We start from the raw sequence: 226,127 nt of genomic DNA, 5'->3' as shown, positions 1-226,127 counted from the left end.
CCCACCCCCGCCCCCGCCCCCCCCCCCCCCCCCGCCCCCCCCCCCCCCCGCCCCCCCCCGGGGGGGCCCGCCCGGCCCGGGGGCCGCCCCCCCCCCCCCCCCCCCCCCGACTTCCTGCTGGTCAGGCCACCTTGGCCAGGAACCTCTCGTTGATCTGGCCGAGGGTCCGGAAGTCTCCGACGCTCAGCGAGCCGACGTCGATCCGTTCTCCGGACAGCTCCTCCAGCAGAGCGATGAACTCCAGGAACGAGACCGACGCGATGAGCCGGGACTCGATGAGATCGGTGTCCCACGCGATGTCGCCCTCGAGATCCGGGTGCTTGGACCGGATCCACGTGATGACTTCTTCCATGCCATTGCCTCCTAGGCCGCAGATTCGTGTATCGCGCCGAGCGCGCGCTGAGGATCGCCGTGCACCTGCAACAGCGCATGGACCCAGCGCTCCACGCCGAACGCCAGGCAGCCGCTGTAGGCGGGCTCGCCCTCGAAGCGGATGCCCAGACGCTCGCCGAAGAAGTTGCGGTGCCGGTTGACCGATGCAATGGCGGTCCCGTCGTCCGCCACGAACTCGAACTTCACCGGGTCCAGTTCGTTGAACAGGGACCGCGCGCCGTCGCCGAGGTAGAACGGATCGGTCGCGGGCTCCCGGCGCACCTTGATGCCGAGCCGGTCGGCCAGGTCCAGAACCAGCTCGGTCGACCGCGTCAGGTGGTCCACCACACCGTCCCGGCTGCCGACGTAGAGCACCTCGCGCATGTGGAAGGAGCGGAGCCGGCGCAGACCGTCGTAGTGATCCTCGTTCCGGAAGCAGCGGCCGATCGACGTGACGACCTGCGGGGTGTCGATCCCGCTGTCCCGCAGCGTCAGCAGCAGGCCGTAGCACGTCGCGGTCGGCAGGCAGCAGCCGGTCGGAACGAGCGCGTGCCCGGGGGACGGGACAGCGGTCTCCCCCCGTGCCAGCTCCTCACGGGCGCCGTCCGGGAGCGTGGCCACCGGCAGCGCGAGGTGGGGGAAGTTGCGGAAGAAGTCGAGGCGTGCCAGGTCCTCCACCGGCAGCAGCGGCGGGCCGGCCACGGTTCGGCCTCCCAGCGCGGCGGCGATCTCCCGGAAGCGCGCCTCGAGGGCATCGAACAGGACGGTCTCCTCGGATTCCAGCACCGCGATTCCAGGGGCGACAAACGTCGGCATGAGATCTCCCGTCAGTGGAACAGGCCGATACGTCGGTAGAAGTTGTTGGTGCGTTCGGTGATGCGGGCGGTGATCGCCGCCCTGGCCGGATCGGACACGACCGAGGCACGGAACCGCGCGGGATCGGCGATGCCGGCGTCCTCGTAGGCATCGCGGCTGTAGAGCATCTGGATGATCAGGTCGATGTACCCGCGCAGATAGCGGCCGACCTCTTCGACCTCCTCGGCCGTGTGCGTCCTGCGCACCTCGTCGAAGAGCGCCTTCACCAGCTTCCCGCCGAAGGCGATGTGCCGGGACTCGTCGCGGTGGTGGATGCGGTTGACTTCACGCACCGTGTGCGGAAGCTGCTCGTCGGCCGCCATCTTGGCGTTGAAGTAGTCGCCGATCTGCTCGAATATGAGGATCTGGCTGAAGACGATGAAGTTGTTCATCTCCGGCGAGCGCTCGTCCGTCGGGAACACCATGCGGCGGTCCGGGTAGATGCGGCCGCAGTAGCGGAGGCAGAATTCGGCGAAGAACCACATGTGCTCGTTCTCTTCACCGATGAAGTGGTGGAAGTACGGCGTGGGAATCTCGTAACCGGGCGTGTGGATGCGGCGCATCACCTCGATGAGCAGCTCCCTGATGCCGTGGGCGATCAGGCTGTAGAGGTTGACGCTCTCCCATCGCGAGAGCTCGACGAGCTGTTGCGGGGTCAGTTCGCGCTCCGCGGCGGTGCCGTGGACGGAGAGCAGCTCCCGGCTCATCCACAGCCCTTCTCCTTCGGGCTCGATGGATTCGGGCCACTCGAAGGTCCGGTACGGGTTGTAGTAGTCGTCGACGGAGACGTCGATGAGCCTGTCCACGGCTCGGGCGAATTCGTCCGTCCACGCGATCGCCGGCGCTGCTGACAACATGACCTCCCTGATAGGACCAAGCCTTGAGCCGGCCTGCTCGACCGTCCCTTCGTACCGAGAAAGAAGCTACGGTCGCCCCGGCGCCGTGCGCGTCCGCGCCGAGTTCATGCGCGGAGCACACTGCGCTGACGTCTTTTCACCGGCGCCTGCGCACGACGCTTACCCCGGCGCCGCTGCGCGGACGGCTCAGCGCGATTCCAGCGCCGCGTGGGTGATGTTCCTCAGGAAGGGCAGCAGCGCGGCCGTCGTGATGACGGCGAACACCCCGAAAGCAGCTCGTGAACCGCCGAGTTCGGCCAGCACGCCGACCAGACCGGCGCCCAGCGGCAGGGCGCCGAACGCGAAGAAGCGGAACGTGGCGCTGAACCGGCCGAGCATCTCGTCGGGCACCAGACGCTGGGCGATGGTACGGGAGTTCACCGTCCAGAGCGTGCCTCCCAACCCGCCGAGGAAGGCCCCGACGGCCACCGACCAGACGCTGGTCGTCACCACGGGCAGGGCGACCATGGTGACGGTGGCGACGAGGTCGGCGAACATGGCCCAGCGCGCGCCCAGCAGCCGGTTGACCCGGGTCACCACCAGGGCGCCGGTCAGTCCGCCGATGCCGAGGGCGCTCAGCGCGATGCCGTACTCCTGCGGGTCCAGCCCCAGGGTCTCCTTGGCGTACAGCGGAAGCAGCGCCAGCCAGGCACCCCACGTGGCGTTCAGTACGGACACGACGAGCATCAGGGTGCGCAGCACCCGGTTGCGCCAGATGAAGCGCAGCCCTTCGGCGATCCGGCTGCGGACGGAGGAACGCGCCACTCCCGGGGCGGGCCCGGCGGCCCGGAACCGGCCCACCAGCAGCAGCAGGACGAGCGCGGCCGCGGCGTACGAGACCCCGGTGGCCCCCAGGGCGAACCCGGTCCCCGCGGCCAGCAGCAGTCCGCCGACGAACGGCCCGGCGAACTCGAATCCCACGGTTTCGGCGCCCAGCATCCAGGCGTTGACCCGTTCCCGTGCCGTCGCCGGCACCGCCGCGGGCACCAGGGTGGCGGCGGACGTCGAGGCGATGACGTCGGCGACACCGAGGATCGCGCCGGCGGCGAAGAGGCGGGGCAGGGTGACGCCGTCGCCCAGTGCGGAGGCGGTGAGCCAGCCCATCGCCGCCAGCCGCATGCCGTTCGCCGCCCACAGCAGCTTCCGCCGGTCGAACCGGTCGACGAGCACGCCGATGTGCAGCGCGATCAGCAGCCAGGGCAGCGTGAGCGTCAGCGAGACCGCGGTGACCTGGGTGGGCGAATCGGTGAGCTGTGCGGCGAGGAAGGGCAGGGTCGTCTTCATGACGCCGTCGGCGAGGCTCGTGACGGCGGTGAAGCCGACCAGGACCGCCGTGTTGCGTCGGCCGGCGGCCGCCTCGGGGGCCTTGCCGAGCGGATCCGCTTCCGTCTGTTGCAGCGCTTTCGAGTCGCTCACTGTGGGCCTCGCTCGATGTCGGTACGCGGAGGACGGGGAACCTCGGGACGAACCGTGCCCGGCGAGTGGACGCCGTGCTCCCGCGGTGTCCGGATCACGACGGTCTCACCCCAGCTGCCGGCGCAGGAAATCGCCGATCGACCCGAGGGCCTCCCGGGCGGTGTCGAGGACCGACGCCAAGGCCAGAAAGCCGTGCGGCAGGCCGGCATACGGGCGGTACTCCACCGGCACACCCGCGCGGGCGAGGGCGTCCGCATAGGCTTCGCCCTCGTCCTGCAGGGGACAGAACTCGGCGGTCATCATGAGCGCCGAGGGGAGCCCGCTGTGGTCCGTCGCGTTGAGCGGAGAGGCGTAGGGGTTGGCGCCGTCGGCGGGGTCGGCGAGGTAGAGGCTCCAGAACCAGGCGGTCGAGTGGGCGTTGAAGAACATCGGATCGGTGTTGGCCCGCATGGACGCGGTCGCCGAACCGTGGCGCATCGCCGGGTAGATGAGCACCTGCGCGGAGAGCGGCGGCCCGTCGTTGTCCCGGGCCATCAGGGAGACCGCCGCGGCCAGGGTGCCGCCGTTGCTGTCTCCCGCAACGCCGATGCGTGCGCTGTCGGCACCGAGCCGGTCCGCGTGCTCCGCCACCCATTTCACGGCGGCGTAGCAGTCGTCCACGGCCGCCGGGAACGGGTTCTCGGGCGCGAGCCGGTAGCCCACGGAGACGACCACGCACGGAACCATGCCGGACAGGGCACGGCACATCGCCTCCGACGTGTCCAGGGAGCCGACGACGAAACCGCCGCCGAAGAAGTACACCAGCACGGGCAGCGGACCGTCGCCGTGGCCCACCGGGCGGTACACCCTGAGCGTCAGCGGTCCGGCCGGACCGGCGATGTCCAGATCGAAGACCTCTTCGGGTTGTTCGATCCAGTCCCAGATCGCAGCTTCGGTTTCCCGGTCCGCTCGCCGCGCCTCGTCCACCGGCATGGTGTAGAGCGGCGTGAAACCGGCCGCCAGGCGGTATTTCCTGACTCCCTCGGCGACGGGATGAAGCGGCACGGAACTCTCCCAGCTCTTCGGCGCCAACGAGGCACGACAGAGGACGACCACGGGTCGTCCGACCGGCACGACCGGTCCGTCGTACCGAGCATGACGGTACGGCCGCGCCGGCGCCGGGCGCGTCCTCGAGGGGTTCAATCAGGTGGGCATGCCGTGTTTACCGTTTCCCCGGGGCTGAACATCCCGCTTACTCCGGCGCACTCCGCTTCCGTGCCACCCTTTCCTGCCAGTAGCCCGTCAAGGCAACGGAACACACGGACTCGAGGGGAAGAACGCCGCGTCATGCAGACGAACGATATGACTCCACAGCCCGGCAGGGTCGGCGGACTCCGGCAGCGCCCGGATGCGCATCCCGCGCGCGTCTACGACTACTTCATAGGCGGCGAGAACAGCCTCGAGGCCGACCGGGCCGCCGGTACCTGGATCCATCTGCAGGCACCCGACCTGTTGGCGACGATGCGGGCGAACCGCGCCTTCCTTTCCCGGGCGGTGCGGTGGCTCGCCGGACAGGGCGTCGACCAGTTCATCGACATCGGCTCCGGTTTCCCCGTCTCGCCGAACACGCACGAGATCGCCCTGTCCGCCCATCCGTCGGGGTCCGTCGTCTACTGCGACGTCGATCCCGCAGTGGGACAGCGCACGCGTGACCTGATCTCCGGCCAACAGGGCGCGGATTTCGTAGGGGGCGACATCCGCAGCCCCGAGGAGCTGCTGGCCCGGCCGGCCGTCCGGGCCCTGATGGAATCCGGCCGGCCCGTGGCCTGTGTGCTGGCCGCGGTCCTGCACTTCGTACCGGAGGGTGCGGACCCTGCCGGAATTGCGGCAGTTCTGCGGGAGGCGCTGCCCCGGGGCAGCTATCTCGTCGTCTCCCACATCGCAGGCGACATCCCGTGGAGCGACCGCAACGACGGGGAGGCGCTGAGGCGCGCCTTCGAGGACATGCATCCCCGTACCCGGGAACAGGTCACCGAGTTCTTCGGTGATTTCGAATTCGTCGCGCCGGGTGTGGTGCCGGCAGCCCGCTGGCAGCCCGCCGCCGGCACCGCCGAGGCGGAAGGCGCCCTCGCCATCTACGGCGGAGTGGCCCGCAAGCGCTGAGCCCCGGCCCGGCGAACACCGGAGCTCCGTCGTGTGTGCGGGACGTGCCGGTGCGTGCGGTCCGTCACGTACGGGGGGTCGGGCCGGCGTGGAATCCCGAACCGATCAGTGCTCCGCGGTCGAGGTTGAGCACGTCGGGACCTCCGTCCACGGGGGCGCACCGGTTGAACAGACCGCCGTATCCCGATGCCATCGTCACCACTCCCCAGTTCACGATCCACGGGCGGGATCCGCCGTCCGGATCCGGGAACGGCTCGGGTACCGGGTGGATGCGCCGCTGCAGTACGTACGGACCGTCCAGCGCGTCCAGCAGCAGACCGCGCCAGCCCTCCGGGGTGAGGTCCGGGGACCAGCCCGGCACCACACCCTGCCCGCCGTGCAGGAGAGTGGGTTTGAGGATGAGCTCGTGCCGCTCGGCCACGGCGTGATCCAGCAGAACCGTCTCGGTGCCGTCTTCCAGAACGACGGGTCCCGATGTCACCGAGGTGGTCCAGGGCAGCAGACGGTCGATGACGTCCAGCTCCTCCGCCGAGAAGAGGTGCCGGTTCGCGCGCTCGGAGAGCATGCCCAGGGACGCCTTGCTGCCGCAGAGTTCCGACTCCAGTGAGGTGAACATGCGGACCTCACCGTTCTCCAGGGCTCCGAGCAGGGGCTCGAGCCGGGCCTCGGCGTCGTCGTCGACCAGGTCCTCGATCAGGAACTGCCGGTAGACGATGTCGACGGGACGGTCCTCCAGCCACAGCCGGCCGTGCCGCCGCTCGAGCTGCCCGACATGGCACGGCGTGACGTCCAGCCCGTGGGCTCGCCATCGCCTGCAGAGCGTGCTCATGTACGGCAGGTTCTTCTCGATGTACGCGGACCATTCGACGTGCGCGATGACCGGGCGGTCGCCGGGCGCCAGCCCCATCTCCTGCCGGAAGGTGCGGACCTGCTCGGTCAGCGTGTCGACGTGCTGGAGTCCCTCTTCTTCTGCGAACCGGCGGAAGCCGGCGTTCTCCATGATGCCGCGGCAGATGTCTCCGCTGTCGAATCCGATCGTGCTCCCCATGTTGTACTCCATGAGGCGGAAGCCCGACCGGTCGGCGTAGAGGTCGGCCCGTCCCATGCTGGTCGGCGGGTTCGGCACGCCGGCGGAGGCGCGCTCGATGACGCGCACCTGCGTCCTGCCCATTCCGTTGGCCCGGGCGAATGCGCCGAGGTCTCCGTCGAACAGCAGGCGCGGCAGGCGGAAGAGCGCTCCGCGCAGCACCGCGAGGTCCCGGGACAGCTGCTGCACCTCTCCCGCGGAGAGGAAGACCGGACGGGGCGCGTACCCGCCGTAGTAGCCGTCGAGTTCCTTCTCGGAGGCCGGCCCCTGAATGCGTCCCGCCCTCTCCATGTACCTCTCGGTCACCGTGGTGTCGCGTGACATGTTCCTTGACTCCCTATCTCTGGCTCGTGTGGCCGATCAGGTGGGCGCAGGTGATCAGATCGAGGTAGGCGCACCCGGTGGAGGCGAAGACCGTCCGCCGCTCCGCGAGGCGGGCCGCCCCCGGACCGAACAGGGCGTCGAGCTCCACGGCGGCAGAGTGGCTCGCTCCGGCTTCGGCGATCGCCGTGGCCAGGTCTTCGACGATCACCAGGCTGGTGCCCAGCAGATCGGCGGGCAGTTCGCGGGATTCGGTGGTGTGCGCGCCCATGCAGTTGATGTGGACGTGGGCGGGGAGATCCGTCGGGATCGGCAGTGGGGTCACCGACGTGGTCGCGGTCGACAGGATGTCGGCTCCGCTGCCCGCCTCCCCGGCGGAGTCGCACACGACGACCTCCACTGGGGAACCGGCGGCGCTCGCCATGGTCTCGATGTCGCGGGCGAACGCCGCGGCCCGGCGGCCGTCACGGGAGAAGACCCGCACTTCGGCGAGGTCGCGCACCGCCGAGACCCCGAGGAACTGCTGCCGGGCCTGGACCCCTGACCCGATGATCCCCAGGACCCGGCTGTCCGGCGCGGCGCACCGGTCGGTGACCAGTGCCGTCACGGCGGCGCACTTCAGGTTGGTGACGACGGCTCCGTCCAGCATCCCGAGGTGGCGGCCGGTGGAGGCGGAGAACATCGGCACCCGCGAGGTGACGGTCGTGCCGCGGCCCGCCACGGGGGTCGCCACGATCGTGGCGACCTTGTTGATGTAGAGGTCGTGGTCGGGGGACACGGCGGGCATGGAGATGAACTTCACCCCCGCCGCGTCCTCGACGGTCTCGCGCCGCGGGACCAGCATCCGGGCCACGGACCCGCTGCGCACGGCGTCACCCATGGCCTCGGCCAGCGAGCGGACGAGCCGGGCGGACGACGTGGGTGCGGTGTCCGTGACCGTGGCCGTGGCCGTGGCCGTGGCCGTGGCCGTCACAGGAATCCGTCCAGCACGTCCTGCAGCGTGTCGACGAACGTCTCGGTCATCGCCGTGGTCATGTCGCCGCGCAGCATCAGCCGGATGCCCGCCTGCCCGCGCGGGACGACCGGGAAGAACATCGCCGAGCAGTAGTAGCCGCGCCGGTACAGCTCGGTGGCGAGGCGTACGGCCTTCTCGTTCTCGCCCACGGTGACGAACTTGATGTGCGATCCGACGCCGCGGATCGGGCGGCCCTTCATCCGCCGGTCGAACAGGGCGATGTTCTCGGCCAGCTGGTGCTGGCGTTCGCCGAGTTCCGGGGAACGGTGGACGGCGACACTGCCCAGCGTCGTGCCGATGGCGGCGGTGCGCATGCCCTGGGACCAGCCCATCGGGCCGGAGCGGTAGAGGAAGTCGAAGACGCTGGACGAGCCGAGCATCGCGATTCCGCCGGTGCTCCCGAACGCCTTGGCGGTCGAGGCGACGATCATGGTCCGCTCGTCGAGTTCCCGGAACACCGACCGGGCGTAGCCCTCGCCGTTGGGGCCCTGGGTGGAGAGGGAGTGGGAGTCGTCCAGGTAGACGTACATGCCGTACTTCTCCTGCAGGGACTTGATGCCCTCCAGGTCCGCGAGGCCTCCCGTGGAGTAGGCGCCCTCGCAGACGTACGCGACGCGCGGGTACCTGCGGCACACGTCTTCGAGGAAGTCCATGTCGTTGTGCGGGGAGGTGAGCACCAGGGACTCGTCGGCCACGACCGGTTTGACGAAGTTCATCGAGAAGTGCGCGAACCGGTCGAAGACCACGACCAGGGGGTCGGTGTCGGTGATGTGTCCGGACGCCAGCAGCGGCAGCACGGCCGCGCTGATCACCCCGCAGGAGATCGAGGGCAGCACGGGTGTGCCGAACAGCTCCGAGAGCTCCTCCTCCAGCCGGTGCGCGGCCTCCAGCCGGATGCGGAACTCCGCCATGGCCAGGCCCGTGACGTTCTCGGTCCGCAGCGCCCGGACGCCGGCCTCGACGACCGTGGGGTGGCTGTTGAGTCCGAGGTAGGAGCAGGAGGCGAGGTTGAGGAACTCGTGGCCGGTCCGCACGTCGCGCAGCCGGTTCTGGCCGTTCGCGGCGTCGACGCGGATGTCGAGCATGCCGTGCTCTCCGGCGAGCTTCCATGCGGCTTCGCCCGCAGGGACCATGCGCTGGTTGTTGCGGAACCGGTGCGGCCCCATCGTGGTGTCGGCCGCGGGGTCGGTCACGGTGTCATGGGTGTGCATGCGTCTCCTCGGGTCAGGCAGGGGAGGGACGGGTGGTCCATCGGCTGCCTCTCAGTTGCCACGGGCGGACGGGCCCTGAGCGGCGAGTGCCGTGTCCACGCCCCGGTGGTAGCGGTCGTGGTCCGAGGTGTTCGCCTCCGGCACCGTGACGATGACCTCCGGTATGCCGAGGCGGTAGTAGCGGTACCAGTTGTCCAGGTTCTGCCCGTCCGCGAACTGAAGCTCGATGTGGCGCAGCGGGCGCTTGCCGGGCCTGGCAGGATCCGCAAGGGTCGGGGTGGAGCCCGCGTGCGCGAGCCCGCCGTCGACCTCGTTGTTCAGGACGACCATGACCATGTCGTTGAGCAGGTCGACGTCCAGGGCGACCGCGTGGTCGGCGAGGACGGTGCCGGCGTGTTCCTGGCGGACCGCGACGTTGTAGCTGTGCGGCATCAGCTCGACGAGATCGGCCGGCTCGACGCCCGTCGTGCGGCAGTACTCGCGGGTGTTGCACACGATCGGCAGGCCGCCGTCGATGTTGGTGTTCGGGCCGTAGACGTTGCCGATGAAGGTCGTGGCGGCGTCGAAGTGGACGCACTTGGTGGTGAGGAACTCACGCGATTCGGTGTGGTCCGAGTTGGGCGTGAAGCTGGTGTTCTTGTTGAATCCGTCCACGTCCATGCTCGCCACCTGGTCGTAGTCCATGACCACCGGGGTGTGCCGGGTGAGGTCGGTCTTGGCCGCGAAGGCGCGGAAGGCCGCCTCGAGGTAGTCCCGGGCGGCTGCGGCGTCGCCCTCGTCGTGGATGTCCATGCCGTGCTCGGCCAGCAGCGTGCTGACGCCGTGGCAGACGGCCAGCCCGGCACCGTCCGCGACCAGCTCCTCCAAGCGGGCCGTCAGCTCGGCCGGCACGGCTCCGAACCGGCCTCCGACGACCTCGACCTCGTAGTCGGAGACGTCGACCATCGCCAGCTGCACGATGTCCGTCATCGCGGTGCTCATCATGTTCTCCTCGGTTCTCGGTTCTCGGTTCTCGGTTCTTCGGTCTCAGCGGACGGGGCGGGCGATGCCGTCGAGCAGCGCGATCATGCGCCGTGCCTTGAGGACGAAGGGCGGAGCGAGCACCCGGTCCTTGCTGACGGCGAAGCCCGCCTCGTCGGCCTCGTAGTCCTTGATGGTCCGGTAGTGGGCGTCCACCTCCCCGGGCGCGGTGCCGAACGTCTCGACGATGACGTCGACCTGCCTCGGGTGGATGGCCGCCTTGCCGGTGTAGCCGCACCGCTTCGCGGCCTCGCTCTGGTCCCGGACCGTCTCCATGTCCCACAGCTCGAAGGAGTTCGTGTCGATGGCCGGCAGGCCGTAGCGGGACGCCGCCACGCACATCCGGGCCCGTGCGTGGGCCAGGTAGGACTCGTCCGGCGCCCACATCTCCGCGACCAGGTCGGCCTGTCCGAAGCAGAGGCCGTCGCTGACCGCCGCGATCTCGAAGGCGTTCTCGACGGCGTCCACGGTCTCGATGAAGCTGCAGATCTCCGGCGGCTTCGGCAGGCCGGACAACAGCGAGCGGTAGATGGCGACGTCGCGGGCATCGCAGACCTTCGGCACCAGCACCGTCTCCAGGGGCAGGCCGCCGATCTTCCCGCCGAGAGCGAGGATGGTCTGGATGTCGAGCATGCCGTCGGGGGTCTCGATGCTGTTGATGCGCAGCGAGACGCCGGTGTGGCCGGTGCCGGTCAGGTCGACCTCGCGGAGCTGCCGGCGGGCAACGGGCTTCGCCTGCTTCGGAACGGAGTCCTCCAGGTCGAGGACCAGTGCGACCGAGTCACGGGGCACGTTCTTCAGCAGCTTGTCGACGCGCGATGCGGGGACGTAGAACAGACAGGGGTGCACCTTCACGACCTGATCTCCTCCCGCCCGGAAAGGGCGTTCGTCTTGTGCGGTGGGAACTGCTCGTCACGGCCGGGCACGTACGCGGCCGGCCGTTGCCCGGCGGGCTCCGGGAACGATTCGACGACGGCGTCGTCGTTGGCCAGCCGGAAGAAGGCGATCGACTGCCGGGGGCGGTCGCCGGGCTCGGCCGGTCGTGGCGTCGAGACGTAGGCGTCGTGCGACCAACGCGCCCTGAGGTCTCCGACCCCGACGATGAACCGGTCCGGGCCGGGGACGTCCACGTCGATCCAGTTGCCCGACAGGTCGCGCAGCTGCAGCCCGGGGCCGTCCTCGGTGAGCAGGGTGACCTGCGGGTCCGGGGTGGTGCTCAGCAGCTCGGTCACCCGGTCGGCGACGGCCCGGCAAGCGGCGACGCAGGTCCTCAGCGCGTCGCGCAGCGCGATCCCGCGCTTGTCGGCGGGGAAGGGCATCTGTTCGGTGCCGCCGAGCACGAGCCGTCCCACGCCGGACGCCCCGTCGTGCTCTGCGGCTCTCCCCCGGAAGAAGTCGAGGGACAGTTCGTAGGTCTTGTCGAAGACCTTCCGGTCGATGCCGTGGTCGCGTACGACGAAGAACCCGGTCTCGGCACAGGCCCGGGAGATCTCGTCGGCGACCCTGCCCCGGTCTCCCCGCTCGGCCGGGGCGAGGCTGATCACGGGAAGTCCGGTCACGGGCTCTTCCCGTCCCGGGACGGGGAGTCCGCGGCACCGTGCGGGGTGCGCATGGACGCCATCAGGGTGCGGTCGAACTCGATGACCTTCACCCCGTCCTGATTGCGGCCGACCGTGTGGACGGTGACGATGCCCTCGCCGGGCCGGGAGGCGGTGGGCCGCTTGGAGAGGATCTCGGTTTCGGCGTAGAGGGTGTCACCGACGAATACGGGTGCGACGAGCCGGACGCCGTCCCAGCCGAGGTTGGCGACGGCCTTCTGGCTGATGGTCTTGACCGTCATCCCGTTCACGATTCCGAACGTCACCAGGCTCGACACCAGCAGCTTCTTGAACGGTGTGCCCGACGCGTAGACCTCGTCGATGTGCAGCGGGTGCTGGTTGAGGCTCAGCAGCGAACTCCAGATGTTGTCCGTCGTGGTGATCGTGCGGCCGGGACGGTGCTCGAAGACCTGGCCGACGACGTAGTCCTCGTAGTGCAGCCCTTCGTCCTCGCGGAACCGCCCGGGCTCCAGCTCGACGTAGGACGCCGGTACCTGACGGGTCATCGGGCCCCCTCCCGTGCCCCGGCCAGCTGCGGTACGGACCGGCCGTTCCCCGCCCGGGCCCCGCTGCGGCGCAAGCCCGACAGCACGGCCTGGACCATCGCCGCGTGCGCCGTCGCGCCCAGACCCACGCCCCACACCGGCTCGTGCGCCACGAGCAGCCGTGTGTAGCAGACGTACTCGGTGCCGGATCCCGGTCCGCCCTCGTCGCAGACCGTCTGCTCCACGCGGGCGTCCACTCCGCACGCGCGGACCTCGGCCAGCAGTGACTCCACCGGGTCGTCGCCGGACGCGAACGCCGCGAAGCCGGCCCAGTCGCCGGTGTCGCAGTACTCGGTGCGGAAGACGTCCCGGATCCGGCCCGGCTCGACCTCCCTGCCGGACAGGTCGGTGACCCGCTGGATCACCCGGCCGAATTCGGCCCGCAGCCCCTCGGGCAGCTCGATCCCCCACCGTGTGCGCAGCACATGGGCGATGCCGCCCTTGCCCGACTGGCTGTTGACCCGGATGACCGCCTCGTAGCTCCGGCCCAGGTCCTGCGGATCGACCGGCAGGTACGGCACGTCCCACGGCAGCTCCGCGACCGGCACTCCGGCGGCGTCCGCCCGGTCCGCCAGGTGGACCATGCCCTTGGCGATCGCGTCCTGGTGCGTGCCGGAGAAGGCGGTGAACACGAGGTCGCCGGCGTAGGGGTGGCGGTCGGGCACCGGCATCTGGTTGCACTCCTCCACGGCGCGGCGGACGGCCGGGAGGTCGGAGAGGTCGAGCTGGGGATCGATGCCCCGGCTGAACAGGTTCAGCGCCAGGGTGACCAGGCAGACGTTGCCTGTGCGCTCGCCGTTGCCGAAGAGCGTGCCTTCGACCCGGTCGGCCCCCGCAGCCAGGGCGAACTCCGCCGCGGCCACGGCGGTTCCGCGATCGTTGTGGGGGTGGACCGAGAGGATGATCCCGTCACGCCGGTCGAGGTTCGCGCTCATCCACTGGATCTGGTCCGCGAACACGTGGGGTGCGTGCATCTCGACGGTGCTCGGCAGGTTGAGGATGAGCGGCCGGTCCGGTGTGGCGTCGACGATCTCGGCCACCGTGTTCGCGATCTCCAGCGCGAACTCCGGCTCGGTGACGTTGAACGTCTCCGGCGAGTACTCGAACCGGATGTCGCCCCCGGCGCGGTCGGCCAGTCTCACCATCTGCCGTGCGCTGTCCCGGGCCAGCGCCATCACCTCCGAGGGCGTCTTGCGGAACACGACCTCGCGCCACAGACAGGCCGTGGCGTGGCAGAGGTGGACGACGGCGCGGTCCGTGCCGCGGATCGCCTCGAAGGTGCGCTCGATCAGTTCCGGGCGGGCCGGAGTGAACACCGAGACGGTGACGTCGTCGGGGATGTGGCCGCCGGTGACGAGCCGGCGCACGAACTCGAACTCGGTCTCGCTGGCCGCCGGGTAGCCGATCTCGATGTCCTTGAACCCGAGCCGGACCAGCAGGTCGAACATCTTGCGCTTGCGCCGCAGGTCCATCGGATCGGCCAGCGCCTGGTTGCCGTCACGGAGGTCCACCGAGCTCCACAGCGGCGCACGGTCGGGCGAGCGGCCGAGCCAGGTACGGGTGCCGGGCGCGAGCAGTTCCTGCGGCTCGGCCCGCCGGTAGCGGTGGACCGGCATCCCCGACGGCTGCTGAGGGTTCCACCAGGGCTGCGGGCGCAGCCGGTGGTCTGCGGATGTCTTCGTCGTCATGGACTTTCCTTGGCTCATTGCTCCTCCGGAACTTCTCCAGTGGGCGGTTCGCTCCCGCTTCGAGGCGGGACTCCCGGGCGGGTCGCGCTGCCGGGCCCGGAACCGATTCCGGCGCGTGTCGACGTGTTCGAGGGGGACACACCGCGCCGGGCCGTGCGCGTCGAAGGGGGGACGGTCACGACTGGCCGACCGCTTCGGAAGCACGCTACGAGCGCAGGACGCCAGGTGCGTCCGCCACGAGTTCATTCACCAGGAAGCGTCGCGTCCACTTTTTCGTCGCTGCGGCTGCGCATTTCGCGTACCCGTCCTCGGCGGGGCCTGGGACACTCCCGGGCGCATTCGCCTGCGCACCGAAGCCGCTCGCCGGACCCGGTCCCCACGGGCCGGCCTGAAGCCTGCCCGTGGCGGACCGGGGCCCGTCGGGTCGCCGGGTGGGTGGTGGCGATCGGATCAGCGCGCGGCGTAGGCCATGATCAGGACGTCGCGATGGCCCGGTTCCCCGGTGTTCTCGGGACGTACCGTCGTCACCGCGTGGAGGGTGCGGCGGTCGTCGCCGAGCAGGATGTCGCCGGGTTCGGAGAGCGTCGTGGTGACGAGCTGCTCGCCGTCGTCCGTGTGGACGGTGCTCTCGCCGCCGGTCACGTTGGTACGACGGATCATCAGCGACGTGATGAAGGTGACGCCATCGCGGTGCCGGCCCTCCGGCGTCGGCTCACCGGCCTGGTCCGTCGTGGCGGTGGTGCGGATGGGCGTCACCTTGACGTTCCACTTCTTGGTGCCGTCGACCCCGGAGAAGACCTCGGCCAGCCCGAGGAGCACCTTCCGCAGTACGGGGTCCGCCACGAACGAGTCGGTCAACGGCTCGTACACCCGGTCGACGCCGCCGTGCAGCTTGTTGACGTCCGCCTCCTGGCGGTACGGACCGTGCGGGAGCTGGGTGAGGTCACCGGTGGTGACATCGATGTCGAACTGACCGTACCGGCGGTGGCGGTACGTGCCCCCGTCGGTCATGTAGGGATCGCGCCGCAGGGATTCCCAGTTCGCGGCAAAACGGGCCCAGTCGTCGGCCGAGACGCCGGTCAGGGACGAGAAGTCGACGTGCCGAACGAGATGGGCACCGGAATCGGACAGGGCCTCGATCGCGGTCTGCGCGACGGTGTGGGTCTGTTCTTCAGTGATCATCCTTGTCCTCCATGGTGAGACGTGAGCGCCGGGGTTCTACGTTCTGCTCGTGTGGACCCGGGCGCGGGTCCACACGGCCGGACGTGCGTCCGCGGCCCCTACTCCCCCCAGTCCTCCTCGACCTCGGGCGCGCAGGCGAGCACCAGCGGGCTCAGCGCCACGATCTCCAGTTCGCTCCGGCAGCCCGCACACTCCAGGATCTCGTTGAGCCGCACCGAACCGCCGATCTGCACCGGCTCCTCGCACTCCGGGCAGGCCTGCACCGTGGTCTCGGTCGTGGTCATGGTCATGAGATGTGTTCCTTCCGATCGGTCGTCCCGGAGCGGGCCGTCGTGTCGAGAGCGGTACGGACCGCTCTGCCGACCCGCTCCGCAGTGAGGTCGTAGGGGGAGACGAGGTGTTCCGGCCGGCTCGGCGCTGCGGGTCACCAGGAAGCGGCCGCCCTCGCCGCAGTTCGGAATCGGCCTTGCGGTCCTCGTCCTGTGCCGCGGAGCGCCGTGGCGTGGTGCACGATGCCGGCCGGGGCCGCGCAGCCGGCTCCGGCCGCGCCGGGTCGTCCCGGCGGCGGCCGCAGCGGCGCAGCAGCAGAGGTCGGCGGCCGGGGCGGGGGGACGAGACGGCAGGTGGTGGTTGTCGACGGCGGCGATGGCGCGCCGGTCCTCGGCCGGCGTCTCGCGCACCTCCCGCCGGGCGTCGTTCTCGTCGGCCGGCTGCCGTCGGAGCGCCTTCAAGGCCGCGGCACCACAGTTCGGGTTGCGGACCATCGATCATGTCCGTCCGTCCGGCCAGCCGGCCGTCCGTGCGGTCGCGTCTGCGGTCATGCCCCAGGCTCCGGCGGTTCAGATTTCCAGTCTGCCCCACTGATTCGCCCGTCTCGTCCGCAGGGCGAGCACCTTGAGAGCCCGAATCCGGGTGCAGCGCACCCGCCAGGTGATCATGCTGACGATTCCTGGAGACATCACGGCCGGAGTGCAGCGGCGCGCAGCTTCTCGTGGTGCGGCAGGCGGTGGTCGCGGCAGGCCCGCACGGCCGGGTCCGCCTCGGCCGCCCCGCTCCACATGGCGATCACCGGGATCTTCTCCTGTGCGTGTCCCACGAATTCCCCCTCTTCGCCGGCGGCATTGAACTGTGGTGGCGGTTATTCGACTTCGGCCAAGACTGGCACGTCCGTCGCCGCTTCCGGGTAATCAGAATTCGCATTCGAACGGAGGGACTTCAACACGATGCGTCCTCTCCCATGAACCTGTCGCGGACGTATCCGGGCCGGTCTCCTCGTAGTTTCCTTTCCACGCGGCGGCCCGGTCGTAGCCGGTCAGCCGGCCCGCAGATCCTCCGAGGACACGAGTGCCCCGTCGCCGAAGTGCCGTCCGGCCGAGTGGATGAGCCCTGTCCGATAGGCCAGTGACACGAGCTCGGCACGGTCGCGCACGCCGAGTTTGGTGCGTACGCGATAGAGGTGCGTACGGACCGTGGCCTCACCGATGACCAGCGACCGGGCCACCTCTTCGGTGGACATGCCACGCGCCACCATCTTGGTCACTTCCCTCTCCCGCGGGGTCAGTTCGGTCACTTCCGGGCACGTTGCGGCGGGCCGGGGCTCCGGCTGCGCGCGGAACCAGGTGACCAGGCGCCGGGCGATGTCCGGGGCCAGCATGGTCTGCCCGGCGGCTGCCGCCCGGATCGCGGCGATCAGCTCCTGCGGGCTCGCGTCCTTGCCGAGCAGGCAGCTCGCCCCGGCGTGCAGCACGTCGCTCACGGTCTGATCGGCGTCGGACGCGGTGAACACGACGACGTTGGGCGGCTCGTCCTCCTTGCCGAGCCTGCGGATCAGCTCGACTCCGGAGATCGTCCGGAGGTTCAGATCCGTGACCACGACGTCGGGCCGCGTGGTCCGCACGAGGACGATGGCTTCCATGCCGTTCTGGGTCGTACCGATCACTTCGATGTCGGGCACCGTGTCGAGGAGGGTCTTGAGACCGGCCGCGATGACGGGCAGATGGTCGCAGATGAGCACCCGGACGGGCATGGTGTTTCCCCCGATGGCGGTCGATCGTAAGGGACGCGGTCCAGCGCCCGGTGCAGCGTCGGCCTTCCAGACGGCTGGACATCCGGGCCGCAACGGGTGGCTGCGGCGCACCGGCTCAGCCGTTGCCGTGGACTCCTCGGGAAAGACGGATTACTTGACGCCGCCTATGCTTCCAACCCCTCTTCCCGGCCCGTTCCCCTTTGGACACCCGCCCGATACCCGTGGCACGGGCCGGCCGCCGCGGGGGGTGTGACCGGGTGGGGGGTGACCGGGCAGGGGTCACCGGGCGGGGGTCACCGCGTGGATGCCGGCACCTTCACGAGGGGGCAGGAACCGTCCCGGCCCGCTGCGACGGCCGGCGGGGACTCGTTCTCGCCCCGGTCGCCCGATCCGCGCCTGCGCCGCCGGACGGACCCATAGGATCGCCGGCATGGCATTGCGACCTGCTCACGTGAACATCAAGGCTCTCGACCCCTCGGCGGTCGGCCGGTTCTGGGCGGAGGCTCTCGGCTGGACTGCGTACAGCCCCGGCGTGACCACGTACGTCGGACCGCCCGGCGGCCTGGTCTGGCCGGACCCGGTCGTCCTCGGCATCGACGTCGTTCCCGTCCCGGCACTCAAGTCGACGGTGAAGAACCGGGTCCACCTCGACCTCGCGACGACCTCGGCCGACCATCAGGCGGAGCTGGTCGCGCGCCTGCGGGCCCACGGCGCGACGCCGGCCGACGTGGGCCAGGGCGACGTGCCGTGGACGGTCCTCGCAGACCCCGAGGGCAACGAGTTCTGCGTGCTGGAGCCCCGGGAGGCCCACCGGGACACCGGCCCGATCGCCGCGGTGGTCGTCGACTGCACCGATCCGCGGGCCATGGCCCGGTTCTGGGGCGAGGCGATGGACTGGGCCCTGCTGGAGGTGACCGACACCCTGGCGGTGCTGCGCTCCGCCAAGGACGTCGGCCCGTACCTCAGGTTCACCCGGACCCCGGACACGAAGACCGCGCCGGACCGCGTCCATCTCGACCTGCTGCCGTATTCCGGTGACGACACCGCCGCGGAGGTCGACCGGCTGCGCCGCCTGGGCGCCTGCGACCTCGACCTCGGCCAGGGCGACGTGCCGTGGGCCTGCCTGACCGACCCCGAGGACCACGAGCTCTGCGTCCTCGCCGTGCAGTCCTGAATCGGACCGCCCGAGCGGCCCCGCCCCCGCGGCAGGGCCGCGCTCACCCGTCCGGGCCTGCGATGACCCGTCCCTCTCACCCGGCGACGGCGTGCGGGCTGCGCTCCTGGTCGCTGCCGGGCACCGGGGCGGACGGGTCCTCGCCCAGCTCCACGATCCGGTTGTCCGCGTCCACGTGCACGATCTTCGGCTTCAGGGCCCGCGCCTCGGCGTCGTCCACCTGCGCATAGCTGATCAGGATGACCAGGTCCCCGGGGTGCACGAGATGCGCGGCGGCCCCGTTGATCCCGATGACCCCGGACCCCCGCTCCCCCTCGATCACGTAGGTCTCCAGCCGGGCCCCGTTGTCGATGTCGACGATGTGCACGAGCTCCCCGGGCAGCAGATCCGCCGCCTCCATCAGCTCGCCGTCAACGGTCACGGACCCCACGTAGTGCAGGTCGGCCTGCGTCACGGTGGCCCGGTGGATCTTGGACTTGAACATGGTGCGAAGCATGGAACGACTCCCGATCTCTCTGCTCCCTGCCTGCTTCCCGCAGGTCAAGGGCGACGCCCGGAGCCTACAACGGTTCCCGGGGCGGGGTCAGGGGGGTTCGAGTGTGACTGGACTTACGGGTGCGGCGTCGATCAGCCCGGCAGATAAGGCAACCTGGCCAATATATTGACTTGGTTAAGTTATGCTGCACTCGAGAACCCGTCGTCCGATGCTGTCGAGCGGCGGGGCGGGGTCGGTACCGGGGAGAGGGGTCGGGCGATGGCGGTGCAGGGTCGGGAGGCCGGGGGGCTCGGGGAGGAACTGGCGGCGGAGCGTGCGTACGTCGCGGCGTGCCGGGGGGTGATGGGTCGTCAGGTGGCGGACGCGGGGCACCAGGTGAGTGCGGGCGAGGACGTTTCGGGTGACGGGGCCAGCGCCGAAGCGCTCGGGCGGTACCTGCGGACCCGGGCCCGGCAGATGGCCGAGGAGCCCGACGGGCCGCCGTTCTTCGGCCGTCTCGACTTCGAGGACAGCGAGGCCGCGGGCGACCACCGCAGGCAGCGCTACTACGTCGGCCGGCGCCGGGTCTCCGAGCACCCGGCCGCACCGCCCCTGGTGATCGACTGGCGCGCGCCGGTCTCGCGTACGTACTACCAGGCCGGAGCCCTCGACCCGCGGGGGGTCTCGGTGCGCCGCCGGTTCGGCTGGGCCCCGTGGAGCCACGGCGCTCCGGAGGACCTGACCGGGCTGGAGGACGAACGCCTCGGCCACTCGTCCGCGGCCGATGCGGCCGACGCGGCCGACGCGGCGAGCGCCATCGTCGCCGCCGAGATCGAGCGCCCCCGCCTCGGCCCGATGCGCGACATCGCCGCCACCATCCAGCCGGAGCAGGACGACCTGGTCCGCAGCGGGCTGGGCGAGTCGGTGTGCGTGCAGGGCGCGCCGGGCAGCGGCAAGACGGCTGTGGGCCTGCACCGCGCCGCCTACCTCCTCTACACCTTCCCCGAGCGCCTCCAGCGCAGCGGTCTGCTGATCATCGGCCCGAACCGGACCTTCCTGCGGTACATCTCCGAGGTGCTGCCCTCCCTCGGCGAGATCGACGTCGCGCAACTCACCGTGGCGGACGTGGTCGCCCGGCAGCCGGTGCAGCGGACGGACCCGGAGCACGTGGCCTCGCTCAAGCACGGCGACCGGATGGCCGTGGTGCTGGAACGGGCCCTGTACGCCCGGGTCCGCCGCCCCGAGGAGTCCCTCGCCCTCACCGACGGCTCGTACCGCTGGCGGGTCGCGTCGAACGAGCTGGCGCAGGTGATCGACGACGTACGGGCGCAGGGCGTGCCGTACTCGGCCGGGCGGGAGCACGTGCGGACCCGGGTGGTGGCGCTGGTCCGGCAGCAGGCCGAGCGGCGGGTCGGACCCAGGAGCGACACCTGGGCCCGGAGGATCGGCCGGTCCGGACCGGTGGCGGCGTTCCTCGAAGCGGCGTGGCCGGCGGCCCGTCCGGAGGAGGTGGTGGCGTCGCTGCTGGGTGACGCCGCGGTGCTGGCGGCCGCGGCCGAGGGCGTGTTCGACGCGGCGGAGCAGGCGGACCTGCTGTGGGCCGGGCCGCCACGGACGGGGAGGAACGTCCGGTGGTCGGCCGCGGACATGCTGCTCCTCGACGAGGTCGCCGGGTTGATCGAACGCCCCGAGGGCTACGGGCACGTGGTCGTGGACGAGGCCCAGGACCTGTCCCCGATGCAGTGCCGGGCCATCGCCCGGCGCAGCGCCTTCGGCTCGGTCACGGTGCTGGGCGACCTGGCGCAGGCCACCGCGCCGTGGGCGGCGCGCACCTGGCGGCAGCAGCTGGGGCACCTGGGCAAGGAGCGGGCGGCGGTGGTGCCGCTGACCACCGGCTTCCGGGTGCCGGCCGCCGTGATGGAGCTGGCGAACCGGCTGGTGGGTGCGCTGGACGCGGACGTGCCGCCGGCCCGGTCGCTGCGGCACGACGGGGAGCTGACGGTGCGCCGGGTCGCGGACATCGCCGCCGGGGCCGTCACCGCGGTCCGGGCGGCCCTCGAACGGGAGGGATCGATCGCCGTGATCGCCGCGGACGGGGAGGTCGCCGGGGTGGCGGCGGCGCTGCGCACGGCCGGCATCGAAGCGGCGGGCGCCGAGGACGTCGGCGCGGCCGCGCGGGTGACGGTGCTGGCGGCCACGGTCGTGAAGGGCCTCGAGTACGACCACGTCGTGGTGGTGGAGCCGGCGGCGATCGTCGAGGCCGAACCACGGGGACTGAACCGGCTGTACGTGGTCGTGACCCGGGCGGTGTCCCGGCTCGACGTGCTGCACCGCCGTCCGCTGCCGGAGCCGCTGGCCGGTTGAGCCAGGGCGCGGCCGGCATCGTTTCCGCGATGGACAACCGGGTCAGTTTTCATACTTGGTAAGCCAATTGCCCCGGTAAAGGCCGTGTTACGGTGGAGCCGTGTCAGAGCCCATGGGTTTGCGGGAACGCAAGAAGCAGAAGACCCGCCAGACGATCTCCGATGTGGCGATCTCCCTCTTCCTGGAGCACGGGTTCGACCACGTGCCGGTGGTCGACATCGCGGCGGCGGCCGAGGTGTCCAAGCCCACGCTGTTCAAGTACTTCCCGACGAAGGAGGACCTGGTCGTCCACCGGTTCGCCGACCACGGGACGGTGCGCTGCGCAGTGGTGACCGGGCGGCCCGCGGGGGTGTCGCCGGTCGACGCGCTGCACCGGCACTTCCTGGCCGGCCTCGCGGACCGGGACCCCATCACCGGGCTCAACGACGAGGAGGACGTCCTCGCCTTCCACACCCTCGTGTACTCCACGCCCGGTCTCGTGGCGCGCGTCGCCCGGTACCTGGCCGAGGCGGAGGACGTCCTCGCCGCGGCCCTGCGCGATGCGCTCGGCGGCGGGCAGCGCGGGATCACCGCGGCCCTGCTGGCCGGCCAGGTGGTCGCCACCGAGCGCATCCTGGCCTCGGAGAACTGGCAGCGCATCGTGGGCGGCCGGACCGCGGACGAGGTCTACCCCGAGGCGGTGGCGGACGCCGACCACGCCTTCGGCCTGCTGCCCCGGGAACCGGGCGGAGCCGGCTGACGGCCCCGGGCTATCCGGCGACCGGGGCCGGAGCCGGGTTGAGGCCCAGGGGCCGGTCGGCGAAGGCGCGCTGCCCGTCGACCTCGTAGCAGGTGGTGACGGCGGAGTCGCCGAGGACGGTGTCGACGTAGTCCTGCACGTCGGGGACGGAACGCGTCTCCCACAGGCAGGTGACGGCGGTGCCGCCGGTGTGCGGGTAGAACTGGAGGACCCGGGTGCCGTCGGGGGCTCCGGTGCCGTCGATCAGGGCCTGGCCGCGGGGGAAGGCCGTTTCCGGGTCGATGACCTTGTGCTGGGCGATGACGTACATGGTGGTCGCCTCCTCGGTCGGAACGGATGCTCCGACGCTACGGCGGGCGGCCGGGGCGGCACATCGACCGCATGCACCAGAGCCGGCGGGGCGCGTGGTCAATCCTCAGCAGCGGGGCGGACCAGGCCGTGGGTGAGGGCGTAGGTACTGGCCGCGGTGCGCGAGGAGACGCCCAGCTTGGCGAAGATGTTCTGCAGGTGGCGGGCGACGGTGTGCTCGCTGATGGACAGGGCGGCGGCGATCCGGCGGTTGCTCGCGCCGTCGACGAGGTGGCGCAGGACTTCCTGCTCGCGGGCCGACAGGACGTGGCCGGGGGGCTGCGGGGCCGGGGGCTGCGGGGCGGCGCCGAGGGCTGCGAAGACGGCGTCGGCGGCGGCGCGCTCCAGGGCGGCCGTGTCCTCGTCGCCCAGCGCACTGCAGGCGCGGGAGATCAGGACGCGGGCGCGGGCCGCTTCGTAGGGGGCTTCGAGGTCCTGCCAGGCCTGCCAGGCGCGGCGGGCGGCGCCGAGGGCGGCGGGTGCGTCGCCGCGGGCCAGGGCCACGGCGGCGGTGCTGTGGGCGGCGGTGGCGCGCAGGAGTTCGCTGTCGCGGTGCTCGGCGATGGCGTGCAGGCGGTCTGCGGCCGCGGCGGCGTCGTCGAGGGCGGACCGGGAGCCGGGGCCGGTGGGCTGCGCCAGCATGACCTCGACGTACGCGGGGAGCAGCGCGGCGCGTTCCAGGTCGCGGCTGTGCTCGGTGACGGCGCGGCGGATGGCGGCTGCGGCGGTGTCGGGGGCGCCCTGGGCGAGGCGGAGGAGGGCGAGGCCGGGCTGTGGGTCGAAGCCGAGGCGGTGGGCTTCCTGGTAGGCCTGTTCCGCTTCGGGCAGCCGGCCCTGGAGGCGGTGGATCTCGGCCTGCCGGTAGTGCGCCTGGCCGGAGGCGATCCGGTTGAGGACGCCCCGGGTGTAGCGGGTGGCGGCGCGGCGGGCTTCGGCGAGGGCGTCGGGCCAGGCGCCGCCGTACTGCATCACTTCGGCGCGGTGAACCAGGCACAGGCCGTTGTGGGCGACCATCTGGGGGCGGCCTGCGCACCAGTCGCCGAGGGCCTCGGTCCAGTCGCGTTCGTGGCGCAGCTCGTGCAGGTCGCGGCAGAACGCGATGGTGTTGCAGTAGAGGATGCCGCGGACGATGGGTGAGACGGCGCCGGACTCGACGACGACGAGGGCTTCTTCGACGAGCCGCATGCCTTCGGCGGTGCGGCCCAGGTTCCCCAGGGCCCGGGCGTGTTCGCTGCGGGCCAGCCAGAGGAGGTCCGTGTCGCCGAACCGTTCGGCGACGGCGGCGCTCTCGGCGGTCAGGGTGCGGCCGGTCTCCCAGTCGCCCTTGCCCATGTGGCGCAGCCAGTCGGGGATCAGCAGGTAGCCGCGTTCCACGCAGTCGCGGCCGTCGTCGGCCAGGAGGCGGTCCGCCAGGGCGAACCAGCCCCCGGCACGGGCGCCCTGCCCGCGGAAGAGCAGGCTGTGGCCGGTCCAGAACGCGCACCGGACCGCGCGGGGTACGTCGCCGGCGTCGAGCCACATCGCGTGGGCGCGCTCCAGGCCGGCGGCGTACTCCTCGTCGAGGCCCAGCATGTAGGCGGCCTGGGCCAGCCGCTCGGTGTCGGCGGGGCCGAGCGGGGTGTCCGCCGCGGCGGCGCCGAGCTGGTCGAAGGCGTCGCGCCACTGCTCGGCGGCGTGGCAGCGGCGGCCTCGGGCGAGTGCGTCTGCGGTGTCCACGCCGTGATTGTCGGCCGGTCGGCCGGGTGGCCGGGGGAAGCGCTCCGGGGTCAGAGCATGACGTGCTTCGGGTGGGTGTAGTCGAGGAGGCCGGTGAGGGAGAGGTCGGTGCCGTGGCCGGAGTGTTTGGGGCCGCCGTGGGGCATTTCGGAGACGGTGGTGCCGTGGGTGTTGACCCAGACGATGCCGGTGTGGAGGGCTCGGGTGGCCCGCATGGCCCGGTCGTGGTCGCGGGTCCAGACGCTCGCGGCGAGGCCGTGGCGGACGTCGTCGGCGAGGCGGAGGGCTTCGGGTTCGCCGGTGAACGGCTGGACGGTGACGACCGGGCCGAAGATCTCCTCCTGGACGATCTCGTCGTGCTGGCGGACGCCGGCGACGACGGTCGGTTCGTGGAAGTAGCCGGGGCGCGGGAGGCGGGTGCCGCCGGCGACGATCTCGGCGTGCGCCGGGAGGCGGTCCAGCAGGCCCTGTACGGAGGCGAGTTGGGCGGCGTTGTTGAGGGGGCCGAGGTCGGTCTCGGGGCGGAGGGCGCGGGCGGCGGCGGTGAACGCGGCGAGGAAGGCGTCGTGGATGCGGTGGTGGACGAGGAGGCGGGTGGGGGCGGTGCAGTCCTGGCCGGCGTTGTAGTAGGCGACTTCGGCGAGGGCGGCGGCGGTGGCGTCGACGTCGGTGTCCTCGTGGACGATGACCGGTGCGTTGCCGCCGAGTTCGAGGTGGACGCGCTTGAGGTCGGCGGCTGCGGCGGCGGCGATCTCACGGCCGGCGCGGACGCTGCCGGTGACGGCGATCAGGGCGACGGCGGGGTGGGAGACGAGGGCGCGGCCGGTGTCGCGGTCGCCGCAGACCACGTTGAGGACGCCCGGTGGCAGGATCCCGGCGGCGAGGCGGGCGAGGAGGACGGCCGAGGAGGGGGTGGTGTCGGCGGGCTTGAGGACGGTGGTGTTGCCGGCGGCGAGCGCGGGGGCGATCTTCCACGCGGCCATCATCAGCGGGTAGTTCCACGGGGTGATCTGGGCGCAGACGCCGACGGGTTCGCGGCGCAGCAGCGAGGTGCGGCCGTCGGTGTACTCCGCGGCTGCGGCGCCCGGGAGGCTGCGGGCGGCACCGGCGAAGAACCGTACGGCGTCGGCTGTGGCGGGGAGTTCGTCGGTGCGGAAGCGGTCGGCAGGTTTTCCGGTGTCGCGGCATTCGGCTTCGGTGAAGGCGTCGGCGTGGTCCTCGATGGCGTCGGCGAGGGCGAGCAGGGCGCGTTGCCGGGTGGCGGGGGTGGTGGCCGACCAGTGCGGGAGGGCGGCGGCGGCCGCGGCGCAGGCGGCGTCGGTGTCGGAGCGGCCGGACCGGGGGGCGTGGCCGTGCAGCAGTCCGGTGGCCGGGTCGGTGAGGGCGGTGGTCTCGCCGGAGGCGGCGGGGCGGTCTTCGCCGCCGATGTGGTTGTGCAGGGTGTCAGCCACGGCGCAGGGCCTCCTTCGCGGCGGCGCGTCCGGTGCGTACGGCGCCTTCCATGTAGCCGGCGGCCCACTGGTCGGATCCGCAGACGTAGAACGGGGGTTCGTGGGTGCCGTGGCGGGGGCCGACGGCCATGACGTCGCCCGGGGCCCACTGGGTGACGTAGCCCTGGGTCCAGGGGTCGGTGCCCCAGAGGCGGATGTGGGTGGCGAGGGGGTGGTGGGCCTCTTCGCCGTAGAGGCGGGCGACGTCGGCGAGGAGTTCGGGGACGCGCTGTGCGGCGGGGATGCCGAGGAGGACGCCGTAGCGCTCGGGGGGTACGAGGGCGGAGAGGATGCCGTGGCTCTGGGGCCAGGTGCTGCCGAGGACGCCCTCGTTCTCGGAGAGGCCGCTGCGGCCGCGGGCGCGCCAGAAGGGTTCGGCGTAGGCGGCGGTGAACTTGGCGGCCACGGCCTGGCGTTGGCGGTGGAGGGAGTCGAGGCGTCCGTCGGAGACTCCGGTGACGGTGATGCGGCGGAAGGGGCCGACGGGCAGGGCGCTGACGATGGCGTCGGCGGTGAGGGTTTCGCCGCCGGCCAGGCGGACGGTGCACCTGCCGCCGGTGCGGCGGACGGTGACGGCTTCGACGGGGGCGCCGGTGCGGATGCGGCCGGGGAGACCGTCGGCCAGGCGGTGGGCGACCGTGGCCGAGCCCTCGGCGACGCGGAGGCCTTCCCAGGCGTCGTACGCGTAGTGGCTGTCGTCGGCGGCGGGGACCGCGGCGTGCTTGCGGAGGGCGGCGAGCAGGGAGGTGCGTTCGTACGAGCCGTCGGCGAGGGCGAGTTGGCCGATCTCCCAGAGGCGGACGACGGCCGGGGTGGCGCCTTCGGCGCGGAGCCAGGCGGCGACGGAGAGGCGGTCGAGGGCGGGGGCGTCGGGGTGGGACCAGGGGTCGTCGGGGTCGACGGTGCGGGCCAGCGCGGTGAAGGCGGCGGTGGCCTTGCGGTGGGAGGCGTCGTCGCCGGGGCCGAACCAGTGCGGGGGGTCGCCGGCGGAGACGGCTTCGGGGGTGGCGCGGGTGAGGGCTCCGGGTTCGGCGACGTAGCTGGGGACCAGGGTGAGGCCGAGTTCGGTGGCGAGGCCGGTGTAGGCGGTGTGGGCGCGGCCGACGACTTCGCCGCCGAGCTGGACGAGGCGGCCGTCGGGGAGGGTGGTCTGTTCGACGCGGCCGCCGATTCTGTCGCGGGCCTCCAGGAGGAGGACGTCGGTTCGGGCCGCTGCGAGGGTGCGGGCGGCGGTGAGGCCGGCCAGGCCGGCGCCGAGGATGATGACGTCGTGGTGGGTCATGGCGGGCCGTTCTTTGGGGGCGGGTGGGGTGGGTGGCGGCCGCAGGGCCTTGCGGGGTGCGGAATCCGGCGGGCCTTTCGGGGCTCCGCCCCGGACCCCGCGCCTCAAACGCCGGCGGGGCTGGAACGTGCCCGGCTCGGGAGCGCGGGCGGAGGTGTGACGCGCCCCGCCCGGTCCGGGATGCGGGGCGCGCAATCCGGCCGGGCCCTTCGGGGCTCCGCCCCGGACCCCGCGCCTCAAACGCCGGCGGGGCTGGAACGTGCCCGGCCCCGTCCTGAAGCGCGGGCGCGGCCGGAGTGTGCCCGGCCGCAGGCCTGAAGCGGGGACGGGGCCGGAGTTCGCCCGGCTGCTGTCGGCCTGGAGCGCGGTCGGGGCCGGTCGGACCGGCCGCCGGCCTGAAGCACGGACAGGGCCGGAATCGGTGCGGCCGCCGGTCTGGAGTGCGGGTGGGGCTGGAATGGGACCTGCTTGGGCGAGCGGGCGGGGGTCAGTCGAGGACCAGGCAGTGTTCCGGTTTCCAGGCCAGGTCGACCTGTTCGCCGCCGGACCAGCGGTCCTCGCGGCGGGAGCGGACGGTGTTCTGTTCGAGGACGGAGACGGTGATGCCGGGGGCCAGGTCGATGAGGTACGTGGTGGTGGGGCCCGAGTAGACCGTTTCGCGGACGGTGCCGGTGGTCTGGGCCATGTCCGGTTCGAAGTCGGAGAGCCAGATCTTCTCGGGGCGGATGGAGAGGTTGACGCGGGTACCGTCCGCGAGTCCGGCGCGGGGGCCGACGGGCAGGGCCGGGCCCTCGTCGAGGTGGACCGCGCCGGCCCGGTAGGTGCCGGGGACCAGGTTGGAGGTGCCCATGAAGGACGCGGTGAAGGTGCTGGTGGGGCGCTCGTAGACGTCCTCGGGGGTGCCGCACTGCTCGATGCGGCCCTGGTTCATGACCGCGACCCGGTCGGACATGGTGAGGGCCTCGTCCTGGTCGTGGGTGACGAAGACGAAGGTGATGCCGATCTCCCGCTGGATCTGCTTCAGCTCGACCTGCATCCGGCGGCGCAGCGCGAGGTCGAGGGCGGCGAGCGGTTCGTCGAGCAGCAGCACCTGCGGCCGGTTGACGAGCGCGCGGGCGAGCGCGACCCGCTGCCGCTGCCCGCCGGAGAGGGTGGCCGGCTTGCGGTCGGCGAGGTGGCCCAGCTGGACGAGGTCGAGCATGGCGCCGACCCGTTCGCGGATCTCGGCGCGGGCGACGCCCTTGCGCTTGAGGCCGAAGGCCACGTTGTCCGCGAGCGACAGGTGGTCGAAGAGGGCGTAGCTCTGGAAGACGGTGTTGACGTTGCGCTTGTTCGGCGGGAGTCCGGTGACGTCCTCGCCGTCGAGCAGCACGCTGCCCTCGGTGGGGTCGACGAAGCCTCCGATCATCCGCAGCAGGGTCGTCTTGCCGCACCCGGAGGGGCCGAGGAGGGAGAAGAACTCGCCCGGGGTGATGTCGAGTTCGAGGTCCCGTACGGCGAAGGCGCCGGTGCGGTCGTACTGCTTGCCGACGTGGTCGAGGCGGACTGCGGGGTGGGCGGGCATGGGTGTCACTCCCCGGAGAGAAGATCGAGGCCGCCGCGTCGGCCGAAGAGGCGCGGGATGGCGAGGGCGAGGGCGATGAGCGCGATGGATCCGGCGAGCATGAGGGTGCCGACGGCGTTGATGGTGGGCTGGACGCCGAACCGGATCGCCGAGTAGATGCGCACGGACAGCGGCTGCGGGTCGACGCCGGTGGTGAAGTAGGCGAGCACGAAGTCGTCGAAGACCAGGGCGAAGATCAGGACCGCGGACGCGAGGATGCTGGGGAGCAGCGCCGGCAGGGTGACCAGGCGCAAGGCCTGCCGGCGGGTGGCGCCGAGGTCCATCGCGGCTTCCTCGGTCTCCGGGTTGAGCGCGGCGATGCGGGAGCGCAGGATCACCGTGACGTAGGAGATCGAGAAGGTGATCTCGGCGAGCATCACGGTGGTCGTGGACAGGGGGATGCCGGTGCCCTTGAACAGCAGCATCGCCGCGACCCCGGTGACGATCTCGGGGGTGATCAGCGGGACGAGCATGACGAGGCCGGCGAGGGAGCCGAGGCGTCCGCGGTTGCGTACGAGGCCCAGCGCGAGGGCGACACCGAGGAGCAGCGAGCCCGCCATGGCCACGAACGACACCTGGAGGCTCATGCCGAGCGAGTCGAGCAGCAGGTCGTCGCGGAAGAAGGCCCGGTACCAGCGGAGGCTGGCGCCGTCGAAGACGGTGAGGGACTTCCGGGCGTTGAAGGAGAACAGGACGACGACGCCGACGGGGAGGTAGAGGAGGGCGAAGAAGAGGACGGTGACGGCGATGGCGAAGCGGGGCCGGCGGGTGGCCGCGCGGCGGCGGGCGGGCGTACGGCGGGCGGGCGCGGTCTTGCCGGTCATCGGACGGCCTCCGCCTCGTCCTGGCGGGCGCGCCTCAGGTAGCCGAGCAGGCCGAGGAACAGGACGGCCATCAGGAGCATGGTGAGGGCGGAGCCGAGGGGCCAGTTCTGGCCCTGGAAGAACTTGTCCTGGATCAGGTTGCCGATCATGATCTGGTCCGGCCCTCCCATGAGCTGGGCGCTGACGAAGTCGCCCATGGCGGGCAGGAACACGAGGACGCAGCCGGCGGCGGCGCCCTGCCGGGTGGCGGGGACGGTGACGAAGAAGAAGGTGCGCAGCGGTCCGCCGTAGAGGTCGCGGCCGGCTTCGATGAGCGAGGTGTCCATGCGTTCCATCGCCGCGTACAGCGGGATGATCATGAAGACGACGAATCCGTAGACGAGTCCGGCGATGACTCCGGGGCCGGTCTGCAGGATCCTCGTGCCGGCGTCGGCGATGCCGAGGGCGCGCAGCGCCTTGAGCAGGGGGCCGTCGTCGGAGAGGACGACGGACCATCCGTACATCCGTACCAGGTAGTTGGCGAAGAAGGGGATGACGATGGCGGCGATCAGCAGGTTCTTGAACCGGCCGCCGCGCAGGGCGATGGCGTAGGCGACGGGGTAGGCGATGGCCAGGCAGATGACGCAGGTGATGAGGGCGTAGCCGAGGGAGCGCAGCAGGACGGTCCGGTAGGCGGGTTCGGCGAGGGCGGCGAAGTTGTCGGTGTTGAGCCCGAAGCGGGGGTTGCCGAGCGGGTCGGTGGTGCCGAACGCGAGGGTGGCCACCAGGACCAGGGAGGCGACGAGGAAGCCGGTCATCCAGAGGGTGCCGGGCAGCAGGAGCCAGGTCCACAGGCGGGTGTCGCGGCGAACGGGCTTGCTTGGAGCGGGTGTTGAGGGGCGCGTATCGGGTATGGCCGGGCGGTCGTCGGTCGTTGCCATGTCAGCCGGCCTTCACTTGGGTCCAGGCGGCGTCGCGGGCCCGTTCGCCCTTGGCGGTGACGTTGCGGTAGAACAGGTCGGCCTTCAGGTCGGCTTGGGTCACGCGGCACTGCGGGAAGGGTTCGACGAGCGCGTCGTACGTGGCCTCGGTGCCGCGGACCGGCATGGGGTAGCCGATGTACTCGATGTTCTTCTTCACGTTCTCCGGGCGGAGCATGTAGTCGATGAAGAGCATCGCGGTGCCGGGGTGCGGTGCGTTGGCGGGGATGGCGTAGCAGTCGGAGTTGACCGGCGAGCCCTCGCGCGGGGTCTCGAATCCGAACACGGACGGGTCCTTGGCCTGGGCGAGCATGGCGGCCATGTCTCCGCTCCAGGCCTGGGTGATGTACGCGTTGCCGTTGAGCAGGTTGTTGTAGCTGTCGCTGGAGAAGCCGCGCAGGTGGGGGCGGAGCGAGCGGAGCGTCTCCGTGACCATCCCGAGGTCGTCGGGGTCTTCGGTGACGAGGGGGAGGCCGTGCTTGAGGGCGCCCACGCCGAGCGCTTCGTCGCGGTCGTCGAGGAGGAACACCTTTCCCTTGGCGCGGGCGTTCCACAGGTCGCCCCAGGAGCCGTCGAGGTCGCCGATCCGGTCCCGGCGCCAGCCGATGCCGGTCTTGTACATGATGTACGGGACGGTGTGCGCGGAGCGCCGGTCGTACCAGGGGTCGGCGAAGTAGTCGTAGCCGGCGAACACGGCTTCGGCGTTGCGCAGCCTGGCGTGGTCGATGCGGCGGAGCCTGCCGCCGGCGGCGAGGCGCTGGGCCCATTTGGCGCTGGGGAAGATGATGTCGTAGCGGTTGCCGGCGTTGAGCTTGGCGGCCATGCCTTCCATCGAGTCGAAGTTCGACTGGACCACCTTGACGCCGTATTCCTCGGCGAAGCCCTTGAAGACGGCCGGGTCGACGAAGTCGGCCCAGTTGAAGTAGACGAGGTCGCCGTCGACCTTGACGTCGATCGGGGTCTCGGCCGCCTCCTTGGCCGCCGCGTCGTCGTCGGACGAGAATCCGCAGCCTGCTGCCGTGAGGCCGAGGGCGACGGCGGTGCCCGCCCGGAGGAAGGAGCGGCGGGAGGGGGAGGGGCGGCGGGAGGAGGTGCGGAGCGCGGGAAGTGCCTCGGGGGACATGACGGTCCTCTCCGTAGGGACTGGACGGGGATGCGGGGGGCGGCTGCGTGCGGAACGGTTCGGCTCGGTTCGGCTCGGCTCGGCTCGGCTCGGTTCGGTTCAGCGGTCCAGGTCGGCGCGGATGCGGTCGGCGAACCAGCCGACGGCGGACTCGCGGCGGGACAGCGGGCCCGGTTCGAATCCGGGTGTGGACAGGCCCTTCTGGACGCGGGCGACGAGTTCGGCGTCCTCGTCGTTGGTGATCCAGCCGATGTGCATGTTGAGGCGGCGGGCGAGCCGGGTGCGCAGGCCGGTGCCGCGGCGGGTGTAGAAGGCGCCGGGGACGGCCACCCGGTCCACGGCGGTCGGGACGGCGGTCCAGGCCAGGACGTGGTCGGGGTAGAAGTCGATGAGGGTGTTGGGGTAGATCACCGCGTACCGCCAGATCCGGCGGTCGGCCTCGGCGAGGCCGGGCATGGGGGCGGCGATGCGCTGGTAGAGGCGCTCGGCCCAGTTCGAGGACGGCTTCTCGCGCAGCGGGGAGGCGAACAGGACGTACGACTCGTCGATGTCGCAGGTGTAGCCCTGGTAGTCGAGCAGCCGCATCAGCCCGGGGTGGGCCACGGGGACGTGGTAGCCCTCCAGGTAGTTGTCCACCGCCACCTTCCAGTTGGCCTCCTGCACCTCCGCCCCCGCCAGGTCGTGGATGCGGGCGCGGCCGACCGGGACGAGGTCGGCGTCCGCGTAGTGGCCGACGGCCTCGGCGAGTCCGGCGCAGCTCTCGGCGAGCGGTACGGCATCGGGGTCGAGGTTGACGAAGACGAAGCCGAGGAAGGACTCGACGCGGGCCGGGAGCAGGCCGAGGGCGGGCTTGTCGAGGCAGGGGATCTGGCGGGCCTCGGGGGCGCCGACGAGGCTGCCGTCGAGTCGGTAGGTCCAGCCGTGGTACGGGCAGCGGATGGCCTTGCCGGCCGGTTCCGGGGCGGTGACCAGGCGGGTGCCGCGGTGCCGGCAGACGTTGAGGTGGGCGGCGAGGCCGCCGTCCTCGGTGCGGACGACCAGGACCTCCCGGTCGGCGACCGCGGCGGCGAGCCGGGCGCCCGGCTGCGGCAGGTCGGACTCGTGGCAGACGAGCTGCCAGGACCTGGCGAACACGTGCCGGGTCTCGGCCGCGGCCGTGTCGGGATCGGTGTAGTAGCGGGCCGCGAGGGCGGGCGGGGGTGCGTCCGGCTCCGGCCGGCCGAGGGGTGTGACAGGGGCTCTGGAGTGCATCGGTGACTCCTCCGTGCCGCGTGCGCGGCGGTCGGTGTCGGCGTGCGACGGCGTGTCGGCCCAGCAGCGGGCAGACGGGGTCCCGGACGGCATCCGGAACCACGCTGACCGATTGGACAGCCAGATTGCTGGCTCATTTCCGCCGGGTCAAGACTTGTACGCTGACCGATCGGTCAGCTAGCTTGATTGCACGCTGACCGCTCGGTCAGCAACCGTGGTTCCCGTCGCTGCGCCGGCCCTTTCGCCCCGTTCTGCCAGCTCGCCGGTCCGAAGCAGCCCGTATACGGCCGACCGCCGCATACATCGCACCCACCCCTCCGGCCCGCCGTTCCCGGGCTCCCCGGCCGGCCGGATCCGCCCCCGCCCGGCCCCCTGTCCGGATGCCGCCCTCCGGATTCCGCCCTCCGGATTCCGTACGGTGCCCCCGGTGCCGGCCGGGCGGCCCCCTCCCCCACCCCATCCCTCCCCGGAGGCACGCATGAGCGGTCGTCGGCGTCTGGACTGGCTCGGTCTCACCCCCGAACCGGAACGGGAACTGCCCGCCGCGGTCGCCGCCCTGCGCGCCGCCGCCCCCGGCCCCGTCCCGCCCGGCCCGGCCCCTGCCGAAGCCGAGCGGCGCCGCGTGGAACACCTGGTCCTGCGCGGCAGCCGGCACAGCTGGCTCCGCTACCTCGCCGAGGTCGCCGAGCTGGTCACCGCCGTGGCCGCCGGGCGGCGCCCCGGAGATCCCGCCGCCGCCCTGCTCGCCGGCGAGGTCGTCCTCGACCACCACCGCATGCTGATCGGCCTGCCCGGCGCCGCCTACGGCCGTACCGCCGCGGACCGTACCGCGCTCGAAGCCGCCGTCCGCACGCTGCGCACCCACCTCCCGACAGGAGACCTCCCATGACCGCGATCCGCCGCCCGGCCGCGCTGCGGCCGGGCCCAGTGCTCGGAGCGGCACCGGACGTGACGGAGAGCGCCGACGCCTACCGGGCGGCCGGCGGCTACGCCGGCGCCACCGGCCCGGACGACCTGCTGGCCCACCTCGCCGCCTCCGGGCTGCGCGGCCGCGGCGGGGCCGGCTTCCCCGCCGCCGTGAAACTGCGCGCCGTACGCGACGCCGGCCCGGCCGCCGTGGTGGTGGCCAACGGCGAGGAGGGCGAGCCCGGTTCGGTCAAGGACCGGTGGCTGCTGCGGGCCCGCCCGCACCTGGTCCTCGACGGCCTGGCGCAGGCCGCCGCGATCACCGGCGCCGCCCGCGGGTACGTGTACCTCTCCGACCCGGTCGCGGCCGACCGTGTCCGCCGGGCGCTGGCCGAGCACCCGCCGGCGCTGCCCGTCGAGGTCGTGGCGGCCCCGCACACGTACGTGGCCGGCGAGGAGACCGCGGTCGTGCGCCGGATCGACGGCGGGCCGGCCCTGCCGGCCGCCAAACCGCCCCGGCCGTTCGAGCGGGGCGTCGGCGGGGCGCCGACCCTGGTCGCGAACGTCGAGACGCTGGCCCGGATCGCGCTCACGGCCGCCCGGCCCGGGCAGCGGACCCGGATCGCCCGCAGCACCCTGGTCACCCTGGCCGCCGCCGGCCCCGGCGCCGCACCCCCGGCACTGCTCGAAGTCCCTTACGGCGTCACCCTGTCCGACCTGGCCGCGGAGATCGGGGTGCCGGGTCCGGGCGGAGCGCTGATGGGCGGCCTGTTCGGCGGTCTGGTCGGCGCCCCGGCGCTGGGCCTGGCCCTGGACCCCGACGCGCTCGCCGCCGCCGGCACCGCACTGGGCTGCGGTGCGGTCCGCTTCCTGCCCGCCGGCGCCTGCCCGGTCGCCGTCGCCGCCGATGCCGTGGCCCACCTGGCCGCCGAGAGCGCCCGCCAGTGCGGGGTCTGCGTCTCGGGCACGGCCGCGGTCGGCGGCGCGCTGGCGGCGCTGACGGCGGGCACCGCCCGGCCGGGCGTCCTCGACGACCTGGAGCGCTGGTCCGGGGGGCTGCGCGGGCGCGGCGCCTGCGGGCTGCTGGACGCCGCGGCCGGTCTCGCCGGCAGCCTGCTGCGCGCCTTCCCCGGGCCCGTCCGCTCCCACCTCGCGGCCCCGTGCCCGGCCTGCGCCGGACGGAGTGCCGCCCAGTGCGCGGAGCGGCTGACCGTCGCGGTCCCGGAGGTGACGGAGCCGGCCGGCCTCCCGGCGGACGACGGCCGGCCGCGGCCCCCGCCGTACGCCGCCCCGCACCCGCGCCCGGGACCGTCGTGCACCCCGCGGCACCCGAGCCCGCGTACGGCACCCGCTGAGCCCTCGGACCCGCTCTCCTCCGCCCTCCTCCACCCGCACCACCAAAGGGGAACACCGTGAAACTCCTGCTGGACTCCACCCGCTGCCAGGGCTACGGGCTGTGCCAGGAGCACGCGCCCGAGCTCGTCGAACTCGACGAATGGGGCTATGCGCAGGTCATCGACCTTGCCGTGCCCGCCGGGGCCGAGGACACCGCGCGCGCCTGCGCCGACAGCTGCCCGAACTCGGCCCTCAGAGTGGAGCGTTGAGCATGGCACGCGATCTGACCTCACTGTTCGACCCCGGTTCCGTCGCGGTGGTCGGCGCCAGTGACGACCCGGCGAAGTACGGCCACGCGGTGGCCTCCCAGGCGCTGCGCGCCCCCGGCCGGCGGCCCGTCCACCTGGTCAACCGGCGCGGGGGCACCGTCCTCGGGCAGCGGGCCGCGGAATCCCTGGCGGCGATCGGCGAGCCGGTCGAGCTGGTGGTGATCTCGGTGCCGGGTGCCGGGTTCGAGGCGGCCGTGGACGACGCACTGGCCTGCGGTGCGAAGGCGATCGTCGGGATCACCGCCGGGTTCGCGGAGGCGGGTCCGGCCGGGCTGGCCCGGCAGCGGGCGGTGGCGGACCGGGTCCGGGCCGCCGGGGCGGTCCTGGTCGGACCCAACTGCCTCGGCATCGCCGACAACACGACCGAGCTGTACCTCGCGTCGGACCGGTTCGCGCCCGGCGGTGTGGCCCTGCTCAGCCAGAGCGGCAACCTGGCCCTGGAACTCCAGCTGCGCGGCGCCCCGCACGGCCTCGGGTTCTCCCGGTTCGTGTCGCTGGGCAACCAGGCCGACGTCACCCTCGTCGACCTGGTGGCCGACTGCGCCCGGCACGAGGCCACCTCCGTGATCGCCGTGTACGCCGAGGACTTCGGCGACGGCCGGGCGTTCGCCGCGGCCGCCGCGGCGGCCGGCAAGCCGGTGGTGCTGCTCACCGCCGGCCGGGGCAGCGCCTCCGCGCGCAGCGCCCGTTCGCACACCGGGGCCCTCACCACCTCGGCCGACGTGGTCGCCGCCGCCTGCCGCGACGCCGGCGTCGAACTCGTCCGCACGCCAAGGGAGATGACCGTCGTGCTGGCCGGGCTCAGCGCCCCGGCCCGCGGCCGCGGATCCGCCGGCGGGTCCCGGATCGCGGTGTTCACCGACGGCGGCGGCCACGGCGCCGTCGCCGCGGACGCGGCCGAGGACGCCGGACTGTCGGTCCCCGAGCTCGGCGCCGACGTCCAGGGACGGCTGCGCGGGGTGCTGTGGGCCCAGTCGGCCGTCGGGAACCCGGTCGACCTCGCGGGCATGGGCGAACAGGACCCGCTGTCGTACGCCGGGACCGTCGGGGCGCTGCTCGCCGCCGACGAGGTCGACGGGGTGCTGATGACCGGCTACTTCGGCGGCTATGCGGCCTCCGAGGGCGGGCTGGGCGGCGGTCCGGCCGGCGGTTCGGTGCTGGCCGAGGGCGAGACCCGGGCCGCGCGGGAGATCGTCGGGCGGCTGGCGGCGTCGCCGAAGCCGCTGGTCGTCCAGTCGATGTACCCGCAGTCGCCGAGCTGCCGGGTGCTGGCCGGGGCCGGGGTGCCGGTGTTCGACGCCACCGAGGACGCCGCGCGGGCCCTGGCCGCGATGACCGCCCCGCGGCTGGCCGGTGCCTCCCGGATCGCTCCGCTGCCGGCGCCCGCGGTGCCGCTGGGCGACCCCGGGTACCACGGGGTGCGGGCGCTGCTCGCCTCCGCCGGAGTGCCGTTCCCGGCCGCCCGGGAGGTCACGGACGAGGCCGAACTCCTCCTTGCCGCCGACGACTTCGACGGCCCGTACGTACTGAAGGCACTGCACCTGCTGCACAAGTCGGATGCGGGCGGGGTGGCGCTGCGGCTGCCCGACCGGGCGGCGCTGCTCGCCGCGTACCGGGAGATGCACGCCCGGCTCGGCGCGTCCGCGTACTCGGTCGAGGCGATGGCCGACCTGTCGGACGGCATCGAGCTGATCGTCGGCGTGAACCGGGATCCGCGGTTCGGGCCGGTGGCCGTGGTCGGGCTGGGCGGGGTGCTGACGGAGACCCTGCGCGACGTGGCGTTCGCGCTGGCGCCCGTACCGGCCGGGCGGGCCGCGGAGCTGCTGCGGGGGCTGCGGGCCGGTGCCCTGCTGGACGGCGTACGCGGCCGGCCGGCCGTCGACGTGGCGGCCGCGGCCGCAGTGATCGAGCGGATCACCGAGGTGGCCGCCGCCCATCCGGAGATCGCCGAACTGGAGGTGAACCCGCTGCTGGTGCGGCCCGACGGCGCGCTGGCCCTGGACGCGCGGGCCGTCCTGGGCTGAGCCGGCCCACCGCCCGTCCCTCCCCCTTCCCTCTCCCCCGCACTGCCGGGTACCTGCGCTTCGGAGGAACCACCCATGGACTTCCGCTACACCCCCGAACAGACCGCCCTCAAGGAGCGTGCCGCCGTGTACGCCCGCCTGCTGATGACGTACGAGGACCAGTCGGAGGAGGCCGGCGGGCCGCTGCCCGCGGACACGGTCCGGGAGCTGACCCGGGCCGCCATCGACGCGGGCGTCTACGCGATCAACATGCCCGCCGAGTGGGGCGGCGCCGGCCTGTCGCTGCTGGACCAGGTGATCGTCGAGGAGGAGTTCGGCAAGGTCACCAACTGCCTCTGGGACATCCCCTGGCGGCCCGCGAACGTCCTCGCGTACGGCACCGCGGCACAGCGCGAGAAGTACCTGCTGCCGGTGATCCGGGGCGAGCGCTTCGACGCGTTCGCCGTGACCGAGCCGGGTGCCGGCTCCGACCCGGCGTCGGGCACGAGCACCGCGACCCGTACCGAGGGCGGCTGGCTGCTCAACGGCGAGAAGTGGTTCGTGACCTGCGGGGACATCGCCGACTTCCTGCTGGTGCAGGCCGATGCCGGGCCGGAGCGGGCGGCGACGCTGTTCTTCGTGGACAAGCAGGCGCCGGGGGTGGAGATGACGCGGGTGCCGCGGTTCATGCACTCCGCCGTGAACGGGCACCCCGAGTTCACGTTCACCGACGTGTTCGTCGCCGACGAGGACGTGCTGGGCGGGGTCGGCAACGGCTACGAGCTGACGAAGGAGTGGTTCACGGACGAGCGGCTGATGATCGCCGCGCGGACGGTGGGCGCCGCCGAGCGGGCGCTGGAACTTGCTTGTGAATGGGCCCTGGAAAGAAGGCAGTTCGGCTCCCGTATCGCCGACTTCCAGCTGATCCAGGGCATGCTGGCCGACTGCGCCACCGACATCGCGGTGAACCGCGCCTACACCCACCAGGTGGCCTGGGAGGCCGACCAGCCGGGTACCGACCGCAAGACCCTGCACGCCAAGGCCTCGACGGCCAAGCTGTCGGCGAGCGAGGCCGCCGGGCGGGTCGTGGACCGCTGCGTGCAGATCTTCGGCGGCCGAGGCTACGACCGCTCCTACCCGGTCGAGCGGATGTACCGCGAGCTGCGCGTCGACCGGATCTGGGAGGGCACCTCCGAGATCCAGCGGCTGATCATCGCCAACGAGCTCGTCAAGCGGGGCACCCGGGCCCTGGCCTTCCCGCGCTGACCCCGTACGCCCCGCATCCCCCCACCCCTGCACCGCACAGCACTGCATCCCACCGCACCGCACTGCACGCACTGCACGCACTGCACCGCAAGCCGAAAGGACCGAGAGACCTCCATGGACTTCCGTCTCACCGCGCGCCAGCTGGAGCTCCAGGGCGCCGCCCGCGAACTCACCGAGTTCATCATGAAGTACGAGCTCGACTGCGAGGAGAACAACGGCCTGCCGCCGCAGGCCCACCTGGAGATCCGCGACGCCGTGCTGGACAGCGGACTGCAGGCCGTCAACATGCCCGTCGAGTGGGGCGGCGCCGGCCTGACCATCCTGGAGCAGGTCACGGTGCAGGCCGAGCTGGGCCGGCTGACGGGCGCGCTCTGGGACATGGTGTGGCGGCCCGCGAACGCGCTGTCGCACTGCACGCCCGAGCAGCGCGAGCGGTTCCTGGTGCCGGTGATCCGGGGCCGGCGCCGGGACTGCTACGCGGTCAGCGAGCCGGAGGCCGGCTCCGACCCGCAGAGCCTGCGCACGACGGCGGCCCGGACCCCCGGCGGCTGGGTGCTGAACGGCGAGAAGTGGTTCGTGACCGTCGGCGACCACGCCGACTTCATGATCGTGCTGGCCGCCGCCGGCGAGGAGCGGGCACCCACCCTGTTCCTCGTGGACAAGGACACGCCGGGCATCGAGATGACCCGGGTGCCGCGCTGGATGCACACGTTCGTCTACGAGCACCCCGAGTTCACCTTCACCGACGTGCACGTGCCCGAGGACGCCGTGCTCGGGGGGGTCGGCAACGGTTACGACATCACCCGCTCCTGGTTCACCGAGGAGCGGCTGATGATCGCCGCCCGTACGATCGGGGCTGCCGAGCGGGCGCTGGAGCTGGCGCGCGACTGGGCCGTGGAGCGGCGCCAGTTCGGCTCGCCGATCGCCGACTTCCAGCTGATCCAGGGCATGCTGGCCGACTGCGCCGTGGACATCGCGGTGAACCGCGCCTACACCCACCAGGTAGCCTGGGAGGTCGACGCGGGTTCGGCGGACCGCAAGACGCTGCACGCGAAGGCGGCCATCGCCAAGCTGTCGGCGAGCGAGGCCGCCGGGCGGGTCGTCGACCGCTGCGTGCAGATCTTCGGCGGCCGCGGCTACGACCGCTCCTACCCGGTCGAGCGGCTCTACCGCGAGCTGCGCGTCGACCGGATCTGGGAGGGCACCTCCGAGATCCAGCGACTGATCGTCGCGGGTGAACTGGTCAAGCGGGGCACGGGCGTTCTGCAGATGCCGGCCGGCGACGGCGCGGCCGGCCGGTGACCGGGACCGGGGCCGTGACCAACGCCGAGACGGTGACCGCGACCTCGACCGCGACCGAGCGGATCGGGGTCGTCGGCTGCGGTCTGATGGGCTCCGGCATCGCCGAGGTGTGCGCCCGGGCCGGCCGGGACGTCGTGGTGGTGGAGGCGGACGGGGCGGCCGCGGACGCGGGCCGGGAGCGGATCACCCGCTCGCTGGCCCGCGCCGTGGCGGCCGGGAAGCTGACCGATGCCGAGGCGAAGGCCGCGGCCGACCGGATCACGGTGACCGGGGACCTGTCGCTCCTGGCGGACCGGGACCTGGTGGTCGAGGCCGTCGCCGAGGACGAGCGGGCCAAGCTGGAGGTCTTCGCCCGGCTCGACGAGGTGGTGGCCCGCCCGGACGCCGTGCTGGCGACCAACACCTCCGCCATCCCGGTCATCCGGCTCGCGGCCGCCACCCGGCGGCCGGCGCAGGTCGTCGGCCTGCACTTCTTCAACCCGGTGCCGGTGCTCCCGCTGGTGGAGCTGGTGCCGTCCCTGCTCACGTCCGAGGAAACCGCCCGCCGAGCCCGGGCGTTCGCCGCGGACGCGCTGGGGAAGGAGGTGGTGCGGGCGCAGGACCGGGCGGGGTTCGTCGTGAACGCGCTCCTGGTGCCGTACCTGCTGGCGGCGGTGCGGATGGCGGAGGCGGGCGCGGCGTCCGCGGAGGACATCGACCGGGGCATGACCCTGGGCTGCGCCCACCCGATGGGGCCGCTCGCGCTGGCCGACCTGATCGGCCTGGACACCGTACGGTCGATCGCGCAGTCGATGTACGCGGAGTACCGGGAGCCGCTGTACGCGCCGCCGCCGCTGCTGTCGCGGATGGTGGACGCGGGGCTGCTCGGCCGCAAGACGGGCCGCGGCTTCCACGTCTACGGGGGCTCCTGAGCCGCCATGCGCCAGGATGGTGGTGCGGCGGGCCGGACCGCCGCACCACCCGCCGTCCTTCCACCCACCCACCGCCCCGTCGACGGGCCACTGACCGGGGAGCAGCCGACGTGACCAAGGCCGAGCGCGCACTGGAGACGCGTGAGCGAATCCTGACGGCCGCGTGTGAAGTGATCGCCGACATCGGCTTCGAGAACATCAGCATGCGCAAGGTCGCCGAGCACGCGGGCGTCTCGAAGGCCTTGCTGCACTACCACTTCGACACCCGCGAGAAGCTGTTCGCCGAGGCGATGACGCATTCGTTCGCGCAGACCGGGCTGGACACCGAGGGTGACGGCTCGGTGCCCGCCGCGGTGGTGCTGGCCCGGATCCTGTGCAGCATGCTGCCGTCGGACCGGGAACTGCGGCAGGACTGGAAGCTGTGGCAGGAGCTGTGGGTGCGCGCGCAGCGCGACACCGCGGCCCGGGACCTGGCCGTGGACCTGTACGAGCAGCTGCACGCGTGGGTCACCGGCGCGGTCGAACGGGGCATCGCCGCGGGCGAGTTCCGGCCGTGCGACGTGGCGGCCCTGGGCACGCTGGTGCTGGCGCTGTGCGACGGGCTCGGCATCCGGGTGATGCTGGCCGATCCGCGGGTCGACCTCGCCGGCGCCCGGTCGGCGATCTGGGCGACGATCGCGCCGGTGCTCGGCATCCCGCCCGGGTTCCCGGCGCTCTAGGAGGTGTCGCGAAACTCCTGTGCGGTGGTCAACCCCGTGGAATGTCGAAGGACTTGAGGACGGCGCTGCCGGGGGTGAGGGCGGACCAGGGTTCCGGGCAGCCGAGGACGGCGACGGCGGAGGTCGGGAACTTCGCCCCGATGCGGTCGAGGGCGTCGCCGGGGCCGCCGCCCGCGAGCAGCAGGACGAGTTCCTGCAGGCCGGGGTTGTGCCCGACGAGCAGGAGGCCGCCGACGTCCGCGGGGGTCTCCCGTACGAGGTCGAGGATCTCCTCCGCTTCGGCCGCGTACAGCCGGGGCTCGTGGCGCACCGGCGGCTCGGCGGGGAGCCGGGCGGCGGCCAGCTCCCAGGTCTGGCGGGTCCGCCGGGCCGGTGAGCACAGCACGAGGTCCGGCCGGGGGTGCTCCCGGGCCAGCAGGGCGCCGGCCGCGGGCGCGTCCCGCAGGCCGCGCGGTCCGAGGGGCCGGTCGGAGTCGGGCACTCCCGGCGGCCAGGCGCTCTTCGCGTGCCGCAGGATCACGAGATCGGGCATGCGGGCGAGCCTAACCCTTCCCCTCCGGATCTCACCCGACCCCGCGACGCCTCGTGGTGGCGCACCCTGGGGGTGGGGACACGCGTACGGCGGGTCGGGCAGGCTGGGCGGGTCCGTGCCGTGCGCCCCCAGGAGGTTCCGATGGTCCCGTCCGCCGGCTGCGGTGTCCCGGAGGGGAGCGGGCGGCCCGCCGTGCTGGTCGTGGTGGGGGCGGGGCCGCGGACCACCGGGCTGCTGGAGCGGATCGCGGCGAACGCGCCCGGACTCTGGCCCGACGGGCGGGCGTTGGAGATCCATCTGGTGGATCCGCATCCGGCGGGGCCGGGCCGCATCTGGCGGCTGGACCAGTCGCCGCTGCTGCGGATGAACTCGGTGGCGGAGAACGTCACGATGTTCACGGACGGGTCCGCCACCCTGGCCGGTCCGGTGCGTCCGGGGCCCACGCTGGCTCAGTGGGCCGCCCAGTTCGCCGGCCGGAGCCCCCGCCACGAACCGTATGCGGAGCCAACTGATCCGGATGTCCTCGCGGAGCTGCGGGCGCTGTCCGGCACCGACTTCGCCAGCCGGCGTGCCCTCGGCGCCTACCTCGACTGGGTGCTGCGCCGGGCGCTGGCCGAGCTGCCGTCCGCGGTCACCGTCCGGACGCACCGCGCCACGGCGACCGCGGTCACGGGCCCGCCCGACGGGCCCCAGCGGGTCCACCTGGCCGGCCGGGCCGTGCCGCTCACCGCCGACCTGGTGGTCCTCTCGCAGGGGCACCTGGGTGCCGCACCGGACGAGGAGCACCGGCGCCACGGGGCGTTCGCCCGCCGGCACGGCCGGTTCCACCAGCCGCCGGAGTTCACCTCGGACGCCGACTTCGCCGGCCTGCGGCCCGGCGAGCCGGTCCTGGTGCGGGGCTTCGGGCTGGCCTTCACCGATCTGCTGGCACTGCTCACGGAGGGTCGCGGCGGAGTGTTCCGGCCCACCGCCGGCGGCCTGGCGTACGTCCCGTCCGGTCGGGAGCCGGTGCTGTACGTGGGATCGCGGCGCGGGGTGCCGTACCACGCCAAGATCCGGTACCGGCTGCGCGGTCCCCGGCCGCCGCTGCCGCACCACTTCGGGCCGGCTGCGGTGGCGGCGCTGCTCGGCCGGGGGCGGCCGCCGGACCTGCGGCGGGACGTGTGGCCGTCGATGGCCAAGGAGATCGGGTTCGGCCACTACCACGAGCTGTTCCACGGCCACCCGGGCCGTACGGCCGTGCCGTGGGCGGAGTTCCTGGTGGCCTACGACCGGCTCGACTGGTACTCCCCCGGCATGGCGGGTCTGGTCGCGGCGGCCGTGCCGGATCCGGCGGACCGCTTCGATCCGGACGCCCTGGACCGGCCGCTGGAGGGTGTGGTGTGCGGGTCGCCGGAGGGGCTCCAGGAGCACCTGCGCGGGCACATCGGCCGGGGGCTCGCCCGCCGGGAGGACCCGCGGTTCAGCGCCGACCTGGGGGCTTCCCTTGCCCTGCATGCGGTGTACGACCGGCTGCCGGAGCTGATCGCGGCCGGCGGACCGGCCGCCGCCCGGGCGCTGGCGGCGGGCGTCGACGGCTGGTGGCAGGGGTTCTTCAGCTTCCTCGGCTCCGGGCCGCCCGCCTTCCGGCTGCGGCAGCTGCTGGCGCTGTCCGAGGCGGGCATCGTGCGGTTCGTCGGCGCGGGGATGCGGATCGGCACCGACGAGGCGGCGGGGACCTTCACGGCGACGGGCACGTCCGTGCCCGGCCACACGGTGCACGCCACCGCCCTGGTCGAGGCCTACCAGCCGGGCTTCTCCGTGGCGCGGGCCCGGGATCCGCTGGTGGCGGGGCTGTGGCGGGCCGGTGCGGTCGCCGCGGAGACCGCACCGGAGGGCCGTGGCGCGGGCCGGGCCGGCGCGGCGGACTCCGGCCTGCTGCGGGTCTCGCCCCGCAGGCACCTGGTCGACCCGTCGCTGGGCGGGCCTCACCCGCGGCGGATCGCGCTCGGCGCGCCCACCCAGATCAGGGGCGTCATCGCCCTCGCCCGGCCGGGCACCGACGCGCCCGTGCTCCGCGAGAACGACACCGTGGCCCGGACGGTGCTCCGCACGCTCGCGGGGCCGGGCCGGACATGACGGTGCGTCAGCCGGCTTTGGTGTGCGCCGCGGTGAACTCGGCGGCCGCGGCGAGCTCGGTGCGCCGGTCCGCGAGGAAGGTCCACAGGTCCGGTGCGGCCACCGCGTGGCAGCGGTCGCCCACGTCCAGCGATCCGTCCGGCTCGGGCACGACCGAGACCAGGTGGTACACGCACCCCGTCGTGGTGCTCACCGCGTAGTACGCGCCGCCGCCGTCGCTGCCGAGGCCCGTCACCACGTCCTCGACGGCACCGGTCAGCCGGGTGGCCTCGTCGCGCGGCACGAGGTCGGTGTCGTCGAGCCACAACCCGTTGTGCAGGTCGGGGAGTTCGACGACGGCGAGTCGGGACCAGAAGGCCACGGCCGACGGGTGCGCCCCGGCCGCCCGCAGCCGGGCCGTCAGCCCGGCGGCCTCCTGCGGTCCGGCGCGGCACACCCGGTGCCCGTCCGGCGCGAAGCCGTGGACGGCCTCGAAGGCGCGCTCGACGTCCCGGGCGAGCCGCGCCACGTCCTCGGCCCAGCGCTCCAGGTCGAAGCCGGTGGCCCGGGGAGCGGCTGTGGCCACCGGGCCGGCCGGGACGCCCTCGACCGGCACGGCTTAGAGCCGGCCCCGGTCGGTGCGGGCGGCCACGTCGGCGGCACAGCTGTCGTGGTGGGCGGCCAGCGTGATGTTGTCGACGCGGTCGCTCTCGGTGAGCTTGGCCATGAGGGTCCAGGTGCCGTCGGTGAGCCGGGTTTCGGTGACGGCGCCCTGCTGCTTCCGCTCGGCCACGGTCCAGCCGCGCTTCTCCAGGGCCCGCAGCACGGCGGCGAAGGGCTCGGCGCCCTTGCCGGTGCCGACGGGGGCGTCGGGGCTGCCGGCCCAGAGGGTCGTGCAGGTGGCGAGCCGGCGGTCGGCTGCCGAGGCGGCCGGGTCCGCGTCGGGCGACAGGCCCTTGAGCCCGGCCTCCGCGACCGCGGCGTCGACCTCGGCGTCGACGGCCGTCCGGCCGAGGGCGTCCGCCGACTGCCCGGCGGCGGCCGGGGACGTGGACGTGGCCTCGCCGCAGCCCACCAGAGAGAGCATCGCGACCGTGCCGAGCGCCGCCGCACGCAGCGCCGACTTGTTCCGAATCAAAGGTATTCCCGCCCCGATTTAACTGATTAGCAATGGAGGGCTCCCATTATCCATGAATCTGAAGCCCCACCCCGCCTCCGAGGTGGGCGCCCATGGACCCTAGGGTCGTACCGAAGTCGATCATCAGCGAGCGGTCGGGGGTCCGTGATGGCCGAGGCGGAGTCCGTTGCCGTCTGGGAGGCGGTGCGGCGGCGGCCCGTGCGGTTCCTCTGGTCCGCGTGGCCGCTGCGGGTCTGGGCGTACCTGCTCAGCGGAGCCGTGTCCGGGTTCGCGGCCCTGGCCGTGCTGTCCGTGCTCATCGTGACCGGATTCGCCCTGTCCCTGCTGGGGATCGGGCTGCTGCTGCTGACCGCGGCCGTGGTGTCCGCGGTCCCGCTGGCGGCCGCCGAGCGGCGCCGGCTGCGGCTCGTCGAGCCGGCGGTGCCCGCCGGACCGCACGTCCGGCCGCCGCGCCCCGGAGCCCCGGCCTGGCTGGCGACGCGGCTGCGGGAGCGGGCGACCTGGCGGGAGTTCGGCTACGTCCTGCTCTTCGCGACGGTGTTCACGGCCGCCGGGTACGCGTTCACCGCGCTGCTGGGGCTGTCCGTGATGCTGACCGTCTCCCCGGTGATCGTGTGGGCCATCGCCCCCGACACCGTGATGCTCGTGCCCGGGCAGCCGGTCTCCGGACCCGTCGGGGCGCTGCCCGGCACGGCGGCCGGGCTGGCCGGGCTGGTGGTCAGCGCGTACGCCGGGAGCCTGCTGGCCGGGGTGCAGGTGCGGGTGGCCCGGGCGCTGCTGGCGGCGCGCGAGGAGCCCTCCGACGACAGCCGGGTGATCGAACTCACCCGGTCCCGGGCCCGGTTGGCGGACGCCTTCGAGGCGGAGCGGCGGCGCATCGAGCGCGATCTGCACGACGGCGCCCAACAGCATCTCGTGGCGCTGATGATGACGCTGGGGCTGGCCGAACTCCAGCTGCGCGGGCAGGAGTCGCCCGCCTCGGCGCTGATTGTCCGGGCCCGGGCCGAGGCCCGGCAGGCCCTGGAGGAGCTGCGCGGGCTGATCCGCGGGATCCACCCCCAGGTGCTGACCGACCACGGGCTGGCGGCGGCCGTCGACGAACTGGCCCTGCGCAGCGCGGTTCCCGTCACCGCGGACATCCGGCTGCCGTCCCGGCCCGCCCCGTCGGTGGAGACGGTGGCGTACTTCACCGTCACCGAGGCCCTGGCGAACGCGGCGAAGCACAGCGGGGCAGGCCGGGTCGAGGTCGTGGGCCGGCTGACCGGCGGGGTGCTGGTGCTGACGGTCACGGACGACGGCCGGGGCGGCGCGGATCCGGCGGCCGGCACGGGTCTGCAAGGATTGGCCGACCGTCTGGCCATCGTGAAAGGCAGGCTGACCGTGACCAGTCCCGTGGGCGGGCCCACCGTGCTGCGCGTGGAGGTGCCGTGCTCCGGATAGTGCTGGCCGAGGACGCCGTACTGCTCCGGGCCGGGCTGGTCGAACTGCTGTCGGCCGTGGGACACGAGGTGGCCGCAGCCGTCGGCGACGCCGACGCGCTGGCCCGGGCGGTGGACGCCGACCGGCCCGACGTGGTCATCACCGACGTGCGGATGCCGCCCGGCTTCACCGACGAGGGGCTGCGCGCCGCGATGGAGCTGCGGGAGCGGCACCCGGGCCTGCCGGTGCTCGTCCTGTCGCAGTACGTGGCCACGGCGTACGCGACGCAGCTGTTCGGCGGGGCGGCGCCGGCCGGCGGCGGGCTGGGCTACCTGCTGAAGGACCGGGTGGGCGAGGTCGCGGAGTTCATGGACGCACTGGAGCGGGTCGCAGCCGGGCAGACCGTCATCGATCCGGAGGTGGTGCGGGTGCTGCTGCGGCAGCAGGGCGCCGACCGGCCGCTGGGGCGGCTGACACCGCGCGAGCGCGAGGTGCTGGCGCTGATGGCCGAGGGGCTGACCAACCAGGCCATCGCCCGGCGGCTGACCGTGACCGAGGCGGCCGTCGTCAAGCACGCCGGCGGCATCTTCATGAAGCTGGACCTGGATCCGGCCGAGGGCAACCGCCGGGTGCTGGCCGTGCTCGCGCACCTGCGCGGAGTGCACCCGTCGGTCTGACGGCCGGCCACATACGGGCCGCCGCCTGCCGGGTGGACCCGGCTCCGCCCCAGGTGCCCGTACCGGCGGCGGCGACGATGCGGCTGCCGGCGCCGGCCCGCCGGCCGCCGTCGGCGAGCCGGGCCCAGACCACCAGGACCACGGGCAGTACGAGGTAGCCGAACCGTCCGGCCGGGGCCAGCAGGAAGGCCGTGCACAGTCCCAGGGCGAGCCGGTCGGCGGCGGAGACCAGGTCGTACGGCGGCCGGACCACCAGGGACAGCGCCACGGCCGCGCCCCCGGCGAGCAGCAGGGCCACCGCCGCGTACCAGCCCCAGGGGCCGAGGTCGGCGAGGAGGCCGCCGGGCAGCGGGCTGTCGGCGGGGGTCTCCAGGTCGCCGCGGCCGGTGGGGAACGCGAGGACCTGCTCGTACGCGGCCCGCGGGGCGCGCAGCACACCGGGCAGGACGAGGGCGGCGGTGCCCGCAAGGGCGGTGGCGGCGCAGCGGAGGGCGGCGCGGCGGCCGGCGAGCCGGACCAGCAGGACGACGGCGACGACCACGGCGGGTACGGCGGTCCACTTGAGCGAGCAGGCGGCGGCGAGGGCGAGTCCGGCGGTCGCCGGGCGGCCTCGGGCGGCACCGGCGAGGGCGAGGCAGAGCAGTCCGGCGAGCGGCAGGTCGATACCGCTGACGGCGACCGGGAGGGCCACGACGGGGGACGCGACCAGCGCTCCGGTGCCGAGGGCGGAGGACCGGGCCGGCAGGGCCGCCCCCGATGCGGGGCGGAGCAGCCGGCGGCCCGCCCACAGGCAGCACAGGAGCGCGAGGGCGCACCACAGCCGGGCGTCGCCCAGCACCCGGCCGGCCGGTCCGCCGTCCCCGAACACGACCCGGGGCAGCCCGAACAGCGCCATGCCCGGGAGGTAGGGGGTGACCTCGCCGACGGTCTGCGGGTCGGCCAGGTAGGGGGTGCCCTGCTCGACGAGGAGCCGGCCGGCGCGTTCGACGACGCCGACCTCGCTCTGGGCGCCGCCGGTCAGCAGGAGGTACCCGAGGGGCAGTACGACGGCCCCCGCGAGGGCGGTCACGACGGCGGCGGGCCGGGCCCACCGAGCCGGGAGCAGGAGGCGGGCGGCTGCGGCGGCCACGTAGCCGAGGGTGGCGGCGAGGGCCCAGTGGCGGTGCGTGGGCAGGGTGGAGAACAGCAGCAGGCTGCCGGCGCACAGCGCGGCGATCAGCCAACTGCCGCACTGGAAGAGCCTGTTGTCTGCCGGTGCGTGAGCCCGGCGGATCCGTTCGGTCAGCATGCCCCCATTCCAGCCGGGTGGTGACGTGCCGTCAGTGGGCCGGGATCGAGACCTGGGGGTCGGGTTTCCCCTACCCTGCGGTCCGTCCGGGCGCTGCCGGACGGACCGCAGGGCGGGCAGGCTGAAGGGTGTCTCAGCCGAGGAGTGCGTAGACGGTGGAGGCGCGGGCCGCGGGCTCCTCGGCGCCCTCGGCGGTCAGGGTGACGTCCGCGAACGCCATCCGCTTGCCCAGCTTGGTGATCCGCACGTCGATCAGCAGGTCGGCGCCGACGACGGGGCGCTGGAAGCTGGTGGACTGCTGGACGGTGGTCATCGGGCCGTAGCCGCCGCGGGCCGCGGACACCGCGATCACGGTGGCGGTGTCGGCGGCGGCCATCATGGCCTGGCCGGAGAGGCCGCCGCCGTCCCGGGCCAGGCGGTCGGACCAGGGCAGGCGGAGGACGGCGTGGCGGTCGCCCGTCTCGGCGACGGTGAGGCCGAGGTCGAGCACCCAGGGTGCGAAGTTGTCCGCGAGGATCTTCTCGGCGGCGGCGGTGGTGAGGCCGGCCGGCTGCGGCGGGGTCTGCGGAGATGTCTGTGTCACAGGGCGATTGTGGCGGCCGCGGTGGGCCGCCACAATCGCCGCGGCGGATCAGGCCGTTACAGCTGCGCGGCCAGCTCGGTGCCCTGGCGCACCGCGCGCTTGGCGTCGAGTTCCGCGGCCACGTCGGCCCCGCCGATGAGGTGGGCGCTGACGCCGGCGGCGGTCAGCTCCTCGTACAGGTCGCGGCGCGGCTCCTGGCCGGTGCACAGCACCACGGTGTCGGCGGGGACGAGGTGCTGCTCGCCGCCGACGGTGATGTGCAGGCCCTCGTCGTCGATGCGGTCGTACGTGGCACCCGCGACGGTGGTCACCCCGCGGTGCTTGATCTCGGCGCGGTGGATCCAGCCGGTGGTGGTGCCGAGCCCGGCGCCGACCTTGGTGGTCTTGCGCTGGAGGAGGTGCACGGTGCGCGGGGTCGTGGGCCGCTCGGGGGTGCCGAGTCCGCCGCGGTTCTCGTACGCCGTGTCCACACCCCAGTGGCGGAAGTAGACGTCGGGGTCCTGGGAGGCGCCCTCGCCGCTGTCGGTGAGGTATTCGGCGACGTCGAAGCCGATGCCGCCGGCGCCGACCACGGCCACTCGCTCGCCGACGGGGGCGCCGTCGCGCAGCACGTCGAGGTAGGTGACGGTCTTCGGGTGGCCGACGCCCTCGATCTCCGGGACGCGGGGGGTGACGCCGGTGGCGACGACCACCTCGTCGTAGCCACGAAGGGCGGCGAGGTCGGCGGGGGTGTTCAGGCGGATGTCGACGCCGTGCTCGGCCAGTTGGGTGCCGAAGTAGCGGATCGTCTCGTTGAACTCCTCCTTGCCGGGGATGCGGCGGGCGATGTCGAGCTGCCCGCCGATCCGGTCGGAGGCCTCGAACAGGGTGACCTCGTGGCCGCGTTCGGCTGCGGAGACGGCGCAGGCCAGCCCGGCGGGGCCGGCGCCGACGACGGCGACGCGCTTCTTCAACCGGGTCGGGGCGAGGACGAGTTCGGTCTCGTGGCAGGCCCGCGGGTTGACGAGGCAGGAGGTGATCTTGCCGCTGAAGGTGTGGTCGAGGCAGGCCTGGTTGCAGCCGATGCAGGTGTTGATGGCCTCGGGACGGCCCGCGGCGGCCTTGGCGACGAAGTCGGCGTCGGCGAGGAACGGGCGGGCCAGGGAGACCAGGTCGGCGCGGCCCTCGGCGAGCAACTGCTCGGCGATCTCCGGGGTGTTGATGCGGTTGCTGGTGACCAGCGGCACGGAGACCGCGCCCATCAGCCTCTGCGTGACCCAGGTGTACGCGCCGCGCGGCACGGAGGTCGCGATGGTCGGGATGCGGGCCTCGTGCCAGCCGATGCCGGTGTTGATGATGGTGGCGCCGGCCGCCTCGACTTCCTTGGCGAGGGCGACGACCTCGTCGAAGGAGGAGCCGCCGGGCACCAGGTCCAGCATGGACAGACGGTAGATGATGATGAAGTCGGGGCCGACCGCGGCACGGGTGCGGCGGACGATCTCCAGCGGGAAGCGCACGCGGTTCTCGTAGGAGCCGCCCCAGCGGTCCTCGCGCCGGTTGGTGGCGGCGGCGATGAACTCGTTGATCAGGTAGCCCTCGGAGCCCATGATCTCGACGCCGTCGTAGCCGGCGGACCGGGCCAGGCGGGCGGCCCGTACGAAGTCCTCGACGGTCTCCTCGACCTCGGCGTCCGTCAGCTCGTGCGGTACGAACGGGCTGATGGGGGCCTGCAGCGCGGAGGGTGCGACCAGGTCCTTGTGGTAGGCGTACCGGCCGAAGTGGAGGATCTGCATGGCGATCTTGCCGCCCTCGGCGTGCACCGCCTCGGTGATCACCCGGTGCTCCTCGGCCTCCGCCTCGGTGGTGAGGCGGGAGCCGCCTTCCATCGGGCGCCCGCGGTCGTTGGGCGCGATGCCGCCGGTGACGATCAGGCCGGCGCCGCCGCGGGCGCGCTCCGCGTAGAAGGCGGCGAGCCGCTCGAAACCTCGGGGGGCCTCCTCCAGACCGGTGTGCATCGAGCCCATGATCACCCGGTTCGGCAGGGTGGTGAAGCCGAGGTCGAGCGGGCTCAGCAGGTGCGGGTACTGGCTCATCGGGGGGCGCCTCCTCGCGCGGTGTCGTCACTCCTGTTCTAGCGAGCGGACCCCCATTTTGCAACTAAGTGCAAAAGCGCGCACCCCTTCTGTGTCCAGCCTCACGCCGCGGGCCCGCGCCTACTTCGCGACGTACTCCGCCTTCTCCGCGAGCCTTCCGTCCTTGAAGCAGAAGCGGAACACCCGCTCGGCCGCGGAGTCCGCCTCGTCCAGGTACCAGGCGCAGCTGGTGCCCGCGGGCCTGGCCGGGCCGCCTTCCTTGAGGACGTCCTCGATGAAGCCGGCGCCGTCCGGCAGCCTGCCGCGCACCGCGCTCTCCGCGTCGCCGGTCTTCACGGACTCGTAGACCGCCCGGTCGATCATGGTGTCGTCGGCGGCGTCCACGACCATGAACAGCCCGATTCCGACGGCCACCAGGACGAGGACCCCCAGGATCCCCGCCACCAGGCAGCCGATCAGACATCCCTTGCGCCGTTCCTCCGCCACGCCCGTTCCCCTCTCGCGTTCTTCAGGTGGTCCACGTCCTTGCGGACACTGACGACTCTGGCAGGCGGGCCGGGCCGGGCGTGTTCTCGAAAGTCGCCGGCGGGCGCGACGTTCGTCGTTCGTCGCGCCCACCGGCCGGGAGCGGGCTCCGGGCCGGGGTCAGAGGAGGTCGGACGGGTCCGTGTTGGCCCCGCAGAGCACGACCGCGGTGCACCGGCCGAGCGGGCCGGTGGCGGCCAGGGCCGCGTAGGCGGTGGCCGCGGCGTGCTCGACGGCGATCCGGTGCTCGTCCCACAGCAGGCGGCGGGCCCGGACGATCTCCGCGTCCGGCACCAGGACCGCGGTGACGTCGGGGTGCTCCGCGGCGGCGAGAGCAGCGGCCGAGACGCGCCGGGCCCCGAGGGCGTCGGCGGCCACCGAGTCCACGGCCACGTCCACCGGACGGCCCGCTTCCAGCGCGGCGTGCAGGGCGCGGCAGTTCTCGGGTTCCACGGCCGTGACCCGGATGCCGTGCTCGCGGGCAGCGGCGGCGACGCCCGCGAAGAGACCCCCGCCGCCGACGGAGACGACCAGGGAGTCCAGCTCCGGCAGCCGGCCGCGGATCTCCCCGACGAGGGTGCCGGCGCCGGCGGCGATGAGCGGGTGGTCGTAGGCGTGGCTGAGCAGCGCTCCGGAGTCCGCCGCGTAGGCCTGGGAGGCGGCGAGGGCTTCGGCGTACTCGGCGCCCCGGAGCCGGACGTCGGCGCCGTAGCCGCGCAGCCGGGCCACCTTGACGGGCGGGGCGGTCTCGGGGAGGAAGACGGTGGCGGGCACCCCCTCCTCGCGGGCGGCCCAGGCGCAGGCGAGGCCGGCGTTGCCACCGGAGGCGATCGCGACGCCGGCGGCGGGCAGGGTGCCGGCGGCCCGGTGGGCGGCGAGGAAGTTGCGGGCGCCACGGGCCTTGAAGCTGCCGGTGTGCTGGAGGTGTTCCAGCGCGAACCAGACGCCCGGGGCGGCGGCGGCGAGCGCGACCGGGCGGACCCGGCCCTCGATCCGGGCCGCGGCGGCGCGGACGTCGGCGGCGGTCGGGGGCGCGGCGGCGTCCGCGGTCGGCGCGACGTCCGGGGTCGTGTCCTGCTTCACGGCGTTCCTCCTGGTCAGGGTCGGGTGTCGGGGGTACGGGGGCGAGCCGCGGCGATCAGGGCGCGCAGGGCGTCCCGGTGGACCGCGTGGTCGGTGAGCGGCGGCAGCAGTTCCGGCAGGTGGGCGGCGAGGACGGGGAACTCGGCGGGGTCGAGCGCGGCGAGCGCGCGCCGCGAGGCCGCGGTGGCTCCCGCCGGGTCTCGGTGGTCGACGAACGCGGCGCAGCCGAGGGTGAGCAGGTACATCTGCCGGTAGACGGCCATCGCCCGGCCGGGGCTCATGCCGGCGGCGGTGTTCGCGGCGACCGCGGGCTCGACCAGCCGGGCCAGCAGGTTGCGGCCCAGCCAGGGGCGGCTGCCGCGCAGGGCCAGCAGCCCGGGGTGGGCGGCGAGGAGCCGGTAGAGGGCGGTGAAGCGCTCTTCGGTGCCGGTGGCCCAGTCGGTGCCGGGCGGTACGTCGGGGAGCCGGGCGGCGAGCAGGTCGGTGCACAGGTCGAGCAGCCCGGCGAGGTCGGTGCAGCGTCGCTGGACGGTGGCGTGCGAGACGCCGAGGCGGTCGGCGAGGGTCCGGAAGCTGAGCGCCGCGGGCCCTTCCTCGTCGATGAGGCGCAGGGCGGCGGCGGCGATGGCCTCGGGGGTGGCTCGGTCCAGGGCGGGTGAGGTCCTCGGCATGAGATACAGCGTATCGTACGACGTATCAGAACGCTCGTTCTTTTCTTGCGCGGGATGCCCGGGAACAGCGGAAGGATCATCCCGTTTGCCGAGGATTCCCCTGCCATCCACCCGATTGCAGCCATATGGAGGTGCATCGGGGTTTTTCTGTGGGCATACGTTGAGCACTGACGCTGCGTCACCATCCCTTCCGTCCAGGGGTGCTGACGCCCACGAAGCACCGAAGCACCGAAGCACCGGCGCATCGCAGTACTGACGCCACGCCAGACCGTCAGCACGTCCCCCGAGTCGAGGAGCCTCCGTGCCGCCACGCCTGCGTGTCCTCAGCAGCTCCCTCACGGCTGCCGCCCTGCTCGCCCTGTCCTCCCCCGATCCCCTCGCCGTGGCCGGACCCCGCACCGCCGCGGCCCCCTCCCCCGCCCTCCCCGGCCCGGCACCAGCTCTGCCCGCCGTCCACGCGGCCGCGGCCGCCGCCCCACTGGCCCCGACCCCGCCGATGGGCTGGAACAACTGGGCGCACTACATGTGCAACATCAACGAGGCGACGGTGGTGGCCAACGCCGACGCGCTGGTCCGCACCGGGCTGGCCGCCAAGGGCTACGACACCGTGACCGTCGACGACTGCTGGCTGAAGCGGTCCCGGGACGCGAGCGGCAACCTCGTCGCCGACCCGGCCCGGTTCCCGCGCGGCATGGCCTGGCTGGGCCGGTACCTGCACGGCAAGGGCCTCAAGTTCGGGATGTACCAGGACGCCGGCGCGCTGACCTGCGAGAAGTTCCCGGGCAGCGGGACGCCGCAGGGCGGCGGGGCCGACCACTTCGCGCAGGACGCCCGGCTGTTCGCGTCCTGGGGCGTGGACTACCTGAAGATGGACGGCTGCAACATGTGGATCGCCCCCGGCCAGACGAAGGAGGAGGCGTACCGGAAGGCCTACACGGCGGCGGCCCGCGCCCTGCAGGCCAGCGGCCGGCCCATCGTGCTCTCGGCGTCCGCGCCCGCCTACTTCCAGCAGGGCGAGTGGGGCGGCCCGGCCTGGTACTCGGTGCTCGGCTGGGTGGGCGACACGGCGCAGCTGTGGCGCGAGGGCAAGGACGTCCAGGTGTACAACCCGGCGGCCCCCGGCACCTCGCGCTGGGCGTCGGTGCTCGGGAACTACGGCTACAACCGCTGGCTCGGCCGCTACGCCGGCCCCGGCAACTGGAACGACCCCGACTTCCTGATCGCCGGCGCCCCCGGGCTGACGGCCGAGGAGAGCCGGACCCAGGTCGCCCTGTGGGCCATGATGGCGGCGCCGTTCATCCTCTCCTCCGACGTGGGCGCGCTGTCCGCGGCGGGCCTGGCCGCGTTGGGCAACGAGGAGTTGATCCGCGTCGACCAGGACCCGCTGGGCCGGCAGGCCGCGGTGGTCTCCACCGACGGCAGCACCGACGTACTGGCCCGCCCGCTGGCCGGCGGCGACCGGGCGGTGGCCGTCCTGAACCGGACCTCGACGGCCCGGCGGGCCGTGGTGCCCCTCGCCGGCATCGGGCTGCCGTCCTGCCGGGTGACCGCCCGCAACCTGTGGACCGGCGCCTCCGCCGACACCTCCGGCCCGCTGACCGCCACCGTCCCGGCGCACGGCACGGCCGTGTGGCGGCTCACCCCGCGGGACTGCGCCCCGGCCGTCCCGGCCGGGCAGCTCACCGGGAACGGCATGCGCTGCGCGGACGGCGACGGTGCCGCGCGGGGCGGCGCGGTGCTGCTGGAGACGTGCACGGCCGACGCCGACCAGCGCTGGACCACACCGGCCGACGGCACCCTGCGGCAGGGCGGGCGCTGTCTGACGGCCGCCGGTTCGGGCAGCTCGGCGACCGTGTCACTGGCCGCCTGCGACCCGGCGGGCCGATCGGGGCAGGTGTGGCGGTACCGGGCCGACCGGACCGTCGCCACGGCCGGTTCCGGGCTCTGCCTCGACGCGCCGAGCGCCACCACCGAGCGGCTGCGGGCCCGGCCGTGCGGCCGTAATCTCGCCAACCAGGCCTGGGCACTTCCTGCCTGACGGTCTTCACCCATACGGATCAGCGCAGCACGGAGGCCCTGTGACCCTTGCGGACATCTCCGACACCCCGGCCCGGCGCGCGGTGCGCCGGCGCCGGGGCGCCGTCTGCGGACTGGTGGCCGGGTTCGCCGCGCTGGGCGTGGCGGAGCTGGCCTCGGCGGTCGTCAGGCCGCAGTCGGGGCCGGTGACGGCCGTCGGCGGGGCGGTGATCGACGCGACGCCCACCGTGGTGAAGGAGTGGGCGATCCGTGCGTTCGGCACCTCCGACAAGCTCGTCCTCCAGCTCGGCATCCTGACCCTGCTGGCCGTGTTCGCCGCGGCCGCCGGGCTGCTGGCGGTGCGCCGGCCGCCGGCGGGCGCCCTGGTGGCCGCCGCGTTCGGCCTGTTCGGCGCGGTGGCGGCGGTCGGCAGACCGGAGGGGCGGCCGGCCGACGCCGTGCCCTCGGCGGTGGCGGGGCTGACCGCGGCCGCGGTGCTGTACCTGCTCGCCGTCCGCGTACGGGCGGGCTACACGGGCACCGGGTCCGCGCCGGACCGGCGCCGGTTCGTCCAGCTGGCCGCCGGAACGGTGGTTCTGTCGGGGCTCGCAGGCCTGGTGGGGCGCCAGGTGAACGCCTCGGGTGCGGCGGAGGCGGAGGCCGCGCGGGCGGCGCTGAAGCTGCCGCCGCCCGCCTCCCCTGCTCGGCCGGTACCGGCCGGGGTGCAGCTGGAGGTGCCCGGACTGGGCCCGTTCTTCACTCCGAACCGGGACTTCTACCGCGTGGACACGGCCCTGGTGGTGCCGAAGTCGACCGTCGACGGCTGGTCGCTGCGGATCCACGGCGAGGGCGTGACCCGGCCACTGACCCTCCGCTACGAGGACCTGCTGCGCCGGGAGCTGGTGGAGCGGGACATCACCCTGGCATGCGTGTCCAACGAGGTCGGCGGCACGCTGGTCGGCAATGCCCGGTGGCTCGGCGTACGGCTGGCGGACCTGCTGCGCGAGGCGGGCGTGCGGCCGCCGTCGCAGGGCGGTCCCGCGGACCAGCTGGTGGCCCGGTCGGTGGACGGCATGACGCTCGGCACCCCGGTCGAGACGGTGCTGGACGGGCGGGACGCGCTGCTGGCCGTCGGGATGAACGGCGAGCCGCTGCCGTTCGCGCACGGCTTCCCGGTCCGGATGGTCGTCCCGGGGCTGTACGGGTACGTGTCCGCGTGCAAGTGGCTGCGGGAGCTGCGGCTCACCACGTTCGACGCGTACGACGCCTACTGGGTGCAGCGGTCCTGGGCCGCCCGGGCGCCGGTGAAGACGCAGTCGCGGATCGACACGCCGCGGCCGTACGCCTCGCTGCGGGCCGGGCGGGTGGCGGTCGCGGGGGTGGCGTGGGCGCAGCACCGGGGGATCGCGAAGGTGGAGGTCCGGGTGGACGGGGGCCCGTGGCAGGAGGCCCGGCTCGCCGCGGCGGACTCGGCCGACACCTGGCGGCAGTGGGTGTGGGAGTGGACGGCCACCGGAGGGCGGCACGAGCTGGCCGTCCGGGCGACCGACGGCGAGGGCCGCACCCAGACGGGGCGGCGCACCGGCACCCTCCCGGACGGGGCCACCGGCTGGCACACGGTCACCGTGAACGTGCGCTGAAACCCGGACGGACGGCGGCCCTCCGATCCGCTGGGCCCTCGGTCCGCAGGGCCGCCGGTCCGGATTCCGGCGTGCGCGAGCCCTATCCATCACCTGTCACATGTGAAATATTACCTGCGCTCGTCCACCGTTGGGAAAGGACACGTACGTTGCGCAGACTCATTGCGGCGGGAGCGGCGATATCCATCGCCCTGCTGACCGCTCCCGCGCTCGCGGCACCCCAGGCCGCGGCCGGGCCGCAGACCCCGGCGCCGGCCAAGCCCGCCTCTGCCGAAGCGCCGCCGCCCGCACCCCAGGAGCTCCAGCGCCAGGCGCTGCGCCGGCAGGCCCTGGAGCAGGTGGCCGCCGGCCGCATCAAGCCCGGCGCCGACGGCACCCTCCCCCAGCGCGTGAAGGTGGGCAAGCGGTACGTCGAACTCGCGCAGGAGCGCAAGGACAAGGTGTTCGTCATCCTCGCCGAGTTCGGCGACCAGGTGGACAACACCACGATGCACGAGGGCAAGCCGAAGTTCGGCGGTACGCCCGGGCCGCGCCACAACACCATCGGGAAGCCGCCGAAGGCGGACAACCACACGGTGTGGCGCAAGGACTTCGACCGCGCCTACTACCAGCGGCAGTTCTTCTCGGACGCCCCCGGCGCGGTCAGTCTGCGCAACTACTACAAGCTGCAGTCCTCGGGCCGCTACGACATGGAGGGCACCGTCACCGACTGGGTGCGGCTGCCCTGGAACGAGGCCCGCTACGGCACGGACAACTGCTCCGAGCCCGGCCAGTGCCGCACCAACTGGGACCTCATACGCGACGCGAGCAACGCCTGGTACCACGGTGAGCGGGCCAAGGGCCGCAGCGCCGCGGAGATCAAGGCGGAGCTCGCCGAGTACGACGTGTGGGACCGCTACGACGCGGACCGCGACGGCAACTTCAACGAGCCCGACGGCTACCTCGACCACCTGATGGTCGTCCACGCCGGCAAGGACCAGACCTGGGGCGGCGGTGCACAGGGCAAGGACGCCGTGTGGGCGCACCGCTGGTTCGCGTACTGGAACCAGGCGGGCACGGCCGGCCCCGAGGGCAACAAGGCCGGCGGTACGCAGGTCGGCGACTCGGGCATCTGGGCGGGCGACTACCTGACCGGCGGCGAGAACAGCGGAGTGGGCCTGTTCGCCCACGAGTTCGGGCACGACCTGGGCCTGCCGGACCTGTACAGCTCGGACGGCGACAACAGCGTCAACTTCTGGTCGCTGATGTCGTCCGCCTCGTACCTGGGCCGCGGCCGCAACACGACGGGCGACTACCCGGGCGACCTGGACGCGTGGAGCAAGCTCCAGCTGGGCTGGCTGGACTACACGGAGGCCGACACGGGCCGCAAGACCCGTGCCGTGCTGGGAGTTTCGGGCTACAACACGGACAACCCGCAGGCGCTGCTGGTGCACCTGCCGCCGTCCGTCACCACCACCGACCTCACCGACCCGTTCGAGGGCGGCAGCCAGTGGTGGAGCGGCACCGGCGACTTCATGGACAACACGCTGAGCCGCACCGTGGACCTGGCGGGCACGGCCGCGGCGGACGCCCCGCGGCTCGACGCGAAGCTCTGGTACGACATCGAGCAGGACTTCGACTTCCTGACGGTGGAGGCCTCCGCGGACGGCGGCCGCACCTGGGCCGCACTGCCCGGCACGGTCGGCGGTACGGCCGTCCCGGCGCGCGGCGTCTCGGGTACGTCGACGGGCTGGACCGACCTGTCGGTGCCGCTGGACCGGTTCGCCGGTACGCAGGTGCAGCTGCGGCTGCGCGTCACCTCGGACAGCAACACCCACGGCAAGGGCGTCACGTTCGACGACCTGCGGATCACCGCGGGCGGCCGCGACCTGGTCAAGGACGGGGCCGAGCAGGGTGCCAACGGCTGGACCGCGGTCAAGTGGTCGCGCACTCAAGGGCGTTCGGGTCTGGCCGAGCACCCGCGCGCCTACCTGGTGGAGAACCGGCGCTACGTCGGCTACGGCTCGTACCTGAAGACCGGGCCGTACAACTTCGGCTGGGGATCGGACCCGGTCCGCAAGGACACAGTCGAGTTCTACCCGTACCAGGAGGGCGTCCTGGTGTGGCTGTGGGACACCGCGTACAGCGACAACACGACGAAGCAGCACCCGGGTTCGGGCATGCTGCTGCCGGTGGACGCGCGGCCGCAGGCGCTGCGGTACACCGACGGGACGCTGCTGAACGCACGGGCGCAGACCTTCGACGCGACGTTCTCGCTGCGGCCGAGCAGCGAGGTGCTGCTGCACCGCAACGGCGTGCCGGTGATCGTGCCGGAGCAGCCCGGGGTGTCCGTCTTCGACGACCGCAAGGGCGTCTACTGGAACCCCGAGCTGCCGATGGTCGGCGTGAAGGTCCCGGACACGGGGACGCGGATCTCCGTGCTCAAGGAGGCCGCGGGCGGCAAGGTGACGACCGTTCAGGTCGGCCCGTCACAGTGAGCGAGGCGCGGGTGAACTGATCCGCGCGGCCTCGGACCGGGGGCGCTCCGCCATGGTGCGGGGCGCCCCCGGTGCCGTGGTTCAGGGGCGCAGGCGGACCGGGAGGACCTCGACGCTGTTGCCGATGAAGCTGGGCTGGTGCGGGAGTTCGGCCTCGGGCACGGCCAGGTCCAGGTCCGGGAAGCGGGTGAAGAGCCGCTCCAGGGCGATGCCGGCCTCCAGGCGGGCCAGCGGGGCTCCCAGGCAGTAGTGGGCGCCGTGGCCGAAGGACAGGTTGCGGGCGGCGGCCGGGCGGGTGAGGTCGAAGCGGTCGGCGTCGTCGCCGTACGCCTCGGGGTCGCGGCCGGCGGCGGTGTAGCCGGAGAGCACGGGGGTGCCCTGCGGGATGAAGGTGCCCCCGATGGTGAGGTCGCGGACCGGGTAGCGGAACGGGAACCAGCTGACGGGGCCGTCCCAGCGCAGGGTCTCGTCGATGACGTCGTCCCAGCCGGCCTTGCCGGAACGGACCAGGTCCAGCTGGTCGCGGTGGGCGCACAGGGCGCGGACGGCGTTGGTGATGAGGTTCAGGGTGGTCTCGTGTCCGGCGACGAGCATCAGCCGCATGGTGCCGATGAGTTCGGCCTCGCTGAGCCGGTCGCCGTCGCTTTCGCGGGCGGCGATCAGGGCGCTGGTGAGGTCGTCGCCGGGGGCGGCCCGGCGGGCGGCGGCGATGGCGCCCATCAGTTCGACGAGTTCGAGGACGGCGGCCATCGCCTCGGCGGGGGTGGTGTTGGTGGCGATGACGACCTTGTTCGACAGTTCGTGGAGGCGGCCGCGGTGCTCGGGGTCCACGCCGAGGAGTTCGCAGATGACGCTCATGGGCAGCGGCAGGGCGAAGTGGCGGCGCAGGTCGGCGGTGCCGTCGGCGCGGGCGGCCGCGTCGAGGTCGTCGAGGAATCCGGCGGTCAGCTCCTCGATGCGCGGGCGGAGCCGCTCGACTCGGCGGGCGGTGAAGGCGGAGCCGACCAGGGAACGCAGGCGGCGGTGGTCGGCGTCGTCGGCGGTGTGCATGCCCTGGGCGTTCGCGAAGGCGCGCAGAGGCCAGTCGGCGGGGATTCCGCCCTGCTGGAGGGCGGCGAAGTGCCGGACGTCCTTGGCTACGTCCGGGTGGGCCAGGAACTCCTTGAGGGCGTCGTGGCCGAGCACGACGGCGCCGGGCACGTTGCCGGGCAGCACGACGTCTGCGACGGGGCCGGCGGCTCGCAGCCGTGCGTTCTGGGCGTGGGGGCAGCCGCCGGCGGGATCGATCCGGTACACGGTGTCATCATTCACTCGCACAACAGTGCGGCCTGTGCGGTCCCGCTACAACCCGCCCCGGCCCGGGAGTTGCCCCTGCCGCCTGCTGTGCGGGGTCACGGCGGAGCACCGGGGGCGGAGCACCGGAGAGCTGCGGCCCGGCTCGCACACGGGGCGGGTCCCGGGCGAAGTCTGGGCGGGATCAGGACAGGGGGGTATCGGGGGCAGGGGGAGGGGACATCATCGTCCGGAGTGGCGGGCCGGGAGGCGGGGGGAACGCATGGGCTCAGGGGAACGGGACGCGCTGGTCGCGCAGTTGGGGGACGCCATGCGCCGGCTGGGCGCGCTGATGCCGCCCCCGGGGCTGGCGCCACCCCGGGGACCGGAGCGCTACGACGACGTCGTGGCAGAACTGGAGCGGCTCGCAGAGCACCTGGCGGACGACCCCGCCCACGGCAACCGCGCACACGCCCGCCTCGGCATCGCCCTCGCCGTCCGCTACGCCGCCGGCGGCCCGCCCGCGGACCGCGAACGCGCCGCAGACCTCCTGCGCCGCAGCCGCGCGGCGGCCACGGGGACCCCGCTGCCCCCCGAGGAGCGGCAGGCCGCCGCCGGCATGCTGATGGCCGTGGTCTACCCGGTCAACCTCACCGGGCAGGGCCCCGACGGCACCCCCGGCGACGTGTCCGGCGTACTCGCCTGGCTGAGCCGCCACCCCGAAGAGGCCGCGGACTGCGAGGCCGAGCTGAAGGCCCTCGCCGCCGAGGTGACCGCCGGTCCGCGCCCCGATGCCATCGGCCCGGCCGCCCCGCTCCTGAACCTGCTGCTCACCGGCACCGACCAGAACCATCTCCTGGACGAGGTGCAGAAGGCCCTGCCCGGCACCTCCCCGCACAGCCAACAGCTGCGCGACCTGGCCGAGTTCATCCGGCACACGGCAACACCCCCACGCGACGCGACCGGGCTCGCCCCCGAGACCGTACGCCGCGACAACGCGGTCGCGGACACCGGCATCGCCGCGCTGCTGCCGACCGCACTGGACGCCCTGACGGCCATCCGCACCACCGACCCGGAACGGCTGAACCGGGCCCTGGAGGTCATCCGGGACGCCCACGGCCGGATGCCGGCCGACCACCCCGTCACCCAGGTGCTGCGCCTGATGTCCGGCCCGCTCGTCCAGATGGGCGGCCTGCTCGGCGGCAGCCGGCTGGACGCGGCCCGCGCCGCGGAGGTCATGGAACGGGACGCCCGCACCCTGGCCGACGACCCGACCGGCGAGTTCACGCACATCGCCGCCCTGCACCGTACCCTCCGCCTGCTGGACCGGATCTCCGCGGCCGAGCACGAGGAGCACGGCGGAACCGCCGGCCTGGACGAAGTCCTCGCCGAACTCCACGCCATGGAGACGGACGCGTCCGCGGACGAGTCCGTGCAGCACCTCGTGCGCGCGGCGCTGGCCGTGGCGTACGGCCGCCGCGGCCTGCAGGAGGGCGGCAGCCCCGACCTCCTGCGCGCGGTCGCCTACCTGGAGGACCGGACTGCGGCCCCGCCGGAGTTCGGCGTGCTCGGCGACGCGTCCGCCCACCTGGCCGAGGCCGGCCGCCTGATCCGTGCCGCGCTCAGCGGCCGGAACCCGGGCCCCGGCCCGGCCGCACCCCCGCCTCCCGACGCCCCGCTCCCGGAGAAGGCCGCGGCCGCGCACATGCTCAGCCTCCGTCATCAGCTGACGAACGACCCCGCAGACCTCGACCGGCTCATCGACCAACTGAGCCTGATGCGCAGCGGGTTGCAGGCCTCGGCGCCCGGCGTCCCGTTCGCGTCCGGCGCCCTGCACACCCTCGCCGAGGCCCTGCGGACCCGGGCGACGGCCACCGGCAGCGCCGAGGACGAGACCGCGGCGGTCGAGACGGCCGTCGAATCCCTCCGGCACCTGGCCGCCCAGGTCGTCCTGCAGCTCGGCGCCGAACACGGCCTGCTGTCGGCCAGGGCCGGATCCGACCACGCCGTACGGGCCGCCCGCTGGGCAGCCGCCCGCGGCCGCGCCGCAGACGCGGTGACCACCCTCGAACTGGGCCGGGCGCTGGTCCTCCAGGCCGCGTCGGCGTCCGCCACCGTGCCCGACCGCCTCGCCGCCCGCGGCCACCGCGCACTCGCCGGCGCCTGGCGGGCGGCCACCGTCGGTTCCCCCGCCGCAGACCCCGCCGCAGACCCCGCCCCGCACCCGGCCCCGGCCCCCGCCACACCCCCCGCCACACCCCCCGCCGAACTCCCCAGCCGACTGCGCCGCGAAGCGCTGAAGGCCCTCGGCTTCGACGCGGCCGGCGCCCCGTTCCGGACCCCCGCCCCGGCAGAACTCGCCGGGGCCGTGGCGGCCTGCGACGCCGACGCCCTGGTCTACCTGCTGCCCGGCGACGAGAACGAGCCCGGCCAGGCGGTCCTCGCCGGCCCGGACACCGGCCTCCTCGCCGTCGAGCTGCCGCTGCTCGCGACCGCGCGCCGGCAGCCCCTGGAGGACTACCTCACGGCCGCCGAGGCGCGGTCCGGCGGCAACGGCTCCGACCCCGCGGCGGAAGCGGACTGGGAGGAGGCTCTGACGGCGCTGTGCGACTGGGCCTATCCGGCCGCCCTGTCCCCCGTCCTGGCCGCCCTCACCGCCCGCACCGCCGCCAACCCGGCCCGCCGGTCCCGGTCGGGCCCGGTCCGGCTGGTGCTGGTGCCCTGCGGCACGCTCGGCGTGGTGCCGTGGCACGCGGCCCGGCTGCCGCGCACGATGCCGTTCGGCCACGCCTGCGAGTTCCTGACGATCAGCTACGCGGCCTCGGGCGGCCAGTTCCTGCAGGCGGCGGCCCGCGCCCCGCGCCCGCCCGCCGCGGCCCCCGTCCTCGTCTCGGATCCGGGGATGACCCTGGTCCGCGCCGAGCTGGAGGTCACCGCCCTGCGGGACGCCTTCTACCCGGCGGCCCGGCTGTTCGGCGAGTTCTACGGGCCCACCGCCGAGCCGGCGGCGCCCGGCACCCCGGACGACCTGCTGACGGCCCTGCGCGGCCCGCTGTCGCTGCTGCACATCGCCTCGCACGGCGAGGCCGGCACCCGCCCGACGGTCTCGGCGCTGCACCTCGCGGAGGCCGGCTCCCCCGCCTCCGGGCACCTGACGGTGACCCGCCTCCTCGACCACGCCGCGCTCGGGAGCGGCACGCCCGGCGGAGCCCCGCAGGAGAGCGGCGGCGACGGCCCGCTCGTCGTGCTGAGCGCCTGCGAGACCGACCTGTCGCGCCGGGACCACGACGAGGCCCTCACCCTGGCCACCGCGTTCGTCGCCAACGGCGCTCGGGACGTGGTGGGTTCGCGGTGGACCACGCAGGACAGCGCCTCGGCGCTGATGATGGCCGTGTTCCACCACCACGTGGCCGTCGAGGGCCGCTCCCCCGCGGACGCCCTGCGGGAGGCCCAGCTGTGGATGCTCGACCCGGACCGCCGCAACCCCGGCTGCCTCGACGGCGAGCTGCTGCGGGAGATGCGGCGCCCCGGCCTGGAACGGCCGTCCGCCTGGGCGGCGTTCACCCACCAGGGCAGCCCGGCCCGGTGACGTCGGCGAAAGGAGACCGGATGAGCGCGGAGCGAAAGCTCGAGCGGCTGATCGCGGAACACCGCGAGAGCATCCGCGAATGCCTCGAAGCGGACCAGTACGCGCTGCTGCTGGAGCGGTTGCGGGCGCTGGCGTCGGCCCCGGCGGGGCCCCGGGAGCGGCGGCGGGCCCTCCAGGGGGTGCGGCTGGCCCTGCTGCCGCTGCCGCTCGACCACCCCGTACGGCTCGCGTTCGAGTCCGTACGGGGGGCGGCGGTGCTGGACGACCCGTCGGACGTGCTGGACGCGCGGCTGCTGCTGACCCTGCTGGAGGAGGTGCCGGCGGCCGGCCCGGTGGCGCCGGAGACGGCGGCGCTGCTGGCACAGGCCCGGCAGTGGCTGCTCGGCGCGCCCGCCCTGTCGGCGGCGCAGGCCCGGCTGCGGTGCGGCGGCAAGCTGCCGGTGCACGAGCTGATCGCACTGGACGATCCCGAACTCGGCGCCCGCTACCCGTCGTTCCAGTTCCACGCGGAGGGGCCGGGCGTACCTGCGGTGGTGCGGGAGGTGAACCGGGTGCTGATGGCCGAGGTGGATCCGTGGGGAGCGGCCCACTGGTGGCTGAGCGGCAACGGCTGGCTGGGCGGCACGCCCGCCGAACTGCTGGGGACGGTGCCCGACGAGCAGCTCTCCGGGGCGGCCCGGGCGCTGGTGGAGGGGGAGCTGTGATCGGGGACATCGCGCCGAGCGCCTTCCGGATGCAGCCCAACTCGCTGATCCTGCCCGCCGGTACGGAGCTGTGGCGGGTGCACTCCCGGACCTGGGCGGGGGACGCCTTCAAGGACGCGGTCGCGGACGAGCACTTCGGCGGCAGCCGGTTCGACAGCACGCAGCGGGACCCGTACCCGTTCCTGTACACGGCGATGGATCCGGCCACCGCGCTCGCCGAGACGCTGCTGCGCTCCACGCCGTTCGACCCGGCGACGACCACCCGGCTGATCCCGTACGCGGCGGTCCGCAACCGGTCGCTGAGCCGGCTGCGGACGCGCTGCGACGTGCGTCTGATCGCGCTGATCACGGAGGAGGACCTGGCGGCGGTGTGCCAGTCCTCGTGGCTGCTGGAGGAGGAGGGCGACGGCCGGTACGCGAAGACCCGGCGCTGGGCGGTCGAGATGCGCGCCCAGGACCCGGGCGCCATGGGACTGGTGTGGACCTCCCGACGGCACCGGCCGCGGCTGGCGCAGATGATGTTCGGGGACCGGTTCGGGGAGCCGCCCGCGGCGGAGGAGGACGAGGGCGGTGCCGGGCGGTTCCTGGGCGGACCACCGCCGGAACTGGTACCGGGCGGCGGCATCGCGGAGCTGGGCTCGCCGTCCGGGGTGGCGGAGGCCAACCGGCTGCTGGCACCGCTGCGGGCGGCGATCGTGCCGCCCTGGTAGTACGGGACGGATCCGTGGCCTGAGTGTGACGGCCTGATGCCGTCCGGGTTGTCGGCTGTGGCGGCCGGTGCGACAGTGGCCGCCATGTCACCGCATGTTGAACACGGCTCAATTGTGGGTGAGTTGAAGGAGCTGAGGAGGTCCGGCCTGGTCAGACTGCGGACGCTCGCACTGCCCGCGTTGCGGGCGGCCGCCGAAGGGCTTCCCGACGGCTCGGTCGAGGGCCTGGTCCGGCTCGCGGTGGGCCGGCTGGACCCGGGCAGCCTGCGGACGGCGGCCGAATACACGCTCGGCCTGGCACCGGGCACCCGGGACTGGCCGGCCGCGGACCGGCGCAAGCGGTCCGCAGAGGTGTACGGGGTGAGCGTCGAGCGGTTCCGCAAGGAGCACGAGCTGATGGTGCTCGGGCAGGTCGCCGAGGAGGTCGGGCGGGTGGCGCAGGCCGCCGGCCGGGCCCCGGGCGGCAGACCGGGCCGCTCGGCCGGGCCGGTCTCCGGCCACCGGGCCGTCACCGTCCGGGCCGGCGGCCGGGTGGCACCGCTGACCGTGCACGCCCATCCGGTGGACCTGCTGCGCGACGTGGACGTCGTCGTGTCCCCGGTGAACACGTACCTGGCCCTGCCCGAACCGTACAAGGCCTCGGTGTCGGCCTCGCTGCGCCGGGCGGCCGCGGTCCGCGGCGTGACCGGCGACGTGCACGACGACGCACTGTACGAGGAGCTGCGCAAGTGGGCGGCCCGCTACGACACTTCGGGCCGGCCGGTGCTGCCCGGGACGGTGGCCACGACCGGTTCGGGTGCCCTCGCCGGCCAGGGCATCCGGCGGATCTACCACGCGGCGATCGCGGTGCCGCGGGCCGGGACCAACGACTACGACGTCCTGCCGGGCGACATCACCCGTGCGGCGGCCCGGGTGTTCGGACTGCTCGCCGACGAACACGCCCGCTTCGACCCGCCGTTGCGCTCGGTGTGCTTTCCGCTGCTGGGTTCGGGCCGCGGCGGGCTGCCGTACGAGACCAGCGCGGACGCCCTGTGGGCGGCGATCGAAGCGGAGCTGGCCCGTGGCGCGGGCTGGGAGGTCCATCTGCTGGTCCGGCACCCGGAGGCGGTGGACGCCCTGCTGCACCGGCTGCCGGTGACCGGAGTCCGCCCCGAACCCGACCGGACGACAACCGGCCTGACTTAGAAGATGGTTGACGGGGGGTCAATGATGAAGGCGGACAGGGCAAGGGACGAAGAGCGGCAGCCGGACCGTTGGCCGGCGACGGCCGGGAGTGCCGAGGGGCGGCTCGTGACGTGGCCCGACCCGGACGCGTACGTGCTGGTGGACGGGGTGATGCTGCGGATGTCCGTACGGTCGCCCGGTCCGGCGGCGCCCGGGACGCGCGTACAGGTGCAGTGGGACCCCCGGCAGGGGGCCCTGGTAGCCCGGGCGGCGGACGGCACGGGGCGGGCGGGATCGTGAGCGACGGAGCGCCGGAGGGCCCGGCGCTGTCGGACGGCTGGGTGGAGCGCCAGCCGGTGGTGCTGCTGCTGGACACGTCGGCATCGATGGCCCGGCCGCCGGACCGGCCCCGGATCGACGAGCTGAACGCCGCTCTCGCGGAGTGGTTCGAAGGCGAGCACACGGCGCGCCTGCGTTCCCGGGTGGAGGTATGCCTGCTCACCTTCGACTCGCAGGTACGGGTGTACGACCCGCAGCGTGCGGAACTGGTGCCGGTCGCGGGCGCGGACCCCGACGCGCTGTTCGTCCCGCTCGGCCGGCTGCGGCCGCCGCGGCTGGTGGCGGGCGGTCTGACCCGGATGACGGAGGCGGTGGAGGCCGGTCTCGATCTGGCGGCGGCCCGCCACCGCAGCCTCCAGCGGCAGCAGGTCATGGTGCGCCGCCCGTTCCTGTGGCTGCTGACGGACGGCGCGCCCAGCGATCCCGAGGGGCGTCCGCTGGACGCGCGGGCGCTGGCGCCGGTCGCGCAGCGGGTGCGGCGGGCCGAAGCGCGCGACGCCTGCGTGTTCCAGGCGATCGGGGTCCGGGGCGCGGACCTCGCCCTGCTGCGGGTGCTGGCTCCGAAGGCGGCGCTGTACCTCGACACGCTCGGCTTCCGGTCGATCCTGGAGGTCCTCTTCCAGAGTTCCGACCGGCTCGGCGCTGCGAGCGAGGCCGAGGAGACCCACGCGCACATCCGTCAGCAGGCCGAGAACCGGCGCCTCGCCGAGGAGTTGGAGAAGATGCTGTGATCGTCGCCGGTGCGTCCGTACAGGGCGCCGCCCATCTGGCCTGCGGGCGGGACTGCCAGGACGCCTTCAGGACCGCGGTGCCGGGTGGCGCCGTGGTGCTGGCGGTGGCCGACGGGGTGGGCAGCCGGGAGCGCAGTGCGCTCGGCGCGCACCTGGCCGTGGACACCGCCTGCCGGCTGCTCGGCACCGGTGTGCCGGGCACCGCGGCGGGGCCCGATGCGTGGAGCGAGTGGATCGCGGCCCGCGGGGCGGCGGTCGTGGACGGCTGGCTGGACGCGGTCCGCGCCCTGCTCGCGGCGGGCCGCGGCGACTCGCGGTCCGGGGTGGACGAGGGCCCGCGGGGGGTGTCGGACGCGGACGCCGGGGAGCTGGCCGCCGGGCTGGCCGCGGCCGTGGTGCGCCCGCCGTGGGCGGCGTTCCTGGCCGTCGGCGACTGCTTCGGCGTGGTGCTGACCGGGGCCGGCGGGGAGCCGGGCGGGGCGTCGGGGCCGGCTGCCGAGCGGTGCCATCTGGTGCTGCCTCCTCCGCTGCCGGGTGATCCGCCGCCCGCGTTCCTGTCGTCGCCCGGGGCCCGGCTCCGGGCTCGTACGTTCGTCCTGTGGGACCCGGACCTCAGCGGAGTGGTGCTCGCCAGCGACGGGTGCGCCGCCGTGGCCCTGGACCATCCGGCCGTACGCGGACTCCCGCCTGCGGCAGGCCCGTTGCCCTCCGCCCGGTTCTTCGGCGGGCTGGCCTCGTCCCTGCGGGCGAGCGGCGGGGACGCGGCACCGCTGCGGGAGCTGCTGGCGGGTCCGGCGGCCGACCGCACCGGCGACGACCTCACGGTGGTGTGCGCCCTGCGGGCGGCGGGGAGGCCGGGGTGCCCCTGACGGTGACGACCGACAGCGGACGCCCGTTCCGGCTGACCGAGCGGATCGGCGGCGGCGCGGAGGGCGAGGTGTACGCCGTCGACGACGGGCGCGCCCTGGTCGCCAAGCTCGTCCCCGACCCGCCGGACCCGGACGCGTACCGGCGGCGGCTGGCCGGCCTGGTGCGGCAGCGCCGCGAGCCGCGCACGGTGCGGCTGCTGGCGGGCAGTCCGCCGCGGGTGGCCTGGCCGCTGGTCGCGGTGCACGTCCGGCATCCCGGCGGGCGGCGGATCGACGGGTACGTGATGCCGGACATGCGGGCCGCGTTCGCGCCGTTCCCCCGGCTCCTTTCGCCGGCGGCGGTGGCGGGCGGGGCATCGGCCGTCGGGACCGGTCCGACCTGGGTCACGGCGCTGGCTGCGGCCCGTTCGCTGGCGGAGCTGCTGGCCGGGCTGCATGCGGAGGGGTACGTGGTGGGGGACCTGAAGCCGGAGAACCTGTGGGCCGACGGGTCCGGTCTGGTCGGGCTGGCGGACGTCGACTCCTGGCAGTTCACGGACGGTGCGGAGGTGTTCCCCGGCCGGATGCGCTCGCCCGGGTACACGGCGCCCGAGCGGTTCGGGAGCGGTGCGGCGCCGCCGGACCGGGCCTCGGACGCCTTCGCGCTCGCGGTGCTCGTGCACCAGCTGCTGATGGCGGGGCTGCACCCGTACGCCGGACACCCCGGCGACGGCACCGACTTCCGGTCGCTGGACGACAACGTGCAGAACGGGCGGTGCCGGCTCACGGACCGCGGTTCCGTGGTCCTGCCCCGGTCGGTGCCGCCCGCCGACCTGCTGCCCCGCCGGCTGACCGCCCTGTTCCGGGCGGCGTTCGGCGGGGAGCGGCCCGAAGCAGCCGTCTGGGCAGCGGAGTTGACGGCGGCCGCCGCGCCGGAGCGGCTCGCGGTGTGCGCGCGGAACGCACGGCACGTGCACACCGTGGAGCGGCCGTGGTGCCCGTGGTGCGACCAGGCGGCGCGCGGGGCCGACAGCTACCCGGCCGGCGGCGCGGCGGGCCGGACATGAGCGCGGGCGCGGCGGGGGCGGGGATGCTGTCCGTGGCCCGCACCCTGGACAGGTGCGGGGTCCTCGGACCGGGCGTGCGGGCCGTCGTGTGGGTGCAGGGCTGCCCGCTGCGGTGCCGCGGGTGCGTGGCCGCGGAAACGCTGCCGTTCGAGGGCGGCACACCCCGGGCCGTCGGCGAACTCGCCGACTGGCTGGCCGGGTTGGCCGAGGACGGGACGGTGGAGGGGGTGACGCTCTCCGGTGGTGAGCCGTTCGGCCAGCCGGAGGCGCTGGCCGCGCTGCTCGATGCGGTCCGGGCGCGGATGCCGGAGTTCACCGCGATGGCGTACTCCGGGTTCCGCCACGAGGCGCTGCTGCGGGGCACGCCCGGGCAGCGGGCCCTGCTGGACCGGCTCGACCTGCTCGTGGACGGCCCGTACGTGGCGGCCCGGCACGCCCCGCTGCGCTGGCGCGGCTCCGCCAACCAGCGCCTGATCGCCCTCACCGGCCGGTACGCGGACCTGCTCGCAGGCCCCGACACGAGCGCGGGCCTGGAGGTCTCGCTGGGCCCGGACGGCGCCCTGTCCTGGGCCGGAGTACCGCCGGTACCGGACTTCAGGGCCCGCCTGGACGCCCGGCTCGCGGCCCGCGGGATCACCCTGCGGCCGGCGGACGAAGGACCGGGGCGCCGCGGCCCGTAACAGCACCGGCCGGAGCACGCACGCGAAGGACGACATCGAGTACGGGGGAAGTCATGAGCGGATCGGTCATGTACAGCGCGGTCGCCTTCGACCCGACGCTGATCCTGCTGGGCGCGGCATTGATCGCCGGCCTGGCCGCCGCGCGCCGGAACCGGGAGCAGGGCCGCTGCGACGAGCGGGCGGCGCTGGCCGCCGAGCGGGCGCGCCAGGCCGACCTGCGCCGGCGGCAGCTGCTGGCCGAGCAGGAGGAGCGGCGGCGGGCCCGGCTGGCGGCCCGGACGGCCCGGAGCCGGTCGGAGCGCGGCCGGATGGAGCTGCGGCGGATCGACGAGGCGGAGGGTCTGCTGGCCGCGCTGCGGGCGCAGGTGGGGGCGGGGCCACCGGGACCTGCCGAACTGGACCTGTTGGTCGCGCGGTTGGGCGAGCTGCGGTCCCGTGCGGGCGGTCCGGAGCCGATCGGGGGCGCGATCGAGGCGGTCCGGTCTCACATCGTCACCCTGACGCCGTCGGCGGGCGTGCACCCGGGGCAGGCCGAGCGCTCCCGGCTGCTGCACGCCTTCGAACTGCGGTACATGGATGCCGGTTTGGCGGACCAACCGGCCGATGCCCCCGGGCGGGCGGAGACCGGAGCCCTGCTGGACCGGCTGCGGGAAGCGGCCGGACCCGGCCACGAGGTCCGCTTCGAGGCTCTGCTCGGCACCGTGGAGCACGCCCTCGCCCGGCACGAGGCGGCCGTGGCCGCCGCGGTGGCGGAGCAGCAGCGGCAGGAGGCCGGGCGGCTGGCGCAGGAGGCTGCGCAGCAGGCCCGGGAGGAGGCTCTGTGGGAGGCGCTCGCCGAGGCGGGCGACCGGTTCGGGGTCGTCTCCCGGGCGGCACAGGACGCCGTGACGGACGCCGTCGAGCTGGGCGATCCCGAGCTGGCCGGGCGGCTGGAGGACGCGGTCCGCGCCGTGACCGACGCGCTGTCGGTGCGGCTGCCGGATGCCGCACTGGCCGCGGTCGGCGAGCTGGAGGCGCTGCTGCCGGCCGCCGAAGAGCGGCTGGACGAACTGCAGTTGGCGTACGACCGGCGCAGCGACCTGGCCGCGGCGCTCAAGGAGGCCATGACGGATGCCGGGCTGGCCTTCACCGGTGGCGGCGAGCGGGACGGACAGCTGGTGCTGTCCTTCGAACGGCCCGGCGGGGCCGTGTACGAGGCCTCCGTCGGCCCCGGCGAGGACGGCCGGCCGCTCCTGACGTACCGCGTGTCGGGCGAGGCGGACATGTCCGTGCGCGCCGATGCGGAGGGCGCCGTCTGCACCCCCGAGGAGCTGCTCGACCGGGTGCACACGGCGGTTCGCGAGGAGGGCTTCGTGCCCGGCGAACTGACCTGGGACGGCCGCCCGCCGCGCGGCGCCGCCGCCCGCCCGCAGCAGCAGCAGCACGGCAAGGAGCGTCACCGGTGACGGGAACCGACCGGCAGGAGCCGCACACCCGTCCGGACGCGGGGGTGGTGTCGATCAGCAAGGGACCGGCCCCGGCGGGACCGGTGCCGGAGGGCCCCGCGCCGGCGGGGCCCGCGGAGGGGCCGGTGCCGGCCGCGGCCGCGCACCCGGCGATGCCTCTGTGGGCGGTGTCACTGGGGTGGGAGCTGCGCCGGGGGCGGCAGGTGGTCCTGGACGGCCGGATCCGCGACCGGTGGTGGCTCTACGGCGAGCCCGCATCGTTCCGCACCCTGGTGTGCGGGGTGCTGGAGCTGCGCGGGGCCGAGGTCGTCGGCTGGTGGGACCCGGTCGACGGCCTGGTCTTCCCCCTGCCGGGACATGCCCAGCGCTACGACGACCTGGTCCGCCGGCTGCCCGCCCGCTCCGGCGGTCCCGCGGCGGGGCACCCGGACGTCCGGGCCGGCGGCAGCGGCGACCGGCCGTGGCGGACGGCCGGCACCCCGGCCGCGCCCGGGCCCGACGGGACGGCGGCCGGAGCAGCGCCGCCCGGCGAGCCGCGGACGCGCCGGCAGGAGGAGCGGCAGGAGAGCCGGAACCGGCTGTTCGAGGCCGCCCCCGCGCGGCGGGCGTCCTCGTACGACGACGTGGTGGCCACGGTGCGCCGGCTGGTGGCGAGTCCGGGCGCGGCGACGGCGTTCGTGTTCCAGGACGTGGACCACCAGCTGCCGCCCGGCCACCCCGACTCCCATCTCGGCTGGCTGCGGCTGCGCGCCGCCATGACCGACGCCGTCGTCCCGCGCCCGGGGCCCTCGTCGGACGGGGACCCCCGGGCCCGCAACGCCGTGCTGTGCGCGGTCGGCGACGTGGGGCGGCTGCCGGGCTGGTTCCACCTGGAGGACCCGCGGATCGCGGCCCTGCACGTCGGACCGCCCGGCCCGAGCGAACGGCGGCTGTGGCTGTCCTGGCTGCGGCACGAGTTCGCCGGCCAGGAGGACGCCGGACAGGCCGAGTTGGAGGCACTGGTGGGTGCCACGGACGGGATGGCGGGCTGGGACATCGACGCGCTGGCCCGCACCTCCCGGCTCCGCGGGGTCTCCGTGCGCAAGCCGGACAAGCTGCTGGAGCAGCACCGGCTCAACGTGAGCGTCGACCCGTGGACCCAGCTCGACCGGGACACCGTGTGGCGCGCCGCGGAACTGCTCGGCGCACGGGTGATCGGGCAGCGCGCGGCCGTCGACGCGGTGGCTTCCGCACTCCAAGCGGCCTTCGTGGGCGTCGACTTCGGCCGGTCCGGCACGGCGCGGCCGCGCGGCGCGTTCTTCTTCGTCGGGCCGACCGGCGTCGGCAAGACGGAACTCGCCAAGGCGGTGGCCGAGTTGGTCTTCGGCGATCAGAGCGCGTACGCCCGGTTCGACATGAGCGAGTACCAGCAGGAGCACGCGGCGGAGCGGCTCGCCGGTGCACCGCCCGGGTACGTCGGGTACGAGCAGGGCGGCGAGCTGACCCGCCGGGTGCAGGAACGGCCCTTCAGCGTGCTGCTGTTCGACGAGATCGAGAAGGCTCACCCGAAGGTGCTGGACAAGTTCCTGCAGATCCTGGAGGACGGGCGGCTGACCGACGGGCGCGGCCAGACCGCGCACTTCTCCCAGTGTCTGATCATCTTCACCAGCAACACGGGCGCCGAGGCGGTCCAGCAGCTGCTGGCGCAGCAGGGCGCCGGCCTGCCGTACGCCGACCTGGAGGCGTACTTCCGGCGGGCGGTGGAGGAGAAGTTCCGGGACATCGGCCGCCCGGAGATCTACGGGCGGCTCGGTCCGGGCGTGGTCGTGTTCGACATGCTGCGCCGCGAGCACATCGTACGGATCGCCGACCGGCTGCTCGACCAGCTCGCCGACTCGCTGCGCGAGCGCCATCAGGTGGAGCTGCGGCGCGATGCGGCAGGGGTGCACGCCTGGCTCACCCGCCGGATGGCGGATCCCGAGCGGCTGGCGTACGGCGGCCGGCAGATCCGCAACGAGCTGGAGGCGCTGCGGGCCGCGGTGGTGGGGCACTTCGTCACGCACCGCCCGGCGCCGGGCAGCGTGCTGACGGTCGGCGTGGACGAGGACGGCACGCCGAGCGTGACGGCGGGCGGCGGGGGTGTGCCGGCATGAGCGTGCTCGCCCTCGACATCGGCCACCGGTACGGCCGGATCGCCCGGCCGGGTCCCGACGGCCGGCCGGAGGTCGTCACGGTACGGCTCTCCGATCCGGCGGACCTGGCGGCTTCGGTCGCCCAACTCCTCGGCTGCATCCCGGCGGCGGCTCCCTTGGGGCCCCGGGCGGTGGCGCTGGGCCTGCCGCCGTCGGGCGGTCAGGACCTCGCCCGGAAGAACGCGCTGCAGGGTGCCGGCCTCGCCGTCACGCACCCGGCGGCGGAGCCGGTGGCCGTCGCGCTCGCGTACGGCGCGGTGACCGAGGGCGCCGACCGGACCCTCCTCGTCGTCGACCAGGGCGCGACCACACTGGACCTGACCCTCCTCGCGGTCGCCCCGGACCGCACGGTGTGCGTCCTGCGCACCGCCACCCACCTGCTGGGCGGCACCGACCGCGACGCCGCGGTGGCGGCGGCGCTGCGGGACGGGGCGGACGGCGTCACCACGGACCTCGCCGAGGAGTTGTGCGTGCGGCTGTCCGAGCAGGACACCGCCACGGCGACGGTCGCAGGCCAGGACGGCAGCCCGTGCACCGTCACCCTCGACCGGGCCCGCCTCGCCGCCCTGACCGCCGGCCTGGCCTCCCGCACCGCCGCGGCAGTGTCTGCCTTCCTGGCCGAGACCGGCGCGGCGCCCGACACCGTCCTCCTGGCCGGAGGCCTGTCCGCGGCCCCCGGCACCGCCGAGTCCCTGGAGTCCCGCCTCGGCATCCCGGTCCGCTGCGACCGGCCCGAACTGGCCGTGGTCCACGGCCTCTTCGCCTACCCCTCCTTCGGCCCGCTCCGCATCGTCACGGGCCCCGTCCCGGACGCACCGCCGGCGTCCCCGTACCCGCCCTTCCCCCGGCAGTCGGCCGCATCCGGCCCGTGGCATCCCGGACCCGGCCTCACCGCCGCCGACCCGGCCGGCGGGGCGTACGACCCACGCGGCTGCATCGAACCGGAAGACCCCGAGCCGCCCGCGTACCCGGCCCGGGAGGACCCGGAACCCGCCACCACGACGGCGGCCCCCACCGACGAGCGGGACCATGACCGCGACGGCGGCACCCGGCCCCCCTCCGCACCCGAGGCCCCCCTCGGCGCGGGCTCCGGCCCCACGGCGACGGCCCCGCCCGACCCCGCGGCCGAGGACACCTCCGTACCGCCCCGCCCACCGCATCCGCCCACCGCAGGCGCCCCCGCCCCCGACGCCCCCGGCGCCGCCGACGGGCCGCTGGTCGCCGTACCCGTGACGCAGCTGGACGCGCTGCGGCGGGACGAGCACCTGCTCGTCCTGTGGGCCTGGCCCCCCGGCGCCCGGACCGCCCGCGTCCGCTGGCGGTCCGAGACCGCACCACCCACCACCACCGCCACCTACGGCACCGGCACCGGCACCGGCACCGGCACCGGCACCGGCGACATCCTCGTCCGCCGCCGCACCTACGAGCACGACGGCGGCCTGAGCCTGCGCGTCGGCCGGGGCGCGGTGACGCTCACCGTCGAGGCGCACCTGCCCGCCGCCGCGCCGGGCGCGGACATCGAGGGCGCGGCCACCCTGCCGGTGCCTGCCGAGCCGCCGCTGGTGCTGTACGAGCCGGCCGTACGCCGCCGGCTGGGCGGCGGCCGGGCCGCCGTCGTCACGTTCCGCTGCGACACCGGCTGCACGCTGCCCGCCGTGCGGATCGTGCACGGCACCGGCAGCTTCCGGCCGTCGAGCACCGCCGACGGCACGGTCGTGCACGACGTGCCGGCCCAGCCGCTGCCCGCCGGCCGGCCGCTGGCGGTCCGCTTCGTCCTGCCCGCTGCCCGGGACGCCTCCTGGCTGGTGTGCTTCCCGGCCGACCCCGATGCCCACGACGAGGTGGAGCTCCGCCCCGTCTCCCTCCACCGCCTGCGGGTGAGCTGACATGGCCAGACGGCTGACGTGCCCCTACTGCTACGAGTCGATCAGCGCGTCCGGCATCCGGTTCCGCTGCCACAGCCGGCTCGGGCCGACGCAGAAGCGGTGCGAGCGGCGCCGCGACCCGGTCCTGGCCGAGCGCATGGGCCAACGCGCCGAAATCGGACCGGAGTTCGCCGCCGACGGCCGGCGCCGTTCGGCGGTGTGCCCGGACTGCGAGAGTGAGACCACCTTCCGCATCTGCCCGGTCTGCCACATGACCCTGCCCGTCGAGTTCGGCATGGTGGACAGCCGGCTGATCGCCATGGTGGGCGCCAAGGCCACCGGCAAGACGGTCTACATGACGGTGCTGCTGCACGAGATGATGAACCGGGTCGGCGGCGAGTTCGGCGCGTGCATGCTGGCGGCCGACGACCTCACCATGATGCGGTTCGTCTCCGAGTACCAGGACCACCTGTACCGGGACGGCCGGATGTTCCTCGGCACCCGCACCGCCGTCGCCAACGACAACCGCATCGACCCGCTCGTGTTCCGGTTCGGCGTGCGCCGCCGCGGGCTGCTCGGCGAGCGGCCCCGGCACACCGTGCTGTCGTTCTTCGACACGGCCGGCGAGGACTTCAACTCCCGCGACAGCATGGAGATCAACACCCGGTACCTGTCCCATGCGGACGGCATCATCCTGCTGCTGGACCCGCTCCAGATGCCCGGCGCCCGGCCGTGGGCCGCGCCGGGCACCGCGCTGCCCGGCACCGACGGCGTCGACAGCCCCCTGAACGTGCTGGGCCGCATCACCAACATGCTGCACGCCCGCCCCGGCGGACACCGGCGCGGCGGGAAGGTGACGACGCCGCTGGCGGTCGTGTTCTCCAAGATGGACGCGTTCTGGCACCTGCTGGACCGCGGCAGCCCGCTGCGCCGGCATCCGGAACCCGGCAGCCGGTTCGACGTACAGGACAGCCTCGACGTGCACGAGGAGGTGCGGCACCTCCTCAAGGACTGGGACGGCATGGCGATCGACCGGATCCTCGACAACAACTTCGCCCGGCACCGGTACTTCGGCGTCTCCGCCCTGGGCCACGGCCCCACCCCCGACGCCCGGGTGGCGCCCACCGGCATCCAGCCGTACCGGGTCGCCGACCCGCTGCTGTGGCTGCTGTCCGAGACCGGGTCGGTGCCGCGGACCGGGCGGGAGCGGTGACCGGCGGGCCCGGGCGGGACGCCCGGCCGGCCGTGCGGCAGCTCTACTACACCTCGTGCGAGCACGGCCTCAGCGGGTTCTCCGGCTTCCAGTTCAACGCGGTGACGCCGGGCCTGCCGGCGGAAGTCCTGCACACGGTCGAGTCGCTGGCCGGCTACGACCCGCCGCGCCCGCTCGTCGAGTCCGACACCCGGGAGCAGCTGGCCCGGTGCCCGGTCAACCTGTGCTTCCTGCCCGGCGGTCCCGACGGCCGGGCCGCCACCGTGGTCTGCGTACGGTACGTGGGCCGCGACTCGGCGCGGCGGTTCGGCAACTACTTCGCGCACGCCCTGCACACGGAGGACTTCGCGGCCGCGTCGGGCGGGCTGCACGGCATCGACCTGTGGGACTCGCCGCTGTGGACCGCGTCCGTGGCCGCCGGTACGGAACTGCCGCCGCTGCCGGGTCCGCCGCCGCGCGGCCCGCTGACGACCGGGGCCGTCCTCGCGTTCCTGCGCGCCCATCCGCACGCCGGGCAGCTGCCGTTGCTGCTGGCGGCGGTGTGCGGGGCGCTCGCCGACGGCCGGCCGGTGGTGCTGGTGGACCGGACGACCGACCGGATCGCGCACTGGTTCGCGGCCGTCAGCCGTCTGCTGCCGCCTCCGATGGTCCGTCAATTGTCTTTTGCCACGTATCAGTTCAGGCCGGAACGCAGCCGGATGCACCTGACGGGCGCGGTCCCTGAGGTGCCCCTCGCGTTCGGCCCCGACGAGCAGGACTCCCGGCACGTCTTCGACTTCGCCGCCGGCCGGTTCCCGGTCGGCCTGCCGGTGGACGGCCTGGCGGGCCTGCTGGGCCGGATCGGGGTGGGCTCGGCCGGGCCGGTGTGGTCGTGGACGGCGGAGTTCACGGACGGCTCCGAACGCCGGCCGGCCGACTGGTACGCGCCGGTGGCGGCCGCCGCGGCCGGTGGCGGCATCCCGCTGGCCCCCGAGGACCTCGCCGCGGTGATCGCCCTGCTGGGCGACGCAGCCCGGCCGGCGCCCCGCCGGGCCGCCCTGGCCCGTGACCTCTACTTGCGTCATCCCGCGTTGGACGAGGCCCAGTTGACCGCCCTCAGCGCGGCCGCGCAGGCCGGCGGCGACCGGGATCTGCACCACGAACTGGAGGGCAGGCTGCACGCCTCCCGGATGCGCGCCTACGTCGCGGGGGTGCCGGGAGCGGCCGGCCCGGTGCCGGTCAGCGATCCGGCGCAGCGGGCGCAGGCCACCGCCCTGTGGCTGGACACCCTGGCCGGCGCCGGGGACGTACGGCCGCGGCTGCGGCTGCTGCTGTGGGCCCGCGGTGCCCGCCTGGACCTGCCGCCGGCGGCGGCCGAGGAGGCCTGCCGGGCGCTGGCCGCCGGCCTGCTGGGGGCGGCGCCGGCCCGGCCGTGGGCGGCGGAGATCGAGGAGGCGGTCGGCCGGCTCGCGGACGGCTGGCCGCAGTTCCGGCAGTCCCTGCTCGACGAAGTGGCCGCCCTGCCTTCGGTCCGCGACGGCCGCCCTGACGTGTTCCTGCGCTTCCCCGCACTGCTGCTGACGGAGGCGGACCTCGGCGGGCACCCGGAGCTGCTGGAGCCGTTCTGGACGGCGGCCGCCCGCCGGGAGCCGCACCGGGCGGTCCCGCTGCTCGGGCGGATCCTGGCGCGGCGCGGCCAGGACTTCCCCGCTCCGGAGCTGCTGCACGCCCTGTGGCCGGGCCCGCGGCCGTGGACGTACGAGGAGGCCCGCGCGCTGCTGCGGGCGCTGCCCGCCGGGGACCCGCCGGACGGGGCGGCCGACGCGGCCCGCGGCTGGCTCGACCGCACCCTGCAACAGGAGGTGACCGACCGGGAGGTGCTCGCCGACTGCCTGCGGCTGTGCGCGCAGCTCTCCGGGCCGCAGCGGCCGGACTGGCCGGCCGGCCGCACACTGGACTTCGCGGAGACCACCCTCCAGCTGGCCCGCCGCCTCCGCGAGGCACCCGAAGCAACGGCACTTGCAAGGGAGTTCGAGCCCGCTTCGCTGGCCCGGTGGGCGGCGCCGCGGGCCCTGAAGCGGTTCCGGCTGGTGCCGGCGATGCTGCGGCTGCCGGCCGACCCTGCGGCCGTCCCGGCGATGCTGCGGCGGCTGGACGACCGTACCTGCGAGGCGTACCTGGGGGCGGTGCTGGCGGCGGCCCGGGAGCGCGGCCCGGCGTCCCCGGTGCTGCTGTCACACGTGGCGGGGGTCGCGCTCACGCCCCGCGAGCGGCTGCCGGAGGCCCGGCGGGCCCTCGTCGTGCAGGTGCTGGTGCACGCGGCGGACGGCTGGCGGGTCGCGGACACCGTCCGGCTGGCCGGCCTGGTCCGGCCGTACGACGGGGAGCTGGCCGACGAGCTGGCGGCCCGCGCCGGCCGCCGGGACAGCGCCCCGCGCCGATTCCTGCGGCAGGCCCTGCGCCGGCGGCCGCCCGCGGGCGGCGCGGGCAGCGACGGTACGCCGGGGCGCAGGCCGCGCAAGGACGAGGGGTAGCCGCATGGAGACGCTGTTCCTGATCGTGATCGCCGCGATCGCGGCGATCGGCCTGCTGATCGCCGGTGTGACCGCGCTCGGCGAGCTGTTCATGCAGGCCGGCGACTACGCCCTGCTGACGGTGGGGGTGGTGCACCGGCGCACCCCCGAGTACGAGGTCATCACCCCGTACCGGCCGCAGGACGAGCCGGTGCCGGCGTACCGGAACTACTTCCTCGGGCAGGCGCTGCGCGATGTCCGCCAGCTGGCGCTGCTCGCCCCCGGGGAGGCCCGCAGCGGCGCCACCGAGCGCTGCCGGGAGTCGTACCGGATGAACGCCGGCGGCCCGGAGCCCGGATTCTTCGGGCTGGTGCGCGGTCTGTCGATGGTGCTCGGACACGTGCTGGGCGCGCTGCTCGCGGCCCCGCTGCTGGCCGCGGTACTGCTGGTGCACACGGCCCTGGTGCTGCTGGTGGGCGGCGCGGCGCTGCTGGTGGCGGGCCTGCTGCGGGCTGCGGACCAGGTGCCGGTGTGGCTGCGGGGGCTGTGGCGGGGCGTGATGTGCCCGCACTGCTTCGAGCGGGTGCGGCACCCGGCGTACGGGTGTCCGCGGGAGGACTGCCGGCGGCGGCACGGCGACGTGCGGCCGGGCCGGTACGGGCTGCTGTGGCACCGCTGCCAGTGCGGGCAGCTGCTGCCGACGCTGCGGATGCTGATGGTGCGCAGCCGCCGGCTCCAGCCGTTCTGCACGTACACGGGCTGCGGGAAGCCGCTGAGCCGGGAGGCCGGGCACGCCCGGGAGCTGGCGCTGCCGCTGATCGGGGGCCGGGCGGCGGGGAAGACGCAGCTGATGGCGGCGATGACGGCCGCGCTGGAGGGGGCGGCGACGGGCGGCGGGCGGGCGTTCCGGCCGGCCGACGAGGAGTCCGCCGGCCGGTTCGCGGTGGCGCGGGAGGTGCTGGCGATCGGCGGCCGTCCGGTGGCGACCCGGCCGGAGCTGCCGCGGGCGATGTCGTTCGTGCTGGGCCGGGGGCCGTGGCGGCGGCTGCTGCACGTGTTCGACACGGCCGGGGAGCGGTTCACGCGGCGGGAGGAGACGGACGCGCTGCGGTACGCGGCCCGGGCGCGGGCGTTCGTGTTCGTGCTGGATCCGCTGGCGGTGGGCGGGGACTGGCCGGCGGAGGTCGCGGCGCTGGCCTCGCCGGTGCATCCGGAGCGGGTGTTCGCGCCCTCGGTGCTGGCCATGCGGGGCATGGGGGCGCCGCTGGAACACAGCCGCCTGGCGGTGGCGATCAGCAAGACGGACGTGCTGGACGCGCACGGGCTGCTCCCGGACCGCCGGGACGAGGACGCCTGGGCCCGGGACTGGCTGTGCGGGGAGCTGCGGCTGGGCAACCTGGTGGCGGCGATGGACACGCACTTCCGGGAGGTCCGCTTCTTCTTCACCTCGGCGGTCCTCGACGGGCCGGGCGCGGCCGGCGGGGCGCCCCCGCCCGCCACCGGGGACGCCCCGCCGCTGCAGGTGCACGCGAGCATCGTGCCCCTGACCCGCTGGTGCCTCGGGGAGTGACCGGGTGCGGAGGGCCGGGCGCCCGGACCGGCGGGCGGATGCCCGGCCGCCCGGGGGTCAGATGGTGAACGGCTTCTGGTCGAGGAAGACCGCGTCCGGCTCCCCCGTCAGGAACAGGTTGGGGCTCTGCGTGGCCGGCAGCTTGCGCTGGATCGCCCGGTGGAAGGGCCGGTAGCCGCCGCGGAAGGACCCGTTCGACCACACGTCGAGCAGGGCCTCCGTGAACGCGCCGTTGACCGGGCCGTCGGCGGAGGTCTGGTTGTCCTGGCAGCCGGAGATGAGCAGCGCCGTGGGCGTGCGCCCGTCCCCGTCGGGGCTCTTCAGGTCGCGCTGGAGCTGCGTGAAGAACTCCTTGTCCCGCTCGTAGATCCGGGTCTGGCGCAGCAGCGGCATCACCCGGGCCGCGGCGGCGATCTGCTCCGGGTCGCTGGTCTGGAACTGGGCTTCCATGGCGACCGGGTTGAGGATCTCGCGTACGGACTCGATGCCGGTGCCGCTGTGGCAGCAGTCGAGCAGGGCGACGATGCGCACGCCCTCCTCGAAGCGCTGGAACTCGGCGTACAGCTCGTCGTCGAGCAGCTGCCGGTCGTAGAGGACGAGGGTCTCGTCGAAGTCGTCCGCCTCGACGTCCGGTCCGGGTGCGTCGGGGATCTGTCCGCCGTGGCCCGAGTAGGTGAACAGCAGGATGTCGCCCTTCTTGAGCCGGGCGGCGGCCTTCCGCAGCTCCGCGGTGATGTTCTCGACGGTGCCGTCGGGGGTCATCAGCGTGGTGGCGCCGAAGCCGACGCCGGTCGCGAGGGCGGCCATGTCGCGGGCGTCGTTCTCGCAGGCGACGAGGCGGCCGTCCCAGCCGTCGTACCGGCGCGGATCGACTTTGTTGAGACCGATGTGGAGCGAGAGTCCGGTGGGCACGAGGGGCCTCCTCAGGGGACGGGGGGTCGGACGGGCACGGGATGGTTTCCGTGGCCGCCGGGTCCTGAACCGCGCCGGAGGAAGGGCCGCCCGATCGGGCCCCGCGCCGCTGTGCACGTGGACGGCGCCTGTTCGAGTGGCTTGCGGTCCCGCACAGTAGGTGATCAGAGATACGCGGTACTGCAATCCTATGAACACTTCAGATGCCGGACGCCCGGCCTCCGGATCCGCCGCCTCCGCCACGGCCACCGCCGGTGCCGCCGACACGGACGAGGCCCGCCAGGACCGGCTGGCCGGCCGCACCGGCTACGACCCGTCCTTCCTGGGCACCGAGATCCCGCTGCCGCTCCCCGTGGACCCGGAGATCCGGACCGTGGTCCTCCCGTACACCCACTTCACCGTCGCGATGCGGCCGGACCGGCGGTTCGCGGCCTCGACGGCCGTCTGCATCGACGGGGAGAAGATCCTCGAAGACGTCCCGCGCGACGACAAGTGGCAGTTCGACCCCCGGCTCCCCGAGTCCCAGCAGGCCGGCAACGACGTCTACCGCAACAACCCCCTCGACCGCGGACACCTGGTCCGCCGCCTGGACCCGGTGTGGGGTGCGGCGGCCGAGGCGCACGAGGCCAACGCGGACACCTTCCACTACACGAACGCGGCTCCCCAGCAGGACGTGTTCAACCAGGGCAAGGAACTGTGGCAGGGCCTGGAGAACTACCTCCTCGACCACGCGGCGCAGTTCGACCGCAGGCTGACCGTGATGACCGGCCCGGTGCTGCACGACTCGGACCCGCCGTACCGGGGCATCCAGGTGCCGCTGCGCTTCTGGAAGGTGGCCGCCTTCCTGCAGGCGGGCAAACTGGCCTCGACCGGCTACCTGCTCGACCAGAGCCCCGACCTCAGCCGCGACTTCGAACGCGCCATGGCCGGCGCCAAGCCCGGCGACCCGCCGCCGCTCGGCGCGTTCCGCACGTACCAGGTGCCCGTCGTCGACATCGTCGAGCTGACCGGCCTGGACTTCGGCCCGCTGCCGGCGGCCGACCTGATGCCGGTGGTCCGCGCGCCCGAGGAGCGCTGGAAGCGGCTGGAGTCCTTCGACGAGATCGTTCTGGGAGGTTAGCCGTGGCCGACCCGCGCATCGTCTACGTCCACGGCAACGGCAACAAGCACCGCAAGGAGTTGTTGAAGTCGCAATGGGACCGGTCCCTGTTCGGCACCGACATGGGCTCCGCCTCCCGGATGGCGTACTGGGCGCCGGTCCGCTACGACACCCCGCTGCCCGACCCCGCCCCCGACCCGCTGGACGGCGGCCCGCCGTCCGAGGAGGAGCTGCCGGGGGCTCCGGCGCTGTCCGGGCCGCCGGGGGAGTTCGTCGCCCGGACCGTGTCCGAGGCCCGCGCGGACAGCATGGCGGAGGCCCCGCCCGGGCCCCCGCCGGAGGGCGAGCAGCAGCTGGTCCGCTGGCTTCGCGACATGACGTACCTGGGGGACACCATGGCCGGCGACGGCGGTACGGCGGGCCCGGGCACGGAGGCGCTGGAGGCCCTGCCGCTGCCCGGGTTCGCCCGCCGCGAGGTGTTCCGGCTGCTGGTCAAGCACACCTTCAAGGACGTGCACGCGTACTTCTTCGGCGGCGCAGGCGACGCGATGCGGGACGTGGTGCGGGCGGAGCTGGCGGCGGTGGACGGCGGGCCGCTGGTCGTGGTCGGCCACAGCCTCGGCTCGGTCATCGCGTACGAGGTGCTGCGCGAGCTGGAGCGGCCGGTCGAGCTGCTGATCACCGTGGGCTCGCCGCTGGCCATCACCGAGGTCCAGGACCTGCTGCGGCAGCCGCCGGCCGTCCCGTCCGGGGTGGCCGCCTGGCACAACGCCTCCGACCTGCGGGACCTGGTCGCGCTGGACCACACCGTCCGGCCCGAGTACGCGCCCGAGCACCTCGTCACCGACCACCTGGTGACGAACAGCAGCGGCAACCACCACGGCATCCGCGAATACCTCGCCACGGACCCCGTCCGCACCCCGGTCCGCACCGTTTTCGGCCATCTTGCACCCCCTCCGAACGGGTGAAACCATGACAGGTATCAGTCACTCCCCCGCGACGCTCCGCTCGCGCTCGACCGCGTAGGCAGGTGGGGTATGGCGCTCAGTGAGGAACAGTGGGACCTGGTCACCAAATGGCTGCGGGACTATGTCTTCCTCGAAGTCTCTCCTCCCGCACACGCCCTGCGGCTGCTCGGGTTCCACGACGACTTCATCGCGTCCCTGAACCTGAGCGGGTCGCCGGACGACAACGCCAAGGAGGTCGTGCGGGCCTGCCGCGGGAGCATCGAGCTCGAACGCCTGCTGCTGGAGTTGCTGGCCAAGAAGCCGTCCCTGGCCTTGATCGCGTCGGTCGACGCCCACCTGACCGAGTTCCGGCGCCTCCTGGCGCTGGACGACGACGTGTACCGCTCGGCAGACGACCTGTTCCTGAGCACCATCGTGACCAGCGGCCCCGGGGTCTTCATCAACCGCACGAACCTCCGGGGGCGGCTCAAGCAGTTCGTCGAGGATCCGGAGAAGGTGGTGCTCGCCGTGGACGGCGAGCCCTCCAGTGGCCGTTCGTACACGTACCACCTGATCCGGCACATCAGCCGGCAGAAGAGGTTCCTGCCGACCCGGGTGGTCCTCGAACGCACTTCCACGGCGGCGTCCGTCATCCGGGGCCTGAACCGGTTCGTTCCCGACGAGCCGTCATTGAACATCACACTGTTGAACGACGAACTGCCGACGCTCAGACAGCAGGTCGACGACATCGTCAGCCGGGCCACCAGGGCGAAGGAAACGTTCTGGCTCGTGCTCGACGACTGCGACAAGCTCGACATGTCCTCCGACGTCTGGGACTGCATCGCCATGCTGGCGGTGTCCATCTTCGAGCAAGCCGGGGCCACGCGGAACAAAAGGGCCGTGCCCAGGCTCGTCCTCCTCGGTCATTCCCCGACGATGCCGCAGCTCCCGGACGACGTGAAGGGGCACGAGTGCCGGGACGTCGCGCGGCTGGCCTGCGCCGAGGACATCAAGGATTTCTTCGGCCCCTTCTTCGCCCGGAACCCCGACCCGCAGGGTCCCGATCCGCAGCACCCCGGCCCTCCGCACCTCGACCGGATCGCCGAACTGGTCGAGGTGAGCACGGGGGAAGTACTGCGCGCGGCGTCGGCCCCAGGGGTGCAGAGCTACATGTACACGCTGGGCAAGGCAGTCGGCGACGCGTTGGAGGTCTATCGGTCGCTCGCCCCCGGCGACGATTTCGCCGAGCGCCTGCGCCGCAAACTCGGCGAGGGGCCGGACGACCCCGAAGCCGCACCACCGCCCGGTCCCGGGCCGGGACCGGGACCGGGACCGGGACCGGGACCGGGACCGGGACCGGGACCGGGACCGAACACCGGCTTCGGCTCGGTTTCCGGCCCTGACACCGCTACCGACCGGACCGGGACCGCCTCCGCGCTGCCCGACTCCGGCACCGGCGCCGAGCTCCGCTCCCTCCCCGCCACCGCGCCGGGCCCGGAACCGGACCTGCGCCGCTCCTACCGTGAAGCCGCCGCCCTGCTCGACTACTTCGACCCTTCGGAACTCCGGCTGCCCGACGGGTCCGACCCGAACGGTGTGGCCGCCGAACTCCTCGTCTACGACTGCCGGACGCCGTTCTCCGGCCCCCAGCGGACCTCTTGGACCCTCAAACCGGAGGTGCGCGAGCAGACGCTGCGCGCCCTGGCCAGCCCCGAGGCCGCCCGCTTCGCCCTCGAGACGCAGCTGGCCGGGAAGCCCGAGGTGCCCGGCCCCGAACGCTTCGCGCTCGCCTTCCTGTCCGGCCGGCCGCCGGTCCTGGAGGACCTCGGCCGGGAGGAACTCGCCGATGCCCAGCAGGCGGTGTTCTGGCTCTCCCTCGTTCCCCGAACCGCCGGGCTGCTCCCCGACCCGGAGTACATCCAGCAGCTGCGCGAGCGCGCCCGGCTGCTGGAACCCCTGGAGCGTCTGCTCCGCAGCCCGTTCCAGGGCCGCACCGCCGAACTGGACGCGCTGCGCGCGTACGTCGGCCTGCCCCCGCATTCCGACGCCCCGGCCCTGTCCGGGCTGCGCCTGGGCTTCCTCCGGGCGGCCGTCAGCGGCCTCGAACCCCCGCTGCTCATCCACGGGATCGGCGGCATCGGCAAGAGCACCCTGCTCGCGAAGTTCCTCGTGAAGAGCCTGCGCGACTACCGCCCCGGATTCCCGTTCGCCTACATCGACTTCGAGCGTCCGACGCTCTCGCTTCACGAGCCGGCCACCATGATCGCCGAGATCTCGCGGCAGTTCGGGATGCAGTACCCCGCGCTCCGCGCCGAGTTCGACGCCCTGGCCGGGGAGTGCGAGGCGACGGCGGCCGCGCAGCGCGCCGGCCAGAGCGAGGTGGACGACCTCTACCGGCTGGCCACCACCCGCGGGGCGATCGGCCGGCTGTCCAGTTCGGGCCTGCACGCCCAGGCGATCGAACGCGAGCAGGACCTCGCAACCCGGGCCGGCCTCCTCATCACCCGTGCGATCGGCATTCCGGCGGAGGCCCCCGGGCCTCCCCTGGTGATCGCCCTGGACTCCTTCGAGGAAGCCCAGTACCGGGGCTCGCCGATGCTCGGCCGCATGTGGGCCTTCTGGGCCGCCCTCCAGAAGGCCCACCCCCGGCTGCGGCTGATCGTCTCCGGCCGGGCGCCGATCGAGAACCCGGCCCGGCGGGCCGAGCTGCGGACCCTGGCCCTCGGCGACCTGGACCCGCAGTCCGCGGTGGCCCTGCTGGTCAGCAGCGGGGTCGGCGACGTCGCGACGGCCGAGAAGCTGGCCGAACGGGTCGGCGGTCACCCGCTCAGCCTGAAACTGGCGGCGGAGGCGGTCCGTACGGTCGCCGAGGGCGGTACGACGGTCGGCGAGCTGGTCGGCAGCCTGCCCCCGCGGGAGCGGGACGTGAACCGCAAGGTGGACCAGCTGCTCGTCCAGGGCTTCCTGTACGACCGGATCCTCAACCACATCCCCGACCGGCAGGCCCGCGCGCTGGCACGGACCGGCCTCGCCCTGCGGACCATCACCCCCGGCCTGATCAAGGACGTGCTGGCCGGCCCGGCCGGACTGGCCGTGGAGTCCGAGGACGAGGCGCGCGAACTGTTCGGCCGGCTGGCCCGGCAGCAGCTGATGGAGCCCGCGGGCCCGGAGGCGATCCGGCACCGGGCCGATCTGCGGTCCATCATGCTCAGCCTCGCGGACAAGGGCCGCACCGCCGAAATGCGGCAGGTCGGGGAGCGCGCGGTGGCGCACTTCGCCGCCCTGGAGGGGGTGGAGGCCCGGGCCGAGGAGATCTACCACCGGCTGCGGCTGCGGCAGAGCCCCCGGTCGGTGGAGGAACGCTGGCTGCCCGGCGTCGAGCGCCACCTCGCGGGAGCGGACCACGACCTGTCGGCCCGGGCGGCCGCCTTCCTCACCGGGCGCCTCGGCGGGCACGCACCCGACCGGGTCATGGAGGAGGCCGACCAGGTGGACTGGGAGCGCATCACGGCCCAGGAGGTGGACGGCCTGCTGGCGCAGGGGTTCGTGGCCGAGGCCGCCACCCGGCTGACCGAGCGCCGGCCCTGGACCCCCGGCAGCGAGCTGCACCCGCTGCTCGTGGACACCCTGGCCAGGCTGGGCCGCCGGAGCGAGGCGCGGGCCGAGGCGGAGGCCGCGATCGACCGTGCCGAGGAGGCCGGCTTCCCCGACGTACAGCTGGAACTGCTGCTCCAGTCGGCACGCCTGGCCGAGGAGGACGGGGACCTGGTGAACGCGGACCGGGACCTGGCGGCGGCCGAGGACATCGCCGGCCGCCTCGACCGGGACTTCGACGCACTGGCCGCCCTGCTGGCCCGGTCGCAACTGGCGGCGGCATCCCGGCATGCCGCCCCCGAGGTGGACAGCCGGCTGGCGGAGCGGCTGCGGAGCCTGCCGCCCGACGCGATGGGCCGGCAGCCCGTGCTGGTCCGTGCGGCCGCCGCCGAGGTGTCACGGCAGGACCCGCAGGCCCTGGCCGAGACGATCAGGGTGGTGGGGCTGCCGCCGGGGGACGACCAGGCGCTCGCCGCACTCGCCGGGGCGATCGAGCAGGCGGCGCAGGAGCAGCCGGCGCTGGTGCAGTCCCTGCTGGAGATCCTGCAGTCCGCCGTACGGAGCCCGGGCCCCCGGACGGTACCGGTGGCGGGCACGCCGGTACCCGGAGCCGGCCCGGCGGGCCCCTCGGCTCCGCCGCCTCCCGCGGGCGGAGCCGGCACCCGGGCACCCCGGCCTCCGGGCACCCCGTCGGCCCTGTCCTCCGCCCCTGCGCGCACCCGTACGCCGTCCGGGGCGGGCGTCGGCAGTGCCATGGCCGGATACCTCCGGGAGGCCCGCCGGCTCGGCACCCTCGACGGTCTCGCCCGTCAGCTGCTCGTCGTCAACGACGCGAGCGGCACGCTGGTCTCGGGCGTGGCGGCCGCGATGAGCACCGGTCTCACCCCGCGCCCGGCAGCAGCCGCCACTCCCGCGCCGGAGGCGGCACTGCCCCCGGCGCCCGTCGAAGGGAACGGCCCGTAGCGGCCTGAGCGTTCATGGACGAGCCGTATCTGGACCCGGAGGAGATCCGCGAGCTGGTCGCCGCGGCCCTGGAGGCGGGATTCACCGCCAAGGGCTACCGGGACCAGCTGCTGACCGGGATCATGACCGAGTTCACCGGAATCCTGCCCGTACTCGACCAGCCCAACCTCCAGCTCCTCTCCGACCTCAACCGGCTCAACTCGGTCGAGCGCCTGGTGGACGGAGGGGTACCGCTCCAGATCTGGCTGAACAACGCCGGCTTCCTCACCGTGCAGGACGGTCCGCGCAAGGTCTTCCAGAAGTACCTGGCCAAGACCGCCCACAAGGCCAGCGGCGAACCCGACATGCCGCCGCCCGCCGAGGGCGGCGGCGAGACCAAGGAAGAGATCGTCAACACCGACGACACCGTGCCGTTCGGTTTCCTCCAGGGGGGCGAGACGGCCGGGCGGGCGGTCGCGCAGCTCAAGGTCTTCCCGTACGAGGCCGGAGCACGGAAGCAGTCCGGCAGCCACGCCGGCACCGGCTGGCTGATCGCCCCGGGACTGCTGGTCACCAACCACCACGTGATCAACGCCCGTTCACGCTCGGGCAGCGCCGTCCCGCAGGCCGCCGCGGAGGATTTCGCGCTGCAGGCGGTCAACTCCCGGTCGAGGTTCGACTACCTCGACGAGGACGTCCAGCTGGAGGGGACGGCCGCAACCGCCCTCGAAGCCTCGGACAAGGACCTCGACTACGCGGTCCTGCGGCTGGCCGAGCCGGGCGACCGGCCGGTCCTGCGGGTCGCGACCGCACCGCTGGTCCTGTCGGCGGAGGCGCCGACCGCGGTCAACATCATCCAGCACCCGCTGGGCCTGCCCAAGCGGATCGCCCTGCGCAACAACCTGGCCTTCGACGCGAACGACCGCGACGTCCGCTACTTCAGCGACACCCAGCCGGGGTCCTCGGGTTCGCCGGTCATGACCGACGACTGGCGGGTGGTCGCCCTGCACCGCAGCAGCCAGCGCGTCACCGACGTCAACTACCAGGGAAAGTCAACGGCCTTCGTCAACGTGGGCACCCAACTCAGCAGCATCCTGCACCACCTCTCCGAGCACAGCCCCGCGCTGTACGCGGAGATCACCGCGGCGCAGGCGGCACTCGGGGACGGACAGCAGCCGGAGGTGTGACATGTGGAAAGGATCGCCCGTGGCGACCGACCCGGAGGAGGTCTTCAAGGACCTGCTGGAAGTCGCCGAACGCGTGAGGAGCAACCTGCGGTCCGAGACGCCGGAAAGCGTCGAGGACCTGCCGCCGGAAGAGGCCACCGCCCGGGAGATCGAGCGGTTCGCCCAGGAGGAGCGGGCCCGGGTGCTGGAGGCCGGGGTCGTCGGACTGGAGAAGCTGGCCGCCGGCCGCGAGGACGAGATCGACGAGGACGAGCACTTCGGGATGGAGGCCATCGTCCTCCTCGAAGGGCGGCCCGCGCTCCTCGTCCAGGGCAGCGACTTCACCACCCCCCAGGGCGACTGGGGCATCCTCGACGCCGCGCGCCCGGCGATCCGCGAGTCCATCGCCCGGGTCGGCCGGGTGGAGGTCGGCGGCCACCTCGACTTCGACTGGCTGGGCACCGCGTTCCTGGTCGGCCCGGACGTCGTGATGACCAACCGGCACGTCGCCGCCGAGTTCGCCCGCGGCGACGCCGACGGAGCGGTGTTCCGCGAGGGCATGACGGCCCGGATCGACACGGCCGAGGAACGCGGCCTGTCCCCCGTCGCCGGCGCCTCGCCCGAGTACGAGGTCACCGAGATCCTCGGCATCCACCGGGACGTGGACCTCGCCCTCCTGCGCGTCGCCCCGACCGCCGCGAACGGCGCCGCGCTGCCCACCCCGCTGCAGATCGCCGCCGAGCCGCCCGCCGCCCTGCCGGGCCGGCCCGTGTACGTGATCGGCTACCCGGCCGCGGACGGCCGCCGCAACGAGCCCGAGGCGATGCGCCGGATCTTCATGGACATCTACAACGTGAAGCGCCTGCAGCCCGGCACGATCACCGCCCTCGACGCCCCGACGGCCCGGCTGAAGCACGACTGCTCCACCCTCGGCGGCAACAGCGGCTCCCCGGTCTTCGACCTGGACAGCCACAAGGTCCTGGGCCTGCACTTCGGCGGCCGCTTCCGGTTCGGGAACTTCGCGGTCCCGCTGTGGCAGCTCCGCAACGACCCCCTGGTCGTCCGCGGACAGCTCAACTTCGTCTGAACCGGGACCGGAAGGGGTGCCATGAACCAGGAACCCGGCGCCGCCCTGCGCAGCGCCCTCGAAAGGGAGTTCCAAGGCCGCCTGTCGGGGCCCGGCGACCCGGCGTACGACGCGGACCGGCGGATCTGGAACGCCTCCGTCGACCGCTCCCCCGCCCTGATCGCCTTCTGCACGGGCGTGGCCGACGTGGTCGCGGCCGTGCGGCACGGCCGGGAGAGCGGGCTGCCGCTGGCCGTCCGCAGCGGCGGCCACAGCTTCCCCGGCCATTCGGTGTGCGACGGCGGCCTCGTCGTCGACCTGTCGGCGATGAAGGGCGTCCGCGTGGACCCGCGGACCCGCACGGCCCGGGTGCAGGCCGGGGTCCTGCTCGGCGAACTCGACCGCGAGACACAGCAGTTCGGCCTGGCGGTGCCATCCGGGATCGTCACCCACACCGGGGTGACCGGGCTGACCCTCGGCGGCGGCATCGGCTGGCTGATGCGCCGCTACGGGCTCACCGTCGACCAGCTCCTGTCCGCGGACCTGGTCACCGCGGACGGCCGTTTCCTGACCGCGGACGCCGAGCGGGAGCCGGAGCTGTTCTGGGGGCTGCGGGGCGCGGGCGCGAACTTCGGCGTGGTCACGGAGTTCGAGTTCCGGCTGAACCCGGTGGGCCCGCAGGTGCTGGCCGGGCCGGTGCTGTGGCCGATGGACGACGCCCCCGGGGTGCTGCGCTTCTACCGGGACTGGATCGAGACCGTCCCGGACGACCTCACCACCATCGTCACGATGCGCAAGGCGCCGCCGCTGGCGGCGATCCCGGAGGCCCTGCACGGCCGGCCGGTGGTCTCGGTGGGCTGCTGCTGGGCCGGGGACCCGGAGGAGGGCGGCCCCGTCCTGGCGCCGCTGCGCGGGTACGGCACCCCGCTGCTGGACCTGTGCACCCTGCGGCCCTTCACCGGCCTCCAGGCGATGTTCGACCCGTCCTTCCCGCACGGCTGGTGGTACCACTTCCGGGCCTGCAACATCGACCGGCTGACGGACGAGGTCATCGACATCACCACCGCCCACACGGCCCGCATCGGCTCCCCGCTGTCGCTGCTGGCGGTCTTCCAGCGGGGCGGCGCGGTGGCCCGTACCGGCGAGGACGAGACCGCCTTCGGCGGCCGCGCCACCGGACACACCTTCAACATCAACGGCACCTGCCGGGACGAGGAGGGCTTCGCGGCGGAACGGGACTGGGTGCGCGGCCTGTGGACGGCCCTCGCCCCGTACCACGCGGGCACCTACGTCAACTTCCTGATGGACGAGGGCCAAGGCCGCATCGCCCAGGCCTACGGCCCCGCCAAGCTGGACCGGCTGCGCGCCCTCAAACGCGCGTACGACCCGGACAACGTCTTCCGCCTCAACCAGAACATCCTCCCGGCGGAGGCAGCCTGACCGTCTCTCGCGGAGGCAGCCTGACCGCCTCTCAGCGGGCGCGCTCCCGCCACCACCGGGCCACCCGGGCCGCGGTCCGCCCGGCGACGGACTCCGCGGGCGCGGCCGGTGCGCTCGCCGCGGTCGCCGCGGTCGCCGCCGCCCAGGCCCGGCGGGTGGCTTCGGGCAGGTGCGGGAAGTCGGGGTCGTGGCGGGCGATGTGCCCGGCCAGGGTCTGCCAGCCCGCACCGGTGACGACGATCAGGCGGTCGGCGAGGTCCAGCGCACCGCCCCGGTAGCCGGCCTGCCGCAGCACGGACTGCCCGGCCGGGCTGCGGAAGTGCCGCAGTGCCTCGCCGGCCCGGCTCGGGTCCCGCGCCAGCATCCGGTGCAGCGCCTCCACGACCCTCGTGTGCTCCGCACGCCGCAGGTGGTACAGGGCCCGGCCGGCCTGGTACTGCTGCGTCCGGCTGAAGGCGGTCAGCCGGGTGGCCTGCGCGGTGTACCGGACGTGTTCGGGCGAGCCGATCAGCCCGTCGGCGAGCCGCGAGGCGGCGGCATGGGCCGCCCGGCCCGCCGTCTCGATCTCCGCCAGCAGCGCCGGCAGCAGGTCCGCGCCGGGCGGATCGCCGGGCGCCCCGGCCTCCGGGTCCTGCGGGTGCCCCAGGCCCGGCTCCCCGGTCTCCGGGGCCCCGCTGCGGGCGTGCACGGTCGGCACGGCCCACAGCGCCGAGGTCAGCGGCGGTGCGGCGGCGCGGGCGTCGGCGAGGGTGGGGAACACCGCCGTCCCGGTGGGCCCGTGCCGGGCCGCCGTGCGGGCGGCGAGCGCGGCCGCGGTGGGCCGTGCCGCCGCGTCCTTCGCCAGCGCCTCCCGCACCAGCCCGGCCAGTTCGGCCGGTACGCCGTCCAGCGCGGGCACGCCCGTCACGATGCGGAACTCGATCCCGGTGGGGGCGCCGAAGGGGTGCCGGCCGGTCGCCGCGTACGCGGTGAGCAGCCCCCACGCGAACAGGTCGGACGCGGTGCCGGTGGCGCCGCTCTCCAGCTGCTCGGGCGCCATCCAGCCGGGCGTGCCGGTGACCATGCGGGTCGCGGTCACCGCGGTGGCGTCCAGGTGGTGGGCGATCCCGAAGTCCAGCACCCGCGGCCCGTCCGCGGCCAGGATCACGTTCGCGGGCTTGAGGTCGCGGTGGGCGACCCCCGCCCGGTGGATGCACGCGAGGGCGTGCGCGGTGGCCGCGGCGAAGGTCAGCAGGTTGGTCCCGGTGAGCGGCCCGTGCGCCTGGACGTGCTGGGCCAGGGTGTCGCCCGGAACGTACGGGGTGGCCAGCCAGGGCCGTTCGGCGGACGCGTCGGCGCCGACCAGTCCGACGACGTACGGCCCGGCGACCCGGGTCAGCAGCGCCACTTCGCGGGCGAACCTCAGGCGGTGCGCCGGATCCCCGGCGTACTCCGGGTGCAGCACCTTCACGGCGACGGGCTCGCCGCCCTCGGGGTGCGCGTAGTAGACGGCCCCCATCCCGCCGGCCCCGATCCGGCGCTCCGGCCGGTAGGGGCCGATCTGCCCCGGCAGCTCGGTCACACTCACCGTACGACCCCTCCACCACACCCGTCACATCGCCGTCGAGCGATGGTAGCGGCGTGCGGATCGTGCGCCTCCGGTGCCCCCGGTTGCCCCCGTGGCGCTCTCCGCAGCACGGGGGCCCGCGGGCTAGGGTCTGTCCGGCGGATCGGCCGCCAGGCCTCGGTGGCCGGGCCGGGTCCGCGGCCAGCGGACCACACAGGGCGCGCCCCGTGGGGCGCACGGACCTTCACCGGGGAGACCATGACGCTCACCGCCGACCCCCTCGACTCCCTTCTGCGGGCCGCCGTCCGCGACCGGATCCACCCAGGTGCCGTCTGGGCCGTCGGCGATGCCGGGGCCACGCTGACCGAGGGCGCCGCCGGCGCCGGGATGGGGCCGGACACCGCGTTCGAACTCGCCGGGCTCGGTCAGGTCCTCGACGTGTGGCCGGCCGTCGGCACGCTCGTCGGGGACGGGGACCTCCAGCTGCACACCCCGCTCGGCGCCTACCTGGGCGAGCTGTCCGGGCGGCCGCTGGCCGGAGTGACGAGCCATCATCTGCTCACCCACACCGCCGGGTTGCGCGACAGCGCCGCCGGACCGCCCGTCCCGCTGCTGCACACCGCCCTGCACCGGGCACCCAGCGAGACCGTCGAGTACAGCGACCGCGCCGCCCGCATCCTCGGCCACCTGGTGGAGCGGCTGTCCGGCCGCCCCGCCGACCGGCTCGCCGCCGAGCGGGTCTGGCAGCCCCTGGGCATGACCCGGACCGGACCCCGCCGGACGGCGCCGGGCGCGGACGGCCCGCCGGGGATCCGGTCGGTGCTCGGGGACCTCACCCGGTTCCTGCGCCACCTGCTGGGGCCCGATCCGGTGCCGTTCGGCGCCGCCTGGGTGCGCGAGTCGCTCCGTATCCGCACCGGCGAACTCGCCCCGCCGCGCGGCCTGTTCTGGCGTCCGGCGGCCGGCACCCACCGCCGCCAGGACATCTGGGTGCACCACGGGCCCGCCGGATCCGGCCTGTGGCTCTCCCCCGCGCAGTCCCGCTGGGCGGTCCTGCTCACCGGCCGGGGCGACGGCCCGCGCGACCGGGCGGCCGCCGCCCGCGTCCGCGAGACCTTCCGCGCCGCCGCCTTCCGCTGACCCCCGTACCCCGCCCCCAATCCCCTGACGGCCGACCCCCGGGAGCCACCGCACATGCCCAGAAAGCTCGTCTTCATGTCGTCCGTCTCACTCGACGGCTACTTCGAGGGACCGGACCGCGAGATCGACTGGCACCGGGTGGACGACGAACTGCACCACCACTTCAACCAGGAACTGGCCGCCATGGGCGCCTTCCTCAGCGGACGCGTCACCCACCAGCTGATGGAGGAGTTCTGGCCGACCGCCGACCAGGACCCGGCGAACGCCGGCCCGATGGCCGAATTCGCCGCGATCTGGCGGAACATGCCCAAGTACGTGTACTCGCGGACCCTGAAGAGCGCCGGCTGGAACACCACCGTGGTCGGCGAGGTCGTCCCCGACGAGGTCCGCGCCCTCAAGGACCGGCCGGGGGGCGACCTGGTCCTCGGTGGTGCCCGGCTCGCCGCGGAGTTCCTCCGGCACGGCCTCGTCGACGAGTTCCGCCTCTACGTGCACCCGGTGGTGCTCGGCGCCGGCCACCTCCTCTTCCCGCCGTCCGGCACCCTCCCGCAGACACCGCTGCACCTCGTGGAGAGCCGTACGTTCGGCAACGGCGTGGTGCTCCTGCGCCACCGCACGGAGCCCGCTGCCTGACGATCACTCAGGCTGCTTTTTCCTGCTCGCGGTTGTGCATGAACTGGGCGACCAGGACGGCCGTCACCGCCGCGGTGATCACCAGCGGCATCTGGTGGTGGCCGTCCGTGCCGAGCAGCAGGAAGGCCAGCACCGAGCCGGACAGCGGCAGCCGGGTGACCGCCGCCGCCGCGGCCGCGATCCCGACGGCGAGCGCCGGGGTGGTCCCGAGCCCGGGCAGCCCCGCGCAGGCCACTGCGGCGGCCGCCCCGACCAGCAGGGAGGGGAAGACGGGACCGCCCCGGAAGCTTCCGAGGGCGACACCCCAGGCCAGTCCCTTGCAGGCGACCAGGGCGAGCAGTGCCGCCACGGACCAGGCCTGCGGGTCCGCGGCCAGTGCCGCGAGGGTGGTCTGACCGGACAGGGCCGCCTCGGCCGGATTGCGGCCGGTCAGCAGCGCGTACCCGGCGAGCAGCACGCCGATCGCCAGCGCGCACAGCAGGGTGCGGGAGACGGGGCGCCGTTCCGTCCAGCCGGCCGTGCGCAGACCGAACCGGCGTGCCAGCACGACCAGGCCGGCGATCAGCGCCGCGAGCGGGATGCCCCACAGGAAGTCGCCCGCGTCCGGCCGGGTGTCGGCGGGCACGCCGGTCAGGCTGAGGGCGCCGGTCTCCAGACCCGTCCAGTTGCCGAAGCCGGTGAAGACGAGGGCGCCGGCCGCGCTGGTGATCAGGCAGGGCAGCAGCAGCACGACGAGCCGCAGCCCGGCGATCCCGGCCGCCTCCACGACCAGGATGGCGGCGACCAGCGGCCCGCCGAGGATGGTGGAGATGGCGGCGGTCGAGCCGGCCGTGGCCAGCAACGCGGCCTCCTGCGGACCGACGGGGTGCGGCAGCCGCCGTACGGCGAGCAGCGCGAGCCCACTGCCGACGGCCATCAGGGGCGCCTCGGGGCCCAGCGGAACCCCGAGCGGCAGGACGGTGAGCGCGGCGAGGACGACGCCGGGCAGCGCGTCGGGGCCGAGCGGTGTGCCGCCGAGACCGTCCACCGGCAGGTGTCCGCCGCGCCCCGGCATCCGGGTGACGACGGGGATCAGCACCAGTCCGGCGAGCACCAGCGTGGGCAGCGGCCACCACCAGGGCGGTTCGTCGTGGCCGAGGTGGTGCGGCAGCGTCTCCCACACGAGGTGCTGGAGCCAGTGCTGGAGGCTCACGAAGAAGAAGCAGGCGAAGGCGACCGGGATGCCGAGCACCAGGCAGAACAGCAGCCGGCCCAGGTACCTCCGGCTGACCAGGATCTCGTGCGGCGCCGGCTCCTGGGGCGGACGCCCGGTTGCGGTGTGGTCCGTCACCTGGTTCCTCCGGGTTCGCGGGCGGCGTCGGTCCGGCCCGGGTCAGCCGTCGGCGGCGGACCCGCGGTCGGTGCACAGGGCCCAGATCACGAACACGGACAGCGCGATGGACAGCAGCGCCCACCAAGGGGTGTACGGCAGCCACATGAACTGCGCGATCATCACCACGACGGCCAGCCCGATGCCGGCGCCGCGCGCCCATTCGGCGCCCTGGAGGATGCCCCAGCCGGTGATGGCGACGAGGACGCCGAGGATCAGGTGGATCCAGCCCCAGGCGTCCAGGTTGAACTCGAACACGTAGTTCCCGACCCGGGCGTACACGTCGTCCCCGGCGATGCCCGCGATGCCGGCGAGCACGCCGAAGATCCCCTGGGTGAGCATCAGCACGCCGGCGAACAGCGTGCCGCCGGCCGCCCAGGCATTGCGCTCGGGTCCGCCGGCCGGTCCCCTGGGGGGCGCCGGGGTCCCCGGTGCGGTGTTGGCCATGGTGCGCTCCCTGCCGGGTCCGGGCACCGGGGCGCTTCGCCGGTCCCGGCGGCCGCGGACCTCTCCGCTGGTTGCTCCGATCGTGTGCCGGGGCCCGGGGACCGGCCACCGGATGGGGCCGTTCGGGTGATCCTGCGGAGCGTGCGCACGGCGACGCCCGCCCCCGGAACTCCTGCGGAGGAGTCCCGGGGGCGGGCGGAGTGCACCGGCCGGCCGGCGCCGGGGCGGGGCGCGGCCGGAGCGTCAGACGCGGTCGGCGGCGATCAGCACGTACTGGAAGGAGCCGTCCTTGTACGAGTTGATGAACGCCTCTTCGATGCCGGTGACCAGCGACGAGGTGGCGCGCAGCTCCCAGTAGGGCAGCGTGTCGGGGGTCAGGTCGATCACGGCCTGGGGGACGAGGCGGTTGTCGGCCATGGCGCGCAGGTACTCGCGGCGGGAGTGGATGTTGCACTCGAAGTGGGCGTTGATCTGGGAGACCCACTTGGAGGGCTGGCCGTAGCGCGGGTTCCAGCAGCCGGTGATGGTGACGTAGCGGCCGCCGACCGACAGGATGCGCGAGTGCTCGGCGAACAGGTCGTGGAGGTCGACGTACATGCTGGACTCGTTGTTCCAGGAGCCGGCGGCCTGGCCGGTCTCGAAGGGCATGTCGAGCATGTTGCAGACCCGGGCGTGGACGGAGTCCTCCAGGCCGAGTTCACGGGCCCGCTGGTTGCCGAAGTCGGCCTGCTTGGCCGACAGGGTGACGCCCTCGACCTTGCAGCCGAAGCGCTGGTGGGCCATCACCATGGAGCCGCCGCGGCCGCAGCCGGCGTCCACGAGCAGGTCGTCGCGGCCGATGGTGCCGAGGTGGTCGAGGAGGACCTCGGCCTGCGCGGACTCCAGCCGGTGCAGCTCGGTGATCAGCTTCTTCTCGTATTCGCTGTCCTCTGTGTCACCGAGGGCGGCGTGGTCGATCGCGCCGATGCCGTAGTGGTGGTGGTACAGCCCGTCCACGTCGCCGAGGCGCAGGTTCACGGGCCGGGCCTCGCCGTCCCAGTAGCGGGCGATGTCGCCCTGGTAGGGGGTCGCGGGGGCGGGCACGAAAGGCGTGGTGCTGAGGGTGCTGGTCACGGGGGTATCCATCCTTACCAAAAGTCGGGCAGGCTGTAGCGGTACGTGTTGGTCATGTGCCAGTGGTGGTTGCCGTCGACCCAGACGGCCACGCCCTTGAGGAAACGCAGCACGCGCGGGTCGGGGCAGGCGGCGGCCAGTTCGGCGGCAGCGGCCTCGAACTCGTGCATCAGCTCGTTGTGGATCTCGACGGCCTTGAGGTAGGCCTCGCGGTGGGAGACCCCTTCGCGTTCCGAGATCACGACCGGCAGGTTCAGGTGCAGGCCTGGGCTGTCGAGCTCTTTGGTGTACGAGTAGAGGTCGTTGGCGATCGTGGTGGCGTTGCCGGCGAGCGCGATGACCCGCTGCATGGCGGGCTGGGCGTGCAGGTCCGCCGGCAGCTCGTAGCCGCCGATGGTGTCGGTGATGGTCGGGCAGGGGCGGAAGTTGTTGAACTGGCGCATCGCCAGGTACTCCCACACCTCCGGCACGTAGTTCGTCTCGGCCCAGGCGGCTTCGGCGAGGTAGCCGAGGTGCAGCCGGGCCATGTCGTGCCGGAACCGGTCCGCCTGGGAAGGGGTGGCGCCCTGGCGGAAGTACTGCATGGCGGAGTCGTAGGCGCGCCGCGGGGCGTCCGACCGGAGCGATTCCGTCCAGCCGGGCGCGTACTCGGCCGCCGTGTGGACGGGGTCGAGTGCAGTGTGCGCCATGAGGAGCCGCCCGCCGAGTCCGACGGGCGAACCTCCGTGGTCCTCGCAGTAGCAGTCGTCGACGACGTTCTCGGCGACCATGAGGCGGGTGGCGATCATCAGGTGGTCGATGGTCGGGGCGTCCGGGTGGCAGCCGACCATGTAGCTCGCCACGGAGAACCCGTCGAACTGGTCCTCCCACTCCGGCGGGTAGAGCGAGCACTCCTCGACCGCCCACTCCTTGATGCGGCGGCTGACCTCCGCGACACGCACCGGGTCGGGTGTCGCGATGGGGTGGTGGTAGAGGCCGGGAATGGGCCGGCCGGCCGCCGGCGGTTCCGCCTCCGGCACGGCCGTCTCCGGTACGGCTCCGGGGGCGGGCCCCGACGGGACCGCTGCCGGCACCTCGCGCGGGGCGAAGTGCAGGCTTTCGGTGCCGATGCCGCTGGGCCCGCGGATGATCCGCTCCAGGGCGGAGCCGTGTGCCACGGGGGCGGCTTCCGGTTCGGCCGGCGGCGCGGCGAGCGACGTAACCAGGGACGGGACGGAGGGGAGGGGCCGGCCCGCCGGCGGCGGCGCCGGAGCGGGCGGCTCCGGAGCGGGCGGCTCCGGCACGGTCGCGGTGGCGGGTGCGGCGGGCACGGTGGGGCGGCCGCCGACCGCCGCCCCGGCACCGGCGGCGGGGTCGTTGACGGCGTGCGCGAGGACGTGTGCCCCGAAGTGTGCCGCGGCGGAGGGCAGGCTCGACTGAAGCGGGGAGAGCCCGGGCTCGGGCATCCGTGACTCCTAGAGGGGTGGGTGGGCTGTCCCGGTTCGTTCCCTGGTCCCGGGCATGCCCGGCCGGGCCCGGAGCGGTCCGGGCCGACGGCCTTCGGGCGGGCGGGGCTCTCAGTCGCGCCGGCGGGCGATCTGGACGTTCTCCAGGACGCCGAGCGCGTCGGGGACCAGGATCGCGGCGGAGTAGTACGTCGTGACGAGGTACGACATGATCGCCTGGTCGCTGATGCCCATGAACCGCACGGACAGGCCCGGCTCGTACTCCTCGGGCAGCCCGGTCTGGCGGAGGCCGATGACGCCCTGGTTGTCCTCGCCGGTGCGCATGGCGAGGATCGAGGTGGTGTTGTCCTTGGAGATCGGGATCTTGTTGCACGGCAGGATCGGCACCCCGCGCCAGGCCGGCACCTGCTGCCCGCCGACGTCCACGTGGGAGGGGTAGAGCCCGCGGGAGTTGAACTCGCGGCCGATCGCGGCGATCGCCTTGGGGTGGGCGAAGAAGAAGCGGGTGCCGCGGCGGCGGCAGAGCAGCTCGTCGAGGTCGTCCGGGGTGGGCGGTCCGGAGTGGGTCTGGATGCGCTGCTTGAAGGCGGCGTTGTGGAGGAGGCCGAACTCCCGGTTGTTGACCAGCTCGTACTCCTGGCGCTCGCGCAGCGCCTCGATGGTGAGCCGGAGCTGTTCCTCGGTCTGGTTGTGCGGACCGTTGTAGAGGTCGGCGACCCTGGTGTGGACACGGAGCACGGTCTGCGCGATGGACAGCTCGTACTCGCGGGGGTTGAGCTCGTAGTCGACGAAGGTGCCGGGGAGTTCGGGCTCGCCGGTGTGGCCGGCGGACATCGCGATCTCGGCCTCGCCGTGCCGGTTCTGGCGCTGGAGCGGCAGCGAGCTGAACTGCTCGATGTGCGAATGGAGTCCGGGTGCCTGGCTGCGGATCGCCTCGAAGTCGGCGCGGGACAGCGTCAGCAGGGTGCCGGGGGTCTCGGCGGTGGCCGTGTAGTCCCAGGTGGCGTCGGCGTCGAGCAGCGCGTTCTCGCCGTAGCGGTCGCCGTCGGCCAGGACGGCGACCGCGACTTCGTCCCCGTACTTGCCGGGGGCGCTCTGGCTGATCCGGCCGTGCGCGATCAGGTGGATGTGCTCGGCGGGGGTGCCGCGCTCGACGAGGACCTCGCCGGCGCGGAAGTCGCGCTGGACGCACCGGTTGGCGAGCGCGATCAGCACGCCCTCGTCCTCGAAGCCGCGCAGCAGGGCGAGTTCGCCGAGTTCGCGGGGGATGACGCGGACGTCGGCACCGTCCTGGACGAACTCGATGCGCCCGTCGCCGACGGTGTAGCTCAGCCGTCGGTTCACCCGGTACGTGCCGCCCTTGGTCTCCACCCAGGGAAGGCTCCGCAGCAGCCAGCGGGAGGTGATCTCCTGCATCTGCGGGGCGGACTTGGTCGTGGAGGCGAGGTTGCGGGCGGCTGCCGTGGCCAGGCTGGCCTGCCGGGGTGCGTCCGGCTGCACCTCGGGGCTGGTCTCAACGGTCATCGGACGGGCTCTCCTTGGTCAGGATCGTCACCGGCGCACCTGTCACGTCACCGGAAAGAGGAGGAAAGGGGCATTTGTTCGGGAATCCCTCCAGAACACGAGGAACAGTAATGGCCCATTCGCCCAGTTGACCTTGGGAAGCGTGTTCATTACCTCGATGCGGTGATCTTGCCGATCTCCGGGTTTATCCGACCGCCGACCACTATTCGGACACACACAAAGAATCCAGCCGCCGGAAAATCCGACGGCTGGATACGTCACGGGATAAATCACCCTCGTCCGGCACTCCACAGCCGGCAGTGGCCCCAGTCAAGCCCGTCCGGCGATTGAGGACCGGTGTCCGGGGCGGAGCCCCGGGAAGCAGCCGCGAAGGTCAGCGCCCCAGCCGAGCCAGCTCGACTTCGATCGCCTCGGCCATCAGGACCCGCGCGTGCCCGATCTGCAGCGTCCCGCTCAGCCACCGCATGCTCAGCCCCTCCAGCAGCGCGGTGAGCCGCTCCGCCGCCGCCGCGAGCGCGACCGCCGGCGCCATGGGCCGCACCTGCCCGAGCAGTGCGGCAACCTCCTGGACCCACACCAGCGTCGCCCGCGCCAGGTCCTCCCGCAGCTCCTCGTCGAAGACGGCACTGGCCCGCAGCTCGCCCCACGCGCTGCTGTTCTCCCGCACCTCGGTGGTGTCCTGCAGCTCCAGCAGCAGTGTGTGGTCCAGCTCCTCGCGCGGGCTCAGCGGCTCCGCGTCGGGATCGCGCTCGGTCGTGTACCGCTCCGCGCGGTCGTTGATGAACTCCAGCGTCTGCCGCAGGATCCCGGTGCGGTCCTTGAAGTGGTAGTAGATGAGCGCCGTGGACACGCCCGCCTCGGCGGCCAGCTCCTCCACGCGCAGCCCGCGGACCCCGCGCCGGGCGATGACCCGGGCGGCCGCTTCGAGGATCTGAGTACTGCGAGACGCCATGGACCGAACCTTACCGGGGCCCCGGCGGCCGCGCGGTGACGCCCCTGACCTGCGCGGAGCGGACCCGGCATCCGGCACGGGCGGCTCCGTCAGCCCCACCGGTACCGGTCCACGAGCACCGTGACCGCCCCACCGTCCGGCTCCGTCTCCAGGAGGCGTACGACCGCGAGGTCCCTGCCGTCGGGACTCCGTACGCAGAACGGCCGCTCGTCGGCCAGTTCGTCGACGGCCAGCACGGTCACCGGCTCGGTCTCGATGCCGCGGACGCACTCCTCGGGTCCGAGCCCGTCGCCGGCGGCCACGTACGCATCGGCCGCCTCGGGGACCACGAAGTCCCGCTCGTCCCGGGCCAGATACCACTGGGCGGTGTCCGCGGGCACCACCTTCGCGGCGGCGAGGTCGAACTCGTAGCTCGCGTCGGGCGCGGTCAGCTCGACGCCGGCCGCGGTGGGCGCGTACGCACCGGCCCGGGCCGTCCCGCCCGTGCCCGCGGGGGCCGCGGCCGCCGGCGTCCGCGGCGTGCGCACGGCTCCGCGGGCCTCCGGTTGCGGCCCGAGGAACCACACGCCGGCCCCGGCGGCGCCGGCCAGCGCCACCGTCGCGGCCACCGCCGGCACCACGACCGACCGGCGGCGACGCTCGGTGCGGCGCCCCCGGCGCGGCGCCTCAGCGGACGGCCCGCCGGGCGCCTGCACCGGGAAACCGGGAGCCGTGGGCACCGGCCCCGGGGCGGTCGGGGCGGGGAAGGGCGGTGCCCCCACCGCCGTCGGCTGGTCGTGCACCGGCAGGGAGGGCGGCCCGGCGGGGGGGCCGGCCAGTTCGCGGCCGACCTCGTGCGGCAGCCAGCCCTCCGCGAACCCGTGCCCCGCACCCATCAGCGGGTGCGCGTGCACGGCGGCGATGAGCGTGCCCGGCGCCGGGCGGTCTTCGGGCCGCTTGGTCAGGCACCAGGCCAGCAGGTCGCGCAGCCCGGCCGGCACGGCGGCCAGGTCAGGGTGCTCGTGCACCACCCGGTAGAGCGCGGCCGACTCCGGACCGGCGCCGAACGGGGCCGCGCCGCTCGCCACGTACGCCGCGAGCGCACCCAGCGCGAAGACGTCCGTGGCGGGCGTGACCGGCAGGCCGAGCGCCTGCTCGGGAGCCATGAACGCCGCCGTGCCGATCCGCAGGCCGGTCCCGGTGAGTGCGGTCGCGTCGGCGGCGCGGGCGATGCCGAAGTCGATCACGCGGGGACCGTCCGAGGCGAGGAGCACGTTCGCGGGCTTGAGGTCCCGGTGCACGACCCCGGCCGCGTGGATCGCCTGGAGGGCCTCGGCCACCCCGGCCATCAGCAGCAGCACGGTGCGCGGCGGCAGCGGGCCGTGCCGTCGGACGACCTGGTGCAGCGACGGGCCGGGCACGTACGCGGTGGCCAGCCAGGGGGTCCGGGCGTCCACGCCGGAGTCGACGACCTGGGCGGTGAACAGGCCGTGGATCCGCCGGGCACTGGCCACCTCCTGTGCGAACCGGCTGCGGAACTCGGGGTCGCCGGCGAACTCCTCCCGGACCGCCTTGAGGGCGATCGGCCGGCCGCCCGGGGTGTGGGCGAGGTAGACCACGCCCATGCCGCCGGCTCCCAGCCGGGCGTGCAGCCGGTAGCCGCCGATCTCGCGGGGGTCGTCGGCGGTCAGGGCCTCGTGGGCGGGCGGCAGAGCGGGCAGCCGGGCGGACATGCGGGGCTCCTTCGGCGAGGGCGGTGCGGAACGAAGTGAGCCGCAGGGAACGGAGGCATCGTGACCCTAACTGAAGTTTCAGTCAATATGAGACACTGACTGGTGCAGACCACCCGGAGGGAACGAGGAATGGTGTCGACGGACCGGCGCACGGCGATCTTGGAAGGCGCGGCGCGGGTCATCGCCCGGCGCGGGGTCCGCGGGTTGCGCGTGGAGGAACTGGCCGCCGAGGCCGGGGTGTCGACCGCCCTGGTCTACTACCACTTCAAGGACCGGGCCGGGATCCTGCACCACACGCTGGAGTTCATCAGCGACCGCGCGGACCGCTACACGGCCGCCGAATCGGACGCCGGGCGCGCGGACGGGACCGACGACGACCCCCGCCGGGAGCTGGCGCGGACGCTCCTCCTGGAGTTCCAGGACGTGCCCGAGGTCCGCGAGAACAGCACCGCCTGGGGCGAGCTGCGGGCCAGCGCGGTCTTCGACCCGGCGCTGCGCACCGATCTCGCGCGGGCCGGGCTGGTCTGGGTGCACGAGGTCGCCGAGCTGCTCGGCCGCAGCGCCCCGCAGGCCCCCGCCCCCGCCCTGACCGCGTCCGCCGAGCGCCTGACGGCCCTGCTGGAGGGCCTGAGCACCCGGTGGCTGAGCGGCCTGCTGCGCGAGGAGCACGCCCGCGACCTGATGCGCGAGGCGGTCGAGGTCGAGATCGGGCACCTGGGGAGGCTCTGACCCGCGACTCCGGCTTGCGGCTCCGGCCCGCGGCTCTGACCCGTGGCTCCGGCCCGCGCGACGGTGCCGCTTCGCCGGGACGTCGAGTTTGACTGAAATTTCAGTCAGTGCCAGAGTGGCGGCACGAAAAGCGCACCGCCCGCTCACACCGGGCGGAACACGGCACCGGACCGCACCCTGGTCACAACGGGGTCCGGCCGCCCCCGCGCTCGTCCGCCCCACGATCGGAGCCCTCATGTTCGACTTCCTCCCCTCCCGCCGCGCGGCGCTGCGTACGCTCGCCGGGGCCGGCGTCCTCGCGCTCGGCGCCTCGGCGTGCGGGCCCGGCGACCCGGAGTCCTCGGACACGGCGGCCCTGGCCCGCTCGGCGCGCGCCGAGGGCGGCCGCCGGCTGCCGGCCGAGTGGGAGAGCCACGCCCGCACCTTCATGTCGTGGCCGGCGCTGGAGTCGGTGTGGGGCGAGGACCTGCCGTACGTCCGCAAGGACATCGCGCGGGTGGCGCGGGCCATCGCCGAGTACGAGTACGTCGTGGTGCTCGCCCGCCCGGACCAGCAGGCCGCCGCGCAGCGGGCGTGCGGCTCGCAGGTCGAGGTGCTGGCGCTGCCGGTCGACGACCTGTGGGCCCGGGACACCGTCCCGGTCTTCGTCGAGGAGGCCGGCAAGGTCACCGGCATCGACTTCAACTTCAACGGCTGGGGCAACAAGCAGCAGCACGGCAACGACGGCAAGGTCGGCCGGGCCCTGCTGTCGAAGTACCGGGTGCCCCGCGTGCAGGCCCCGCTGATCGCCGAGGGCGGCTCGTTCGAGACCGACGGCCAGGGCACCCTGCTGATCACCGAGAGCTCGATCGTCAACGACAACCGCAACCGGGGGAAGAGCCGGGACCGGATCGAGGCCGAGCTGAAGGACCTGCTGGGCATGCAGAAGGTCATCTGGCTGGCCGGCGTGCGCGGCGAGGACATCACGGACGCCCACGTCGACAGCCTCGTACGGTTCACCGAGCCCGGCGTCATCCTGCTGGACCGGGCGTTCCCGGGCACCCCGCCGGACTCCTGGTCCCGCTCGTCCGACCAGGCCAAGGCCGTCCTCGACCGGTCGACCGACGCCCGGGGCAGGCGCTTCGAGATCATCGACCTCCCGCAGCCCGACCCGGACCGGATCACCGGCTACAGCGACGACTTCCTGTCCACCTACGCCAACTTCTACGTCGCCAACGACGCTGTGTTCATGCCCAAGTTCGGCGACCGGAAGGCGGACGACCGGGCCCGCGGCATCCTCCGCGAGCACTTCCCCAAGCGGGACGTGGTCCCGGTGTCCATCGACACCATCGCCACCGGTGGCGGCGGCATCCACTGCGCGACCCACGACCAGCCGGGCAAGCCGGTCGACTGACCGGGCGGCGTCCCGGGCCCCGGCGGGCCCGCGGGCGCGCATGGCTGCGGCGGATCGGGGCAGACGCCCTGTCCGCAACCGTGCGCGCCCGTGCCGGGGTGCGCCCGCCCGACCGGAGGAGTCGATCGCGATGCCGTCATCCGGGAGTGGTCGCCGGCCGGCTGCCGGCCGCCCGCGCGCCGAGGCCCCGCCGGAGCCCTGGCGGGACTTCGGCACGGTCATGGAGGAGATGCTCGGCCTGCTGAGTGCCCGCCGCCCCGCCGGGCCGGGCCCCGGCGCGGAGGCCGAGGAGCCGCACCGCGCCCGCGCGGCATGACGGCGGTCAGGCGAGCGGGCGGACCCTGAGGACCCGGGCCGCCTGCTGGCCGCCCCCGGTCGCCAGCACCCGCACCTCCCCGCGGTCGCTGATCTCCGCGCGGACGATGCCGCTGCCGTCCTCGTAGACCGGATGGCCGCCGGGACCGGCCGCGGCCGTGCGGGTCATGCGCACGACGTCCTCGGCGGCACCGTCCGGCGCCGCGAACACCACCTCGTACTCCCGGACGTCCCCTGCTTCACGCGCGCTGCCCATGGCGGACCTCCTGTCGGGTCCAGTGTCCCGCGTCCGGAGCGCCCGCACCTGCCGCAGCCGTCGGCGCAGGGTTTCGGAGCGCGGCGCCCGGGACAGACGCCCAGGGTGAGCCGGGGTCCGGCAGACGTGCCGGGGGCCCGGGAGCCGACAGAACGCAGGCAGGCGTGAACGAGAACGAGGTCAAGCTCACCGCCATCGCCGCCCTGACCGCCACCCGGGCGGGCGCGGGTGACGACTACGTCTCCGACCTGCTGGGCGAGGCGATCCCGACCCGGTTCCAGGTGCCGGCCGACGCCACGGCCGCGGAGGCGGGCGGTGCGGTGCTGGAGCAGCTGTCCGAGCCGCTGAGCGCCCTGGTGAACGGCTTCCTCATGGCCTTCGAGGCCCTGGCCGACGCCCACGACGGCACCGACCCCCCGCAGACCAGCGCCCAGATCCTGCAACAGCTCGCCCTCACCCTGTCGCTGGAGGATCCGGAGGACCCGGGCGTCACCCGCACGTGACGGCGATGTCGGGCACCGGCCCGGAACACACGGAAGGCCGCCCTCTCACGGATGAGAGAACGGCCTCCGACCTGCGTACTCGCAAGTCGGGACGACAGGATTTGAACCTGCGACCCCTTGACCCCCAGTCAAGTGCGCTACCAAGCTGCGCCACGTCCCGGTGCCTGCTGACCTGGGGTTTCGCCCGGGTCGGCGTGCAGGAAGAACATTACCCCACGGCAGGGGGTGCGTGCGTACCGGTGATCGTTCGGGGCTGGGGCGGGCGAGAATGGGGGTGTGAGCGGGTCGGAGCGGCGGGATCGGGACGGGGCGGGGCGGGCGCGGAACGCGCGGCCCCGGGACGGGCTGGGGCGGCCGCTGGCGTACGGGGCGGCCGGGGTGGAGCGGCAGCCCGAGGGCGTCGTTCGGGCGCCGGCGGAGACCGTGCGGGAGGCGCAGCGGCTGCTGGACGCCGGGATGCCGTTCCACGCGCACGAGGTGTTCGAGGACGCGTGGAAGTCGCGGCCGACCGAGGAGGCGGCGCTGTGGCGGGCGCTGGCGCAGCTGGCGGTGGGGCTCACCCATGCGGCGCGCGGCAATGCGGTGGGCGGGGCGCGGCTGTTGCGGCGCGGGGCGCAGGGCCTGACGGGGGTGCAGGGGGCGTACGGGGAGGGCGCGTACGCCGGTGCGGGGCGCGGCCCGCACGGGTTCGACCTGCCGGGACTGGTGGCGTGGGCCGAGGGGTTGGCGGGACGGGTGGAGGCCGCCGCGGGGGCGGTGGACGCAGCGGCCGAGGCGCCGCGGCTACTCGGCGGGCTGGAGTAGGTCCCAGCGGTTGCCGTAGAGGTCTTCGAAGACGGCGACCGAGCCGTACGGTTCGTGGCGGGGCTCTTCCAGGAAGTGGACGCCGGCGCGGGTCATGCGGGTGTGGTCGGTCGCGAAGTCGGCGGTGTAGAGGAAGAAGCCGACGCGGCCGCCGGTCTGGTCGCCGACGCGGGCGCGCTGGGCGTCGTTCTTGGCGCGGGCCAGGAGCAGGGCGGACTCGGTGGCGCCGGGCGGCCTGACGACGACCCAGCGGGAGCCGTCGGGGCGGGGGGTGTCCTCGACGAGGTCGAAGCCGAGGGCCCGGGTGTAGAAGTCGATGGCCTCGTCGTAGTCGGTGACGACGAGCGCAGTCAGGGCGATATGCGTGGGCATGGGCTCATTGTGACCACACGAGGACGACATCCAGCGTGCGGGGGCCGTGAACGCCCTCCACTCGGTCGAGTTCGATGTCGCTGGTGGCGGAGGGCCCGGAGATCCAGGTGAGGGGCCGGGTGGGGTCGAGGCGTTCGAGGGCCTGCGGGACGGAGTCGACGACCTGGGCGGGGGCGTGGACGACGCAGACGTGGTGGTCGGGGACGAGGGTGAGGCGGCGGCGGCCCTGGGCGGGGCCGCCGTCGAGGACGATGGTGCCGGTCTCGGCGATGGCGAGGGCGCAGCCGGTGAGGACGGCGTCGGCGCGGTCGAGTTCGGCGGGGGTGTCCTCGGGCCGGTCGGCGAGGAGGACGGCGCCGGCCGCGGTGGCGGCGGCGAGCCAGGTGCCGGGCAGGCCGTCGGGGACCAGGACGCCGCGGGCTGCGGAGAGCAGCCGGGTGAGGGTGGCGGGCAGGCCGTCGGGGCCGGTGCGGTGGACCCGGGCGCGGTAGTCGGCGAGGTGTTCGGCGAGCAGGTCGGCGCACTGCTGCGGGCTCCGGTCGGCGTGCACCCGCAGGTAGTCGCGGGGTACGGGTGCGGCCGGCGGCGCGCCGGCGAGGGCGCGGCGGATCCGGGCGAGGACGACGTCACGGCCGGTCATGCGCGGGGCCCCGTTCGCGGAGGTGTCGTGGGCGGTCACCGCTGCGGCTCGCGTTCGCGTCGCCACCAGTCGCGGAAGGGCTCGGCGGGGACGGCGGGGAGGGCGCGGGTGTCGGTCCAGGCGCGGCCGGGGCCGGGCAGGTGGCGCAGGCGGCGGGCGCGGGCGAGGAGGCGTTCGGCGGTGTGGAGGGCGGTGGGCCGGTCGAGGAGGAGGCGGGCGGCGCGCACGGCGGCGCGTTCGGCGGCGTGGCCGCGCGCGGGCCTGATCCGGACCCGGGCACCGGCGCGGGTCACCGGCCCGCCCTGGACGATGCGTTCGCGGAGGTGGACGAGGACCTCGGGGATGTCGATGCCGACCGGGCAGACCTCGTAGCAGGCTCCGCACAGGGTGGAGGCGAACGGCAGCGAGGCGTCGATCCCGCTTGCGGTGCCGCGGAGCTGGGGGCTGAGGATGGCGCCGATGGGGCCGGGGTAGACGGAGCCGTACGCGTGGCCGCCGGCGCGCTCGTAGACGGGGCAGACGTTGAGGCACGCGGAGCAGCGGATGCAGCGCAGGGCCTGCCGGCCGACGTCGTCGGCGAGGGTGTCGGTGCGGCCGTTGTCGAGGAGCACCAGGTGGAAGGTGCGGGGGCCGTCGCCGTCGGTGGTGCCGGTCCACAGGGTGGTGTACGGGTTCATCCGCTCGGCGGTGGCGGAGCGCGGCAGGGTCTGGAGGAAGATCTCCAGGTCGCGGAAGGTCGGCACCACCTTCTCGATGCCGACGACGGAGATCAGCGTCTCGGGGAGGGTCAGGCACATCCGGCCGTTGCCCTCGGATTCGAGGACGACGAGGGTGCCGGTCTCGGCGACCATGAAGTTGGCGCCGGAGATGCCGACTTTGGCGCGGAGGAACTTCTCGCGCAGGTGCAGCCGGGCGGCTTCGGCGAGTTCCCGCGGGTCGTCGCCGAGCCCTTCGGGGGCCGGGCGGCCCCAACCTCCCATCTCCGCGCGGAAGATGTCGCGGATCTCGGACCGGTTGCGGTGGATGGCGGGCACCAGGATGTGGGAGGGCCGGTCGTGGCCCAGCTGCACGATGAGTTCGGCGAGGTCGGTCTCGTAGGCCCGGATGCCGGCCTCGGCGAGGGCTTCGTTGAGACCGGTCTCCTGGGTGGCCATGGACTTGACCTTGACGGCTTCGCGTTCGCCGGTGGCCAGCACCAGCTCGGTGACGATCCGGTTGGCCTCGGCGGCGTCGGCGGCCCAGTGGACGGTGCCGCCGGCGGCGGTCACCGCGGCCTCCAACCGGAGCAGGTACGTGTCGAGATGGCGGAGCGTGTGGTCCTTGACGGCGTGCCCGGCGGCGCGCAGCTGCGGGAAGTCCGCGAGCTCGGCGACGGCCCGGGCCCGCTTGTCGCGGATGGTGCGGGTGGCGTGCCGGAGGTTCGCGCGGAGCGTCGCATCGTGGACCGCGGCCCGGGCGGCCTCGGGAAACGCGGGCATGCCGAGGAAAGCACCGCTCACCACCGTGACCCCCGTTCTCGCAACGTCCCCGGCCACGGCCGCTCCTCCGTGGCCGCGAGGACCTCCGCAAGGTGCACGGCCCGCACGGCCTGCCCCCGACGGTCCAGCAGCCCGCCCAGGTGTGCAAGACAGGAGTTGTCGCCCCCGCACAGCACGTCCGCCCCCGAAGCCCCGACCGCCCGGACCTTGTCGACGCCCATGGCCACCGACACGTCGGGGTTCTTCAGGGCGAACGTGCCGCCGAAGCCGCAGCACTCCTCCGCCCCCTCCAGCTCCCGCAGTTCCAGCCCGCGGACCGCCGCGAGCAGCCGGCGCGGACGGTCGCCGAGCCCCAGTGCACGCAGCCCGTGGCAGGACGGGTGGTAGGCGACGCGGTGCGGGAAGTACGCACCGACGTCGGTCACGCCCAGCACGTCGACGAGGAACTCCGTCAGCTCGTACACCCGCGGCGCGAGCCCCGCGGCGAGCTCCGCGAGTTCCCCGCCGCGCCCCTCGGCCGCGGCCCGCCGCCCGATCCGCGGGTACTGCTCGCGGACCATCGCCGCGCAGGACCCGGACGGGGTGACCACGTACCGGTACCCCTCGAAGGCGCGCGCGGTGCGCCGTACCAGCGGCTCGGTCTCGTACCGGTACCCCGTGTTGTACACGGCCTGCCCGCAGCAGCTCTGCGCGGCGGGGAAGTCCACGGTCACGCCCAGCCGCTCCAGCAGGCGCACGACGGCGATGCCGGTGCCCGGGTACAGCGCGTCGTTGACGCAGGTGACGAACAGGGCGACACGCATGCCCGGAGGATAGCGGGACCTGACGGCACGGGCCGGGACCGCATGGGGCAGACTCGGCAGGGTGAGAAAGTTCTATGTCATCGGCATCGGCGCGGGCGACCCGGACCACCTGACCCTGCAGGCGGTCAAGGCGATCGCGGCCACGGACGCGTTCCTCATCCTGGAGAAGGGCGAGGAGAAGGCGGACCTGACCGGCCTGCGGCGCGCCATGCTGGCGGCACACGCCCGGCCCGGACACCGGCTGGTCGAGGGCCGCGACCCGGACCGCGACCGGACCCCGGCGCAGTACGCGCCGACCGTCGACGGCTGGCGCAGTGCCCGCGCGGAGATCTTCGAGCGGTTCATCGCCGAGGACCTCGCCGAGGACGGCACCGGCGCCTTCCTGGTGTGGGGCGACCCGTCGCTGTACGACTCGACGCTCGCGATCCTCGAAGAGGTCACCGAACGCGGCCGCGTCGCCTTCGAGTACGAGGTGGTCCCGGGCATCAGCAGCGTCTCGGCGCTGCTCGCGAAGCACCGTACGAACCTGAACCGGGTGGGCCGCCCGGTCCAGATCACCACCGGCCGACGGCTCGCCGAGGGCTGGCCGCAGGACGCCGACGACGTCGTGGTCATGCTCGACGCCCGGCACGCGTTCACCCGCCACCTCGACCAGGACCTCACGATCTACTGGGGTGCGTACGTCGGCACGCCCGACGAGATCCTGGTCTCGGGCAAGCTCGCGGAGGTCTCCGGGCGGATCGAGGAGCTGCGCACCGAGGCCCGCGCCCGCAAGGGCTGGATCATGGACACCTACCTGCTGCGCCGCGCGTGACGGCGGCGGCCCGGCGACCGGCACGGACGGAGCAACGATGACCCTGCACGCAGGCCTCCGGGTCCGGCTGGCGGTGGACCTCGCCCTGGGCGAGGCCGTCGCCGGGCCGTCGGGCGCCGCCGCCGGCTTCCTGTCGCTGGCGGCGGGCACCGAGGGCACCGTCGAACGGGTCGACGGGCAGCAGCCCGCCCACGGGGTCCGCGAGTACGAGCGCCTGCGGGCCCTCCTCGACGACTACGGCCACACGATGCCCGAGGAGAGCCGCAACCGCCTCGCGGAGGAGGTCGCCGCCCTGGAACCCGAGTGGACGGCGTTCCAGGCCCGCGGCGCCCGGGTGACGGCCCGAGTCCGCCTCGACAACGGCTTCGTCCTCGACGGCACCGACGAGGACGTCCTCACACCCGCCTGAGCCCCCGCCCCCTCACGGGCCCTTCCGGCCCCCCCGCCACGGTCAGGCTGCACTGCCCGCCCTCGCACGACCGCCGCAGCCGCCCCCGGGACACGGTCTGCGCCAGCCCCACCGCCCAGCACATCGGGCAGCCGCGCAGCGCGAACAGCCCGGCGGGCAGGAGCAGCAGACCGACCGGCCCCACCACCGGGAGCAGTGCGACCGCCCCGGCCAGTGCGCCGAAGCCGACCGCGCCGCGCGCCAGGTGCCGGGGCAGCGAAGCGCTCGCGTAGTCGGGCCCGTCAGTGGTCTTCGCGGTCACGGTCGCCTCCCGGGTCCGGTTCGTACGCGTACGTGTCGAGGAGGGTCTTGCGGACCGCGGCCCGCCCCCGGTGCAGACGCGACTTCATGGCCGCCGTGCCGATCCCGAGCGCCTCAGCGACGGCCCGACCGCTGTGGCCCTGCACGTCCCGCATCACCAGTACCAGCCGCTGGTCGGCCGGCAGGGCCGCGACCGCCGCCGCCACCCGGCCCGCGTCCAGCCGCCGCAGCGCCTCCGCCTCGGCCGACTCCGCCCGGGCCTCCGGCGCGACGTCCGGCGCCGGGACGTCCCGTACGAGGGTCCGCGCGCGCCGCAGGCACTCGTTGCGGACGATCCGGAACATCCACGAGGCCAGCGCGCCGGACGCCCGCAGCATCCCGATCTTGCGGTACAGGATGATCAGGGCCTCCTGCGCAGCGTCCTCGGCGTCCTCCGGAGTCGCGCACAACGACCGGGCGAACCGCTGCACGTTCGGATGCGAACCCGACACCAGTGCCGTGAGCGCGCCGACGTCACCGCGCTGCGCGGCGGCGACCAGCTGCTCCCCGGGCCACACCGTGTCAGCCACGCGCACCCCGCCGGCGCTTCAGGACCAGCATGCACGTGCACAGCAGCACGAGCCCGGCGGCAATTCCGATTCCCACGACCACCACAACCTCCTCGTCACGGGCCGGCGTTCGCCGGCACGGTGATAAGAGGCGCCGCCCCGGCAAAAGGATTCACCCCGCCCGCTCCCGGCTCTCCACCGGGGCCTCCTCCGCCACGGCCCGGGGACCCCGCCGGCCGAAGCCCGCGACCAGGTGCCGCGCCAGGGCCACCCCCGCCAGTCCGGCCACCAGCCCGCACACCGCAATCCACCCGAACCCGGTGTACGCCCGCACGCCCAGCCACGAACCGACCGTGCCGCCCAGGTACGCGCAGGTCATGTACGCCGTGTTGAGGCGGGCCCGGGCGTCGGGCCGCAGCGCGTACACCCGGGCCTGGTTGGCGACCATCCCGCACTGCATGGCGACGTCGAGCAGCAGTGTGCCCACGGTGAGCCCGGCCAGCCCGGTCACGCCCCCGAGCCCGCCGGCTGCGAGGACCGCCGTCGCCCCGAGGATGCCCAGCAGGGAGACGGTGTTCACGGGGTCGGACCCGTACCGGTCGACGAGCCGCCCGGCGTACGGCGTGCACAGCATGGTCACGCCGCCGACGAGTGCGAGCAGTCCCACGGCGTGCGCGCCCAGCCCGTACACGGGCCCGTCGAGCAGGAGCGCCACCGTGGTCCAGGCGGCCGAGAACCCGCCGAACGAAGCCGCCTGGTACAGGCAGGACCGGCGCAGCTCCGGCTCCGCCCGCAGCAGCCGCAACGGCTCGGCCAGGAACGACGCGTACGGCTGCCGGGCCGCCGCGCCCGCCCCGGTGTCCGGCACCGCGTACGCCATCACGCCCGCCAGCACCAGCACCACGACCGCGGCCACCAGGTACGGCGCCCGCCAGCCCAGCCACTCCCCCAGCACCCCGCTGAACGTACGGGCCAGCAGCATGCCGCCGGTGGACCCGCTGAGCAGGGTGCCGAGCACGGCGCCCCGCCGGTCGGGGGCGACCATCCCGGCTGCCATCGGCCCGATGATCTGCGCGGCCACCGTGGTCAGCCCGACGAGCGCACTCGCCGCGACCAGTTGCGGCAGCGCCGGCGCGAGCCCGGCGGCCAGCAGCGCCAGCCCGGTCAGGCAGAGCATCACGACGAGCAGCGTCCGGTGCCGGATCCGGTCCCCGAGCGGCACCAGGAACACCATCCCCGCCGTGTAGCCGATCTGGGTGCCGGTCACCACCAGCGAGGCCGACTCCTCCGACACCCCCATCCCCTCGGCGATGAGCGGCCCCACGGCCTGCGGAAAGTACAGGTTCCCGACCGCCACGGCGCAGGTGACGGCCAGCAGCAGCATCAACCGCCGGCTCACCGCCACCCCCCGCAGCACTGCGGGGCGAAGCAGGGAAGGCGCCCGGAGGCCGTCCGGGTCGTCGGGGCTCCGGTGATCGGCAGCGGTGTCTGCGGCGGCATCGGCATGCGCCCAGTCCACGGGACCACCCACCCCCCTGCCAATTGATGTAGCGTATTGCTTAATGATCACCACCTTCGGCACGGGCACCGGAACCGGCACGGGCATGAGCGTGGGCATGGGCATGGGCACGATCAGCTTCCAGCTGGGCGTCGAGGACCTGGCCGACACCCGGTTCGCCTTCTCCCCCCTGGGCGAGACCGTGCTGAGCCTGCGGGTACTGCGCGATCCCGGGATCGCCGCCCTCCACCTGCCGTGGCGCCGCTCCGTCCTCGCCCGGCTCGGCGCCCTGGACAGCGGGCTCCTGCTGTCGCTGGTCGCGAACCGCCTCACCCTCCCCGACTTCCTCACCCCGCGCCCGGCGTCCTTCGAGCCGGCCTTCGAGGAGGAACTGGCGGCCGTCCGTCGCACCCCGCCCGCCGTGGTCCGCCGCGACCTGCTGGCCGCGCACGCCCCGGACCCCCTCCCCTCCCCCCTGCACGCGGCGGCGACGGACGACGCCGGCGCCGCCGACCTCCGCGACACCCTGTGCGAACTCCTGCACCGCTACTGGCAGATCGCCGTCGCACCGTCCTGGCCGCAGATCCGCCGCGTCGTCGAGGCCGACATGACGTACCGGGCCCGCCGCCTGGCCCGCGGCGGCGCCCGCCTCCTCTTCGCGGACATGCACCCCCGGATCCGGTGGGAGGACGCCGGCTCCCGGGGCGTCCTCCACATCCACCGCACGGTCCTCGGCTACGAGGCCCAGGCGGCCGGCCGCGGCCTGCTCCTGGTCCCGTCCGTGTTCGCCCACAAGCCGGCCCCACCGGTCGACCCGCAGGAACCGCCCGGCCTCATGTACCCGAGCCGCGGCGTGGCGACGCTCTGGGAGTCCGCCCCGCCCCCCGCCGCCCCCGACCTGGTCCCCCTCCTCGGCGCCCCCCGGGCCCGCCTCCTGACCCTCCTCGCGGAACCCCTGGCCACCGTGGACCTGGCCCGCCGCCTGCACGTCACCCCCAGCGCCGTCTCCCAGCACCTGCGCGTCCTGCACGCCGCAGCCCTCGTCACCCGCACCCGCGAAGGCCGCCGCGTGCTCTACACCCGCACCCCCCTCGCGGACGCGCTCACGGGGGGCCGGGCGTAGCTGGCGGCCGGGCGTAGCGGACGGCCGGGCGTAGCGGACGGCCGGGCGTAGCCGGCGGCCGGCGGGACGGTCGACAAGTGCGCCGCGGGGACTCTCCGGGGGGTGTCCTCAGGCCCGGCGTTCGGCCTGGTGCCCGGCGATCAGGCGGGCCACGCCCTCGGCCAGCCGCTCGTACTCCTCCGGCCGGTTGTAGATCTGCCCGCAGACCCGCAGGCCGCCGCCGCCCGGCCACGCGAAGGTGTTCACCCGCGCGCGGAGCCGCTCGAAGACCTCGATGCGCAGCGCCCGCGCCGCGGCCTGGTCCTCGGCGAAGCCGGCCGGCAGCCGCAGGGCCCGCATCGCCACCTCCTCGCTGTACGGCAGCGGCACCAGCCCGGCGGTCTCGGCGAGCGCCGCACTGCCGTGCGCGGCCATCGCGCTGTTGTGCGCCCGCACCTTGTCCGCTCCGAGCCGGTTCAGCAGGTCGAGTCCCTCGGGGGCGGCGAGCCACCCGGTGTAGTCGGCGGTCGCCCGGTTCTCGACGTTCCGCGGGAACCCGTGGTGGTCCTCCCACGACGGTACGAGCGCCCGAACGGCCCCCCGGAACCGCGGAGCCACCGCGAGGATCGCGCTCCCGGACGGCGCGTACCCCCACTTGTGCAGGTTCCCGAACCAGAAGTCCGCCCCGCCGGCCAGCGGATCGGCCAGCATGCCCAGCGCGTGCGCCCCGTCGACCACGGTGATCACCCCGCGCTCGGCGAGCGCCGCCAGCAGCCGCGGCCCGGCCACGATCCGTGCCGTGGGCGAGGTGATGTGATCGAGCACGGCCACCTTCGTACGGGGCGTCACCGCCGCCAGGACGGCCTCGCAGACCGCGTCCTCATCGGGCAGCTCCAGTCCGAGCGCCACCGTCTGCAACGGCGCCCGGCGCGCGGCGGCCGCAGTGACCGTCCCGTACCCGTGGTCCGTCACGAGGATCTCGTCCCCGTCGTCGAGGGGCAGCGCGGCGATCGCGATGTTCGCGGCCTCGGTCGCATTGGACACGAACGCGATGCCGTCCGCGTCCGCCCCCAGCTGCGCGGCGACCCGCCCGCGGGCGCCCTCGATCAGGTCGGGGGCGCCGGTGAAGAAGGCGTCCGGGTCGGCCTCCACCTGCGCCCGCAGCCCGGCCTGGACGTCCAGCACGGGTATGGGCACGGCCCCGAACGACCCGTGGTTGAGATGCGCGATCTCGGGATCGAGCCGGAACAGTGCGCTGCCCTGCGGGAATTCGGCCACGGGATTCTTCTCGGTCACGGCGGTCGCCTCCGGAGTAGCGGCATTCGTTGTTCGTTCAGCCGGTTGAACGCGGCCGCCCGGGTGGGGGCGGGGCGTTCGCTTGCGATCATGCCAGTTCGCTGCGCTTGGCTTGTGGGGGTTCGGGGCTGCCCGTGCCGGGCGCGGTCTCCGTGTCCGACTTGCCGCCGGTGGGGTGTCGCGCGGCCGGCGGGGGCCGGGCCGTCATCGGCGGCCTTCCCCCGCCGGGGGTGCCCCGCGCTTCGCGCGGGCGTGTTCTCCCACCCGCACCACCCGTGCAAGGCATCCGGATGCGGAGCCGCTGGTGGGTGGTTCGGCTCTCGTTGGCGGCCGTCCCCCGCCGGAGGGGGTGGGCCCCTGACGGGGCCGGATGGGCCGCTCAGCGCACTTTATTGACGGCAAGCGCGAGCCGCTCCCGGGACGGGCAGGCGCCCGCCAGAAAACCGCAGGTCACAGCGCTGTCCACGCCCGCGGACGGCAGACGCCCGGCGGGGTGCACACGCAGCGATCGCGGGCGGCTTATGTCCGACCACGGCCGGCCCGGCGGCCGCCATACGGAATTGGCTGCGTAGCGATCGTGGGCGGCCTGTGCCCAGCCGCTGACCGGCCCGGCGGCCGCCGGGCCGGGGCGACTTCGTAGCGATCGGAGGCGCAGGCTGCGCCCGCACCCCGCAGGACTACCGGACACGCCACGGCCGCACCCGTCCCCCTGCCCGCCCCTCCCCCTCCGGGGGGTGGTCGCAGGTCTGGACACCGGCGGCACGGTGGCCGGAGTCAAGGGTGGCCCGAAGGGCCATCGCGCAGCGACGCGAAGCGCCCTTGACGCCGGCCACCGTGCCGACCACACCATCAGACCAGCGGGCAACCCCCGGAGCCCCCACAACCCCGCCCGGCCCCGCCACCGCCAACCCCAGACCCCGCCCCACCCCGGGGGCGGAGGGCAGATCCGGTCCCGCAGCGACGGGATAGGGGGAGAAGGAACCCCGCGCAAGCGCAACACCCCCACGCAACACCCCCCGCCCCTCCTACCCCCTCCCCCCACTGACCCCGTAATACTGCAGGTCCTGCACTGCAACCACCCTCGACACCGCGTACCGCGACCGGACCTCGGCCACCTTCCGCCCGTTCCTGCTCGCCGTGGCCGAGCTCAGCCCGCTCCTCAGCGGGATCAGTTCCGCGTGCACTCCACCGGGGGCCCGGTGGCTGCCCGCAGTTCCGCCGACCTTGGTGCCGACCGTCGCGGGTGACTTCAGGAAGCTGAGGATTTCCACCCGGTCGCGGGCCGCCGCGGACCCGCCCCTGACGGACATCACGAGGGACTGCCGTCCCGTCGGGTCGGCCGAGGCGAACTGGACGCGGGACGTCAGGTACAGGGTGTCCCGGAGGATCTTCGGCCAGGTGCCGGTCTTGAAGCGGGTCAGGTAGTAGGAGGTGAGGTCCAGGTAGGTGTGCCCGTTGTGGAGCGAGGGTGCGAAGTGGCTGCCCTCCGAGTAGTCGTTCCACGTCGTCAGCTGGACCCAGTCCGCGCCGTCGTCGATCGCGTGGTTCCAGGTGGCGCGCAGGGTGGCCGTGTTGCCGGCCTCGTCGTAGATGCCCTGGTTGGGCCGGGCGTCCTGTACGGACACCGGCTGCATCCACTTCTTCCCCATCCCATGGGCCCGCCGCACGTCGCGGCTGGCGCTCTCCTGCCCGACGTACGACCGGCTCCCCCACTCGGAGAACCCGTAACTGATGGGGGCGAACTCCCCGCTGTGGGCGCCGAAATCGAGGAAGAGCGGCACGAACGCCGTCCGAATTCCGTGCCGTTGCTTCAGTTCCGCCATGAACTGGCGCCACCAGTCCACCGACTTCGCCTCCGCCTTGAACGGCGAGACGACGAGCCGCCCGTCGCCCAGCCGGTGCGCTGCCGGCGAGGCCGCCAGCTTCGCGACCGCATGGGCGAGGCCGGCCGGGTCGGTGTTCAGCGACGTCATGTCCGGCATCAGCATGATCTTGAACCGGGAGTCCACGGACCGTGCTGCCTCCAGCAGCATCACGGACCGTTCCCAGTTCTTCCCCGACAGCGACAGCATGTCGAGGGTGAAGCCGTCGAGCCCGGCGTCGCGCGCGGTGCGCACTTCTTCCTTCAGGTTGGCCAGTTCCCAGTTACCGGCCTTCGGCGCCACCGGCAGCGGCCGGTCGCGCAGCAGTCCGCCGTACCGCTGATGCTTCCCGCTCTCTCCCGCCGGGTTGAGGTAGTTGCGCGTGTAGTAGTCGCGCTCGGAGCGGGCGTTGTCCAGGGACAGCGGGTAGGGGGTGAAGTAGTGCGCGAAGACCAGTTTGCCGCTCTTGCGCAGTTCGGCGGCCGGCGGCAGGTTGAACGGCAGCGCCTCGCTGGGCCGCCGCGTCCCGTCGGGTGTGCCGCCGGGCGGCTCGGTGGGCGGCACCGTACGGCCGGGCCGGCTCGGGCCGCCCGACGCGCCCGGCTTCGGGTAGGAGGTCACCTCGCCCGGTCCGCCGCCGCGCCCGTCGCCGGGCCCGGTGGACCAGGGCTGTCCGATCTCCGGTTCCGCCCGGTCCTTCCTCTCCCCGCTCCCGCCGGCCGGGAACGGGTCCCAGGCGATTCCGGTGGCGGCGAACGCGCCGACGAGCAGGAAGCCCGCGATGAGGAAGGCCAGCAGCGACCGCTTGCCGCCCGCGCCCTTGCGCCGGTGTGAGGAGGGCCGTCTCCGGCCCCGTCGTTTCACCGGATCCGCGCTCATCGTGCCTCCCGGGGCTCGCGTGCAAAAACTCGGTCATGCGCCGCCTCGGTCCGGTCCCGCGTACATGACGGGGCGGGGTCCTGGGCACGCATTCCTGCATATGCCTGCCTGGCAGACACGGCAGCAGTAGATCGGATTAACGCCCGGCAAACAACCGTTCTCTTCCCCGGCGGCCCCCGGCACGTACGTCACGGGGACCACGCGTCCTACGCCTCGCCACCCGCCCGGAAGCCCTCCGGCCCCACTTCGGTCCCCCGCTCCAGCGCTGCCCGCAACCAGCCGTGCGCGGCCCCCATATTGGGTTCCGCCGCCTCACCCGGCACCCCTGCCACCTGCGCCGCCAGGTCCCAGTACCGGTCGAGGAACGGATCCGAGCTGCGGTCCAGCAGCTGCCCCAACTCCAGCCGGAACCCGGGCGTGTCCTTCACTCCCCGGGCGTCTGCGTGCGCCCCGACGAACGCATCCAGCGAGGCGCCGTCCCCCGGTGCCCGCCCGGCGCGCAGCTCCCCCGCCGCGATGTCGTACGCCTGCCCGAGTCCGCCGTACAGCACATCCGGGTGCAATTCGCCCTCGACCCCGCGCACTCCGGGGCGGCAGGAGGCCAGGAACGGCAGCACCTCCGCCACCAGTGCATGGAGGCGCGCGAATGCCAGCACCTGCTGCGGAGTCGGGTCCGAGGGCGGCTGCGGCACCGCCGCTTCGACGATCGCGGACCGCAGTCTCACCGACAGCCGCGGCGGCAGCAGCCCTCGCCAGAACCCGGCCATCACATCGGTGCTGGGCGGCGCGGAAACCGCCCCCACCAACCTCAGCCGCTCGGCCCGTTCACCCGGCGGGGCTGCGTGGACGATCTGCAGGGCGGCCTCGCGCCAGCGCAGCGCCGTGAGTTGCGATCCCACGTCGCGCAGCCGGTCGGCGATGACGTCCTCGAGCACGTCGTCCTTGAGGTCGTCCCGCTCCAGCACCCGGCCGACGTCGGACACCGGCAGGTCGAGGGTGCGCAGCGACCGGATGAGCAGCAGCCGGTCCAACGCCGGTTCCCCGTAGCGGCGGTGGCCACCGCCGCTCCGTCCCGCCTCGGGGAGCAGTCCGGCATCCGAGTAGAACCTGACCGCCTTGACGGTCACCCCGGCACGCTCGGCCAACTCCCCAATACTCCAAGCAACTTCACCGACCTCGGCCACCACGGCGCACGCACCCCCCTCAGCGGCCCTCCACCGTACGTCACCCGGCAGCCGGGTGGTCCTTCTCGTAGTTGGTCAGCACGCACCCGTCCACCAGGGACTTCTCCACGCGGTAGCCGGACGGGGCGCCGAAGCCGGGTTCGCAGTTCAGGTAGAGGAACTGGGCCTGGTAGAGCCCGAACCGCACGGACGGATCGGTGGCCTCCACGGCGACGTTGCCGCCGAGCATCAGCTTGGCGGTGGTGGCCTCGAGCCGGCCGTCCTTGAGGTCTTCCTGCTGGGCGTCCCTCGCCTTCGTCTGGAGCACCTTCATGTCGCGCACGGTGCTGAGCCAGTTGAGGTTGTGGGCGCGCCGGGCGCCGCCGAGCTGTCCGCAGATCGCGCGGTCCTTGATCCCCCAGGAGCGCCAGTCGTCATCCGTGACGGCCGGGTTGTAGTCGATGGAGCGCACCCCGATCGACTCGGCGTCGGTGTACATGTTGGTGCAGTCGACCAGGTTCGGGTGGACGAGCTTCTTCAGTTCGGCGAGGCTGCCGGCCTGTGCGAGGCCGCCGGTGCCCTGCTTCGGCTGCCCGAGTTCGCCCGAGGGGCCCTGCTGCGGCCGGTCGAAGTTGGGGCTGCCCTCGTCGTTCTCGGCACCCACCCAGTCACTGAGGACGCAGTGCTCGACGAGCGCCTTCTCCTTCTTGTACTTGCGGGGCACTCCGAAGAAGGGGTTGCACGTCAGGACCCGCAGGTCGGACTTGGCGAGTTCCAGCGCCGTGCGGGTGGAGGTGGGGGTGACGGCGAAGTGCTTGCCGACGAAGACCCGGCTCATCATCCCGTAGTCGGTGTCGCCGGCGTCGATCCGCTCGCGGACGCGCTTCTTGTATCCGGCCTGGAAGGCCTTCATGTCCGAGGTCATGTAGAAGATCAGCTCACCGTCCTCGACCCGGTCGCTGCACACGCCCCGCTCGGTGACGCCCCACCGGCCGACGTTGGTCAGGTCGGTCAGCGGCAGCCGCGAGTCCGTGGGCGCGTTCGAGAGGTCCTCGCACTGGGCCCGCCACTGCCGCACGTACCGCTGTGCGTCCTCCAGCGTCCGTACGTCGTCCAGCCCGCTCCGTCCCGCGGCGGCCGCTCCCCCTCCGGTCGCACCGGCGGCACCGGCGGCCGTTGCCGGGGACGCCGAACGGGCCGGCGCGGCGGCGGTGCCGTCGGCGGCGACGGAGCCGGCCTGCGTGTCACGGCACCCGGTGACGGTGGTGGCGAGGGCGGCGAGGAGGGCGGTCGCGGTGAATATCCGCTGGTTGCGCATCGGGGTGTCCTGGAGGGCTGGGCGGCGGCTGGGGTGGGGGGAGCGCCCAATGCTAGGTAGACATCCGACACATGATCAAATCACTTGGCTTCAAGCGACATTGGAGCGCAGCACAGGGCGACGCCACCCCTACCCAACGCTACGCGCACCGCCTACTCGTGCAGCACGTGCACCGCTTCCCGGTGCCCCGCGGGTTCCAGTTGCAGCGTCGAGTGGGCGAGGTCGAAGTGGTCGCCCAGGCAGGACTGGAGCCGGGTGAGCAGGTGGCCGTGGTCCTCGCTGCGCAGGGTGGCGTCGGCGACGACCACGTGGGCCGTGAGTACGGGCATGCCGGAGGTGACGGTCCAGGCGTGCAGGTCGTGTACGCCGACCACGCCCGGCTCCTCCAGCAGGTGCCGCCGCACCTCGGCGATGTCCATGTCCTGCGGGGTCGCCTCCAGCAGTACGTGGGTGGCGTCGCGTAGCAGCCCGTACGCGCGGGGCACGATCAGTACGCCGATGACGATCGAGGCGATGGGGTCGGCCGTCTGCCAGCCGGTGAGGAGGATGACGAGGCCTCCGACGATGACGGCGACGGAGCCGAGGGCGTCGCCGAGCACCTCCAGGTAGGCCCCGCGCAGGTTGAGGCTCTGGTCCTTGGCGTCGCGCAGCAGCCACAGTCCGACGAGGTTGGCGGCGAGACCGAGGACGGCGATGGCGAACATCAGCCCGCCCTTGACCTCGACGGGTTCGCTGAACCGGCGGATCGCCGACCACAGCACCCAGACGAAGATGCCGAGGAGCAGGAGGGCGTTGAGGACGGCGGAGAAGATCTCGACGCGGTAGAAGCCGAAGGTGCGGCGGGGGGTGGGGGCGCGTTGGGCGAGGGTGACGGCGCCGAGGGCGAGGGAGACGCCGACGGCGTCGGTGAGGCTGTGGGCGGCGTCGGCGAGCAGGGCGAGGCTGCCGGAGATCAGGGAGCCGATCACCTGGATGAGGGTGATGGCCGTGCTGATGCAGATGGTCCACACGAGCCGTTTGCGGTGGCCGCCCGTGAGCGTGCCGCCTGCTGCGGTGGGAGCGCCGTGGTCGTGACCCATGATCACATCGGACCACGCCCCACCCGGTTCCGCCTCCCCTCACGACCCGCCGGCGGAGCACCGCTCACACACCGGAGCGCCGCGCCGCCGTCGGAGCACCGCTCACCCAGCCGAGCGCCCCTCCGTCACGAGAGCACCGCTCACACACCGGAGCACCGGTCCCGCCTCGGAGCACCGGTCCCGCCGCGCCGGAGCACCGGTCCCGCAGGGGAGCGCTGCTCACCGTCGCAGTGCCGTGGCCAGCTGGGCCCGTGACCGTACGTCCAGCTTCTGGTAGATCCGGGTCAGCCGGGCCTCGACCGTCTTGACGCTGACGAACAGCTTGTCGGCGGCCTCCTGGTTGCTGGCCCCCTGGCTGACGAGCAGCGCCAGCCGGGTCTCCGCATCGGTGAGGGCGGCCGCACCCGGGTGGTCGGGGCCGCCGGCGGGTGCTTCCCGGGCGAGTTCCGCCCAGGGCTTGGCGCCCGCCCGGGTGAACACGTCGGCGGCGGCCAGCAGGGCGGCCCGGGCCGGGGCCCGGCGCCGCCGGCGGCGTTCGACGCGGGCCAGCGCCAGCAGCGTACGGCCGCGTTCCAGCGGCAGGTCGAGGGCGTCGAACCGGTCGGCGGTGCATTCGAGGAGGGCGACGGCCCCGGCGGGTTCCCCGGAGGCGGAGAGCAGCAGGCCGCGGGCCCGGTCGAGGGCGGCGAGGACCCCGGTGCGGCCCAGCTCGGCGGCGACGGCGCCCACGGAGTCGATCAGCCGGCCCGCCTCGTCGGGTTCGTCGGCGGCGACCAGTGCCTCGGCGAGTTCGCCGTGCCAGCGCAGGATGGAGGGGTCGACGACCTGCTGGGCGGCTTCGAGTTCGGCGACGCGGCGGAGGGTGGCGACGGCCTTGGCGGTCTCCCCCATGGCGAGTTCGACGAGGCCGAGGGCGTAAAGGCTGCGGGAGAGGAAGACGAGGTCGCGTTCCTCCTCGGAGGCCTGGATTCCGCGGCGGGCGTAGGCGGTGGCGCGGGCGAAGCTGCCGCCTGTGGCTTCGGCCATGGCGGCGACGTACCAGGCGGGTCCCGGGGAGAGGCCGGCGTCGATGGTGAGTTCCAGGGCGCGGCGGGCGTGCCCGGCGCCGGCGGCGCACCGGCCGCGCCGCAGCTCGACCTCGGTGAAGCTGCGGAGGACTTCGAAGACGTCTTCGGCGGAGCCGGAGCGTTCGACGGCGGGCAGCAGCACGAGCAGCTGGCTGCGGGCGTCGGCGAGCCGGTCGTCGAAGAAGGCGTGCCGGACGGCGAGGAACTGCGGCGCGTTGCGCATGACGAGCGGCACTTCGGGGTCGGGCAGGGCGAGGGCCTCGGCGAGGATCTCCTCGGCGTCCGGATCGCCGAGGATGCGGCCCATGCGGGCCCGTACGGTCAGGGCCATGGCCTCGGCGCCGGGGTCTCCGCCGGCGGCGGCGAGTTCCCCGGCGTGGGCGGCGACGGCGCAGGAGCGCACGGGGTCCCCGTCGCTGAGGTTGAGTTTCCAGGCGAGGCGGAGCTGGACGGCGGCGAGCAGGGCGGGGTCGTCGGCGGCGTCGTCCATGGCGTGGGCGAACGTCTCGTCGAGGTCGGCGAGGGCCTGGCCGGCGGCGTCGATGACGGCGAGGCGGGCGCGGACCCGGTCGGTGGGCGAGGAGTCGCGGGCGAGGACGGCGCGGGTGGCGCGGCGGGCGAGGTCGGCGCGGCCGGCGCAGCCGGCGTCCTCGGCGGCTGCGACGAGGCGGGCGAGGGCGGCGTCGGGCCGGTCGACGGGGGTGCGTTCGGCGGCGAGCATGCCGAGTTCGGCGGCGAGGGCCCGGTTGCCTCGGCGGCGGCAGGCGGCGGCGGCCTGGGCGACTTCCTCGGCGAGCGGCTCGTCGGTGGTGTCGGTGGCGAGGGCGCGGTGGCGTACGGCTTCGACGGGGTCGTCGACGGCGGCGGCGAGGGCGGCGTGGCCGGCGGCCCGGTCGGGCCAGCCGGCGTCGGCGGCGAGGGCGGAGGGCAGGGCTCCGGCGGTGAAGGCGACGGCGCCGTCCTCGCCGACGGTCACGAGTCCGGCGCGTTCGGCGTCGGTGAGCTCGGCTTCGGCGTCGGGGCGGCCGGCCCGGCGGAGCAGGGTGGTGGTGGGGCGGGCGGCGAGGGCGGCGAGCAGCAGGGTGGGGTGGGTGCGGGCGGGTGCTTCGGCGAGCAGCCGGCGGGCGACTTCGCGGGCCTGGCCGGAGATGGGCAGCGGGTCGGCGTGGTGGACGCCTTCGCGGGCTTCGGCGAGGGAGCGGCCGAGGGCGAGGGCGAGCCGGGGGTTGCCGCCGCTGGCCTGGTGGATGCGGCCGGCGAGGCGGGCGGGCAGGCCGTGGCGTACGAGGAGTTCGGCGAGGTCGTCGGCGCCGAGCGGGGGGACCCGGCGGCCGGGGGTGCCGGGGCCGCAGAGGGATTCGGCGACGGAGGCGCCGCCCTGGACGCATTCGGCGACGAGGACGCGGACCCGGGGCGGGGTGAGGCGCAGGGCGAAGCGCAGCAGGTCGGTGGTCTCGATGTCGAGCCATTGGGCGTTGTCGACGACGAGGAGGACGGGGTCGGTGGCGGAGAGGGTGCGCAGGACGGCGACGACGGCGAGCCGGAGGGCGACGTGGTCGCGGCCGGCGCGCGGGGCGTCGGTTTCGCGGCGCAGCCAGGCGACGGCGGTCCGCTGGGGTCCGGCGAGCCGGTCGAGGGCGGTGGTGGGTACGGAGGCGAGCAGCGCGGCGGCGGAGGCCTCGGGTATCCAGCGGTCGGCGGCCTCGGGGGCCAGCCGCAGTACGGATTCGCCGCGCGCGGTGGCTGCCGCGGCGAGGGCGTCGGCCACAGTGCTCTTGCCCACGCCGGCCGGGCCGGTCAGGATCGCGCGTCCGTGCGTGGTCAGCGCACGTCCGACGGTCTCGATGAGCTCACCGCGTCCGACGCTCGTGTCAGCGTTCCCCGTCGCCGCCACGCACAGTCACCCGCCTCTCGCTGTCCTGGGCCTGTCCTGTGAGCGCTGAGGATACGAGGTTGGCCGGGCGGCGGCTCCGGATTGTGACGCAGAAATCAGTCCGGGCAGCCGGAAACCCCACAGGACCTGCCGGTTTGTGGGGTACCGGCAGGTCTTGCGGGTCTCTTTGGTCTGTACTAATTCCGGTTCCGGAGGAGGCCGTGCCGCTTCCGGAACCGGGTTCGGAATCCGGCCGGGTCCGTGGTGGACCCGGCCGGCCCCCCGATCATCAGAAGCCGAGGCTCCACGAGTCGATGTAGCCGGTGTCGGCGGCGGCGACGTCCTGGACGCGCAGCTGCCAGGTGCCGTTGGCCGGCAGGGCCGAGCCGTCGACGGTGTAGGTGGTGATCACGTTGGCGGCGCTGTCGCTCGACGAGCTCTTGAGGCGCTTGACGGTGCCGTTCGGGGCGACGAGGTCGATGACGAGGTCACCGCGGTAGCTGTGCTTGATGTCGACGTTCACCTTGAGGGCGGCCGGGGCGTTGCCGGTGAGGCCCGAGACGGTGATCGAGGAGGACACGGCGCCGGCGTTGTCCGGGATGGCCACGTCGGTGGTGTTCTCGAACGACGGGGTGGTCGGCGTGGAGGTCACCGCGGCGACGGCGGCGGTGGCGTCGGCGAGACCGGTGCCGCAGCCGCCGGTGCAGGTGCCGGCCAGCGGGCGGGTGGTGGTCTTGATCGTCGACTCGACCTGGGCCGGGGTCAGCGAGGGCTTGGCGGCGACGAGCAGCGCGGCGAGGCCGGCGACGTGCGGGGCGGCCATGCTGGTGCCCTGGTACGGCTTGTAGTTCTCCGCCGACGGCGTGGTGGTGCCGGTGTTCAGCGTGGAGAGGATGCCGTTCTCGGGGGTGGTGACGGTGCCGGGCGTGTCGGTGGCGCGGCGGGTCTCACCACCGGGCGCGGCGACGTCGATGACGGTGCCGTAGTTCGAGTAGAACGAGCGGTCGCCGGTGCGGTTGCTGGCGGCGACGTTGATCACGTTGTTGCAGCTGGCGGGCGAGAAGCCGCTGGCGTTGGCGTTGCTGTTGCCCGCCGCGACGACCACGGTGGTGCCGCGGGCGACGGCCGCGTTGATCGCGTTCTGGTAGCTGGTGCCGCAGGCGCCGGAGCCGCCGAGGCTCATGTTGATGACCTTGGCGGGGGTGGCGTTGGCCGGGACGCCGGGGACGGAGCCGCCGGAGGCCCAGGTGATCGCGTCGACGATGTCCGAGGTGGCACCGCCGCACTTGCCGAGCACGCGGATGGGCTGGATCTTCGCGTTGTACGCGATGCCGGCCACGCCCTTGGCGTTGTTGGTGGCGGCGCCGATGGTGCCGGCCACGTGCGTGCCGTGCCAGGAGGAGTCGCTGGCCTTCGAACCGGTGCCGCACTCGCCGGCGGCGCTCCAGTCGCCCTGGTCGGCCGGGTTGCTGTCACGGCCGTTGCCGTCGCGGGCGGCGGTGGAGCTGGTGATGAAGTCGTAGCCGGCGACGACGTTGGAGGCCAGGTCCGAGTGGGCGACGTAGCCGGTGTCGATCACGGCGACGGTGACGCCGGAGCCGGTGGTCTTGTCCCAGGCGGCCGGGACGTTCATGCCGGCGGTGGGCTCGAAGAGGTCCCACTGCTTGGCGTACTCGGTGTCGTCCGGGGTGGCCATCGCGTAGGCGCGGGAGTCGAGCTCGACGTAGGCAACGTCGGGGTCGGCGCGGAAGGCGCTCGCGACGTCGCCGGCCTCGGCGGCGGAGAGCTTGCCGCCCAGGTCGACGAGGGCGGCACCGGTGCCGAGGCGGCGCTCAAAGGCCACCTTCTCGCCGGCCTTGGCACCCTTCGCCTTGGCGTCGTCGGCGGCGGCCGTGTTGGAACGGGCCTCGGTGGCACCGGACTTGTAGCCGACGATCAGGTTCTCGACGGGCGCGACCGGCAGCGGGGTCACCGCGGCGGGGGCGGCGCCGGGGGCCGCGGCGGGAACGGAGAGGGCCAGGGCGCCCGTGGCGGTACCGCCGAGCAGGGTGACGGATATCGCCACCACGGATATCAGCCTACGTCGTGATGCGTGCACGTTCTTCCCTTTCAAGGCCGTATCCGAACGGGCCGGAGGCGGCCGGGGTTGGTGCGGTGTGGGAGGTGTACGACGCGCTGCGGCGTCCGGAGCGGGCTCGCTCCAGCCGGCTTCGGACACCGCTGCGCGTCGCGCTGCCCCGGCCGCTTCTGCGAGGCGGGGGCAACGGCAGTACCGGAATCGGCCGGTTCGGACGGCTTCCTGCCATGTGGGGTTGGCGGGAGGGCCGTTCGGCCGGATCAGATCGCCGGTGGGCAGACAGTAGGCAAACCCCACATGAACCCGATACAGGGAAAACCCTTGTCCGGCCCCTGTTACGCCCCTGTTTCCCTCACCGGCCCGTCCCGCCCGCGCCTCCAACTTGCCCGCTGACCAGCAAGGTTGCGTCCCAGGCGGTGGGGCCGGGGGGCCGCGGGGAATCCGGGGTTCCCGGGGGCCGGGGCGGGTCGGCGTGCAACCCCGGTGTGCGGCCCGTGTCCGGATCTGTAGGGATACGGTGAAGCATTCTGCCACCCGACCGAACGATCGGGTGGGCCGGGGTCCGAACCTCCCGCGGCGCCGAAGCGGAAGCTCCCCCGCCGCCCGGTCAGCGCTTCGGGGCGTCCAGCCGGTCACCGAGCCAGGGGATGACCTCGGGGTACATCCGCTGCCAGGTGTCGAAGTTGTGGCCGCCGGTCGGCAGCACCAGGGTCCTGACGGTGACGCCGGTGCCCGCGGCCGCCCGGGCGAACTCCTCGATGAACCGGGGCGGGCTCAGCCGGTCCTGCCGGGAGGTGGCGAGGAAGAGCGCCACGTCCGGAGCCGGCCGCGCGTGCCGGACCAGCCACAGCGGGCTGTTGCGTTCCCGCAGCCGGGCATCGGGCAGCACGTCGGGGTCGCCGGTCAGCGGATCGGGGTCGAGGGCGACGCCCGCCCCGAACACCCGCGGGTACTGGAGCGGCAGCTTGGCCGCGCAGAACCCGCCCGTGGAGAAGCCCATCAGACCCCAGGCGCGGGGCCCGGGCAGGGTGCGGAAATGGCGGGCGACCAGGTCGGGGACGTCCCGGGCCAGCCAGGTGGCCACCTTGCGCTGCGGGGTGTCGCTGCAGTCGGTGTCGACGCCGCCGGGGTCGACGACCGGCATGACGAGGACGAACGGGTGGGTCCGCCCCTGCGCCGCGTACTCCGCGAACGCGTCGGGCATCCCGCCGGCGTCCAGCCAGCCCTGCGGGGCACCCGGTACGCCGTGCAGGAGCAGCAGCACGGGGAAGCGGGTCTTCTCCGCACCGGCCGCCCGGTACTCGGGCGGCGTCCAGACGAGGACCTGCCCGGCGAGCTTGGAGTGGGTGCCGCGGAAGGACGTGGTGAGCACCCCGTTGCCGCTGTCGGCGAACTTCGCACGGCCGACCGGCGGGCCGGTCATCGGACCGAGGGTGCCGGCGTCCTCGGTGCCGAGCAGGTCGCTCCACGAGGCGTAGAGGCCGTAGCTGTTGTTCATCCAGGTGGCGACGGTGGCGATGGCCGTCAGCTGGCAGAGCAGGATCATCAGCAGACGCACCGGCCAGCGGACCCAGCCGGGGCCGGGGAGGCTGCCCCAGAGCACCAGCGTCGCCGCCACGGCGAGCACGGTGAGGGCGATGAGCAGGGCGAAGAACCCCGTACTGGTGAGCTCCATGCCGCCCCGCCCTTCCCGCGCCCCGCACCGGCCGCGACGCGCCCGTCACCCGATGCACCCTGGCACCCCCGGGCGGCCGTGTCGCGGCGGCGCGCTGCGGACGGATCCGGTCCGCCCGCGGACGGCCGCGTCGGCGCCGCTACCCCCCGGGTTCCCGCGCACACGGACGGAGAGGTCAAGGTCACACCGGTCGGCTCTGCTGAGCCTTGAGGGCGCTGCCCTACAGTCGGAGCCATGACGGTCCTGCCTGACGACGGGCTTTCGCTGGCCGCCGAGTTCCCTGATGCGACGCATGAGCAGTGGCAACGCCTGGTTGAAGGCGTCCTGCGAAAGTCGGGCAAGGAAGCTTCCGGCGAGGCCGCCGAGGAGGCTTTGTCCACATCGCTCGAGGACGGGCTCAGCACCCGGCCCCTGTACACCGCGCGGAACTCCGCGCCCGAAGCGGGTTATCCCGGTTTCGCCCCGTTCGTACGGGGTGGCCGGGCCGAGGGAGGTGCCGCCGCCGGCTGGGACGTACGCCAGCGGCTGGCCGGCTCCGACCCGGCCCGGATCAACGAGGCCGCACTGGCCGACCTGGAGAACGGGGTCACCTCGCTGTGGCTGGCCGTCGGCCGGGCCGGCATCCCGGTGGAAGGTCTGGAGCGGGCCCTGGACGGGGTCTACCTCGACCTCGCGCCGGTGGTCCTCGACGCCGGCCCGGACACCGCGGCCGCGGCCCGGGAACTGCTGCGCCTCTACGGTGCGCGCGGCGTGGCACCCGCGGCGGCCCGTGCGGTGCTCGGCGCCGACCCGCTGGGCCATCAGGCCCGGACCGGTGAGACCGCCGGCCTGACGGACGCGGTCGCCCTCGCCCGGGACTGCGCCGGCGACTGGCCGGGCATCCGCGCCCTGGCCGTCGACGCGCTCCCGTACCACGAGGCGGGCGGCAGCGCCGCGCAGGAGCTGGGCCTGTCCCTGGCGACCGGTGTGGCGTACCTCCGTGCGCTGACCGACGGCGGCCTGAGCCTCGAAGAGGCGTGCGGACAGCTGGAGTTCCGGTACGCGGCGAGCGCCGACCAGTTCCTGACGATCGCCAAGCTGCGGGCGGCCCGCCGGCTGTGGTCGCGCGTGGCGGAGGCCTGCGGTGCGCCGGAGGCCGGGGCACAGCGGCAGCACGTGGTGACGTCCGCGGTGATGATGACGCGCCGCGACCCGTGGGTGAACATGCTGCGGACCACCGTGGCCACCCTCGCGGCGGGTGTCGGCGGCGCCGACTCGGTGACCGTGCTGCCCTTCGACCACGAGCTCGGCCTGTCCGACCCGTTCTCGCGCCGGATCGCCCGCAACACGTCGACCATCCTGCTGGAGGAGTCGCACCTGGCCCGGGTCATCGACCCGGCGGGCGGCTCCTGGTACGTGGAGCGGCTCACGGACGAACTGGCGCACGCCGCCTGGGAGTTCTTCCAGACCGTCGAGCAGGCCGGCGGGGTCGCCGCCGCGCTGGACAGCGGTCTGGTGGGCGAGCGGCTCGCCGCCACCTGGGCGGAGCGGTCGAAGAAGCTCGCCAAGCGCCGCGAACCCATCACGGGCGTCAGCGAGTTCCCCAACCTGGCCGAGAAGCCGGTCGAGCGGGAGCCCGCACCGGCGGCGCCGTCCGGCGGCCTGCCGCAGGTGCGCCGCGACGAGGCGTACGAGGCGCTGCGGGCCCGTTCCGACGCGCACCTCGCAGCGACCGGGTCCCGGCCGCGGATCTTCCTGGCGGCCCTCGGGTCGGCGGCCGCGCACACCGCGCGGGCCACGTTCGCCTCGAACCTGTTCCAGGCCGGCGGCATCGAGCCGGTGCACGATCCGGTGTCCGTGGACGCCGGTTCCGCGGCGGCCGCGTTCGCCGCGAGCGGTGCCTCGATCGCGTGCCTGGTCTCCAGCGACAAGCTGTACGACGAGCAGGCCGAGGGCGTGGCGGCGGCACTGCGCTCGGCGGGCGCCGAGACGGTGTTCCTCGCCGGGAAGCCGGGCACGGCCGCCGATGCGGTCGACGCCTACGTGTTCGCGGGCTGTGACGCCGTGGCCGTGCTGACCTCCGTCCTCGACCGCATGGGAGTGGCGTGATGCGGATCCCCGACTTCTCCGGTATCGACCTGGGCTCGCCCGCCGCGGCGGGTTCCGAGGAACTGTGGCGCGCCGCGGTGAAGGAGGCCACCGGGTCGGCCACCGACGACCTGCTGTGGGAGACCCCCGAGGGCATCGGCGTGAAGCCGCTGTACACCGGGCGCGACCTGGAGGGCCTGGACTTCCTGGCGACGTACCCGGGTGCGGCCCCGTACCTGCGCGGTCCGTACCCGACGATGTACGTGAACCAGCCGTGGACGATCCGCCAGTACGCGGGTTTCTCCACCGCCGAGGAGTCCAACGCCTTCTACCGCCGCAACCTCGCGGCGGGCCAGAAGGGCCTGTCGGTCGCCTTCGACCTGCCGACGCACCGCGGCTACGACAGCGATCACCCGCGGGTGACCGGTGACGTCGGCATGGCGGGCGTGGCCATCGACTCCATCTACGACATGCGTCAGCTGTTCGACGGGATCCCGCTGGACAAGATGACGGTGTCGATGACGATGAACGGCGCGGTGCTGCCCGTGCTGGCGCTGTACATCGTCGCGGCCGAGGAACAGGGGGTGGCTCCTGAGCAGTTGGCGGGGACCATCCAGAACGACATCCTCAAGGAGTTCATGGTCCGCAACACCTACATCTATCCGCCGAAGCCCTCGATGCGGATCATCTCCGACATCTTCGCGTACACCTCGCAGAAGATGCCGCGCTACAACTCCATCTCGATCTCCGGGTACCACATCCAGGAGGCGGGGGCGACGGCCGACCTGGAGCTGGCGTACACCCTCGCGGACGGCGTGGAGTACCTGCGGGCGGGCCGGGGGGCGGGGCTGGACGTGGACGCGTTCGCGCCGCGGCTGTCGTTCTTCTGGGCGATCGGCATGAACTTCTTCATGGAGGTCGCCAAGCTGCGTGCGGCCCGTCTGCTGTGGGCCAAGCTGGTCCGGCAGTTCGACCCGCAGAACCCCAAGTCCCTTTCGCTGCGCACGCATTCGCAGACTTCCGGCTGGTCGCTGACAGCGCAGGACGTCTTCAACAACGTGACGCGCACCTGTGTCGAGGCGATGGCGGCGACCCAGGGGCACACCCAGTCACTGCACACGAACGCGCTCGACGAGGCGCTGGCCCTGCCGACGGACTTCTCCGCGCGGATCGCCCGCAACACCCAGCTGCTCATCCAGCAGGAGTCGGGCACCTGCCGGGTCATCGACCCGTGGGGCGGCAGCGCGTACGTCGAGAAGCTGACGTACGACCTGGCGCGCAAGGCGTGGCAGCACATCGAGGAGGTCGAGGCGGCCGGCGGCATGGCGCAGGCCATCGACGCGGGCATTCCGAAGCTGCGCGTGGAGGAGGCCGCGGCCCGTACCCAGGCGCGGATCGACTCGGGCCGCCAGCCGGTGATCGGCGTCAACAAGTACCGGGTGGACAGCGACGAGCAGATCGACGTCCTGAAGGTCGACAACTCGTCGGTGCGGGCCCAGCAGATCGCGAAGCTGAAGCGGCTGCGCGAGGAGCGCGACGAGACCCGCTGCCAGGACGCGCTGCAGAAGCTGACGAACGCCGCGGAGCGGGGTTCGGGCCCGGGCCTGGAGGGCAACCTGCTGGCGCTGGCCGTGGACGCGGCCCGGGCGATGGCGACGGTCGGCGAGATCTCGGACGCCCTGGAGAAGGTGTACGGGCGGCACGCGAGTCAGATCCGTACCATCTCCGGCGTGTACCGCAACGAGGCAGGAGAGTCCCCGTCCGTGGAGCGCACCCGCGCGCTGGTCAACCGGTTCGAGGAGGCGGAGGGCCGCCGGCCGCGCATCCTGGTCGCGAAGATGGGCCAGGACGGGCACGACCGCGGCCAGAAGGTGATCTCGACGGCCTTCGCGGACCTGGGCTTCGACGTGGACGTCGGCCCGCTGTTCCAGACCCCGGCGGAGGTGGCCCGCCAGGCCGTCGAGGCGGACGTCCACGTCGTGGGCGTGTCGTCGCTGGCGGCCGGCCACCTGACCCTCGTCCCGGCGCTGCGCGAGCAGCTGGCGGAGGAGGGCCGCGAGGACATCATGATCGTCGTGGGTGGGGTGATCCCGCCGCAGGACGTGCCGACGCTGCTGGAGATGGGCGCGACGGCGGTGTTCCCGCCCGGCACCGTGATCCCGGACGCCGCCTACGACCTGGTGACGCGGCTGGCCGCGGATCTGGGCCACGAGCTCTAGGCGGGGCGGGGTCGGCGATGCCACCGAGGATCGATCTCGACACGTATGTGAAGGGGGTGCTCGACGGGAAGCGGGCGCACATTGCGCGCGCCATCACGCTCGTCGAGTCCACCCGCCCCGATCACCGGCTGCTGGCCCAGCAGTTGCTGACGGAGCTGCTGCCGCATTCGGGCCGCGCGCGCCGGATCGGCATCAGCGGGGTGCCGGGCGTGGGCAAGTCCACGTTCATCGACGCGTTCGGCACGCTGCTGACCGGGCTGGGGCACCGGGTGGCGGTGCTGGCCGTCGACCCGTCGTCGACCCGTACGGGCGGTTCCATCCTGGGTGACAAGACCCGGATGGAGCGCCTGTCGGTGGACCCGGCCGCGTTCGTGCGGCCGTCGCCGTCGGCGGGCACGCTGGGCGGGGTCGCCAAGGCCACCCGCGAGTCGATGGTGGTGATGGAGGCCGCCGGGTACGACGTGGTGCTGGTCGAGACGGTCGGTGTCGGCCAGTCGGAGACCACGGTCGCCGGCATGGTCGACTCCTTCCTGCTGCTGTCGCTGGCGCGGACCGGCGACCAGCTCCAGGGCATCAAGAAGGGCGTGCTGGAGCTGGCGGACGTGCTGGCGGTCAACAAGGCGGACGGCCCGCACGAGCGGGAGGCGCGGACGGCCGCGCGGGAACTGTCGGGCGCGCTGCGTCTGATGCACCCGGCGGACTCCTCGTGGACGCCGCCGGTGCTGACGTGCAGCGCCCGCGAGTCGGCCGGCCTGGACGTGGTCTGGGAGCGGCTGGAGCAGCACCGTGCGGTGCTGGACTCGACGGGCCGGCTGGCGGCGAAGCGGCGGGAGCAGCAGATCGAGTGGACCTGGTCGATGGTCCGCGAGGAGCTGCTGGAGCGGCTGCGGTCGGATCCGGCGGTGCGCGAGGTCGCGCCCGGGCTCGAACAGCGCGTCAGGGACGGGGAACTGACGGCCACTCTGGCCGCGGACCGGATCCTCGCGGCGTTCCGCGGCGGATCGGGCGGCTGAGCGGCCGCCGGGGGCGGGCAGGGAGTACGAGGAGCCGGGGGCGTGTGACCGCCCCCGGCTCCTTCGCGTGCGGCCGGACCGTCAGCAGGCTGCGGTCTCGGCGTCCCGCAGCAGGGCGACCAGGGCGGTGCGGGCGCGGGCGACGCGGGAGCGGACGGTGCCGACGGGACATCGGGCGACCTCCGCCGCCTCCGCGTACGGCAGCCCCACCAGCTGGGTGAGGACGAACGCTTCGCGGCGCTCGTCGGGGAGCCGGCCGAGGAGTTCGGCGAGGGCCACGCCGTCCTCGAAGCCGGGCAGGCCGCGGGCCTGGGCCCGTTCGGCGGCGGACTGCCAGTCGTCGGTGTCGGCGAGCCGGGGCCGGGCCGCGACGTGTCGGATGCTGTCCACCACGGTGCGGCGGGCGATGGAGAGCAGCCAGGTGCGGGCCGAGGAGCGGCCCTCGAACCGGTGCAGGCTGCCGAGGGCCCGCAGGAACGTCTCCTGGGTGAGGTCGTCCGCGGCCTGCGGGTCGGCGCTGAGGTAGGCGACGTAGCGGCGCACGTCGCGCTGGAGCGCCCGGACGAACTGCTCGACGGCTTCGGGGTCACCGGTCCGCGCGGCCATCGCCCAGCGGGTGGCGTCCTCGTCGGCGGGGCGGGCCGTCGCCGCAGGGGCGGTGGCGGTACGGGAAGCAGCGGCGGAGGTGCGGCCGGCCCGGCCGGTGGTGGCCGGGGCGGGCTGCGGGAGGAGCGCGGCCGGGGCCGGCCGGGAGGTGAGCAGGGCAGGGGTCATCGCCTGAGGTCCTTCGCGGAGTTCCGGATCCGGACGGGCGCATGCCGAAGGGCGGTGCGGCGGTCCGGTGAGGTCTGCGGCGGCGCCCGCCGCGCCGGTCCCGGCGGGCCGGGCGGAGGTGCGGGGGCGGGCCGGTTCGCCCGGCGTTGCGGCGCCGGGGAGCCTGCCGTCGGCGGTCAGCCGGCGGCGTGCCCCACGGGCGGACCCCGGAAGGTGAGGGCGCTGGAGAGCAGCAGGCGGCGCAGCGGCCGGGCGGGTGCCGGGCGGCCGTGCCGGACGCGGGGGCGGTGCGGGACCAGGGGCGCGGGCGGGTGCGGCGGCCGCCGGAAGGGGGCGGCCAGCCGGGTGCCGACGGCCCGCAGGATCCGGAAGGCGGCGCTCTCGCCGCAGGCGAGCCACCAGGCGCAGAGGAGGGCGGCGAGCAGGTGGAGGGCGAGCATCCGGGTGCCGCCGGCGGCGAGGTGGTCCATGGCCTCGGGGCCGCCGGGCGGGGTGCCCGCGGGCGGGTGCGGGGCGGGCGGGTGGTGCATCGAGAGGTGGCCGGCCCCGGATGCGCCCGCCGTCGGCGCCGGGGCCGCCCCGGTGCCGGCAGGCTGCGGGACCAGGGAGAACGCGGTGTGCAGCAGCCCCTGTGCAGCCATGGCGAACACGAGGACTTCGGTGCGGCGCCGTTCCCGGGCCGCGAGGAGCCAGGCGGGTCCGCCGAGGGCGGCCGCGCCGGCGGCGGGCACCCACCAGGGCACGGTGTGGCCGGACATCATGACGTGTCCGAGCGTGGTGAGGAGCACGCAGACCGCGGTGAACACCGCGACGCGTGCTGTGCGTAACTCCCACCCTGTGGCCATGGCGGCCCATCTTCGCACCCGTGGCCGACGTTCGGGATACGGCAGGTCAAAGTCCTGTCACACATGACAACTTCGCCAGACGTGACCCGCATCACACAGCCGTGTGCGGAACTTCCGGAGCCGCCCGGCCGACCCAACTCCCCGATGCCCGAAGGAGAGGAAGTGAGCACCGTGGCCGCCCCGTCCGCCGCGCCCGCACCGCGCGCGCTGACCGCCCTGCTGACCTGCGCCATGGCGTTCTCCATGCTGCAGCTGTTCCTGCTGGGCGCGCTGGGCCCCCGGCTGGTCGGCGAACTCTCCATCTCCCCGGCCCTGTTGGGCGTCACCACGACGGTCGGGTTCGGGGCCGCCGCGCTGCTGTCGCCGGTCGGCGGGCGGGTGGTGGACCGGCTGGGGCCGCGGCGCTGCATCGTCGCCCTGTTCGCGGGTTCGGCGGTCGCCCTGGCCCTGATCGGGGCGGCGAGCGGGCCCGGGCTGCTCCTCGCGGCGGTCGCGCTCGGCGGGCTGCCGCAGGCACTGGCGAACCCGGCGACCAACCGCGCCGTCCTGGCGTCGGTGCCCGCCGCCCGGCGGGGCCCCGTGACCGGGCTGAAGCAGTCGGGCGTACAGCTGGGGGCGTTCGCCGCGGGTCTGCCGCTGGCGGCGCTGGCCGGACCGGCCGGGTGGCGGTTCGCCGTCTGGACGGCGGCCGCCGCCGCGCTGGCCTGCGCGCTGTGGGCGGCGCTGCTGCTGCCGCCCGATCCGGCGCCCGCCGGGGCGCCCGGGCCCGGCGGGCTGCGGCCGCGGGGTGCGATCGCCTGGCTGACGGGGTTCTCCCTGCTGCTGGGCTGCGGGATCGCCTCGGTGAACACGTACGTGGCCCTGTACGGCACCCGGCGGCTCGGTCTGGGGCCGACGGCCGCGGCCGCCCTGGTCGCGGTGCTGGGCGTGGCGGGGATCGCCGGCCGGGTGGGCTGGTCGCGCGTCGCCGGACGGCCGGAGCGGGCGGTGCGGCTGCCCGGGGCGCTGGCCGGGGGTGCGGTCGGAGCGGCCCTGCTGCTCGCGGCGGCGGACCGGCTGCCGGCGCTGGCCTGGCCGGCGGCGGTCGGCATGGGCGTGTTCGCGGTGGCCGGCAACGCGGTCTCGATGGTCCTGGTGATGCAGCGCGCCGCCGCCGGCCGGGCCGGTCGGGACTCGGCCCTGGTCTCGGCGGGCTTCTTCGCGGGGTTCGCCCTGGGGCCGCCCCTGTTCGGTCTGCTGGCCGACGCGGGCCGGTACGGGGCGGGCTGGCTGCTCGTGGCCGCCGAGTTCGCCGCCGCGGCGGCGGTGGCGGCCCTCTGGGCGGTCCGGGAACGCCGCACGGACGCTGCCCGTACCGGCGCGGGAGCGGCGGCGTGAACCCCGGGTCCGGAGCCGCCGGGGCGGAACTGCCCCGTGGCCGAGGCGCGCGTCCGCGCGTTCCGTCGGGGCCGTCCGGCGGCGGCGCGGTGCAGGGTCCCGGTCCCCCTGCACCCACGGGGCAGCCCGCGCCCTGGGCCGGGCGTGCGCTCGACGCCGTGCTCGCGCGGGTCGCCGTCACCGCGGACCGGGTCGGGGACCGATTCCCGCTGTTCGCGGACCCCGTCGGCGGGGTCTGGAAGACCACCGCCCGCGGCTCGTGGGCGGGTGGCTGCTGGGCGGGGCTGCTGTGGCTGCGGGCCCGGCGCACCGGAGCGGCGGCCGACCGGGCCGCGGCCGTCGCCGCCGGCGCCCGGCTGGCGGGCTGGGTGGCCGCCGACACCGCGGCCCGCGGTCTGATCCTCTGGTACGGCACCGCGCTCGCGGACGACCCGGAGAGCAGGGCCCTCCGCGACCGGGCCGCCCGCGCCTGCCACGACGCCTTCGACCCGGATCTCCACCTGGTGCCCTGGGGTGCGGAGTTCGGCGGGCCCCGGCTGACGGCCCGGCCCGATGCGGCTCCCGGCACCGTCCCGCTCCTGGCGCTGGCCGACCCGCACACCGCCGCCGCGCACCTGCGCACCCAGCTGCGCCTGTGCGGGGCCGGGCACTCCCGGACGTACCGGCCCGGCACCGGCTGGACCGCGCTCGCCGAGCCGTCCCCCGGCTGGACCCGCGGCCACGCCTGGCTGCGGCTGGCCGCCGCGGACGCGCACCGGCTGCCGGGCGCGGCCGGGCTGCGCGCGCTCGCGGCCGGGCTGCCGGACCACCCGTGGGCGGTGCCGCCGGCGGACACGGCCCGGCCCGACGGGCCGCGGGACACCTCCGCGGCCGCGATCACCGCGGTGGCGCTGCTGAAGTCGGGCCGCCGGGTGCCTGCGGAGGCCGTGCTCGGTGAGCTCGCCGCCCGCCACCTGACCGCGGACGGCCGTCTCCTGGACGGCTGTTACGACCTCGCCGGTCCCACCGCGGTCCGGCACGAACTGGTCTGGGGCAGCTTCTTCCTGGCCTTCGGCCTGGCCTGCCTCACCGGCCTGGCCGCCCCGGACGAGATCTGACCCGGACCCCGCCCCGGCCCGCTCACTCCCCCTTCAGCACCCGCCGCGCCACGGCCGCGATGTGGAGCTCGTCGGGACCGTCGAGGATCCGCGCGGCCCGCCCGGTGCGGAACAGCGCCGGCAGCGGGGTGTCGGGGCCGAGCCCGGCCGCCCCGTGGACCTGGATGGCGGCGTCGGCGACCTGCTGGAGGGTGCGGGCCGCCGCCACCTTGGCCAGCCCCACCTCGATGTGGGCGTCACGGCCGGCCGCGAGCCGGGCCACGGCCTCGTGGACCAGCGGCCGGGTGGTCCGCAGCATCAGCAACGACTCGAACAAGTGCCGCTGCACCAGCTGGAATTCACCGAGTGCACCCCGGGATCCGCTGCGCGCCAGGGCCCGCTCGCGCATCAGCTCGTACGCCCGCCTGGCCTGCCCGAGCCAGCGCAGGCAGCGCAGGGTCCGGCCCAGCTGGAGCCGTTCGGCGGCCACCGCCAGCCCCGCGCCCCGCTCCCCCAGCAGGTGGTCGGCCGCGACCTGCACGCCGTCGAACCGGATCTCGTACGGGCCCGCCGCGCCGAGCACCGGCAGCTCGCGGACCACCCTGAACCCGGGGGCGGACGTGGGCACGAGGAGCAGTGAGAGTCCGCCGCGCTCGGGGGCGGTGCCGTCGGTGCGGGCGAGGACGGTGACCAGGTCGGCGTCACCGGCGCCGCTCGTGAACCACTTCCCCCCGCTGATCCGCCAGCCGCTGTCGTCGCGGCCGCCGTCTCGGTCCCCCACCGGCTCGGCGCGGGTGGCGGTCAGGTAGGGGTCGGTGCCGGGGGTGTCCGGCTCGGTCATCGCGTAGCAGGCCTTCAACTCCCCGGCGACCAGCGGGCGTACGTACTGCTCGCGGACCCGTTCGGTGCCGTGCCGGTGCAGCATGAGCGCGTCGAGGAGGGTCGCCGAGCCGAGCGCTGCGGGACCGTGCTCGCTGGCCCCCTCGGCCTCGGCGACGTGCGCGTACAGATCCAACGGCATTCCCTGGCCGCCGAGTTCGGCGGGCAGCGGGAGGGCCCACAGGCCGCGGTCGCGGGCCTCCCTGCGGAGGCCTTCGAGTGCGGTGGCGGCCGCGGCGCCGCCGGCGTCGAGGAGCGGCTCGGACGGCATCACCCGGTCCCGGACGAACACCTCCACCCGCGCCTTCAGCTCCCTCGCCTCGGGAGGGCATTCGGGAAACCCCGCGTGCGCTGCCACCACTTTCCTCCGACCTCCGGGAACCCATGGGAACGGTTGTCCGACTGCTTGCTGCGTGGAACTGGTCGGGGCGGACCCCCGTCCGGTTCCCGCGCCCGTACCCCCTGCCTCCCGAGGAGCGGCATGGCAGCAGCATCCGCCACCCCACCCGTCCGGCGTCCCCTCGACGGCCTGTCCCTCGCCCCGGAGCCGCCCGCCGGCCCGGGCGCCGGCCTGGCCGCAGACCAGCTCCGGCTGCTCGGCGCCAGGCCGGGCAGGGGCGACGGCCCGCACCTCACCGTCGGCGGCGCCGGATTCGCGCCGCTGACCGCCGACCCGCAATGGGCCGAGCACGGCGCCACCGGCCCGGCGGCCGAACTGTGCGACGAGGCGACCGTGCAGGCCGCCACCGGGGTGATGGAGGTCCACGGCCGCCGGGACGGCTCGCCGCGCGGCCTGGGCGCGGACTACGTGGCCACGGCCACGGGCGCCCTCACCGTGCAGGGCGTGCTCGCCGGCCTGCTGGCGCAGGCACGCGGCGGCCGCGCCCCCTCGGCCGTGCGCACCAGCGCCGCCCGGGCGGGCCTGCTCGCCGTCTCGCAGTACCTCGCGGCAGCCGGTGCCGACGAGGGCGAGGCCGCCGAACTCGCGCCGGGGGGACCGCCGTTCACCTCCTCCGACGGGACCGTCTTCGAGCTGGAGACCCTCGACCCGGGCGCCTGGGCCGTGTTCTGGCGGACGCTCGGCGCCCCCGAGGCGGCGGTCCGGTCGGGCTGGCGCCCCTTCCAGTTCCGCTACGCGACCGCCTGCGCCCCGTTCCCCGAGGAGCTGCACGCCACGGCCCGGCGCAGCCCGTGGGAGCGCCTCCGGGCGGCGGCCGGCAGCGCGGGCGCCGAGGTGTGCCCGCTGTACGGGCCGACCCGCGAGGGGATAGCGGACGGGCCGCCCGTACGCCTGCGGCCGTACGACGGCCCGGACGGCCCGGACCACGGCGCTCCGGACGCCGGCCGGACGCGCGGGCCCCGTCGGCCCGCGCCGGAGTGCCACCCGCCGGCGCCGTCCCCTCCCCTGGCCGGGCTGACCGTGCTGGAGGCGGGGCGCCGGATCCAGGCCCCGCTCGCCGCCCACCTGCTGGGCCTGCTCGGCGCGGACGTGATCCGCATCGAGCCGCCGGGCGGCGACCCGCTGCGCGGGATGCCGCCGGCCTGTTCCGGGATCTCCGCGCGCTGGCTGGCCCTCAACCGCGGCAAGAAGGCCGAGGAGGTCGACATCACCTGCCCGTCGGGCCGGACCCGGCTGCGTGAACTGGCCGCCGGAGCCGATGTGTTCCTGCACAACTGGGCCCCCGGCAAGGCCGCCGCCCTCGGCCTCGACCACGAGGACCTGGCCGTCGCCAACCCGGCGCTCGTGTACGCGTACACCGGCGGCTGGGCCGGCCGGCTGCCCGCGGCGCCGATCGGCACCGACTTCATGGTGCAGGCCCGCACCGGCGTGGGCGCCGCCGTGCGTCCCGCGGACGAGCCGCCCGCACCCTCCCTGATGACCCTGCTCGACGTGCTGGGCGGGCTGCTCGGCACCCAGGCCGTCCTCGCAGGGCTGCTGCTGCGCGAGCGGACCGGCCGCGGGGTCCGGGCCGATTCCTCGCTGCTCGGCGCCGCCGACCTGGTCACGGCCGCGGCCCGGCAGCGGGCCGCGGCAGGGGGCGACCCGCGGCCGCCGGCCGGCTTCCGACGGCCGCTGCGCACCGCCGACGGCTGGGTCGCGCTCGCCGACACCGACGCCGCGGCCGGGGATCCCCGCCGGACCGGCGTCTGGGGAACCGCCGAGGCGGTGGCCCGGCTGCGGGCCGACGGCCTGGCCGCCACCGCCGTCACCCGCGACCTGCACGCCCTGCACGACGACCCGCGCCTGCCCGGCCTCACCGGCCGGGACGCCCATGGCGCGGCTGCCGTTTCCGACCCCTGGAGCTTCGCATGACCGTCACCCTCGACGATCTCCTGCCTGCTGCCCTGCGCCGGTCCTGGGCCGTGGACGGGTCCTGCCCCGACCTCGACGTGTACAGCCTCTACCGGGCCCGTCTGACGTCCGATCCGCACCGCACGGCCCTGCTCGACGCCAAGGGCAAGCTCTGTTACACCGCACTGGACCGCAAGGTGCGGGCCCTGGCGGCCGGTCTCGCCGGCCTCGGGGTGCGTCCCGGCGAGGTGGTGGCCGTACAGCTGCCCGCCGGACGGGACGCGGTCATCGCCGATCTGGCGCTGGCCGCGCTGGGTGCCGTCGGGCTGCCGTTCCCGGTGGGCCGGGGCAGCCGGGAGGCGCTGTCGCTGCTGGGACGTTCGGAGGCGGTCGCGGTGATCGCGGCGACCGGGCACCGGTCCGCGCGGCCCGCCGCCGAACTCCTCGGCCTGGCCGACCGGCTCCCGTCGCTGCGGCACGTGATCGGCGCCGGACCGGCCGCCGGCGTGCCCGCCGGGTGCGTGCCGATGGCGGAGCTGCTGCGCACCGATCCGGGTGCGTTCACGCCGGCCCGGCCGCATCCGGACGCGCCGGTGCGGATCCTGGTCTCCTCGGGCTCCGAGGCGGAGCCGAAGATGATCGCGTACTCGCACAACGCGCTGGCCGGCGGCCGCGGGAACTTCCTCGGGTCGCTGCTGCGGGACGGCGAGCCGCCGCGCTGCCTGTTCCTGGTGCCGCTCGCCTCGGCGTTCGGCAGCAACGGAACGGCGGTGGCGCTGGCCCGGCACGGCGGGACGCTGGTCCTGCTCGACCACTTCAGCCCGGACGCGGCCCTGGACGCGATCGCCGCGCACGCACCCACCCATGTCCTGGGCGTGCCGACCATGGTCCGCATGATGCTGGACCGGCTCGCCGAGGCACCGCGCGAACTGCCCGCGCCCACCGCCCTGGTGCTGGGCGGCGCGCCGCTGGACGAGGCGACGGCCGCGGAGGCCCGTACGGCGTTCGGCTGCCCGGTGGTGAACCTGTACGGTTCGGCCGACGGCGTCAACTGCCATACGGGACTGCCCGATGCGCCCGCCGAGGACTCGACCGGACGGCACGGCAAGGGCGTTGACGCGGAGACCCGGGGTGTTCCGATCGGCCGTCCGGACCCGCGCGTCACCGAGATCCGGATCGTGGCCCCGGGCGCGCCGGACACCGAGGCGGAGCCCGCGGGCGTGGTCGGCGAGATCCTCGCGCGGGGCCCGATGTCCCCGCTGTGCTACGTCGGCGACCCCGGCCTGAACGCGCGCTACCGCACCCCCGGCGGCTGGGTCCGCACCGGCGACCTGGGACTCCTGGCGGAGGACGGCACGCTCCGGGTGGTGGGGCGGCTCAAGGACGTGGTGATCCGCGGCGGCGCGAACATCAGCCCGGCGGAAGTGGAGCTGGCGCTCGCCGGGCATCCGTCGGTACGGGACGTCATGTGCGTGGGGGTGGCCGATCCGCTGATGGGCGAGCGGCTGGCGGCCTGCGTGGTGGTACGGGAGGGTGCGCCGGTCCCGGACCTGGCGGACCTCGGCGCGTACCTCGACGGCCGGGGTCTGGAGCCGCGCAAGCACCCGGAACGGCTGGTGGTCCTTCCGGAGCTGCCGCTCACCCCGGCCGGCAAGCCCGACCGCGCCCTCCTGAGGGAACGGTTCGGCACACCGGTCACCCGTCCGGTGTAGCGGGCCGGACACCGGAAGGGGCCGGCCGCCGACCGTACGTGGTCGGCGGCCGGCCCCTTCCGGCTCGCTGCTCAGGATCCGGCCAGCGCCTTGCCGATCTCGTCGGCGGCCTTGCGGTAGACGCCCAGCAGGTCGAGGTCCTCGCCCGGATAGTTGACGATCTCCAGCTGCTCCGCTCCGGCGCCCGGCAGCACCCTCCCCGTCGTCATGTGCGCGTTGTCCAGCACGAACTGCGGCTTCTTGGCCGTCAGTTCGGCCAGACGTCCGGGGGTGACGGCCTCGGGTCCGTACGTGCCGACCAGTCCGGCGCCGGCCATCTTCGCCGACCAGGCGGTGAACACCTGGGCCACCACCTGCGGTTGACGTCCGCCCGGCCAGGCGGACCGGAGCTGCCCGGCGAGCTTCGCGTACTCCGCACGGAACGTCTTCTGCCAGGCTCCCGCCCGCGCCTGCGTGCCGAACTTCGCGCCAAGCCGCGCCACTTCGGCGGCCGTCTTGTCCGCGTCGTTGTCGAGTCCCACCTCGACCAGCTGGGCCTTGGAGCCCGCCGCCTCCTTGATCTTCCCGGCGTACGGCTCGAACGGCGCGTACAGCACGAAGTCGGCCTTGGCGACGGCCGCCAGGTCGGACGGCTTGGGGTCGTAGTCGGGGGCGTGCTGCACCGACTGCGGCACGATCACGGTGACGTTCTCGGCGCCGGCGGCCTTCGCCAGGGCGCCTTCCCAGGTGGTGGTGGCCACGACGACGGGCGATCCGGCGGGCGGGTTGCCGCCCGCCTTGCCCCGGTCCGCCGGCCGGCCGTCGGCCGTACCGCCGTCCGCGCCGCCGCAGCCCGCCACCAGGGCCAGGCTCGCGGTCAGTGCGAGGAGGGAAGGGATGCGGCCGCGGGTGCGCGCCATGAGGTGGTTCTCCGTTCGGGTACGAGATGGACGGCGAGGACGACCGCCCCCGCCGTGAGGACGAGGACGGGGCCGGGCGGCCAGTCCAGGGACAGGGCGATGAGGAAGCCCGTGACGTTGACGGTGATGCCGATGCCGACCGCCCACAGGGTGATCGACGTCAGCGAGGTGCCGAGCCTGCGGGCCGCCAGCGCGGGCAGCAGGGTCAGGGCGTCGACGAGCAGGGCGCCGGTGAGCTTGATGGCACCGGCGACGGCCACGGCCACCAGCACGAGCAGCAGGAGGGTCAGGCGTTCCACGGCCACCCCGGAGGACAGGGCGAGCTCCCGGTCGTACAGGAGCAGGGCCAGGTCCCGGCGGCGCCACCAGAACAGCGCGGGCACCAGCACGGCGAGGACGGCGACGACGACCAGATCGGCCGTTCCCACGGCCAGGATGGACCCCCACAGCAGGGCGAACGCGCCGGCGGCGTTGACCCCGGAGACGGCCAGCAGCAGCAGGGCCGCCGCGATCGCCAGGCTCATGAGCAGGCCCATGGCGCCGGAGAGCCCGTCCGGGGTGCGGGCCAGTGGCGCCACTCCGGCGCCTCCGAGGGCGCAGGCGACGAGGGCGCACAGCATGGGGTCGAGGCCGGTCAGCAGCCCGACGGCGATGCCGAGGAGTGCCACGTGCATCATGGCGAACCGCACCGGCATGATGTCGAGGCCCACGATCACGACGCCGACCACCGGCAGCCCGACGGCGGCCAGCAGCAGCGCGATCCCGGCCCGCTGCACGGGCACGAGCTGCAGCAGCTCGGCGAGGTCGGCGGCGAGCGCCGTCGGCGGGCCGCTCACACCCGCTCCCGGAGGCTGCCGGCGGCCATCTCCAGGACCCGGTCGCAGCGTTCGGCGAGGGTCCGGTCGTGGGTGACGACGACGAGGGTGGCCGGCAGGCCGAGCAGCACGTCGGCGGCCTCCTCCTGACCGGCGAAGTCCAGGGCGGCGGTGGGTTCGTCGGCGAGCAGCACGCCGGCCCCGGCGGCCACGCACCCCACCGCGCGGGCCAGGTACATGCGCTGCAACTGGCCGCCGGAGAGGGTGTGCAGGGCCCGGTCGGCGAGGTCTCCGACGCCCAGCGCGGCGGCGGCCTCGCGGGCCTGCGCGGGGGCACCGGAACTGTCGAGCAGTTCGCCGCCGCCGAGCGGGAACCGGCCGGTGGCCGGCTTCTGCGGGATCCAGGCGCAGGCGCGCCGCCGCCAGGCCCATTCGGCGGGGGTGCGGGCGCTGCGGCCGCCGACCCGGATCTCGCCGCCGGCCCCGCGGTGCAGGCCGAGGACGGCCCGCAGCAGGGTGGTCTTGCCCGAGCCGTTGGTGCCGGTGAGCGCCACCCGGCTGCCCGGTTCGACGTCCAGGTCCACGGCGCGTACGGCGTCCACCCGGCCGTGCCGGCAGGCGACGCCGCGCATCCGTATGCCGAGCGGGCCGGGCCCGTCCGGCCGGTCCGCCCCCTGATTGCGTTCCATTGCGTCCGCCCCGCCTCCGTGCCCGCGTCCTTGCTTGTCCACAGGGTCGGGCGGAACGGGCCTCCGGTTCCCGGACGTTGTCAGAGGGGTGTGCCACGCTCGCACGCATGGACAAGGAACAGTTCTGGAAGCTGATCGACGAGGCGCGTGCGCAGGAGCCCGCGGGGGCGGACGGCGACGCGGTGGCGCGGCGCGCCTCGGCGCTGCTGGCCGTGCTGCCGGTCGCGGAGATCACGGCGACCCAGCAGGTGCTGTGGGACCTGCTGGGCGAGTCGTACCGCGGTCCGCTGTGGGCTGCGGCCCATCTGGTGAACGGCGGCTGCTCGGACGACGGCTTCGACTACTTCCGGGGCTGGCTGATCCTGCAGGGCCGGGAGGCGTTCGAGCGGGCGGTGGCCGATCCGGACACCCTCGCGACGCTGCCGCAGATACGGGCGGCCGCGCCCACCGGGTGCGAACTGGAGTGCGAGCGCGCCCTGGCGCTGGCCTGGGACGCGCACCGGGCCCGGACCGGCGCCGACCTGCCCGCCGGCGCCTTCACGATCAGCTATCCGGCCCTGGACCCGGCCTGGGCCTTCGACTTCGACGACACCGCCGAGCTGTCCCGGCGGCTGCCCGCACTGGCGCGGCTGTACGGCATGTCAGGCTGAGGGGTGTACGGCATGTCCGGCCGAGGGCTGCGCGGCACACCGGGGCCGAGGTCCGGTGCCGTGCCCCGGCCGGGTCCGGGTCAGACGAGGTCGACGTGCACGTTCGTCGACTTCACCCGGGCGGTGGCCTGCATGCCGACCTCCAGGCCGAGTTCCTCCACGGCCTCCCGGGTGAGGAGCGAGACCAGCCGGTGCGGTCCGGCCTGGATCTCGACCTGCGCGGCGACGTCGCCGAGCTTCACCGCGGTGACGATGCCGGGGAAGGCGTTGCGGACCGAGGTGCGGTCCGGGGCGTCCTCGTCCGCGCCGCCCTGACCCAGCTCGACCGCGAACGCGGCCAGGTCACGGCCGTCGATCAGCCGCCGCCCGGAGTCCTCGCGGTAGGTGTTCACCCGCCCGGCGTCCGCCCAGCGGCGCGCGGTGTCGGGGCTCACGCCGAGCAGCCGGGCCGCCTGTCCAATGGTGTATTGCTGCATGCGCGCCACCCTAGGCGGTGGCCGGCCGCCCCCGTGCGGCGCCCCGCGGCGGGTTCCGCACGGCCGGCACCCGGCTACGGCACGGCCGGCGCACGGGTCCCGTGCGCCGGCGGCGGCCGCGGAGCCGCGCGGGGCTCAGCTCAGCGGGGCCTTGGAGCGGAGCACGGTCAGGAACTCCCGCATCCAGGCGGAGTGGTCGGGCCAGGCGCGGGCGGAGACCAGGGTGCCGTCGACGACCGCCTCGGCGTCCTCGAAGTCGGCGCCCGCAGCCTTCATGTCCGGCGCCAGGGCCGGGTAGGCGGTGACCCGGCGGCCGCCGAGCGCACCGACGGCGGCCGTGATCAGCGGACCGTGGCAGATCTGCGCGACCGGCTTGTCCGCGGCGCCGAAGGCGGTGAGGATGCGCTGCACCTCGGGGTCGTTGCGCAGGTACTCGGGCGCCCGCCCGCCGGGGATCACCAGCGCCGCGTACTCCGCCGGGTCCACCTCGGCGAAGGCGAGGTCGGCGGGCCAGGTGTAGCCGGGCTTCTCGGTGTAGGTGTCGAAGCCGTCCTCGAAGTCGTGCACGACGAAGCGCAGTTTCTTGCGCGAGGGCGCGGCGATGTGGACCTCGTACCCTTCCTCGCGCAGGCGCTGGTAGGGGTAGAGGACCTCCAGCGACTCCGCCGCGTCGCCGGTCACGATGAGGATCTTCGCTGCCATGGGCTGCTCCCGGTAGGGCTGTTCACGACCTCGGGGCCTGTGCGGCCGGGGACCACCCTGCCGGTGTCGGGCGCGTCCGCCAAGGGTGCGTCGGGTGCCGTGCTCCCGTGCGCCCCCCGCCGCGCTCACCGCACGAGGTCGCGCACGTCCAGCGGGATCCGCCAGGCGTTGCGGCGGCGGACGGCGTCCAGGTCGGCCCGGAGCGGGCTGGGCGGCACGGCCAGCACCGGGCACGGGGCGTGGCTCAGGCAGTAGCGGGCCACGGAGGGCCGCAGGGCGCGCTGGAGCAGTCCGCGCCGTCCGGTGCCGACGACGATGAGGTCGGCGGCGTCGCGGACCGAGTCGACGAGCGCGGCGCCGGGGGTGGCGCGCACGATCAGCCCGGTCGAGGCCACGCCCGGACCAGTGGTCCCGAAGGCGGAGTCGAGGGCTTCCAGGAGCCGTTCGGCGGCCGTCGCCCGGCAGCCGTCGGCGACGGGCAGACCAGGGGCGTGCCGGCTGCCGAGGCCGCCGCCGGGCGGCTGCCAGGCCAGCACCACCCACAACTCGGCCTGCCGGACCCGTGCTTCCGCCGCCGCCCGGTGCAGGGCCCCCGCGCACCCCGGCGACCCGTCCGTCCCCACCACGACCCGAGGCTGCATGGCCCACCCCCTCCTGTCCGTCACCCGACCCGTTCATGGAACAGCGCCGATCGAACAGCAGCACGCTCTATTGACGCTCTTCTGACGCCGGAGTGACGTCCTCATACGCGCCCCTGACCCGGCCGGGGACGAACCGTACCGGGGGCAGGGGCCCGGGGACACGGCCCGAGGTCACGGCCTGGGGGGTCACGGCCTGGGGGGTCACGGCCTGGGGCTCAGCGCCGTACGCGTCGCAGCCCGTACGCGGCGGCACCGGCCGCCAGCACGGCCGATCCGGCAACCACCGAGGCGGCAGGGAGCGCGAAGGCCAGCGCGACGCATCCGGCCAGCCCCACCACCGGGACGATCCGGGCGGGCCGCCCCTCTTCGGGACGCAGGGTCCAGGCGGCCGCGTTCGCGACGGCGTAGTAGGCGAGGACGCCGAAGGAGGAGAAGCCGATGGCCCCGCGCACGTCGACGGTGGCCGCGAGCACGGCGACGACGGCCCCGACGGCCAGGGCGGCCCGGTGCGGCACGTGGAACCGCGGGTGCACGGCGGCCAGAGCGTGCGGCAGGTGCCGGTCCCGGGCCATCGCCAGGGTGGTCCGGGAAACCCCCAGGACCAGCGCGAGCAGCGAGCCGAGGGCCGCAACGGCCGCGCCGGTCCGCACCACGGGTGCCAGCCAGTCCGCGCCGGCCGCCCGGGCCGCGTCGGTCAGCGGCGCCCGGCTCTGCGCCAGCTCCTGCGGGCCGAGCACCGCGAGCACCGCCACGGCGACCAGGGCGTACACGACGAGCGTGATGCCGAGCGCGACCGGCACGGCCCGCGGGATGGTCCGGGCGGGGTCGCGCACCTCCTCGCCGAGCGTGGCGATCCGCGCGTACCCGGCGAAAGCGAAGAACAGCAGGCCGGCGGCCTGGAGTACGCCGCCCACGGTGGCGTCGGGGCCGGGCGCCAGCCGGGCGGCCGCGGCGCCCCCGGAGGCCGGCACGGCGACGACGACCGCGGCCAGCACCGCCAGCACGAACGCCACGATCACCCGGGTGATCAGCGCCGACTTCTGGACGCCTGCGTAGTCGAGGGCGGTCACGGCGACCACCGCGGCCACGGCGACCGCGTGCGCCTGGCCGGGCCACGCGTACGCGCCGACGGTGAGGGCCATCGCCGCGCACGAGGCGGTCTTGCCGACGACGAAGGCCCAGCCGGCGAGGTGCCCCCAGAACTCCCCCAGCCGCTCGCGCCCGTACACGTACGTCCCGCCGGACTGCGGGTGGCGGGCGGCGAGCCGGGCGGTGGAGGTGGCGTTGCAGTAGGCGACGACGGCGGCCAGCGCCAGCCCGATGAGCAGCCCGGACCCCGCCGCGCGGGCCGCGGGCGCGAGGGCGGCGAACACGCCGGCGCCGATCATCGACCCGAGGCCGATCACGACTGCGTCCCCGACGCCCAGCGTCCGCCGCAGCCCGCCCGGCGCGCTCCCCGCAGCCACCGGCTCTCCCATGACGTTCCTCTCCCCTGCACCGCGCACCGCCCGGACCCCGGGCACGGACACCCTCTCACGCACCGGTAAACGGCCTCCGGCCTGCCTGGGGCGTCGCGCCCGTGGTGGCCCGGGCGACCGCCTCGGCGAAGGCGTCCGCCCGGGCCGACGGGTTCAGCCGGTGCCGGACCAGGCCCAGCTCGGAGTCGGGCAGCCCCTGTACGGGGACGAAGGCCAGGGAGCCGCGGCGCGCGTGGTACTCGGCCGTGGCGCGGCACAGCAGCAGCGCGCCGCGGCCGGCCGCCGCCTGGCTCAGCCCTTCCTGGAGGGTGTTGACCCGGGGGCCGGCCGGCACCGGCAGGCCGCCCGGGGTCCGGTCCGGCGCCTGGGCGCGCCGCCAGTAGTCGGGGGCGCTGCCGCCGATGCCGATGAGCGGGCAGCCGGCGAGGTCCTCGGCGGTCAGCGCCTCCCGGGCGGCGAACGGGTGCCGCACCGACACGGCGAGGGTCTGCGGCTGCCGGGAGAAGACCGGCCCGAGAGCCAGGTCGTCCTCGGCGACCGGCAGCAGGACCACCGCGCAGTCCACCTCCTGCCGGCGCAGCGGCCCGAACGGGTCGGAGAGCGGTATCTCCACGAGTTCGATGCCGCACTCGGGGTGGCCGTCGCCGAACCGGGCCACTGCCAGGCCGAGTTGGCCGTCGACGGCACCCTGGAAGCCGATGCGGAGCACCCCGCCGGTGCCGCGGGCTGCGGCCCGGGCCTCGTCGACGCTGGCGCGCAGGGCGTCGTACGCGGGACGCAGACCGGCGAGGAGGCTCTCACCGAGCGGGGTCAGGGCCACCCGGCGGCTGGTGCGGGCCACGAGCGGTGCCCCGATGCGGTGCTCCAGCGACCGCAGCAGCTGGCTCACCCGGCTCTGCGACACGTAGAGCCGCTCTCCGGCCCGGCCGAAGTGCAGTTCCTCGGCCAGGGCGAGGAACGCCTCCAGTTCGCGTATCTCCACACCGCTCATGCCGTCCCCTCCACGTGGCCCCTTCCGGGTGCGCTCCGGCCGCAGCCGATCGAGTAGCCCACCTCATCGAAGGATGAGCGATCGGCCGTTGTTCCCGCAGGTCGGGGCGCGTTGGCTGGGGACATGGCACAGATCGAGAAGACGACGGACCCCACTGGACCGCCCGGACCGCCCGGACCCGCCGGACCGCCCGCGGCGCGCGGCTGGCCGGGTGTGGCGGCGGTGACGGGCGCGACGTTCACCGTGGTGACGTCGGAGATGCTGCCGGTGGGCCTGCTGACGCCCATCGGCGACGCGTTGGCGGTGTCGGAGGGCACCGCCGGACTGACCCTGACCGTCACCGGGCTGGTGGGTGCGGTGTCGGCGCCGCTGCTGACACCGCTGTTCGGGCGCTCCGACCGGCGGGCGGTGCTGTGTGCGCTGATGGCGGTCCTGGCGGCGGGCAATCTGCTCGCGGCCTGGGCGCCGTCCTTCGCCGTGCTGGTGGCGGCCCGGGTGCTCGTCGGCATCGGCATGGGCGGGGTGTGGGCGATCGCGGCGGGGCTGGCGGTGCGGCTCGTACCGCCGAAGTCGGCCGGGCCGGCGACCTCCCTGGTCTTCGGCGGGGTCGCGGTGGCGTCGGTGCTCGGCGTACCCGCGGGCACGTACCTCGGCGAACTCGCCCACTGGCGGGCGGCGTTCGCCGCGGCGGGCGGCCTGGCCCTGGCGGTGCTGATCGCACTGGCCGCCCTCCTGCCGCCCCTGCCCGCCGTACAGGACCTACGACTCGGCGGCGTCCTGCGGCTGTTCGGGAAGCCGCGCGTGCGCACGGGCCTGGCCGTGACGGCCCTGCTGGTCACCGGGCACTTCGCCGCCTACACGTACGTACGCCCGGTCCTGGAGGAGGTCTCCGGGGCGAGCGCCGGAACCATCGGCACGCTGCTGCTGGTGTTCGGACTCGCCGGCGTGGCGGGCAACTTCGCCGCGGGCGCGGGCGCCGCGCGCGCACCGCGCGGCACCCTCCTCGTGATCAGCGGCGTCCTGGCGGGAACGGTCGCCCTGCTCCCGCTGCTCGGCGGCTCCGCCGTGACCGTGGGAACCCTGCTCGCGGTGTGGGGACTCGCGTACGGCGGCGTATCGGTCGCCACCCAGACCCTGCTGCTGTCCTCAGCCCCCGAGGCGCAGGAGGGCGTATCGGCCCTGTTCGTGGGCGTCTTCAACGCAGCCATCGCCCTGGGCGCCCTCCTCGGCGGCCTGACGTCCGACGCCCTCGGCACCACCACCGCCCTCTCCCTGTCCGGCCTCCTGTCCCTGGCCGCCCTGACCGTCCTGACGGCAGCGGGGCTCGGCTCCGGACACCCGCGCAGGCACCGGGGAGTCCACGACGGCAGCTGACCCGCAGGCCGGCCCCATGTCCGGATCCGACAGAACATGGTCATTGCGGCCCTCCCTGTGAGGGCCGCATGATCGGGGCATGCCGCAGCCGCACAGGGTCGTCGTCGCCTTCCCCGGCGTCGAGTTGCTCAACGTCACGGGACCGGCCGAGGTGTTCTCGGTCGCCACCCGGGTCGCGGGCGCGGGCCGGCCCGGGTACGCCGTCCGCATCGCCTCGCCCGGGGGCGAGCCGGTGGCCACCGCCGCCGGGGTCCGGCTGATGGCCGACCTGGCGCTGGAGGAGGTGCGCGGTGACGTGGACACCCTGATCGTGTCGGGTGCGGTCCGCGTGGGCGACCAGGGGGTGGAGCCGGTGCTGGACGGCCGGATCGTCGGCTGGCTGCGGGAGGCGGCCCCGGGTGTCCCACGGCTGGCGTCCGTCTGCTCGGGCGCGCACCTGCTGGCCGCGGCGGGCCTGCTGGACGGGCTGTCGGCCACGACCCACTGGCGGACCGCCGCCCGGCTGGCCGCCGACCACCCGCTGGTCACCGTCGAGCCGGACCCGATCTACCTGCGCGAGGGCCGGCTGTGGACCTGTGCCGGGATCGCCTCGGGAATGGACATGGCGCTGGCCATGGTCACCGAGGACCACGGGCCCGAACTCGCTCTGGCCACCGCCCGCACGATGGTGATGGACGTCAAACGCGCGGGCGGTCAGAGCCAGTTCAGCGTGCCGCTCACGGCGCCCGCCGAACCCGGCGACCGGATCGACGAGTTGCGCGTGTGGATCGGAGATCACCTCACCGAGGACCTGTCCGCCGATGCCCTGGCCGCGCGGCTGCACGTGAGCGTGCGCCACTTCTCCCGGCTGTTCCACCGGCGCACCGGCACCACCCCGGCCGCGTACGTCGAGTCCGTCCGTCTGGAGGCCGCCCGGCGGCTGCTCCAGGACAGCGGCCACGGCCTGCCCGAGATCGCCGCCCGCAGCGGCCTCGGTTCCGTGGAGAGCCTGCACCGCTCCTTCCGCCGCCGTCTCGGCACCACTCCCGCCGCCTACCGGCGCCGCTTCCGCTGAGCCCGGCCCGCCCCGCCCCGCCCACGCCGTCCCCCACACCCCCACCACCCCGTCCCCGACCGCCCGCGGACCACCGTGCGGCGGAAGACGTCATGCCCGAGGAGAGCACCGTGTCCCGAACCAAGGTCGTCCCGATCCCCGTCATGGGCCGGCACCACATCAACGCGTACCTGCTGCTGGGCCGCCGGCCCGTCATCGTCGACGCGGGAACGCCCGGCAGCGGCCGCCGGATCCGCGACCAGGTCGCCGCCCACGGGGTGGACCCCGCCGACGTGTCGCTGATCGTCGTCACGCACGGCCACATCGACCACTTCGGCTCCGCCGCCGAACTGCACCGCCTGACCGGGGCACCCGTGGCGGGCCACGTCGCGGACCTCGGCCCGTTCCGCACCGGCCGGGCCCGCGAACCGTACCGGCCCACCGGTCCGATGGGCCGGCTCATGGCCAGGAACAAGAACCTCCACATGCGGGTCGAACCGTTCGAGCCCGACGTCCTCGTGACCGGCGAGACCGACCTGTCGGACTTCGGGGTCGCGGCCCGCATCATGCCCACCCCCGGTCACACCGCCGGATCGGTCTCCGTCCTGACCGACGGGGGCGACCTCGTCGCCGGCGACCTGATCGCCAACTCCTTCTTCGGCCTCGTCCGCGGCCGTCCGGCCAACCCGCCCTTCCACGACGACCCGCTGCAGAACCTCGCCAGCCTCCGCAGAATGCTCGCCCTGAACCCCGCCCGGCTCCACGTCGGCCACGGCACCCCGCTCGACCCCGACCGCGTCCGCCGCTGGGCCGCCCGCGAAGACCGACGCCTGTCGGCCCGGCCCCGCCTGAACGGATCGCCCGGGACACACGAAAGGCCGCCCTCTCACGGATGAGAGAACGGCCTCCGACCTGCGTTTCCGCATGGTCGGGACGACAGGATTTGAACCTGCGACCCCTTGACCCCCAGTCAAGTGCGCTACCAAGCTGCGCCACGTCCCGATGCCCGTTGACCTGGGGATTTCCCCTGGTTGAACGCGCAGGAGAACAATACCGCACTTCGCCGGGTGCTTGCGCGCACCTTTTCCCGAGCCGCGCTTGACCTCAAGTCGGCTTGAGGTTGCAAGGTAAGGGCATGACGCAGACGACAGCGCAGACGACGTACGGTTACCAGGACCTCGGGCCGCTCATGGGGCTGATGACCGGGGACGAGAAGCACGGGCCCGCCGCCACCTCCACGCTGGACGCCCTCTGGGTGCTCTACGACCGGGTGCTGCGGGTGGACCCCCGGCACCCGGACGATCCGGGCCGGGACCGGTTCCTGCTCTCCAAGGGACACGGCCCCATGGCGTACTACGCGGTGCTCGCCGCGAAGGGCTTCTTCCCGGTGGACTGGCTGGAGGGCTTCGGCGGGTACGGCTCCCCGCTCGGCCACCACCCCGACCGGCTGCTCGTCCCGGGCGCCGAGATCGGCAGCGGTTCCCTCGGGCACGGTCTGCCCCTCGCCGTCGGCAGCGCCCTGGGGCTGCGGGCGCAGGGCCTGACCGACCCCGCCGTGTGGGTGCTGATCGGCGACGCCGAGCTGGACGAGGGCAGCAACCACGAGGCCCTCGCCTACGCCGGGGCCGCAGGACTGGACCGGCTGCACACCCTCGTGATCGACAACGACTCCACCACGCACGGCTGGCGCGGCGGCATCGCCTCCCGCTTCGAGGCGGCCGGCTGGTCCGCGGCAACCGTGGACGGCCGGGACCACGAGGCACTGCACGCGGCCTTCACCGCCGCCCACCCCGGCCGCCCGCACGCGGTCGTGGCCCGCGTCGAGCAGAAGAACTGACCGCGCGGCCCGCGCGCACCGCCACAGCAGCAGTACCGGAAACCAGAACAGCAGCAGAGCAGACGAGCAGCAGGACCCAGGGGAGGACGAAAGACCATGGACACGATGCGGGAACGTTTCATCTCGGTGACCTCGCAGGTGCTGGACGAGGACCCGCGGCTGGCGCTGGTCCTGGCCGAGATCAGCAAGGACGGGTTCCGGCCCGCGCAGGACCGCCACCCCGAGCGGGTGATCAACGTCGGCATCCGCGAGCAGCTGCTCATCGGCACCGGCGGCGGCCTGGCCCTCACCGGCCTGCGGCCGGTCATGCACACCTTCGCCAGCTTCCTGGTGGAGCGGCCGTTCGAGCAGATCAAGCTGGACTTCGGGCACCAGGGCACCGGCGGCGTCCTGGTCAGCGCGGGCGCCTCGTACGACTGGCCGGCGGGCGGGTTCACCCACATGTCGCCCGGCGACGTGGCACTGCTCGACACCCTCGACGACTGGACCGTGCACGTGCCGGGCCACCCCGACGAGGCCGAGGCCCTCCTGCGGCACGCCTACGCGGCCGGCGACGACAAGGTCTACGTCCGCCTGTCCCTCCAGTCGAACCGCACCGCGCAGCCGGTGGACGGGGCCCGCTTCCTGACCGTGCGGGAGGGCCGGGCCGGCGTGGTCGTGGCCGTCGGACCGATGCTGGACGACGTCCTCGCCGCCACCGAGGGGCTCGACGTGACCGTGCTCTACGCGAGCACCGTGCGGCCCTTCGACGACGACGCCCTGCGCGCCGCGGCAGCCCGCGGCACAGACGCCGACGTGGTCCTGGTCGAGCCCTACCTCGCCGGCACCTCGACCCGCGCGGCCTCGGACGCCCTCGTCGACGTGCCGCACCGGGTCCTCGGCCTGGGCGTCTCCCGCGCGGAGCTGCGCCGCTACGGCAGCATGGACGAGCACACGGCCGACCACGGCCTGGACCCGGCCGCCCTCCGGGACCGGATCACGGCCTTCCTCCCGAAGGCGTGACCCGCGGCACGCACCACCGCGTGCCATCCGGCACCGGGCGGGACAGGCGGGCCGGGCGGGACCGGCGACACGGGCACGAACGGCGCGACGGGCACGACCGGGGCGGGACCCCCGCCGGTGAGCCCGCCGGTGAGCCCGCCGGTTCGGCCTCGCCGGAGCCGGTGCTCACCCCTCCGCCGTCCGCCCGTCCTCCCGGCCGTGGATCACCGCCACCAGCTCGGCCGCCAGCCCCTTGATCGTGTCGAGCCCGTCCCGCCCCCACCGGCGGGGCTCCAGGTCCACCGCGCACACCGTCCCCAGCACGAACCCCTGCCGGTCGGTGAGCGGGGCGCCCAGGTAGGACCGGACTCCGCTCTCGTCCACCACGGCGTTCGGCGCGAACCGCGGGAAGTCCCGTACGTCCTCCAGCACCAGCGCGCGCCGACGGACCACCACGTGCGGGCAGTAGCCGTGGTCACGGGCCAGCCGGCGCCCGGTGTACGCACCCGCCGGGGCGTCCGGCCGGTGGTAGAGCCCGGCGAAGAACTGCCGCTCCTCGTCGATGAAGTTGACGGCCGCGTACGGGGTGCCGGCGGTGTCGGCGACCTTGCGGGCGAACGCGTCGAACTCGGTGTCGGCCCGCTCCCCCAGGCCCAGGGTGCGCAGCCGTTCGGCCCGCGCGGGCGCCTCCCGGTCCACGGGCGTCAGCAGCAGGTGCCCGGTCGATTCGTAGTACGTCATGGCAGTACCCCCTGTTCGGAAACCGTTGCCGCGAGCAGGTGCTCGACGAGGGCGGCCAGCACCCCGGTCCCCGACCCCCGCTCGCGGGCGTCACAGCGGACGACCGGCACCCGGTCCGGCAGCCCGACCGCGTCCCGTACCTCCTCGGCCGTGTAGCGGTGGCCGCCGTCGAACTCGTTGACGGCCACCACGAAGGCGATCCCGCGGCTTTCGAAGAAGTCCACGGCGGGAAAGCAGCCGGCCAGCCACCGGGTGTCCGCGAGGACCACCGCCCCCAGCGCCCCCGTGCACAGCTCCTCCCACAGGAACCAGAAGCGCTCCTGCCCGGGCATCCCGAACAGGTAGAGGACGTGCCGGGCTCCGAGGGTGATCCGGCCGAAGTCCAGGGCCACGGTCGTGGCGGCCTTGGCGCCGCCCGGATCCGGCCCGTCCGCGGCCGCGCCGAGCCCGCTCACCAGCTCCTCCGTACTCAGCGGCTCGATCTCGCTCACCGCACCGACGAAGGTGGTCTTGCCGACCCCGAACCCGCCCGCCACCAGCACCTTCAGCGTGGCGGGCGACGGGGCGGCGGCCTCAGAGCCGTCGGCGCAGACCATCGAGCACCGCCCTCAGCAGGGACTGGTCGTCGGCCGCCGGGCACCCCGCGGCGCCGGGGAAGCGCGGCGCGGTCGCCCGTACCGCCCCGCAGTCCAGCAGGTCTCCCAGCAGCACCTTGGTCACGACCGCGGGCAGCCGCAGCTGGGCGGCGATCTCCGCCACCGACACGGTCCCGGCGCACAGCTTCAGCGCCATCGTGTGCTCGGGCCCCAGCGGGGTCCGCGGCCGTACGCCGGTGGCCGTCATCAGCGACAGCAGGTCGAGCACGGCACTCGGCCGGGTCCGGCCGCCGCTCGCCGTGTACGGCCGCGCCACCCGCCCCGCCGAATCGTCGACCCACGGCATGTCGTGCACGGCGAGGTACGCCCTCACAACTCCGGCGAACCCGGCGGCACGGGCAGCCGCGGCGGCGCCGCCAGGTACGGCCGCACGCTCTTCACGAGCATCGCCATCTCGTAGCCGAGCACTCCCGCGTCCGCCTCCCGGTCGGCGAGCACCGCCAGGCAGGTGCCCGAACCGGCCGCGGACACGAACACCAGCGCGGTGTCCAGCTCGACGACCACCTGCCGGACCTCGGCTCCGTCCGCGAACCGCGCCCCGGCACTCCGGCCGAGCGAGTACAGCCCGGAGGCCAGCGCGGCCATGTGGTCGGCGCGGTCGGCGTCGAGGCCGTGGACGCAGGTGACGAGCCCGTCGGCGGTGAGCAGCACCGCACTGCGGGTGTAGGGGACTCGCTGAACCAGCCCGCTCAGCAGCCAGTCCAGATCGGAGAGTTGACTGGTCGGCACTTCGGTGGCCATGGGGGTCGCGCTCCTTGCCGGTTTCACGTTCGTCGGATCACTTCTGGTGCCCGGACTCGGCCTGCGCCTGTCCGAAGCCACGCTGGAATGCGGCCATCAGCCCCGGATCGTGCACGGGCTGCTCCCCGCCGGTCCGCCGCACCGGTGCGGGCGCCCTGAGCTGCGGGGCGACGTGCGTCTGTACGCGGCGGCGGGGCAGTTCGGGGCGCGGCTCCGTCCCGCGGGGCCGCGGCCCGGCCGCATCCCGCTCGCCGAGTCCGCCGAGGCGGAGGCGGGGGTCGGGTGCCGGCGGGGTGGCGGGGGCGGGTCCGACGGCGACGGCAACGCGGGGGTCGGGGCGGGGCGGCGCTCCGCCGGCTCCCCCGGGGCTCCGCCCCGGACCCCGGTCCTCATTCGCCGGTCGGGCTTGCTCTGCCCCCGCCGGGCCGGTCTGCGGAGCCACGGGCCCGGCGGTGCGGGGTGTGGGGGCGGAGGCGGGGGCGGGGTCCGGATGTCCGACCGACCTGGCGACGGGAGCCGGGCGGTCGGCGGGGTGGGGAGCGGGCGGAGCGGGAGCGGGCGGAACGGGAGCGGGCGAAGCGGGCGTCCAGCCGGTGACGTGGGCGGGTTCCAGGAGTACGCCGGCGCCGGCGCGGGTTTCGCCTGCGGAGGCGGGGCCCGCTGCGGCCGGGGTGCCCAGCAGGTCCTGGGGGAGGACGAGGACCGCGAGGACGCCGCCGTAGATGTTGGACTTCAGCTCCACGGCGATCCCGTGCCGCCGGGCCAGTGCCGAGACCACGAACAGGCCGATCCGGCCGTCCTGGAGCAGCCTGCGCACGCTGACCTGGTCCGGGTCTGCGAGCAGCGCGTTCATCCGCTGCTGCTCGTCGGCCGGCATGCCCAGGCCGCGGTCCTCGACCTCGACGGCGATCCCGGCCGTGACCCGTTCCGCGCGCAGCACCACGTCCGTGTCGGGGGCGGAGAACACCGTGGCGTTCTCGACGAGTTCGGCCAGCAGGTGGACCACGTCCGCCACCGCGTGACCCCGTACGGACCCTCCCGTCGGCGGCACCACCTTCACCCGCGTGTACTGCTCGACCTCCGCCACCGACGACCGCAGCACCTCGCTGATGTCGATCGGCCGCGTCCACTGCCGCCGCGAGGCGGCCCCGCCGAGCACGGCCAGGTTCTCCGCGTGCCGGCGGATCCGGGTGGCGAGGTGGTCCACGTGGAACAGCTCCCGGAGCAGGTCGGGATCCTCCACCACGTCTTCGAGCCCGTCCAGCAACTGGATCTCCCGGTGCACGAGCGACTGCAGCCGGCGCGCGAGGTTCACGAACACCTCGACCTTCAGCTCGCTGTCACTGGGCCCGCCCGGCGCCACGCTGCGCGCAAGCACCGCGTACGACTGGTCCCGGGCCATCCGCAGCTCCTGCGAGAGCAGCTCGAATTCGTCGCCTCCGGGACCCGGCGCCGCCGCCCGGCGCGGCTGCGGCGCCTCGCCCCGCTCCAGCCGCTCGGCGGCGACCCTCAGCTCCTGCCGCCCCCGCGCGCTCGACCGCCGCAACGCCTCGCACCGCTCCTGCACGCTGCGCGCCCCGCGCTGCGCCCCGAGCACGGCGGCCCCCAGCGCGGCCGCGAACAGCAGCCCGCACCCGGCCAGCACGGGCCACAACCGCGGATCCGCGGCCCGCGCGGCCCCCAGCTGCAACGCGAAGGTCACGGCCGCCGCGCCGCTCAGCCCGGCGGCCACCGTCGGCAGCACGGCCGCCCGCACCAGCTGACTGCGCAGCCGGTACCGCGCATGCGGGCGGGCGCGCCGGCCACCGCCGTCTCTGCGGTCGGGTTGCGCGGCGGGTGTACGGGGTCCGGACATCGACGTCCTCGGTACGGGGGGGGTCGCGGGCCACGTGGCCGACGTTGATCACCAGCCCCCACGCTAGCCCGCCCCCTGCGCCCCGAACCCCGCCTTCCCCGCTCTTCCCGCGACGGAAGGACCCCTCGCACGGCAGGCCGAATCCGGGGGGCGGAGGGCGGGTGCCGCCCCGCAGCAACGGGGGACGGGGGGAGAAGGGACACCGCTCAAGCGCAAACCCCGCACCCGACCCCGCTGCCCCTCCCTTCACCGCCCCCCGGCACCCCTCACCTCTCCCCCGCCAGGTCCCAGTCCCCCCGCTCCCGCTCCTGCTCCTCCACCGGCACGCCGCCCACGCGCCAGGCGCGCGGGCCCGGGACCTCGTACGCGTTCCACCAGGCTTCGGAGGGGACGTTCGGGCCGGTCGGTTCGAAGGGTTCGCCGGGCAGGGGGAGCGCGACGGGCTGGTCGGCGGACCTGGCCGCTTCGCGGGTCCATGCGCCCGGTTCGGACCAGGGGTGGGGGGCGAGGTTGAAGGTGCCCCAGTGGATGGGGAGGAGGATGCCGTGCGGGCTGCCGCCCTGGAGGTCGAGGTGGGCGCGGAGGCCTTCCTCGGGGGTCATGTGGATGTCGGGCCAGTATTCGCTGTAGGCGCCGATCTGGATCATCGTGGCGTCGAAGGGACCGTGTTCGGCGCCGATGTCCTTGAAGCCGGGGAAATAGCCGGTGTCGCCGCTGTGGTAGATGCGGTGTTCGTCGCCCTTGACGACCCAGGAGGCCCAGAGGGTGTGCTGCTGGTTGCGCAGGCCGCGGCCGCAGAAGTGGCGGGCGGGGGTTGCGGTGAGGGCGAGGCCGGCGATCTTCACGGTCTCGTTCCAGTCGAGCTCGCGGATGCGGTCCTCGGACACCCCCCAGTGCTCCAGGTGGGCGCCGACGCCGAGCGGTACGGCGAAGACGGTGTCGGTCCCGGCCAGGGCCTTGATCGTCGGCAGGTCGAGGTGGTCGTAGTGGTCGTGCGAGATGACGACGACGTCCACCGGGCCGAGCGCGGCCAGCGGCACCGGCACCGCGTGCAGCCGCTTCGGGCCGGCGAACGGGAACGGAGAGCACCGCTCTCCCCACACCGGGTCGAAGAGCACGCGGCGGCCGTCGATCTCGGCGAGCACGCTGCTGTGGCCCATCCAGGTGAGACGCAGCCCGGTGACGGGGGGCCGGGACAGGTCCTTGAGCGTGGTGGGGTGGACGGGGATGGCGGCGGCGGGCGTCCGGCGGGCCCGCTCTTCCTTACGGAAGTAGATCTTGGCGAACTCGGCCATGGACCCGGAGGGCCGCTGCCGGGTTCCGAGGGGGTTCTGGAACACCCCGTCGGCGAAGTTCGGCGACTGGCGGATCCGCTCCATCCGGGCTCCGGACGGGTCCGCCCCGAAGGCGGCGGGGCGCAGGGCACGCAGCTGTGAGCGCAGGTGTCGGGTGCCGGACAAAGCGCCTCCTGGGGCGGTGTGACAGCGGGAGCAGCGGACGACGGGTCCGTTACACCTCTACCCAACGCGCGCCGGGGCCGCAGGATTCCGGCCACGCCTCCCCGGCCACACCGGTCGCAGGGGCACCCGCGCCGGGCCCGCCGGCCCAGGCCGTAAAACCGCAGGTCACAGGCCGGCGCCCGGATCGGCCGGGCCGGACCCTACAGCGGCAGCAGGTCCGGCCGCTTCGCCTCCACATGGTCCCCGGACGACTCTCCGCGCAGCCGCCGCCCGATCCAGGGGACCAGGTATTCGCGCGCCCACTGGATGTTGTCGCGGGTGACCTCGGCCGAGCCCCGGGGTTCCTGGGGCGGCCAGGGCTGGTCGGGGTCGGCGGGGACGTCGATGCCGAGGACCTGGGCGGCGCGGAGTGCGACGCGGGTGTGGCCTTCGGGTGAGAGGTGCAGCCGGTCGTCGTCCCAGGCCCGGCGGTCCTGGACGGACTTCAGGGACCACAGGTCGAGCACGGGGCAGTCGTAGCGGTCGGCGATGGCGCGGACGTGTGCCGAGTAGGTGGCGACCTTGCCGCGGATGTGGCGCAGCACCGGTACGCCGCGGGTGTCGAACCCGGTGGTGATCATGACGGTGCCGACGGCGCCGGTCAGGTCGGCGACGGCCGCCTCGAACCGTTCGGCCACGTCGTCGGGGTCGCTGCCGGGCCGGATGATGTCGTTGCCGCCGGCGCAGAAGGTGACGAGTTCCGGGGCGAGCTCCTTGGCGCGGGGCACCTGCTCGGCCACGATCTGGTCGAGGAGCCGGCCGCGCACGGCGAGGTTCGCGTACCGGAAGTCGTGCTCGTCGCGCCGGTCGGCGAGGAGGACGGCGAGCCGGTCGGCCCAGCCGACGAAGGTGTCGTCGGGTCCGGGGTCGCCGACCCCTTCGGTGAAGCTGTCACCGATCGCCGCGTAGGAACCGATGGACCCCGAGAGTCCCGGTCCCGCTGAAAGAAATGTCGAATCGCCTGCCACGAAAGCACATCCTTCACCGCGAGATGTGACCTACGCGACCGTAGGAAGGGGTTGACGCGGAGTGATCTATACCACCCGGTCAGTTTCGGCCATTCGGAACAGGCCCGGAATAAACCCGTACGGCCGACAGGGGCCGGGATCCCCCTCGGATCCCGGCCCCCGGCCGTCCGACACCCGCCGCGCGCGGCGCGGCGGAGTGCGTCAGATGCTCACGCCCTGCGCACGCAGGTAGGCGAGCGGGTCGATGTCCTGGCCGTAGGACGGCCCGGTGCGGATCTCGAAGTGCAGGTGCGGCCCGGTGGAGTTGCCGGTGGAGCCGGAGAGGCCGACGGTGTCGCCCGCGCCGACGACCTGTCCGGCGGAGACGCTCAGCGAGGACAGGTGGGCGTACTGCGAGTAGCGCCCGTCGGAGTGGCGGATGATCACCTCGTTGCCGTACGCGCCCGCCCAGCCGGCGGAGACGACGGTGCCGGCGCCGACGGCGTGGACGGAGGTTCCGGACCCGACGGAGAAGTCGACACCCGTGTGGTAGCCGCTGGACCACATGCTGCCGCCCATGCGGTACGAGGTGGAGACGGAGCCGTTCACCGGGGCGACGAACGCGGCACCGGTCTTCGCGGGAGCCTGGGCCGGGGCCTCGGGAGCCGCCGGGGCCTCGGCCGCGGAACGCGCCGACTGGGCAACCCGCTTGGCGCGCGAGGCGTGCTCAGCGGACCGCTCGGCCTTCTTCGCGGCGCGCTTCTCGGTCCGCCGTTCGGTGCGCTGCTCGGCCTTCCGCTCCCCCGCACCCCCGAGGGTCAGTTCCAGTCCGGGGTGGATCAGCGACGGGTCGGCGCCGACCGCCTCCCGGTTGTCGGCGTAGAGCCGCTGCCAGCCTCCGGGCAGCGCCTGTTCGGCAGCGATCTTGGAGAGGTGGTCCCCGGCGACGACGGTGTACGTCCGGCCCGCGGCGGCGGCAGCGGGCGCGGCCGGAGCGGCGGCGGGAGCCGCGGCGGCCGGAGCGGCCACCGTTCCGGCGACCGCCGGAGCCTCCGCCTTGCCCGCCGCGTGGGCGCCGGTGGCCCCCATGAGCGGCAGTGCGAGTGCGGCCCCGCCGGTCCCGGCGGCGACGAAGCCGCGGGTGACCGGGTTGGCCTTGGGGCGGCGGTGCTTACCCTTTCCGGGCATGGCGAATTCCTCTCCGTCGCCTGCGAGGTGAGCTGTCGGGTTCGGACTGGAGATGCCCGGCCGTATCGATACGGCTTCACCCCGAGCCGTTCCGGAAGAAAGATCCGGAACGGCGGCTTACCTGGTTCCCCCGCTCCTGCCGCACGCAATTGGTCGGTTGCGGTATCCGGGCGGCGGCAGGATTCGGCGTTCCACCCGGCTCGGCCGTGAACGTAATCGAGCGCGGACGGGCGGAACAAGTCATGAATTCCCCAAGGGAATCCGGAAGCTGAATGATCGCCGGAATTCCGGTCACTGTCCGTCTATTGCAGCTACGTAACAGCCGCCCCCACAACGGGTTTCGGTGCAGGGTCCCCGCCACGCACGGTCACCGTATGATCCTGCTCACGAGTGCCACCGTGCGCCCTGCACATCTCCCCCGCTACCGCGGTAACTTGACGCCAAGTAGTGCAATTCGGACAGACCCATCAGAGAGCTCGATCCGATCCGCAAGGAGCCCAGGTGACCCAGGACATATCGAACGCGCCAATACTGGCCCGAGTGCGCAACTTCCGTGATGTAGGCGGCCTTCCGACCCATGACGGACGTCGGGTGCGGACAGGGCATCTCTACCGAAGCGGACATCTCGCGCATGCCACCGATTCCGATATCGAGTACCTCAACTCGCTCGGACTCCACACCGTCTTCGACTTCCGCAACTCCGAGGACCGCGCGCTGGAGGGCCTGGACGTCGACCTCGCCGGAGTGCGCAACGTGAACATCCCGCTGTCGGACCCGGCCTACGGCGGCGGCTTCTGGAAGATGGTCCGCGAGGGTGCCATCGAGGAGCTGCGCGACATCCTCGGCGAGGGCCGGGCGGCAGCCCGCATGCACGGCTCGTACGTCAAGCTGATCAAAGAGCGGACCGCGGAGCACAGCCGGGTCGTGCACGCGATCGCCGAGGACAGCGTCCCGGTCCTGATGCACTGCGCGGCCGGCAAGGACCGGGCCGGGCTGTCGGTCGCCGTCACCCTGCTCGCCCTCGGCGTCCGGCGCGAGGCGATCACCGCCGACTACCTGGAGTCGAACGCCCCGCAGCACCGCTACCCCGTACGGCGCAGCAACGGGCTCGCCCCGTCGCCGGAGGCCATGGAGCTGCTCGGCCCGCTGTTCGACGCCCGTGCCGAGTACCTCGACGCCGCGTTCGCCGCCATCGACGAGACGTGGGGCGGCGTCGACACGTACCTCGCGCAGGGCCTGGGCCTCGGCGCCGCCACCCTGGACCGGCTGCGCGACCGCATGCTCGAACCGGCCGCCTGACCCGCCCGCCCCCGGGCCGGGACCCAGCGCAGGCACCCCCACGCCATCCCGGCCCCGGGCCGTCGCACCTCCCCCGCGGACCCCGTACGATCCGCCGGCTCAGCGGTTCGCGACCGCCTGCTTCACCAGCGTCCTGCCGAACTCCCACATCAGCGACCCGCCCGCGTGCGCCTCGTCCATCACCGCGCGGAAGGCGGTGACGAACCGGTCCACGTCCTTCTCGTCCACCACCAGGGGCGGAATCAGCTTGATCACTTCCAGGTGGTCGCCGGACACCTGGGTCAGGATCCGGTGCTTCTGCAGCAGCGGGACCACGACCATCTGCGCGAAGAGCCCCTTGCGGGCCGCCTGCAGCATGGTCCAGCGGCTGCGCAGGCCCAGCGAGGACGGCCGGCCGAACTCGATGCCGATCATCAGGCCGCGCCCGCGCACCTGGTGCAGCAGCTCGTACTCGTCGACCAGTGCCGCCAGCCGGCCGCGCAGCAGGTCGCCGGTGGTCCGCGCGTGCGCCACCAGGTCCTCGTCCGCCATCACCGCGAGCACGGCCAGGCCGGCCGCCATCGCCTGCGCGTTGGACCCGAAGCTCGCCGAGTGGACGAGGACCCGGTCCATGGACGAGTAGACCTTCTTGAAGATCCAGTCCTTGCCGAGGGTCGCTCCCACCGGCACGTACCCGCCGGACAGCGCCTTCGCCACGCACACCAGGTCGGGTTCCACCCCGGCCTCGTGCTGGTAGGCGTAGAACTCCCCGGTGCGGCCGAGGCCCGTCTGCACCTCGTCCGCGATCAGCAGGGCCTTGTGCCGGTGCAGCAGCTCCTGCGCGGCGCGCAGGTAACCGGGCGGCGCCTCGTGGACGCCCTTGCCCTGGATCGGCTCCACCACGAGGGCCGCGACGTCGCCGCGGCGCAGCTCCCCCTCCAGCGCGGCCAGGTCGCCGAGCGGGATCTGCGTGTCGGGGAGCAGCGGGGCGAAGCCGGTGCGGAACCCGTCCTCGCCGTTGACGGAGAGGGCGCCGGCGGTGAGGCCGTGGAAGGCGTGGGCGCAGTAGAGGATGCGGGGCCGGCCGGTGGCGTAGCGGGCGAACTTGAGGGCCGTCTCGACGGCCTCGGTGCCGCTGTTGCCGAAGAACACCCGCTCCAGGTGGGGGCTGTGGGCGAGCAGCCGTTCGGCGAGCAGGCCGGGCAGCGGCTGGCAGTCGAAGCGGGTGAGGTCGGCGAGCTGGGCGTCGAGGACGTCGTGGAGTGCCTTGCGGACCACGGGGTGGTGGCGGCCGAGGCCCATGACGCCGAAACCGGCGAGCATGTCGAGGTAGTCGTTGCCCTCGTCGTCCCAGAAGTGGGCGCCTTCGGCCCGTACGTAGACCTTGTCGAAGCCGATGGTGTGGAGCATGCGGGGCAGCTGGTGGTTGAGGTGGCGGGCGTGCAGCTCGTACCGCTCGCCGCCGCGCTCGGCCAGCAGCCGCCCGAGGTCGAACCCGCCCGTGCCGGTGGTGCCCTCGTCCATGCGCTCGTCTCCGTCGCCGTTCATCTCTCCCGCTCCAGGTTCTCCGTGCCGGGCTCCGCCGAACCGGCGTGCCCGCCTTCCGCCAGTGCCGCTCCGATCCCGCCGGCGATCTCCACCGGGGTGAGCCCGATGTCCGCGAGCACCTCGCCGCGTTTGGCGTGGGCGAGGAACCGCTCGGGGATGCCGAAGGTCCGCAGCGGTACGTACGTCCCGGCGTCGCGCAGGGTCTGCCCGACCGCCCATCCGACCCCGCCGGTGCGGCTGTTGTCCTCGACCACGGCGACCAGCCGGTGCCGGGCGGCGAGCGGTGCGAGGGCGGCGTCGAGGGGTTTGACCCAGCGGGGGTCGACGACCGTCGTACGGATGCCCCGCTCGGCGAGCAGGCCGGCGGCACCCAGGCAGACGGGGGCGAGGACGCCGGCGGAGACCAGCAGGACGTCCGCCGCGGCCTGGGGCCGGGGGTTCGCGGGGTCGCCCCAGCGCAGCACGTCCATGCCGCCGACGCGTCCGGCCGCGGGCACCGGCGGCCCGGCCGCCTCCTTCGGGAAGCGCAGGACGGTCGGTGCGTCGGAGACGGCGAGGGCCTCGCGGAGCTGGGCGCGGAGCTGCTGCGGGTCGCGGGGCGCGGCGATCCGCAGGCCGGGGACGACCTGGAGCAGGGACATGTCCCACATGCCGTGGTGGGAGGGGCCGTCGACGCCGGTGATGCCGGCGCGGTCGAGGACGAAGGTGACGCCGCAGCGGTGCAGGGCGACGTCCATGAGGACCTGGTCGAAGGCGCGGTTGAGGAAGGTGGCGTAGACGGCGACGACCGGGTGCAGGCCGCCGGTGGCGAGGCCGGCGGCGGAGGTGACGGCGTGCTGTTCGGCGATGCCGACGTCCCAGACCCGGCCGGGGAAGCGGCGGGCGAACTCGGTGAGGCCGACCGGGTGCAGCATGGCGGCGGTGACGGCGACCACGTCGGGGCGTTCGGCGCCGACGGCGGCGAGCTCGGCCCCGAACACGTCGGTCCAGGAGGGACCGGGCGGCGGGCCGAGGGGTTCGCCGGTGAAGGGGTCGATGACGCCGACGGTGTGGAAGCGGTCGGCTTCGTGGGCGAGGGCGGGCGGGCAGCCGCGGCCCTTCTCGGTGAGGCAGTGCACGAGGACCGGGCCGGTGGCGTCGGCGGCCCGGCGCAGGGCGTCCTCGACGGCCGCGACGTCGTGGCCGTCGACGGGTCCGACGTACCCGATGCCGAGGGCTTCGAACAGTCCGCGGCCGTCCGTGCCGCCGGCGGTGCGGCGGCCGGCGAGGTGGTCCGCGAGGCCGCCGATGGTGGGCAGGTAGGAGCGTCCGTTGTCGTTGAGGACGATGACGACGGGGCGGTCGCGGCCGGCGGCGATGTTGTTGAGGGCTTCCCAGGCCAGACCGCCGGTGAGCGCCCCGTCGCCGGTGACGGCCACGATGCGGCCGCCCCGGCCGCGGGCCCGCCGGGCTTTGGCGAGTCCGTCGGCCCAGCCGAGGACGGTCGAGGCGTGCGAGTTCTCGATCACGTCGTGGTCGGACTCCTCGCGCGAGGGATAGCCGGAGAGGCCGCCTTTTCCGCGCAGTTTCGAGAAGTCCTGGCGTCCGGTCAGGATTTTGTGCACGTAACTCTGGTGACCGGTGTCCCAGAGAATGCGGTCGGCCGGTGAACGGAAGACCCGGTGCAGGGCGATGGTGAGTTCGACCACGCCGAGGTTGGGTCCCAGATGGCCTCCGGTCCTGGCCACGGCGTGGACGAGGAATTCCCGGATCTCGGCGGCGAGTTCCGGGAGCCGCTCGCCGGGAACCGCTTTCAGATCGTGCGGTCCCCGGATTCCTTCCAGGATCGACATACCGGTCCCCCTTGTTGGCGCTGGCTGCCGGGTGGTGCGGGGCGGGGCGCCGGGGTTCAGTCGCGGTTGCCCGTGACGGTCTCCCGGGCCGCGCGGAGGGATTCCCTGAGGGAGCCCATGGTGGCGAGGACGGCGGTGGGTTCGTAGCCGCAGTGCGCCATGCAGTTGGCGCAGCGGGGGTCCTTGCCGCGGCCGTACTTGCTCCAGTCGGTGTCCTCGACGAGTTCGCGGTACGTGGGGACGTAGCCGTCGCTCATCAGGTAGCAGGGGCGCTGCCAGCCGAAGAGGGAGTAGTTGGGGATGGCCCAGGCGGTGCACGGGAAGTCCGCCTTGCCCTCCAGGAAGTCGAGGAACAGGGGCGAGTGGTTGAGGCGCCAGCGGCGCCGGTTGCCGCCGGCGAAGGCCTTCCTGAACAGTTCGCGGGTCTGTTCCACGCCGAGGAAGTGCTCCTGGTCGGGTGCCTTCTCGTAGGCGTACGCGGGCGAGATCATCATCTCGTCGACCTTGAGGTCGTCGTTGAGGAAGTTGAGGACCTCGATGACGGTCTGGGGGGTGTCGGTGTTGAAGAAGGTCGAGTTGGTGGTGACGCGGAAGCCGCGGCGCTGGGCCTCCTTGATGGCGGCGACGGCCTCGTCGAAGACGCCTTCCTTGGCCACCGACTCGTCGTGGCGTTCGCGCAGGCCGTCGATGTGCACGGCGAACGCGAAGTAGGGCGAGGGGGTGAACTTCTCGATCTTCTTGCGGAGCAGCAGGGCGTTGGTGCACAGGAAGACGTACTTGCGCTTCGCCACGAGCTGGCGGACGATCTCGTCGATCTGCGGGTGCATCAACGGTTCGCCACCGGCGATGGAGACCATGGGCGCGCCGGATTCCAGGACGGCGCCCACGGCCTGGGCCACCGGCATGCGCTGCTTCAGCACGCCGGCCGGGTGCTGGATCTTGCCGCAGCCCTCGCACTTCAGGTTGCACGCGTAGAGCGGTTCCAGCTCGACGATCAGCGGGAACTTCTCACGCTTGCGGAGCTTCTGTTCGAAAAGATAGGTCCCGACCCTGATGGACTGTCGCAGCGGCATGGCCATCTGGCTCACCTCCTGGGGAGCAGCAAAGAACGGTGCCAGTCGAAGAAAGCAGGTAGGACGGCACGAAGGACGCGGAAGGCCGATATTCCACCGCGTACCGTGCCGATTCGGACGAGCTCATGCTCCGGAGCGTCCACGATCACCCGGACGGCCGCAACCGGGCGGCTTCCGGCGGTCCACGCCGGGCCCGGACCGGTTCCGGCGGCCGTCCGGAGGGTGGCCGCCGATTCCATGTCCACGGCCACCGCGCCGCTCGCCCGCAGCCGGGCCCGCTCGGGGCCGCGGACCACGTGGTCGGAGCCGGTCAGGGGGCCGGTGTGGACGGTCCGGCCGGGAACCGCCCGGGCCACCGCCTCGGCGAGCAGCCCGGTCCCGGTGCAGGGGGTGGTGCCGCGCGGGTCGCGGGTCTCCTCGGCGACGACCAGGTCCCCGGGGTGCATGCCGGGGGCGAGTCCCGCGCAGAAGCCGGTGGCGAGCACCGCGGCCCCCTGCAGCCGGGGGTCGGCGAGGGCGCGGCCCACCGCGCGTTCGGCGGCCCGGGGGCCCATGCCGGTGCGCAGCAGGGTGTAGCCGTCCGGGGCTCCGTGCCGGCCGCCGCTGCGCAGCGCGAACTGCTCGATGCCGAGTGCGCAGGCGATCACCAGCGCGGGCCCGCGGCCGTCCATCAGGGCACCCCTCCCCCGGCGGCCCGTACGCCCGCGGGTCCGGCTGCCGTGCCGCCCGGCTCGGCGTGCAGGTAGCGGCCGAGGGCGCTGAGCGGGAAGACCTGCCGGTACAGGTGGTAGTTGATGGAGAAGTCCCAGGGGAAGCCGGTACCGGTGAAGTAGGGCTCGTCCCAGCTGCCGTCGGCCCGCTGGGTGCTGGTGAGGTAGCCGACGCCGCGGGCGACGGCCTTGCCCTCGCGTTCCCCGGCGGCAAGGAGCGCGAGGAGCGCCCAGGCGGTCTGCGAGGGGGTGGACTCGCCGCGTCCGGCCCAGCCGGCCGGGTCCTCGTACGACCGCTGGTCCTCACCCCAGCCGCCGTCCGCGTTCTGTACGGACTCCAGCCAGGTCACGGCCCGCCGGACCGCGGGGTGCGAGCGCGGGATCCCGGCGGCGGTGAGGGCGGGGACCACCGAGCCGGTGCCGTAGACGTAGTTGGTGCCCCAGCGGCCGAACCAGGCGCCGCCGGGCTCCTGTTCGGCGAGCAGCCAGGCGACGCCGCGGCGGGTGCGGGGGTCGGCGGCCCGGCCTTCGGCGGCGAGCATCTCGACGACGTGGGCGGTGACGTCGGCCGACGGCGGGTCGATGACCTCGCCGAAGTCGCAGAACGGCAGCCGGTTGGGCAGCGGGCTGGTGTTGTCGGCGTCGAAGGCGCCCCAGGCGCCGTTGCGTGACTGCATGCCGAGGTTCCAGGAGACGCCGCGGGCGATGGCCGCGTCGACCCTCGGCTGGTCGGGGTGGCGGATCCGGCGCAGGGCCAGGACGACTTCGGCGGTGTCGTCGATGTCGGGATAGGTGTCGTTGTGGAACTCGAACGCCCAGCCGCCGGGGGCGAGTCCGGGCCGCCGGACGGCCCAGTCGCCGGGCCGCCGGATCTCCTCGGCGAGCATCCAGTCGGCCGCCTTGACCAGCGCCGGGTGGTCGGGCGGCACGCCGGCGTCGAGGAGGGCGATGGCGGCGAGGCAGGTGTCCCAGACCGGCGACTGGCAGGCCTCGATCATCCGGGCGCCGTCCTCGCGCCAGACCGCGAACCGGTCGAGGGATTCCAGGCCTGCGCGCATCACCGGGTGACCGAGGTCGTAGCCGAGGAGGTGCAGGGCGATCAGGGAGTACACGGCGGGGGGCTGGATGCCGCCCCAGCAGCCGTCGTTCTCCTGCCGTTCGACGATCCAGCGGGCGGCCGCGTTCATGGCGGCCCGGCGCAGTGCGCGGGGGGCGACGCGGTGGTAGAGGTGCAGGGCGCGGTCGAGGCGCTGGAAGGCGCCGTCCCAGCTGAGGGCGCGGGCGAGCGGCTTGCGCGGGTTGGGGCGGCGGGCGTCGGTGTGCAGCTCGTCGAGGGCGAAGGGGGCCGGGCGCACCGGGCGCAGGGCGGAGACGATGGTGAGGGGCACGATGGTCTGCCGGGCCCAGCAGCCGAAGTCGTAGATGTTGAGCGGCACCCAGGAGGGCAGGAAGATCAGCTCGGGCGGGACCTCGGGCAGGTCCTCCCAGCGCCACCAGCCGAAGAGGGCGAGCCAGATGCGGGTGAAGACGCGGGCGCCGGCGATGCCGCCGTGGCCGCGGATCCAGGCGGAGGCCCGGCTCATGTGGGGGGCGTCGGGTGCGTCTCCGGCGAGCCGGAGGGCGACGTACGCCTCGATGGTGGCGGAGAGTTCGGGCGGTCCGCCGTGGAAGGTGGCCCAGGTGCCGTCGGCCTGCTGCTCGGCACGGATGTGGAGGGCGGCGGCGCGGGTGACGGTCTCGTCGGCGATGCCGAGGAACTGGCGCAGCAGGAGGTCTTCGGCGTCCATGGTGACGTTGGTCTCCAGGTCGCCCTTCCACCAGCCGGCCGGGTCCTGGCGGGCGAGCAGCCGGTGGGCGGCGCGTGCCACCGCCTCCTCGACGCTGCGCTCGGCGCCGGTGCCCGCGTCGGGGGGCGGTGGTGTCTCCGGGCCGCCGGGGGCCGCCCCGGGTGGTTCGTCCGGCCGCGCCCGCCCGGGCGCGGCCGGGCGCGGTGTGCCGTTCGCCGCGTTCGCGTCGGGCGCTGACCCGCCGCTTCCGTCGGTCGTCGCTGTCATGCCTTCCCCTTCCCGCAGTGTCCTCTGCTTGCTGGGGTCCGACGTCGGCCGGCGTCCGCCCGGGGGCGGGGTCGCCGGCCGGCGACGCGCGATTCATGTCCGAACGGTGATCATCTCTTGCGGACGACGACAAAGTCCGCAAGCGCCACGAGCTGATCGCGGACCTTCTGCGGCATGTCGACCTCGTCGAGCGCCTGTACGGCGACGGCGTGCTGGCGGCGGGCCTCCTCCTCGGTCCACCGGCGGCCGCCGGCCTCCTCGATGAGCGCGGCCCGGGCGGCGAACTCCTCCTCGGAGAAGTTCGCGAAGTCGGCGCTGCGGGCGTCGGCGGCGAGCAGGTCGCCGAGCTGTTCGGAGGCGGGTCCGCCGGCGGCGAGCGCGGCGACGACGGGCAGGGACTTCTTGCGCTGGCGCAGGTCGCTCCAGGTCTGCTTGCCGGTGGACTCGGGGTCGCCCCAGATGCCGAGGAGGTCGTCGACGGCCTGGAAGGCGAGGCCGAGGTGGTAGCCGTACTCCTCCAGCTTGTCGGCGGTGCGGTCGTCGGCGCCGCCGAGGACGGCGCCGATGGACACGGCGCAGGCGAGCAGGGCGCCGGTCTTGTTGCCCTCCATCTCCAGGCATTCCTCGACGCTGACGCGCTCGCGGTGCTCGTACGAGATGTCCTGGGCCTGGCCGTCGATGAGCTTGCGGGTGGCGGTGGTCAGGCGGCGGGTGGCGCGGCCGGCCTCGACGGTGCCGAGTTCCAGGAGGAGTTCGTTGGCCAGCGCGAACAGGGCGTCGCCGACGAGGATGGCCTGGGCGGGGCCGTGGACCTTCCACACGGTGTCGCGGTGGCGGCGCTGCTCGTCGCCGTCCATCAGGTCGTCGTGCAGCAGGGAGAAGTTGTGGACGAGTTCCACGGCGACGGCGCCGGGGATGCCGGTGGCGGCGGGGGCGCCGGCGGCTTCGGCGGAGAGGAGGGCCAGGGCGGGCCGGACGGCCTTGCCGCTGTCGGCGTCGGTGGGGTTGCCCTCGGCGTCGATCCATCCGAAGTGGTAAGCGGAGACCGTGTCCATGGGCGGCGCGAGGGTCTCGACGGCCGCGCGGAGCACCGGGGTGGACAGGGTGCGGCCGCGCTCCAGCAGCGCGAGCACCTCTGCCTGCCGGTCGCCGCCGGCGCCTGCGGCGGGCGCCGCGGGTGCGGTGTCCGCCGGGTGGTCGACAGCCGGGTTCCCCGGGTTCACTGGCTCTCCTCTGGTTCCGGTACGTACCGTCGTGCCTGTGGTGCTGATCGTCATGCCGGCCTCCTGCCGGGGGTCTCCGCGGCGAAGCCGGGGAGCGGGTCTTCTCGGGGGCGGCCGAGTCCGGCGAGTGCGGCGTGGGCCGCGGTGAGTCCGCTGCGGACGGCGCCTTCCATGGTCGCGGGCCACCCGGTGGCGGTCCATGCGCCGGCCAGGAAGAGGCCGGGGGCGTGGGTGCGGGCCGCGGGACGCAGCCGGCCCACTCCGGGGGTGGGGGCGAACGTCGCCGTCCGCTCCCGGGTGACGAAGAAGTCGCGGACCTTGGCGCCGCGGGCGGCGGGCAGCAGCCGCTCCAGTTCGGGCAGGTACTTGGCGCGCAGCACGGAGACGGGTTCGTCGATGTCGTCCTGGGCGGCGGACTGGGAGAGCGCCAGGTACTGGCCGCCGTCGGTGAGTCCGGAGGTGTCGGTGCGGTCGAAGACCCACTGCACGGGGGTGCCGAGGGCGGCGAAGAAGGGCTGCCGCAGCACCTTGCGGTCGTAGACCACGTGCACGTTGAGGATGGGTGCGGTGCCGATGTCGAGGAGGGTGTCGGGGTCGTCGAGGGCGCCGTGCGGGAGCAGTGCGTGGGCTTCGCGCTGGGGTACGGCGAGGACGACGGCGTCGGCGTCGAGGGGGCCGCTGTCGGTGGTGACGCGCCAGCCGCCGTCGGGGGTGCGGGTGACGGCGGTGGCCCGGGAGCGGGTCTCGGTGTGCACGCCGGCCGCGTCGAGGGCCTTGCGGGCGAGGGTGTCGTGGAGTTCGCCGAGGGGGACGCGGGCCCAGCCGATGTCGGCGGCGCCGGGCTCGGACAGCAGCCCGGTCTTGAAGACCATGGCGGCGAGGCCGAGCGAGGAGTGGGCGGCGGTGGCGTTGAGGGTGGCGATGCCGACGAGGTCCCAGAGCGCTTCGATGGTGCGCGGGGACTGCCCGTAGCGGCCGAGCCAGGTGGCGAAGTCGACGCCGTCGAGGGCCGGGTCGGCGGGGTCGAGGGAGCGCAGCGCGAGGGCGGCGCGTCCGACGGCGGCGCGTTCGGCCAGGGAGAGGTGCGGGTAGCGGGCGAGGGACGCGGCGAGGTGCAGGGGGACGGGCAGGGCCGCGCGGCGCAGCCGGCCCAGGCGGGGTCCCCGGGGGTGGGCGACGTCGAGGACGGGTACGTCGAGCCGGTCCTGGAGGGGGGCGAGCGCGGTGCCGTCGACGCGGTCGAGGAACCAGCGGTAGGCGGTGCAGCAACGCAGGTAGACGTGCTGCCCGTTGTCGACGGTGAGGTCGCCGCGCTTGAAGGAGAACGCGAGGCCGCCCAGGCGCGGGCGGCTTTCGAGCAGGGTCACGGAGAGCCCGCCGTCGGCGAGTTCGAGGGCGGCGGTGACGCCGGCGAGTCCGCCGCCGACGACCACCGCGTGCTGCGTGGTCATGCGCCCTCCTTCGCCGGGCCCGTCCGCTGCGGTCGGGCGGGCGCTGACCTCAGGGACGCGGCAGGGGCGTGCGGGGTTGCGCACGGGTTCCGCCGGTTCGCCGCATGTGCGGCCGTTGCCCGGCCCGTCCGGGCTGTCCGTCCGTGTCCTGCGGGTGCGGTCGGGGCCGGTGTGGCCCGTTCCGGTGCTGTCGGGGTGCTCATCAGACCCGCCTCCTGGCCGCCTGGCGCGAGATGGTCCGCGCGTCGAGCCCCGAGAGGCCGCGCACGGCGACGTACGCCTTCTCCCGCACGGGCAGCGAGACGCGTCCGCGCAGGACCGCCTCCGGCTCGCGTTCGATGCGGTCGAGCAGGCGGCGGTAGATCCCGGCCATCGCGGCCACGCACGCGCCGCTGCGCCGGTCGAGCATCGGCAGCAGCCGGTATCCCTCGGCGAACAGGGCCCGGGCGCGCCGTACTTCGTGGTGGACGAGACCCGCGAAGTCCGAGCCGGCCGGGGCCCGGCCCGCGCCGGATTCCCCGAGCCGGTCGGCGGAGCAGCCGAACTTGGCGAGGTCTTCGGCGGGCAGGTAGGTCCGGCCGTTTCCGGCATCTTCCCGGACGTCCCGGAGGATATTGGTCAGTTGGAGGGCAAGACCGAGCGTGTCGGCGTACTCGGGGGCGCGTGCGCTGTCACGCGCGCCGGGGGTGGTGCCGAACACGCCGAGCGAGAGGCGTCCGATGGCGCCGGCCACGCAGCGGCAGTAGACCTTCAGGTCGTCCCAGGTCTCGTACGTCTCGCCGCGGACGTCCATGAGGACGCCGTCGATCAGCTCGTCGAGTCCGCCGAGCGGGATGGGGAACCGGCCGGCGGCGTGCGCGAGCGCCACGGCGACGGGGTCGGTGTCGTCCTCGTCGACGCGGCCGTCCTGGATGCGGGACAGCAGGGTGCGGGTCTCCTCCAGCCGGACCAGCTTGGCCTCGGCCGGCAGGGTGCCGTCGCCGATGTCGTCGACGCGCCGGGAGAACGCGTACAGGGCGGACATCGCCTGCCGCTTGTCGGCGGGCAGCAGGCGGATGCCGTACGCGAAGTTGCGCGCCTGCGCACCGGTGACGGCCTCGCAGTAGCTGTAGGCCGCGAGTACGGGTGCGGACACGTGCGGTTGGCCCTCCACTGTCGGGCTCACCCCTCTTTCGGCGCTGTGCGCAGTACGGCGCCCACCTCGCGGAGCAGGCCGGTTCTGGTGGGTTTGGGCGGGCCGGCGGCCACGTCGAAGCCGGCCTGCTCGATCGCCTTGAGGGCGGCCCGGCCGCCGCCGGTGAAGCCGGCGAGCAGCAGCCGGAGCCGGCCGCGGACGCTGCCGACGAGCGGCAGGCCGTCGTCGAGCAGGGTGCGGGCACGTTCCGCCTCGAAGGCGACGAGGGCGCGGACGGAGGCGCTCGCGGCGGGCGCGGCGAGGTCCGCCTCGGTGACGTGGAAGCGGCGCATGTCCTCGGCGGGCAGGTAGATCCGGTCCCGGCCGAGGTCCTCGGTGACGTCCTGGAGGTGTTCGACGATCTGGAGGGCGGTGCAGATCATGTCGGAGCGGCGGATCCGCTCCGGGCTGGCGGCGCCGGTGATCGCGAGGACGAGGCGGCCGACGGGGTTGGCGGACAGCTCGCAGTAGGCGAGCAGGTCGTCGTACGTCTCGTAGCGGCGGACCTGCTGGTCCTGGCGGTTGGCTTCCAGGAGGCCGAGGAACGGGCCGGGGGTCAGCGCGTGGCTGTCGACGACGGGCTGGAGGGCGCGCAGCAGGGGGTGGCGCGGGGTGCCGTCGAAGACCCGGCCGAGGTCGTCCTCCAGGGCGTCGAGGAGGGCGAGCCGGTCGTCGGCGCGGCCGGCGGGGACGCCGAGGAGTTCGGCGTCGCGGCCGCCGGGGGCGAGGTCGCCGTCGCCGATGTCGTCGACGAGGCGGGCGTAGCCGTAGACGGCGGTGAGGCCGGCGCGCCAGGCCTGCGGGACGAAGAAGGGGGCCACGGGGAAGTTCTCGTCGGCGGCCTTGCCGAGGGTGGCCTGGGCGTGGTCGTCGGACCGGGTGCGCGGTGCCGGCGTCACCGGCCGCCGCCCGCGGCGGGGACGGCTCGGCCGTGGAGGGGCAGGAGAGTTCCCGTAGCCATTGCCGTCACATCTCCCGTTCTACACTGCCGACCCAATACATCCTATTTCGGACACGCCGCCGGTCCGCCCCGGGAGGGTGTGCCCTCTCACCTGCGGGGAATCGTCCCCACTTGCCGCGATTCAGCACCGGTACAGCTTACGTTGTACAGCGAGAACCGGCCCCACCGGGTGTACGCCCCGTGACGTGATGTCGCGGCGGCGGGAGGCGCAGCACGGGACCCCCGCCGCAGCCGCGCGGCGGGGGTCCCTCAGGGGACGTGCGGGGAGCCTGCGCTAGCGGCTGGTCTCCTTCTCGTAGGCCTTCACCACTTCTTCGGTGGGGCCGTCCATCAGCAGTTCGCCCTTTTCCAGCCACAGGACGCGGTCGCACGTGTCCCGGATCGACTTGTTGCTGTGGCTGACGAGGAAGACCGTACCGGCTTCCTTGCGGAGCTCGCGGATGCGCTCCTCGGAGCGGATCTGGAAGCGGCGGTCACCGGTGGCGAGCGCTTCGTCGATCATGAGCACGTCGTGGTTCTTCGCCGCGGCGATCGAGAAGCGCAGGCGGGCCGCCATGCCGGAGGAGTAGGTCCGCATCGGCAGGGTGATGAAGTCGCCCTTCTCGTTGATGCCCGAGAAGTCGACGATGCCCTGGTAGCGCTCCTTGATCTCCTCGCGGGACATGCCCATCGCGAGGCCGCCGAGCATCACGTTGCGCTCGCCGGTGAGGTCGTTCATCAGGGCCGCGTTGACGCCGAGCAGCGAGGGCTGGCCGTCGGTGTAGACCTTGCCGGACTCGCAGGGCAGCAGGCCGGCGATGGCCCGCAGCAGGGTGGACTTGCCGGAGCCGTTGGAGCCGATGAGGCCGATGGCCTCGCCCCGGTAGGCGGTGAAGGAGACACCGCGCACGGCGTGCACCTTGCGCACGCCCGGCTGCTCGCCCTTGCGGCGGATTATCTTGCTGAGCGCGGCGGTGGCGCTGCCCTTGCCGCCGCCGCCCGCGTTGACGCGGTAGACGATGTGGACGTCGTCGGCGATCACCGTGGGGATGCGCGCGCCGTCCGGCGTGTAGTTGGGGTCGAATCCGTCAGCCACGGCCGTAGCGCTCCTCAGCCTTCCAGAAGTACACGAAGCCGCCGAGGCCGATGATCACGGCCCAGCCCACCGCGAACGCCCAGACGTGCGGCGGCAGGAAGGAGGAGTCGTACTTGTCGATCAGGGCGAACCGGATGAGGTCCATGTAGATGGCCGCGGGGTTCCACTGGAGGACGTTGCCGACCCAGGCGGGGGCTTCCTTCAGGTACTCGTTGATCGAGAACATGACGCCGGAGGCGTACATCCACGTCCGCATGACGAACGGCATCAGCTGGGCGAGGTCCGGGGTCTTCGAGCCCATCCGCGCCATGATCATGGCGAGGCCGGTGTTGAAGACGAACTGCAGGAACAGCGCCGGGAGCACCAGCAGCCAGGACAGCTTCGGGTAGTTGCCGAAGCCCACCGCGACGGCGAAGACCACGATCATCGAGTAGCCCAGCTGCTGGAGCTGCTGGAGCGAGAACGAGATCGGCAGCGAGGCGCGCGGGAAGTGCAGGGCGCGGACCAGGCCGAGGTTGCCGGAGATCGCCCGGACGCCGGCCATCACCGAGCTCTGCGTGAAGGTGAACACGAAGATGCCCATGACCAGGAACGGGATGTAGGTGTCCTGGTCCATGCCGCGGCCGGCCTTCAGGATCAGCCCGAAGATCAGGTAGTAGACCAGCGCGTTGAGCAGCGGGGTCGCCACCTGCCAGATCTGGCCGAGCTTGGCCTGGCTGTACTGCGCCATCAGCTTGGCCGAGGAGAAGGCCAGGATGAAGTGGCGGCGGCTCCACAGCTGCCGCACGTACTCGAAGAGCCCGGGGCGGGCACCGCTCACCGACAGGCCGTACTTCGCGGCGAGCTCCGCCGGGGTCAGCCCCTCGTCGGGAGACGGCGGCTTGCTCGTGGCGAGGGCGCCGTCGTGGGTTGTGTCACTCACAAGTTGAAACTTTCGTCTTCAAGATGCGCAGCAAGGGCGGACATCGGGCTCTGGGCCCCGGCCCCCGGGATGTCCCGGGGTACGGACATGCTCCCAGAGGCGAGCTTGTCAGATGACGGGAGGCCGTCCCAGCCGGGTCAGCCGCCACACCGTACGCCACTTCATGGGGCGCCGGGGTCCGCAGGGGGTGGCCCAGCCTTCGCGGAAGCCGCCGAACCAGGCCTTGAGCGCCTCCCCGGAGGGTCTGCGCAGCAGGGTCAGCAGCGTCCAGACGCCGACGTAGACCGGGACCAGGGGGGCCGGCAGGTTGCGCCGGGCCAGCCAGACCCGGTTGCGGGCCACGTTGTGGTGGTAGCTCGCGTGCCGGGAGGGCGCGGTCGTCGGGTGGTGCAACACCATGTCGGCGCGGTAGTCGATCTGCCAGCCGGCGTCGAGGGCCCGCCAGGCGAGGTCGGTCTCCTCGTGGGCGTAGAAGAACTCGTCCGGGAGGCCGCCGACCTGCTGGAAGACGGTGGTGCGCACGGCGTTGGCGCCGCCCAGGAAGGTGGTGACCCGGGAGGAGCGCATGGGGTCGGAGGCGCGCAGCCGGGGCACGTGGCGGCGGGCGGTGACCCCGGTGTCCGGGTCGGCGATGCGGAAGCTGACGATGCCCAGCTCCGGGTCCTCCGCGAAGGCCTGCCGGCACAGCTCGGCGGTGTCGGTGCGGGGCAGCAGCCCGTCGTCGTCGAGGAAGAGCAGGACGTCGACGTCGCGGCCGCCGGGGCCGAAGGCCTCGATCCCGGCGTTGCGGCCGCCGGGGATGCCCAGGTTCTCCGGCAGGTCCAGGGTGCGGACGCCGTCGGGGACCAGTCCGGTGACCTTGACGCCCTGGCCCACGACGACCACGTCGACCGGGGCGCCGTCCTGGCGGGCCACCGAGTCGAGCAGGGCCTGCAGGTCGTCGGGGCGGTTGCCCATGGTGATGATCACCGCGCCGACGCGCAGCGGGGCGGTCACCGCAGCCTGCTCGACACGAGGATGGACACGAGGTGCAGCACCGTCTGCAGGAGCGCGATGCCGGCGAGCACGGCGACCCCGAGGCGGGAGAAGTACAGGTCGCCGCGGACGGTGTCCAGGACGGCCAGCACCAGGATGAGCAGCGAGGCCTCGATGCCGAGGACCAGGCGGTGGAACTTGAAGGCGGCGGCGGCCCGGCGGGCCAGCGCCATGCCGGAGGAGCGCGGCTCGGCGGCGGACTCCTGGACGGGCGGCAGGCCGCCCTGGTGGCGGGCGACGCCGACGAGGTCGGTCTCCGCCTTGATCAGGATGGCGCCGAGCGCGGCGAGGGTGCCGAGGAAGGCCCACAGCCAGTCGATGCGGCCGCTGCCCCACAGGTCGGCGGCGCGCAGGCCGAAGCCGACGAGGACGGCGGCGTCGCACAGGTAGGCGCCGACCCGGTCCAGGTAGACCCCGGAGAGCGAGTACTGCTGCTTCCAGCGGGCGACCTCGCCGTCGACGCAGTCAAGCAGCAGATACAGCTGGACCATCACGACGCCGAGGACGGCACCCCAGACGCCCGGCACCAGCAGGGCCGGGGCGGCGAGCACGCCGAACAGGGTCATCAGGTACGTGAGCTGGTTGGGCGTGACCTTGGTGCCCACCAGGACGCGGGTGATGCGCAGGGAGATCTCGCGCATGTAGAGGCGGCCGCCCCAGTGCTCCCCGCTGCGCCGGTCCTTCACCCCGGCGGGGTGCACGACCGGGCGGAGCTCAGCTACGGATGGTCTGGGCATAGTCGGAGTAGGCGTCCCTGATCTCGGCGGCGGACAGGTTGAGGTGCTCCAGGATGGTGAAGCGTCCCGGGCGGGTCTGCGGGGCGTACTCCACGGCCGCGACGAACTCGTCCACGCTGAACCCGATCTCCTCGGGCAGCACGGGCAGGCCGTGGCCGCGCAGCACCTCGGCGAAGAGCCCGGACTGGTCCGTGGCCCCGCGCAGGTGCATCGCGAAGGCGGCGCCGATGCCGACCTGCTCGCCGTGGAGCGCGGAGCGGCCCGGGTAGAGCAGGTCGAAGGCGTGGCTGATCTCGTGGCAGGCGCCGGACGACGGGCGGCTGTCGCCGCTGATCGACATGGCGATGCCGGAGAGCACGAGGGCCTCGGAGAGCACGGTGAGGAACTCGTCGTCGCCGCAGCCGCCGGGGTGGCGCAGCACGGACTCACCGGCGGTGCGGGCCATCGCGGCCGCGAGGCCGTCGACGGGCTCGCCGGTGAGCCGGTGGGAGAGCTCCCAGTCGGCGATGGCGGAGATGTTGGAGATCGCGTCGCCGATGCCCGCGCGGATGAACCGCACCGGGGCGTCCTTGATCACGTCGAGGTCGATCACCATGGCGATCGGCGTGGGGACGCCGTAGGAGCCGCGGCCGTTGTCGTTGTCGAGGATCGACACCGGCGAGCAGATGCCGTCGTGCGACAGGTTGGTGGCGACGGCCACCATGGGCAGGCCGACCCGCGCCGCGGCGTACTTCGCCACGTCGATGATCTTTCCGCCGCCGAGGCCGACCACGGCGTCGTAGCGGCGGCCCTTTATGTCGTCGGCCAGCTTGACGGCGGAGTCGATCGTGCCGTCGACGACCGGGTACCAGTCGGCGTGCGGCAGGACGGGCTCCAGCTTGGCGCGCAGCGCCTGGCCGGACCCCCCGCTGATCGCGATCGCCAGCTTGCCGGAGGCGGAGATGCGCTGGTCGGCCAGGAGACCGGCCAGGTCGTCCATCGCCCCGCAGCTGATGTCGACGACGACCGGCGAGGGGATCAGCCGGGTCAGTACTGGCATGCGATCTTCCGGCCCTTGGCGAGGTCGTCGTGGTTGTCGATCTCGACCCACTGGACGTCGCCGATCGGGGCCACGTCGATGGTGAAGCCGTCGTTGACGAGCTGCTGGTAGCCGTCCTCGTAGTAGAGGTCGGGGTCGCGCTCGAAGGTGGTCTTCAGGGCCTCGGCGAGCTGCTCGGCGGCCTCGGGCTCGATGAGGGTGACGCCGATGTACTCGCCGGTGGCGGTGGCGGGGTCCATCAGCTTGGTGATCTTGCGGACGCCCTGGCCGTCGGCGGTGATGACCTTCATCTCCTCGTCGGCCAGGTTCTTGACCGTGTCGAGGGCGAGGATGATCTTCTGGCCGTTGCCGCGGGCGGCGAGCAGGGTCTTCTCGACGGAGACGGGGTGCACGGTGTCGCCGTTGGCGAGGATGACGCCCTTCTTCAGGACCTCACGGGCGCACCACAGGGAGTAGGCGTTGTTCCACTCCTCGGCCTTGTCGTTGTCGATGAGCGTGATCGACAGGCCGTACTTCGCCTCCAGGGCGGCCTTGCGCTCGTACACGGCCTCCTTGCGGTAGCCGACGACGATCGCGACCTCGGTGAGGCCGACCTCGGCGAAGTTGCCCAGGGTCAGGTCGAGGACGGTGAGGCTGTCCTCCTGGCCCTCGGGGCCGACCGGCACGAGGGCCTTGGGGAGGGTGTCGGTGTAGGGACGCAGGCGGCGTCCGGCACCGGCAGCGAGTACAAGGCCGATCATGCTGGTTCTCCTTCGTCATGTACGGCGGGTGCTCCGGAGGAGACCCAGAAGCGGATGCTCTCGGCGAGCACCACGAGTGCCACGAACACGGCCAGGGCCGTGAGCGCGACGGGGAAGTCCTTGCGCGCGAGGACGACCGCCAAGGCCGTGGTGAACAGCACCCGGCCTTCGTGGCCGCCGATCGTCCGCACCAGCCAGTGCGGGGGCGCGCCGGTGCCGCCGCGGATGCGGTACACCGTGTCGTAGTGATGGTAGGCGACCGCCGCCACCAGGCCGAATGCCGCCGGGAGGGCCCCGGGGACGTCCGCCTTCGCGGCGAGCACGAGGACGGCGGTGTATTCGGCGGCCCGGAACAGCGGCGGGATCAGCCAGTCCAGGGGGCCGGCCGGCGGGCGGGCCGCGGTCAGGCCGGCGAGCAGGACGTAGCCGGCCGCGAAGGGCAGCAGGCGGGTGTCGCCGAAGGGCGTGGTGAGCACGCCCGTGAGGAGGACGGCGGCGCCGAGCACCGCGCAGGCCACGGCGGGCGGGCGCAGCAGCCGGGTGGCGCGGGCCACCAGTTCGGCGAGCGGGCCGCTGTCGGTGAGGTCCGCGAGGGCCTGCACGGCGCGCGGGGTCCGCTTCGCCTTGCGGGTCAGGGAGCGCAGCACCCGGCCCGCCGTGGTGTACAGCGCGCCGAAGGCACAGCCGATCAGGAGGGCGTAGAAGGTGATCCGGGGGGTGGTCGCGGCCGTGAGGACCGCGATCATCGCCCAGCGCTCGCCGATCGGCAGGATGATCATCCGGCGGACCCAGACCGTCCAGCCGACGCTGTCGAGGCGGCCGGAGAGGGCCGCGGTCGGGCTGGTGTTGGCGGTGGCGTCGTGGTTGGCCTCGTTGAAGGCGAAGTCCACGACGTGCCGGCTGGTCATCAGCACCATAGAGCCGAGCGCCAGCGCCCACACGTCGTCCCCGCCGCGGGCGGCGCCCAGGGCGAGACCGGCGTAGAAGGCGTACTCCTTGGCCCGGTCGAAGGTGGCGTCGAGCCAGGCGCCCATCGTCGAGTACTTGAGTGCGTAGCGGGCGAGCTGCCCGTCGGTGCAGTCGAGCACGAAGGAGACGATCAGCAGCACGCCGGCGGTGATGTAGCCGGCCCGCTCGCCGGTGGCGGCGCAGCCGGCCGCGATCAGCGCGGTGAGCAGCGAGGCGGTGGTGACCTGGTTCGGGGTCAGCCCGCGGCGGGCGCACCAGCGTGCGATGTAGCGCGAGTACGGGCTGATGAAGAAGGTGGTGAAGAACCCGTCGCGGGACTTCACGGCGGTGCGCAGCCGGACCGCCTCGTCGTCGACGGCGGCGACGGCGGCCTGGGCGGCCGCCCGGTCCCCGTCGGCCTCGGGCACCCGGGCCACGAGGGTGCCGAGCTCGGGCCGCTGGACGGGGGTGCCGGCGGTCTCCAGGGCGGCGGCGAGCCGGTCCGGGAGGTTGGCGGCGAGCGGGTCGGGTTCGGCGGCGGCCTCGGCCAGCCGGGCGCGCAGCGGGGCCTGGACCCCGAGGGCGCCGGGGATGGCGCAGGCGTCGAAGCGCGGGTCGGTCAGCGCCAGGCGCAGGGCGTGGGTGTGCCCGACGAACCGGCTGTCTACGAGGGCGACCCGCTCGTCGGCGGGCAGCCCGGACAGCACGTGGCCGGCGTCCCACGGTGCGGCGGCGCGGCGCACGTCGAAGCCGAGGGAGCGCAGTTCGCCTTCGAGCGGCGATCCGGGGACCGGCGGGCCGGTGAGGATGGCGGTCGGCAGACGAACTCACTCCTTGGGACAAGCGCGGAACGGGCGCCCACGCGGGGGCGGCGACACGTCCGGCAGAGGCTATCGGATGAATGGAAGGGCCCGTTCATCACCCGTTCACGCCCCGACAAGCCCGCGAACGAGGGGCTCGGAGGGTGCCCGCCGGACCGTGATCATCATGGTTGAGATCCCCTTCCGGCGACAAACCGCCCGGTGTTAGGGTGACGGAGGGACACCAGGAGTCCCGTTGTGCGCGTGGTGCGCCCTTGACGCCTTGGAGGAGGTGGGTTGATGACCGTGGCGGTGTTCGCTGCCCTGTGCGGCGACGAGCGGTTCATCCCCATGTTCCGGGCGTCCGGCCGGGTCTGATCGCGCCCTCTGCGCGCTGATCGCGCCGCGGTCCGGAGCCCCTCCATCCAAGGGTTCACGTTGACCGACAACACTTTCTTCGAGGCATTTCTCACGCTGCACCGCGGGCTGCCGCGCCAGGGTCCGGGGTCCGATGCGACCACCCGGCGGCTGCTCTCCCTCGCCGGACCGCTGCCCGAGCGGCCCCGGGTGCTGGACCTGGGCTGCGGTCCGGGCCGCAGCGCCCTGCTGCTCGCCGCCGAGGCGGGCGCCGAGGTGACCGCCGTCGACATCGACGCCGGCTTCCTCGACGAGCTGGGCACGGCCGCCGAGGCCCGCGGACTGGCCGGCCGGGTGCACCCGGTGCGCGCCGACATGACCGCGCTGCCCTTCCCGGACGGCTCCTTCGACCTGGTCTGGGCCGAGAGCTCCGTCTTCGTGGTCGGCTTCGACACCGCGCTGCGGGAGTGGCGGCGGCTGCTGGCGCCGGGCGGGACGCTCGTACTGACGGAGTGCGTGTGGACGGCCGACGAGCCGTCGGCGGCGGCCTCGGCGTTCTGGGACGAGCACTACCCGCTGCGCCGGGACGCGCAGAACACGGCGGCCGCCGAGGCCGCAGGCTACCGCGTGCTGGGCGTCCATCCGCAGCCGGCGTCCGACTGGGACGAGTACTACGGACCGCTGGCCGCGGCGGCGGCCGGCGCGGACCGGTCGGCGCCCGGGATGGCCGCGGCGGCGGCCGGGGCCGAGCGGGAGATCGCGATGCGCCGGGACCACGGCCACGAGTACGGGTACAGCGGGTACGTGCTGCGGCCGGCCGGACCGGACGGCTGGCTGGTCCGGGAGGAGCGGGCGGCGGACCGGGCGGCGGTGCACGCGGTGCACGCGGCCGCGTTCCCGACCCGGTCCGAGGCGGACCTGGTGGACGCGCTGCGGGCCGACCCGGCGTGGGTCCCCGGGTTCTCGTACGTGGCGCAGGCGCCGGACGGTTCGGTGGCGGCGCACGCGCTGGTGACCCGCTGCCGGATCGGCGGGGCGCCGGCCCTCGCGCTGGCTCCGGTGGCCACGGCGCCGGAGTTCCAGGGCACGGGCGCGGGCAGCGCCGTGGTGCGTGCGGTCCTGGACGCGGTGCGGCGCCGGGGTGAGCCGCTGGTGCTCGTGCTGGGACACCCCGGGTACTACCCGCGGTTCGGCTTCGAGCCGGCGGCCCCGTACGGCATCACGCTGCCGTTCGAGGTGCCGGAGGAGGCGAGCATGGTGCTCGTCCTGGACGGTTCGGCACCGGTTCCGTCGGGCATGATCGCCTATCCCGCGCCGTTCGGGGTCTGACCCGGCCGGAGCCCGTTGTCCGCCCCCCGTCGCATATCACGTGGCGGGGGGCAGACATGCGCGGATCTCCGAAGTGCGGACAAGCCGGTTTTGTACGGCAGACTGAAGGCCGAAGTCCGAAGCGAAGGATGGTTCATGCCGATCACATCAGCCACCGCCGCCGGTGCCCCGGCGGGCATCGACACCGACAGCGAGCCGATCATGCTCGAACTGGTCGACGAGGCGGGCAACACCATCGGCACCGCGGAGAAGCTGTCCGCGCACCAGGCCCCGGGCCGGCTGCACCGCGCGTTCTCCGTGTTCCTGTTCGACGACGAGGGCCGGCTGCTGCTCCAGCAGCGGGCGCTGGGGAAGTACCACTCCCCCGGCGTGTGGTCGAACACCTGCTGCGGCCACCCGTACCCCGGGGAGTCCCCGTTCGCGGCGGCGGCCCGGCGGACGTACGAGGAGCTGGGTCTGTCCCCGGCGCTGCTCGCGGAGGCGGGCACGGTCCGCTACAACCATCCGGACCCGGCGTCGGGGCTGGTGGAGCAGGAGTACAACCACCTGTTCGTGGGACTCGCGCAGGCGAAGCCGGCGGTGGACCCGTCCGAGGTCGGCGACGTGGCGTTCGTGACGGCCGCCGAGCTGGCGGAGCGGCACGCGGCCGACCCGTTCTCGGCCTGGTTCATGACGGTGCTGAACGCGGCGCGGCCGGCGATCCGGGAGCTGACCGGCGAGGAAGCGGGCTGGTAGGCCGTACGGGGGCCGGCCGGGGCGGGTGACCGGGCCGGGTCAGGGCCGGGCGGTCTGGCGGGGCACGAGCGGCAGCGCCGCCCAGATGACCTTGCCGCCGCCGGCCGTGTGCTCGACGTCGCAGACACCCCCGGATTCGCGGGTGATCTCGCGGACCAGGAGCAGGCCGCGGCCGCCGGTCTGGCCGAAGTCGGCCTCCAGGGCCTTGGGGCGGTACGGGTGGTCGTCCTCGACGGCCACCCGTACCCATTCCCGTCCGATGGCCACCTCGACGGCGACCTCGGGCGAGAGCAGGGCCGCGTGCCGTACGGAGTTGGTGACCAGCTCCGACACGATCAGCAGCAGCGAGTACGCGGTGTCCCCGCGGACGGGGACGCCCTGCCTGCCGAGGAGGTCGCGGACCGCGCGGCGGGCCTGCGGAACGGATTCTTCAACTGCGGGTGCCGTGAACCTCCAGACGCCGTCGTAGACGGGTGGTTCACTCGGGGGCGGCGCTTCCATGTCCCGGCCCCCGTCTTCACGCTCGATCGTCTCCACAGGTCAAGGGTGGGACGTGGCCGGGACGGGCCGGCGCGCTGACAGGAACTCGACACTTATCGGACGCATTTTGACCGGTGGCGTATGACAGCGTCAGTTGTTCGACTGCTCCTGATCTTCTCGGTCACGCTTCGCGGACGCCTCCGCGGCCTCCTCCTCGTCGTCGACCATCCCGAGGATGCGCCGCGCCCCGATGCCGAGGGTGACCAGGCTCAGCCCGTCGAACAGCAGGGCGAGCGAGAAGAACGTACCGATCACGTACTGGCTGCTGCCGGGCCAGCCGGCCAGCACCAGCACGCCGAGCAGCACGCCGAAGGCGCCCTGCACCAGGGCCAGCCCCAGGTTCGGGCCGCGCACCACCAGCGCGCCGGCCAGCCGGAACACTCCGCCGGTGAGGAAGAGCAGAGCGGCGAACATGGTGAGCGCCTCGGCACTGGCCTCCGGGCGGCGCAGGATCACGAAGCCGGCGGCGAGGTTGATCGCGGCGACGATCACGGAGAGCCAGAAGTAGTTGCTCTTGCGGGACTGGACCGCCTGGAGGAGGCCCACCACCCCGCCGATCAGCAGCAGCCAGCCGAACAGGAACATCGAGGTGAGGGTGGCGAAGCCGGTGTAGACCAGGCCCACCAGGCCGGCCAGGACCAGGACCACGCCGAGGGCGGCGAGCAGGGCGAAGCTGCGGCTGAGCTTCTTGCGGACGGGCGCGGTCGCGCGGTCCTGCGGCTCCCGGGGGCCGCGCCGGTCCTGCGTGTCCTGCGGCGCCCCGGTCGGATCAGCGGGCATGAGCGCTCCTTCTCCAGCGCCCCCCTGCCGGACTCCCTTGATCATAGGATCGGGCGGCCGGGATAGCATCCGGCGCATGGACGCTCAGCTGCAGCACACCGTGGACGGCGCGGTGGCCACGGTCGTGATCGCGCACCCCGCCAAGCGCAACGCCATGACCACGGGCATGTGGCGGGCGCTGCCGGAGCTGCTGGAGACGCTGGCCGCGGACCCCGCCGTCCGGGCGCTGGTGCTCACCGGGGCCGGGGACACGTTCTGCGCCGGGGCCGACATCTCCACGCTGCGCGGGCCGGCCGCGGCCGAGGACCCGCAGGCCCTCGCGGTGGCCGCCGAAGAGGCCCTCGCCGCGTTCCCCTGGCCGACGATCGCCGCGGTACGGGGGTTCTGCGTGGGCGGCGGCTGCCAGCTGGCGGCGGCGTGCGACCTGCGGTTCGCCGAGGAGGGCGCGTCGTTCGGGGTGACCCCGGCGAGGCTGGGCATCGTCTATCCGGCCTCGTCCACCCGGCGGTTGGCCTCGCTGGTGGGACCGTCGGCCGCCAAGTACCTGCTGTTCTCGGCCGAGTTGATCGGCACGGAGCGGGCGCTGCGGACCGGGCTGGTGGACGAGGTGCTGCCGGCGGGGGAACTGGACAAGCGGGTGGCCGAGTTCACCCGGGTACTGGCGGGCCGTTCGCTGCTGACGCAGGCCGCTGCCAAGGAGTTCGCGGACGGGCGCACCGGCCGCGAGGAGTACTGGGCCGGGCAGCAGCGCCGCAGCGGCGACACCGCGGAGGGTGTCGCCGCCTTCCTGGAGCGCCGGGGTGCCCGCTTCGGCTGGCCTACTTCATGATCTCTGCGCTCTGCGCGCGGAGTTCGGCGACGAGGTCGGCGGGTGCCTTGTCGGGCGAGCCCGCGTCGTAGGGCGGCTGCGGGTCGTACTCGGTGAGGAGCTGGACGGTCTGGGCGGCCCGGTCGCCGGCGATCCGGCCGAGCAGGGTGAGGCCCATGTCGATGCCGGAGGAGACGCCGGCCGCGGTGACGTACTTGCCGTCGGTGACGACGCGTTCGCCGGTGGGGTGGGCGCCGAAGCCGGTCAGGGCGTCCAGCGCCAGCCAGTGCGAGGTGGCCCGGCGGCCCCGGAGCAGGCCGGCGGCACCGAGCAGCAGCGAGCCGGTGCACACCGAGGTGGTCCAGGTGCTGGTGGCGTCGGCGGCGCGCAGCCAGTCGAGGACCTCCTTGTGCTCGAACTGGGCGTGGGCGACGGGGCTGCCCGGCACGATGAGGATGTCGGGGTTCGGGACTTCGTCGAGGGACCGCTCGGCGATCATGCCGAGGTTCCCGGCGTCGTTGCGGACCGGGCCGGGGGTCTGGGCGACGAAGACGGTCTCGGCACCGGGGAGCCGGCCGAGGGTGTCGAAGGGGCCGATGGCGTCGAGGGCGGTGAAGCGGTCGTAGAGCAGGATCGCGATCTGCACGGGATTCCTCCGGTGTGGGACGGGTGCGGGCGTGCTGCGGGGGCGCGCGGCGGGTGGGCCGGGCGCGGGTCTTGGGGCGGGCACATGCCTCGGGGGCGGGCACGTGCCTCGGGGGCGGGCACGTGCCTCGGGGGCGGGCACATGCCTCGGGGGCGGGCGGGGCGCCTCAGGGCGCCGGGTGGTCGCCGAAGCGGCGCCGGTACTCGGCCGGCGGCTGGCCCAGGGTGCGGACGAAGGCGCGGCGCAGGGCTTCGGGGGTGCCGTAGCCGCAGGCGCGGGAGATCTGGTGAACTCCGTCGGAGGTGTCCTCCAGCAGTCGGCGGGCGTGTTCCACCCGGGTGCGCTCCACGTACCGGCCGGGGCTGACGCCGGTCTCGGCGCGGAAGGCGCGGGCGAAGTGCCGGGGCGAGAGCCGGGCGCGGGAGGCGAGGGCGGGGACGCTGAGGTCCGCCGCCGGGTGCTCGGTGATGAACTGCTGGACTTCCCGCAGGGGTTCGCGCCGGGCGACCTGGGCCGCGAGCTGGGCGCTGAACTGGGCCTGGTTGCCGGGCCGGCGCAGGAACACGACGAGGTGGCGGGCGACGTCGAGGGCGGTGTCGCGGCCGAGGTCCTCCTCCACCAGGGCGAGGGCCAGGTCGATGCCGGCGGTGACGCCGGCGGAGGTGGCGATGTGGCCGTCCCGTACGTAGATGGGGTCGGGATCGACCCGGACGGCCGGGTACTTGGCGGCGAACGTGTCGCAGAGGAGCCAGTGGGAGGTGGCGCGGCGGCCGTCGAGCAGCCCGGCTTCGGCCAGCAGCAGGGAGCCGGTGCACACGGACACCAGCCGGTCGGCGGCGGGTCCGTGGGTGCGCAGCCAGGCGATGAGGGCCGGGTCGGGCCGGCGGGTGCCCTCGCCGCCGGGGACGAGCAGGGTGTGCGGGCGGGGGGCGGCGGACAGCGGGCCGTCGGGCACCACGGTGAGACCGCTGCTGGTGCGGACCGGGTGGCCGTCGAGGGAGGCGGTGCGGATCCGGTAGCCGGCTCCGGGGTGGAGCAGGGTGGCTCCGGCGAACACCTCGACGGGGCCGGTGACATCGAGGCTCTGGACGCCGTCGAAGAGTACGGCCAACACGGTTCGCTGCGGCATGGGCCCCATCCTCGGCCGCTCGGGCGGGCGGCCGCAATGCCGCGCTTCCCACCTATCCGGCCACGGCCGGACCCGGTCGGCGCGACCTGGGCAGGTCGCCGCCGGGGTCGGCCGGAAATCACTCACCGGCGCCGGAAACCGGCGGTTAGCGTGCGCGCATGACCTCCCTCCTGCCTGCCCGGGCCGTGCGCAACTGCGGCGAGGGCACCATGAACACGACCCATGCCGTCGTCATCTTCGCGCCCGAGCACGAGGCCGAGCTGAAGGCCGTCGGCATCACCGAGCGGATCCGCGGGATCCTCGCCGTGCGGGCCGCGGCGCTGGGCCCGATCGGGCCGGGCGCGGCGGCTGGTGCGTTCTTCAACCACAACTACGCGTTCCTGGCGGAGCACTTCCCCGCGGTGTGGGAGCAGGCGAGTCCGGCGGACGTGCTGGCGGCCCGGGCGCGGGCCGCGGAGGCCGCGCTGCCGCGGCTGTTCGGTGCGGACGTGACCGGTTCGCCGGAGATGAAGGAGGCGGCGGCGCTGGCGCTGCGGGCCACCGAGGCGTGCGAGCGGCCCGGGAAGACGCTCTTCGCGGCGCACGCCGACCTGCCGGTGCCGGAGGTGCCGCACGTGGCGTACTGGCACGCGGCGACGCTGCTGCGCGAGCACCGGGGCGACGGGCACGTCGCAGCGCTGCTGGCCGCCGGCCTGGACCCGGTCGAGTCGATGGTGGCGCACTCCGCTTCCGGTACGGGCATCAGCGGGCAGCGGATCCGGGACACCCGCGGCTGGACGCAGGAGGACCTGGAGGCGGCCAAGGAGCGGCTGCGCGAGCGGGGGCTGCTGGACGCTGCGGGCGACCTGACGCAGGCCGGTGCCGACCTGCGGGAGGCCGTGGAGGTCGAGACCGACCGGCTGGACCGGGCGCCGTACGAGCACCTGGGGGCGGCGGGCACGGCCCGGCTGACGGAGCTGGGGCAGGCGTGGTTCCGGATCGCGCTGGGCAACGGCGGCTTCCCCGCGGACCTGTTCGGAAAGGCCTGACGGGCCTGGGGCCTGTCGTCGGACTCCTGCCTGCCCCGGGCGATGCCCGGAGTCCGGCGACGGGTCCCTGCCGGGCGGTCGCCCGCCCGGCAAGGCCTGGCCCGTCCGGCGGTCGCCGCCTGCCACAATGGCAAGCCTTCACAGCTCAGACGGAGGCGGGACCGATCGTGACGACGTCCATCGAAGGCAGGATCGCCGAGGAGCTCGGCGTACGGGAGCGGCAGGTCAAGGCGGCCGTGGAGCTGCTGGACGGCGGCTCGACGGTGCCGTTCATCGCGCGCTACCGCAAGGAAGCGACCGAGATGCTCGACGACGCGCAGCTGCGGACGCTGGAGGAGCGGCTGCGGTACCTGCGGGAGCTGGAGGACCGGCGGGCGGCGGTGCTGGAGTCCGTACGGGAGCAGGGCAAGCTGGACGAGGCGCTGGAGGCGCGGATCCGGGCGGCCGACACGAAGGCCCGGCTGGAGGACATCTACCTGCCGTTCAAGCCGAAGCGGCGGACGAAGGCGCAGATCGCCCGGGAGGCGGGGCTCGCGCCGCTGGCCGAGGGGCTGCTGGCGGACCCGTCGGTGGAGCCGGCGGCCGCGGCGGCGGCGTTCGTGTCGGCCGACAAGGGGGTGGCCGATGCGGCGGCGGCGCTGGAGGGCGCGCGGGCCATCCTGACGGAGCGGTTCGCGGAGGACGCGGACCTGATCGGCGAGCTGCGCGAGCGGATGTGGACCCGGGGCCGGCTGGCCGCGAAGGTCCGGGACGGGCAGGAGGAGGCGGGCGCCAAGTTCGCCGACTACTTCGACTTCGCCGAGCCGTTCACGGCGCTGCCCTCGCACCGGGTGCTGGCCATGCTGCGGGGCGAGAAGGAGGACGTGCTCGACCTCACGCTCCAGCCGGAGGAGCCGTCCGAGGTGCCGGGGCCGTCCTCGTACGAGGGTCTGGTCGCGCGCCGGTTCGGGATCGCGGACCGGGGCCGGGCCGGGGACAAGTGGCTCGGGGACACGGTCCGCTGGGCCTGGCGGACGAAGATCCTGGTGCACCTGGGGATCGACCTGCGGCTGCGGCTGAGGCAGGCCGCGGAGGACGAGGCGGTGCGGGTGTTCGCGGCGAACCTGCGGGACCTGCTGCTGGCGGCGCCGGCCGGGACCCGGGCGACGCTGGGCCTGGACCCGGGTTTCCGTACGGGTGTGAAGGTGGCGGTGGTGGACGCGACCGGCAAGGTCGTGGCCACGGACGTGATCCATCCGCACGTGCCGGCGAACCGCTGGGACGAGGCGCTGGCGAAGCTGGCGCGGCTGGCGAAGGAGCACGCGGTCGAGCTGATCGCGATCGGCAACGGCACGGCGTCCCGGGAGACGGACAAGCTCGCGGGCGAACTGTGCGCGAAGCACCCCGAGCTGAACCTGACGAAGGTGATGGTCTCGGAGGCGGGCGCCTCGGTGTACTCGGCTTCGGCGTTCGCCTCGCAGGAACTCCCCGACATGGACGTCTCGTTGCGCGGGGCGGTGTCGATCGCACGGCGGCTCCAGGACCCGCTGGCGGAGCTGGTGAAGATCGACCCGAAGTCGATCGGGGTCGGCCAGTACCAGCACGACCTGTCCGAGGTGAAGCTTTCGCGGTCGCTGGACGCGGTGGTCGAGGACTGTGTGAACGGTGTGGGCGTGGACGTCAACACCGCTTCGGCGCCGCTGCTTTCGCGGGTGTCGGGGATCAGCGGCGGGCTGGCGGAGAACATCGTGGCGCACCGCGACGCCAACGGCCCGTTCCGCAGCCGCCGGGCGCTGAAGGACGTGGCGCGGCTGGGTCCGAAGGCGTACGAGCAGTGTGCGGGCTTCCTGCGGATCCGCGGCGGTGACGACCCGCTGGACGCGTCCAGCGTGCACCCGGAGGCGTATCCGGTGGTGCGGGCGATGGGGAAGACGGCGGGCGGGGAGGTGGCCGCGCTGATCGGGAACACGTCGGTGCTGCGTTCGCTGCGGCCGGAGAGCTTCGTCACCGAAACGTTCGGTCTGCCGACCGTCACGGACATCCTGCGGGAGCTGGAGAAGCCGGGGCGCGACCCGCGGCCGGCGTTCCGGACGGCGAGCTTCAAGGAGGGCGTCGAGAAGATCGGCGACCTGGAGCCGGGCATGGTGCTGGAGGGCGTGGTCACGAACGTGGCGGCGTTCGGCGCGTTCGTGGACGTCGGTGTGCACCAGGACGGCCTGGTGCACGTCTCGGCCATGTCGAAGACGTTCGTGAAGGACCCGCGGGACGTGGCGAAGCCCGGTGACATCGTCCGGGTGAAGGTGCTGGAAGTGGACATCCCGCGCAAGCGGATCTCGCTGACGCTGCGGCTGGAGGACGAGGCGCAGCCGGCGGGCGGTGGCCGCGGCGGGGACCGGGGCGGCGCCGAAAACGGTGACCGGCGGCGCCAGGAGCGGCGCGGCGGGCGTCCGCAGCCGCAGCAGCGCGGCGGCGGCGCGGGGCGCGGCCGGCGCGAGAACACGCCACCGCCGGCGAACGGGGCGATGGCCGATGCGCTGCGCCGGGCCGGGCTGGCGGACCCCCGGGAGGGCCGCCGCGGCTGATGGCCTGATCAGCGCGTTCTGATCCGGCTCGTCTTGCCAATACACGGACAAGATCGGTAGGCATGAAGGGAGCCGTCCGCCGTCACGGCGGGCGGCTCCTGCCCATGCCCTGCGGACCGCACCCCAGAGGCCGTCTTGAAGGCTCAGGACTCCATGACCGTTTCCGCACCTGCCTACCGACGCTGCCCGAGGACGGGACCGAAGAGGGAACACATGCCATACGGGCGCCACCACCTGCGCAAACGCTGCGAGTCGATCATCAGTGGGCTCGACCTGTCGCACCCCTTCTCGCTGGAGGGGCTGTGTGCGCGGATCGCGGAGCAGCGGGGCCGTCCGATCCGGCTGCACCCGCTGCCGCCGGAGGCGGCCGAGTCGGGGGTGTGCGGGCTGTGGGTGGGGACGGCGAGCGTCGACTACGTGTTCTTCGAGGCGAAGACCTCGCGGCTGCACCGGGAGCACATCGTGCTCCACGAGCTGGGGCACATCCTGTTCGGGCACAACTCGCTGGCCGGTGAGGAGCCGGATTCCGGTGTGCCGGTGATTCTGGGCCGCACCAACTACACGACCCGCCAGGAGCGGGAGGCCGAGCTGCTGGCGAGTCTGATCCGCACCCAGGCCGGGCTGCTGCCGGGCCGGGGGCCGCAGGGTCCGCTGGAGAAGCTCGGTTCGGCGCTCGGAGTGAGGTCCACCGATGTCGGCTGAACTGGTGGCGCTGGGCGACTGGCTGGCCGTGCCGAGCGTGGTGGTGCTGTGGTGCGCGGTGCTGCTGCGGGCGCCGTCCGCGGTCCGCTCCCCCGACCAGCGGGGGCTGCTGCTGGCGGTGGCGACGGCGGCCGGGGCGATGACGCTGAACCTGCCGGACGTGGTCGAGGCCGCCCAGCGCAACCCGGACACCGCCCATCTGGTGGGCCTCGTACGGAACCTCACCGGGGTGCTGTCGGCGGGCGTGGTGCTGTACTTCGTGTCGGCCACCACCCGCGGGCGGCGGCTGCGGCTGGCGTCCGCGGCCGGTACGGCGGTGCTGCTGGGCGCGCTGGTGGTGCTCGACGGGGTGGCTCCGGCGCACGGCCTGCACGGGATGCCGCCGGGCCGGGACCCGGTGCCCTCGCTCGCGTACTGGCTCACGCTGATGTCGGCGCACCTGCTGGCCAACACGGTGTGCGTGTACGTCTGCTGGCGGTACAGCCGGCGGGCGGGCAGCCGCGGGCTGGCGGCCGGGCTGCGGCTGTTCGGGCTGGGCACCGCGCTGGCCGGGCTGTTCTGGTGCGGCTACCTGCTGAAGGCGCTGTCCTCGGCCTCCTGGCAGATGCCGTACCTGCCGCTGCTGATGAACCTGCACGGGCTGCTGCGGGCGGCCGCGATCCTGGTGCCGACGCTGTTCACGCTGCGGCGGACGTTCGCCGACGGGGCGGCCGCGTGGCGGCTGTGGCCGCTGTGGCGGGACCTGGTGGGCGCGGTGCCCCACGTGGCGCTGCACAAGCCGCGGGCCGGCCGGCTGGTCGAGCTGCTGTGGCCGCCGGTCCCCCGGGACCTGCTGGTGTACCGGAAGGTCATCGAGACCCGGGACGCGATCCTGGTGCTGCACGACTACGTGGCGCCCGGGGTGCCGGAGCAGGCGCGGGGCCATGTGGCGGCGGCGGGGGTGCCCGTGCAGCACGCCGAGGCGGCGGTGCTGGCCTGTGTCATCCGGGAAGCCCGGCGGGCCCGGGACGCGGGCCGGGCTCCGGAGCCGGGGGCGTATCCCGGGGCGGACCGGGACGGGAGCGACCTGGCGGACGAGCGGAGCTTCCTCGTGGACGTGGCCGAGGCCTACGGCTCGGCGACCGCGGGCTCCTTCCGGCCGGCTGCCGTCCCGTGACCGTCGCGCGGGCCGCGGTCCGCCTGTCCCGCCCGTCCCGGACGCCGCCGGCGTTCCGTCCTGATCCGATGAACCGATCCACCGGAAGTGATGCTGTGACCACTGTGCTCATCACCGGCGCGAGTGCCGGCCTCGGGGCCGCGTTCGCGCGCGGTTTCGCCGCGAAGGGCTGCCACCTGGTGCTCGTCGCGCGCGACAAGGAGCGGCTGGAGGCGCAGGCCGCGGCGCTGGCGGACTCGTACGGGGTGGCCTGCGAGGTGCTGGTGGCCGACCTGCTCGATCCGGTGCAGTGCCGGGTGGTCGAGGAGCGGCTGGCCGATGCGGCGCGACCGGTGGACATGCTGGTGAACAACGCGGGCTTCGGCCTGCCGGCCCCGTTCCCGTACAGCCCGGTCGAGGACGAGGAGCGGATGCTGGACCTGCTGGTGCGGGTGCCGATGCGGCTGGCGCACGCGGTGGTGCCGGGGCTGCGGGAGCGGCGGCGCGGCGCGGTCCTGAACGTGTCCTCGGTGGCGGGGCTGCTGCCGACCGGCACGTACGGGGCGGCCAAGGCGTGGGTGACGGCGTTCAGCGAGTCGCTGCGGGTGGACCTGGCGCCGTACGGGGTGCGGGTGCTGGCGGTGGTGCCGGGCTTCACCCGGACCGAGTTCCAGGAGCGGGCCGGGATGGACGTGAGCGCGCTGAAGGAGTCGGTGTGGCTGGACGCCGACGACGTGGTGGCCCGGGCGCTGCGGGACCTGGCGCTGCGGCGGCCGCTGAGCGTGACCGGCTGGCGGTACCGGGCGTACGCGCAGGCGGTGCGGCATCTGCCGCGCCATCTGGTGGCCACCCGGATGGCCCGTACCCGCAGGCCGCCGGCCGGGGTCTGAGCCGCTCCGGGGTCTGAGCGGCTCCGGCGCGCCGGGCCCGGCGCGCGGCCGGGCCCGGGGCGACCGGGGTCAGTCCTCGGTGACCTTTCCGGCTTCGACGCGGAGCCGGCGGGTGGTGTGGACGGCGTCCAGCATCCGGCGGTCGTGCGTGACGAGCAGCAGGGTGCCCTCGTAGGCCTCCAGGGCCGATTCGAGCTGCTCGATGGCGGGCAGGTCGAGGTGGTTGGTCGGCTCGTCGAGGACGAGCAGGTTGACGCCGCGGCCCTGGAGCAGGGCGAGGGCGGCGCGGGTCCGCTCGCCCGGCGAGAGGGTGGCGGCGGGGCGCAGCACGTGGGCGGCCTTGAGGCCGAACTTGGCGAGCAGGGTGCGGACGTCGGCCGGCTCGGTTTCGGGGACGGCGGCGCAGAACGCGTCCAGCAGCGATTCGTCGCCGAGGAACAGGCCGCGGGCCTGGTCGACCTCGCCGACGAGGACTCCGGAGCCGAGCACGGCGGATCCGGAGTCCAGGGGCAGCCGGCCGAGGAGGGCGGCGAGCAGGGTGGACTTGCCGGCGCCGTTGGCGCCGGTGATCGCGACCCGGTCGGCCCAGTCGATCTGGAGGCTGGCGGGACCGAAGGCGAAGTCGCCGCGGCGGACCTCGGCGTCGCGGAGGGTGGCCACGACCGAGCCGGAGCGGGGGGCGGCGGCGATCTCCATCCGCAGCTCCCACTCCTTGCGGGGCTCGTCGACGACCTCCAGGCGTTCGATGGCGCGCTGGGTCTGGCGGGCCTTGGCGGCCTGCTTCTCGCTGGCCTCGCCGCGCAGCTTGCGGCCGATCTTGTCGTTGTCGGTGGCCTTGCGGCGGGCGTTGCGCACGCCCTTGTCCATCCAGTTGCGCTGCATGAGGGCGCGGCCTTCCAGCGCGGCGCGCTTGTCGGCGTACTCGTCGTACTCCTCGCGGGCGTGCCGGCGGGCGGTGGCCCGCTCCTCCAGGTAGGCCTCGTAGCCGCCGCCGTAGAGGTTGATCTGCTGCTGGGCGAGGTCGAGCTCCAGGACCTTGGTGACGGTCCGGGTGAGGAACTCGCGGTCGTGGCTGATCACCACGGTGCCGGCGCGCAGGCCCTTGACGAACTCCTCCAGCCGTTCCAGGCCGTCGAGGTCGAGGTCGTTGGTGGGCTCGTCGAGGAGGAAGACGTCGTAGCGGGAGAGCAGCAGGGAGGCGAGGCCGGCGCGGGCGGCCTGGCCGCCGGAGAGGGCGGTCATCGGGAGGTCGAGGCTGACGGTGAGGCCGAGCGAGCCGGCGGTTTCCTCGGCGCGCTCGTCGAGGTCGGCGCCGCCGAGGTTCAGCCAGCGGTCGAGGGCGACGGCGTACGCGTCGTCGGCTCCGGGGGTGCCGTCGACCAGGCCCTGGGTGGCCTCGTCGAGCGCGGCCTGGGCGGCGGCCACGCCGGTGCGGCGGGCCAGGAAGGCGCGGACGGACTCGCCGGGCCGGCGGTCGGGCTCCTGCGGCAGGTGGCCGACGGTGGCGGTCGGCGGGGACAGCCGCAGCTCCCCGTCCTCGGGGGTGTCGAGGCCGGCGAGGAGGCGCAGCAGCGTGGACTTGCCGGCTCCGTTGACGCCGACGAGGCCGATGACGTCGCCGGGGGCGACGACGAGGTCGAGCCCGGCGAAGAGGGTGCGCTCGCCGTGGCCGGCGGCGAGTTCCTTGGCGACGAGGGTTGCAGTCATGAGGACACCGATCCTACGGCCCTGCGGCCGGGGCATATGCCTGGGCGGGTTCCGGACACCCTTGGCGGCCGGGCGGGTGCGGCGCGGGGCGCCGAATCGGGTGAACCCGGCAGATCGTCCGGCCCGCCGGACCCCGGCGGTGATCACGGGCGGGCAAAGTACGCAGGCCGGGTGCGGCGGCGCGACGGGCGCCGGGGCGGAGGTCGGGTGATGGCTCCTTTGCAACTGCATGGCGATCACGTGACAGGTGGGGCCATGGACATGACGTGAGGCGGCAGGCGTGAATACCGTCGAACGCAACAACAGCCCCTCACCCTTGGAGCTTTCGTGCACCGCAAAGTCATTGCCCCGAGCGTTCTCGCCGCCTCCCTCCTGCTGGCGATCCCGGCTTCCGCGGCGAGCTTCGCTCCCGGCGCCCCGGGCCTGGGCGACACCTACTACCCGGCGAGCGGGAACGGCGGATACGACGTCTCCCATTACGACTTGAGGCTCAAGTACCAGCCGGCGACGGACCTGCTGGAGGGGACGGCCACCCTGCTGGCGACGACCACGCAGGACCTGTCCCGGTTCAACCTGGACTTCGGCCTGAAGGTCAGCGAGATCCGGGTCAACGGGGTGAAGGCCGCGTTCGCCACCTCCGGCACCCAGGAGCTGGAGGTGACCCCGGCGGCGCCGCTGCCGAAGGGCAAGACGGTCACCGTGGTCGTCAAGTACGCCGGAAAGCCCTCGGAGTTGAAGGTGGACGGCTGGACGGCCTGGCACCGCACGCCGGACGGCGGGGTCGCGGCCCAGGAGCCGGACTCGGCGATCTGGTGGTTCCCGAGCAACGACCACCCGCTGGACAAGGCCACCTTCGACGTGTCGGTGAGCGTCCCGGACGGCACCCAGGCCATCAGCAACGGCGTGCTCCAGTCGACGAGTTCGAAGATCGGCTGGACCCGGTACAACTGGCGCTCCAACAAGCCGCAGGCCACCTACCTGGCCACGCTGGCGGTCGGCAAGTTCGACATCACCACCGACACCACCGCGAACGGCATCCCCGTCCTCAACGCGTACAGCAAGGACCTGGGCGACAACGCGGGGGCGGCGCGGGCCAGCCTGGAGCGCACCGGCGAGATCGCCGACTGGCTCTCCGGGTACTTCGGCCCGTACCCGTTCAACGCGCTGGGCGGCTACGTGCCCAACGTGACCAGCGGGTACGCGCTGGAGACGCAGACCCGGCCGTTCTACAGCCCGCGGCAGTTCGCGGCCGGCGCGAACACGCAGGTCGTCGTGCACGAGCTGGCGCACCAGTGGTACGGCGACAGCGTGTCGGTCGACAACTGGAAGGACATCTGGGTCAACGAGGGCTTCGCCCGCTACAGCCAGTGGCTGTGGTCGGAGAAGGAGGGCGAGGGCACCGCGCAGGAGCTGGCCGACTGGGCCTACTCCTCCCGCCCGGCCTCGGACCCGTTCTGGCAGGTCAAGCCGGGTGACCCGGGCCCGGAGAACCAGTTCCACATCTCCGTCTACGACCGGGGTGCGATCGCCCTGCAGGCGCTGCGGAACGAGATCGGCGACCAGAAGTTCTTCACCCTGCTGAAGGGCTGGCCGACCGAGCGGGCGTACGGCAACGGCAAGGTGGGCGACTTCGTCAAGTACGCCGAGCGGGTCTCGGGCAAGCCGCTCGCCAAGCTCTTCGACACCTGGCTGTACACGCCCGCGAAGCCGGCCGTCGGTCCGGTCGCGAAGGCGGGCGTGCGCAAGGGCTCGGCGGCGACGCCGTGGTCGGTGACCAAGCCGGCCGCGCAGCCGAAGTCCTGGAAGAAGATCGCCGAGACGAACTCGGTGCACGCGCACTGAGCCGCCGCACACCCCGCCCGGGCCTCCCTACCGTCGGGCAGCCGCGTGCTGCCGGGCGCGGGCGGCCCGGGCGATCGGCAGGTACCGCAGCCGCTCCGGCAGCACGGGTACGAGCAGCCGCAGCGCGGTGCTGAAACGGCGCAGCCGGCGCTCCTGGGCGGCGCTCCAGGTGAGTCCGAGGGCCGCCCGGGCGTCCGGCGGCAGGTAGCCGGCGGTGACGAAGGCGCGCAGGTGCAGGAAGAGCCGGCGCAGCAGCGGCCAGCAGGCCTTCAGCAGCAGCCGCACCGGCAGCGGGCCGGTCCGCGGGCAGGGCAGCGGGGTGTCGGTGGCGAGGAGTTCTCGGGCCACCTTGGTCGGTTCGATCTCCTCGGCGAGCATCCGGTGCCAGTACGGCCAGTACTCCTCGATGCTCTGCGGCATGTCGCGGTCGTGCAGGCCCAGGACGCGGCCGACCTGGAGCCATTCCCGGTACAGCTGCCGCTGCTGGCCGGGGGTGAAGGGGCGGAACAGGTAGCGGCCGGCGTACAGGTAGATCGGGAAGCCGGTGGCGTGCACCCAGGCGTAGCAGGCCGGGTCGAGGGAGTGGTAGCGGCGGCCGCGGGTGTCGGTGCCCTGGATCTCCTTGTGCAGCCGGCGCACCCGGCGCCCCTCCTCGGCGGCCTGCTCCCCGCCGTAGACCCACAGCTGGACCGACTTCAGGGAGCGTTCGCCGCGGCCCCAGGGGTCGGTGCGGAAGACGGAGTGCTCGTCGACGCCGGCGCCGATGGCGGGGTGGGCGACCTGGAGGGTGAAGGCGGCGGGCAGCATCAGCAGCGCGCGGACGTCGCCCGCGATGGTCCACAGCACCCCGCCGGGCGGCGGCGGTACGGGGTCCTGCTTCGGTCCTGTGGCTGCCACCTGCTGCTCCCGTGATCGTTCCCGGACGTCCGCTTCCAGTATGGCCACGGCCCGTCAAGATTCCCGGTGCACAGGTGTTACCCAGAGGTAACTGGGGCTGCTTTGATGGCGCGGTCGATCTTCCCCACAGGACTGCTGGAGATCCCCGTGACCCTCCCCAGGAACCGCCGTTCCAAGGCCGCCGCCGTCGCGGCCGTGGCCGCCGCCGCACTCGCCGCCACCGCGGCGCCCGCCTCGGCCGCCACCACCGAGGCCACCGCGACCCCGCGGGTCAGCGTGCTCTCGTACAACGTGTTCCTTTTCAGCAAGAGCCTGTACCCGAACTGGGGCCAGGACCACCGCGCCCGTGAGATACCGAAGGCGTCCTTCTACCAGGGCCACGACGTGGTCGTGCTGCAGGAGGCGTTCGACAACGCGACCGGTGACGTCCTCAAGTCCGGCTCGGCGGCGCAGTACCCGTACCAGACCCCGGTGATGGGCCGCAGCAAGGACGGCTGGGACGCCACCGGCGGCGCGTACTCCGCGACCACCCCGGAGGACGGCGGGGTGGCGGTCCTCAGCAAGTGGCCGATCGTCCGCAAGGAGCAGTACGTCTACAAGGACGCCTGCGGCGCCGACTGGTGGTCCAACAAGGGCTTCGTGTACACGGTCCTGAACGTCAACGGCACCCGGGTGCACGTCGTCGGCACCCACGCGCAGTCCACCGACCCGGGCTGCTCGGCGGGCGAGGCGGCGCAGATGCGCAGCCGCCAGTTCAAGAACATCGACGCCTTCCTCGACGCCAAGAACATCCCGGCGAACGAGCAGGTCATCGTGGCGGGCGACATGAACGTGGACTCGCGCACGCCGGAGTACGGCACGATGCTCGCGGACGCCGGCCTGGTGGGCGCCGACTCGCGCACGGGCCACCCGTACTCCTTCGACACCCGCGACAACTCGATCGCGAACTACCGCTACCCGACCGACCCCCGCGAGGACCTGGACTACGTCCTGCACCGCGCCGGCCACGCCCGCCCGGCCGGCTGGAACAACGACGTGGTCAAGGAGCAGAGCGCGCCCTGGACGGTCACCAGCTGGGGCACCTCGTACACGTACTCGAACCTGAGCGACCACTACCCGGTGATCGGTTCCTGACCTCCCGCACTCCGCCCGTGCGGCTATCCGCCGTACATCTCGTCGATGACGGCCGCGTAGCGGTCGCGGACGACGCGGCGGCGGAGTTTGAGGGAGGGCGTGAGTTCGCCGGTCTCGGGGCCCCACTCCTCCGTCAGGAGGCGGTACTTCTTGATCTGCTCGGTGCGGTTGAGGCGGGTGTTGGCCTGCTCGACGGCGCGGGCGATCTCCTCGTGGACCCGCGGGTGCGCGGCGAGTTCCGCGGGGCCGGCCGCCTCGATGCCGTGGGCGGCGGCCCAGGCGGGGGCGAGCTCGGGGTCGAGGACGAGCAGGGCGACCAGGTAGGAGCGGCCGTCGCCGTGCACCATGGCCTGGCCGATCAGCGGGTGCTCCTTGACGGTGTTCTCGACCAGGGCGGGCGAGACGTTCTTGCCCGTCGAGGTGATGATCAGCTCCTTCTTCCGGTCGGTGATCCACACGAAGCCCTGTTCGTCGATCCGGCCGACGTCCCCGGTGGCGAACCAGCCCTCGGCGTCGCAGGCGGTGGCCACCGAGCCGTCGGGCTGCAGGTAGCCGTCGAAGACGGTGGCGCCGCGGGCGAGGATCTCCCCGTCGGCCGCGATCCGCAGCTCGACCCCGTCGATCGGGCGGCCCACCGAGCCGAGCCGGAAGTCGTCGGGGCTGTTGACCGTGCAGACGCCCGCGGTCTCCGTCAGCCCCCAGGCGTCCATGATCGTGATGCCCCAGCCGGCCCAGAACCGTACGACGTCCAGCGGCATCGGGGCGGTGGCGCTGGCCGTCCACACCAGCCGGTCCAGCCCGGCCGTGCCCAGCAGCGGGTCCAGGACCTGCTCGCGGGCCTTCGCGTACGCCGCCTCCAGCTCGGCCGGCACCGCGGTGCCCGCCTCCCGGTGGGCGGCGCGGGCGCGGGCCACGTCGTTGGCGGCCGCGATGGCGGCCTGCTGTTCGGCGGGCAGCCGGCCGAGGACCGCGCGGACCGAGGCGGCCAGCTTCTCCCAGACCCGCGGGACGCCGAAGAACTGCACCGGGCGCAGCTCCCGTACGGCGGCGGCGACGGCCGTCGGGTCGGCGCACAGCCGGACGTGGGCGGCCCGCAGCAGCGGCAGGTAGATGCCGAGGATCCGCTCGGCGATGTGGGCGAACGGCAGGTAGCAGAGGTGCTCGGCGTGCTCGGGCAGGTCCACCCGGCGGTCGAGGCGGACGGACTGCAGCCAGATGTTGCGGTGGCTGAGCCGCACGCCCTTGGGGTCGCCGGTGGTGCCGGAGGTGTAGACGACGGTGAGCGGGTCCTCGGGGCGGGTCTCGCGCCAGGCCTTGTCGAAGGCCTCGGGGCGGTGGAGCCGCAGGCCGCTCGCGTACAGGGAGGCGTACGTGCCGTGCCGGCCGGCCTCGGCGGGTTCCACGACGACCAGGCGTTCCAGGGGGACGTCCGGGTCGTCGAGCAGCGGCTCCCAGCGGGCGAGTTCGCGGGCGCCCTCGACCACCGCGATACGGGCCCGGCTGTGGCGGGCGATGTGGGCGATCTGGCCGGGGGCGGAGGTGCCGTAGACGGTGACGGGGACGGCGCCGAGGTGGACGAGGGCGAGGTCGCTGAGCCAGTGCTCGGGGCGGTTGCCCATCATCATCAGGACGTGGTCGCCGCGGCCCGCCCCGAGGGCGGTGTAGCCGGCGGCGAGGACGGCGGTCCGGCGGCGGACCTCCGCCCAGTCGAGCGTCTCCCAGCCGTCGCCGGTCCGCCAGGACAGGGCGGGGAGGGTGCCGTACTCGGCGGCGTTGCGGGCGAGCAGGGCGGGGAGGGTGAGGGTCTCGGGGGCTTCGGGCAGTCGCAGTTCTGTGGGCATGGGCAGCTCCTGGCCGTTTCACATCGTTGGTGCGACAGCAATACTGTTGAACCTGAAGCGGAGGATCAGAGAGCGAGGCACAGGCGATGACCAGCCAGGCACAGGAGCCGGCGCTCACCGTGGACGAGCTGGCCGCCCGGGCCGGGGTCACCGTCCGTACCGTACGGTTCTACAGCACCCGCGGCCTTTTGCCCCCTCCCGTGATCGGGCCGAAGCGGGTGGGGCACTACGGGCCCGAGCACCTGTCGCGGCTGGCGCTGATCGAGGAGCTCCAGGTCCAGGGCATGACCCTGTCGGCGATCGAGCGGTACCTGGACGCGCTTCCGGCCGATCTGAGCGCGCACGACCTGGCCATCCACCGGGCGCTGATGGCCGGTTGGGTGCCGGACGCGGCAGAGCAGGCCTCGCGGGCGGAGCTGGAGAAGCGGGCCGGGCGGCCCCTGTCGGACGCCGACGTGGAGCGGCTGGCGGCGATGGACGTGGTGGCGGCGGCCGGCTCCGGCTACCGGGTGGACCTGGGGCTGCTGCGGCTGGGCGTGGCCCTGCTGGACGTGCCGATCTCGCACGCGACGATCCTCGCGGCCCGGACGGTGCTGCTGGAGCACGCCCGGTCGGCGGCGCACGGGCTGACCCGGCTGTTCCGTGACGAGGTGTGGGGGCCGTTCACCGAGGACGAGCAGGACCCGGAGCGGGTGGAGTCGATGCGGCTGCTGTCGGCGCACATGCAGCCGCTGGTGGTGCAGGCGCTGGTGACCGCGTTCCAGCGGTCGCTGCGCGAGGAGCTGCGGGCGGCGTTCGAGTCCGGGGACGCGGCCGGCTGACGGGCCCCGCCGGGGGCCCGTCAGCCGGTGTGCACGCCCGTCCGCCGGGCGTCCGTCAGTCGCGGAAGGTCTCGCCGCGCTCGGCCTTCTCGACGAGCAGGGCCGGCGGGGTGAAGCGCTCGCCGTAGGCGGCGGCGAGTTCCCGGGCCCGGGCCGTGAAGCCGGCCAGGCCGCCCTCGTAGCCGTTCATGTACTGCATCACGCCGCCGGTCCAGGCCGGGAAGCCGATGCCCATGATGGAGCCGATGTTGGCGTCGGCCACCGAGGTGAGCACGCCCTCCTCGAAGCACCGGACGGTGTCCAGGGCCTCGGCGAAGAGCATGCGCTCCTTCATGTCCTCGAACGGGATGTCCGCGTCCGGCTTCGCGAAGTGCTCGCGCAGGCCCGGCCACAGCCGGACCCGCTTGCCGTCGGCGTACTCGTAGAACCCGGCGCCGCCGCTGCGGCCGGGCCGCTCGAACTCGTCGACCATGCGGTCGATGACGGCGTCCGCCGGGTGCTCGGCCCAGCTGCCGCCCGCGGCCTCGACGGCCTTGCGGGTCTCGTTGCGGATCTTGCGGGGCAGCGTGAGGGTCAGCTCGTCCATGAGGGAGAGGACCTTCGCGGGGTAGCCGGCCTGGGCGGCGGCCTGCTCGATCGAGGCGGGCTCGATGCCCTCGCCGACCATCGCGACGCCCTCGTTGATGAACTGGCCGATCACGCGCGAGGTGAAGAAGCCCCGCGAGTCGTTGACCACGATCGGGGTCTTGTTGATCTGGCGGACCAGGTCGAAGGCGCGGGCCAGCGCCTCGTCGCCGGACTGCTCCCCCTTGATGATCTCGACCAGCGGCATCTTGTCGACGGGCGAGAAGAAGTGCAGGCCGATGAAGTCGGCCGGCCGCTTGACGCCCTCCGCGAGCCCGGTGATGGGCAGCGTGGAGGTGTTGGAGCACAGCAGGGCGTCGGGGGCGACGACGTCCTGGATCTCCTGGAACACCCGGTGCTTGAGGCCGGTGTCCTCGAAGACGGCCTCGATGACGGCGTCGCAGCCGGCGAGGTCGGCGACTTCCCCGGTCGGGGTGATCCGGGCGAGCAGCTCGGCGCGCTGGGCCTCGGTGGTGCGGCCCCGGGAGAGGGCCTTGTCGAGGAGCTTCTCGGAGTACGCCTTGCCCTGTGCGGCGGCTTCGGCGGTGACGTCCTTGAGGACCACCTCGATGCCGGCGCGGGCGCAGGAGTAGGCGATGCCGGCGCCCATCATGCCGGCGCCGAGGACGGCCACCTTGCGGACCTTGCGGGGCTCGATGCCCTTGGGGCGGCTGGCGCCGGAGTTGACGGCCTGGAGGTCGAAGAAGAACGCCTGGATCATGTTCTTGGCGGTCTGCCCGGTGACCAGCTCGGTGAAGTAGCGGGCCTCGATGACCAGGGCGGTCTCGAAGTCCACCTGGGTGCCCTCGACGGCGCACGCCAGGATGTTGCGCGGGGCCGGGTAGGGGGCGCCGGCGAGCTGCTTCTTCAGGTTGGCCGGGAAGGCCGGCAGGTTCGCGGCGAACCGCGGGTTCGACGGGGTGCCGCCGGGGATCTTGTAGCCGGGGACGTCCCAGGGCTGCTGCGACTCGGGGTGCGCGTCGATGAAGGCGCGGGCCTTGGCGAGCATCTCCTCGGGGGTGGCGGCCAGTTCGTGGACCAGGCCGTTGTCGAGGGCGCGCTGCGGGTTGTACTGGGTGCCCTGGAGGAGCACCTTCAGCAGGGCGTCGGCGATGCCCATGAGGCGGACCGTACGGGTGACGCCGCCGCCGGCCGGGAGCAGGCCGAGGGTGACCTCGGGCAGGCCGATCTTGGAGCCGGGGGCGTCCAGGGCGATGCGGTGGTGGCAGGCCAGGGCGATCTCGTAACCGCCGCCGAGGGCGGCGCCGTTGATGGCGGCGACCACGGGCTTGCCGAGGGTCTCGATGCGGCGCAGGGCGGCCTTGATGGCGGTGCCGGTGTCGAACGCGATCTGCGCGTCCTCGGGGCGGAGCCGGATCATCTCCTTGAGGTCGCCGCCGGCGAAGAAGGTCTTCTTCGCGGAGGTGACGATGATGCCGCGGATGGAGTCCTTCTCGGCTTCGGCCCGGTCGGCGATCGCGGCGATGGACGCCTTGAAGGCCTGGTTCATCGTGTTCGCGGACTGGTTGGGGTCGTCCAGGACGAGGGTGACGACGCCGGTCTCGTCCTGTTCCCAGCGGATCGTGGTGGACTCGCTCATGTTCGCTACTTCCGTGTCAGACGGGTCGGAGAGGGGTCTGGGATGACGGGACGGTCAGATGCGCTCGACGATGGTGGCGACGCCCATGCCGCCGCCGACGCAGAGGGTCACGAGGCCGTAGCGCTTGTCCTGGCGCTCCAGTTCGTCGACGACGGTGCCGAGGATCATCGCGCCGGTGGCGCCGAGCGGGTGGCCGAGGGCGATCGCGCCGCCGTTGACGTTGACCTTGTCCAGCGAGACGCCCATGTCCTTGACGAAGCGCAGCACGACTCCGGCGAAGGCCTCGTTGATCTCGATGAGGTCGATGTCGTCGATGGTCAGGCCGGCCTTGGCGAGGGCCTTGCGGGTGGCCGGGGCAGGGCCGGTGAGCATGATGGTGGGCTCGGAGCCGGAGACGGCGGCGGAGACGATCCGGGCGCGCGGGGTGAGCCCGTTGCGCTCCCCGGCCTCGCGGGAGCCGATGGCCACGAGGGAGGCGCCGTCGACGATGCCGGAGGAGTTGCCGGCGTGGTGGACGTGGTCGATCTTCTCGATCCAGTGGTACTTCTGCAGGGCGACGGCGTCGAAGCCGCCGAGCTCGCCGATGTCCGCGAAGGACGGCTTGAGCCTGGCGAGGGTGTCGGCGGTGGTGCCGGGGCGGACGAACTCGTCGTGGTCGAGCACGGTCAGACCGTTGCGGTCGGTGACCGGGACCACCGAGCGCGCGAACCGGCCGTCCTTGATCGCGGCCGCGGCCCGCTCCTGGGACAGGGCCGCGTACTCGTCGACGTCGCGGCGCGAGAAGCCCTCGATGGTGGCGATGAGGTCGGCGCCGATGCCCTGCGGGACGAAGCCGGTGTCCCAGTTGGTCATCGGGTCGGCGAACCAGGCTCCGCCGTCGGAGGCCATCGGGACCCGGGACATGGACTCGACGCCGCCGGCCAGGACCAGGTCCTCCCAGCCGGAGCGGACCTTGGCCGCGGCCAGGTTGACGGCCTCCAGACCGGAGGCGCAGAAGCGGTTCTCCTGCACGCCGGCGACCGTGTCGGGCAGCCCGGCGGCGATCGCGGCGATCCGGGCGATGTCGGAGCCCTGGTCGCCGACCGGGCCGACCACGCCGAGGACGATGTCGTCGATGGTGGCGGGGTCCAGGTCCGGGTTGCGCTCGCGCAGAGCGCCGATGAGGCCGACCACCAGGTCGATCGGCTTGGTGCCGTGCAGGGCCCCGTTGGCCTTGCCGCGGCCGCGCGGGGTGCGGATCGCGTCGTATACGTAAGCTTCGGTGCTCACTGGTCAAGCCTTTCGCAGGGCGGGGCGGAGGGGTTTCGGAGGGGGCTTCGGCCGGCGGGGGCTAGCCGAGCAGGGAACGGCCGATGATCTCTTTCATGATCTCGGTCGTGCCGCCGTAGATGGTCTGGATACGGCCGTCGGTGAAGGCCCGCGCGACCCGGTATTCGGTCATGTAGCCGTAGCCGCCGTGCAGTTGGAGGCAGCGGTCGGCGACCCGCTTCTGGAGTTCGGTGGCCCACCACTTGGCCATGGAGGCGTGTACGGCGTCCAGGGCGCCTTCGGCGTGCTCGGCGATGCAGCGGTCCAGGAAGGTGCGGGTGACGGCGCACTCGGTGGCCATCTCCGCGATCTCGAACCGGATGTGCTGGAGCCGGGCCAGCGGCCGGCCGAACGCCTCGCGCTCCTTGACGTACGCGGTGGTGAGCTCCAGCAGGTGCTCGGCGGCGGCGATCGCGGCCATGGCGATGCTCAGGCGCTCCTGCGGGAGGTTCGTCATCAGGTGGACGAACGCGCCGTTCAGCTCGCCGAGCAGGTTCTCCTTGGGGACGCGGACGTCGGTGAAGAACAGCTCGGCGGTGTCCTGGGACTTCTGCCCGATCTTGTCGAGGTTGCGGCCGCGCTCGAAGCCGTCCGCGCCCCGTTCGACGACGAGCAGCGACAGGCCGTGGGCGCCGCCCTCCGGGGTGGTCTTCGCCACGACGACCACCAGGTCGGCGAGGATGCCGTTGGAGATGAAGGTCTTGGAGCCGTTGAGCAGCCAGTGGTCGCCGCGGTCCTCGGCGGTGGTGCGGATGCCCTGGAGGTCGGAGCCGGCGCCCGGCTCGGTCATGGCGATCGCGGTGATGGTCTCGCCGCTGCAGAACCCGGGCAGCCAGCGGCGCTTCTGCTCGTCGGTGGCGAGCGAGGTAAGGTACGGGCCGATGATGTCGTTGTGCAGGCCGAGGGCGAGGCCGGGGGTGCCGGCCCGGGTGAACTCCTCGGCGAGGACGGCGGCGTAGCGGAAGTCGGGGTTCCCGCCGCCGCCGTACTCCTCGGGCACGGCCAGGCCCAGCAGGCCCTGCCGGCCGGCCGCCCGCCAGGCGTCCCGGCTGACGATCCCGTCCTGCTCCCAGCGGTCGTAGTGCGGCAGCACCTCCTTGGCCAGGAAGGTGCGCACGGTCTCGCGGAACGCCTCGTGGTCCGCGTCGAAGAGCTGGCGTTTCATCGGTCCCCTGCCGTGGTGTCGAGTGCGGGGACCGCCCAGTCGCGGGCCACCTCCGCGGTGTCTGCTCCCGGCTGCGCCGGTCCGCGGTGGACGCCGCCTGGGGTTTCCGAGAACCGGGGGGCGGGCGCCGGCTGGACGATGCCGCCGAAGTCGGTGAAGGTGCCGCGCGCGGCCAGGTGCGGGTGGTGCGGCGCCTCGCGCAGCGAGAGCACCGGCGCCACGCAGGCGTCGGAGCCTTCGAACACGGCGGTCCACTCCGCGCGGGTACGGGTGCGGAAGGCGGCGGCGACGGCCTCGCGCAGCTCGCCCCAGCGGGCGAGGTCCTTGCGGGCGGGCGCGGTGTCCGCGATGCCGAGGAGCGCGGTGAACTCCTCGTAGAACTGCTGCTCCAGGGCGCCGACCGCCATGTACGCACCGTCGGAGGTCTCGTACGTGCCGTAGAAGGGGCAGCCGCCGTCGAGGAGGTTGGCGCCGCGGCGGTCCTGCCAGCCGCCGGCCGCGACCATGCCGTGGATCATGGCGGTGAGGTGGGCGGTGCCGTCGACGATCGCGGCGTCGACGGTCTGGCCGGTGCCGGTGGTACGGGCGTGCTGGAGCGCCGCGAGCACGCCGATGACCAGGTAGAGGGAGCCGCCCGCGTAGTCGCCGACCAGGTTGGCGGGGACCGCCGGCGGCTCCCCCGGGTTGCCGATCATGCCGAGGGCGCCGGTGATCGCGATGTATCCGATGTCGTGGCCGGCCCGCGGGGCGAGCGGGCCCTCCTGGCCCCAGCCGGTCATCCGGCCGTAGACGAGGCGCGGGTTGCGGGCCCGGCAGGCCTCGGGGCCGACGCCGAGCCGCTCGGCCACGCCGGGGCGGAAGCCCTCGATGAGGATGTCGGCCCGTTCGGCGAGGTCGAGGACGCGGGCGGGGCCGTCGGGGGCCTTGAGGTCGACGAGTACGGAGCGCTTGTTGCGGTTGGTGACGTCGTAGGCGGGGTCGATGGCGAGGCCGCCGCCGCCCGGCCGGTCCACCCGGACCACGTCGGCGCCGAGGTCGGCCAGCAGCATGGCGGCGAACGGGCCGGGGCCGATGCCGGCCAGCTCGACGACCCGTACGCCCGCGAGCGGGCCGCCGGTCCGGTTCCCGTGCCCAGCCTCTGCCATCGAGCCCCCAGGTACCCAGGTATGTGACACAACTGATGTAACACCGGTGATGCTAGGAACGTGTTCCACCGAGCACAAGCCCCTGGGCGAGCAAGCGCTTAGCCAATTTCGGCCGCGGGACCCGGGGCCGCGGAGCCCGGGGCCGCGGAGCCCGGGGCCGCGGAGCCCGGGGCCGCGGAGCCCGGGGCCGCGGAGCCCGGGGCCGCGGAGCCCGGGGCCGCCGGCCCAGCCGCCCCTATCCGGCGGCGGTGCGCGCGTCCAGCTCCTTGATCAGGCTCTTCGGCGCCACCGTCCGGTAGCTCTCCTCCACCCACTCGCACAGCAGCTCCGCCGCCGGCGCGCCCTTCTCCCCCAGCGGTACGGACACCCAGCCGGCCCGGCCCAGCCCGTACCCGGTGGGCTCGGCGCCCGGCATCCCCATCGCGTGCTCGTGCAGGTCCGCGTCCTTGAGCTTCACGGACAGTCCGGGCGGATTCGGGCCGTCGGCGTTCCCGAGGAACACGAAGATCTTCTTGTTGACCTTGATCACGCAGTCCTCGGGTCCCCACGGGAACTCCTCCACCGCACCGGGCAGATCGAGGGCGAATGACCGTACTTGCTCCCACTTGCGGACGGCGTTCTTCACCGGGCGCACCTCCCTGGTCTCACGGGCCACCGCCCCTCACGCTAGCCTCGGCCACCGACAACAGCCGACAGGAGCGGGGATGAACAGAGCGGACGGGCCCGAACGGGCCTATGACGTGGTGCTTTTCGGTGCCACCGGGTTCGTGGGCGAGCTGGTGGCCGAGTACCTCGCCGGCCGTGCACCCGCGGACTGCCGCTGGGCGCTGGCCGGCCGCAGCACGGCCAAGCTGGAGCGGCTGCGTGCGCGTCTCGCCGAGCGGCATCCGGCCGCCGCGGACGTCCCGCTGCTGGCCGCGGACGCCGGGGACCGGGCCGCGATGCGCGAGCTGGCCGCCTCGGCCCGGGTGGTCGCCACGACGGTCGGCCCGTACGTCTGGTACGGCGGGGAGCTGGTCGCCGCGTGCGCCGACGCGGGCACGGACTATGTGGACCTGACCGGTGAACCGGAGTTCGTGGACCGGACGTTCCTGCGGCACGACGCGCGGGCCCGGGAGACGGGCGCCCGGATCGTGCACGCCTGCGGTTTCGACTCGGTGCCCCACGACCTGGGCGTGCTGTTCACGGTGCAGCAGCTGCCGGCGGACGTGCCGCTGCGGGTGGACGGGTTCGTCCGGTCGAACGCGCTGTTCTCGGGCGGCACCCTGGCCTCCGCGCTGACCGCGCTGGGCCGCGGCCCGCAGACCCTGCGGGCGGCCCGGGAGCGGCGACTGCACGAACCGCGGCTGCTGGGCCGGCGGGCCCGGGCGCCGCTGGGCGCCCCGCGGTTCAGCCGGGAGACGGGCACCTGGGCGCTGCCGCTGCCCTCGCTGGATCCGCGGGTGGTGGCCCGGTCGGCGGCCGCGCTGGAGCGCTACGGGCCGGACTTCCGCTACCGCCACTACGCGTCCGTGCGGCGACTGCCGGTGGCGCTGGGCGGGACCGCCGCGCTGGGTGCGGTGACGGCGCTGGCGCAGGTGCCGGCGGCCCGGCAGTGGCTGATGGACCGGTGGGAGCCGGGTTCCGGGCCGGACGAACCGCGCCGGGCGCGCAGCTGGTTCACGGTGCGGTTCGTCGGCGAGGGCGGCGGCCGGCGGGTCTTCACCGAGGTGTCCGGCGGCGATCCGGGCTACGGGGAGACGGCCAAGATGCTGGCGGAGGCCGCGCTCTGCCTGGCGTACGACGAACTGCCCGTCACCGCGGGCCAGGTGACGACGGCAGTGGCCATGGGCGACGCGCTGACCGGCCGGCTGCGGGCGGCGGGCATCGTCTTCCGGGTGGCGGACAGCCGGTAGGACGTCGCCGCAGGGCCGGGGCCGGATTGTGCCCGGCTGGGGGCGGGAGGGGTGCGGCGGAGGCGACCGGAATTGCCGCATCCGGTGCGCGGGCAAGGTCCGTCGGACGGAGCGGGCGGGCAGGAGCGTCCGGCCGCGGGACGGGCGGCCGGACGCCGTCAGCCCAGGGCTTCGCGCAGGGCGCGGCGGCAGAGCGAGTCGGCCCGGCGGGTGGTCTCCGGGATGCGGAAGCGCGGGCTCAGGGCGAGCGTGTGCGCACAGGCGTTGTCGAGGGAGACCCGGTGGCCGACGGACACGTAGACGGGTTTGACCCCGCGCTGCGTGCGCAGGGCCCGGCCGACCTCGGCGCCGTCGGGGGCGAGCAGCGGCGAGCCGTCGCCGCGGGCCTCGCCGGGCGGCTCGTACCGGAAGGTGAACGGATTCTTCGCAACGCCGATCGTGGGCAGGCCGGTGACCACACCGAGGTGGCTGGCCAGTCCGAAGCCGCGCGGGTGGGCGATCCCGTAGCCGTCGCAGACCACCAGCTCGGGCGCGGCGGTGAGGGCGTCCAGGGCGGCCAGTACGGTGGGCAGTTCGCGGAAGGCGAGCAGGCCGGGCACGTAGGGGAAGGAGACGTGGCCGACCGCGGTGGCCTCCTCCACGGTCTCCAGGGTGCCCGCGTCGAGGACCACCGCCGCGGCGGCGACCAGGTCGCGCGCGTCGTCGTAGGCGACGTCGACGCCGGCGACGAGGCCGCGGCCGGGCGGCGGACCGGGCTGGTCCCGGACCACGCGGGCCCGCAGTTCGTCCTGTACCGCCCGGGCCTCGGCCTCGTCGGCGGGGGTCTTCACACTCGTCATGGTGGCTCCGAGAGTAGCCTGACGATCATGTTTGTCATGGAGCTGACCTACACCGCCCCCATCGAGGCGATCGAGGAGGAGCTGGACGCGCACGTCGCCTGGCTCGACCGGCACTACGCGGCAGGGGTGTTCCTCGCGTCCGGGCGGAAGGTGCCGCGGGAGGGCGGGGTGATCCTCGCCGGGGGCGTCTCGCGCGCGGAGGTGGAACGGATCGCGGAGGAGGACCCGTTCGCGGCGGCGGGCCTGTGCACGTACCGGATCACGGAGTTCATCGCCACGAAGACCTCCGCGGACCTGAGCGCCGTCCGCGAGACCCTGGGCGCCTGACCCCTCCGCGGACGGACCGGCCCGGCGCCGGGGACCGTCCGCGGGGCCCCGGGTCGGCGTTCCGGGGCCCCGCGGACGGGCTTCTACCGGCGCAGCCGCGCGATGCGGCCCTTCTCGCCGGAGGCCCAGCAGGACCCGTCGGACGCGCAGTCGACCGTGTCGAACGAGCCCGGGTCCACCGGCCGCCAGCTGCGGCCGCCGTCGGTGCTGAGGTCGGTGCCGGTCGGGCCGACCGCCAGGGCGGCGCCGTGCCGGTGCGGGAGCCAGGCCACGCCGGAGCGGTAGGCGGCCGGCGGGGTCTGGGCGGCGGCCCAGGCGCGGCCGCCGTCGCCGGTGACGGCGGCGGCGCGCGGCGAGGCCTGGTCGGCGCGGTAGTCGCCGCCGACGGCGATGCCGTGCCGGCGGTCTCGGAAGGCCAGGCCGAAGACGCCCTTGGCGCCCTCGCCGGCGGGCACGGTGGTGTCGGTGACGGTCCAGTTCAGTCCGCGGTCGCCGGAGTGCAGGACGCGGGCGGTGGCGCCGCCGCCGGTGGCCATCCAGACGTCCCGCGGCCCGGCGCTCACCAGGCACTGGCCGCTGGCCGCGAAGCCGGCCTCGCCGGGGAGCGCGGCGGGCATGCCGGCGTCGGGCAGCACCCGCCAGGAGCGGCCGCCGTCGGCGGTGGACAGGATCCGGAACCTGCCGTCCACCGGGTCGCTCATGGCCAGGCCGTGGCGGCGGTCGAAGAAGGTCAGGCAGTCGTAGAAGGCCCGCGGGTCGGGGTTGCGGAAGGTCTCGGTCCAGGTGGCGCCGCCGTCCTCGGTGCGGAAGACCCGGGAGTCCTCGCCCTCGCCGATGGACAGGGCGACCGCGCGGCGGGCGTCGAAGGCCTCGATGTCGCGCAGTTCCAGCCCGGCGGCCGCGGGCGGCGAGACGTTCCGCCAGCTGCGGCCGCCGTCGGTCGTGCGCAGCACCGTGCCCTTGGAGCCGGAGGCCCAGGCGGTGGACCTGCTGACGGCGGCCAGGCCGCGGAACCGTGCGTCCGTACCGCTGTCCTTCAGGTCCCACCGGAGGGTGGGACGGGCTGCGCCGGCGTCCGCCGCCCGGGCCTCGGGGGCCGCCGGGACCCCGGCCAGAGCCGCTCCCAACACTGCCGCGCACATGCCAACTGCCAGAAGTCTCATGGCGCCGGAAGCTAGTGCACCCCGGTGATCGCCGTCCAGACTGCGGACCCGGGCCGGGCCCTGCCGGACAGACCCGGGACCGGTCACGGAGCAGCGAGATCCGGCCCTTCTCCGACTGGCCCTGCGACGGTGCATCCACCGCCCCAACTGCAGGGAAACGATCACTCTGCGCAATCGGACCGCCGCTTTTCCGCCAGCCGGTGACGCACGTCACGCCCCCGGCGTGTGCACGGATCCGGCCGTTCCTGCGTCTAACCCCATGCCCTACCGATCCGCCGCAAGGGAGCAGGCCATGATCACCGTCATCGAGCAAGCAGTACAGGCCCGGCTGGTCGCGACCGCCCCCAAGGTCGAGTCCGTTCCGGTCACGCTCTGCTACGACCGGTCGGATCCGTTCGCGGTCCGCATGGCCTTCCCCGCGCCCGCCACCCTCGAAGGCATCGAGGTGTCGTGGACCTTCGGCCGTGAGCTGCTGGAGACCGGCATCGACGAGCCGGCGGGACTGGGCGACGTCCGCGTCCGGCCGTACGGCGCGGGTCGCACCGTGATCGAGTTCCACGCTCCCGAGGGCATGGCCATCGTGCTGATGGACACCGCCGACCTGGAGGGCTTCCTGGAGCGGGTGGCCGCGGTGGTCCCGGCCGGCATGGAGCACCTGTACGTCGACATGGACGCCGATCTCGCCGAGCTGCTGCGCGACACCCCCTGAACCCTCCGGGGACGCCCCGCCCGGCCCGCCGCACCCTCGCGGTCGTTAATTCCTTTGCGGTCCGGGCGACCGCCCCCGTAGCGTCGACGACGGCTCTGCTGTCGTTGATCGGAGAAGGACATTGCTCTTGAGGCCCTGAGACACCCCCGGGTGTCTCCACGTGTTGCCCCTTGTCACACGCAACCGGAGGCCTCCATGTCTCGATCTTTCGGCTCTTCCGCCCACTTCGCCACCTGCTCCGCCCTCGGCTTCGACTGGCCTGACGGCACCCGGGTGTTCGACTCCCTCCAGCTGTCCGTCGGCCCCGGCCGGACCGGGCTGGTGGGTCTGAACGGATGCGGAAAGTCCACCCTGTTGAAGCTCCTCGCGGGCGAACTCGCGCCCACCGAGGGACACATCACCATCGCCGGCTCCGTCGGCCACCTCCCCCAGAACCTCACGCTCGACACCGCGCTGCGCGTGGACGCCGCCCTCGGCATCGACCGCACCCGGGCCGCGCTGCACGCCATCGAGGCGGGCGAGGCCACGGAGGAGCACTTCGCCCTGGTCGGCGACGACTGGGACGTCGAGGAACGCGCCCGCGCCACCCTCGACGAACTCGGTCTGGGCCGGATCGGTCTCGACCGCACCGTCGGCGACATCTCCGGCGGCGAGTCCGTACTGCTGCGCCTGGCCGCGCTGCTGCTGCGCCGGCCGGACGTCCTGCTGCTCGACGAGCCGACCAACAACCTGGACCTGCGGGCCCGGCAGCGGCTGTACGACGCCGTCGAGGCCTGGCCCGGGGTGCTGGTCGTGGTCAGCCACGACCGCGAACTGCTGGAGCGCGTCGACCGGATCGCCGAGCTCCACGAGGGCGAGGTCCACCTGTACGGCGGCAACTTCTCGGCGTACGAGCGGGCGCTCGCGGCCGAGCAGGAGGCGGCCGAGCGGATGGTGCGCGTCGCCGAGGCGGACGTGCAGCGGCAGAGGCGCGAACTCTCCGATGCCCAGGGCAAATTGGCCCGGCGGCGGCGCTACGGCCAGAAGATGTGGGACCAGAAGCGCGAGCCCAAGATCGTGATGGGCGGACGCAAGCGGCAGGCGGAGGTGTCGGCCGGCAAGCACCGCACGCTGCACGCCGGACGGCTGGCCGAGGCCCGCGACCGGCTCGACCAGGCCGTCGAGGCGGTCCGCGACGACGACGAGATCCGCGTCGAACTCCCCGCCACCCTGGTCCCGTCGGGCCGCGGCGTCCTCACCCTGCGCGAGCTGTCGCTCGCCCACGGGCCCGAGGCGCCGGCGGTGCCGAAGGCCTGGGAGCTGCGCGGCCCGGAGCGGGTCGCGCTGGTGGGCCGCAACGGCGCGGGCAAGACCACGCTGCTGCGCACGCTGGCGGGGCAGCTCGCCCCGGCGGCGGGCGAGGCCGAGGTCCACGTGCCGCTGCGCTACCTGCCGCAGCGGCTCGACCTCCTCGACGGGGACCTGTCGGTGGTGGAGAACGTGGCCGCCCTCACCCCAGGAGTGACGAACAATCAGATCCGGGCCCGGCTGGCGCACTTCCTGTTCCGGGGCAGCCGGGCGGACCAGCCGGCCGGCACCCTGTCGGGCGGGGAGCGGTTCCGGGCCTCGCTGGCGGCACTGCTGCTGGCGAACCCGGCACCGCAGCTGCTGCTGCTCGACGAACCGACCAACAACCTGGACCTGGCGAGCGTCCGGCAGCTGACCGCCGCTCTGGACTCGTACGAGGGCGCGCTGATGGTGGCGAGCCACGACGTGCCGTTCCTGGAGTCGATCGGCATCACCAAGTGGCTGCTGCTCGACGGGGAGTTGCGACCGACCTCGCGCGAGGAGGTCCGGGAGATGCTGTGGGAGGGCTGACGGGAACGGGGCGGTAGCCGGCGGGTGCGCCCCGGGGCCGGCGGCGCGCAGGGCCCACGCCCGGGCGCGCCGCCGGCCCGCACCCTTTCCGGGCGTCCTCCCGCGGCGCAGGTTCGCCCCGTGTGAAACTTTCACTACCGACCGTAGCGCGCCGTGGTGCACGGTGCTACTACTTGTGTGTCTACGTGAGGTTTTCTCATGCGATGTCGGGCGCGGGCGTGGCGCCGCGGCCGAGGAAGAGGGGGACACGTGCCGCCCAGGAGCACCCCGACCGCCCGGCAGCAGCGGCTCGGCGGCGAACTGCGCAAGCTCCGGGAGCAGTCGGGCATGACGGTGCAGCAGGCTGCGGCCCTCCTGGGCGTGGACCGCACCCGCATCCCGAACATCGAGTCGGGCCGGATCGGGATCACCGCCGAGCGGGTCCGCACCCTGGCCTTCAACTACGACTGCCCGGACACCGACCTGGTGGACCTGCTCGCGGCCATGGCCCAGGAGCGCGAGAAAGGCTGGTGGGAGCGGCACCGCGGGATGCTGCCGCCGGCCCTGCTGGACATCGCCGAACTGGAGCACCACGCCGTCGCCCTGCACACGGCGGTGACCACCCACATTCCGGGGCTGCTGCAGACGGAGGAGCACGCGCGGGCGGTGTTCGGCACCGCCGATCCGCCACTGCCGGAGCCCGACCTCCAGGCGCGGCTGGCGCTGCGGATGACACGGCGGGCGGTCTTCGACCGCGAACTCCCGCCGCGGTACGAGGCGGTGGTCCACGAGGCGGCCCTGCGGATGCAGTTCGGCGGTCCGAAGGTGGCGCGGGCGCAGCTGGAGCACGTCCTGGAGCAGTCGGAGCGGGAGCACGCGACGGTGCGGGTGATCCCTTTCGCCGCGGGGGGCTTCCCCGGGGCCGGGCAGTCCTTCACGTACGCGGCGGCGGCGATGGCCCAGCTGGACACCGTACAACTCGACACCTCGCACGGCTCGATGCTCCTGGACTCCGACATGAAGCTGCGGCGGTACCGGGGGCTGCTGGACCGGCTGCGGCGGCTGGCGCTGCCGGAGCGCGCCTCGCGCGATTTCATCCACCGCGCGGCGCAGGACCTGTGACGGCCCGTACTCCCGAGAGAGACGAGACCACATGACCATGCGCACGAGCACCATCGCCTGGGACGAGGCCTTCTGCAGCGAGGGGGCCAACTGCTTCCGGTTCGGCCGGGACGCCGACGGGCGGGCGTACATCGGCACCACGCACTCCGCGAACGTGGTCACGGATTCGATGGACGCGCTGCGGGCCCTGATCACCGCGGTGAAGGCGGGCGCGGCGGACCACCTGCTCGGCCCGGAACCGGTGATGCCGTCTGGCGGGCGCCGGGCGGCCGCGTGATGATGGGCGCCGGACCCCCTCCCGGACCCAGGAGTACCGCGGTGCCCAGCAGAAGAGCCCTGATCCGCCGTCCCGGTCCGCGCCTCGCCGAGGGGCTCGTGACCCACATCGAGCGCACCCCGGTCGACCCCGGTCTCGCCCTGCGGCAGTGGGAGGCGTACGCGCAGGTGCTGCGCGACCACGGGTGGGAGACGGTGGAGGTCGCGCCGGCCGAGGACTGCCCGGACGCGGTGTTCGTCGAGGACGCCGTCGTCATGTTCCGCAACGTCGCGCTGATCACCCGCCCGGGCGCGGAGTCCCGGCAGCCGGAGACGGCCGCGGTCGAGGAGGCGGTGGCCGCGCTCGGCTGCTCGGTGAACCGGGTACGGGCGCCCGGCACCCTCGACGGCGGCGACGTCCTCAAGATCGGCGACACGGTGTACGTGGGCCGGGGCGGCCGGACCGACGCGGAGGGGGTGCGGCAGCTGCGGGCGGTCTTCGAGCCGCTGGGCGCGAAGGTGGTGGCGGTGCCGGTGAGCCGGGTGCTGCACCTGAAGTCGGCCGTGACGGCGCTGCCGGACGGGACGGTGATCGGCCACCCCCCGCTCGTCGACACCCCTACCGCTTTCGGGTCGTTCCTGCCGGTCCCCGAGGAGTCGGGGGCGCACGTGGTGCTGCTCGGCGGCGGCCGGCTGCTGATGGCGTCCAGTGCGCCGCGCAGCGCCGAGCTCTTCACCTCCCTGGGCTACCAGCCGGTAACCGTGGACATCGGGGAGTTCGAAAAACTCGAAGGGTGCGTGACATGTCTCTCCGTTCGGCTGCGTGACCTCCCCTCATAACGGTGCGTAGCCGGATATTCCCGGGGCGGGGCTTGGCGGGCTCTGACGCCGGGCTTAACCTACGGTCTCGTAACCTACGAAGCCGTAAGTATCGGCCTGCCCTCTGGAGTACCCGTGACCCTCACCTCTCCCTACCTCGGCAGCTCGGAGGCGTGGACGGACGCCAGGCTGCTGTTCGCGCTGGAAGAGGTGGTCGAGAAGGAGCTCAACCGCCACCTGAAGGTCACCAAGGACTGGATGCCCCACGAGTACGTGCCGTGGAGCGACGGCCGGAACTTCCCGGGCTTCTTCGAGGACGGCGAGGCCTGGGAGCCCGCCCAGTCCAAGGTGACCGACATCGGCCGGATCGCGCTCGTCGTCAACCTCCTCACCGAGGACAACCTGCCCAGCTACCACCACGAGATCGCCTCCCTGTTCGGCCGGGACGGCGCGTGGGGCACCTGGGTGCACCGGTGGACCGCGGAGGAGGGCCGGCACGGCATCGTGATGCGCGACTACCTGCTGGCGTCGCGCGCCGTGGACCCGGACAAGCTGGAGCAGTTCCGGATGGCGCACATGTCGGAGGGCTTCGAGTCCGACAACCGCCACTCGATGCTGCACTCGGTGGCGTACGTCGCCTTCCAGGAGCTCGCGACCCGCATCTCGCACCGCAACACCGGCCACCAGTCGGGCGACCCGGTCTGCGACCGGATGCTGGCGCGCATCGCGCAGGACGAGAACCTGCACATGGTCTTCTACCGCAACCTGCTGGGCGCGGCCTTCGAGCTGGCGCCGGACCTGACCATGCAGGCCGTGCGGGACGTGGTCGTCAACTTCCGGATGCCGGGACACGGCATGCCGGGCTTCGAGCGGGCCGCCGCGCAGATGGCCATCGGCGGCATCTACAACCTGCGCATCCACCACGACGACGTGCTGTCGCCGGTGCTGCGGTTCCTGAAGGTCATGGAGATCGACGGGCTCGGCCCCGAGGGCCGGCAGGCCCAGGAGGAGCTGGGGCTCTACATGAACGGCCTCGACGACGAGGCCCGCAAGCTGGACGAGCGCCTGGCGGCGCGGGCGGCCCGGGTGGCCGCGCGCGGCAACGCGAAGCGGGACTGACCCGGGCGGGAAAGCCCCGGCGGGGGCCCGTGCCGGCGGCACGGGCCCTTGCGCGTACGCGGACCCTCCCGCACACGCGGACCCTCCCGCGTGCACGTCCGGGTCCGGCGCGGACCCCGGCCACGTCAGCGGCGGCGCAGGACCTGCCGTTCCTGCTCGGACAGCCCGCCCCAGACGCCGAAGCGCTCGTCGTTGGCGAGGGCGTACTCCAGGCACGCGGCCCGGCCCGGGCAGGCCGCGCACAGCCGCTTCGCCTCGCGCACCGACGTGCCCGGTTCCGGGAAGAAGAACTCGGGTCCGGTCTGGGCGCACAGCGCGCCCACCTGCCAGGACAGCTCGGGCAGCACGGTGGTGGCAGCGGGCGCGATCCGGTCGGCAGGGGCGATCGCGGCGGTCGTGTTCATCGGCATGAAGGCAGCATGGCGGGCGCCGATATACGTCTGATCAACGCGCGTTCAACGCCCCTCGCGCAGCGGGTACGGCCGCCCCGCCCGGGCTCACTCCTCGTGCTTGGCGCGGCTCGGCTGGACCCGTTTCGGCTCCCCCGGCATCTTCGGGTAGTCCGGCGGGTACGGCATGTCGCCCAGGCCGCGCGCCTCGCGGTCGTGGTCGGCCAGCTCCAGTACGGCGTCCAGCACGAAGGCGTGCTCCTCCATGTCGGCGTGCACGTCGCCCAGCTCGGCGAAGCGGGCCGGCATGGTCACGATGTCGAAGTCGCGCGGCTCCGCGGAGTCCACCTCGTCCCAGCGCAGCGGGGCCGAGACGGGTGCGTGCGGGCGGGGGCGGACCGAGTACGCGGAGGCGATGGTGCGGTCGCGGGCCGTCTGGTTGTAGTCGACGAAGATCCGCTCCCCGCGCTCCTCCTTCCACCAGGCGGTGGTGACCTTGCCGGGCATCCGGCGCTCCAGTTCGCGGCCCAGCGCGATGGCGCAGCGCCGTACCTCGGTGAAGGTCCAGCGCGGCTCGATCGGCACGAACACGTGCAGGCCGCGGCCGCCCGAGGTCTTCGGCCAGCCGCGCAGGCCCAGTTCCTCCAGCAGGGCGCGCAGCTCGTGGGCGGCGGCCACCGCATGGTGGTAGTCCGTACCGGGCTGCGGGTCGAGGTCGATGCGCAGTTCGTCGGGCCGGTCGGTGTCCTCGCGGCGCACCGGCCACGGGTGGAAGGTGAGGCAGCCCAGGTTGGCCGCCCACAGCACGGCGGCCGGCTCGGTCGGGCAGATCTCGTCGGCGGTGCGGCCGCTGGGGAATGCGATGTGGGCGGTGGGGATCCAGTCGGGCAGGTTCTTCGGGGCCCGTTTCTGGAAGAACGATTCGCCGGTCACCCCGTCGGGGTAGCGCTCCAGGGTGGTCGGCCGGTTCCGCAGCGCGCGCGTGATGCCCCCGGCGACGGCCAGGTAGTACTGCGCGACGTCCAGCTTGGTCAGGCCGCGCTCGGGGAAGTACACCTTCTCCGGGCTGGACAGCCGTACCGTCCGGCCGCCGGCGTCCAGTTCGACCGCAGTGCGCGCAGTACCCATGTGCGTCACGGTAGGCGCGGACCGGGCGGCCCGCACACCGGGCGCCACCGGGCGGCGCGGTGGCCCGCAGCGCAGAATCGGACCATGGACCTCCCCGTGATGCCGCCCGTGAAGCCCATGCTGGCGAAGTCCGTGGCGCGCATCCCGCCGGGGATGCAGTACGAGGCGAAGTGGGACGGGTTCCGCGCGATCGTGCACCGCGACGGGCCCGAGGTGGTCGTCGGCAGCCGCACCGGCAAGCCGCTGACCCGGTACTTCCCCGAGCTGGTGGCCGCGCTGCTGGACAACCTGCCGGAGCGCTGCGTGGTGGACGGCGAGATCGTGATCGCGCACGGCGGGCGGCTGGACTTCGACCGGCTCACCGAGCGGATCCACCCCGCGGCCTCCCGGGTGGCGGCGCTCGCCGAGCGCACGCCCGCCGCCTTCGTCGCCTTCGACCTGCTCGCCCTCGGCGACGAGGCGCTGCTCGACACCCCGCTGTCCGAGCGCCGGGCCGCCCTCGAGGAGGCGCTGCGCGCGTCGGCTCCCCCGGTCCACCTGGCGCCCGCCACCACGGACGCGGCGCTCGCGCAGGAGTGGTTCTCCGCGTACGAAGGGGCCGGGCTGGACGGGGTGGTCGCCAAGCCGCTGGACCTGCCGTACCGGCCGGACGCCCGGCTGATGTACAAGATCAAGCACGAGCAGACGGCGGACGTGGTCGTCGGCGGCTACCGCTTCCACAAGAGCGGCCCGGTGGTCGGCTCGCTGCTGCTCGGGCTGTACGACGCACGGGGCGTCCTCCAGCACGTCGGCGTGTGCGCCGCGTTCCCGATGAAGCGGCGGGCCGAACTGGTGACGGAGCTGGAGCCGCTGCGGACGGACCCGGACGCGCCCACCGGCCACCCGTGGGCTGCCTGGGCCGACGAGTCCGCGCACGAGGGCGCACGGCTCCCCGGGGCCCCGAGCCGCTGGTCGGGCAAGAAGGACCTGTCCTGGGTCCCGCTGCGGCCCGAGCTGGTGATCGAGGTCGGCTACGACCACATGGAGGGCGACCGCTTCCGCCACACCGCCCAGTTCAAGCGCCCCCGCCCGGACCGGACCCCGGAGACCTGCACCTACGACCAGCTGGAGGAGGTCGTCCGGTACGACCTGAACGAGGTGCTCGGCTTGACGGGCACGTAGGGGAGGTTGCGAGGATCGTCCTCCGTACGACCGGAGGTCTTGCCATGCCCGCAGCAGCCGTTCCGCCCGCCGCCGAGCGTCCCGACCGGGCGCGGCCCGCCGCGAACGCGGTGGTGGGGGTCGGGGTGGTCGTGGTGGACGCGGACGGCCGGGTGCTGCTCGGCCAGGCGCACGACGGCCGCTGGGAGCTGCCGGGCGGGAAGACCGACCCCGGTGAGGGGTTCGCCGAGGCGGCGGCGCGTGAGCTGGCCGAGGAGACGTCGCTCCTGGCCGAGCCCTCCGCCGTCCGGGTCCTCGCGGTGCTCGTCGGCGCGAAGGCGGGCGTGGTCCGCCTGACGGCGGCGGTCGTGACGGACTCGGCGGCCGGCGCTCCCCGGGTCACCGAGCCGGACAAGATCCTGCGGTGGTCCTGGTTCGAGCCGTCCGCGATCCCCACCGGGCTGTACGGTCCGTCGGCGACCGTGCTGCACGCGTGGCGTCCGGAGCTGGGGCTCGACGTCGCGCACGTGCCGTCGCACGTGTACCGGCTCGCGGACGCCTGACCCCGGGGGCCCGGCCCCGAGCCCCGGTCCTCAAACGCCGGACGGGCTGGAGTGTGCCCCCTGCCCTGACTTTGACCGCGGGCCGAGGCTTGCCTAAGCCCCGCCGGCGATTGAGGTGCGGGGTCTGGGGCGGAGCCCCGGTTCGGGAAGGGGCGGGGTGGGGGAACAGCCCCGCAGGGT

General features: G+C 74.0%; 197 protein-coding genes, 2 tRNA genes and 1 riboswitch. Of the genes, 84 read left to right on the top strand and 115 right to left on the bottom strand.

The window, feature by feature from the left end:
* Positions 1–121 precede the first annotated feature (121 nt).
* The 5 genes from LG634_RS04945 to lipP1 all read right to left on the bottom strand — a co-directional run bounded on the left by LG634_RS04945 (position 122) and on the right by lipP1 (position 4,583).
* Entirely contained in the window at positions 122–352 is a 231-nt protein-coding gene (locus LG634_RS04945; RefSeq protein ID WP_226732350.1) for an acyl carrier protein, read from the bottom strand.
* A gap of 11 nt (positions 353–363) precedes the next feature.
* Entirely contained in the window at positions 364–1,188 is an 825-nt protein-coding gene (locus LG634_RS04940) for an aminoacyl--tRNA ligase-related protein (RefSeq protein ID WP_226732349.1), read from the bottom strand.
* Between the two features lie 11 nt (positions 1,189–1,199).
* Complete coding sequence (locus LG634_RS04935; RefSeq protein ID WP_226732348.1) at positions 1,200–2,084, bottom strand: diiron oxygenase; 885 nt, start codon at positions 2,082–2,084, stop codon at positions 1,200–1,202.
* Positions 2,085–2,270: 186 nt separating this feature from the next.
* A complete protein-coding gene (locus LG634_RS04930; RefSeq protein WP_372482369.1) occupies positions 2,271–3,539 on the bottom strand; it encodes an MFS transporter in 1,269 nt (422 codons plus the stop codon).
* 105 nt (positions 3,540–3,644) lie between these two features.
* Positions 3,645–4,583, bottom strand: coding sequence for a LipP1 family hormone-sensitive lipase (lipP1, locus tag LG634_RS04925; RefSeq protein WP_226732347.1), 939 nt, complete (start codon positions 4,581–4,583; stop codon positions 3,645–3,647).
* A gap of 282 nt (positions 4,584–4,865) precedes the next feature.
* On the opposite strand from lipP1, the gene LG634_RS04920 reads away from it, so the two are divergent.
* The gene (locus LG634_RS04920) at positions 4,866–5,681 is read left to right on the top strand and encodes an SAM-dependent methyltransferase (protein WP_226732346.1); all 816 of its coding nucleotides are present in this window, start codon (positions 4,866–4,868) and stop codon (positions 5,679–5,681) included.
* 64 nt (positions 5,682–5,745) lie between these two features.
* Here LG634_RS04920 and LG634_RS04915 read toward each other — a convergent pair whose 3' ends face one another.
* From LG634_RS04915 to LG634_RS04860, 12 genes are all read right to left on the bottom strand, one after another.
* Complete coding sequence (locus LG634_RS04915) at positions 5,746–7,092, bottom strand: hypothetical protein (RefSeq protein WP_226732345.1); 1,347 nt, start codon at positions 7,090–7,092, stop codon at positions 5,746–5,748.
* Positions 7,093–7,105: 13 nt separating this feature from the next.
* Positions 7,106–8,062: an ornithine cyclodeaminase family protein gene (locus tag LG634_RS04910; protein ID WP_226732344.1), complete on the bottom strand. Its 957-nt coding sequence runs from the start codon at positions 8,060–8,062 to the stop codon at positions 7,106–7,108.
* A complete protein-coding gene (locus LG634_RS04905; protein ID WP_226732343.1) occupies positions 8,059–9,315 on the bottom strand; it encodes an aminotransferase class I/II-fold pyridoxal phosphate-dependent enzyme in 1,257 nt (418 codons plus the stop codon). Before LG634_RS04905 ends, LG634_RS04910 begins: the two co-directional genes overlap by 4 nt.
* 51 nt (positions 9,316–9,366) lie before the next feature.
* On the bottom strand, positions 9,367–10,296 hold the full coding sequence (locus LG634_RS04900; protein ID WP_226732342.1) for a hypothetical protein: 930 nt from the start codon (positions 10,294–10,296) through the stop codon (positions 9,367–9,369).
* Positions 10,297–10,341: 45 nt separating this feature from the next.
* Entirely contained in the window at positions 10,342–11,190 is an 849-nt protein-coding gene (locus LG634_RS04895) for an HpcH/HpaI aldolase/citrate lyase family protein (RefSeq protein ID WP_226732341.1), read from the bottom strand.
* Positions 11,187–11,894, bottom strand: a complete 708-nt coding sequence (locus LG634_RS04890) for a 2-oxoglutarate and iron-dependent oxygenase domain-containing protein (RefSeq protein WP_226732340.1) — start codon at positions 11,892–11,894, stop codon at positions 11,187–11,189. Before LG634_RS04890 ends, LG634_RS04895 begins: the two co-directional genes overlap by 4 nt.
* Entirely contained in the window at positions 11,891–12,439 is a 549-nt protein-coding gene (locus tag LG634_RS04885) for a MaoC family dehydratase (RefSeq protein ID WP_226732339.1), read from the bottom strand. Before LG634_RS04885 ends, LG634_RS04890 begins: the two co-directional genes overlap by 4 nt.
* Entirely contained in the window at positions 12,436–14,166 is a 1,731-nt protein-coding gene (locus LG634_RS04880; RefSeq protein WP_226732338.1) for a 2-isopropylmalate synthase, read from the bottom strand. The genes LG634_RS04885 and LG634_RS04880 overlap by 4 nt, the downstream gene beginning before the upstream one ends.
* 450 nt (positions 14,167–14,616) lie before the next feature.
* Positions 14,617–15,348, bottom strand: coding sequence for a 2OG-Fe dioxygenase family protein (locus LG634_RS04875; protein WP_226732337.1), 732 nt, complete (start codon positions 15,346–15,348; stop codon positions 14,617–14,619).
* Between the two features lie 98 nt (positions 15,349–15,446).
* Entirely contained in the window at positions 15,447–15,638 is a 192-nt protein-coding gene (locus LG634_RS04870) for a lysine biosynthesis protein LysW (protein WP_226732336.1), read from the bottom strand.
* A 668-nt stretch (positions 15,639–16,306) separates the two neighbouring features.
* Positions 16,307–16,444 (bottom strand): hypothetical protein, encoded by a 138-nt coding sequence (locus LG634_RS04865; protein WP_226732335.1) that lies wholly within the window; start codon positions 16,442–16,444, stop codon positions 16,307–16,309.
* A gap of 216 nt (positions 16,445–16,660) precedes the next feature.
* Positions 16,661–17,374, bottom strand: coding sequence for a response regulator (locus LG634_RS04860; RefSeq protein WP_226732334.1), 714 nt, complete (start codon positions 17,372–17,374; stop codon positions 16,661–16,663).
* Positions 17,375–17,804: 430 nt separating this feature from the next.
* Here LG634_RS04860 and LG634_RS04855 point away from each other — a divergent pair, with 430 nt between their 5' ends.
* Positions 17,805–18,548 (top strand): VOC family protein, encoded by a 744-nt coding sequence (locus tag LG634_RS04855; RefSeq protein ID WP_226732333.1) that lies wholly within the window; start codon positions 17,805–17,807, stop codon positions 18,546–18,548.
* Between the two features lie 76 nt (positions 18,549–18,624).
* On the opposite strand, the gene panD is transcribed toward LG634_RS04855, so the two are convergent.
* Positions 18,625–19,044 (bottom strand): aspartate 1-decarboxylase, encoded by a 420-nt coding sequence (gene panD, locus LG634_RS04850; RefSeq protein ID WP_226732332.1) that lies wholly within the window; start codon positions 19,042–19,044, stop codon positions 18,625–18,627.
* Between the two features lie 258 nt (positions 19,045–19,302).
* On the opposite strand from panD, the gene LG634_RS04845 reads away from it, so the two are divergent.
* Both LG634_RS04845 and LG634_RS04840 read left to right on the top strand, forming a co-directional pair.
* Positions 19,303–21,387, top strand: a complete 2,085-nt coding sequence (locus tag LG634_RS04845; protein ID WP_372482368.1) for a HelD family protein — start codon at positions 19,303–19,305, stop codon at positions 21,385–21,387.
* A 100-nt stretch (positions 21,388–21,487) separates the two neighbouring features.
* On the top strand, positions 21,488–22,126 hold the full coding sequence (locus LG634_RS04840) for a TetR/AcrR family transcriptional regulator (RefSeq protein WP_226732331.1): 639 nt from the start codon (positions 21,488–21,490) through the stop codon (positions 22,124–22,126).
* A gap of 10 nt (positions 22,127–22,136) precedes the next feature.
* On the opposite strand, the gene LG634_RS04835 is transcribed toward LG634_RS04840, so the two are convergent.
* The 9 genes from LG634_RS04835 to LG634_RS04795 form a co-directional block, all read right to left on the bottom strand.
* The gene (locus LG634_RS04835; RefSeq protein WP_226732330.1) at positions 22,137–22,436 is read right to left on the bottom strand and encodes a hypothetical protein; all 300 of its coding nucleotides are present in this window, start codon (positions 22,434–22,436) and stop codon (positions 22,137–22,139) included.
* 98 nt (positions 22,437–22,534) lie between these two features.
* A complete protein-coding gene (locus LG634_RS38160; protein WP_308072284.1) occupies positions 22,535–24,190 on the bottom strand; it encodes a LuxR C-terminal-related transcriptional regulator in 1,656 nt (551 codons plus the stop codon).
* Between the two features lie 50 nt (positions 24,191–24,240).
* Complete coding sequence (locus LG634_RS04825) at positions 24,241–25,641, bottom strand: aminobutyraldehyde dehydrogenase (RefSeq protein WP_226732329.1); 1,401 nt, start codon at positions 25,639–25,641, stop codon at positions 24,241–24,243.
* Positions 25,634–26,962: a flavin monoamine oxidase family protein gene (locus LG634_RS04820; protein WP_226732328.1), complete on the bottom strand. Its 1,329-nt coding sequence runs from the start codon at positions 26,960–26,962 to the stop codon at positions 25,634–25,636. The genes LG634_RS04825 and LG634_RS04820 overlap by 8 nt, the downstream gene beginning before the upstream one ends.
* Before the next feature lie 487 nt (positions 26,963–27,449).
* A complete protein-coding gene (locus LG634_RS04815) occupies positions 27,450–28,526 on the bottom strand; it encodes an ABC transporter ATP-binding protein (RefSeq protein ID WP_226732327.1) in 1,077 nt (358 codons plus the stop codon).
* 5 nt (positions 28,527–28,531) lie between these two features.
* Positions 28,532–29,389, bottom strand: a complete 858-nt coding sequence (locus tag LG634_RS04810; RefSeq protein WP_226732326.1) for an ABC transporter permease — start codon at positions 29,387–29,389, stop codon at positions 28,532–28,534.
* Positions 29,386–30,309 (bottom strand): ABC transporter permease, encoded by a 924-nt coding sequence (locus LG634_RS04805; protein WP_226732325.1) that lies wholly within the window; start codon positions 30,307–30,309, stop codon positions 29,386–29,388. The genes LG634_RS04810 and LG634_RS04805 overlap by 4 nt, the downstream gene beginning before the upstream one ends.
* 1 nt (position 30,310) lies before the next feature.
* Entirely contained in the window at positions 30,311–31,471 is a 1,161-nt protein-coding gene (locus LG634_RS04800; RefSeq protein ID WP_226732324.1) for a polyamine ABC transporter substrate-binding protein, read from the bottom strand.
* A 99-nt stretch (positions 31,472–31,570) separates the two neighbouring features.
* Positions 31,571–32,722, bottom strand: a complete 1,152-nt coding sequence (locus LG634_RS04795) for an aromatic ring-hydroxylating oxygenase subunit alpha (RefSeq protein WP_226732323.1) — start codon at positions 32,720–32,722, stop codon at positions 31,571–31,573.
* Positions 32,723–33,200: 478 nt separating this feature from the next.
* On the opposite strand from LG634_RS04795, the gene LG634_RS04790 reads away from it, so the two are divergent.
* From LG634_RS04790 to LG634_RS04755, 8 genes are all read left to right on the top strand, one after another.
* Entirely contained in the window at positions 33,201–33,611 is a 411-nt protein-coding gene (locus LG634_RS04790) for a hypothetical protein (protein ID WP_226732322.1), read from the top strand.
* A complete protein-coding gene (locus tag LG634_RS04785) occupies positions 33,608–35,044 on the top strand; it encodes an NADH-ubiquinone oxidoreductase-F iron-sulfur binding region domain-containing protein (RefSeq protein ID WP_226732321.1) in 1,437 nt (478 codons plus the stop codon). The genes LG634_RS04790 and LG634_RS04785 overlap by 4 nt, the downstream gene beginning before the upstream one ends.
* Positions 35,041–35,232 carry a ferredoxin gene (locus LG634_RS04780; RefSeq protein ID WP_226732320.1) on the top strand — a complete coding sequence of 64 codons (192 nt, stop codon included), beginning with the start codon at positions 35,041–35,043 and terminating at the stop codon, positions 35,230–35,232. The genes LG634_RS04785 and LG634_RS04780 overlap by 4 nt, the downstream gene beginning before the upstream one ends.
* A 2-nt stretch (positions 35,233–35,234) precedes the next feature.
* Positions 35,235–37,316 carry an acetate--CoA ligase family protein gene (locus LG634_RS04775; protein WP_226732319.1) on the top strand — a complete coding sequence of 694 codons (2,082 nt, stop codon included), beginning with the start codon at positions 35,235–35,237 and terminating at the stop codon, positions 37,314–37,316.
* Positions 37,317–37,391: 75 nt separating this feature from the next.
* Entirely contained in the window at positions 37,392–38,561 is a 1,170-nt protein-coding gene (locus tag LG634_RS04770) for an acyl-CoA dehydrogenase family protein (protein ID WP_226732318.1), read from the top strand.
* 114 nt (positions 38,562–38,675) lie between these two features.
* Positions 38,676–39,863: an acyl-CoA dehydrogenase family protein gene (locus LG634_RS04765; RefSeq protein ID WP_226732317.1), complete on the top strand. Its 1,188-nt coding sequence runs from the start codon at positions 38,676–38,678 to the stop codon at positions 39,861–39,863.
* 14 nt (positions 39,864–39,877) lie between these two features.
* Positions 39,878–40,774 (top strand): 3-hydroxybutyryl-CoA dehydrogenase, encoded by an 897-nt coding sequence (locus LG634_RS04760; RefSeq protein WP_226732316.1) that lies wholly within the window; start codon positions 39,878–39,880, stop codon positions 40,772–40,774.
* Between the two features lie 110 nt (positions 40,775–40,884).
* A complete protein-coding gene (locus LG634_RS04755; RefSeq protein ID WP_226732315.1) occupies positions 40,885–41,493 on the top strand; it encodes a TetR/AcrR family transcriptional regulator in 609 nt (202 codons plus the stop codon).
* Between the two features lie 28 nt (positions 41,494–41,521).
* Here LG634_RS04755 and LG634_RS04750 read toward each other — a convergent pair whose 3' ends face one another.
* Positions 41,522–42,025 (bottom strand): SixA phosphatase family protein, encoded by a 504-nt coding sequence (locus LG634_RS04750; RefSeq protein WP_226732314.1) that lies wholly within the window; start codon positions 42,023–42,025, stop codon positions 41,522–41,524.
* Between the two features lie 141 nt (positions 42,026–42,166).
* Between LG634_RS04750 and LG634_RS04745 the strand changes: the two genes are divergently transcribed.
* Complete coding sequence (locus LG634_RS04745) at positions 42,167–44,143, top strand: FAD/NAD(P)-binding protein (RefSeq protein WP_226732313.1); 1,977 nt, start codon at positions 42,167–42,169, stop codon at positions 44,141–44,143.
* Between the two features lie 7 nt (positions 44,144–44,150).
* On the opposite strand, the gene LG634_RS04740 is transcribed toward LG634_RS04745, so the two are convergent.
* Both LG634_RS04740 and LG634_RS04735 read right to left on the bottom strand, forming a co-directional pair.
* Positions 44,151–44,738, bottom strand: coding sequence for a hypothetical protein (locus LG634_RS04740; RefSeq protein ID WP_226732312.1), 588 nt, complete (start codon positions 44,736–44,738; stop codon positions 44,151–44,153).
* A 3-nt stretch (positions 44,739–44,741) separates the two neighbouring features.
* Positions 44,742–45,260, bottom strand: a complete 519-nt coding sequence (locus LG634_RS04735; protein ID WP_226732311.1) for a hypothetical protein — start codon at positions 45,258–45,260, stop codon at positions 44,742–44,744.
* Positions 45,261–45,407: 147 nt separating this feature from the next.
* Between LG634_RS04735 and LG634_RS04730 the strand changes: the two genes are divergently transcribed.
* Both LG634_RS04730 and LG634_RS04725 read left to right on the top strand, forming a co-directional pair.
* Positions 45,408–46,700 (top strand): sensor histidine kinase, encoded by a 1,293-nt coding sequence (locus LG634_RS04730; protein ID WP_226732310.1) that lies wholly within the window; start codon positions 45,408–45,410, stop codon positions 46,698–46,700.
* The gene (locus LG634_RS04725) at positions 46,688–47,356 is read left to right on the top strand and encodes a response regulator (protein WP_226732309.1); all 669 of its coding nucleotides are present in this window, start codon (positions 46,688–46,690) and stop codon (positions 47,354–47,356) included. Before LG634_RS04730 ends, LG634_RS04725 begins: the two co-directional genes overlap by 13 nt.
* Here LG634_RS04725 and LG634_RS04720 read toward each other — a convergent pair.
* The 6 genes from LG634_RS04720 to LG634_RS04695 form a co-directional block, all read right to left on the bottom strand.
* Positions 47,268–48,644, bottom strand: a complete 1,377-nt coding sequence (locus LG634_RS04720) for a glycosyltransferase 87 family protein (protein WP_226732308.1) — start codon at positions 48,642–48,644, stop codon at positions 47,268–47,270. The two genes, LG634_RS04725 and LG634_RS04720, sit on opposite strands and share 89 nt — an antisense overlap.
* Before the next feature lie 133 nt (positions 48,645–48,777).
* Complete coding sequence (locus LG634_RS04715) at positions 48,778–49,227, bottom strand: PaaI family thioesterase (protein ID WP_226732307.1); 450 nt, start codon at positions 49,225–49,227, stop codon at positions 48,778–48,780.
* A gap of 56 nt (positions 49,228–49,283) precedes the next feature.
* A complete protein-coding gene (locus tag LG634_RS04710; protein WP_226732306.1) occupies positions 49,284–51,299 on the bottom strand; it encodes an NADPH-dependent 2,4-dienoyl-CoA reductase in 2,016 nt (671 codons plus the stop codon).
* A gap of 120 nt (positions 51,300–51,419) precedes the next feature.
* The gene (locus LG634_RS04705) at positions 51,420–51,785 is read right to left on the bottom strand and encodes a hypothetical protein (RefSeq protein WP_226732305.1); all 366 of its coding nucleotides are present in this window, start codon (positions 51,783–51,785) and stop codon (positions 51,420–51,422) included.
* A 159-nt stretch (positions 51,786–51,944) separates the two neighbouring features.
* A complete protein-coding gene (locus LG634_RS04700; protein ID WP_226732304.1) occupies positions 51,945–52,907 on the bottom strand; it encodes a serine/threonine dehydratase in 963 nt (320 codons plus the stop codon).
* Positions 52,908–52,921: 14 nt separating this feature from the next.
* Positions 52,922–53,578: a TetR/AcrR family transcriptional regulator gene (locus LG634_RS04695; protein ID WP_226732303.1), complete on the bottom strand. Its 657-nt coding sequence runs from the start codon at positions 53,576–53,578 to the stop codon at positions 52,922–52,924.
* A 301-nt stretch (positions 53,579–53,879) separates the two neighbouring features.
* Here LG634_RS04695 and LG634_RS04690 point away from each other — a divergent pair, with 301 nt between their 5' ends.
* The 3 genes from LG634_RS04690 to LG634_RS04680 all read left to right on the top strand — a co-directional run bounded on the left by LG634_RS04690 (position 53,880) and on the right by LG634_RS04680 (position 59,711).
* Positions 53,880–55,616 (top strand): ricin-type beta-trefoil lectin domain protein, encoded by a 1,737-nt coding sequence (locus LG634_RS04690; protein ID WP_226732302.1) that lies wholly within the window; start codon positions 53,880–53,882, stop codon positions 55,614–55,616.
* An 82-nt stretch (positions 55,617–55,698) separates the two neighbouring features.
* Positions 55,699–57,234 (top strand): molybdopterin-dependent oxidoreductase, encoded by a 1,536-nt coding sequence (locus LG634_RS04685; RefSeq protein WP_226732365.1) that lies wholly within the window; start codon positions 55,699–55,701, stop codon positions 57,232–57,234.
* A gap of 149 nt (positions 57,235–57,383) precedes the next feature.
* A complete protein-coding gene (locus LG634_RS04680; RefSeq protein WP_226732301.1) occupies positions 57,384–59,711 on the top strand; it encodes an immune inhibitor A domain-containing protein in 2,328 nt (775 codons plus the stop codon).
* 81 nt (positions 59,712–59,792) lie between these two features.
* Here LG634_RS04680 and LG634_RS04675 read toward each other — a convergent pair whose 3' ends face one another.
* On the bottom strand, positions 59,793–61,022 hold the full coding sequence (locus LG634_RS04675) for a cytochrome P450 family protein (RefSeq protein WP_226732300.1): 1,230 nt from the start codon (positions 61,020–61,022) through the stop codon (positions 59,793–59,795).
* A gap of 244 nt (positions 61,023–61,266) precedes the next feature.
* Here LG634_RS04675 and LG634_RS37745 point away from each other — a divergent pair, with 244 nt between their 5' ends.
* From LG634_RS37745 to LG634_RS04600, 15 genes are all read left to right on the top strand, one after another.
* Positions 61,267–64,572 carry a CHAT domain-containing protein gene (locus LG634_RS37745; protein WP_264202705.1) on the top strand — a complete coding sequence of 1,102 codons (3,306 nt, stop codon included), beginning with the start codon at positions 61,267–61,269 and terminating at the stop codon, positions 64,570–64,572.
* A 20-nt stretch (positions 64,573–64,592) separates the two neighbouring features.
* The gene (locus LG634_RS04665) at positions 64,593–65,276 is read left to right on the top strand and encodes a hypothetical protein (protein ID WP_226732299.1); all 684 of its coding nucleotides are present in this window, start codon (positions 64,593–64,595) and stop codon (positions 65,274–65,276) included.
* The gene (locus tag LG634_RS04660; RefSeq protein ID WP_372482367.1) at positions 65,273–65,986 is read left to right on the top strand and encodes an RES family NAD+ phosphorylase; all 714 of its coding nucleotides are present in this window, start codon (positions 65,273–65,275) and stop codon (positions 65,984–65,986) included. Before LG634_RS04665 ends, LG634_RS04660 begins: the two co-directional genes overlap by 4 nt.
* 84 nt (positions 65,987–66,070) lie before the next feature.
* The gene (locus tag LG634_RS04655) at positions 66,071–67,171 is read left to right on the top strand and encodes a macro domain-containing protein (protein ID WP_226732298.1); all 1,101 of its coding nucleotides are present in this window, start codon (positions 66,071–66,073) and stop codon (positions 67,169–67,171) included.
* Between the two features lie 105 nt (positions 67,172–67,276).
* Positions 67,277–67,450, top strand: coding sequence for a hypothetical protein (locus tag LG634_RS04650; RefSeq protein WP_226732297.1), 174 nt, complete (start codon positions 67,277–67,279; stop codon positions 67,448–67,450).
* A complete protein-coding gene (locus tag LG634_RS04645) occupies positions 67,447–68,220 on the top strand; it encodes a vWA domain-containing protein (protein WP_308072280.1) in 774 nt (257 codons plus the stop codon). The genes LG634_RS04650 and LG634_RS04645 overlap by 4 nt, the downstream gene beginning before the upstream one ends.
* Positions 68,217–69,089: a protein phosphatase 2C domain-containing protein gene (locus LG634_RS04640; protein WP_226732362.1), complete on the top strand. Its 873-nt coding sequence runs from the start codon at positions 68,217–68,219 to the stop codon at positions 69,087–69,089. Before LG634_RS04645 ends, LG634_RS04640 begins: the two co-directional genes overlap by 4 nt.
* Positions 69,080–70,135, top strand: coding sequence for a protein kinase domain-containing protein (locus LG634_RS04635; protein WP_226732295.1), 1,056 nt, complete (start codon positions 69,080–69,082; stop codon positions 70,133–70,135). The genes LG634_RS04640 and LG634_RS04635 overlap by 10 nt, the downstream gene beginning before the upstream one ends.
* On the top strand, positions 70,132–70,815 hold the full coding sequence (locus LG634_RS04630) for a 4Fe-4S single cluster domain-containing protein (protein ID WP_226732294.1): 684 nt from the start codon (positions 70,132–70,134) through the stop codon (positions 70,813–70,815). Before LG634_RS04635 ends, LG634_RS04630 begins: the two co-directional genes overlap by 4 nt.
* A 53-nt stretch (positions 70,816–70,868) precedes the next feature.
* Positions 70,869–72,260: a hypothetical protein gene (locus LG634_RS04625; protein WP_226732293.1), complete on the top strand. Its 1,392-nt coding sequence runs from the start codon at positions 70,869–70,871 to the stop codon at positions 72,258–72,260.
* Positions 72,257–74,392, top strand: coding sequence for an AAA family ATPase (locus LG634_RS38155; protein ID WP_226732292.1), 2,136 nt, complete (start codon positions 72,257–72,259; stop codon positions 74,390–74,392). The genes LG634_RS04625 and LG634_RS38155 overlap by 4 nt, the downstream gene beginning before the upstream one ends.
* Positions 74,389–76,317, top strand: a complete 1,929-nt coding sequence (locus LG634_RS04615) for an Hsp70 family protein (protein ID WP_226732291.1) — start codon at positions 74,389–74,391, stop codon at positions 76,315–76,317. Before LG634_RS38155 ends, LG634_RS04615 begins: the two co-directional genes overlap by 4 nt.
* 1 nt (position 76,318) lies before the next feature.
* On the top strand, positions 76,319–77,509 hold the full coding sequence (locus LG634_RS04610) for a hypothetical protein (protein WP_226732290.1): 1,191 nt from the start codon (positions 76,319–76,321) through the stop codon (positions 77,507–77,509).
* Positions 77,506–80,022: a GTPase-associated protein 1-related protein gene (locus LG634_RS04605; RefSeq protein ID WP_226732289.1), complete on the top strand. Its 2,517-nt coding sequence runs from the start codon at positions 77,506–77,508 to the stop codon at positions 80,020–80,022. Before LG634_RS04610 ends, LG634_RS04605 begins: the two co-directional genes overlap by 4 nt.
* A 4-nt stretch (positions 80,023–80,026) precedes the next feature.
* Positions 80,027–81,571: a TRAFAC clade GTPase domain-containing protein gene (locus LG634_RS04600; protein WP_226732288.1), complete on the top strand. Its 1,545-nt coding sequence runs from the start codon at positions 80,027–80,029 to the stop codon at positions 81,569–81,571.
* Between the two features lie 57 nt (positions 81,572–81,628).
* Here LG634_RS04600 and LG634_RS04595 read toward each other — a convergent pair whose 3' ends face one another.
* Positions 81,629–82,483, bottom strand: a complete 855-nt coding sequence (locus tag LG634_RS04595) for a caspase family protein (RefSeq protein ID WP_226732287.1) — start codon at positions 82,481–82,483, stop codon at positions 81,629–81,631.
* A 190-nt stretch (positions 82,484–82,673) separates the two neighbouring features.
* On the opposite strand from LG634_RS04595, the gene LG634_RS04590 reads away from it, so the two are divergent.
* The 6 genes from LG634_RS04590 (at position 82,674) to LG634_RS04560 (ending at position 92,737) form a co-directional block, all read left to right on the top strand.
* Complete coding sequence (locus LG634_RS04590; protein WP_226732286.1) at positions 82,674–83,603, top strand: DNA/RNA non-specific endonuclease; 930 nt, start codon at positions 82,674–82,676, stop codon at positions 83,601–83,603.
* 2 nt (positions 83,604–83,605) lie between these two features.
* A complete protein-coding gene (locus LG634_RS04585; RefSeq protein WP_226732285.1) occupies positions 83,606–84,550 on the top strand; it encodes a hypothetical protein in 945 nt (314 codons plus the stop codon).
* Positions 84,551–84,619: 69 nt separating this feature from the next.
* On the top strand, positions 84,620–89,086 hold the full coding sequence (locus LG634_RS37730) for a hypothetical protein (protein WP_264202704.1): 4,467 nt from the start codon (positions 84,620–84,622) through the stop codon (positions 89,084–89,086).
* A gap of 14 nt (positions 89,087–89,100) precedes the next feature.
* A complete protein-coding gene (locus LG634_RS04570) occupies positions 89,101–90,252 on the top strand; it encodes a trypsin-like peptidase domain-containing protein (protein WP_226732283.1) in 1,152 nt (383 codons plus the stop codon).
* Positions 90,253–90,271: 19 nt separating this feature from the next.
* Complete coding sequence (locus LG634_RS04565; protein ID WP_308072278.1) at positions 90,272–91,318, top strand: trypsin-like serine peptidase; 1,047 nt, start codon at positions 90,272–90,274, stop codon at positions 91,316–91,318.
* Positions 91,319–91,339: 21 nt separating this feature from the next.
* On the top strand, positions 91,340–92,737 hold the full coding sequence (locus tag LG634_RS04560) for an FAD-binding oxidoreductase (protein ID WP_226732281.1): 1,398 nt from the start codon (positions 91,340–91,342) through the stop codon (positions 92,735–92,737).
* Positions 92,738–92,768: 31 nt separating this feature from the next.
* Here the strand turns inward: LG634_RS04560 and LG634_RS04555 are convergent, their stop codons facing one another.
* Complete coding sequence (locus LG634_RS04555) at positions 92,769–94,304, bottom strand: serine/threonine-protein kinase (protein ID WP_226732280.1); 1,536 nt, start codon at positions 94,302–94,304, stop codon at positions 92,769–92,771.
* Between the two features lie 237 nt (positions 94,305–94,541).
* Here LG634_RS04555 and LG634_RS04550 point away from each other — a divergent pair, with 237 nt between their 5' ends.
* Together LG634_RS04550 and LG634_RS04545 are read left to right on the top strand one after the other, a co-directional pair.
* Positions 94,542–95,423: a serine hydrolase domain-containing protein gene (locus LG634_RS04550; RefSeq protein WP_226732279.1), complete on the top strand. Its 882-nt coding sequence runs from the start codon at positions 94,542–94,544 to the stop codon at positions 95,421–95,423.
* A gap of 54 nt (positions 95,424–95,477) precedes the next feature.
* On the top strand, positions 95,478–96,056 hold the full coding sequence (locus LG634_RS04545) for a dihydrofolate reductase family protein (RefSeq protein WP_226732278.1): 579 nt from the start codon (positions 95,478–95,480) through the stop codon (positions 96,054–96,056).
* Between the two features lie 7 nt (positions 96,057–96,063).
* Here LG634_RS04545 and LG634_RS04540 read toward each other — a convergent pair whose 3' ends face one another.
* The 7 genes from LG634_RS04540 to LG634_RS04510 all read right to left on the bottom strand — a co-directional run bounded on the left by LG634_RS04540 (position 96,064) and on the right by LG634_RS04510 (position 104,618).
* Entirely contained in the window at positions 96,064–97,386 is a 1,323-nt protein-coding gene (locus tag LG634_RS04540; RefSeq protein ID WP_372482366.1) for a chloride channel protein, read from the bottom strand.
* A 42-nt stretch (positions 97,387–97,428) separates the two neighbouring features.
* Positions 97,429–97,872, bottom strand: a complete 444-nt coding sequence (locus LG634_RS04535) for a DUF7144 family membrane protein (protein WP_226732277.1) — start codon at positions 97,870–97,872, stop codon at positions 97,429–97,431.
* 243 nt (positions 97,873–98,115) lie between these two features.
* Complete coding sequence (locus LG634_RS04530; RefSeq protein WP_226732276.1) at positions 98,116–98,997, bottom strand: geranyl diphosphate 2-C-methyltransferase; 882 nt, start codon at positions 98,995–98,997, stop codon at positions 98,116–98,118.
* 2 nt (positions 98,998–98,999) lie between these two features.
* Positions 99,000–100,430 carry a family 2 encapsulin nanocompartment cargo protein terpene cyclase gene (locus LG634_RS04525; RefSeq protein WP_226732275.1) on the bottom strand — a complete coding sequence of 477 codons (1,431 nt, stop codon included), beginning with the start codon at positions 100,428–100,430 and terminating at the stop codon, positions 99,000–99,002.
* A 111-nt stretch (positions 100,431–100,541) separates the two neighbouring features.
* Positions 100,542–101,954 carry a family 2B encapsulin nanocompartment shell protein gene (locus tag LG634_RS04520; protein ID WP_226732274.1) on the bottom strand — a complete coding sequence of 471 codons (1,413 nt, stop codon included), beginning with the start codon at positions 101,952–101,954 and terminating at the stop codon, positions 100,542–100,544.
* 373 nt (positions 101,955–102,327) lie between these two features.
* Positions 102,328–102,906, bottom strand: a complete 579-nt coding sequence (locus tag LG634_RS04515; protein ID WP_226732273.1) for a TetR/AcrR family transcriptional regulator — start codon at positions 102,904–102,906, stop codon at positions 102,328–102,330.
* Positions 102,907–102,995: 89 nt separating this feature from the next.
* Complete coding sequence (locus LG634_RS04510; protein WP_226732272.1) at positions 102,996–104,618, bottom strand: serine/threonine-protein kinase; 1,623 nt, start codon at positions 104,616–104,618, stop codon at positions 102,996–102,998.
* 129 nt (positions 104,619–104,747) lie between these two features.
* Here LG634_RS04510 and LG634_RS04505 point away from each other — a divergent pair, with 129 nt between their 5' ends.
* The 3 genes from LG634_RS04505 (at position 104,748) to LG634_RS04495 (ending at position 107,056) form a co-directional block, all read left to right on the top strand.
* Entirely contained in the window at positions 104,748–105,347 is a 600-nt protein-coding gene (locus LG634_RS04505; protein ID WP_226732271.1) for a TetR/AcrR family transcriptional regulator, read from the top strand.
* Positions 105,348–105,582: 235 nt separating this feature from the next.
* Positions 105,583–106,740, top strand: a complete 1,158-nt coding sequence (locus tag LG634_RS04500; RefSeq protein ID WP_226732270.1) for an agmatine deiminase family protein — start codon at positions 105,583–105,585, stop codon at positions 106,738–106,740.
* 130 nt (positions 106,741–106,870) lie between these two features.
* Positions 106,871–107,056 (top strand): hypothetical protein, encoded by a 186-nt coding sequence (locus LG634_RS04495; RefSeq protein ID WP_226732269.1) that lies wholly within the window; start codon positions 106,871–106,873, stop codon positions 107,054–107,056.
* 6 nt (positions 107,057–107,062) lie between these two features.
* On the opposite strand, the gene LG634_RS04490 is transcribed toward LG634_RS04495, so the two are convergent.
* Positions 107,063–107,311 carry a DUF6296 family protein gene (locus LG634_RS04490; RefSeq protein WP_226732268.1) on the bottom strand — a complete coding sequence of 83 codons (249 nt, stop codon included), beginning with the start codon at positions 107,309–107,311 and terminating at the stop codon, positions 107,063–107,065.
* A gap of 164 nt (positions 107,312–107,475) precedes the next feature.
* Between LG634_RS04490 and LG634_RS04485 the strand changes: the two genes are divergently transcribed.
* Positions 107,476–107,814, top strand: a complete 339-nt coding sequence (locus LG634_RS04485) for a hypothetical protein (protein ID WP_226732267.1) — start codon at positions 107,476–107,478, stop codon at positions 107,812–107,814.
* 86 nt (positions 107,815–107,900) lie between these two features.
* Here the strand turns inward: LG634_RS04485 and LG634_RS04480 are convergent.
* Positions 107,901–107,974 (bottom strand) — tRNA-Pro (locus LG634_RS04480).
* A gap of 116 nt (positions 107,975–108,090) precedes the next feature.
* Between LG634_RS04480 and LG634_RS04475 the strand changes: the two genes are divergently transcribed.
* On the top strand, positions 108,091–108,618 hold the full coding sequence (locus LG634_RS04475) for a DUF309 domain-containing protein (protein WP_226732266.1): 528 nt from the start codon (positions 108,091–108,093) through the stop codon (positions 108,616–108,618).
* Here LG634_RS04475 and LG634_RS04470 read toward each other — a convergent pair.
* From LG634_RS04470 to LG634_RS04455, 4 genes are read right to left on the bottom strand one after another with little or no spacing between them, the layout of a single operon-like run.
* Positions 108,598–108,990: a VOC family protein gene (locus LG634_RS04470; RefSeq protein ID WP_226732265.1), complete on the bottom strand. Its 393-nt coding sequence runs from the start codon at positions 108,988–108,990 to the stop codon at positions 108,598–108,600. The two genes, LG634_RS04475 and LG634_RS04470, sit on opposite strands and share 21 nt — an antisense overlap.
* A gap of 4 nt (positions 108,991–108,994) precedes the next feature.
* A complete protein-coding gene (locus tag LG634_RS04465) occupies positions 108,995–109,630 on the bottom strand; it encodes a LutC/YkgG family protein (protein WP_226732264.1) in 636 nt (211 codons plus the stop codon).
* A gap of 35 nt (positions 109,631–109,665) precedes the next feature.
* Entirely contained in the window at positions 109,666–111,108 is a 1,443-nt protein-coding gene (locus LG634_RS04460) for a lactate utilization protein B (protein WP_264202703.1), read from the bottom strand.
* 17 nt (positions 111,109–111,125) lie between these two features.
* Positions 111,126–111,911, bottom strand: a complete 786-nt coding sequence (locus LG634_RS04455) for a (Fe-S)-binding protein (protein ID WP_226732262.1) — start codon at positions 111,909–111,911, stop codon at positions 111,126–111,128.
* 61 nt (positions 111,912–111,972) lie between these two features.
* On the opposite strand from LG634_RS04455, the gene cobF reads away from it, so the two are divergent.
* On the top strand, positions 111,973–112,725 hold the full coding sequence (gene cobF, locus LG634_RS04450; RefSeq protein WP_226732261.1) for a precorrin-6A synthase (deacetylating): 753 nt from the start codon (positions 111,973–111,975) through the stop codon (positions 112,723–112,725).
* A gap of 37 nt (positions 112,726–112,762) precedes the next feature.
* The gene (locus tag LG634_RS04445; RefSeq protein WP_226732260.1) at positions 112,763–113,134 is read left to right on the top strand and encodes a hypothetical protein; all 372 of its coding nucleotides are present in this window, start codon (positions 112,763–112,765) and stop codon (positions 113,132–113,134) included.
* On the opposite strand, the gene LG634_RS04440 is transcribed toward LG634_RS04445, so the two are convergent.
* From LG634_RS04440 to LG634_RS04430, 3 genes are all read right to left on the bottom strand, one after another.
* On the bottom strand, positions 113,121–113,435 hold the full coding sequence (locus LG634_RS04440) for a hypothetical protein (protein WP_226732259.1): 315 nt from the start codon (positions 113,433–113,435) through the stop codon (positions 113,121–113,123). The two genes, LG634_RS04445 and LG634_RS04440, sit on opposite strands and share 14 nt — an antisense overlap.
* Complete coding sequence (locus tag LG634_RS04435) at positions 113,416–114,003, bottom strand: RNA polymerase sigma factor (protein WP_226732258.1); 588 nt, start codon at positions 114,001–114,003, stop codon at positions 113,416–113,418. Before LG634_RS04435 ends, LG634_RS04440 begins: the two co-directional genes overlap by 20 nt.
* A 151-nt stretch (positions 114,004–114,154) precedes the next feature.
* Positions 114,155–115,381, bottom strand: a complete 1,227-nt coding sequence (locus LG634_RS04430; protein WP_226732257.1) for an MFS transporter — start codon at positions 115,379–115,381, stop codon at positions 114,155–114,157.
* A gap of 223 nt (positions 115,382–115,604) precedes the next feature.
* Between LG634_RS04430 and LG634_RS04425 the strand changes: the two genes are divergently transcribed.
* A complete protein-coding gene (locus LG634_RS04425; protein ID WP_226732360.1) occupies positions 115,605–116,603 on the top strand; it encodes an ArsR/SmtB family transcription factor in 999 nt (332 codons plus the stop codon).
* A gap of 108 nt (positions 116,604–116,711) precedes the next feature.
* On the opposite strand, the gene LG634_RS04420 is transcribed toward LG634_RS04425, so the two are convergent.
* The 8 genes from LG634_RS04420 to LG634_RS04385 all read right to left on the bottom strand — a co-directional run bounded on the left by LG634_RS04420 (position 116,712) and on the right by LG634_RS04385 (position 130,871).
* The gene (locus LG634_RS04420) at positions 116,712–117,878 is read right to left on the bottom strand and encodes an aminotransferase class V-fold PLP-dependent enzyme (RefSeq protein ID WP_226732256.1); all 1,167 of its coding nucleotides are present in this window, start codon (positions 117,876–117,878) and stop codon (positions 116,712–116,714) included.
* Between the two features lie 1,025 nt (positions 117,879–118,903).
* On the bottom strand, positions 118,904–120,619 hold the full coding sequence (locus tag LG634_RS04415) for a glycoside hydrolase family 71 protein (RefSeq protein WP_226732255.1): 1,716 nt from the start codon (positions 120,617–120,619) through the stop codon (positions 118,904–118,906).
* A 206-nt stretch (positions 120,620–120,825) separates the two neighbouring features.
* The gene (locus LG634_RS04410; RefSeq protein ID WP_264202702.1) at positions 120,826–121,764 is read right to left on the bottom strand and encodes a helix-turn-helix domain-containing protein; all 939 of its coding nucleotides are present in this window, start codon (positions 121,762–121,764) and stop codon (positions 120,826–120,828) included.
* 79 nt (positions 121,765–121,843) lie between these two features.
* On the bottom strand, positions 121,844–123,100 hold the full coding sequence (locus LG634_RS04405) for a hypothetical protein (protein WP_226732254.1): 1,257 nt from the start codon (positions 123,098–123,100) through the stop codon (positions 121,844–121,846).
* A gap of 152 nt (positions 123,101–123,252) precedes the next feature.
* Complete coding sequence (locus LG634_RS04400) at positions 123,253–124,179, bottom strand: cation diffusion facilitator family transporter (protein WP_264202701.1); 927 nt, start codon at positions 124,177–124,179, stop codon at positions 123,253–123,255.
* 219 nt (positions 124,180–124,398) lie between these two features.
* Positions 124,399–127,140: a helix-turn-helix transcriptional regulator gene (locus tag LG634_RS04395; RefSeq protein ID WP_226732252.1), complete on the bottom strand. Its 2,742-nt coding sequence runs from the start codon at positions 127,138–127,140 to the stop codon at positions 124,399–124,401.
* A gap of 268 nt (positions 127,141–127,408) precedes the next feature.
* Entirely contained in the window at positions 127,409–129,184 is a 1,776-nt protein-coding gene (locus tag LG634_RS04390; protein WP_226732358.1) for a S8 family serine peptidase, read from the bottom strand.
* A gap of 619 nt (positions 129,185–129,803) precedes the next feature.
* On the bottom strand, positions 129,804–130,871 hold the full coding sequence (locus LG634_RS04385; RefSeq protein ID WP_226732251.1) for an alpha/beta hydrolase: 1,068 nt from the start codon (positions 130,869–130,871) through the stop codon (positions 129,804–129,806).
* Between the two features lie 234 nt (positions 130,872–131,105).
* Between LG634_RS04385 and mutA the strand changes: the two genes are divergently transcribed.
* Genes mutA through meaB form a run of 3 tightly spaced genes read left to right on the top strand, consistent with a single transcriptional unit; the run spans position 131,106 to position 136,170 of the window.
* Complete coding sequence (mutA, locus tag LG634_RS04380) at positions 131,106–132,959, top strand: methylmalonyl-CoA mutase small subunit (RefSeq protein ID WP_226732250.1); 1,854 nt, start codon at positions 131,106–131,108, stop codon at positions 132,957–132,959.
* Complete coding sequence (gene scpA, locus LG634_RS04375) at positions 132,959–135,157, top strand: methylmalonyl-CoA mutase (protein WP_226732249.1); 2,199 nt, start codon at positions 132,959–132,961, stop codon at positions 135,155–135,157. The genes mutA and scpA overlap by 1 nt, the downstream gene beginning before the upstream one ends.
* Positions 135,158–135,174: 17 nt before the next feature.
* Positions 135,175–136,170 carry a methylmalonyl Co-A mutase-associated GTPase MeaB gene (gene meaB, locus LG634_RS04370; RefSeq protein WP_226732248.1) on the top strand — a complete coding sequence of 332 codons (996 nt, stop codon included), beginning with the start codon at positions 135,175–135,177 and terminating at the stop codon, positions 136,168–136,170.
* An 81-nt stretch (positions 136,171–136,251) separates the two neighbouring features.
* Here meaB and LG634_RS04365 read toward each other — a convergent pair whose 3' ends face one another.
* Positions 136,252–136,944, bottom strand: coding sequence for a sigma-70 family RNA polymerase sigma factor (locus LG634_RS04365; RefSeq protein ID WP_226732247.1), 693 nt, complete (start codon positions 136,942–136,944; stop codon positions 136,252–136,254).
* Positions 136,945–137,120: 176 nt separating this feature from the next.
* The gene (locus tag LG634_RS04360) at positions 137,121–137,789 is read right to left on the bottom strand and encodes a hypothetical protein (RefSeq protein WP_226732246.1); all 669 of its coding nucleotides are present in this window, start codon (positions 137,787–137,789) and stop codon (positions 137,121–137,123) included.
* A gap of 162 nt (positions 137,790–137,951) precedes the next feature.
* On the opposite strand from LG634_RS04360, the gene LG634_RS04355 reads away from it, so the two are divergent.
* Positions 137,952–139,166, top strand: coding sequence for an MFS transporter (locus tag LG634_RS04355; protein ID WP_226732245.1), 1,215 nt, complete (start codon positions 137,952–137,954; stop codon positions 139,164–139,166).
* A gap of 158 nt (positions 139,167–139,324) precedes the next feature.
* Positions 139,325–140,263, top strand: coding sequence for a sugar ABC transporter permease (locus LG634_RS04350; protein ID WP_308072276.1), 939 nt, complete (start codon positions 139,325–139,327; stop codon positions 140,261–140,263).
* 22 nt (positions 140,264–140,285) lie between these two features.
* On the opposite strand, the gene LG634_RS04345 is transcribed toward LG634_RS04350, so the two are convergent.
* Complete coding sequence (locus tag LG634_RS04345) at positions 140,286–141,479, bottom strand: acyl-CoA dehydrogenase family protein (protein ID WP_226732243.1); 1,194 nt, start codon at positions 141,477–141,479, stop codon at positions 140,286–140,288.
* A gap of 123 nt (positions 141,480–141,602) precedes the next feature.
* Here LG634_RS04345 and LG634_RS04340 point away from each other — a divergent pair, with 123 nt between their 5' ends.
* Positions 141,603–143,435, top strand: coding sequence for a CoA transferase (locus LG634_RS04340; protein ID WP_226732242.1), 1,833 nt, complete (start codon positions 141,603–141,605; stop codon positions 143,433–143,435).
* Positions 143,432–145,126, top strand: a complete 1,695-nt coding sequence (locus LG634_RS04335; RefSeq protein ID WP_226732241.1) for a class I adenylate-forming enzyme family protein — start codon at positions 143,432–143,434, stop codon at positions 145,124–145,126. Before LG634_RS04340 ends, LG634_RS04335 begins: the two co-directional genes overlap by 4 nt.
* 71 nt (positions 145,127–145,197) lie before the next feature.
* Here the strand turns inward: LG634_RS04335 and LG634_RS04330 are convergent, their stop codons facing one another.
* From LG634_RS04330 to LG634_RS04320, 3 genes are read right to left on the bottom strand one after another with little or no spacing between them, the layout of a single operon-like run.
* The gene (locus LG634_RS04330; protein ID WP_226732240.1) at positions 145,198–146,025 is read right to left on the bottom strand and encodes a metal ABC transporter solute-binding protein, Zn/Mn family; all 828 of its coding nucleotides are present in this window, start codon (positions 146,023–146,025) and stop codon (positions 145,198–145,200) included.
* On the bottom strand, positions 145,983–146,861 hold the full coding sequence (locus tag LG634_RS04325) for a metal ABC transporter permease (protein ID WP_226732239.1): 879 nt from the start codon (positions 146,859–146,861) through the stop codon (positions 145,983–145,985). The genes LG634_RS04330 and LG634_RS04325 overlap by 43 nt, the downstream gene beginning before the upstream one ends.
* Positions 146,858–147,529 carry an ATP-binding cassette domain-containing protein gene (locus LG634_RS04320; RefSeq protein WP_226732238.1) on the bottom strand — a complete coding sequence of 224 codons (672 nt, stop codon included), beginning with the start codon at positions 147,527–147,529 and terminating at the stop codon, positions 146,858–146,860. The genes LG634_RS04325 and LG634_RS04320 overlap by 4 nt, the downstream gene beginning before the upstream one ends.
* A 107-nt stretch (positions 147,530–147,636) precedes the next feature.
* Here LG634_RS04320 and LG634_RS04315 point away from each other — a divergent pair, with 107 nt between their 5' ends.
* Complete coding sequence (locus tag LG634_RS04315) at positions 147,637–148,179, top strand: DUF4240 domain-containing protein (protein WP_226732237.1); 543 nt, start codon at positions 147,637–147,639, stop codon at positions 148,177–148,179.
* Between the two features lie 80 nt (positions 148,180–148,259).
* Here LG634_RS04315 and LG634_RS04310 read toward each other — a convergent pair whose 3' ends face one another.
* The 5 genes from LG634_RS04310 to LG634_RS04290 all read right to left on the bottom strand — a co-directional run bounded on the left by LG634_RS04310 (position 148,260) and on the right by LG634_RS04290 (position 152,467).
* Positions 148,260–148,655, bottom strand: coding sequence for a TOBE domain-containing protein (locus tag LG634_RS04310; RefSeq protein ID WP_226732236.1), 396 nt, complete (start codon positions 148,653–148,655; stop codon positions 148,260–148,262).
* A 135-nt stretch (positions 148,656–148,790) separates the two neighbouring features.
* Positions 148,791–149,357 carry a DJ-1/PfpI family protein gene (locus LG634_RS04305; protein ID WP_226732235.1) on the bottom strand — a complete coding sequence of 189 codons (567 nt, stop codon included), beginning with the start codon at positions 149,355–149,357 and terminating at the stop codon, positions 148,791–148,793.
* 125 nt (positions 149,358–149,482) lie between these two features.
* Positions 149,483–149,998, bottom strand: a complete 516-nt coding sequence (locus LG634_RS04300) for a universal stress protein (protein WP_226732234.1) — start codon at positions 149,996–149,998, stop codon at positions 149,483–149,485.
* 215 nt (positions 149,999–150,213) lie between these two features.
* On the bottom strand, positions 150,214–151,476 hold the full coding sequence (locus tag LG634_RS04295) for an APC family permease (RefSeq protein ID WP_226732233.1): 1,263 nt from the start codon (positions 151,474–151,476) through the stop codon (positions 150,214–150,216).
* Between the two features lie 55 nt (positions 151,477–151,531).
* Positions 151,532–152,467, bottom strand: coding sequence for a LysR family transcriptional regulator (locus tag LG634_RS04290; RefSeq protein ID WP_226732232.1), 936 nt, complete (start codon positions 152,465–152,467; stop codon positions 151,532–151,534).
* 123 nt (positions 152,468–152,590) lie between these two features.
* Between LG634_RS04290 and LG634_RS04285 the strand changes: the two genes are divergently transcribed.
* The 3 genes from LG634_RS04285 to LG634_RS04275 all read left to right on the top strand — a co-directional run bounded on the left by LG634_RS04285 (position 152,591) and on the right by LG634_RS04275 (position 155,770).
* Entirely contained in the window at positions 152,591–153,841 is a 1,251-nt protein-coding gene (locus tag LG634_RS04285) for an MFS transporter (protein ID WP_226732231.1), read from the top strand.
* Between the two features lie 79 nt (positions 153,842–153,920).
* Positions 153,921–154,895 (top strand): GlxA family transcriptional regulator, encoded by a 975-nt coding sequence (locus tag LG634_RS04280; RefSeq protein WP_226732230.1) that lies wholly within the window; start codon positions 153,921–153,923, stop codon positions 154,893–154,895.
* 110 nt (positions 154,896–155,005) lie between these two features.
* Positions 155,006–155,770 (top strand): MBL fold metallo-hydrolase, encoded by a 765-nt coding sequence (locus LG634_RS04275; RefSeq protein ID WP_226732229.1) that lies wholly within the window; start codon positions 155,006–155,008, stop codon positions 155,768–155,770.
* Positions 155,771–155,799: 29 nt separating this feature from the next.
* On the opposite strand, the gene LG634_RS04270 is transcribed toward LG634_RS04275, so the two are convergent.
* Positions 155,800–155,876, bottom strand: a tRNA-Pro gene (locus tag LG634_RS04270).
* 133 nt (positions 155,877–156,009) lie between these two features.
* Here LG634_RS04270 and LG634_RS04265 point away from each other — a divergent pair.
* On the top strand, positions 156,010–156,711 hold the full coding sequence (locus tag LG634_RS04265) for a thiamine pyrophosphate-binding protein (protein ID WP_226732228.1): 702 nt from the start codon (positions 156,010–156,012) through the stop codon (positions 156,709–156,711).
* A gap of 96 nt (positions 156,712–156,807) precedes the next feature.
* Positions 156,808–157,713, top strand: a complete 906-nt coding sequence (locus LG634_RS04260; RefSeq protein ID WP_226732227.1) for a transketolase family protein — start codon at positions 156,808–156,810, stop codon at positions 157,711–157,713.
* Positions 157,714–157,878: 165 nt separating this feature from the next.
* On the opposite strand, the gene LG634_RS04255 is transcribed toward LG634_RS04260, so the two are convergent.
* From LG634_RS04255 to LG634_RS04220, 8 genes are all read right to left on the bottom strand, one after another.
* A complete protein-coding gene (locus LG634_RS04255) occupies positions 157,879–158,433 on the bottom strand; it encodes a GAF domain-containing protein (RefSeq protein WP_226732226.1) in 555 nt (184 codons plus the stop codon).
* Positions 158,430–159,029, bottom strand: a complete 600-nt coding sequence (locus tag LG634_RS04250; protein ID WP_226732225.1) for a GTP-binding protein — start codon at positions 159,027–159,029, stop codon at positions 158,430–158,432. Before LG634_RS04250 ends, LG634_RS04255 begins: the two co-directional genes overlap by 4 nt.
* On the bottom strand, positions 159,007–159,375 hold the full coding sequence (locus LG634_RS04245) for a DUF742 domain-containing protein (RefSeq protein WP_226732357.1): 369 nt from the start codon (positions 159,373–159,375) through the stop codon (positions 159,007–159,009). Before LG634_RS04245 ends, LG634_RS04250 begins: the two co-directional genes overlap by 23 nt.
* 23 nt (positions 159,376–159,398) lie before the next feature.
* A complete protein-coding gene (locus tag LG634_RS04240; protein ID WP_226732224.1) occupies positions 159,399–159,830 on the bottom strand; it encodes a roadblock/LC7 domain-containing protein in 432 nt (143 codons plus the stop codon).
* A 37-nt stretch (positions 159,831–159,867) separates the two neighbouring features.
* Positions 159,868–161,685, bottom strand: a complete 1,818-nt coding sequence (locus LG634_RS04235) for a sensor histidine kinase (RefSeq protein ID WP_226732223.1) — start codon at positions 161,683–161,685, stop codon at positions 159,868–159,870.
* 266 nt (positions 161,686–161,951) lie between these two features.
* Positions 161,952–163,145: an MBL fold metallo-hydrolase gene (locus LG634_RS04230; protein WP_226732222.1), complete on the bottom strand. Its 1,194-nt coding sequence runs from the start codon at positions 163,143–163,145 to the stop codon at positions 161,952–161,954.
* Between the two features lie 200 nt (positions 163,146–163,345).
* On the bottom strand, positions 163,346–164,152 hold the full coding sequence (locus tag LG634_RS04225) for an SGNH/GDSL hydrolase family protein (protein ID WP_226732221.1): 807 nt from the start codon (positions 164,150–164,152) through the stop codon (positions 163,346–163,348).
* Positions 164,153–164,353: 201 nt separating this feature from the next.
* The gene (locus LG634_RS04220; RefSeq protein ID WP_226732220.1) at positions 164,354–165,319 is read right to left on the bottom strand and encodes a M23 family metallopeptidase; all 966 of its coding nucleotides are present in this window, start codon (positions 165,317–165,319) and stop codon (positions 164,354–164,356) included.
* Positions 165,320–165,321: 2 nt separating this feature from the next.
* Positions 165,322–165,485, bottom strand: a riboswitch (cyclic di-AMP (ydaO/yuaA leader).
* A gap of 335 nt (positions 165,486–165,820) precedes the next feature.
* Here LG634_RS04220 and LG634_RS04215 point away from each other — a divergent pair.
* The gene (locus LG634_RS04215) at positions 165,821–166,618 is read left to right on the top strand and encodes a tyrosine-protein phosphatase (protein WP_226732219.1); all 798 of its coding nucleotides are present in this window, start codon (positions 165,821–165,823) and stop codon (positions 166,616–166,618) included.
* Positions 166,619–166,717: 99 nt separating this feature from the next.
* On the opposite strand, the gene LG634_RS04210 is transcribed toward LG634_RS04215, so the two are convergent.
* From LG634_RS04210 to LG634_RS04135, 16 genes are all read right to left on the bottom strand, one after another.
* Complete coding sequence (locus LG634_RS04210; RefSeq protein ID WP_308072273.1) at positions 166,718–168,145, bottom strand: aspartate aminotransferase family protein; 1,428 nt, start codon at positions 168,143–168,145, stop codon at positions 166,718–166,720.
* Positions 168,142–169,977, bottom strand: a complete 1,836-nt coding sequence (locus LG634_RS04205; RefSeq protein WP_226732218.1) for a 1-deoxy-D-xylulose-5-phosphate synthase — start codon at positions 169,975–169,977, stop codon at positions 168,142–168,144. Before LG634_RS04205 ends, LG634_RS04210 begins: the two co-directional genes overlap by 4 nt.
* A 56-nt stretch (positions 169,978–170,033) precedes the next feature.
* Positions 170,034–171,056, bottom strand: a complete 1,023-nt coding sequence (gene hpnH, locus LG634_RS04200) for an adenosyl-hopene transferase HpnH (protein ID WP_226732217.1) — start codon at positions 171,054–171,056, stop codon at positions 170,034–170,036.
* Between the two features lie 5 nt (positions 171,057–171,061).
* Positions 171,062–171,721, bottom strand: a complete 660-nt coding sequence (locus LG634_RS04195; RefSeq protein ID WP_226732216.1) for a phosphorylase family protein — start codon at positions 171,719–171,721, stop codon at positions 171,062–171,064.
* Positions 171,721–173,814, bottom strand: coding sequence for a squalene--hopene cyclase (gene shc / locus LG634_RS04190; RefSeq protein WP_226732215.1), 2,094 nt, complete (start codon positions 173,812–173,814; stop codon positions 171,721–171,723). The genes LG634_RS04195 and shc overlap by 1 nt, the downstream gene beginning before the upstream one ends.
* 110 nt (positions 173,815–173,924) lie before the next feature.
* Complete coding sequence (locus LG634_RS04185; RefSeq protein ID WP_226732214.1) at positions 173,925–175,037, bottom strand: polyprenyl synthetase family protein; 1,113 nt, start codon at positions 175,035–175,037, stop codon at positions 173,925–173,927.
* Positions 175,038–175,087: 50 nt separating this feature from the next.
* Positions 175,088–176,488 (bottom strand): hydroxysqualene dehydroxylase HpnE, encoded by a 1,401-nt coding sequence (gene hpnE, locus LG634_RS04180; RefSeq protein ID WP_226732213.1) that lies wholly within the window; start codon positions 176,486–176,488, stop codon positions 175,088–175,090.
* A gap of 202 nt (positions 176,489–176,690) precedes the next feature.
* Positions 176,691–177,653, bottom strand: a complete 963-nt coding sequence (hpnD, locus tag LG634_RS04175; RefSeq protein WP_226732212.1) for a presqualene diphosphate synthase HpnD — start codon at positions 177,651–177,653, stop codon at positions 176,691–176,693.
* On the bottom strand, positions 177,650–178,561 hold the full coding sequence (gene hpnC, locus LG634_RS04170; protein WP_226732211.1) for a squalene synthase HpnC: 912 nt from the start codon (positions 178,559–178,561) through the stop codon (positions 177,650–177,652). The genes hpnD and hpnC overlap by 4 nt, the downstream gene beginning before the upstream one ends.
* 336 nt (positions 178,562–178,897) lie before the next feature.
* Positions 178,898–179,698, bottom strand: a complete 801-nt coding sequence (locus LG634_RS04165) for an ABC transporter ATP-binding protein (RefSeq protein ID WP_226732210.1) — start codon at positions 179,696–179,698, stop codon at positions 178,898–178,900.
* Entirely contained in the window at positions 179,691–180,620 is a 930-nt protein-coding gene (locus LG634_RS04160) for an ABC transporter permease (RefSeq protein ID WP_226732209.1), read from the bottom strand. Before LG634_RS04160 ends, LG634_RS04165 begins: the two co-directional genes overlap by 8 nt.
* Before the next feature lie 108 nt (positions 180,621–180,728).
* Positions 180,729–181,577 (bottom strand): glycosyltransferase family 2 protein, encoded by an 849-nt coding sequence (locus LG634_RS04155; protein WP_264202714.1) that lies wholly within the window; start codon positions 181,575–181,577, stop codon positions 180,729–180,731.
* 35 nt (positions 181,578–181,612) lie between these two features.
* Positions 181,613–182,392, bottom strand: a complete 780-nt coding sequence (locus tag LG634_RS04150; protein WP_226732207.1) for a CDP-alcohol phosphatidyltransferase family protein — start codon at positions 182,390–182,392, stop codon at positions 181,613–181,615.
* Positions 182,370–183,431, bottom strand: coding sequence for an iron-containing alcohol dehydrogenase family protein (locus LG634_RS04145; protein WP_226732206.1), 1,062 nt, complete (start codon positions 183,429–183,431; stop codon positions 182,370–182,372). The genes LG634_RS04150 and LG634_RS04145 overlap by 23 nt, the downstream gene beginning before the upstream one ends.
* Positions 183,419–184,171, bottom strand: coding sequence for a phosphocholine cytidylyltransferase family protein (locus LG634_RS04140; protein ID WP_226732205.1), 753 nt, complete (start codon positions 184,169–184,171; stop codon positions 183,419–183,421). Before LG634_RS04140 ends, LG634_RS04145 begins: the two co-directional genes overlap by 13 nt.
* Positions 184,168–185,940: a DUF5941 domain-containing protein gene (locus LG634_RS04135; RefSeq protein ID WP_226732355.1), complete on the bottom strand. Its 1,773-nt coding sequence runs from the start codon at positions 185,938–185,940 to the stop codon at positions 184,168–184,170. Before LG634_RS04135 ends, LG634_RS04140 begins: the two co-directional genes overlap by 4 nt.
* 417 nt (positions 185,941–186,357) lie before the next feature.
* On the opposite strand from LG634_RS04135, the gene LG634_RS04130 reads away from it, so the two are divergent.
* Together LG634_RS04130 and idi are read left to right on the top strand one after the other, a co-directional pair.
* The gene (locus LG634_RS04130) at positions 186,358–187,605 is read left to right on the top strand and encodes a bifunctional class I SAM-dependent methyltransferase/N-acetyltransferase (protein ID WP_226732204.1); all 1,248 of its coding nucleotides are present in this window, start codon (positions 186,358–186,360) and stop codon (positions 187,603–187,605) included.
* 135 nt (positions 187,606–187,740) lie between these two features.
* Entirely contained in the window at positions 187,741–188,340 is a 600-nt protein-coding gene (idi, locus tag LG634_RS04125; RefSeq protein ID WP_226732203.1) for an isopentenyl-diphosphate Delta-isomerase, read from the top strand.
* Positions 188,341–188,379: 39 nt separating this feature from the next.
* On the opposite strand, the gene LG634_RS04120 is transcribed toward idi, so the two are convergent.
* Both LG634_RS04120 and LG634_RS04115 read right to left on the bottom strand, forming a co-directional pair.
* Positions 188,380–188,841, bottom strand: coding sequence for an ATP-binding protein (locus tag LG634_RS04120; protein ID WP_226732354.1), 462 nt, complete (start codon positions 188,839–188,841; stop codon positions 188,380–188,382).
* 129 nt (positions 188,842–188,970) lie between these two features.
* Positions 188,971–189,660 (bottom strand): HdeD family acid-resistance protein, encoded by a 690-nt coding sequence (locus tag LG634_RS04115; RefSeq protein WP_226732202.1) that lies wholly within the window; start codon positions 189,658–189,660, stop codon positions 188,971–188,973.
* A gap of 76 nt (positions 189,661–189,736) precedes the next feature.
* Between LG634_RS04115 and LG634_RS04110 the strand changes: the two genes are divergently transcribed.
* Entirely contained in the window at positions 189,737–190,489 is a 753-nt protein-coding gene (locus LG634_RS04110; RefSeq protein WP_226732201.1) for an enoyl-CoA hydratase/isomerase family protein, read from the top strand.
* Here the strand turns inward: LG634_RS04110 and LG634_RS04105 are convergent.
* Positions 190,479–191,114: a DJ-1/PfpI family protein gene (locus LG634_RS04105; RefSeq protein WP_226732200.1), complete on the bottom strand. Its 636-nt coding sequence runs from the start codon at positions 191,112–191,114 to the stop codon at positions 190,479–190,481. The genes LG634_RS04110 and LG634_RS04105 overlap by 11 nt on opposite strands.
* A 166-nt stretch (positions 191,115–191,280) precedes the next feature.
* Positions 191,281–192,243 (bottom strand): GlxA family transcriptional regulator, encoded by a 963-nt coding sequence (locus LG634_RS04100; protein ID WP_226732199.1) that lies wholly within the window; start codon positions 192,241–192,243, stop codon positions 191,281–191,283.
* 158 nt (positions 192,244–192,401) lie between these two features.
* Between LG634_RS04100 and LG634_RS04095 the strand changes: the two genes are divergently transcribed.
* The 5 genes from LG634_RS04095 (at position 192,402) to LG634_RS04075 (ending at position 198,559) form a co-directional block, all read left to right on the top strand.
* Positions 192,402–193,271, top strand: coding sequence for an SCO6745 family protein (locus LG634_RS04095; RefSeq protein ID WP_226732198.1), 870 nt, complete (start codon positions 192,402–192,404; stop codon positions 193,269–193,271).
* Positions 193,272–193,438: 167 nt separating this feature from the next.
* Positions 193,439–195,832: a Tex family protein gene (locus LG634_RS04090; RefSeq protein WP_226732197.1), complete on the top strand. Its 2,394-nt coding sequence runs from the start codon at positions 193,439–193,441 to the stop codon at positions 195,830–195,832.
* A 213-nt stretch (positions 195,833–196,045) separates the two neighbouring features.
* Positions 196,046–196,534 carry a hypothetical protein gene (locus LG634_RS04085; RefSeq protein WP_226732196.1) on the top strand — a complete coding sequence of 163 codons (489 nt, stop codon included), beginning with the start codon at positions 196,046–196,048 and terminating at the stop codon, positions 196,532–196,534.
* On the top strand, positions 196,524–197,690 hold the full coding sequence (locus LG634_RS04080; RefSeq protein ID WP_226732195.1) for an MAB_1171c family putative transporter: 1,167 nt from the start codon (positions 196,524–196,526) through the stop codon (positions 197,688–197,690). Before LG634_RS04085 ends, LG634_RS04080 begins: the two co-directional genes overlap by 11 nt.
* Positions 197,691–197,785: 95 nt before the next feature.
* Positions 197,786–198,559, top strand: coding sequence for an SDR family NAD(P)-dependent oxidoreductase (locus LG634_RS04075; RefSeq protein ID WP_226732194.1), 774 nt, complete (start codon positions 197,786–197,788; stop codon positions 198,557–198,559).
* 69 nt (positions 198,560–198,628) lie between these two features.
* Here the strand turns inward: LG634_RS04075 and LG634_RS04070 are convergent, their stop codons facing one another.
* On the bottom strand, positions 198,629–200,266 hold the full coding sequence (locus LG634_RS04070; RefSeq protein ID WP_226732193.1) for an ABC-F family ATP-binding cassette domain-containing protein: 1,638 nt from the start codon (positions 200,264–200,266) through the stop codon (positions 198,629–198,631).
* Positions 200,267–200,593: 327 nt separating this feature from the next.
* On the opposite strand from LG634_RS04070, the gene LG634_RS04065 reads away from it, so the two are divergent.
* A complete protein-coding gene (locus LG634_RS04065) occupies positions 200,594–202,108 on the top strand; it encodes a M1 family metallopeptidase (protein WP_226732192.1) in 1,515 nt (504 codons plus the stop codon).
* A gap of 27 nt (positions 202,109–202,135) precedes the next feature.
* Here LG634_RS04065 and LG634_RS04060 read toward each other — a convergent pair whose 3' ends face one another.
* Complete coding sequence (locus LG634_RS04060; RefSeq protein WP_226732191.1) at positions 202,136–203,005, bottom strand: oxygenase MpaB family protein; 870 nt, start codon at positions 203,003–203,005, stop codon at positions 202,136–202,138.
* Positions 203,006–203,152: 147 nt separating this feature from the next.
* Between LG634_RS04060 and sph the strand changes: the two genes are divergently transcribed.
* Positions 203,153–204,139, top strand: coding sequence for a sphingomyelin phosphodiesterase (gene sph, locus LG634_RS04055; protein WP_226732190.1), 987 nt, complete (start codon positions 203,153–203,155; stop codon positions 204,137–204,139).
* Positions 204,140–204,162: 23 nt separating this feature from the next.
* Here the strand turns inward: sph and LG634_RS04050 are convergent, their stop codons facing one another.
* Entirely contained in the window at positions 204,163–205,980 is a 1,818-nt protein-coding gene (locus tag LG634_RS04050) for an AMP-dependent synthetase/ligase (protein ID WP_226732189.1), read from the bottom strand.
* An 86-nt stretch (positions 205,981–206,066) separates the two neighbouring features.
* On the opposite strand from LG634_RS04050, the gene LG634_RS04045 reads away from it, so the two are divergent.
* The gene (locus LG634_RS04045) at positions 206,067–206,801 is read left to right on the top strand and encodes a MerR family transcriptional regulator (RefSeq protein WP_226732188.1); all 735 of its coding nucleotides are present in this window, start codon (positions 206,067–206,069) and stop codon (positions 206,799–206,801) included.
* Between the two features lie 55 nt (positions 206,802–206,856).
* Here the strand turns inward: LG634_RS04045 and LG634_RS04040 are convergent, their stop codons facing one another.
* From LG634_RS04040 to LG634_RS04020, 5 genes are all read right to left on the bottom strand, one after another.
* On the bottom strand, positions 206,857–209,025 hold the full coding sequence (locus LG634_RS04040) for a 3-hydroxyacyl-CoA dehydrogenase NAD-binding domain-containing protein (RefSeq protein ID WP_226732187.1): 2,169 nt from the start codon (positions 209,023–209,025) through the stop codon (positions 206,857–206,859).
* A gap of 54 nt (positions 209,026–209,079) precedes the next feature.
* A complete protein-coding gene (locus LG634_RS04035; protein WP_226732186.1) occupies positions 209,080–210,294 on the bottom strand; it encodes an acetyl-CoA C-acetyltransferase in 1,215 nt (404 codons plus the stop codon).
* Between the two features lie 61 nt (positions 210,295–210,355).
* Positions 210,356–211,498 (bottom strand): acyl-CoA dehydrogenase family protein, encoded by a 1,143-nt coding sequence (locus LG634_RS04030; protein WP_226732185.1) that lies wholly within the window; start codon positions 211,496–211,498, stop codon positions 210,356–210,358.
* Positions 211,495–212,643, bottom strand: coding sequence for a CaiB/BaiF CoA transferase family protein (locus LG634_RS04025; RefSeq protein ID WP_226732184.1), 1,149 nt, complete (start codon positions 212,641–212,643; stop codon positions 211,495–211,497). The genes LG634_RS04030 and LG634_RS04025 overlap by 4 nt, the downstream gene beginning before the upstream one ends.
* A gap of 235 nt (positions 212,644–212,878) precedes the next feature.
* On the bottom strand, positions 212,879–213,268 hold the full coding sequence (locus LG634_RS04020; RefSeq protein ID WP_372482365.1) for an MmcQ/YjbR family DNA-binding protein: 390 nt from the start codon (positions 213,266–213,268) through the stop codon (positions 212,879–212,881).
* Between the two features lie 79 nt (positions 213,269–213,347).
* On the opposite strand from LG634_RS04020, the gene LG634_RS04015 reads away from it, so the two are divergent.
* Positions 213,348–214,538, top strand: coding sequence for a saccharopine dehydrogenase family protein (locus tag LG634_RS04015; RefSeq protein ID WP_226732183.1), 1,191 nt, complete (start codon positions 213,348–213,350; stop codon positions 214,536–214,538).
* Positions 214,539–214,696: 158 nt separating this feature from the next.
* On the opposite strand, the gene LG634_RS04010 is transcribed toward LG634_RS04015, so the two are convergent.
* Positions 214,697–215,377, bottom strand: a complete 681-nt coding sequence (locus LG634_RS04010) for an endonuclease V (protein ID WP_226732182.1) — start codon at positions 215,375–215,377, stop codon at positions 214,697–214,699.
* A gap of 27 nt (positions 215,378–215,404) precedes the next feature.
* Between LG634_RS04010 and LG634_RS04005 the strand changes: the two genes are divergently transcribed.
* On the top strand, positions 215,405–215,704 hold the full coding sequence (locus LG634_RS04005) for a YciI family protein (RefSeq protein WP_226732181.1): 300 nt from the start codon (positions 215,405–215,407) through the stop codon (positions 215,702–215,704).
* 83 nt (positions 215,705–215,787) lie between these two features.
* Here LG634_RS04005 and LG634_RS04000 read toward each other — a convergent pair whose 3' ends face one another.
* Positions 215,788–216,846: a WD40/YVTN/BNR-like repeat-containing protein gene (locus LG634_RS04000; RefSeq protein ID WP_226732180.1), complete on the bottom strand. Its 1,059-nt coding sequence runs from the start codon at positions 216,844–216,846 to the stop codon at positions 215,788–215,790.
* A gap of 313 nt (positions 216,847–217,159) precedes the next feature.
* Between LG634_RS04000 and ssgD the strand changes: the two genes are divergently transcribed.
* From ssgD to LG634_RS03970, 6 genes are all read left to right on the top strand, one after another.
* Entirely contained in the window at positions 217,160–217,576 is a 417-nt protein-coding gene (ssgD, locus tag LG634_RS03995) for a spore wall synthesis regulator SsgD (protein ID WP_226732179.1), read from the top strand.
* A 195-nt stretch (positions 217,577–217,771) separates the two neighbouring features.
* Positions 217,772–219,433 carry an ABC-F family ATP-binding cassette domain-containing protein gene (locus LG634_RS03990; protein ID WP_226732178.1) on the top strand — a complete coding sequence of 554 codons (1,662 nt, stop codon included), beginning with the start codon at positions 217,772–217,774 and terminating at the stop codon, positions 219,431–219,433.
* Between the two features lie 249 nt (positions 219,434–219,682).
* Positions 219,683–220,534 (top strand): helix-turn-helix domain-containing protein, encoded by an 852-nt coding sequence (locus tag LG634_RS03985; RefSeq protein ID WP_226732177.1) that lies wholly within the window; start codon positions 219,683–219,685, stop codon positions 220,532–220,534.
* A gap of 31 nt (positions 220,535–220,565) precedes the next feature.
* On the top strand, positions 220,566–220,811 hold the full coding sequence (locus LG634_RS03980) for a hypothetical protein (protein WP_308072270.1): 246 nt from the start codon (positions 220,566–220,568) through the stop codon (positions 220,809–220,811).
* A 41-nt stretch (positions 220,812–220,852) separates the two neighbouring features.
* Complete coding sequence (gene ddaH / locus LG634_RS03975) at positions 220,853–221,629, top strand: dimethylargininase (protein WP_226732176.1); 777 nt, start codon at positions 220,853–220,855, stop codon at positions 221,627–221,629.
* A gap of 114 nt (positions 221,630–221,743) precedes the next feature.
* Positions 221,744–222,727: an acyl-ACP desaturase gene (locus LG634_RS03970; RefSeq protein ID WP_226732175.1), complete on the top strand. Its 984-nt coding sequence runs from the start codon at positions 221,744–221,746 to the stop codon at positions 222,725–222,727.
* Between the two features lie 125 nt (positions 222,728–222,852).
* Here the strand turns inward: LG634_RS03970 and LG634_RS03965 are convergent, their stop codons facing one another.
* Positions 222,853–223,137, bottom strand: coding sequence for a WhiB family transcriptional regulator (locus LG634_RS03965; protein WP_308072267.1), 285 nt, complete (start codon positions 223,135–223,137; stop codon positions 222,853–222,855).
* Positions 223,138–223,224: 87 nt separating this feature from the next.
* Positions 223,225–224,244: a non-homologous end-joining DNA ligase gene (ligD, locus tag LG634_RS03960; RefSeq protein ID WP_226732174.1), complete on the bottom strand. Its 1,020-nt coding sequence runs from the start codon at positions 224,242–224,244 to the stop codon at positions 223,225–223,227.
* Positions 224,245–224,328: 84 nt separating this feature from the next.
* On the opposite strand from ligD, the gene LG634_RS03955 reads away from it, so the two are divergent.
* A complete protein-coding gene (locus LG634_RS03955) occupies positions 224,329–225,405 on the top strand; it encodes an ATP-dependent DNA ligase (protein WP_226732173.1) in 1,077 nt (358 codons plus the stop codon).
* A 44-nt stretch (positions 225,406–225,449) separates the two neighbouring features.
* Positions 225,450–225,947 (top strand): NUDIX domain-containing protein, encoded by a 498-nt coding sequence (locus LG634_RS03950; RefSeq protein WP_226732172.1) that lies wholly within the window; start codon positions 225,450–225,452, stop codon positions 225,945–225,947.
* Positions 225,948–226,127 lie beyond the last annotated feature (180 nt).

The sequence above is a fragment of the Streptomyces bambusae genome (assembly GCF_020532645.1).
Classification (GTDB): Bacteria; Actinomycetota; Actinomycetes; order Streptomycetales; family Streptomycetaceae; genus Streptomyces; species Streptomyces bambusae.
The sequence above is the reverse complement of the archived record's forward strand: the minus strand, read 5'-3'. Positions and strand labels throughout refer to the sequence as shown.

What these genes read in the sequence shown, in the direction of transcription:
- LG634_RS04945 (WP_226732350.1), bottom strand. Translation starts at nt 352, where the DNA reads ATGGAAGAAGTCATCACGTGGATCCGGTCCAAGCACCCGGATCTCGAG.
- LG634_RS04940 (WP_226732349.1), bottom strand. Translation starts at nt 1,188, where the DNA reads ATGCCGACGTTTGTCGCCCCTGGAATCGCGGTGCTGGAATCCGAGGAG.
- LG634_RS04935 (WP_226732348.1), bottom strand. Translation starts at nt 2,084, where the DNA reads ATGTTGTCAGCAGCGCCGGCGATCGCGTGGACGGACGAATTCGCCCGA.
- LG634_RS04920 (WP_226732346.1), top strand. Translation starts at nt 4,866, where the DNA reads ATGCAGACGAACGATATGACTCCACAGCCCGGCAGGGTCGGCGGACTC.
- LG634_RS04915 (WP_226732345.1), bottom strand. Translation starts at nt 7,092, where the DNA reads ATGTCACGCGACACCACGGTGACCGAGAGGTACATGGAGAGGGCGGGA.
- LG634_RS04905 (WP_226732343.1), bottom strand. Translation starts at nt 9,315, where the DNA reads ATGCACACCCATGACACCGTGACCGACCCCGCGGCCGACACCACGATG.
- LG634_RS04900 (WP_226732342.1), bottom strand. Translation starts at nt 10,296, where the DNA reads ATGAGCACCGCGATGACGGACATCGTGCAGCTGGCGATGGTCGACGTC.
- LG634_RS04885 (WP_226732339.1), bottom strand. Translation starts at nt 12,439, where the DNA reads ATGACCCGTCAGGTACCGGCGTCCTACGTCGAGCTGGAGCCCGGGCGG.
- LG634_RS04880 (WP_226732338.1), bottom strand. Translation starts at nt 14,166, where the DNA reads ATGACGACGAAGACATCCGCAGACCACCGGCTGCGCCCGCAGCCCTGG.
- LG634_RS04875 (WP_226732337.1), bottom strand. Translation starts at nt 15,348, where the DNA reads ATGATCACTGAAGAACAGACCCACACCGTCGCGCAGACCGCGATCGAG.
- LG634_RS04870 (WP_226732336.1), bottom strand. Translation starts at nt 15,638, where the DNA reads ATGACCATGACCACGACCGAGACCACGGTGCAGGCCTGCCCGGAGTGC.
- LG634_RS04860 (WP_226732334.1), bottom strand. Translation starts at nt 17,374, where the DNA reads ATGCCCGTCCGGGTGCTCATCTGCGACCATCTGCCCGTCATCGCGGCC.
- LG634_RS04855 (WP_226732333.1), top strand. Translation starts at nt 17,805, where the DNA reads ATGGCATTGCGACCTGCTCACGTGAACATCAAGGCTCTCGACCCCTCG.
- panD (WP_226732332.1), bottom strand. Translation starts at nt 19,044, where the DNA reads ATGCTTCGCACCATGTTCAAGTCCAAGATCCACCGGGCCACCGTGACG.
- LG634_RS04845 (WP_372482368.1), top strand. Translation starts at nt 19,303, where the DNA reads ATGGCGGTGCAGGGTCGGGAGGCCGGGGGGCTCGGGGAGGAACTGGCG.
- LG634_RS04835 (WP_226732330.1), bottom strand. Translation starts at nt 22,436, where the DNA reads ATGTACGTCATCGCCCAGCACAAGGTCATCGACCCGGAAACGGCCTTC.
- LG634_RS04820 (WP_226732328.1), bottom strand. Translation starts at nt 26,962, where the DNA reads ATGACCCACCACGACGTCATCATCCTCGGCGCCGGCCTGGCCGGCCTC.
- LG634_RS04815 (WP_226732327.1), bottom strand. Translation starts at nt 28,526, where the DNA reads ATGCCCGCCCACCCCGCAGTCCGCCTCGACCACGTCGGCAAGCAGTAC.
- LG634_RS04810 (WP_226732326.1), bottom strand. Translation starts at nt 29,389, where the DNA reads ATGACCGGCAAGACCGCGCCCGCCCGCCGTACGCCCGCCCGCCGCCGC.
- LG634_RS04805 (WP_226732325.1), bottom strand. Translation starts at nt 30,309, where the DNA reads ATGGCAACGACCGACGACCGCCCGGCCATACCCGATACGCGCCCCTCA.
- LG634_RS04800 (WP_226732324.1), bottom strand. Translation starts at nt 31,471, where the DNA reads ATGTCCCCCGAGGCACTTCCCGCGCTCCGCACCTCCTCCCGCCGCCCC.
- LG634_RS04795 (WP_226732323.1), bottom strand. Translation starts at nt 32,722, where the DNA reads ATGCACTCCAGAGCCCCTGTCACACCCCTCGGCCGGCCGGAGCCGGAC.
- LG634_RS04790 (WP_226732322.1), top strand. Translation starts at nt 33,201, where the DNA reads ATGAGCGGTCGTCGGCGTCTGGACTGGCTCGGTCTCACCCCCGAACCG.
- LG634_RS04785 (WP_226732321.1), top strand. Translation starts at nt 33,608, where the DNA reads ATGACCGCGATCCGCCGCCCGGCCGCGCTGCGGCCGGGCCCAGTGCTC.
- LG634_RS04775 (WP_226732319.1), top strand. Translation starts at nt 35,235, where the DNA reads ATGGCACGCGATCTGACCTCACTGTTCGACCCCGGTTCCGTCGCGGTG.
- LG634_RS04770 (WP_226732318.1), top strand. Translation starts at nt 37,392, where the DNA reads ATGGACTTCCGCTACACCCCCGAACAGACCGCCCTCAAGGAGCGTGCC.
- LG634_RS04765 (WP_226732317.1), top strand. Translation starts at nt 38,676, where the DNA reads ATGGACTTCCGTCTCACCGCGCGCCAGCTGGAGCTCCAGGGCGCCGCC.
- LG634_RS04750 (WP_226732314.1), bottom strand. Translation starts at nt 42,025, where the DNA reads ATGCCCGATCTCGTGATCCTGCGGCACGCGAAGAGCGCCTGGCCGCCG.
- LG634_RS04745 (WP_226732313.1), top strand. Translation starts at nt 42,167, where the DNA reads ATGGTCCCGTCCGCCGGCTGCGGTGTCCCGGAGGGGAGCGGGCGGCCC.
- LG634_RS04730 (WP_226732310.1), top strand. Translation starts at nt 45,408, where the DNA reads ATGGCCGAGGCGGAGTCCGTTGCCGTCTGGGAGGCGGTGCGGCGGCGG.
- LG634_RS04720 (WP_226732308.1), bottom strand. Translation starts at nt 48,644, where the DNA reads ATGCTGACCGAACGGATCCGCCGGGCTCACGCACCGGCAGACAACAGG.
- LG634_RS04710 (WP_226732306.1), bottom strand. Translation starts at nt 51,299, where the DNA reads ATGAGCCAGTACCCGCACCTGCTGAGCCCGCTCGACCTCGGCTTCACC.
- LG634_RS04695 (WP_226732303.1), bottom strand. Translation starts at nt 53,578, where the DNA reads ATGCCGAGGACCTCACCCGCCCTGGACCGAGCCACCCCCGAGGCCATC.
- LG634_RS37745 (WP_264202705.1), top strand. Translation starts at nt 61,267, where the DNA reads ATGGGCTCAGGGGAACGGGACGCGCTGGTCGCGCAGTTGGGGGACGCC.
- LG634_RS04665 (WP_226732299.1), top strand. Translation starts at nt 64,593, where the DNA reads ATGAGCGCGGAGCGAAAGCTCGAGCGGCTGATCGCGGAACACCGCGAG.
- LG634_RS04655 (WP_226732298.1), top strand. Translation starts at nt 66,071, where the DNA reads ATGTCACCGCATGTTGAACACGGCTCAATTGTGGGTGAGTTGAAGGAG.
- LG634_RS04630 (WP_226732294.1), top strand. Translation starts at nt 70,132, where the DNA reads ATGAGCGCGGGCGCGGCGGGGGCGGGGATGCTGTCCGTGGCCCGCACC.
- LG634_RS04625 (WP_226732293.1), top strand. Translation starts at nt 70,869, where the DNA reads ATGAGCGGATCGGTCATGTACAGCGCGGTCGCCTTCGACCCGACGCTG.
- LG634_RS04615 (WP_226732291.1), top strand. Translation starts at nt 74,389, where the DNA reads ATGAGCGTGCTCGCCCTCGACATCGGCCACCGGTACGGCCGGATCGCC.
- LG634_RS04610 (WP_226732290.1), top strand. Translation starts at nt 76,319, where the DNA reads ATGGCCAGACGGCTGACGTGCCCCTACTGCTACGAGTCGATCAGCGCG.
- LG634_RS04600 (WP_226732288.1), top strand. Translation starts at nt 80,027, where the DNA reads ATGGAGACGCTGTTCCTGATCGTGATCGCCGCGATCGCGGCGATCGGC.
- LG634_RS04590 (WP_226732286.1), top strand. Translation starts at nt 82,674, where the DNA reads ATGAACACTTCAGATGCCGGACGCCCGGCCTCCGGATCCGCCGCCTCC.
- LG634_RS37730 (WP_264202704.1), top strand. Translation starts at nt 84,620, where the DNA reads ATGGCGCTCAGTGAGGAACAGTGGGACCTGGTCACCAAATGGCTGCGG.
- LG634_RS04570 (WP_226732283.1), top strand. Translation starts at nt 89,101, where the DNA reads ATGGACGAGCCGTATCTGGACCCGGAGGAGATCCGCGAGCTGGTCGCC.
- LG634_RS04560 (WP_226732281.1), top strand. Translation starts at nt 91,340, where the DNA reads ATGAACCAGGAACCCGGCGCCGCCCTGCGCAGCGCCCTCGAAAGGGAG.
- LG634_RS04550 (WP_226732279.1), top strand. Translation starts at nt 94,542, where the DNA reads ATGACGCTCACCGCCGACCCCCTCGACTCCCTTCTGCGGGCCGCCGTC.
- LG634_RS04545 (WP_226732278.1), top strand. Translation starts at nt 95,478, where the DNA reads ATGCCCAGAAAGCTCGTCTTCATGTCGTCCGTCTCACTCGACGGCTAC.
- LG634_RS04535 (WP_226732277.1), bottom strand. Translation starts at nt 97,872, where the DNA reads ATGGCCAACACCGCACCGGGGACCCCGGCGCCCCCCAGGGGACCGGCC.
- LG634_RS04530 (WP_226732276.1), bottom strand. Translation starts at nt 98,997, where the DNA reads ATGGATACCCCCGTGACCAGCACCCTCAGCACCACGCCTTTCGTGCCC.
- LG634_RS04525 (WP_226732275.1), bottom strand. Translation starts at nt 100,430, where the DNA reads ATGCCCGAGCCCGGGCTCTCCCCGCTTCAGTCGAGCCTGCCCTCCGCC.
- LG634_RS04520 (WP_226732274.1), bottom strand. Translation starts at nt 101,954, where the DNA reads ATGACCGTTGAGACCAGCCCCGAGGTGCAGCCGGACGCACCCCGGCAG.
- LG634_RS04515 (WP_226732273.1), bottom strand. Translation starts at nt 102,906, where the DNA reads ATGGCGTCTCGCAGTACTCAGATCCTCGAAGCGGCCGCCCGGGTCATC.
- LG634_RS04510 (WP_226732272.1), bottom strand. Translation starts at nt 104,618, where the DNA reads ATGTCCGCCCGGCTGCCCGCTCTGCCGCCCGCCCACGAGGCCCTGACC.
- LG634_RS04505 (WP_226732271.1), top strand. Translation starts at nt 104,748, where the DNA reads ATGGTGTCGACGGACCGGCGCACGGCGATCTTGGAAGGCGCGGCGCGG.
- LG634_RS04500 (WP_226732270.1), top strand. Translation starts at nt 105,583, where the DNA reads ATGTTCGACTTCCTCCCCTCCCGCCGCGCGGCGCTGCGTACGCTCGCC.
- LG634_RS04495 (WP_226732269.1), top strand. Translation starts at nt 106,871, where the DNA reads ATGCCGTCATCCGGGAGTGGTCGCCGGCCGGCTGCCGGCCGCCCGCGC.
- LG634_RS04490 (WP_226732268.1), bottom strand. Translation starts at nt 107,311, where the DNA reads ATGGGCAGCGCGCGTGAAGCAGGGGACGTCCGGGAGTACGAGGTGGTG.
- LG634_RS04470 (WP_226732265.1), bottom strand. Translation starts at nt 108,990, where the DNA reads ATGCCCACGCATATCGCCCTGACTGCGCTCGTCGTCACCGACTACGAC.
- LG634_RS04465 (WP_226732264.1), bottom strand. Translation starts at nt 109,630, where the DNA reads ATGACCGGCCGTGACGTCGTCCTCGCCCGGATCCGCCGCGCCCTCGCC.
- LG634_RS04460 (WP_264202703.1), bottom strand. Translation starts at nt 111,108, where the DNA reads ATGCCCGCGTTTCCCGAGGCCGCCCGGGCCGCGGTCCACGATGCGACG.
- LG634_RS04455 (WP_226732262.1), bottom strand. Translation starts at nt 111,911, where the DNA reads ATGCGTGTCGCCCTGTTCGTCACCTGCGTCAACGACGCGCTGTACCCG.
- LG634_RS04445 (WP_226732260.1), top strand. Translation starts at nt 112,763, where the DNA reads ATGACCCTGCACGCAGGCCTCCGGGTCCGGCTGGCGGTGGACCTCGCC.
- LG634_RS04425 (WP_226732360.1), top strand. Translation starts at nt 115,605, where the DNA reads ATGGGCACGATCAGCTTCCAGCTGGGCGTCGAGGACCTGGCCGACACC.
- LG634_RS04415 (WP_226732255.1), bottom strand. Translation starts at nt 120,619, where the DNA reads ATGAGCGCGGATCCGGTGAAACGACGGGGCCGGAGACGGCCCTCCTCA.
- LG634_RS04405 (WP_226732254.1), bottom strand. Translation starts at nt 123,100, where the DNA reads ATGCGCAACCAGCGGATATTCACCGCGACCGCCCTCCTCGCCGCCCTC.
- LG634_RS04400 (WP_264202701.1), bottom strand. Translation starts at nt 124,179, where the DNA reads ATGGGTCACGACCACGGCGCTCCCACCGCAGCAGGCGGCACGCTCACG.
- LG634_RS04385 (WP_226732251.1), bottom strand. Translation starts at nt 130,871, where the DNA reads ATGGAGCTCACCAGTACGGGGTTCTTCGCCCTGCTCATCGCCCTCACC.
- mutA (WP_226732250.1), top strand. Translation starts at nt 131,106, where the DNA reads ATGACGGTCCTGCCTGACGACGGGCTTTCGCTGGCCGCCGAGTTCCCT.
- scpA (WP_226732249.1), top strand. Translation starts at nt 132,959, where the DNA reads ATGCGGATCCCCGACTTCTCCGGTATCGACCTGGGCTCGCCCGCCGCG.
- meaB (WP_226732248.1), top strand. Translation starts at nt 135,175, where the DNA reads ATGCCACCGAGGATCGATCTCGACACGTATGTGAAGGGGGTGCTCGAC.
- LG634_RS04365 (WP_226732247.1), bottom strand. Translation starts at nt 136,944, where the DNA reads ATGACCCCTGCCCTGCTCACCTCCCGGCCGGCCCCGGCCGCGCTCCTC.
- LG634_RS04360 (WP_226732246.1), bottom strand. Translation starts at nt 137,789, where the DNA reads ATGGCCACAGGGTGGGAGTTACGCACAGCACGCGTCGCGGTGTTCACC.
- LG634_RS04340 (WP_226732242.1), top strand. Translation starts at nt 141,603, where the DNA reads ATGGCAGCAGCATCCGCCACCCCACCCGTCCGGCGTCCCCTCGACGGC.
- LG634_RS04335 (WP_226732241.1), top strand. Translation starts at nt 143,432, where the DNA reads ATGACCGTCACCCTCGACGATCTCCTGCCTGCTGCCCTGCGCCGGTCC.
- LG634_RS04330 (WP_226732240.1), bottom strand. Translation starts at nt 146,025, where the DNA reads ATGGCGCGCACCCGCGGCCGCATCCCTTCCCTCCTCGCACTGACCGCG.
- LG634_RS04320 (WP_226732238.1), bottom strand. Translation starts at nt 147,529, where the DNA reads ATGGAACGCAATCAGGGGGCGGACCGGCCGGACGGGCCCGGCCCGCTC.
- LG634_RS04315 (WP_226732237.1), top strand. Translation starts at nt 147,637, where the DNA reads ATGGACAAGGAACAGTTCTGGAAGCTGATCGACGAGGCGCGTGCGCAG.
- LG634_RS04310 (WP_226732236.1), bottom strand. Translation starts at nt 148,655, where the DNA reads ATGCAGCAATACACCATTGGACAGGCGGCCCGGCTGCTCGGCGTGAGC.
- LG634_RS04305 (WP_226732235.1), bottom strand. Translation starts at nt 149,357, where the DNA reads ATGGCAGCGAAGATCCTCATCGTGACCGGCGACGCGGCGGAGTCGCTG.
- LG634_RS04300 (WP_226732234.1), bottom strand. Translation starts at nt 149,998, where the DNA reads ATGCAGCCTCGGGTCGTGGTGGGGACGGACGGGTCGCCGGGGTGCGCG.
- LG634_RS04295 (WP_226732233.1), bottom strand. Translation starts at nt 151,476, where the DNA reads ATGGGAGAGCCGGTGGCTGCGGGGAGCGCGCCGGGCGGGCTGCGGCGG.
- LG634_RS04290 (WP_226732232.1), bottom strand. Translation starts at nt 152,467, where the DNA reads ATGAGCGGTGTGGAGATACGCGAACTGGAGGCGTTCCTCGCCCTGGCC.
- LG634_RS04285 (WP_226732231.1), top strand. Translation starts at nt 152,591, where the DNA reads ATGGCACAGATCGAGAAGACGACGGACCCCACTGGACCGCCCGGACCG.
- LG634_RS04280 (WP_226732230.1), top strand. Translation starts at nt 153,921, where the DNA reads ATGCCGCAGCCGCACAGGGTCGTCGTCGCCTTCCCCGGCGTCGAGTTG.
- LG634_RS04265 (WP_226732228.1), top strand. Translation starts at nt 156,010, where the DNA reads ATGACGCAGACGACAGCGCAGACGACGTACGGTTACCAGGACCTCGGG.
- LG634_RS04260 (WP_226732227.1), top strand. Translation starts at nt 156,808, where the DNA reads ATGGACACGATGCGGGAACGTTTCATCTCGGTGACCTCGCAGGTGCTG.
- LG634_RS04255 (WP_226732226.1), bottom strand. Translation starts at nt 158,433, where the DNA reads ATGACGTACTACGAATCGACCGGGCACCTGCTGCTGACGCCCGTGGAC.
- LG634_RS04250 (WP_226732225.1), bottom strand. Translation starts at nt 159,029, where the DNA reads ATGGTCTGCGCCGACGGCTCTGAGGCCGCCGCCCCGTCGCCCGCCACG.
- LG634_RS04245 (WP_226732357.1), bottom strand. Translation starts at nt 159,375, where the DNA reads ATGCCGTGGGTCGACGATTCGGCGGGGCGGGTGGCGCGGCCGTACACG.
- LG634_RS04240 (WP_226732224.1), bottom strand. Translation starts at nt 159,830, where the DNA reads ATGGCCACCGAAGTGCCGACCAGTCAACTCTCCGATCTGGACTGGCTG.
- LG634_RS04235 (WP_226732223.1), bottom strand. Translation starts at nt 161,685, where the DNA reads ATGTCCGGACCCCGTACACCCGCCGCGCAACCCGACCGCAGAGACGGC.
- LG634_RS04220 (WP_226732220.1), bottom strand. Translation starts at nt 165,319, where the DNA reads ATGCCCGGAAAGGGTAAGCACCGCCGCCCCAAGGCCAACCCGGTCACC.
- LG634_RS04210 (WP_308072273.1), bottom strand. Translation starts at nt 168,145, where the DNA reads ATGAACGGCGACGGAGACGAGCGCATGGACGAGGGCACCACCGGCACG.
- LG634_RS04205 (WP_226732218.1), bottom strand. Translation starts at nt 169,977, where the DNA reads ATGTCGATCCTGGAAGGAATCCGGGGACCGCACGATCTGAAAGCGGTT.
- hpnH (WP_226732217.1), bottom strand. Translation starts at nt 171,056, where the DNA reads ATGGCCATGCCGCTGCGACAGTCCATCAGGGTCGGGACCTATCTTTTC.
- LG634_RS04195 (WP_226732216.1), bottom strand. Translation starts at nt 171,721, where the DNA reads ATGGACGGCCGCGGGCCCGCGCTGGTGATCGCCTGCGCACTCGGCATC.
- shc (WP_226732215.1), bottom strand. Translation starts at nt 173,814, where the DNA reads ATGACAGCGACGACCGACGGAAGCGGCGGGTCAGCGCCCGACGCGAAC.
- hpnE (WP_226732213.1), bottom strand. Translation starts at nt 176,488, where the DNA reads ATGACCACGCAGCACGCGGTGGTCGTCGGCGGCGGACTCGCCGGCGTC.
- LG634_RS04155 (WP_264202714.1), bottom strand. Translation starts at nt 181,577, where the DNA reads ATGGGCAACCGCCCCGACGACCTGCAGGCCCTGCTCGACTCGGTGGCC.
- LG634_RS04150 (WP_226732207.1), bottom strand. Translation starts at nt 182,392, where the DNA reads ATGCCCAGACCATCCGTAGCTGAGCTCCGCCCGGTCGTGCACCCCGCC.
- LG634_RS04145 (WP_226732206.1), bottom strand. Translation starts at nt 183,431, where the DNA reads ATGCCAGTACTGACCCGGCTGATCCCCTCGCCGGTCGTCGTCGACATC.
- LG634_RS04140 (WP_226732205.1), bottom strand. Translation starts at nt 184,171, where the DNA reads ATGATCGGCCTTGTACTCGCTGCCGGTGCCGGACGCCGCCTGCGTCCC.
- idi (WP_226732203.1), top strand. Translation starts at nt 187,741, where the DNA reads ATGCCGATCACATCAGCCACCGCCGCCGGTGCCCCGGCGGGCATCGAC.
- LG634_RS04120 (WP_226732354.1), bottom strand. Translation starts at nt 188,841, where the DNA reads ATGGAAGCGCCGCCCCCGAGTGAACCACCCGTCTACGACGGCGTCTGG.
- LG634_RS04115 (WP_226732202.1), bottom strand. Translation starts at nt 189,660, where the DNA reads ATGCCCGCTGATCCGACCGGGGCGCCGCAGGACACGCAGGACCGGCGC.
- LG634_RS04110 (WP_226732201.1), top strand. Translation starts at nt 189,737, where the DNA reads ATGGACGCTCAGCTGCAGCACACCGTGGACGGCGCGGTGGCCACGGTC.
- LG634_RS04100 (WP_226732199.1), bottom strand. Translation starts at nt 192,243, where the DNA reads ATGCCGCAGCGAACCGTGTTGGCCGTACTCTTCGACGGCGTCCAGAGC.
- LG634_RS04095 (WP_226732198.1), top strand. Translation starts at nt 192,402, where the DNA reads ATGACCTCCCTCCTGCCTGCCCGGGCCGTGCGCAACTGCGGCGAGGGC.
- LG634_RS04085 (WP_226732196.1), top strand. Translation starts at nt 196,046, where the DNA reads ATGCCATACGGGCGCCACCACCTGCGCAAACGCTGCGAGTCGATCATC.
- LG634_RS04080 (WP_226732195.1), top strand. Translation starts at nt 196,524, where the DNA reads ATGTCGGCTGAACTGGTGGCGCTGGGCGACTGGCTGGCCGTGCCGAGC.
- LG634_RS04070 (WP_226732193.1), bottom strand. Translation starts at nt 200,266, where the DNA reads ATGACTGCAACCCTCGTCGCCAAGGAACTCGCCGCCGGCCACGGCGAG.
- LG634_RS04050 (WP_226732189.1), bottom strand. Translation starts at nt 205,980, where the DNA reads ATGCCCACAGAACTGCGACTGCCCGAAGCCCCCGAGACCCTCACCCTC.
- LG634_RS04045 (WP_226732188.1), top strand. Translation starts at nt 206,067, where the DNA reads ATGACCAGCCAGGCACAGGAGCCGGCGCTCACCGTGGACGAGCTGGCC.
- LG634_RS04040 (WP_226732187.1), bottom strand. Translation starts at nt 209,025, where the DNA reads ATGAGCGAGTCCACCACGATCCGCTGGGAACAGGACGAGACCGGCGTC.
- LG634_RS04030 (WP_226732185.1), bottom strand. Translation starts at nt 211,498, where the DNA reads ATGAAACGCCAGCTCTTCGACGCGGACCACGAGGCGTTCCGCGAGACC.
- LG634_RS04025 (WP_226732184.1), bottom strand. Translation starts at nt 212,643, where the DNA reads ATGGCAGAGGCTGGGCACGGGAACCGGACCGGCGGCCCGCTCGCGGGC.
- LG634_RS04015 (WP_226732183.1), top strand. Translation starts at nt 213,348, where the DNA reads ATGAACAGAGCGGACGGGCCCGAACGGGCCTATGACGTGGTGCTTTTC.
- LG634_RS04010 (WP_226732182.1), bottom strand. Translation starts at nt 215,377, where the DNA reads ATGACGAGTGTGAAGACCCCCGCCGACGAGGCCGAGGCCCGGGCGGTA.
- LG634_RS04005 (WP_226732181.1), top strand. Translation starts at nt 215,405, where the DNA reads ATGTTTGTCATGGAGCTGACCTACACCGCCCCCATCGAGGCGATCGAG.
- LG634_RS04000 (WP_226732180.1), bottom strand. Translation starts at nt 216,846, where the DNA reads ATGTGCGCGGCAGTGTTGGGAGCGGCTCTGGCCGGGGTCCCGGCGGCC.
- ssgD (WP_226732179.1), top strand. Translation starts at nt 217,160, where the DNA reads ATGATCACCGTCATCGAGCAAGCAGTACAGGCCCGGCTGGTCGCGACC.
- LG634_RS03990 (WP_226732178.1), top strand. Translation starts at nt 217,772, where the DNA reads ATGTCTCGATCTTTCGGCTCTTCCGCCCACTTCGCCACCTGCTCCGCC.
- LG634_RS03980 (WP_308072270.1), top strand. Translation starts at nt 220,566, where the DNA reads ATGACCATGCGCACGAGCACCATCGCCTGGGACGAGGCCTTCTGCAGC.
- LG634_RS03965 (WP_308072267.1), bottom strand. Translation starts at nt 223,137, where the DNA reads ATGCCGATGAACACGACCGCCGCGATCGCCCCTGCCGACCGGATCGCG.
- ligD (WP_226732174.1), bottom strand. Translation starts at nt 224,244, where the DNA reads ATGGGTACTGCGCGCACTGCGGTCGAACTGGACGCCGGCGGCCGGACG.
- LG634_RS03955 (WP_226732173.1), top strand. Translation starts at nt 224,329, where the DNA reads ATGGACCTCCCCGTGATGCCGCCCGTGAAGCCCATGCTGGCGAAGTCC.
- LG634_RS03950 (WP_226732172.1), top strand. Translation starts at nt 225,450, where the DNA reads ATGCCCGCAGCAGCCGTTCCGCCCGCCGCCGAGCGTCCCGACCGGGCG.